This window comes from Phycisphaerales bacterium (genome assembly GCA_029268515.1).
Lineage (GTDB): Bacteria > Planctomycetota > Phycisphaerae > Phycisphaerales > SM1A02 > JAQWNP01.
Window position 1 is genome coordinate 230,687 of the sequence record JAQWNP010000006.1, and the last position, 230,686, is coordinate 461,372.

196 protein-coding genes and 2 tRNA genes (2 of these 198 cut by a window edge) are annotated in these 230,686 nt (G+C 49.8%); 100 read left to right on the forward strand and 98 right to left on the reverse strand.

Annotation, left to right across the window (positions count from 1 at the left end; all coding sequences use genetic code 11):
- Both P8J86_03885 and P8J86_03890 read left to right on the forward strand, forming a co-directional pair.
- On the forward strand, positions 1-1,665 hold the 3' portion of the coding sequence (locus tag P8J86_03885; GenBank protein MDG2053827.1) for an ABC transporter permease. The gene continues 228 nt to the left of window position 1, outside the view; only the last 1,665 of its 1,893 coding nucleotides appear in the window; its start codon lies off the left edge, out of view; the stop codon is at positions 1,663-1,665.
- Positions 1,658-2,380, forward strand: coding sequence for an ABC transporter ATP-binding protein (locus P8J86_03890; protein ID MDG2053828.1), 723 nt, complete (start codon positions 1,658-1,660; stop codon positions 2,378-2,380). The genes P8J86_03885 and P8J86_03890 overlap by 8 nt, the downstream gene beginning before the upstream one ends.
- On the opposite strand, the gene P8J86_03895 is transcribed toward P8J86_03890, so the two are convergent.
- Positions 2,370-3,860 (reverse strand): hypothetical protein, encoded by a 1,491-nt coding sequence (locus tag P8J86_03895; protein MDG2053829.1) that lies wholly within the window; start codon positions 3,858-3,860, stop codon positions 2,370-2,372. The genes P8J86_03890 and P8J86_03895 overlap by 11 nt on opposite strands.
- Positions 3,861-4,019: 159 nt before the next feature.
- Here P8J86_03895 and P8J86_03900 point away from each other — a divergent pair, with 159 nt between their 5' ends.
- Positions 4,020-6,563 carry an ATP-dependent Clp protease ATP-binding subunit gene (locus P8J86_03900; protein MDG2053830.1) on the forward strand — a complete coding sequence of 848 codons (2,544 nt, stop codon included), beginning with the start codon at positions 4,020-4,022 and terminating at the stop codon, positions 6,561-6,563.
- A gap of 32 nt (positions 6,564-6,595) precedes the next feature.
- Here the strand turns inward: P8J86_03900 and P8J86_03905 are convergent, their stop codons facing one another.
- The 3 genes from P8J86_03905 to shc form a co-directional block, all read right to left on the reverse strand.
- The gene (locus P8J86_03905) at positions 6,596-7,195 is read right to left on the reverse strand and encodes a hypothetical protein (GenBank protein MDG2053831.1); all 600 of its coding nucleotides are present in this window, start codon (positions 7,193-7,195) and stop codon (positions 6,596-6,598) included.
- Positions 7,196-7,206: 11 nt separating this feature from the next.
- Positions 7,207-8,349 carry a hypothetical protein gene (locus P8J86_03910; protein ID MDG2053832.1) on the reverse strand — a complete coding sequence of 381 codons (1,143 nt, stop codon included), beginning with the start codon at positions 8,347-8,349 and terminating at the stop codon, positions 7,207-7,209.
- A 155-nt stretch (positions 8,350-8,504) separates the two neighbouring features.
- On the reverse strand, positions 8,505-10,541 hold the full coding sequence (gene shc / locus P8J86_03915) for a squalene--hopene cyclase (protein MDG2053833.1): 2,037 nt from the start codon (positions 10,539-10,541) through the stop codon (positions 8,505-8,507).
- A gap of 166 nt (positions 10,542-10,707) precedes the next feature.
- Between shc and P8J86_03920 the strand changes: the two genes are divergently transcribed.
- Positions 10,708-11,922, forward strand: coding sequence for an FIST N-terminal domain-containing protein (locus tag P8J86_03920; GenBank protein ID MDG2053834.1), 1,215 nt, complete (start codon positions 10,708-10,710; stop codon positions 11,920-11,922).
- 35 nt (positions 11,923-11,957) lie between these two features.
- On the opposite strand, the gene P8J86_03925 is transcribed toward P8J86_03920, so the two are convergent.
- Positions 11,958-13,295, reverse strand: coding sequence for an aminotransferase class III-fold pyridoxal phosphate-dependent enzyme (locus tag P8J86_03925; protein MDG2053835.1), 1,338 nt, complete (start codon positions 13,293-13,295; stop codon positions 11,958-11,960).
- 262 nt (positions 13,296-13,557) lie between these two features.
- On the opposite strand from P8J86_03925, the gene P8J86_03930 reads away from it, so the two are divergent.
- The 7 genes from P8J86_03930 (at position 13,558) to P8J86_03960 (ending at position 20,218) form a co-directional block, all read left to right on the forward strand.
- Positions 13,558-15,231 carry a GspE/PulE family protein gene (locus tag P8J86_03930; protein MDG2053836.1) on the forward strand — a complete coding sequence of 558 codons (1,674 nt, stop codon included), beginning with the start codon at positions 13,558-13,560 and terminating at the stop codon, positions 15,229-15,231.
- Between the two features lie 160 nt (positions 15,232-15,391).
- Positions 15,392-16,765 carry a hypothetical protein gene (locus P8J86_03935; GenBank protein MDG2053837.1) on the forward strand — a complete coding sequence of 458 codons (1,374 nt, stop codon included), beginning with the start codon at positions 15,392-15,394 and terminating at the stop codon, positions 16,763-16,765.
- 19 nt (positions 16,766-16,784) lie between these two features.
- Positions 16,785-17,846 (forward strand): lysophospholipid acyltransferase family protein, encoded by a 1,062-nt coding sequence (locus P8J86_03940; protein MDG2053838.1) that lies wholly within the window; start codon positions 16,785-16,787, stop codon positions 17,844-17,846.
- Positions 17,836-18,873, forward strand: coding sequence for a hypothetical protein (locus P8J86_03945; GenBank protein MDG2053839.1), 1,038 nt, complete (start codon positions 17,836-17,838; stop codon positions 18,871-18,873). Before P8J86_03940 ends, P8J86_03945 begins: the two co-directional genes overlap by 11 nt.
- 42 nt (positions 18,874-18,915) lie before the next feature.
- Entirely contained in the window at positions 18,916-19,317 is a 402-nt protein-coding gene (locus P8J86_03950; protein MDG2053840.1) for a response regulator, read from the forward strand.
- 23 nt (positions 19,318-19,340) lie between these two features.
- Positions 19,341-19,661 (forward strand): hypothetical protein, encoded by a 321-nt coding sequence (locus P8J86_03955; protein MDG2053841.1) that lies wholly within the window; start codon positions 19,341-19,343, stop codon positions 19,659-19,661.
- Between the two features lie 143 nt (positions 19,662-19,804).
- On the forward strand, positions 19,805-20,218 hold the full coding sequence (locus P8J86_03960) for a hypothetical protein (GenBank protein MDG2053842.1): 414 nt from the start codon (positions 19,805-19,807) through the stop codon (positions 20,216-20,218).
- A 127-nt stretch (positions 20,219-20,345) separates the two neighbouring features.
- On the opposite strand, the gene P8J86_03965 is transcribed toward P8J86_03960, so the two are convergent.
- The 6 genes from P8J86_03965 to P8J86_03990 form a co-directional block, all read right to left on the reverse strand.
- Positions 20,346-21,143: a hypothetical protein gene (locus P8J86_03965; GenBank protein ID MDG2053843.1), complete on the reverse strand. Its 798-nt coding sequence runs from the start codon at positions 21,141-21,143 to the stop codon at positions 20,346-20,348.
- A 127-nt stretch (positions 21,144-21,270) separates the two neighbouring features.
- A complete protein-coding gene (locus P8J86_03970) occupies positions 21,271-22,356 on the reverse strand; it encodes an ABC transporter ATP-binding protein (GenBank protein MDG2053844.1) in 1,086 nt (361 codons plus the stop codon).
- A 34-nt stretch (positions 22,357-22,390) separates the two neighbouring features.
- Entirely contained in the window at positions 22,391-23,407 is a 1,017-nt protein-coding gene (locus P8J86_03975) for an ABC transporter permease (protein MDG2053845.1), read from the reverse strand.
- 70 nt (positions 23,408-23,477) lie between these two features.
- Complete coding sequence (locus P8J86_03980) at positions 23,478-24,176, reverse strand: hypothetical protein (protein MDG2053846.1); 699 nt, start codon at positions 24,174-24,176, stop codon at positions 23,478-23,480.
- A gap of 118 nt (positions 24,177-24,294) precedes the next feature.
- Positions 24,295-24,942: a hypothetical protein gene (locus tag P8J86_03985; GenBank protein ID MDG2053847.1), complete on the reverse strand. Its 648-nt coding sequence runs from the start codon at positions 24,940-24,942 to the stop codon at positions 24,295-24,297.
- Between the two features lie 85 nt (positions 24,943-25,027).
- Positions 25,028-25,615 (reverse strand): RNA polymerase sigma factor, encoded by a 588-nt coding sequence (locus P8J86_03990; GenBank protein MDG2053848.1) that lies wholly within the window; start codon positions 25,613-25,615, stop codon positions 25,028-25,030.
- Positions 25,616-25,734: 119 nt separating this feature from the next.
- Here P8J86_03990 and P8J86_03995 point away from each other — a divergent pair, with 119 nt between their 5' ends.
- Complete coding sequence (locus P8J86_03995) at positions 25,735-26,769, forward strand: calcium/sodium antiporter (GenBank protein ID MDG2053849.1); 1,035 nt, start codon at positions 25,735-25,737, stop codon at positions 26,767-26,769.
- A 22-nt stretch (positions 26,770-26,791) separates the two neighbouring features.
- On the opposite strand, the gene dnaB is transcribed toward P8J86_03995, so the two are convergent.
- From dnaB to P8J86_04010, 3 genes are all read right to left on the reverse strand, one after another.
- Positions 26,792-28,387, reverse strand: coding sequence for a replicative DNA helicase (gene dnaB, locus P8J86_04000; protein MDG2053850.1), 1,596 nt, complete (start codon positions 28,385-28,387; stop codon positions 26,792-26,794).
- Positions 28,388-28,522: 135 nt separating this feature from the next.
- Positions 28,523-28,879, reverse strand: coding sequence for an integration host factor subunit beta (locus P8J86_04005; protein ID MDG2053851.1), 357 nt, complete (start codon positions 28,877-28,879; stop codon positions 28,523-28,525).
- Positions 28,880-29,127: 248 nt separating this feature from the next.
- Positions 29,128-29,502, reverse strand: a complete 375-nt coding sequence (locus tag P8J86_04010; protein MDG2053852.1) for a hypothetical protein — start codon at positions 29,500-29,502, stop codon at positions 29,128-29,130.
- Between the two features lie 267 nt (positions 29,503-29,769).
- Here P8J86_04010 and trkA point away from each other — a divergent pair, with 267 nt between their 5' ends.
- Both trkA and P8J86_04020 read left to right on the forward strand, forming a co-directional pair.
- On the forward strand, positions 29,770-31,122 hold the full coding sequence (trkA, locus tag P8J86_04015; GenBank protein MDG2053853.1) for a Trk system potassium transporter TrkA: 1,353 nt from the start codon (positions 29,770-29,772) through the stop codon (positions 31,120-31,122).
- Positions 31,119-32,714 carry a TrkH family potassium uptake protein gene (locus P8J86_04020; protein MDG2053854.1) on the forward strand — a complete coding sequence of 532 codons (1,596 nt, stop codon included), beginning with the start codon at positions 31,119-31,121 and terminating at the stop codon, positions 32,712-32,714. Before trkA ends, P8J86_04020 begins: the two co-directional genes overlap by 4 nt.
- On the opposite strand, the gene P8J86_04025 is transcribed toward P8J86_04020, so the two are convergent.
- A complete protein-coding gene (locus tag P8J86_04025; protein MDG2053855.1) occupies positions 32,715-33,272 on the reverse strand; it encodes an NADH-quinone oxidoreductase subunit I in 558 nt (185 codons plus the stop codon). It lies immediately after the preceding gene.
- A 133-nt stretch (positions 33,273-33,405) separates the two neighbouring features.
- Between P8J86_04025 and P8J86_04030 the strand changes: the two genes are divergently transcribed.
- The 11 genes from P8J86_04030 to P8J86_04080 all read left to right on the forward strand — a co-directional run bounded on the left by P8J86_04030 (position 33,406) and on the right by P8J86_04080 (position 43,194).
- The gene (locus tag P8J86_04030; protein ID MDG2053856.1) at positions 33,406-33,681 is read left to right on the forward strand and encodes an AtpZ/AtpI family protein; all 276 of its coding nucleotides are present in this window, start codon (positions 33,406-33,408) and stop codon (positions 33,679-33,681) included.
- A gap of 33 nt (positions 33,682-33,714) precedes the next feature.
- The gene (locus P8J86_04035) at positions 33,715-34,236 is read left to right on the forward strand and encodes a hypothetical protein (GenBank protein ID MDG2053857.1); all 522 of its coding nucleotides are present in this window, start codon (positions 33,715-33,717) and stop codon (positions 34,234-34,236) included.
- Position 34,237: 1 nt separating this feature from the next.
- Positions 34,238-35,227, forward strand: a complete 990-nt coding sequence (atpB, locus tag P8J86_04040) for a F0F1 ATP synthase subunit A (protein ID MDG2053858.1) — start codon at positions 34,238-34,240, stop codon at positions 35,225-35,227.
- A gap of 127 nt (positions 35,228-35,354) precedes the next feature.
- Positions 35,355-35,732, forward strand: a complete 378-nt coding sequence (gene atpE, locus P8J86_04045; protein ID MDG2053859.1) for an ATP synthase F0 subunit C — start codon at positions 35,355-35,357, stop codon at positions 35,730-35,732.
- 77 nt (positions 35,733-35,809) lie between these two features.
- The gene (atpF, locus tag P8J86_04050; GenBank protein MDG2053860.1) at positions 35,810-36,346 is read left to right on the forward strand and encodes a F0F1 ATP synthase subunit B; all 537 of its coding nucleotides are present in this window, start codon (positions 35,810-35,812) and stop codon (positions 36,344-36,346) included.
- Between the two features lie 18 nt (positions 36,347-36,364).
- Complete coding sequence (gene atpH / locus P8J86_04055) at positions 36,365-36,979, forward strand: ATP synthase F1 subunit delta (protein MDG2053861.1); 615 nt, start codon at positions 36,365-36,367, stop codon at positions 36,977-36,979.
- 4 nt (positions 36,980-36,983) lie between these two features.
- Positions 36,984-37,745, forward strand: coding sequence for an SIMPL domain-containing protein (locus tag P8J86_04060; protein MDG2053862.1), 762 nt, complete (start codon positions 36,984-36,986; stop codon positions 37,743-37,745).
- Positions 37,746-37,789: 44 nt separating this feature from the next.
- Positions 37,790-39,343, forward strand: a complete 1,554-nt coding sequence (gene atpA / locus P8J86_04065) for a F0F1 ATP synthase subunit alpha (GenBank protein ID MDG2053863.1) — start codon at positions 37,790-37,792, stop codon at positions 39,341-39,343.
- Positions 39,344-39,370: 27 nt separating this feature from the next.
- Positions 39,371-40,384, forward strand: a complete 1,014-nt coding sequence (locus tag P8J86_04070) for a 3'(2'),5'-bisphosphate nucleotidase (GenBank protein ID MDG2053864.1) — start codon at positions 39,371-39,373, stop codon at positions 40,382-40,384.
- A 20-nt stretch (positions 40,385-40,404) separates the two neighbouring features.
- On the forward strand, positions 40,405-42,222 hold the full coding sequence (locus P8J86_04075) for an SLC13 family permease (GenBank protein MDG2053865.1): 1,818 nt from the start codon (positions 40,405-40,407) through the stop codon (positions 42,220-42,222).
- Positions 42,223-42,231: 9 nt separating this feature from the next.
- Positions 42,232-43,194, forward strand: a complete 963-nt coding sequence (locus P8J86_04080) for a hypothetical protein (protein ID MDG2053866.1) — start codon at positions 42,232-42,234, stop codon at positions 43,192-43,194.
- A 61-nt stretch (positions 43,195-43,255) separates the two neighbouring features.
- Here P8J86_04080 and P8J86_04085 read toward each other — a convergent pair whose 3' ends face one another.
- A complete protein-coding gene (locus P8J86_04085) occupies positions 43,256-44,050 on the reverse strand; it encodes a prepilin-type N-terminal cleavage/methylation domain-containing protein (GenBank protein ID MDG2053867.1) in 795 nt (264 codons plus the stop codon).
- 427 nt (positions 44,051-44,477) lie between these two features.
- On the opposite strand from P8J86_04085, the gene P8J86_04090 reads away from it, so the two are divergent.
- Both P8J86_04090 and P8J86_04095 read left to right on the forward strand, forming a co-directional pair.
- Positions 44,478-45,032, forward strand: a complete 555-nt coding sequence (locus P8J86_04090) for a sigma-70 family RNA polymerase sigma factor (GenBank protein ID MDG2053868.1) — start codon at positions 44,478-44,480, stop codon at positions 45,030-45,032.
- A gap of 162 nt (positions 45,033-45,194) precedes the next feature.
- Positions 45,195-46,091 carry a hypothetical protein gene (locus P8J86_04095; protein MDG2053869.1) on the forward strand — a complete coding sequence of 299 codons (897 nt, stop codon included), beginning with the start codon at positions 45,195-45,197 and terminating at the stop codon, positions 46,089-46,091.
- On the opposite strand, the gene P8J86_04100 is transcribed toward P8J86_04095, so the two are convergent.
- A complete protein-coding gene (locus P8J86_04100) occupies positions 46,052-48,010 on the reverse strand; it encodes an ABC-F family ATP-binding cassette domain-containing protein (protein ID MDG2053870.1) in 1,959 nt (652 codons plus the stop codon). The two genes, P8J86_04095 and P8J86_04100, sit on opposite strands and share 40 nt — an antisense overlap.
- 127 nt (positions 48,011-48,137) lie before the next feature.
- Between P8J86_04100 and P8J86_04105 the strand changes: the two genes are divergently transcribed.
- The 6 genes from P8J86_04105 to P8J86_04130 all read left to right on the forward strand — a co-directional run bounded on the left by P8J86_04105 (position 48,138) and on the right by P8J86_04130 (position 56,330).
- Positions 48,138-48,674, forward strand: coding sequence for an HIT domain-containing protein (locus P8J86_04105; GenBank protein MDG2053871.1), 537 nt, complete (start codon positions 48,138-48,140; stop codon positions 48,672-48,674).
- A gap of 412 nt (positions 48,675-49,086) precedes the next feature.
- Positions 49,087-49,377, forward strand: coding sequence for a hypothetical protein (locus P8J86_04110; protein MDG2053872.1), 291 nt, complete (start codon positions 49,087-49,089; stop codon positions 49,375-49,377).
- Between the two features lie 147 nt (positions 49,378-49,524).
- Positions 49,525-50,898, forward strand: coding sequence for an MFS transporter (locus tag P8J86_04115; GenBank protein ID MDG2053873.1), 1,374 nt, complete (start codon positions 49,525-49,527; stop codon positions 50,896-50,898).
- Positions 50,899-51,098: 200 nt separating this feature from the next.
- On the forward strand, positions 51,099-52,856 hold the full coding sequence (locus P8J86_04120) for a 30S ribosomal protein S1 (GenBank protein ID MDG2053874.1): 1,758 nt from the start codon (positions 51,099-51,101) through the stop codon (positions 52,854-52,856).
- 539 nt (positions 52,857-53,395) lie between these two features.
- Positions 53,396-55,207: a hypothetical protein gene (locus P8J86_04125; GenBank protein MDG2053875.1), complete on the forward strand. Its 1,812-nt coding sequence runs from the start codon at positions 53,396-53,398 to the stop codon at positions 55,205-55,207.
- Between the two features lie 115 nt (positions 55,208-55,322).
- Complete coding sequence (locus tag P8J86_04130) at positions 55,323-56,330, forward strand: hypothetical protein (protein MDG2053876.1); 1,008 nt, start codon at positions 55,323-55,325, stop codon at positions 56,328-56,330.
- A 133-nt stretch (positions 56,331-56,463) separates the two neighbouring features.
- On the opposite strand, the gene P8J86_04135 is transcribed toward P8J86_04130, so the two are convergent.
- The 4 genes from P8J86_04135 to P8J86_04150 are packed head-to-tail and all read right to left on the reverse strand — an operon-like array spanning position 56,464 to position 61,825.
- Positions 56,464-58,539, reverse strand: a complete 2,076-nt coding sequence (locus P8J86_04135; protein MDG2053877.1) for a S9 family peptidase — start codon at positions 58,537-58,539, stop codon at positions 56,464-56,466.
- 43 nt (positions 58,540-58,582) lie between these two features.
- Complete coding sequence (locus P8J86_04140; protein MDG2053878.1) at positions 58,583-59,914, reverse strand: ABC transporter permease; 1,332 nt, start codon at positions 59,912-59,914, stop codon at positions 58,583-58,585.
- Positions 59,915-59,953: 39 nt separating this feature from the next.
- Positions 59,954-60,253, reverse strand: coding sequence for a hypothetical protein (locus P8J86_04145; protein ID MDG2053879.1), 300 nt, complete (start codon positions 60,251-60,253; stop codon positions 59,954-59,956).
- Between the two features lie 9 nt (positions 60,254-60,262).
- Positions 60,263-61,825: a HAMP domain-containing sensor histidine kinase gene (locus tag P8J86_04150; protein ID MDG2053880.1), complete on the reverse strand. Its 1,563-nt coding sequence runs from the start codon at positions 61,823-61,825 to the stop codon at positions 60,263-60,265.
- Positions 61,826-62,020: 195 nt separating this feature from the next.
- On the opposite strand from P8J86_04150, the gene mtnA reads away from it, so the two are divergent.
- Together mtnA and P8J86_04160 are read left to right on the forward strand one after the other, a co-directional pair.
- The gene (gene mtnA, locus P8J86_04155; GenBank protein MDG2053881.1) at positions 62,021-63,127 is read left to right on the forward strand and encodes an S-methyl-5-thioribose-1-phosphate isomerase; all 1,107 of its coding nucleotides are present in this window, start codon (positions 62,021-62,023) and stop codon (positions 63,125-63,127) included.
- Between the two features lie 37 nt (positions 63,128-63,164).
- Positions 63,165-63,512, forward strand: a complete 348-nt coding sequence (locus P8J86_04160) for a ClpX C4-type zinc finger protein (GenBank protein MDG2053882.1) — start codon at positions 63,165-63,167, stop codon at positions 63,510-63,512.
- Between the two features lie 14 nt (positions 63,513-63,526).
- Here P8J86_04160 and trmB read toward each other — a convergent pair whose 3' ends face one another.
- The 4 genes from trmB to rpsU form a co-directional block, all read right to left on the reverse strand.
- Positions 63,527-64,183, reverse strand: coding sequence for a tRNA (guanosine(46)-N7)-methyltransferase TrmB (trmB, locus tag P8J86_04165; protein MDG2053883.1), 657 nt, complete (start codon positions 64,181-64,183; stop codon positions 63,527-63,529).
- 48 nt (positions 64,184-64,231) lie between these two features.
- Positions 64,232-64,651: a ribosome silencing factor gene (rsfS, locus tag P8J86_04170; GenBank protein ID MDG2053884.1), complete on the reverse strand. Its 420-nt coding sequence runs from the start codon at positions 64,649-64,651 to the stop codon at positions 64,232-64,234.
- A gap of 17 nt (positions 64,652-64,668) precedes the next feature.
- Positions 64,669-67,329, reverse strand: a complete 2,661-nt coding sequence (locus P8J86_04175) for a sodium-translocating pyrophosphatase (protein ID MDG2053885.1) — start codon at positions 67,327-67,329, stop codon at positions 64,669-64,671.
- Positions 67,330-67,644: 315 nt separating this feature from the next.
- Positions 67,645-67,872, reverse strand: coding sequence for a 30S ribosomal protein S21 (gene rpsU, locus P8J86_04180; GenBank protein ID MDG2053886.1), 228 nt, complete (start codon positions 67,870-67,872; stop codon positions 67,645-67,647).
- A gap of 235 nt (positions 67,873-68,107) precedes the next feature.
- Here rpsU and P8J86_04185 point away from each other — a divergent pair, with 235 nt between their 5' ends.
- Positions 68,108-68,773: an NYN domain-containing protein gene (locus P8J86_04185; protein MDG2053887.1), complete on the forward strand. Its 666-nt coding sequence runs from the start codon at positions 68,108-68,110 to the stop codon at positions 68,771-68,773.
- On the opposite strand, the gene pdxH is transcribed toward P8J86_04185, so the two are convergent.
- Entirely contained in the window at positions 68,770-69,369 is a 600-nt protein-coding gene (gene pdxH / locus P8J86_04190; protein ID MDG2053888.1) for a pyridoxamine 5'-phosphate oxidase, read from the reverse strand. The genes P8J86_04185 and pdxH overlap by 4 nt on opposite strands.
- Positions 69,370-69,395: 26 nt before the next feature.
- The gene (gene purE, locus P8J86_04195; protein ID MDG2053889.1) at positions 69,396-69,905 is read right to left on the reverse strand and encodes a 5-(carboxyamino)imidazole ribonucleotide mutase; all 510 of its coding nucleotides are present in this window, start codon (positions 69,903-69,905) and stop codon (positions 69,396-69,398) included.
- Between the two features lie 137 nt (positions 69,906-70,042).
- On the opposite strand from purE, the gene P8J86_04200 reads away from it, so the two are divergent.
- The 3 genes from P8J86_04200 (at position 70,043) to P8J86_04210 (ending at position 71,606) form a co-directional block, all read left to right on the forward strand.
- Positions 70,043-71,086, forward strand: coding sequence for an aspartate-semialdehyde dehydrogenase (locus P8J86_04200; protein ID MDG2053890.1), 1,044 nt, complete (start codon positions 70,043-70,045; stop codon positions 71,084-71,086).
- Between the two features lie 62 nt (positions 71,087-71,148).
- Positions 71,149-71,219: transfer RNA gene (locus P8J86_04205), tRNA-Gln, on the forward strand.
- Positions 71,220-71,333: 114 nt separating this feature from the next.
- Positions 71,334-71,606 carry a hypothetical protein gene (locus tag P8J86_04210; GenBank protein ID MDG2053891.1) on the forward strand — a complete coding sequence of 91 codons (273 nt, stop codon included), beginning with the start codon at positions 71,334-71,336 and terminating at the stop codon, positions 71,604-71,606.
- Between the two features lie 15 nt (positions 71,607-71,621).
- On the opposite strand, the gene P8J86_04215 is transcribed toward P8J86_04210, so the two are convergent.
- The 19 genes from P8J86_04215 to P8J86_04305 form a co-directional block, all read right to left on the reverse strand.
- The gene (locus P8J86_04215) at positions 71,622-72,191 is read right to left on the reverse strand and encodes a hypothetical protein (GenBank protein ID MDG2053892.1); all 570 of its coding nucleotides are present in this window, start codon (positions 72,189-72,191) and stop codon (positions 71,622-71,624) included.
- Positions 72,192-72,196: 5 nt separating this feature from the next.
- On the reverse strand, positions 72,197-83,683 hold the full coding sequence (locus tag P8J86_04220; protein ID MDG2053893.1) for a secretin N-terminal domain-containing protein: 11,487 nt from the start codon (positions 83,681-83,683) through the stop codon (positions 72,197-72,199).
- 15 nt (positions 83,684-83,698) lie between these two features.
- Complete coding sequence (locus tag P8J86_04225) at positions 83,699-84,661, reverse strand: hypothetical protein (protein MDG2053894.1); 963 nt, start codon at positions 84,659-84,661, stop codon at positions 83,699-83,701.
- The gene (gene pilM, locus P8J86_04230; protein MDG2053895.1) at positions 84,658-86,172 is read right to left on the reverse strand and encodes a pilus assembly protein PilM; all 1,515 of its coding nucleotides are present in this window, start codon (positions 86,170-86,172) and stop codon (positions 84,658-84,660) included. Before pilM ends, P8J86_04225 begins: the two co-directional genes overlap by 4 nt.
- A gap of 95 nt (positions 86,173-86,267) precedes the next feature.
- Complete coding sequence (locus P8J86_04235) at positions 86,268-87,803, reverse strand: helix-hairpin-helix domain-containing protein (protein MDG2053896.1); 1,536 nt, start codon at positions 87,801-87,803, stop codon at positions 86,268-86,270.
- On the reverse strand, positions 87,796-88,503 hold the full coding sequence (locus P8J86_04240) for a prepilin-type N-terminal cleavage/methylation domain-containing protein (protein ID MDG2053897.1): 708 nt from the start codon (positions 88,501-88,503) through the stop codon (positions 87,796-87,798). Before P8J86_04240 ends, P8J86_04235 begins: the two co-directional genes overlap by 8 nt.
- Positions 88,500-88,946: a hypothetical protein gene (locus P8J86_04245; protein ID MDG2053898.1), complete on the reverse strand. Its 447-nt coding sequence runs from the start codon at positions 88,944-88,946 to the stop codon at positions 88,500-88,502. Before P8J86_04245 ends, P8J86_04240 begins: the two co-directional genes overlap by 4 nt.
- Positions 88,943-89,722, reverse strand: coding sequence for a hypothetical protein (locus tag P8J86_04250; GenBank protein ID MDG2053899.1), 780 nt, complete (start codon positions 89,720-89,722; stop codon positions 88,943-88,945). Before P8J86_04250 ends, P8J86_04245 begins: the two co-directional genes overlap by 4 nt.
- Positions 89,676-90,200, reverse strand: coding sequence for a type II secretion system protein GspG (locus P8J86_04255; protein ID MDG2053900.1), 525 nt, complete (start codon positions 90,198-90,200; stop codon positions 89,676-89,678). Before P8J86_04255 ends, P8J86_04250 begins: the two co-directional genes overlap by 47 nt.
- Positions 90,201-90,328: 128 nt before the next feature.
- Positions 90,329-91,513, reverse strand: coding sequence for a type II secretion system F family protein (locus P8J86_04260; protein ID MDG2053901.1), 1,185 nt, complete (start codon positions 91,511-91,513; stop codon positions 90,329-90,331).
- A 92-nt stretch (positions 91,514-91,605) separates the two neighbouring features.
- A complete protein-coding gene (gene acs, locus P8J86_04265) occupies positions 91,606-93,603 on the reverse strand; it encodes an acetate--CoA ligase (GenBank protein MDG2053902.1) in 1,998 nt (665 codons plus the stop codon).
- A 72-nt stretch (positions 93,604-93,675) separates the two neighbouring features.
- On the reverse strand, positions 93,676-96,054 hold the full coding sequence (locus P8J86_04270; protein ID MDG2053903.1) for a VacB/RNase II family 3'-5' exoribonuclease: 2,379 nt from the start codon (positions 96,052-96,054) through the stop codon (positions 93,676-93,678).
- Positions 96,055-96,146: 92 nt separating this feature from the next.
- Positions 96,147-96,470 carry a zinc ribbon domain-containing protein gene (locus P8J86_04275; protein MDG2053904.1) on the reverse strand — a complete coding sequence of 108 codons (324 nt, stop codon included), beginning with the start codon at positions 96,468-96,470 and terminating at the stop codon, positions 96,147-96,149.
- 12 nt (positions 96,471-96,482) lie between these two features.
- Positions 96,483-97,109, reverse strand: a complete 627-nt coding sequence (locus P8J86_04280) for a nucleotide exchange factor GrpE (GenBank protein MDG2053905.1) — start codon at positions 97,107-97,109, stop codon at positions 96,483-96,485.
- Positions 97,081-98,241, reverse strand: a complete 1,161-nt coding sequence (gene dnaJ, locus P8J86_04285; GenBank protein ID MDG2053906.1) for a molecular chaperone DnaJ — start codon at positions 98,239-98,241, stop codon at positions 97,081-97,083. Before dnaJ ends, P8J86_04280 begins: the two co-directional genes overlap by 29 nt.
- Positions 98,242-98,283: 42 nt before the next feature.
- Complete coding sequence (gene groL / locus P8J86_04290) at positions 98,284-99,897, reverse strand: chaperonin GroEL (protein MDG2053907.1); 1,614 nt, start codon at positions 99,895-99,897, stop codon at positions 98,284-98,286.
- Positions 99,898-99,962: 65 nt separating this feature from the next.
- Positions 99,963-100,253: a co-chaperone GroES gene (locus P8J86_04295; GenBank protein ID MDG2053908.1), complete on the reverse strand. Its 291-nt coding sequence runs from the start codon at positions 100,251-100,253 to the stop codon at positions 99,963-99,965.
- Between the two features lie 109 nt (positions 100,254-100,362).
- Positions 100,363-102,090 (reverse strand): chaperonin GroEL, encoded by a 1,728-nt coding sequence (groL, locus tag P8J86_04300; GenBank protein ID MDG2053909.1) that lies wholly within the window; start codon positions 102,088-102,090, stop codon positions 100,363-100,365.
- A gap of 369 nt (positions 102,091-102,459) precedes the next feature.
- Positions 102,460-103,419: a hypothetical protein gene (locus P8J86_04305; protein ID MDG2053910.1), complete on the reverse strand. Its 960-nt coding sequence runs from the start codon at positions 103,417-103,419 to the stop codon at positions 102,460-102,462.
- Positions 103,420-103,507: 88 nt separating this feature from the next.
- Between P8J86_04305 and P8J86_04310 the strand changes: the two genes are divergently transcribed.
- Positions 103,508-104,440, forward strand: coding sequence for a MoxR family ATPase (locus P8J86_04310; protein ID MDG2053911.1), 933 nt, complete (start codon positions 103,508-103,510; stop codon positions 104,438-104,440).
- Positions 104,441-104,449: 9 nt separating this feature from the next.
- Here P8J86_04310 and P8J86_04315 read toward each other — a convergent pair whose 3' ends face one another.
- From P8J86_04315 to P8J86_04335, 5 genes are all read right to left on the reverse strand, one after another.
- Complete coding sequence (locus P8J86_04315; GenBank protein ID MDG2053912.1) at positions 104,450-104,986, reverse strand: PH domain-containing protein; 537 nt, start codon at positions 104,984-104,986, stop codon at positions 104,450-104,452.
- Positions 104,983-105,546: a hypoxanthine phosphoribosyltransferase gene (hpt, locus tag P8J86_04320; protein MDG2053913.1), complete on the reverse strand. Its 564-nt coding sequence runs from the start codon at positions 105,544-105,546 to the stop codon at positions 104,983-104,985. Before hpt ends, P8J86_04315 begins: the two co-directional genes overlap by 4 nt.
- Positions 105,547-105,589: 43 nt before the next feature.
- On the reverse strand, positions 105,590-107,080 hold the full coding sequence (mgtE, locus tag P8J86_04325) for a magnesium transporter (GenBank protein MDG2053914.1): 1,491 nt from the start codon (positions 107,078-107,080) through the stop codon (positions 105,590-105,592).
- A gap of 72 nt (positions 107,081-107,152) precedes the next feature.
- A complete protein-coding gene (locus tag P8J86_04330) occupies positions 107,153-108,385 on the reverse strand; it encodes an inorganic phosphate transporter (GenBank protein ID MDG2053915.1) in 1,233 nt (410 codons plus the stop codon).
- 94 nt (positions 108,386-108,479) lie between these two features.
- Positions 108,480-109,154, reverse strand: coding sequence for a TIGR00153 family protein (locus tag P8J86_04335; protein MDG2053916.1), 675 nt, complete (start codon positions 109,152-109,154; stop codon positions 108,480-108,482).
- Between the two features lie 219 nt (positions 109,155-109,373).
- On the opposite strand from P8J86_04335, the gene P8J86_04340 reads away from it, so the two are divergent.
- From P8J86_04340 to P8J86_04355, 4 genes are all read left to right on the forward strand, one after another.
- Complete coding sequence (locus P8J86_04340; protein MDG2053917.1) at positions 109,374-110,786, forward strand: bifunctional folylpolyglutamate synthase/dihydrofolate synthase; 1,413 nt, start codon at positions 109,374-109,376, stop codon at positions 110,784-110,786.
- Between the two features lie 80 nt (positions 110,787-110,866).
- Entirely contained in the window at positions 110,867-113,704 is a 2,838-nt protein-coding gene (leuS, locus tag P8J86_04345; protein ID MDG2053918.1) for a leucine--tRNA ligase, read from the forward strand.
- A 28-nt stretch (positions 113,705-113,732) separates the two neighbouring features.
- Positions 113,733-114,998 carry a hypothetical protein gene (locus P8J86_04350; protein MDG2053919.1) on the forward strand — a complete coding sequence of 422 codons (1,266 nt, stop codon included), beginning with the start codon at positions 113,733-113,735 and terminating at the stop codon, positions 114,996-114,998.
- Positions 114,995-115,474 (forward strand): DUF2007 domain-containing protein, encoded by a 480-nt coding sequence (locus tag P8J86_04355; protein MDG2053920.1) that lies wholly within the window; start codon positions 114,995-114,997, stop codon positions 115,472-115,474. Before P8J86_04350 ends, P8J86_04355 begins: the two co-directional genes overlap by 4 nt.
- Here P8J86_04355 and P8J86_04360 read toward each other — a convergent pair.
- The 5 genes from P8J86_04360 to tpiA are packed head-to-tail and all read right to left on the reverse strand — an operon-like array spanning position 115,440 to position 119,565.
- A complete protein-coding gene (locus P8J86_04360) occupies positions 115,440-116,231 on the reverse strand; it encodes a PDZ domain-containing protein (GenBank protein ID MDG2053921.1) in 792 nt (263 codons plus the stop codon). The two genes, P8J86_04355 and P8J86_04360, sit on opposite strands and share 35 nt — an antisense overlap.
- Positions 116,228-117,346 carry a phosphotransferase gene (locus tag P8J86_04365; protein MDG2053922.1) on the reverse strand — a complete coding sequence of 373 codons (1,119 nt, stop codon included), beginning with the start codon at positions 117,344-117,346 and terminating at the stop codon, positions 116,228-116,230. The genes P8J86_04360 and P8J86_04365 overlap by 4 nt, the downstream gene beginning before the upstream one ends.
- Positions 117,347-117,374: 28 nt before the next feature.
- The gene (locus tag P8J86_04370; protein MDG2053923.1) at positions 117,375-118,262 is read right to left on the reverse strand and encodes a YicC family protein; all 888 of its coding nucleotides are present in this window, start codon (positions 118,260-118,262) and stop codon (positions 117,375-117,377) included.
- 5 nt (positions 118,263-118,267) lie between these two features.
- Positions 118,268-118,720, reverse strand: a complete 453-nt coding sequence (gene secG / locus P8J86_04375; GenBank protein MDG2053924.1) for a preprotein translocase subunit SecG — start codon at positions 118,718-118,720, stop codon at positions 118,268-118,270.
- A gap of 23 nt (positions 118,721-118,743) precedes the next feature.
- On the reverse strand, positions 118,744-119,565 hold the full coding sequence (gene tpiA, locus P8J86_04380; GenBank protein ID MDG2053925.1) for a triose-phosphate isomerase: 822 nt from the start codon (positions 119,563-119,565) through the stop codon (positions 118,744-118,746).
- Between the two features lie 226 nt (positions 119,566-119,791).
- On the opposite strand from tpiA, the gene alaS reads away from it, so the two are divergent.
- The 4 genes from alaS to P8J86_04400 all read left to right on the forward strand — a co-directional run bounded on the left by alaS (position 119,792) and on the right by P8J86_04400 (position 124,918).
- The gene (alaS, locus tag P8J86_04385; protein ID MDG2053926.1) at positions 119,792-122,614 is read left to right on the forward strand and encodes an alanine--tRNA ligase; all 2,823 of its coding nucleotides are present in this window, start codon (positions 119,792-119,794) and stop codon (positions 122,612-122,614) included.
- Positions 122,611-122,937, forward strand: coding sequence for a hypothetical protein (locus P8J86_04390; protein MDG2053927.1), 327 nt, complete (start codon positions 122,611-122,613; stop codon positions 122,935-122,937). The genes alaS and P8J86_04390 overlap by 4 nt, the downstream gene beginning before the upstream one ends.
- A 2-nt stretch (positions 122,938-122,939) precedes the next feature.
- Positions 122,940-123,779: a TIM barrel protein gene (locus P8J86_04395; protein MDG2053928.1), complete on the forward strand. Its 840-nt coding sequence runs from the start codon at positions 122,940-122,942 to the stop codon at positions 123,777-123,779.
- Positions 123,780-123,874: 95 nt separating this feature from the next.
- On the forward strand, positions 123,875-124,918 hold the full coding sequence (locus P8J86_04400; protein MDG2053929.1) for a zinc-binding dehydrogenase: 1,044 nt from the start codon (positions 123,875-123,877) through the stop codon (positions 124,916-124,918).
- A gap of 78 nt (positions 124,919-124,996) precedes the next feature.
- Here the strand turns inward: P8J86_04400 and P8J86_04405 are convergent, their stop codons facing one another.
- Positions 124,997-125,434: a hypothetical protein gene (locus P8J86_04405; protein MDG2053930.1), complete on the reverse strand. Its 438-nt coding sequence runs from the start codon at positions 125,432-125,434 to the stop codon at positions 124,997-124,999.
- Positions 125,435-125,505: 71 nt separating this feature from the next.
- A complete protein-coding gene (locus P8J86_04410) occupies positions 125,506-125,928 on the reverse strand; it encodes a hypothetical protein (protein MDG2053931.1) in 423 nt (140 codons plus the stop codon).
- Positions 125,929-126,287: 359 nt separating this feature from the next.
- Here P8J86_04410 and P8J86_04415 point away from each other — a divergent pair, with 359 nt between their 5' ends.
- The 3 genes from P8J86_04415 (at position 126,288) to P8J86_04425 (ending at position 129,128) form a co-directional block, all read left to right on the forward strand.
- A complete protein-coding gene (locus P8J86_04415; protein ID MDG2053932.1) occupies positions 126,288-127,538 on the forward strand; it encodes an amidohydrolase in 1,251 nt (416 codons plus the stop codon).
- A gap of 103 nt (positions 127,539-127,641) precedes the next feature.
- Entirely contained in the window at positions 127,642-128,781 is a 1,140-nt protein-coding gene (locus P8J86_04420) for a YbdK family carboxylate-amine ligase (protein MDG2053933.1), read from the forward strand.
- 50 nt (positions 128,782-128,831) lie between these two features.
- Complete coding sequence (locus P8J86_04425; protein ID MDG2053934.1) at positions 128,832-129,128, forward strand: ATP-dependent Clp protease adaptor ClpS; 297 nt, start codon at positions 128,832-128,834, stop codon at positions 129,126-129,128.
- A gap of 21 nt (positions 129,129-129,149) precedes the next feature.
- Here P8J86_04425 and tmk read toward each other — a convergent pair whose 3' ends face one another.
- On the reverse strand, positions 129,150-129,800 hold the full coding sequence (tmk, locus tag P8J86_04430) for a dTMP kinase (GenBank protein MDG2053935.1): 651 nt from the start codon (positions 129,798-129,800) through the stop codon (positions 129,150-129,152).
- Positions 129,801-129,861: 61 nt separating this feature from the next.
- Between tmk and P8J86_04435 the strand changes: the two genes are divergently transcribed.
- Genes P8J86_04435 through P8J86_04445 form a run of 3 tightly spaced genes read left to right on the forward strand, consistent with a single transcriptional unit; the run spans position 129,862 to position 131,405 of the window.
- Positions 129,862-130,329 (forward strand): hypothetical protein, encoded by a 468-nt coding sequence (locus P8J86_04435; protein MDG2053936.1) that lies wholly within the window; start codon positions 129,862-129,864, stop codon positions 130,327-130,329.
- Positions 130,329-130,964 carry an acetyltransferase gene (locus P8J86_04440; GenBank protein MDG2053937.1) on the forward strand — a complete coding sequence of 212 codons (636 nt, stop codon included), beginning with the start codon at positions 130,329-130,331 and terminating at the stop codon, positions 130,962-130,964. The genes P8J86_04435 and P8J86_04440 overlap by 1 nt, the downstream gene beginning before the upstream one ends.
- Before the next feature lie 27 nt (positions 130,965-130,991).
- Positions 130,992-131,405, forward strand: a complete 414-nt coding sequence (locus P8J86_04445) for an FKBP-type peptidyl-prolyl cis-trans isomerase (GenBank protein ID MDG2053938.1) — start codon at positions 130,992-130,994, stop codon at positions 131,403-131,405.
- 27 nt (positions 131,406-131,432) lie between these two features.
- Here the strand turns inward: P8J86_04445 and P8J86_04450 are convergent, their stop codons facing one another.
- Complete coding sequence (locus P8J86_04450; protein ID MDG2053939.1) at positions 131,433-132,335, reverse strand: hypothetical protein; 903 nt, start codon at positions 132,333-132,335, stop codon at positions 131,433-131,435.
- A 217-nt stretch (positions 132,336-132,552) separates the two neighbouring features.
- Here P8J86_04450 and P8J86_04455 point away from each other — a divergent pair, with 217 nt between their 5' ends.
- Positions 132,553-133,566, forward strand: coding sequence for a DUF481 domain-containing protein (locus tag P8J86_04455; GenBank protein MDG2053940.1), 1,014 nt, complete (start codon positions 132,553-132,555; stop codon positions 133,564-133,566).
- Between the two features lie 39 nt (positions 133,567-133,605).
- Here the strand turns inward: P8J86_04455 and P8J86_04460 are convergent, their stop codons facing one another.
- Entirely contained in the window at positions 133,606-135,303 is a 1,698-nt protein-coding gene (locus P8J86_04460) for an AarF/UbiB family protein (GenBank protein ID MDG2053941.1), read from the reverse strand.
- A gap of 359 nt (positions 135,304-135,662) precedes the next feature.
- Here P8J86_04460 and P8J86_04465 point away from each other — a divergent pair, with 359 nt between their 5' ends.
- Together P8J86_04465 and P8J86_04470 are read left to right on the forward strand one after the other, a co-directional pair.
- On the forward strand, positions 135,663-136,472 hold the full coding sequence (locus P8J86_04465; GenBank protein MDG2053942.1) for a hypothetical protein: 810 nt from the start codon (positions 135,663-135,665) through the stop codon (positions 136,470-136,472).
- A gap of 65 nt (positions 136,473-136,537) precedes the next feature.
- Positions 136,538-137,290: an enoyl-CoA hydratase/isomerase family protein gene (locus P8J86_04470; GenBank protein MDG2053943.1), complete on the forward strand. Its 753-nt coding sequence runs from the start codon at positions 136,538-136,540 to the stop codon at positions 137,288-137,290.
- An 18-nt stretch (positions 137,291-137,308) separates the two neighbouring features.
- Here P8J86_04470 and P8J86_04475 read toward each other — a convergent pair whose 3' ends face one another.
- The 6 genes from P8J86_04475 to P8J86_04500 form a co-directional block, all read right to left on the reverse strand.
- The gene (locus tag P8J86_04475; protein MDG2053944.1) at positions 137,309-138,625 is read right to left on the reverse strand and encodes an NAD(P)/FAD-dependent oxidoreductase; all 1,317 of its coding nucleotides are present in this window, start codon (positions 138,623-138,625) and stop codon (positions 137,309-137,311) included.
- Positions 138,626-138,661: 36 nt separating this feature from the next.
- Entirely contained in the window at positions 138,662-139,138 is a 477-nt protein-coding gene (locus P8J86_04480) for a DUF5658 family protein (GenBank protein ID MDG2053945.1), read from the reverse strand.
- Positions 139,139-139,169: 31 nt separating this feature from the next.
- The gene (thiC, locus tag P8J86_04485) at positions 139,170-141,071 is read right to left on the reverse strand and encodes a phosphomethylpyrimidine synthase ThiC (protein ID MDG2053946.1); all 1,902 of its coding nucleotides are present in this window, start codon (positions 141,069-141,071) and stop codon (positions 139,170-139,172) included.
- 234 nt (positions 141,072-141,305) lie between these two features.
- A complete protein-coding gene (locus P8J86_04490; protein ID MDG2053947.1) occupies positions 141,306-142,862 on the reverse strand; it encodes an alpha/beta hydrolase-fold protein in 1,557 nt (518 codons plus the stop codon).
- Positions 142,859-144,391 (reverse strand): MFS transporter, encoded by a 1,533-nt coding sequence (locus P8J86_04495; protein MDG2053948.1) that lies wholly within the window; start codon positions 144,389-144,391, stop codon positions 142,859-142,861. Before P8J86_04495 ends, P8J86_04490 begins: the two co-directional genes overlap by 4 nt.
- A gap of 73 nt (positions 144,392-144,464) precedes the next feature.
- Positions 144,465-144,881 (reverse strand): SRPBCC domain-containing protein, encoded by a 417-nt coding sequence (locus P8J86_04500; protein ID MDG2053949.1) that lies wholly within the window; start codon positions 144,879-144,881, stop codon positions 144,465-144,467.
- Between the two features lie 177 nt (positions 144,882-145,058).
- On the opposite strand from P8J86_04500, the gene P8J86_04505 reads away from it, so the two are divergent.
- From P8J86_04505 to P8J86_04515, 3 genes are all read left to right on the forward strand, one after another.
- A complete protein-coding gene (locus P8J86_04505) occupies positions 145,059-145,835 on the forward strand; it encodes a DUF4097 family beta strand repeat-containing protein (protein ID MDG2053950.1) in 777 nt (258 codons plus the stop codon).
- Positions 145,836-145,850: 15 nt separating this feature from the next.
- Positions 145,851-146,528, forward strand: coding sequence for an RlmE family RNA methyltransferase (locus tag P8J86_04510; protein ID MDG2053951.1), 678 nt, complete (start codon positions 145,851-145,853; stop codon positions 146,526-146,528).
- 168 nt (positions 146,529-146,696) lie between these two features.
- Complete coding sequence (locus tag P8J86_04515) at positions 146,697-147,443, forward strand: hypothetical protein (protein MDG2053952.1); 747 nt, start codon at positions 146,697-146,699, stop codon at positions 147,441-147,443.
- A 133-nt stretch (positions 147,444-147,576) separates the two neighbouring features.
- Here the strand turns inward: P8J86_04515 and P8J86_04520 are convergent, their stop codons facing one another.
- Genes P8J86_04520 through purL form a run of 4 tightly spaced genes read right to left on the reverse strand, consistent with a single transcriptional unit; the run spans position 147,577 to position 153,386 of the window.
- Positions 147,577-148,608 carry a Gfo/Idh/MocA family oxidoreductase gene (locus P8J86_04520; protein ID MDG2053953.1) on the reverse strand — a complete coding sequence of 344 codons (1,032 nt, stop codon included), beginning with the start codon at positions 148,606-148,608 and terminating at the stop codon, positions 147,577-147,579.
- Positions 148,609-148,615: 7 nt separating this feature from the next.
- Complete coding sequence (locus P8J86_04525; protein ID MDG2053954.1) at positions 148,616-149,548, reverse strand: hypothetical protein; 933 nt, start codon at positions 149,546-149,548, stop codon at positions 148,616-148,618.
- A gap of 54 nt (positions 149,549-149,602) precedes the next feature.
- Positions 149,603-150,445 (reverse strand): phosphoribosylformylglycinamidine synthase subunit PurQ, encoded by an 843-nt coding sequence (locus P8J86_04530; protein MDG2053955.1) that lies wholly within the window; start codon positions 150,443-150,445, stop codon positions 149,603-149,605.
- Positions 150,414-153,386: a phosphoribosylformylglycinamidine synthase subunit PurL gene (gene purL / locus P8J86_04535; protein ID MDG2053956.1), complete on the reverse strand. Its 2,973-nt coding sequence runs from the start codon at positions 153,384-153,386 to the stop codon at positions 150,414-150,416. Before purL ends, P8J86_04530 begins: the two co-directional genes overlap by 32 nt.
- A gap of 154 nt (positions 153,387-153,540) precedes the next feature.
- Between purL and rnhA the strand changes: the two genes are divergently transcribed.
- The 8 genes from rnhA to P8J86_04575 all read left to right on the forward strand — a co-directional run bounded on the left by rnhA (position 153,541) and on the right by P8J86_04575 (position 162,673).
- A complete protein-coding gene (gene rnhA, locus P8J86_04540; protein MDG2053957.1) occupies positions 153,541-154,050 on the forward strand; it encodes a ribonuclease HI in 510 nt (169 codons plus the stop codon).
- Between the two features lie 78 nt (positions 154,051-154,128).
- Positions 154,129-154,500 (forward strand): 30S ribosomal protein S12, encoded by a 372-nt coding sequence (gene rpsL / locus P8J86_04545; protein ID MDG2053958.1) that lies wholly within the window; start codon positions 154,129-154,131, stop codon positions 154,498-154,500.
- Positions 154,501-154,629: 129 nt separating this feature from the next.
- Positions 154,630-155,124, forward strand: a complete 495-nt coding sequence (gene rpsG / locus P8J86_04550) for a 30S ribosomal protein S7 (protein ID MDG2053959.1) — start codon at positions 154,630-154,632, stop codon at positions 155,122-155,124.
- Positions 155,125-155,219: 95 nt separating this feature from the next.
- Positions 155,220-156,140, forward strand: a complete 921-nt coding sequence (locus tag P8J86_04555; GenBank protein ID MDG2053960.1) for a hypothetical protein — start codon at positions 155,220-155,222, stop codon at positions 156,138-156,140.
- A complete protein-coding gene (locus P8J86_04560; protein MDG2053961.1) occupies positions 156,137-157,252 on the forward strand; it encodes a ThiF family adenylyltransferase in 1,116 nt (371 codons plus the stop codon). Before P8J86_04555 ends, P8J86_04560 begins: the two co-directional genes overlap by 4 nt.
- A gap of 336 nt (positions 157,253-157,588) precedes the next feature.
- Complete coding sequence (locus P8J86_04565) at positions 157,589-160,099, forward strand: hypothetical protein (GenBank protein MDG2053962.1); 2,511 nt, start codon at positions 157,589-157,591, stop codon at positions 160,097-160,099.
- A 43-nt stretch (positions 160,100-160,142) separates the two neighbouring features.
- Complete coding sequence (gene panB / locus P8J86_04570) at positions 160,143-161,027, forward strand: 3-methyl-2-oxobutanoate hydroxymethyltransferase (GenBank protein MDG2053963.1); 885 nt, start codon at positions 160,143-160,145, stop codon at positions 161,025-161,027.
- 179 nt (positions 161,028-161,206) lie between these two features.
- Complete coding sequence (locus tag P8J86_04575; protein MDG2053964.1) at positions 161,207-162,673, forward strand: trypsin-like peptidase domain-containing protein; 1,467 nt, start codon at positions 161,207-161,209, stop codon at positions 162,671-162,673.
- On the opposite strand, the gene P8J86_04580 is transcribed toward P8J86_04575, so the two are convergent.
- Entirely contained in the window at positions 162,670-163,779 is a 1,110-nt protein-coding gene (locus tag P8J86_04580; protein ID MDG2053965.1) for a paraquat-inducible protein A, read from the reverse strand. The two genes, P8J86_04575 and P8J86_04580, sit on opposite strands and share 4 nt — an antisense overlap.
- Positions 163,780-163,965: 186 nt before the next feature.
- On the opposite strand from P8J86_04580, the gene P8J86_04585 reads away from it, so the two are divergent.
- From P8J86_04585 to P8J86_04595, 3 genes are read left to right on the forward strand one after another with little or no spacing between them, the layout of a single operon-like run.
- Positions 163,966-164,853: an ATP-binding cassette domain-containing protein gene (locus P8J86_04585; protein MDG2053966.1), complete on the forward strand. Its 888-nt coding sequence runs from the start codon at positions 163,966-163,968 to the stop codon at positions 164,851-164,853.
- A 45-nt stretch (positions 164,854-164,898) separates the two neighbouring features.
- A complete protein-coding gene (locus tag P8J86_04590; protein ID MDG2053967.1) occupies positions 164,899-165,693 on the forward strand; it encodes a thymidylate synthase in 795 nt (264 codons plus the stop codon).
- A 32-nt stretch (positions 165,694-165,725) separates the two neighbouring features.
- A complete protein-coding gene (locus tag P8J86_04595; protein MDG2053968.1) occupies positions 165,726-166,235 on the forward strand; it encodes a dihydrofolate reductase in 510 nt (169 codons plus the stop codon).
- A 27-nt stretch (positions 166,236-166,262) separates the two neighbouring features.
- Here P8J86_04595 and P8J86_04600 read toward each other — a convergent pair whose 3' ends face one another.
- Entirely contained in the window at positions 166,263-166,700 is a 438-nt protein-coding gene (locus tag P8J86_04600) for a hypothetical protein (GenBank protein ID MDG2053969.1), read from the reverse strand.
- Positions 166,701-166,839: 139 nt separating this feature from the next.
- Here P8J86_04600 and P8J86_04605 point away from each other — a divergent pair, with 139 nt between their 5' ends.
- Complete coding sequence (locus P8J86_04605) at positions 166,840-167,976, forward strand: tRNA-dihydrouridine synthase family protein (GenBank protein ID MDG2053970.1); 1,137 nt, start codon at positions 166,840-166,842, stop codon at positions 167,974-167,976.
- Between the two features lie 139 nt (positions 167,977-168,115).
- Here P8J86_04605 and P8J86_04610 read toward each other — a convergent pair whose 3' ends face one another.
- Together P8J86_04610 and P8J86_04615 are read right to left on the reverse strand one after the other, a co-directional pair.
- On the reverse strand, positions 168,116-169,378 hold the full coding sequence (locus P8J86_04610) for a hypothetical protein (GenBank protein MDG2053971.1): 1,263 nt from the start codon (positions 169,376-169,378) through the stop codon (positions 168,116-168,118).
- Positions 169,379-169,471: 93 nt separating this feature from the next.
- A complete protein-coding gene (locus P8J86_04615; GenBank protein ID MDG2053972.1) occupies positions 169,472-170,389 on the reverse strand; it encodes a tyrosine recombinase in 918 nt (305 codons plus the stop codon).
- A 244-nt stretch (positions 170,390-170,633) separates the two neighbouring features.
- Here P8J86_04615 and P8J86_04620 point away from each other — a divergent pair, with 244 nt between their 5' ends.
- Genes P8J86_04620 through P8J86_04640 form a run of 5 tightly spaced genes read left to right on the forward strand, consistent with a single transcriptional unit; the run spans position 170,634 to position 174,536 of the window.
- The gene (locus P8J86_04620; protein ID MDG2053973.1) at positions 170,634-170,831 is read left to right on the forward strand and encodes a hypothetical protein; all 198 of its coding nucleotides are present in this window, start codon (positions 170,634-170,636) and stop codon (positions 170,829-170,831) included.
- Entirely contained in the window at positions 170,828-171,604 is a 777-nt protein-coding gene (locus tag P8J86_04625; GenBank protein ID MDG2053974.1) for a flagellar hook basal-body protein, read from the forward strand. Before P8J86_04620 ends, P8J86_04625 begins: the two co-directional genes overlap by 4 nt.
- A 31-nt stretch (positions 171,605-171,635) precedes the next feature.
- Positions 171,636-172,451, forward strand: coding sequence for a flagellar basal-body rod protein FlgG (gene flgG, locus P8J86_04630; GenBank protein MDG2053975.1), 816 nt, complete (start codon positions 171,636-171,638; stop codon positions 172,449-172,451).
- A gap of 45 nt (positions 172,452-172,496) precedes the next feature.
- Entirely contained in the window at positions 172,497-173,627 is a 1,131-nt protein-coding gene (gene flgA / locus P8J86_04635) for a flagellar basal body P-ring formation chaperone FlgA (GenBank protein MDG2053976.1), read from the forward strand.
- 15 nt (positions 173,628-173,642) lie between these two features.
- Positions 173,643-174,536 (forward strand): flagellar basal body L-ring protein FlgH, encoded by an 894-nt coding sequence (locus P8J86_04640; GenBank protein ID MDG2053977.1) that lies wholly within the window; start codon positions 173,643-173,645, stop codon positions 174,534-174,536.
- On the opposite strand, the gene trpS is transcribed toward P8J86_04640, so the two are convergent.
- Positions 174,533-175,600 carry a tryptophan--tRNA ligase gene (trpS, locus tag P8J86_04645; protein MDG2053978.1) on the reverse strand — a complete coding sequence of 356 codons (1,068 nt, stop codon included), beginning with the start codon at positions 175,598-175,600 and terminating at the stop codon, positions 174,533-174,535. The genes P8J86_04640 and trpS overlap by 4 nt on opposite strands.
- Before the next feature lie 14 nt (positions 175,601-175,614).
- Positions 175,615-176,541 carry a CPBP family glutamic-type intramembrane protease gene (locus tag P8J86_04650; GenBank protein ID MDG2053979.1) on the reverse strand — a complete coding sequence of 309 codons (927 nt, stop codon included), beginning with the start codon at positions 176,539-176,541 and terminating at the stop codon, positions 175,615-175,617.
- Between P8J86_04650 and P8J86_04655 the strand changes: the two genes are divergently transcribed.
- Positions 176,540-177,352 (forward strand): indole-3-glycerol phosphate synthase TrpC, encoded by an 813-nt coding sequence (locus P8J86_04655; protein ID MDG2053980.1) that lies wholly within the window; start codon positions 176,540-176,542, stop codon positions 177,350-177,352. The genes P8J86_04650 and P8J86_04655 overlap by 2 nt on opposite strands.
- Here the strand turns inward: P8J86_04655 and P8J86_04660 are convergent.
- Positions 177,347-178,066, reverse strand: a complete 720-nt coding sequence (locus tag P8J86_04660; GenBank protein ID MDG2053981.1) for a glycosyltransferase family 2 protein — start codon at positions 178,064-178,066, stop codon at positions 177,347-177,349. The two genes, P8J86_04655 and P8J86_04660, sit on opposite strands and share 6 nt — an antisense overlap.
- 26 nt (positions 178,067-178,092) lie before the next feature.
- Here P8J86_04660 and P8J86_04665 point away from each other — a divergent pair, with 26 nt between their 5' ends.
- The 9 genes from P8J86_04665 (at position 178,093) to P8J86_04705 (ending at position 188,998) form a co-directional block, all read left to right on the forward strand.
- Positions 178,093-178,875 carry an enoyl-CoA hydratase/isomerase family protein gene (locus P8J86_04665; protein ID MDG2053982.1) on the forward strand — a complete coding sequence of 261 codons (783 nt, stop codon included), beginning with the start codon at positions 178,093-178,095 and terminating at the stop codon, positions 178,873-178,875.
- Between the two features lie 377 nt (positions 178,876-179,252).
- Positions 179,253-180,131, forward strand: a complete 879-nt coding sequence (locus tag P8J86_04670) for an enoyl-CoA hydratase/isomerase family protein (GenBank protein ID MDG2053983.1) — start codon at positions 179,253-179,255, stop codon at positions 180,129-180,131.
- A gap of 31 nt (positions 180,132-180,162) precedes the next feature.
- Entirely contained in the window at positions 180,163-182,106 is a 1,944-nt protein-coding gene (locus tag P8J86_04675; GenBank protein MDG2053984.1) for an acyl-CoA dehydrogenase family protein, read from the forward strand.
- 65 nt (positions 182,107-182,171) lie between these two features.
- Positions 182,172-183,236 carry a Glu/Leu/Phe/Val dehydrogenase dimerization domain-containing protein gene (locus tag P8J86_04680; GenBank protein MDG2053985.1) on the forward strand — a complete coding sequence of 355 codons (1,065 nt, stop codon included), beginning with the start codon at positions 182,172-182,174 and terminating at the stop codon, positions 183,234-183,236.
- Entirely contained in the window at positions 183,226-184,359 is a 1,134-nt protein-coding gene (pdhA, locus tag P8J86_04685) for a pyruvate dehydrogenase (acetyl-transferring) E1 component subunit alpha (GenBank protein ID MDG2053986.1), read from the forward strand. Before P8J86_04680 ends, pdhA begins: the two co-directional genes overlap by 11 nt.
- 38 nt (positions 184,360-184,397) lie before the next feature.
- Positions 184,398-185,366, forward strand: a complete 969-nt coding sequence (locus P8J86_04690) for an alpha-ketoacid dehydrogenase subunit beta (GenBank protein MDG2053987.1) — start codon at positions 184,398-184,400, stop codon at positions 185,364-185,366.
- Positions 185,367-185,400: 34 nt separating this feature from the next.
- Complete coding sequence (locus P8J86_04695; protein ID MDG2053988.1) at positions 185,401-186,720, forward strand: dihydrolipoamide acetyltransferase family protein; 1,320 nt, start codon at positions 185,401-185,403, stop codon at positions 186,718-186,720.
- Between the two features lie 90 nt (positions 186,721-186,810).
- The gene (locus P8J86_04700) at positions 186,811-188,136 is read left to right on the forward strand and encodes a nucleotide sugar dehydrogenase (protein ID MDG2053989.1); all 1,326 of its coding nucleotides are present in this window, start codon (positions 186,811-186,813) and stop codon (positions 188,134-188,136) included.
- Between the two features lie 28 nt (positions 188,137-188,164).
- Positions 188,165-188,998, forward strand: coding sequence for an MBL fold metallo-hydrolase (locus P8J86_04705; protein MDG2053990.1), 834 nt, complete (start codon positions 188,165-188,167; stop codon positions 188,996-188,998).
- Positions 188,999-189,013: 15 nt separating this feature from the next.
- On the opposite strand, the gene P8J86_04710 is transcribed toward P8J86_04705, so the two are convergent.
- The 3 genes from P8J86_04710 to P8J86_04720 are packed head-to-tail and all read right to left on the reverse strand — an operon-like array spanning position 189,014 to position 191,914.
- On the reverse strand, positions 189,014-190,207 hold the full coding sequence (locus tag P8J86_04710) for a DegT/DnrJ/EryC1/StrS family aminotransferase (protein MDG2053991.1): 1,194 nt from the start codon (positions 190,205-190,207) through the stop codon (positions 189,014-189,016).
- Positions 190,204-190,830, reverse strand: a complete 627-nt coding sequence (locus tag P8J86_04715; protein MDG2053992.1) for an acyltransferase — start codon at positions 190,828-190,830, stop codon at positions 190,204-190,206. The genes P8J86_04710 and P8J86_04715 overlap by 4 nt, the downstream gene beginning before the upstream one ends.
- Positions 190,823-191,914, reverse strand: coding sequence for a Gfo/Idh/MocA family oxidoreductase (locus P8J86_04720; protein MDG2053993.1), 1,092 nt, complete (start codon positions 191,912-191,914; stop codon positions 190,823-190,825). Before P8J86_04720 ends, P8J86_04715 begins: the two co-directional genes overlap by 8 nt.
- Before the next feature lie 650 nt (positions 191,915-192,564).
- Here P8J86_04720 and nbaC point away from each other — a divergent pair.
- Entirely contained in the window at positions 192,565-193,107 is a 543-nt protein-coding gene (gene nbaC, locus P8J86_04725; GenBank protein ID MDG2053994.1) for a 3-hydroxyanthranilate 3,4-dioxygenase, read from the forward strand.
- 25 nt (positions 193,108-193,132) lie between these two features.
- Here the strand turns inward: nbaC and P8J86_04730 are convergent, their stop codons facing one another.
- A complete protein-coding gene (locus tag P8J86_04730; GenBank protein MDG2053995.1) occupies positions 193,133-194,467 on the reverse strand; it encodes an MFS transporter in 1,335 nt (444 codons plus the stop codon).
- Between the two features lie 78 nt (positions 194,468-194,545).
- On the opposite strand from P8J86_04730, the gene P8J86_04735 reads away from it, so the two are divergent.
- Positions 194,546-197,494, forward strand: coding sequence for an FAD-linked oxidase C-terminal domain-containing protein (locus tag P8J86_04735; GenBank protein ID MDG2053996.1), 2,949 nt, complete (start codon positions 194,546-194,548; stop codon positions 197,492-197,494).
- 51 nt (positions 197,495-197,545) lie between these two features.
- Here the strand turns inward: P8J86_04735 and P8J86_04740 are convergent, their stop codons facing one another.
- Together P8J86_04740 and P8J86_04745 are read right to left on the reverse strand one after the other, a co-directional pair.
- Complete coding sequence (locus P8J86_04740) at positions 197,546-198,211, reverse strand: hypothetical protein (protein MDG2053997.1); 666 nt, start codon at positions 198,209-198,211, stop codon at positions 197,546-197,548.
- Between the two features lie 513 nt (positions 198,212-198,724).
- Entirely contained in the window at positions 198,725-199,537 is an 813-nt protein-coding gene (locus P8J86_04745) for a hypothetical protein (protein MDG2053998.1), read from the reverse strand.
- 283 nt (positions 199,538-199,820) lie between these two features.
- Between P8J86_04745 and P8J86_04750 the strand changes: the two genes are divergently transcribed.
- Positions 199,821-201,809 (forward strand): Na+:solute symporter, encoded by a 1,989-nt coding sequence (locus P8J86_04750; GenBank protein MDG2053999.1) that lies wholly within the window; start codon positions 199,821-199,823, stop codon positions 201,807-201,809.
- On the opposite strand, the gene P8J86_04755 is transcribed toward P8J86_04750, so the two are convergent.
- Complete coding sequence (locus P8J86_04755) at positions 201,761-203,425, reverse strand: CotH kinase family protein (protein ID MDG2054000.1); 1,665 nt, start codon at positions 203,423-203,425, stop codon at positions 201,761-201,763. The genes P8J86_04750 and P8J86_04755 overlap by 49 nt on opposite strands.
- Positions 203,426-203,541: 116 nt before the next feature.
- Positions 203,542-205,392 carry a thioredoxin-like domain-containing protein gene (locus tag P8J86_04760; GenBank protein MDG2054001.1) on the reverse strand — a complete coding sequence of 617 codons (1,851 nt, stop codon included), beginning with the start codon at positions 205,390-205,392 and terminating at the stop codon, positions 203,542-203,544.
- Between the two features lie 56 nt (positions 205,393-205,448).
- On the opposite strand from P8J86_04760, the gene P8J86_04765 reads away from it, so the two are divergent.
- The 4 genes from P8J86_04765 to P8J86_04780 all read left to right on the forward strand — a co-directional run bounded on the left by P8J86_04765 (position 205,449) and on the right by P8J86_04780 (position 209,581).
- Positions 205,449-205,533, forward strand: a tRNA-Leu gene (locus tag P8J86_04765).
- An 83-nt stretch (positions 205,534-205,616) separates the two neighbouring features.
- Positions 205,617-206,408, forward strand: coding sequence for an endonuclease (locus P8J86_04770; GenBank protein ID MDG2054002.1), 792 nt, complete (start codon positions 205,617-205,619; stop codon positions 206,406-206,408).
- Between the two features lie 75 nt (positions 206,409-206,483).
- Positions 206,484-207,977: a glycerol kinase GlpK gene (glpK, locus tag P8J86_04775; GenBank protein ID MDG2054003.1), complete on the forward strand. Its 1,494-nt coding sequence runs from the start codon at positions 206,484-206,486 to the stop codon at positions 207,975-207,977.
- Between the two features lie 32 nt (positions 207,978-208,009).
- Positions 208,010-209,581 carry a glycerol-3-phosphate dehydrogenase/oxidase gene (locus tag P8J86_04780; GenBank protein ID MDG2054004.1) on the forward strand — a complete coding sequence of 524 codons (1,572 nt, stop codon included), beginning with the start codon at positions 208,010-208,012 and terminating at the stop codon, positions 209,579-209,581.
- A gap of 60 nt (positions 209,582-209,641) precedes the next feature.
- Here P8J86_04780 and P8J86_04785 read toward each other — a convergent pair whose 3' ends face one another.
- On the reverse strand, positions 209,642-210,859 hold the full coding sequence (locus P8J86_04785; protein MDG2054005.1) for a hypothetical protein: 1,218 nt from the start codon (positions 210,857-210,859) through the stop codon (positions 209,642-209,644).
- A 280-nt stretch (positions 210,860-211,139) separates the two neighbouring features.
- Between P8J86_04785 and P8J86_04790 the strand changes: the two genes are divergently transcribed.
- Complete coding sequence (locus P8J86_04790) at positions 211,140-211,721, forward strand: sigma-70 family RNA polymerase sigma factor (GenBank protein MDG2054006.1); 582 nt, start codon at positions 211,140-211,142, stop codon at positions 211,719-211,721.
- A 22-nt stretch (positions 211,722-211,743) separates the two neighbouring features.
- On the opposite strand, the gene P8J86_04795 is transcribed toward P8J86_04790, so the two are convergent.
- The 8 genes from P8J86_04795 to P8J86_04830 form a co-directional block, all read right to left on the reverse strand.
- The gene (locus P8J86_04795) at positions 211,744-212,805 is read right to left on the reverse strand and encodes a Gfo/Idh/MocA family oxidoreductase (protein ID MDG2054007.1); all 1,062 of its coding nucleotides are present in this window, start codon (positions 212,803-212,805) and stop codon (positions 211,744-211,746) included.
- Between the two features lie 144 nt (positions 212,806-212,949).
- On the reverse strand, positions 212,950-213,549 hold the full coding sequence (locus tag P8J86_04800) for an Hsp20/alpha crystallin family protein (GenBank protein ID MDG2054008.1): 600 nt from the start codon (positions 213,547-213,549) through the stop codon (positions 212,950-212,952).
- A 72-nt stretch (positions 213,550-213,621) separates the two neighbouring features.
- Complete coding sequence (locus tag P8J86_04805) at positions 213,622-214,056, reverse strand: Hsp20/alpha crystallin family protein (protein ID MDG2054009.1); 435 nt, start codon at positions 214,054-214,056, stop codon at positions 213,622-213,624.
- A gap of 276 nt (positions 214,057-214,332) precedes the next feature.
- Positions 214,333-215,454: a type III polyketide synthase gene (locus P8J86_04810; protein MDG2054010.1), complete on the reverse strand. Its 1,122-nt coding sequence runs from the start codon at positions 215,452-215,454 to the stop codon at positions 214,333-214,335.
- Positions 215,451-216,659: an FAD-dependent monooxygenase gene (locus tag P8J86_04815; protein ID MDG2054011.1), complete on the reverse strand. Its 1,209-nt coding sequence runs from the start codon at positions 216,657-216,659 to the stop codon at positions 215,451-215,453. Before P8J86_04815 ends, P8J86_04810 begins: the two co-directional genes overlap by 4 nt.
- A 16-nt stretch (positions 216,660-216,675) precedes the next feature.
- Positions 216,676-217,335, reverse strand: coding sequence for a methyltransferase domain-containing protein (locus P8J86_04820; protein MDG2054012.1), 660 nt, complete (start codon positions 217,333-217,335; stop codon positions 216,676-216,678).
- Positions 217,336-217,401: 66 nt separating this feature from the next.
- The gene (locus P8J86_04825; protein ID MDG2054013.1) at positions 217,402-218,787 is read right to left on the reverse strand and encodes a Gfo/Idh/MocA family oxidoreductase; all 1,386 of its coding nucleotides are present in this window, start codon (positions 218,785-218,787) and stop codon (positions 217,402-217,404) included.
- A 69-nt stretch (positions 218,788-218,856) separates the two neighbouring features.
- A complete protein-coding gene (locus P8J86_04830) occupies positions 218,857-219,708 on the reverse strand; it encodes an FAD:protein FMN transferase (GenBank protein MDG2054014.1) in 852 nt (283 codons plus the stop codon).
- Positions 219,709-219,838: 130 nt separating this feature from the next.
- On the opposite strand from P8J86_04830, the gene P8J86_04835 reads away from it, so the two are divergent.
- Genes P8J86_04835 through P8J86_04855 form a run of 5 tightly spaced genes read left to right on the forward strand, consistent with a single transcriptional unit; the run spans position 219,839 to position 225,220 of the window.
- The gene (locus P8J86_04835) at positions 219,839-220,663 is read left to right on the forward strand and encodes an SUMF1/EgtB/PvdO family nonheme iron enzyme (protein ID MDG2054015.1); all 825 of its coding nucleotides are present in this window, start codon (positions 219,839-219,841) and stop codon (positions 220,661-220,663) included.
- Positions 220,664-220,674: 11 nt separating this feature from the next.
- Positions 220,675-221,991, forward strand: coding sequence for a Gfo/Idh/MocA family oxidoreductase (locus P8J86_04840; GenBank protein MDG2054016.1), 1,317 nt, complete (start codon positions 220,675-220,677; stop codon positions 221,989-221,991).
- Between the two features lie 11 nt (positions 221,992-222,002).
- Complete coding sequence (locus P8J86_04845) at positions 222,003-222,944, forward strand: sugar phosphate isomerase/epimerase (GenBank protein MDG2054017.1); 942 nt, start codon at positions 222,003-222,005, stop codon at positions 222,942-222,944.
- Between the two features lie 20 nt (positions 222,945-222,964).
- On the forward strand, positions 222,965-224,263 hold the full coding sequence (locus P8J86_04850) for a Gfo/Idh/MocA family oxidoreductase (protein ID MDG2054018.1): 1,299 nt from the start codon (positions 222,965-222,967) through the stop codon (positions 224,261-224,263).
- A 15-nt stretch (positions 224,264-224,278) separates the two neighbouring features.
- A complete protein-coding gene (locus P8J86_04855) occupies positions 224,279-225,220 on the forward strand; it encodes a TIM barrel protein (GenBank protein ID MDG2054019.1) in 942 nt (313 codons plus the stop codon).
- Between the two features lie 15 nt (positions 225,221-225,235).
- Here the strand turns inward: P8J86_04855 and P8J86_04860 are convergent, their stop codons facing one another.
- From P8J86_04860 to P8J86_04870, 3 genes are all read right to left on the reverse strand, one after another.
- Entirely contained in the window at positions 225,236-227,485 is a 2,250-nt protein-coding gene (locus P8J86_04860; protein ID MDG2054020.1) for a dockerin type I domain-containing protein, read from the reverse strand.
- 168 nt (positions 227,486-227,653) lie between these two features.
- On the reverse strand, positions 227,654-229,120 hold the full coding sequence (locus P8J86_04865) for an MFS transporter (GenBank protein MDG2054021.1): 1,467 nt from the start codon (positions 229,118-229,120) through the stop codon (positions 227,654-227,656).
- A 58-nt stretch (positions 229,121-229,178) separates the two neighbouring features.
- On the reverse strand, positions 229,179-230,686 hold the 3' portion of the coding sequence (locus tag P8J86_04870; GenBank protein ID MDG2054022.1) for a ThuA domain-containing protein. 280 nt of this gene lie beyond the right edge of the window; only the last 1,508 of its 1,788 coding nucleotides appear in the window; its start codon lies beyond the right edge, outside the window; its stop codon occupies positions 229,179-229,181.

The window sequence follows — 230,686 nt, forward strand, 5'->3', positions numbered from 1 at the left end:
CAGACCGATGATGTGGCTGCTGCGACCCCAGTCGTCGATAGCTGGGGTCTCATCAAGATGCCATATCCAAATGGTGACAGCAAAACAACGCGGACTGTACAAATCTGGGGTGTTGATCCTGATACTTTCGAGCAGGTCACTGATTTCTCAAAGTCAATTCAATGGAAGACAGTCGAGCCTGGAAGCCAAGCCTGGTACTACCTCCTTGAAGATCTTTTTGCTCAGCAATGGGAGTCGATTATTGCTTCACTTGATCTTGAGCAACGCGTGGCGCTGCTCTGCATATTGAAAGAAGATCCTCAGCTTCGTAATGCATCACCAGAAGAGATACACGCCATTGCTAGCAATCTCTCTCTGGATAACTGGCGGGTCATACTTCGAAGTGCTTCAAGGACACCCACGCTTGCCCAAGAGTGTCTTGGCTCTGAGTTATGGGAGTCAATACTTGCTCGCGATCCACGCCTTGTCAGTGCAGATGCCGTTGTCACAGATGGCCTCAGCCTGTCACGAGATGGTGGGGCCACCCCCGGCATTGTGATGGGTCTTCATGTATCAGAAGCCAATAACAGAACCGCTGATGGTACAACCCTACCCGCTGAAGATTGGTATTGGTGGATGCCTCGATTCGAAGTCACACTGACAACCATGCCCATTGACCAGTCCGGCGGCATTGTCACTGAACCGTCCAGCCGTATTCTTGCCGTTGCCAACGAGTTCCAGTCTGGTGTCTATCTCATTGACGACACACGCGTGCTCATACCGCTGGACATCGCCCAAGATCTACTCAATCTCAATCAAGCAACTATTGTTGATGAGTTCGATCCCGACATTGAAGTTGGTATTGATCCAGCGAAGACGACAATGATCTTGATTCGTGCCACTGATGGCGTAACACCAGAATCACTTAAGCAAAGAGCAAGTCTTATTTATGCGTCATTTTATAATGACATCGTTGCCAGGCCAAACACACTGGTGCCACCACCATCGCCAAATTCCCCAAGTTTGAACATCATGACTTGGGAAGAACAACAGGCAGGCTTCATTGGTCCTGTTGAAAATGAAAGACGGCTCATCCAGACACTATTCTCGATTGTCTATGTCGTATGCGCAGCGCTCGTATTGGCAATCTTCTGGGCAATTGTCTACGAAAAGACACGCGATATTGGAATCCTGCGAAGTGTTGGAGCCTCAAGAACTGGCATCATCTGGATCTTCCTTCGATACGGATTGGTTGTCGGCTCTGTTGGAGCTGTGGTTGGACTGGGGTTGGGATGGTTGATTGTCGCGAATATCAACAAGATACATGGCAGCCTAGAAGAACCACCGTTGATTCTTGCCTGGATATTTTTCGCATTAGCGGCCTGTAGTGTTGGATTCACAATCTACCTATCTTGGCGCGGCTCACTTCTTCCACTTGTGTTGGGCTTGATCATCACCATACTCCTCACAATTCTGGCCATTGGCGTACTCATCCTCGACAGCATGGGAGGCGTTGCTATCTGGGACCCCTCGATCTATTACTTCAGTGAAATTCCCAGCAAGCTGGATTGGTGGTCAGCTATTGGCACCATGATCGGCGCCGTGATATTCAGTTTGATAGGCGCCATTATTCCAGCAGCAAAAGCGGCTGATACAGACCCAGTCAAGGCATTGCGTTATGAGTAGCATTATTCAAGCTAAAGATCTGCATAAGACTTACCAACTGGGACGCGTAGAAGTTCCCGTCTTACGTGGTGTTTCGCTAGATGTAGAGGCTGGCGAATGGGTCGCCATTCTTGGCGCTTCGGGATCTGGCAAGAGTACGCTGCTTCATCTGTTGGGCGCACTTGATCATCCAGATTCAAACCAGAGCTCGATTACTTATCAGGGTAAAACACTAAGCTCGCTTCGTTCAAAAGCTCTTAACCGATACCGGAATAAGTCAGTTGGTTTTGTCTTTCAGTTTTACCATCTATTGCCAGAGCTCACCGTGTTGGAGAACACCATTCTACCTGGCATGGTGGGGCTCAATCATGTCTCTTACCTAAAAAATATTGGTGGCCTGCGACGCCGTGGAACTGATTTGCTGGATGCCTTTGGACTGAGCCATCGCCTTTCACATCGACCACGCGAGCTCTCTGGTGGAGAGCGACAGCGTGTGGCAATTGCAAGAGCGCTTATGAATGACGCTCCGATCCTCCTCGCTGATGAACCAACTGGAAATCTTGATCGTCAGACCGGTGAAGAAATACTCGAGCTCTTAAAAACACAACACAGAAATGGCTTGACCATTGTGATGGTGACGCACGATCTTATGATCGCCGAGCAAGCCGATCGAATTATCCGGCTTGAAGATGGCCTCGTCACTGAAGCGAGCCAAACAGCTGAAATCAGTCATTGACACGCCAGTATTGGGCGACCAAATTGGCAAGTTGATCTGGCGTCATATCCATAGTCTCGGACAGTGCCGTTGCCCATGGAACTCCAAATTTCATGGCTCTTATCCATTTCAGGGTTTGTTCAGGATAGATCCGAAGCATCGCTAGCATGGTCAAGTAACCAAGTGTGGGCCCAATGTTCTCAGAACCAGGCCATTGCTCACTTGTGTAGGTCATACTAAAAATATGACCCGGATTAGCGCCGGATCGAATCGCCCTGACACCTAAATCATGATCTGCAATTTCTATTGGTTCCTGACTGATATCAAGCATCACGAGAGCAGGCCCAACCCCCTCTTGAACCCATATCGGTAAACGGTCGGGTGAAATATGTCTATGCAAATAACCAAGTGTCAGCTGCTGCCTCAGTATCTCGTTGAATGCCTCTGCAGTTTTTGTCTTACTCACATGTAGGACTACGATTGGCTCTTTGTAGTGCGTAATCCCAATCACATCTGGACCTGTCATCTGACGAAAAGCATCGACCTCAAGAATTCGAAAGTCATCTTGTTTTTTAGAAACAATCACCCCAACTGGCCCATAGAAGTGATCACTTCCCTGTAAGTAGCCCTCCTGCGGAATGTACTTGTCCAGTCGTTGCAGGTGCTTCTTGAGTTCGGTCGAGATCAAGGCGAGCTCATGGTTATCAAGACCACCATGCGCCACTAAAAAATTGTCTTCGTCTTTATACTTCCATTTTTCTGGGCGCGGTTCTAATACTGATTCAACAAACTCCTGTACCTCTGCTCGCCGCTCAGCGCGCTGCTCTAATGGTTCTGGTGGCCAAATACCCTCGGGCCAAGGTCCAACCTCTGGAGAAGTGCGATGCACATCATGAGCCGACCGAGTCTTTTCGGCTTCGGTCTCAGTTGCAAGTTGTTGAGCGACTTCTCTTTTGATCACCGCGATTCGATCCCCCATGGCCGGATCTATTGCGATCGCTCGGCGAAAGGCTTGTCCTGAATGCTTTTGAGCAAAGAGGTCATCAGGCGCCTGAAGCAAGATATGACCAAGATCTAGCCAAGTTTGAGCCTGCTTGGGACCCATTAATCGAGGATAAAGCCGCCAGACATCCTTGGGATCAATGATCAGCCAGGAGATTTCGCCCCCCGGCCCCACCAGCCCATTCCTATCCCAGCCAGTCGCAGTGATAGTCATCTGCTGGACACCTTCGGGCTGGATGATCATGAAAGTCATCCGAGCGTTCTGCCCTGTGACCGCCTGCCCATCGACCGGGATTTCATCTCCTTGGGCAGCCGAATCTGGCTCTGGCGCCTCCTGAATGGCGTTTTCGACCCTCTCATCAGCATTTTCTGCCCCTAGAGTGGCTTGATCAGGCAGTATGAGAGCCGATTCCTGCTGCGACACCGATAGCGCAAAATTGGGTGCTAGGCAAGTACCAAGAACGCCTAGCAAAAGCATACGTATATAGGGGTGCGCCATTGTTCTGGTCCAGCTCCAAGGATTAGCTGATTTAGCGGACTGTTCGTGCCGAAGTACAATGGTACGACGGCTGGTCTCAGGAGACCATCTAGAAATATGAATCCAGGGCGAGGTCGGCCGCTCAGATGAGCACCCTCGTAAGAATCGGGAGATCAAGTAATGTTCGAACGCCTAACAGACCGAGCTCGCAAAGTGATGGCGCTAGCCAATCAAGAAGCCCAGCGTTTTAACCACGAATACATCGGTACCGAACATATCCTTCTTGGCCTTGTCAAAGAAGGGTCTGGTGTTGGTGCTAATGTTCTTAAGAACCTAGGTATTGATTTACGTAAAGTGCGCCTTGAGGTTGAGAAGCTCGTTAAGTCTGGACCTGACATGGTCACAATGGGCAAGTTGCCACAAACACCACGATCTAAAAAGGTCATCGAGTACGCAATTGAAGAAGCACGTAGCTTGAATCACAACTACGTTGGCACTGAGCACTTGTTGCTTGGACTGTTGCGGGAACATGATGGTGTTGCAGCACAAGTATTGATGAACTTAGGCCTCAAGCTCGAAGAGGTTCGCGAGGAAGTTCTTAATCTGCTTGGTGCTGGCGTGGATGCTGATGAATCTGACACAATGGAGGATGGCCCAACTGCTGAGTTAGGCGGCGCCCCCCCTGCAGCTCGTCGTGGAAAAAGTAAAACACCCGCGCTAGATAGCTTTGGACGAGATCTAACTGAGCTCGCAAAGAATTCTGAACTTGATCCAGTCATCGGACGCAGCGAGGAAATTGAACGCTTGGTACAGGTGCTTTGCCGTCGAACAAAGAACAACCCCGTTCTTCTTGGTGAAGCAGGCGTAGGCAAGACTGCGATTGTGGAAGGTTTAGCACAACAGATCATTGCTACCGATGTGCCTGACATCCTCCATGATCAACGTGTCGTCGTACTTGACCTGGCCATGATGGTTGCAGGCACTAAATATCGAGGCCAGTTTGAAGAACGCATCAAAGCGGTCATGAATGAGGTACGCCGTGCGAAGAATGTCATTCTTTTCATTGACGAATTACACACGCTGGTTGGCGCAGGTGGTGCCGAAGGTGCTATTGATGCGTCCAACGTATTGAAGCCCGCCCTCTCTCGTGGCGAAATTCAGTGTATTGGAGCCACGACATTTGACGAGTACCGCAAATACATCGAAAAAGACGCTGCACTCGAACGCAGGTTCCAGTCTATCCCTGTTGAGCCACCATCCCAAGAACAAACATTTGAGATCCTCAAAGGACTCCGTCAACGCTACGCTGACCATCACCGAGTGACTATCACTGATGATGCGTTGAGTGCGGCAGTCGAACTTTCGGGACGTTATATACCGGCCCGTGTACAACCAGATAAGTCTATTGATGTCATCGACGAGGCCGGTGCTCGCGTGCGTCTGAAATCAATGACCAAACCACCAAACCTTGCTGAACTTGAGGAGCGCATTGAAATGCTCGCCATCCAAAAGGATGAAGCGGTCAAGGGTGCCGACTATGAAAAGGCGGCTGATCTGCGCGATCAAGCAGAGAAACTCCGTGCTGAGAAAGAGCAACTTCAGAAGGATTGGCGTGAGCAAATGAGCGAAGTCGGCGGAGTAGTCGATGAAGAGGTCATCGCGGAAGTGGTCAGCAAGATGACAGGTGTACCGCTCACACGGCTTGAGGAAGCAGAATCTGAACGACTATTACAAATTGAAGATGAACTACACAAGACCGTTGTCAGTCAACATGAAGCTGTTAAGTCTGTATCCAAGGCCATTCGAAAAGCTCGCTCGGGCTTGAAGGATCCGAATCGGCCAATGGGCTCATTCATCTTCATCGGCCCTTCGGGTGTTGGTAAGACATTGCTTGCCAAAGCCCTCGCCGAGTTCATGTTCGGCAATCAGGATGCCTTGATCTACCTAGACATGTCTGAGTTCATGGAGAAGCACAATGTCTCCCGCCTTATTGGGGCGCCTCCCGGCTACGTCGGTTATGAGGAAGGTGGCCAGTTAACCGAGAAGATCCGTCGCCGGCCTTACGCTGTCGTACTGCTTGATGAAGTTGAGAAAGCACATCCCGATGTCTTCAATATGCTTCTACAGATCATGGAAGAAGGAAGATTGACTGATTCGTTCGGACGGCATGTTGACTTCAAAAATGTCGTACTCATCATGACATCAAATATCGGTGCTGACATCATCAAAGGTGGGCAGTCATTTGGCTTCGGCAAACGTGATGAAGTACGCAATTACGAGGACATCAAAACTGCTTTGATGGGCGAGGTCGAGAAGTTCTTCCGACCAGAGTTTCTCAACCGCCTTGACGACACTATTGTCTTCCGCCCGCTTGTGAAGGATGACCTCATTCACATCATTGATATTGAGCTAGAAAAGGTCCGTGAGCGACTTGCTGTAAAGGATATGGCTCTCGAGCTTGATCAGCCTGCGAAGGATTTCCTGATTGACAAGGGATTTAATCCTGACTTTGGCGCCCGCCCACTACGTCGAGCAATCAGTTCCTACATTGAAGACTCACTAGCCGAAGGCTTACTTGCCGGAGAATTTAAGGGCGGTGAGATCATTGTTGTGACTCATAAGGAAGGCAACGATCATCTCTACCTCACCAACAAGCCAAAGCCTGCCCAGTCAGAAGATCCAGAGGAATCTGCGGCAACAGAAACGACGGCTCCGTCAGCATAGATTCTCAGATCTCAATCATGGTCGTAGGTGACTTACTGAATTCGGATCAACATGAAGTTACCTTGCTCTTCTTGGACCATGTCGATCCTGGTATAGCGGTATTCTCCAGCAACAGATGGTCTTAGCTCGATGCGCAAGATTCCATTAGGTGCTTTTCTCATTCTCGCATCGTTGGTTCGGAGCCCTCGTTGTATACGGGTGAGCGTTCGGCCAAGATCAACCCGGCGCTCTTCCATAACCGCTGCAAAGACCTCAACACCTTGGTCTTTTTCTTTATAAAGATCCAGTGTTGACTGCGCAATGAGTTGATCCCATATCAACTGATATTCACGTGTTCGTAGACAATTCATAAGGTTATGAAGAAGGTCGACGGGCTTTGGGCTACTAAGCTCAACAGTGCCATCCTCATTTTGAGCTCGCAGGTGAGTCTTTGCCACACTTCCCTTAAAAGTTGGCCCCTTTCGGGCTTGATTTGGCGCCTCAGCAAAACGAAGAACCGTGCCATCTTCAAGATGGACATCCTCCCGAAGACCGGCGCCGAGTGACGTTTCAATTGATGACTGCGGCCGATACTCAACGCGATGAGGCGTACACGCCGTCAACAAGGTCAGTAGCCCAATTGTCTGAAACATACGAGCCATTATCATGGTGAGCCAATCGCATCCAATTCACCTGAGAAGTCCGCGATCCAAACTTGACTAGAACCATCATCGCCACGTTGACTCGTCCACATCAGGTGCTTCCCATCTGGGCTGAACACTGGTAATCCATCAAAACCTTCGGCATCGGTCACCCTTCTTCCGTTGGTGCCATAACGCAAGGTGCCATGGGAACCTGATTGGGTCCCTGGATCTGCATCAATAATAAAGACCTCATAATTGTGGTGACCGATGGCACTCGTGGCATAGACGAGATGTCGACCGTCTGGATGCCAATACGGCGCCCAATTAACAAAGGCGTTATTGGTGACCTGATGCTCTCGTTCGATGCCAACGACCTCACCCTGATCATTAAAGACGAGATCAGCCACAAATATTTGTAGATGGTTGTCTCCACGACGATCTGATCGATAACAGATACGTTTTCCATCTGGCGAAAAGAATGGACCACCGTCATAGCCATCGCTCTGCACGACTCGAGTGATGCGATCAGTATGAAGATCCTTGATGTATAGATCTCCCGCACCAGACTCCATTGAGCAAAACACCATGTGTCTTCCATCGGGGCTCAGTGCCCCCTCTGCAATGTACGCGTCTGGATTTTCAACAACGACCTCGGGTTCCCCTATTGCTGATCCTTCTGGCGTCACATCGCACCGGACAATGTTCATCTCAACAGGAAACTGCCAACGGTATCGGCCACGATCACGCTGATAACCGGGCGAATCTGGCGCACTTGGTGCCACCATGGTGGTCGCAAAGTAGATCCGTTTTGAATCGTTGGGATCAAACCAGCCGCAGGTACTTGCGCTACCAGGCGCGCTTATTTCTCTAATGTCTTTTAGTCCGGTGTACTTGCCCGCCTCATTTTGAGCAAGTGTCCCGATAAACATCGCATAATGAGGATTCGGTGCTTGGCCTTCTTCTGGGTGTTCTATTGCCTGAAAAATGATCTCTTCGCTATGGGGAGAAAAGTATGCTTCGCCAGCCTTAATGAAACGATTTGAAAGCGTTAGTTGCACTGGCTCGGTTAACATCTCACTACTTTTTGAAGCGGAGGGGTCTACTCCAGATTGTAGGGTTGTCGATGCAAACGCCTGTGGTACCACAAGAGAGAAGATTGTCATCAAACATACGGCCCCCCAAGGACGAGAACCGGTGCAGACTTGTCTGACTTTAAGTATTCGTAAGATCACGACAAAAAATCCCTTTCATGTTCTGCTAGTAACAATGAACACAACATCTTATCCGGGGAAACGCCAGAGGCGTCCAGGAGGTATGTTTAGGTCGTTTGCTGCAGCTTGGGGAGGACCTTGGCTGGCTTAGAATTCGTTCCCAAGTGCTCATGTGAGCTGATGTAACGAGCGAGCGCCATCAGAGGGAAGTACAGCCTGTAAAGGTGGTATCGCAAGTAAAATACACGCGGAAAACCCGTACCCGTGAACTCTGACTCATGCCAGGAACCAGCTGGATCACCATCTGGATTTGAGGCCTTATCGGCCGCCTGTGCCTCACTGAGCTGATGATCAACCAACCACTTAATGGCCTTCTTGACCGCGGGGTCACGGTGTCCATAAATCTCTAACAGCACCATGGTGGCCCAAGCTGTCTGCGACGCTGTTGATGGACCTTGGCCTTTTAGCTCCGGCTGTTCATAAGAATCGGCGCTTTCACCGAACGAACCATCCTCTTTCTGAATTGATCGCATCCATTGGCCTGCACGCTGCACCCATTGTTCATTTACATCAACCCCACAGCGCAACGGTCCAATGACAGCCTGCCATGTGCCATAAATATAATTAACACCCCATCGCCCAAACCAGCATCCGTCTGCGTGTTGATGTTGTTTGATATATGAAATAGCGCGCTGAACACACAAGTCTGCTTGCGTGAAGCCATGCCAAGATAAACACTCCAGTACACGACCTGTGATGTCAGCGCAGGATGGATCTTGCATGGCATTGTGATCTGCAAAGGGAACGTATTCAAGAATCTGCCGATGAACCGTCTTATCAAAGGCTGCCCAGCCACCATCGCTATTTTGCATCGCCAACGTCCACTGAACTCCACGCTCAGCAGCCGCAGTGTTGTGCTCACCACCAGCTCGCTGCAAAGCCATCGCTACCATCGCAGTATCATCGACATCGGGATACCAAGCGTTCTGGTATTCAAACGCCCAACCACCACAAGAAACCGGGCGGTCTAAGTTTTTCGCCCAGTCACCAATGTGATGAACTTGATGCTCCCGTAGCCATCTCGTGGCGTTGGCTACCACTGGGTCGTCCTCGCACCGCCCCGAATCTGTCAACGCATACAACGCGATACCGGTATCCCAAACTGGGCTAAAACAGGGCTGGATACGAATCTGCCCCTTATCATCAGTCAGAAAGAACTTGTCGAGCTCGCGCTCGGCCCGATTGATGACTGGATGTTTCCTTGAGTAACCCAACGCTGAAAGGGCGATCTGCAGATAGACCATGGGAGGAAATATAGCCCCCAAACCCTCAGTTGCAGCCTCGCCATCCTGACCAGCACGCGACAAGAGCCACTGCTCTGCTTTACGAATACAGCGATGACGCCATGGAGAGCCGCCAAGGCGATGTGTTCGCTTGAGAATACCGTCAACGACACGGAAAAAGCCCCGCCACGCACGTGGCACTTCACTGCGACCAGATAGTCGATGCCGCTCACGCTCGTCGATATACAGCTCATCGATACCACGCTCTTTCGGCAGTGACCGTTGAGGCCGAAGCGTCACCACAAGTGAAAGTGGAACGATCATTGTTCTGGTCCAGGCACTGACCTTATTGAGGTGAAAATAACACCAACGTGGCAAGAGCATAATTTCCGGCGGAATCGCTGGAATTGCATTCCATGAGACCTGCCCAAGACACGCCAAATAGAAGTTCGTAAAAGTATTACAACACTCCGCCCCACCACTATCAAGAATTACTTTTTTGGCCTTTGCCATATGTGCTGCGTCTGGATGATCTCCCATCAACTTCAGTGCAAAGTAGGCCTTCACAGTGGCGCTAATATCAACACCAGCCCCTGGATACTGACCCCAACTGCCATCTTCACGTTGCTGACTACGCAGATACGCTGCGATGTTCTTCAAAGTTGAAGCATCTGAACCATCAACAAGCGGCTCTGATTCCTGCCCCAGGATGAACTTCATCAACAGATATTCGCTCTCCAAAATAGAGTCGCCTTGCAACTCAGCGCACCAATGGCCGTCCTGATTTTGCAACTGCTGTAGAGCATCAACAGCGTGGTCCATAGCGACCTGAATATGTTGTAGATCCATCTCGTAAGACATGAACTAATGGAGCCCCTCCGGTACTAAAGTGTCCATTCTACACCGTCGGACAGGTGTGTCGATGATTGTTCTGTCACTTCTGAGTTCAATGCCAACAGAGACTGTTTTAAACTCAAGTTTGTCCTGAACTCCCCTCATGAGCTCAGACGGTGTAGGATTCAGAGTCATGTCATCAACTTCACCGACCCAACCTATTCTCGCCGCTGCGGCTGCCGTCAGTGGGCATCTCGACACCCGAACTTCCGCCACAGAGGTCGCCCATAAACTCCATGATGCGCTAGGAGGCAAGGTTGATCTCGTGATTTCTTTCGCCAGCTTTCACCATCGAGCTGCCCTGCAAGAAGGTGGTGAACTTCTGAGAACCACGCTCAATCCAGACGTCAACGTCGCGGTCACAACCGAAGGGGTTGTCGGCTGCGGTACCGAACTCGAGGGGCTCGCAGGCTGGAGCACACTTGCACTTCAACTCCCTGGCGTTGATCTTCAGCCCTGGCGTATCGAGCTTGATCAATCAATGCCTGAAGATCTGAACGAGGTCAGCGAGTTGATCGGCTATGGGCCGGATTACCGCTCTACGATTCTTCTTGCAGATCCGTTTACCACACAGGTACCAAAAATACTTGGCGCGATGAGTGCATGTGCTCCGTCAGGACGTCCAATGCCGGTGGTTGGTGGTCTCATCTCTGGTGCCAGTCAAGCAGGGCACAACGTCTTATTGCTCAATGACCAATTGACTAACACCGGAGCTGTGGGCATCTCACTCTCTGGTGATATCGAAGTCGATTGCCTGGTCAGCCACGGCGCACGGCCTATTGGTGAGCCACTGGTGATCACAAAGGCCAATCAAAATATGATCCTAGAGCTTGGAGGCAAGAAGGCCACGGAGGTACTCCAGAGACTTCCTCAATCCATCGCGCCTTCAGATCATGAGCTTCTGAAAAATGGCGTGCTGATAGGAATTGCTATTAGTGAGTACAAAGAACATTTAGGCCGTGGCGATTTCATGGTCCGTAATGTACTTGGTGTGCAAAATGAAACAGGCGCTGTCGTCATTGGCGAAGTTCCTCGTGTTGGTCAAACCGTACAGTTCATGGTGCGCGATTCAAACACTGCCACAGAAGACCTTCAGCTACTACTGGATAGTCAGGTCTTAAAGTCAGACCCACTTGCCGCTTTATTGTTCACTTGCAACGGCCGTGGCAGACGCTTGTTCGAGGAGGAAAACCACGACATTTCCATCATCGATGAGCGACTCGGCAAACGACCAGTCACTGGATTTTTTGCCAGCGGTGAGATCGGCCCCGTCGCGGGGCGACCATTCCTTCATGGTCATGCTGCAACGCTGGCTATTCTCCGCCCACTGCAAGATGAGCCTGAGTAAATAGAGCCGCCACTCATGACACGAGCGGCAAGTGTTTAAGTCAGCACATGATCTCGAGCACATATTGCGACGCGCTCAAGAAGCTGATCTACCTCTGGACAAGTCATCGTCATTGGCAACCTAAATCTCAGGGATCGCGGACCACAGGTCAGACCTATCAATTTCTGACCGAACAATGAATTGCCTACTGCATCACGCTGCGCACCTGTTTCAAATGTGAAGGCATGCAATGAACCTATGCCACGAACATTTGTGAATGCGCCTGTCTCTTGTGCAATCGCTCGAAGACCACTCTTTACATATTCACCAGTCTCAGTCACCTGAGCCATGAGATTATCCTCATGGATAATCTCCATGAAGCGACGTGACCGGACCATATCCACAAGGCTTCCGCCCCATGTCGAGTTAATGCGGCTGGAGATTTGGAAGACATTGTCTTCGACTTCATCAATTCGCGGACCGGCCATAAAGCCACACACCTGAGCCTTCTTTCCGAAAGCGAGGAGATCTGGTGCTACACCATGGTGCTCCCAAATCCAAGGTTTTCCGGAACCGAAGAAGCCCGTTTGTACTTCGTCATAGATGAGAAGCGCCTCTTCATTCTGAGCATAGTCTCGGAGCTTCTGTAAAAATTCCGGGCGGAAGTGATTGTCGCCACCCTCGCCCTGCATGGGCTCAATGATAATTGCGGCAATACGATTCTTAAACTTCGATCCATTCGCAAATACAGCATCGATCTGCTCATAAGTAATGGCTTCTTCTGCTTCCACATCGTTGGCAATACCACCCTTTTCATCGAAGATGATTTTTGGGTTATGAACGCGTGGCCAATCAAACTTAGGAAACAGCCCCACTTTATCAGGCAGCGTGTTTGTCAAACTCATCGTGTAACCAGAGCGGCCATGGAATGCCTGCTTAAAGTGCAGAACACCCAGGTCATTAACATCGTCTTCGAAGTCTACGCGGCCGAGTTTACGAGCCTTCCAATCAAAGGCTGCCTTCAGCGCATTCTCAACAGCCAGTGATCCACCTGAAACCCAGAAATGATGACGGAAGCCATCTGGTGTGGCGTGCTGCCCAAAGGTCTCAACAAAACGGGTCATCTCTAGACTATAAAGATCAGAATTGGATAAATTCGCCTTCGCTGCTCGTACGAGTTCATCAAGGTAATCTGGGTCAGAGAATTTAGGATGGTTATACCCAAGAGGCCATGAAGCAAAACAGGTAAAGGCGTCTAGGTACTCCTGATTTGAGCAAGCGTCGTAGATCCACGAGCCGTGGGATCGCTCGAGATCAATGACCATCGGCATTCCATCGACCAGTTGGTGCTTACTAAGGATTTCAAGAGCATTGCTTGCTTCAATATGAGTCATGTTCATGTCCTTCGAGACTGGAAATTAATAGGCCCTTCAGTGTAGGGACTCGACGCGGGCAATCCATTTGTATTATCCCGAAACCACCCGATCAGCGGTGTCGCGGGTCTCTGAGAGTAGCGTCGTAGAGTATCAAGGCAACCCCGGGAAGGCCGAGCCGCCGTCTAAAACCGACCCGATCGCTTGAATCTGGGTTTAGGCCAAATAAAGAGCTAATTTCAATGTGCCCTGATAATCTGGCTGGGCTTCATACAATGCAAACGTGGCCCTTGGAACCATACTTGTTGAGCAACGTCTCCTAACTGATGACCAGTTGGCTACCGCCATTGTCGAGCAGGAGCGATCTGGCCAGCGTCTCGACCATGTTCTGGTGCGCCTTGGCATGGTCAGCGATAGCCAGGTACTTGCGGCGATCGGTGAACAGTTTTCAATGCCGGTGGTCGATCTGCAGTCCTACGAGATCACAGAAGAAGTACTCACGTCACTTCCTGCCAAATTGATTTTCAAAAAACGCTGTGTACCTCTTGCGATCAATGGTGACACACTTCAAGTTGCCACCTCTGACCCATTTGAACTAACTGCTTTCGATGAGCTACGAATACTCACTGGGAAGACCATTGATTTGGTGCTCGCTGATGAGACCAATTTAAGAAAGTTCATTCGGCGTCACTATGGCGTTGCGGGCGACACCCTTGATGCCTTAACAGACGACGACATTGACGTGCCAATTGATGTTGGCTTAAGCGGCGCCGAAGATGAACTCGGCCAGGCTCAAGAAGCGAGTGTTATTAAGTTGGTTAATGATCTGCTTGTTGAGGCGATTCGTGAACGAGCGACAGATATTCATATTGAGCCGTACGAAGATACGCTGATCATTCGATACCGAATTGACGGCATCCTTATATCCGCAGGTGTACCCACCACCGTTAGCAGATTTCGCCATGCAATCATCAGCCGAATCAAGATCATGGCCAACCTCAATATCGCCGAGAAACGCCGCCCACAGGATGGTCGAATTCTCTTTCGATACCAACAGGATGACTTTGATCTACGTGCAAGCGTGATTCCAATGCTCTTCGGCGAGGGTATTGTTCTGCGGCTACTCAACAAAAGTGCCATCCTGCTTGAGCTCGAAGATCTAGGAATGCCGCGCTTTATTCGTGAGCGATGGGATGATCTCATCGGCCGGCCACATGGCATCCTGCTCGTAACTGGTCCCACTGGTAGTGGAAAATCAACAACACTCTACGCTTCACTTAATAGAATTGTCAGTGATTCCGTCAAAGCAATAACCGTCGAAGATCCGGTGGAGTACCACGTTGATGGCGTAAACCAGATCCAAGTACATCATGACGTCGGACTCAATTTTGCCGCTGGTCTCCGAGCCATCCTTCGGCATGATCCGGACATTGTCATGATTGGTGAGATTAGAGATCAAGAAACGGCTGAAGCCGCAATTCAAGCGTCTCTCACTGGCCACCTCGTTTTTTCTACCCTACATACTAATGATGCTGCAAGCGCGACAACAAGACTTTTGGATATGGGTGTCGAGCCTTTCCTTGTCTCTAGTTCGCTTGAGGGCGTTCTGGCTCAGCGCCTAGTGCGGCGGGTTTGTTCAAACTGTGCGGAGCATGTCTCCGTAAAGTCACTTGATGTACCTGCAAGTTTCAAAGCACGGCCAGAAGATCATTTGCGTATTGGAAAAGGCTGTGGTGAATGCCGCCAGACCGGACTTCGGGGAAGGATCGGCCTCTTCGAGTTACTACGTGTGACAGAAGACGTTCGAACACAGATTATGGAGCGAACCAATGCCTCCACCATCAGCAAAGCCGCTGAGAAGGTTGGTGATCTAACGAGGCTGATTGACTCTGGACTCGAGAAGGTACGAGCTGGCGAAACCACATTTTCTGAGGTTCTACGGGTCACTCGGACGTAATGGGCGGGCCTAAGTAGCTTTTTCACCACCATAAGCCCAGATCAGTTGACGGGACTCTACAATCCTGGAACACTGCATGGCTAACGTAGATGGATAGAGATTTCTCTATGGTGAGCGTCTTACCCATTTCGTAAAAAGGCCCTTCAGGGAGGCGTTTTAGATGGCACTTCGTACAAATGCCGGTACCGGCGTTCTGGTCGCTTTGGTGGTTTTCATCTTGGTGTCCATCTTTCTATTGATTCTCTCGATTGTCATTTACGGTCGATATACAACTGAGAGAGAAAACAATGTAGAGGCGAACAATGCCCTGGGCGTCTATGTAGACACCGCCTCGCGAAACAACGACTCAGTAAAACTGATGGAAGCCGCTGCAAAGTCGCAACGCAAGACAGTCACTGCTTACCTGAACGGTAAGTCCGCTGATGTGATGCAGTATGTCGATGGCGACCCCAACACAACACTGGATGAGCTTAAGAAGAAGATGGCGGGGTTGAATCCAGGAACACAGAGCCTTCGACTGAAAATGCAAGAGATTGAACGATCTCGATCAAACACACAGAACGAACTTGATTCAACGAAGACGCAGCTTACCGATATGCAGGCTCAAGTCGAGCAGGGCCGTGATGACGCTGCAGCGGCTAAAGCTGCTCATGATCAAGAAATGCAGCAGGTCTCTGGCCGCATAGATGGTTATCGAAAAGCCGGAGACCGATACGTTACAGAGGTACAACAGCTTGCGGTTTCTTTAGAGGACGACAAAGAACGTTATCGCAATCGATATACCGGTGACATTGAAGATTTAGAAGACGAAACGGACAATCTACGAGACGAAAATGCTCGCCTGTTGAGTCGACTCAAAGAGCTTGAAGCACGCGTACTTGAAGCACGCGTTACAAGCCAGGATCCCGCGATGCTTGTCGATGGACAGATCATTGATACTGCTGGAAATGACATGGTATTCCTCGATCGTGGAAAGAATGACCGAATCGTCTTGGGTATGAACTTTGAGGTCTATGACGACCCCTCAGCCATTCGCGTGGACCCCCGTACGGGTGAGGTTGCTCGCGGCAAAGGAAGTATCCAAGTGACGAAGGTTGGCGACACGACTTCGACCGCGAGGATCACACGGGCGACAAGAGGACATCCCATTGTTCGTAACGATGTACTGGCGAATGCGATCTATGACCCCACCTATCAATTCAAGTTCTTGGTACATGGCCGCTTTGATTTGGATCAAGACGGAATTGCTGATTCAGACGAGGAGTACATCCGAAGTCTCATCAATGATTGGGGTGGGCTTAGTGTCCAGGCAACAAACGTACCGGGCGATCTAGATTTTCTTGTGCTTGGCGTAGAGCCGCCTCGACCGATGGATCTTGGTCCAAACCCAAATCAAGATCAGATGGATCTCTATGTACGCCAGTCTGAACTGGTCAGCCAATATCAGAACCTCATGGATCAGGCCAAGCAAGCTCAGATTCCTATCCTTAATGCCAATCGCTTGTTTATTCTGACCGGTAAGTCGGGGCGCTAACGACGCCCAGGAACCAACCGTGCCTCGACGCTCCGCACTTCGGGACTGGAGTGAATATCTTCCATTACGCACCTTCGCGAGCGTAGTGCAGTCATTCAGTCCAGAACAGAACTTGCATACTGCAGGCCTCGTCGGTTCTTTGTATTACCGATACTGCCGTAAACGCAGTAAAGAGGCCCGCTTTAACATTCAAAAAAGCTTCCCTGATTGGTCACCTTCAAAGGTGGATCGAATCGCTCGGGAATCGATGGAGCATATGTTCCGCGTCTTTATGGTCGATGCGCTTATTGCACATCGAATGATCAATCAAGCGAATTGGCCGCAGTACATTGATATGACTGGAACGCGCCATTTAGTTGATGAGCTTATCCATCCTAAGCCGTGCTTACTGGTCACTGGACATCATGGAAACTGGGAGATGATTGGTCATGCGTTAAGTATGCTTCGCTTCCCGATATCAGCCATCGCTAGACCACTGGATAACAAACTACTCAACGATTGGATACTTCGAGTCCGTGAATCTGAGGGACTCGAGATCATTACTAAAACGGGCGCCACCAAGCAACTCGAAAACATGGAGGAGCAAGGGCGTCACATTGGCTTCATTGGAGATCAAGATGCCGGCAATCAAGGCATCTTCGTTCCATTTTTTGGAAGATTGGCCTCAAGCCACAAATCAATGGCGCTGCTCGCACTTCGTTTTAATTCCACCATCATGGTCTCTGCCGCTCACCGAATCAATCGAACCATGCGTTACAAGATTGTTAACTCTGATGTCATTCGTCCTGATGATTGGGCAAATGTAGAGGATCCCATCTTCTACATCACCGCAAGAATCGCCCATGCGGTGGAAAAACTAATCCGCTTAGCTCCAAATCAGTACTTCTGGCTGCACCGAAGATGGAAGAGCCGCCCTCGCTTTGAACGGGAGGGGCGTCCAGTACCCGTCGCCATGCGAAATAAGATCGACTCTCTACCATGGCTCAATGGTGCTGCGATAGACCAAATTATCGCCAATAGTTCACCTTCTGAAGAACGCCCCACGCACGCAGGCGACCGACCCCTCTCAAATGAGACATAAAGCTATCAACATCGCGGAGTACGTGGCGATACGTACACTTGGCTGCTTTCCCGCAGCAGCAAGTATTCCTGCTGGCCGAGCCTTGGCTCGCCTTGTTGGCAGACTTGTTGATGCTTCTAATCCACGACGTCAAAAACGAATGGAGCAGAACATTGCCTTAGCGTTTCCCGACTGGTCTCCTCAAAGGATCAAAGAGGTTCGACAACAGTCAATGGAACACTTGATGCAAGTCGTCATGGTAGATGCTCAAATAATGCATCGCGTGATCACTGAATCAACATGGCCTCAATACCTCTTTCTGGAATCAGCTGCTTCACTACTGGACAGACTGATGCGGCGAGAACCAATGGTGGTGTTGACGGCGCACTATGGAAATTGGGAAATGCTTGGCTTCGCACTCTCAGCGCTTGAATATCCCATCGATGCCGTGATTGCTCGTCCAGTGGGAAACAAACTGATCTATGATTGGATTCTGAGAATTCGGCAGGCATATGGCACGCGCATTATTTCACAGGAAGGCGCCACGCCAATCTTGACGAACTTACTTGAATCGGGCGGTCGCGTTGGAACAACGGCCGATCAAAACGCTGGCAATCGTGGCGTCTTCGTTCCATTCTTTGGCCGCCTTGCTTCAAGCTATAAAGCCATCGCGATGATGGCGATTCGACACAACGTGCCTGTCGTCATTGGGTGTGCCCGTCGCCGCAAGGGTGAATTGTCCTATGAACTTCATGTACAAGACATTATCCCGCCTGACGATTGGGCTGAACAAGATGATCCAACTTTTTACATTAGTGCTCGCTACACACGTGCGATCGAAGATATGGTTCGTATCGCTCCGGAGCAGTATTTGTGGCTTCACCGTCGATGGAAAAGTCGTCCTCGATTTGAGCGGGAGGGCAAGCCGATGCCACAGAAACTCATCGATAAGATTGCTGCCCTTCCATGGATGACTGATCAGGAGCTTGAACTAATCATTGAGCGATCACAACCAACCCAGAGCACGCCAATCGTTTCGGCTACTTGAGATATCAGAACCTCTTCGGATAACCAGATACACTGCTTCTATATGCACCAAGCCCGCCTCCATAATCGGTCCATTCTCATTGTCGATGACGACGAGGACATCTTGCGCAGCATGGAAATCGCCATTAAGTCTGAAGGAGCAAGCACCGAGACGGCCATGGATGGCAATACAGCCATATCGATGTGCAATCACAGCAATCCAGATGCCGTGGTGCTCGATATGATGCTACCCAAGCGGTCGGGCTTTCTCGTGCTGGAACAGATTCGAGAGCTTCCTGAAGCACCGATCGTGATTATGGTGACCGCAAATGAAGGCCGACGTCATAAGGCCTATGCTGAATCTCTGGGTGTTCATGACTATCTCAATAAACCAGTAGCATTAGACAGTCTGATTGAAACACTCGCTCGCCTTCTTGCGGAAAGAGATGCATTAGAAGGTTCCTAATAGACTAAACCAGTAGACCTTTTTTGGAATTTGTACACTTGGCTCAGCAGTTCGTCATCCTCTCTAAGCAAGAATCCTCCAGTGGCGAACTTATGCCCCTTGGTGATCGCAAGGAATTTCTTGCCCAGCTCAGTCAACTGAACACTCATCCATCACGTCCAGGCGAAGATATTCTTTTTGGCCCCGGCATTCGCTTAGAACTTCCGCCTGACGAGGATCCAATCAAGCAAGTACTACTGACTATTGTTGAACAAGAAATCGCCTGGCTGGTCATTATGCGTCTTGCTCGCAAACTGGATTGGAAAATAATGGATCCGTTGAGTGGACGAGAATTGACGCCCTAAGAATTGCCAGTCACCAAATCTGCTTTTATAAAAACAGCTGGCTTCTTCCTAATCATGTCCATGAAATGAGTTGCTCACCCGGATGAGCTTGCCAGCTGCTAGGATGGGTTCCCGCAGATGAAAGAAAGCCGGGAGGAAAACCGATGCCACAAGAAACAAAGTCTCACGAAGATCATCAATCAGATAGTCCACTAAAACAAGGCTGTTGTTTTTCGCCTGATGATCCAGAGTTGTTTAATCAGGGGCTGCGTTTCGCAACTGACTATCGCGGCGATGTCACGATCAACTTGACCGACGGCACCGTCCTTCAGGGCTTCGTTTTCGATTACAACCCTGCTGAGTCTATCGATCAGTCATCAATTCAAATCATGCCTGCAAAGGGTGGTGGACGTCATTGCATTCCAGTGAGCAAGATCAGCCAGGTGAACATCAGCGGCCGCGACATGGCTGCTGGCAAGTCCTTTGACACCTGGATCCGTAAATACGTCGAGAAGAAGATTAAAGGCGAGGCTGCCAATATTGAGTGTGAGTCATTAGACGACGAAGTCCTTGGTTGAATGAGGCACACTTTCTGCATCAAAACGTTCGTTTCATTTGATCACTACCTTTGGGTAGGACCTGTGGGCGCGCTTTGATAGTGAAGCGGGCGAGCAAACGAAAAACATTTGCCGTTCGCAGGAGCTTTTAGCCAACCCGTTTCAGTAAGTCTTCTATCGGTGTTACAAATTGGTGGGGGCCATCATTGAAAACCGCACTTCGAATCCCTTCTTTGAAGAGGCGATTCAAGTAGGGCTGCGCATGCTCAACTGGAAGCGGAACGACACGATCTCCCTCACTGTTGTTTTGCCCACCCGTGTCACCAAGTTGTTTCTGACGAGCGAAACGACTGGCTTGACTGCGATTTGAGAACGTGACAATGCAGGGCTCTTCATTGGCGATTGAGACCACTGGTTGATCTGGCCATGCCATTTCAGTGACGATGTACCAGCGCGACAGGGAACAAAGCGCTTGAAGAACACGGTTGTAGTCGACAGTTTCATTGGTACTTGTCGCTGACATCACGAGGGCATCAATACGTGGATGCGTTGCCCCACTCACCTCACGCTCCATGCGCTCAAGAGCGCTGGTGGCCATAGAAAAACCAAAGGGACCGTGATTAAAACGAATCTGCTCTATCCCATGGTCGGCCAGCATTAACGCATAGCTCAACGCAGCATCCGGGTTAATATCAATAATGCTGCTACTGGGACCCAGTTCAGCAAGGTAGGGCGCGGCTCTGCTGGATTCAGAGAAGAACATGAGGTGCGGCTCTTCTTCCTCGAAGTCTATCCATGGAAGAATATCCGGGTTATCACCACAGCCAATGTAATACCACTGCTGTAGACCAAACATTGACCGGAATAACGCAAGTTGTGAAGGATGAGTCTGCTGACCCACCCACGCTTGTGCAAGAGCATCAATTCTATTTAGGCCGACCATCATTGGCTCCTTTTGGTGCCGCCGGATCTCAAACCCATCGCTTCTAAAAATTGATACGACAGAAGTGCCCCTTCGGTTCCCGATGGTGCGCCGAGAGGTTAATTGTTCCGTATCGGTGAAAAGCGAGGCATCATGACGCTGATGATCGGAAACGTCCTGAAGCCACTTCAGGACGCCTCTGAGGGGATCCTGGCGCCTTATCAGGCGATTGGCAGAGAACCCAGTGGTTTTCCGCTGCTTCCCACAGAATCGGCTCCTGATCAGTTTGATCTGACCAGTGGGGCCACCAAGGTTTTAGCCCAGGTGTGCCCGGTACCGCCTCCCGAGCCCGAGGGTCTTCCAGGGTCTGGTCAATCGTGAGCAATCTGTCGACACGCTCCCCCATCCGGGGGATCGAGGCCAATAGCCCACGCGTGTAAGGATGCAGAGGCGCCTCAAACAAATTCGCAACGGTAGCGCATTCGCAAATGCGCCCGCCATACATCACATAAACAACATCAGTATGTTGACGAACGAGTCCCAAGTCGTGCGTAATAAGCAGGATGCCCATATCTCGTTCACAGGCAAGTTTTTCAAGCTGCTTGAGTACTTCTGCTTGGGTCGTTACATCAAGAGCGGTGGTTGGTTCATCGGCGACTAAGAGCTTTGGTTGGCAAACTAAACCCATTGCAATCATGACGCGTTGGCGCATACCACCGCTGAACTGATGTGGATACTCTCGCATGCGCTGTAACGGCTCGGCGATTCCAACCTCACCCAATGCAATAGCTGCAATTTCCCGCGCCTCTTTTCGGCCCACCTTTTGATGTAATGAGACGGCCTCCGTTAACTGATCTCCGATTGAGAACACCGGGTTCAGTGAAGTCATTGGCTCTTGGAAGATCATGGCAATTTCACTTCCTCGCACATCCCTTATCTGGGCGGGACTGAGTTTAGTGAGATCCCTGCCCTCAAGTTCAATCGCCTGTGCATGGACTTGTGCTGGTGGTTCTGGCAGTAACCGGAGCATGCTTAATGCGGTGACCGACTTGCCACACCCAGACTCCCCTACCAAACTCACTACCTGACCAGCGAAGACTGAAATATTCACACCATTGACTGCCTGTACTTGGCTGCCATTTTCAAGCCCAAAACTGATTGAGAGATTACTGACCCGCAACAACGGTCGCGTCTCTGTACTGGCAGCATTGGTATCGGTTTGAGGTTTGGTTTTCATAGGCTTAATTAGGTTCAGCTTTGATGACAGTGATCTACTGTGATCTTCGCCTCGGATCAAAGACGTCTCGAAGAGCCTCTCCAAGGAAGTTTAAGGTCAAGAGTGTGACACCAATCAGGAGACAGGGCCACAAAATAAGCCACCATCGCACCCGCACTACATTTAGTTCGCTCAGTCCAGACGCGGCCATATTGCCCCAGCTAGGCAGTGGCTCACGGACACCGATGCCCAGGAAACTCAAGAATGACTCACTGAGTATCGCCATCGGTACAGTGAGCGTCGCATAGACAATGATGGGACCCAATAGGTTTGGTAAAAGATGCACGACGAACTGCCGGCGCACAGGCACACCGACTGCTCTCGTAGCCTCCATGAACGGTTGGGCCTTCAAACTGAGAACCTGGCCACGAATGACTCTTGCAATCGTGAGCCAACTCACCGAGCCAATCGCAATCCAGAGAGTCAGCACATTGACCCACTGCCGCGCCCCGGGTGAGATCGTCGTGCCTTGGCGTTGAAAGATCCCGTCTACAGCAAGCCCAATGAGAACAACCAGCAAGATGTATGGAAGACCATAAAGCACATCAACCGTGCGCATGAGCAAGCCATCCCAGCGACCGCCTAAACCTGCTGCTAATGATCCGTAGAGTGTGCCAACCAAGATGGCCAGTGCGGCAGCTGACAGTCCAACGACAAGACTGATTCCACCTCCAGCCAAGCTGCGAATAAAAACATCACGACCTAATTTGTCGGTTCCGAAAATTGGACGTGGCGTGGAGCCAGTCTCTGCCTTGATGCTGGCGATTTGTGCTCGCTCGACTTCATTGTGTGGTGCCCAGAATGGCGGCAATAGTGACTTTGATAGATCAGTTGCCTCAATCCGGCGTGGTGCATTCGATGATTCTCCATCCGTCCCGAGTGTGTACGGGAGTGTCCCCAGGCAGGCCACTGCAATGGCAACGACAATCGATGCCGAAATGATGGCCGTTCGGCGGGATGAACGACCCGATTTCAGACGCTTGCTTGTATGTACGGAGCCGGCACGAGGCATCGTGGTGCATCGTACTGGTTCATAACGCCGTCGTGCCAATCTTCGCAAAGACTGTTCACGAATCTATTCACTATTGAGATTCAGAACCATCAGGAGCGACCGTCCGCTCTGCCTCTCCCAGGCCAGCCTCGGCGAGTAGATCTTGGTATTGCTGCTCTACGACTGCCCCGAAATTTGCCTGGTCATCAGCAATTGAGGCCTCTAATTCTTCAACATGTTCCCGTAAGCGTTGCAGATACAGTTCACGGACCTTGTGGCTCAGTACCACTTGCATGTAGACCAATCCTCGTAGCTGGCTATTAAGAGCCCCAACCGGCTTTGAGTCACCCCCATACTCCTGAACCGCAACTCGCATGTCATTGGTCACCCGAGTGACCTGCATCTCATTACGGATTTCTTGGAGCTTGAGCTCGTAAAGTGTGGGATCAACCTCACGAAGCTCAACCAGGGCACTAATCCGCCCACCGTACCGCTGGAGAGCCTGTTCTAGTAACTCTGGCTCGTCGCCGCATGTCTGTCGCAGTCGTTCTCCCCAAGCAGGATCAATCTGCTCAGCAACATCGATGCACTGATCCACAAATGAAGCTGAATCAGTGATCTTTCCTTCATGCTGTTGGACTGGAATCATCCGAACGGAGTCCGGCATCGGCGCTTCAAATTGAGCCGTTTCCTCTGGTTGTGCCTGGCTCAATGCAGCAGACACAATCAGCAACGTCAAACACATAGAGATCATGATCAGAACGAATAGACTTCCGAGAGTGGTGCGCATGGACGTTTCCCTACCGAGATAGCGTTCTCTTGAAAGATTCATCATTAAGATGCCTGTTGAGATCTACACGCAAGACGTTACAACGATCTTAGTGCTCTCGCCAGGCGATTAATAGCAATCAAATTCCTAAGTCAGAGCTCATAAGCTCATATTGTCGGGAACCATTTTCTTGGGATTCATTTGAGGCTTCCTCGATGATGGTGGCCATGTCACCAACAAGATCGGAATAGGACATTCGATCTGTTTCCATCAACTGGGAAACTGGGCTACCAATCTCTTCACGTGAGACAACAAAAACTGCTTTACCTGTTCTTGTCAAAGGTGATTGCTGTGGCCCAATTGGCTTGGAAAAGAGAATGATGCTTGGAGCTTCACCTGAGCTTGCGAGCATTGGTTGGCTGGATTGCAGATCATTCGGAATCGACTCTGTTGCCGCCCAAACGGCCACAATGAATGCCAGCCCAACGGCAGCAGCCATTGCCAGGCGGGCGAAGATCGGTGTGCGCCATATCGACTGGCGCGTCCCTTGAAAATCACCCCGCAGTTGATTCGGAACAGGCAATTCATCAACTGAAGCCTGGTAGATACGATCAGCTAAGCCCTCGGGTACTGCTTGCGCATGAGCCATACGCGCTAAATCAACATCGATTTGATTCAGCTCTGGATCCACTGGATGACCAGTTGAGGTGAATGCAGATTCAGCCGCAGGCCACTGCCCATGCGGATCTCCAGACCCAGGTTCATGATGTGAATGAGGCGAATTCATTTCGTATCTCCGTAATAACTAACGTCTTATCTGGTTCGACATTGCCTTTTATTGCCGGACAACCAGTTTGTTTTTCAAAAAGTCGCTAATCAGGCTCATAATCACGTCTTTCCATCAATTCTCGGAGCTTTTTCAATGCTCGATGCTGCCTGGCCAGCACCGTGCCCAGCGGCTCATCAAGAATCTCAGCGATCTGTTTGAAGCTCAGATCTCCAAAATGACGCAGCTGAAGGATCTTCTGATCAGCATCCGGAAGTTCGCTGAGTGCCCCTCGCAGCCGACTGGTTATTTCTGAATCAATATCGTCACCCAACGATGCCGATCCCATTGACTGGCTGCTGCTGGCATGGAGCCCACTGAGGGTGTCATCAGCCACTGGTGTTGCCTGCCGCTTACGGCGCCGCATTTCATCACGAAGGCGGTTAACGGCAATCCGGAAAAGCCAAGACTCAAACTTCCCCACCTCCTTGTAGTCTTGCAGCTTGGTCGCAAGCGTACAGAAGGTCGATTGAGTGATTTCCTCTGCGAGATTTGGGTCATTGCATCGCGCTCGGATCAGACCAAAGATGCGTCGGCTATAGGCTTCAACAAGCTGTTTCCAGGCATATTGATCGCCCTCCGCTGCCTGGGTCAGTAAGGTCCCCAGTTCGTCTTTATCGAACTGTGATGGCATAGTGCATTCTTGATCTGGGGTTAATGAGGCGGATACAGCCTCTGGCTTATTGGGTCGAACAGTTAGTTTAGATGCTGTTAGCACCACGGCTTTGTTCCGGTCACTACAATCACCCAGGAATGATCGGTTCTATCGGCGATTTGCTCAACTCTAGTCCTGGACCATCACTTGCTGCCATTCTCCTGGTGGCTGGTCTCGCCTTACTCATGTTAGGCGGACATTGGGTGGTAGATGGATCTGTTCGGATTGCCGAACGGCTAGGCATTTCTACGCTGATTATTGGCTTGACCGTCGTTGCCTTTGGCACAAGCGCTCCTGAGCTCGCCTTGAACATTATTGCAGCTCTGAGCGGGTCATCTAAATTGAGCTTCGGAAATGTCATTGGCTCCAATATTGCCAATATCGGTCTAGTCATCGGTATTTCAGCGGTGATTCTCCCCCTCTATGTCACGAGCAAGGTTCTGAGACGGGAGATGCCATTGATGGTGCTCGCCACAGTCTTAACCATCTGCCTCGGTGCTTTGGGCTTGGTCTTACCGGGAACAGGCGGCTTTGCAGGATTTGGGTGGATCCAAGGACTTGTATTGACACTCTGCTTTGTCTTCTGCGCTATTCTGTGGGTTCGACAGGGCCTAGGCGATCGCAAGGATAAGCTTGTGGAAGAGGCCCGCAACCTTGTGAGCCAGGATGAGCCAGCATCTATCTGGCCTGGTTTCTGGCTGTGCCTTATGGGGCTGCTGGCGCTCATCATTGGTGGCAAGCTCACAGAGACAGGCGCCGTTGGACTTGCTCAATGGTGGGGCTTAAGCGATGAGCTCATTGGCCTGACCATTGTGGCTGTTGCTACGAGCCTCCCAGAAATTTCGACCTCTTTGACCGCACTGAAGCGCAACCAACCAGATCTGGCGGTCGGCAATGTGGTGGGATCCAACCTGTTTAACTTGCTGCTTGTTCTAGGCGTGACTGCATTTGCAGGCGTGGTCCCCATTCCAATGCCGTTCGGATGGTGGGATTTAGGCGCCATGCTGGTCTTTACAATCATTCTCGTGCCAATCGCGATTTCCGGGCCAGCACGTATCACGCGCGCCGAAGGCATCACCCTCTTGGTCATGTACGCGGCATACATCACCTGGAGTATTCTGCGTGAGATATAGGCAGAAGCGGGGATGATTCGCCTCAAATAGGTGGCAACCCATCATCTAAATCATCTTGAATCCCAGCGAGTTGAGCCCCGCCACCAGCACCACCGCCACTGCCACTGCCAGCACCACCGGGCGCATATGGATTGCCGCCAGTCGTAAAGGCGCCCAGCCCAGCACCAGTGGTCTCAGGGGCATAGTCCAGGAAGCGCGTCGAGTTCGCCTGCCAAGAAAGCGAAATAACAGGCGTTGGTCCATTCCGCTGCTTCGCAATAATCAACTCTGCAAAACCAGCTTTATCTGGGTTGGCTTCAATCCAAGTTGGATCAGATGCATGGTAGTACTCTTCGCGATGGAGCATGGTGACCACATCTGCATCCTGCTCAATAGCGCCTGACTCACGCAGGTCATTCAACAATGGCCGATGGCCCGTCCGCTCTGCAGCAGCACGATTAAGCTGACTGAGGCAAACAACAGGAATATCTAATTCTCGAGCCAAGGCCTTCACGCCTCGGCTCAACGAGCTGACCTCCTGCTGACGAGATTCCACTCGTCCTCCCAAGCTCATCAGCTGAAGATAGTCAATAAACAAGGCCTTAATTCCATGCTTCTGACTCATCCGACGGGCCTTGGCTCGCAACTGCATTAAGGTCAGGCCCGGTGTGTCATCAATAAACAAAGGCGCACTCATGAGTTCACCGCATGCAGTCATCAATGAGCGATAGTCATCCGTGCGAAGCATATTTCTTCGCAGTCGCTGGGAGTTAATTTGCGCTCTGGCTGCCAACAATCGTTGAACCAACTGTTGCTTGCTCATTTCCAGACTAAATAGGCCAACTGGATAGTCGTGCGTCGCCATATATTCAGCCATATTCAGAGCCAATGCTGTCTTACCAATAGACGGACGGGCCGCCACGATAATGAACTCACCTGGCTGTAGACCACCGGTCACCTCATCAAGCTCAGAAAAACCAGTCGGCACACCTGTAATGGTGCGGCCTTCTTGCTTCTCCAGGACAGTCATGGCTTCCGTAATCAATTCATGCAAAGACTCAATTCGTCGTTCTTCACCTTGTTGAGCAATCTCGAAGATGCGCTGCTCAGCGGTATTAAGAACTGTCTCTGCATCATCTGCATTTTGATGGGCATCCACCAAGATCTCACCGGCCGCAGAGATCAAGCGACGGATTGTCGCCTTCTGGCGGACGAGCCTCGCATAGTGAGGTGCATTGGTCGCACTCGGCACGGCATTGGCTAACTCGAGTAGATAGTCGAGACCACCAACAGAATTAAGAACATCACGGTCGGCAAGTAACTGGTTCAGTTGAACAATATCAACCGAGGCGTGCTTGTCATAAAGCTCAACCATAGCGTCATAGATGGCGCCATTGGCCGGCTTAAAGAAATCCGACCCGCCGCGGAGGGTCTGCACAACATCGCCCACGACTGTGGGTTCAAGGAGCATCGAGCCAAGCAAACTGACCTCAGCCTCCATGGCATGCGGTGGCAGCGCTTCAAGCAGATGCGTGAGCTCTCGAGCTGTCGCTTGGGAACTCTGCTTAACGCTACGGCTTTTGCCAGATCCTGTCTGAGGTTGGCTGCCCTGATCATGATGTTTGGGTGGGTTGCTCATTCCTTGAGCCACGATTCATATCATCCATGAGAATACAGCAGCTTGTTATGCCCTGCTGCGTCAGTTCTTCCACATCTTGTCCACGGCCAGCTCTATCGCCAAACGCTGGCTTGAGGTCGTTAGACGACCCCTCTGTTAGTCAACACTGACGGTCATCTCAAGGACTTCATTCGATGACTCAATCGATCTCACAGCAACTGGTTTCTGCTGATCATCGAGCGCTTCCTTCATCAAACGACCAACCTTGAACTTGACCGTTCGCTTTGCAGGAACTGGCACGCGTTCAAGTGTCCTTGGATTCTGTGCAATTCGAGGAGCGCGCTGGCGAATCTCAAAAACGCCGAAGTCACGGAACTCCATCCGGTTCCCTTTTCCTAATTCATCGATGACGTTATTCAGGAATGCTTGAACCGTCTTTTTAACGGCCGTCCTACGCTGATTCGTTTCATCAGCGATGCGATCTATTAAGTCTTTTTTAGTAGTTGTAGCCATACTTGAAGAACCCCCACTAATCGTGGCCTAAGCGAGGTGCCCCTATACCCTTAGCTCAGGCGCTATTTCATTGTTTGCCCCCGGCTGGGGCTGGCCTGAGCCCTGAAAAAGCGCCTAAGCCGGTTGATTCAAGTATGACGAGGCAAGTCAAGGCCGTCAAGAACAACCCTGATGCCTACAACACTTTATGAAAGAAAAGACCCATTTATGATGGCTTTCTGGGCCAAAAAAAGGTCCCTCATTTATTATCACCGAGATCCGTTGATTTCCAGGCTACGGTTCGTTCGAATGAAGAACTCATTGGGACGACCATTGACGATTTGTTGTTGATCCCAGGTCCGGATCTGAGCCACATAAACGGGTGCAAAATCTGGAATTCGGCCCACATTGAGCAGCCCATCGCGTCGCCCGAGAAGGAACTCCTGTCTCCTGACCAGCTCCCCATTTTCACCCGTCAAGCTCAACAGGTTTTGCCCAGGCATGACCAACATTCTCGCTCTTGATGCTGCCAGCCACTGTTCCTGAGTCGAACGGTTGGAACTTGTTCTCGTCTGGCAACCCAATGGGATAAGCCCGCTCATCAGTAAGCCAGCTGCCGCCGCAATTTTTAGCCAATACATCATTTGCCCCCTTCGACCCCTTCAAAGCCTCTTTCCTCAATATTGAGAATAACCCAGGTGGCATGAGGGACAAGGTGAAATCACCCAATGAGCGCTGATAGTGACAACAAGAACCCTCTCGGGGCTTTGAGAGGGGTCGTCTGCTTCGCCAAAGCTGCCGATAACACAGAGTGTCCTGCAAACGGGTGTTTTCTCAGTATCAATCAATCCGATGATTTGACCTGTAGAATCGCACGTCCGACGACAGCCTTAGAGGATCTGAGTAAAAATATGAACATCATCATCTGTGGCGCCGGCGAAGTGGGATCCCACGCAGCAGAGGTCCTCAGCGAGGCCAACCACAACATCACTGTGATTGATACAGATATCAGCCGCATCGAGCGCTTAGAAGACTCGATGGATATTGCCGCTCAACTCGGGAATGCCTCTTCAGCTGAATCCCTTAAGCGAGCTGGTGTGCAACATGCGGACCTTGTGCTGGCAGCCACCAACAGCGATGACGTCAATTTGGTGACCTCAGCAGTAGCAAAGTCAATGGGTGCAAAGAAGACCATTGCAAGAGTGCATCACATTGCATTTTACATGAATGATTCTCTTAACTACCGCACGTTTTTTAATGTGGATCGCCTTATCTGCCCCGAGTTCTCTACTGCACTTGCGCTCGCTTCATCTCTTCGAAATCCTGGTGCAATATTAATTGAGAATATCGCTCGTGGTGCCATAGAGATGCAGGAGTTCTCTGTCAGTGACAATGCAAAAGCAGTCGGCCGGGAACTAAAGAACATCGACCTCCCTGCTGGCTCTCGCCTCGCAGCTGTCACTCGGTATGGAAAAGCATTCATCCCCGATGCACAGACAAAAATTCAGCCAGAAGACATTGTGACACTGGTTGGTAATGCACCTGTGTTTCAAACAGCTCGCCACCTCTTTCATGATCGAGGCGTTAAGAGACAACGCATTGCGATTATGGGTGGACCGCCTGTCGCAGTGTGGCTGTGTAGGCAATTGCGTGACCGGAACTTCTCTATTCGCTTGTTTGAACAAGATCGCCAGCGTGCCGAAGTGTTAGCCACCAAACTGGACTGGGTCACGGTTATTCAAGCTGATCCAACTGATCCCACCGTATTTGAAGATGAGCACATTGACCATGTCGACGCTTTCGTAGCCTTACAGAATGATGATGAAGACAACATTCTTGGCTGCGCATGGGCCAAGAGTATGGGTGTTCAGCAAGCAATGGCCATCGTTCAGCGATCGAACTATCAGCACCTCCTTCGCTACGTAGGCATTGACCGTTTCTTTAGTCCAAGGCTCGTGGCTATCCGCGAGATCAACGACGTTATTAATGAACGCCCTCTGCGTGTCGTCGCATCACTTGCCGATCATGTGATTGATGTGGTTCGCCTTCAAGTCGGCGAGGATGCAGAAGTCAACGGCAAGAATTTAAAAGAGATCGCACTGGGTGAAAGTGGAATGATTGTTGTTGTTGATCGAGGTGATCAGGTCTTTGTGCCTCAAGCAGATGAGACCATACAAGCTGGTGACACACTTTTAGTCGTCGCGCCTCATGGACAGGAGATTCCGTTGCGCAAGCGATTTGGCGTGCAGGGTCACGTCTCGTGAATTACGCATTCATACTGCGCCAACTCGGTCGACTCTTAGCTGTGCTCAGTGGCATTATTTTGGTCATTTGGTTGTGGTCGATCATTCGCTGGTCACTCGACTTCGACTTTGAACTCGCCGCCCAATGGGCCCTGTTGGCCACGGCTGGTTTGGGGGCCCTGCTCGGTTATATGAGCTGGCTACTTGGCACTCATTTGATTCGCCCGAAGAAAAATCTTGTCACAACAGGCGCCTCATCCAGAAAAGAAATGTCGATCGGCCGACGTGAAGCGCTGCTCCTCGTCGCTATTGCTTGGGTTGTTGTGAGCTTACTCGCAGCGCTCCCCTATCTCTTGTGGTCGTGGATCGAACAAGATAATCCGGCGGACCATCCTTTCAACAGCTATGTGAACTGCTTTTTTGAATCAATCAGCGGATTATCAACAACTGGCGCCAGTGTGCTTACGGATATTGAGGCGATGCCTCATAGCCTGTTGCTCTGGCGCGCCCTGACCCAATGGCTTGGCGGCCTGGGAATTGTGGTGCTCTTTGTCGCGGTTCTTCCCATGATGGGTGTTGGTGGAAAACGGCTCTTCCGAATTGAAGCGCCTGGACCTGACCCAGAAGGCGTTCGCCCTCACATACGAGAGACAGCAAGAATTCTTTGGCTGATCTACACCGGCATGACAGTGGCGCTTATCGTTGCTCTGTTGATTGCTGGGATGTCTCTTTTTGATGCCGTCTGTCATGCATTCACAACCGTCGCCACAGGCGGATTTAGTAATGACAACTCAAGTCTGGGTGGCTATCGCTCGGCAACGATTGACATCATTACGATGTTGTTCATGGTGCTGGCCAGCGCCAACTTTATTCTCTACTTTGCTGCTGCTCGCGGAAAATTTAGTTCAATTCTGCGCGATACTGAATTACGTGTATACGTCGGCGTCATTATTATTGGTGTGCTACTGATCGCCGGGACACTGTGGGTCACACAGACATCAATCATCACCACCGAAGGCGTCGCTATTGCACCAACAGCAGGCGCTTCACTGCTGTACGGCAGTTTTACTGCGATCTCACAGCAAACAACCACCGGCTTCACCGTTGCTGATTTTAGTAACTGGCCCTTTCTTGCAACAGCTACGATCATCGGACTGATGTTCATTGGCGGATCCGCAGGATCAACCGCTGGTGGAATCAAGATTGCTCGCATCTGGATTGGATTACGCGTCATTCTTGGTGAGGTCGAACGTGTCTTCCGACCCAATGTCGTGCGGCCACTGAAGGTTTCAGGCACCACCATCGATGAGGAACTCAAACTCGGCACACTGGCATATCTCGTGCTGATTGTCTTGTTGTTCATTTCCGGTGCTATCTTGATGATGCTCTTTGAAGGTGGAAATGAAGCATGTTCATTTGCAACCGCCTCATCTGCATCACTTGCAACACTGTGCACTGTTGGCCCAGGCCTGGGTGCAATCGGCGCCTTGGACAACTACAACTGGATGACTGATGCCAGCAAGCTTCTCTTGTGTTTATGGATGACTTTAGGGAGGCTCGAGATCTTCACACTTTTAGTGCTACTCAGTCCTCGCTTCTGGAGCGACCGCTAATCACATTGGTTTTTCATCAATGGTTGCGTCATAGATTTCTAATAGCTTCTGCTTATCGAAAATCATTTCTTGTCGTGACAGGCCAACAACCTCATACCTTGGGGTAAGTTCAATAGCATCAACAGGACATGCTTCTTCACACATACCGCAGTAGATACAACGAAGCTCATCAATATCAAATTGCTTTGGGTACTTTTCTCGATCATCCCAGGGTGCTGCCTCACCCACGATGTGAATACAGTTCGCTGGGCATGCTGTTGAGCACATAAAGCATGCCACACAACGAACGCGGCCATCTTCATCACGGTTGAGCCGATGTACGCCACGGAAGGTTGGACGATACTGACCTCCTTCTTCCACAGGTCGATCATCGCGCTTTTCTTCTGGGTACTGCACCACCCAGAGGTTGTCCTTATTTTTGCCATCCCGCCCTACATTGGTAAGGAAGTGCCGCATCGTCGTGCCCAGACCACGAAAAACAGCTGGCAGAAACAGGCCGTCGGTACGGCTCAGAGGCTTGGGTGTTACGTCAATATATGGATTCTCGCCCTGCGTCATAACTAAGAATCATACCCACCAACTGATCAACACCCCGCTTGAAGCCCAGCAATCCGCCTACTTTGAGAAATTTTTCACATAGGTCCGGTCTCCCCTTGGCCCCTCGGCTCTAAAGAGGTACAAGAGCCAGATCATGGTGGCCAACCCAACCGGCGAGAAAAAGCCAAATATCGCCCGAAACCGCATGTGGCGACTATCGGGCCTCGGCTTCACAATGGCTAGCGAAATCGTGGCCGGCTTACTCATCGGCTGGTTGATTGATGTGGTGGTTGGTACCAAGGATACATGGATCATTGTTGGCACCGTCACAGGGCTCATTATTGCTCTGGTTAGCGCGATCAAGATTGGGCTCTCAGCAAATCGGCAGGCAATCACTGATTACAAAAAGCAGCAAGAAGACCGTTCCTAATCAAAAAATGGCTCATTCATAGGTAAAGCGGACTTGTCCAAAGCACCACTCAACAGCGTTTCTGACTCCAAAACGGCACCGGCTGCCCCAAAACGACCGGTGAGCACCTTTCCTGGGCCCTGGTCAGCCCTTCCAGCCCGAGCACTCTGGACCATCTCTTTCTTGGCCCCAATCCTCGGATATGCACTTTATGTACTGGTTGTTTGGCTTATGGGTGTGGAAAATGCGGGTGATTTGTACCTGGTTGGCCTTTATGAGACTGGCATCGTGATCCTGCCTGCAGTTGCTTACCTCGCCATCATCAGGCCTCACCACCAGCGACCGGTATCACTCTGGGTCATGTTGTGGATGGTCGGCACAATACTCCGCATGATGCTCACCCTGGTTATCTCCTTATTGGTATACTTCGCGACCGATTTCAACCAACTGGCAGTTTTCGGTTCTTTCTTAATTTCCTGGTTCTTCCTTCTCACCGGTGAAACCTGGGTCTGCGCTTCACACCTCCGTGGTGTGCAACCCCGGTTAGAGGCGGTACAACCGATGGAGCCCGCCTGAAATGGCACTTCTTGGTAGCGGTATAAACCCTCTTGGACATGTTCTAGACGTCGACCTTGTCGGCGGCCCTCGCCCTGTGTTTCGTGGCACCGAGCAATGGGGTGATTATGTCGGGCTGACCAATCAACCATTGGTCACCATGCACATGATCACGCTTATCTTGGCAGCGCTTCTACTGTGGTGGGCACTGACATCCGCTGCTCGAGCGATTGCCACTGGCCCCAAGAGTGAAGGCAACGACCGCTATCGAACTTGCAGTCGTTTTGGACAGCTCATTGAAGTGATTGTGATCTACCTTTCCGAAAAGGCGATCCGCCCAGTACTCGGTAAGGATGCCAATCGATACCTTCCCTTCCTCTTAACGTTGTTCTTTTTCATACTGGTTTGCAATCTCATCGGACTCTTCCCATTTGTTGATCTTCAACACATCAGCGATGTACTGTTCGACGTGGATTTAGGCGGCGAATCTGCAATGGATTGGGCCGTGTTTGGTGGAACTGTGACAAGCAATCTGGCTGTGACTGCCGGACTCGCCGCACTTGCCTTCATCGTTATACAAGTTCACGGCTTCCGCGAACTGGGTATTGGGGGTTGGCTCAAGCACCTCAGTGGTGGTGCCCCGATGTACCTGCTTCCAATTATGGTTCCAGTAGAGCTCATGAGTCTGCTCATCAAACCTGCGGCACTGGCCATTCGGCTCTTCGCCAACATGGTCGCTGGTCACACATTGATGGCGACGCTATCACTCTTTGGCTACATGGCCTACAGCTCGCTTGGCTGGGCCGGGGTCATTGGAATCTCCATTCCGTCCATTCTGTTCGCACTTGCAATCAGCTTCTTAGAGATTTTCGTAGCATTCCTACAAGCATTTATCTTTATGTTCCTGACCACCGTTTTCATTGGGCAACTCTCACACCATGATGAGGACGATGAAAAAGAAACGGGCACTGAACATGCCCTGGAGTATCGAGACGCACCAGCACATGGCTAGGGTTGTTCCCCAGTTATGTTTTTGAATCACGAAATGAACTGTACGCATTGAGGGCTACAGCATTTCAAATCAAGATCCGGCATTCGGCTCTGGCCGAAGCACTAACCAGAGGAAAGTGGCTCTTACAATGAAGAACCTGATCGCGCTTCTAGCCGTCACACTGATCGGCATCGGCCTTACCAATACACTTGGCTATGCAGACGATGCTGCAGGCGGTACCGCTCAAACAGAGGAAGCACATCAACAAAACGTAGCCGTAGGCAAAGCCGAAGGCGGTGGTGGGCTCGGTATGGGACTTGGCGGCGGCTTGGCCGCTGGCATCGCAGCTGTCGGTGCGGGTCTCGGCATCGGACTCATTGGCAGTGGTGCCGTGAGCGCCATTGCACGTCAACCAGAAATGGCTGGCCCAATCGGCACCAACATGATTATTACGGCCGCACTTGTGGAAGGTGTTGCACTGTTCGCAGTGGTCGTAGGTCTGCTCGGAATTCTTGGCGCGAAGTAACGCTTATGGGTAATCACTAGCTGGCACAAGCACATGCTTATGCCAGTTGGTTTATTCCCAAGATAAGGGAGCTGGCTATGTACCAGTTGATGCTTGCCGCCGGAGGAGGATCCGACTCACCGGTTATCATTGAAGTTCTACCGCTCATTACAGCGGTGATCGTCTTTGGCGCTACATTCGTTTTGCTGGCTAAATATATCTGGCCTCGCATCACGCAAGGACTCGAAGACCGAGATCGAAAGATCAAAGATGAGATCGAGTCAGCTGAAGATGCTCGCAAGCAGGCTAAAAATGCGCTTGAAGAGTATGAACGCGAGCTTGCCAATGCACGCCACGAAGCAGCAGACATGATCGCCAAGGCTCGAGCAGATGCCAAGGCGATTGCTGAAGAGCTGCGAAGTCGTAATGAAGTTGAGTTGACTGATATGAAGCAGCGAGCCACACAAGAGATTGATGCGGCTAAACAGGCTGCCATCAATGAGCTTTACGCTGAGTCCTCAACACTTGCCGTCACCATGGCGGGCAAGATACTCAAGCGTGAGATCTCGGTTGATGATCAAGAACGCCTCATGCATGAATCTCTCCATGAAATGGGCCAAGCCCACGCGAACTGAGTTTAGGAGAAGCCAGTTATGGCTCGCGAGACTGATGCCTTAGCCATGATCTACGCCAAGAGTCTGTACGAACTCGCCGATGCGGCGGGTGGTCAGGCCAAGATCATGGAGGTTGGGCAAGAACTTGAATCAATTGTTGAGTTAGCCAAAGAGAACAAACTCTTTCAGGAGTTTCTGCGCTCACCGATTGTTTCAACAGAGGCTCGCACCCAGGGTTTACGCAGTATTTTTGCTGATCGAATAACAGATCTCACCTTGCGATTCCTTCTTGTTGTCAATCGTAAAGGTCGACTTGGTCATTTGGAACAGATTGCACAGGCGTTTGATTTAATGGTCCAGGACAAATTTGGCCGAGTTGAGGTCGATCTATTCACGGCCGTTGAGCTGCCCGCTGAAAAACTCGAGTCTCTTCGAATGCGTATTAAAGGTGCGCTTGGCAAGGACCCGGTTCTGCATGCATACACTGAGCCAGAGATGCTTGGTGGATTAAAGCTACTTGTGGGTGATCAGTTGATCGATGGCTCTATCGCCACCCAACTAAATTCCATGCGTGAAGACCTTCGTCATGGTGGCAGCAACACCATTCCTGGTCACTTGTCTGACTTCTTAGGCCAGTCCAATGGAGAGAGCTAGAGTCATGATCAACATTGCAAACAAACCTTTACTTCTTGTCCTTACGCTTATAACCGCGGTCAACTTTCAGGTGATGGCTGACGCTCCACCAAGCGATGTACCTCAGCTTCAGTTGAGCGGGACGGCCATGATGGAACGACCCGCTGATCAGGTCACCATTATGTTGGGGGTCGTAACGACAGAAGACAAAGCCGCTGATTCCATACGTGACAATGCCGCAAAGATGGAAAAGAGCTTGGAAGCTTTAAAGAAAGCGGGACTCACAAAAGACGAATACCAGACAAGCTCATTTGATATTGACCCGGTCTACGCTCCAAGACCACGCAACCCGCCAAGTGATTGGAAAGAAAAGATTATTGGCTACCGCGTCTCGAACCAGCTCATTATCAAAACCAGTCGAATCAACGACGTTGGCACAATTATTGATGCTGCAACGAGTGCCGGAACAAATAGCATCGACAGGATTGTGTTCGGCCTCAAGGACCAACGAGCCTATCGCAAAGAAGCCATCACCTTGGCTACCAAGAATGCAATGACCGATGCGAATACCGTGGCAAGTGCTGCTGGTATTACTTTGGTGCGAATTTTGAATGTGTCGGTCGGCAACTTCGCCAATAACGAACACAACCTCGGCATGCCAAGATCAAGAATGATGGCTGAGAGCAATGCCTTTGGATCTGCTCCATCGACTTCAATCCAAGCGGGTGATGTCACCATTCAAGCAACTGTTAATATTGTTTTCGAAATCGAGGACTCTCGTAAGTAATAAGACTCCTCTGTCCAAAAGACGTTATTCAGAAAGTATGAGCCGTGAAGATCAAGACTGACGAAATCACCTCTGTCATCAAACAGGAAATCGAGCAGTTCTCTAGTGAGTTAGAGATCTCTGAGGTTGGCCGGGTGGTTGAGGTAGGTGATGGCATTGCGCGTATCTATGGCCTCTCCAATGCAATGGCGGGCGAGCTACTCGAATTTGAAACCTCTGAAGGTGTCATCATGGGACAGGCCATGAACCTGGAACTCGACACCGTTGGCGCGGTTATTTACGGCAACTACCTCCATATCCGTGAAGGTGATACCGTCAAATCAACTGGCCGATTACTTGAGATCCCCGTTGGTGAAGAATTGCTAGGCCGGGTGGTTGACCCCTTGGGCAATCCTCTTGATGGGGCTGGTGCAATCAACACCACAAAGACCCGTAAGCTCGATATTGTGGCACCCGGCATCGCCTTCCGCCAACCTGTGACAGAACCACTTCAAACAGGCATCAAGGCAATTGACTCCATGATTCCTGTGGGACGTGGCCAGCGTGAGTTGGTTATTGGTGACCGAAAGACAGGTAAGACTGCTGTTTGCCTGGACACCATCATCAATCAGAAACAGTATTGGGGAACGCCTGAGGCTGTGGTCTGCATTTACGTCGCAGTTGGGCAGAAAGAATCGACTGTTGCGGGTGTTATCGAAACGCTTCGTGAACATGGCGCTATGGACTATACGATTGTCGTGACTGCGGGCGCTTCAGACCCTGCCCCTATTCAATACATCGCACCGTATGCCGGCTGTGCTATCGGCGAACACTTTATGTGGCAGGGCAAAGAAGGCAAGACACCTAAACATGTGCTCTGTGTGTATGACGATCTTTCCAAACAGGCCATCGCCTACCGTCAGCTTTCGCTCTTGCTACGTCGACCTCCAGGTCGTGAAGCATATCCAGGCGACGTCTTCTACCTCCATAGTCGACTACTAGAACGGGCGACTAAGCTTTCTGACGAAGAAGGTGGCGGCTCACTCACAGCACTCCCCATCATTGAGACGCAAGAGGGTGATGTGTCTGCTTACATTCCTACCAATGTGATTTCGATCACTGATGGACAAATCTACTTGCAACCAGAGCTCTTTGCCGCTGGCGTACGCCCAGCTATCAACGTGGGTATTTCGGTGAGCCGTGTAGGTGGCAATGCACAGATTAAAGCGATGAAAGAAGTTGCGGGTTCACTTCGACTTGACCTTGCGGCCTTCCGCGAGCTTGAGGCATTCGCACAATTGGGAACCGAACTTGATGTCTCCAGTCAGCGACAGCTTGACCGTGGTTCAGTGATGGTTGAATTACTCAAACAAGGCCAGTACCAGCCGTTTGAGGTCATCGACCAGTGCATTTCGATTTTCGCTGGAGCCAATGGGTTTCTCGATGATCTGAATAAGAATGACGTGCCGTCTTTTGAGGCATCACTACTGGAGTACATGCACGGCCCCGGCAAAGAACTGCGAGAGAAATTGGTCAGCAGCAGATCCTTCAAGGGCCTCGAGGATGACTTCAAGGGTATGCTGACTGACTTCAAGAGCAGTTGGTCGCCATCTGAATAGAGTCGTATTTTTACGGAGAGATTACAAATGAATCAGCAGCACTCTTTGCTGCAGGCTGCATTGAGCGCGGTTGCCACGGGATGTGGCGCTGCCAAACATGTTCAACGTGAGCTTGAGTCAGTTCGAGAAGTAACCAAGGATGATCGAAGCCCTGTGACTGTGGCAGACTTTGCGGTTCAAGCCTTGGTTTGGATGAGCCTCAATGAGAGTCTCGACGCACCGTTAATTGTGGGTGAGGAAAGCGCTGATCTCTTACGAAATGTCAATCAGGCAGCCGTGTTGGACGCCGTCGTTTCAACTGTAAAATCTGCTCGGTCTGACGTAACGACTGCACAAGTACTTGATGCTATTGATGCCTGTAACCACGATGGCACAGCTGATAGCTACTGGACCCTTGATCCAATTGATGGAACCAAGGGCTTCTTACGGCAACAACAATTTGCAATTGCACTGGGCTATATCGAACATGGTGAAGTCGTGCTTGGTGTGATGGGTTGCCCAAGCTTACCGGTTGATCACGCGGCACCACTCGATACTGCTGATTCAGAAGGTGTTCTGTATGCAGCAAGTAAAGGTGCCGGAGCATGGGAATATCCGGCCTGCGATCCGCAATGCACACCACGTCAGGTTCATGCCAATAGCTGGTCTGCCGGGCAAACCACGCGCACTTGTGAATCTGTTGAATCTGGTCACTCTAAACAGGATGAGACCGCTGCTGTACTGAAGAAACTCGGCTCACCCTCAGCACCGGTCCGCCTTGATAGCCAATGTAAATATGCCTTAGTCGCTCGCAATCAGGCAGATGCTTATCTTCGTATGCCAACTCGCAAGGGATATGTTGAGAAAATATGGGATCATGCTGCTGGCATGATCATTGCAACTGAGGCCGGCGCTCTCGTATCTGACGTGACTGGTGCCCCCCTTGATTTCACACAGGGAGCAACCCTTCAGAACAATCGAGGGGTGATTTGTGCCGTCCCTGGACTCCATGAGAGCATCATCGAGATAATCAGTGCCCTTGGTGTTGGTGCTGGAGCATAGTGATCGCCGACTAGGTTTCTATGGACTTCTCCACCTGGTTTACCATTCTGGTCATCTGCCTCGTCATGGCTTCGATCATCTCTAATCGAGTTGGTGTCGATGTCGCTATGGTCGGTGGCCTTACGCTCCTCATCATTGGCCAGGTTGTGGATCCTCAAACAGCCATCCGTGGATTCGCCGACCCGGCAGTCGTCATGATCGGATCGCTCTTTGTCATCGCAGCTGGTATACGAGAAACGGGAGCCCTGGAATCTCTGTCGCACCTTTTACTAGGACGCCCTAAGTCGGTTGCGCGCGCGCAAGCAAGAATGATGGGGCCTGTTGCAGTGCTGTCGGGGTTCATGAACAACACGCCCATTGTGGCCATGTATCTGCCAATCATTGCAGACTGGGCACGACGTCTAAAGATAAGCCCATCGAAGTTGTATATGCCTCTATCGTTTGCTGCGATTATGGGTAGCAAGATCACGTTGATTGGGACCGCTTCCAATATCATCGTGATGGACTTGTATAACAGTTACATAAACCAAGAAATTGATATGGGGAGCACCATCGAACCAATGAGTCCAGTGCTTCAATTCTGGGGCATTGCCATATTGGGCGTACCAGCACTGATCATCGGTACTTTTATGATTGTCTGGCTTTCGCCGTTTCTATTGAAAGAGCGGAAGAGTCCACTCGCTACGGTTGATGAGGCGAGGCAATATCAGCTCGAAATGGAAGTACGTCCTGACTCAACCATCGTTGGCCGTTCAATTGAAAACGCTGGGCTACGACACCTGCCTGGACTTTACCTCGCCCAAATCGATCGTGGCAATCAGTCGCTGCCCGCGGTTGGGCCAGAAGAAATACTTCAAGCTGGCGACCGCCTGGGCTTTGTCGGTGTCTTAGATTCAGTTATGGATCTACGCAAGATCAAAGGATTAGTGCCCGCCACAGATCAAGTTGAGAAGATTGAGTCGCCGGTAAACGCGAGACTGCTTGTTGAAGCAGTTGTCTCAGCACGCTCACCATTAGTCCGTCAAACTGTTCGCGAAAGTCGATTTCGCACGACGTATAACGCTGCAATTATTGCTGTTCACCGAGCTGGCGCCCAGATTCAGCGAAAAGTCGGCGACATTACATTGCAACCTGGAGATACGCTGCTCCTAGATACGCATGATGGCTTCGTAGATGCGTATTGCAATAGCGACGACTTTTATCTGATTTCCGAAGTCGCTGATTCCCGCCCAGTTCGTCACGAACGTGGAATCATCGCACTCATGATCCTCGCTCTGATGGTGATTCTGATGAACGTACTTTCACAAGCATGGGTCGCTGCATTAGTTTGCGCCATGTTGATGATCGTCACACGTTGTGTCACTGGAACCGTTGCTCGAAGTAGCATTAACTGGCAAGTACTCCTCGTCATCGGCGCGGCTTTGGGTATTGGTACCGCTGTCAGCGAAACTGGCCTCCTGTCGACTTTTGCTGATGATTGGCTGGCTTCATGTTCACCGGCCGGGGGCTTTGTCGTTCTATTAGTGCTGTTTTCAATGGCCGCCATTGTCGCTCAGTTCATAACCAACTACGGCGCTGCAGCACTGCTCTTCCCAATTGCAATGGAAAGTGCCGCCACGATGGGCGCTAGTCCAGTTCCATTTGTCTTTACACTGATGATGGGTGCTGGATGTAGTTTCATGTCTCCCGTGACCTATCAGACCAATCTCATGGTGTATGGCCCCGGCGGCTATCGATTTACCGACTACCTGCGACTTGGCATACCATTGTCAGTTATCACTGCTCTTATCACTGCTGCTATTGCCTCAGTGGCATTCCCACTCCATCTTCCTGGTTAAGAACTCTTAATGCGTCTTGTATGGACCATCCTTGCTTGGGCAATCACCATCTTCGGTGTGATTGTGTTCATCGCTTGGTTGGTCGGAGAAATCTGCTCCAATAGATGGCATTGGTCACAGTGGTTGTTATGGATTCCATCTCCATTAGTCATCGTGATACTGCTCGTTTCACTTCTAGGTGGAATCAAATGCTGGTACCCCATGCAGATCCAGTGGCAGCGGATGGCGCCACTTGTTCTAGCCTTACTGTTCGTAACAGCCTTTTTTACGCTATGGGAGCATCGCTTTTTTCGTCAGGCCCAAAATCCACGCGATGGTCTGTCAATTCTCTGCTGGACGATGGCTAGCCGCACAATATCTGAAAAAGGCGAAGAAGTTTTTTTCCATGAAGTCAATCCAGATATAGCAATTCTTACCTGGGGAGATGACCTCGCAAGAAGTAAGACGCTATTCAAAAACCACTTGCCCAATCACCAACTGTACCGCGGAGATGGAGTGGTCACCGTTCTCTCTAAATTTCCAGTACAAGAAATACGACCCGTCATCTGGAATAGTGGTTTGTATATGAGCTTGGTAGTGATCGATGCATCACCATTCTTTAGTGAACCACTCGTGGTTTACGTTGTAGACCTTCCATCTTCCACAAAGATTGGACGCATGCAGATCGCCAATGATCTAAAAAAGATATTAGATAAATTAGAGCTACCCCCACCGGACTTAGTTGTTGGTGACTTCAATATGAACAGAGGTTCTTCTGCCATCAGAAAAATGTTTCCGGACATGCGCAACGCCTACAATGTGGCCGGAAGTGGATACGCCGCTTCATTCCCACGAGAGTGGCCCATTTATCATATTGATCTAGCGCTACTTGGGCCTCGTATCACCGCGACAGGATACGAACTGATTGATTCAGGAATGGCTCGTCATTGGGCTCAGCTATTGCATATCAAACCAATCAGCGCACCACAATAAAAAGACATGGTCCGAACGGGCTTGTCGCTATAAGAACTGTTTGGAAACTCGTGACTCGCGATTAATCGCGTGCCCCGGCAAGTGGCTGCTGAGCCTGCTTTTCACTAATAAGATCCCACAATTCATTGAATGAACTGACCGACCGAATGAGTGGAATCGTTGACTCCCAGAGCAGCTCTCTGATCCGCGGAGAATTCACATATTGCACACTGCCGTCGCCGCGAAGAACATTCACACCTGCGGTGTGGTTGAGATCCTCAAATTCTCTGAGGCCATCCGCCAATAGAACCAGCTTCGAACCTTCGGACAATCTTCGAGGTCGCTTGGTTACCCAATCAACATCACCTGCATAGTGATAGTTGGTTTGGATTTCTCGACTTGGCCGTGTCCATGCGCCCACCTGGCCAATCTCACGCCAAGTAATTTCGTACTCTTCATAAGCATGATTGCCACCATGGCTTGGACAATAGAAACAGTTTGGTGTGCGGCAGTAGTTATGTGCATATAACCAACCGATGCCATCCCAGCGATGTCCACCATGAGTGGACTCGGTTACCGCTGTTAGATCCCATGGGTGTGTGCCAGATGCAGCGATCTCGCTCTTTGGTAATTTGCCATTACGATCGTGTGCGAAAAGGAACATCGCCTGCCCCAACTGGCGCTGATTCGATGCACAGTAAACGCGATTCGCGCCTTCCTGAACCTTTGATAATGCTGGAAGAAGGAGGCCAGTCAAAACTGTCGAAACGCTGATGACGACGACAAGTTCGATGAGGCTAAAACCGCGATTCAGCAATGCAACTGTTCGCCGCTTAGGCAATCCATTACGTCTCTGAATAATCGGCATACAAGCCATGCCACACATCCTACTAGCCACCACACTAATGTCGTCCTAACAACTAGTGTGAATCATCCTGGCTGACCTCAGCTGATCAATACCAGCCTCCGGTATGCCCAACCAGTCCGCTTCTCCTCATCGCAGACCAACTGACCACGCGTATAGTCTATGTGATTGAGGCATTTCTACCTAAATAAAAACTCTGTTCTCTTCCTTGCGGTAAGCTAAAATGAATACTGATGAAGGGCTTTAATGGGCTCAAAAGAGGTTAATTTTCGGCAAAAGGTTGTTTTTGAGCCCCTTATCGCGATTTATTAAACATATGTTGCCTTCCATCAAGATGTGCCCATTTTGGGGACAGTTAGAGCTGATTGCACTGGATTAGGTATTTTTTGGGATCTTTAAGCCCAACCCTGCGAAGTCTCTGGTGCGGGAGAACCTACGAATGAGTCAAGAAGACTGGATGCTGATGCATCGTGTTGCTGCTGGCGATGAAGGCGCCATTGGTGATCTCTATGATCGGTTCAATGCTCTTGTATTCAAGGTGGCCCGCCAGTTTCTCTCTAGTCAGCCTGAGGCTGAGGATGCTGTTCAAGAGGTATTCATCCGACTCTGGCAAACGGCTGATCGATACGATCCCCGAAGAGCCAAGCTCGTGACATGGGTCATGTTAATTGCTCGGCGACATTTGATTGACCAACTTCGACGAAAAGCGGTGCGCCCCTCACCAGGAGTGCTGGAGGAAGATTTAGCCGCTTCTCGCCATGACGATAGACCGGAAAAGAAGACGAACGATGAGGAGTGGAGAAGTTCGTTACGGAAGCGAGTTGGAGAACTGCCTGAAATGCAACGAGTTGTGATTGAGCGGGCATATTTACAGGGTTACACTTTACGAGAGGTCAGCGTTCAGTTAAATGCACCTCTCGGCACAGTTAAATCAGCATTGAGCCGTGGGCTCATTAAATTAAGAGAAAGTCGATCAGCCGAGTGGGCTGTATAAAAGAGTGATTCCTGGGGCCCTAATCGAGGATATGTAACAATTATGCGATCTTTTTGCCTTGATAAGGCCTGCAACTGAAAGATACCAAGCAACCCCCCAACTCTTTGCTGCGAAATAGATTTAAGCAACGGCATAGCGGAAAAACAGACTATTAGGATTCGGATGATGACCAAAGACACAAACCTGTTAACACGAACTGAGCTCCTTGAAGTTGCTGCTGCAGATGCATTGGGGCTGTTAGATGATTTCGAGACCGAACAATTCAACCGGTCTTTCCACAATGCCCCTCCTGCTGTTCAGGATGAGATTAAAGAACTTCAAGCAGAGATTGTGGCTGATACTTCACTATTACCGAACATCATGCCACCAGAAGCGCTTCGTGAACGCGTACTGGAACATTTACGGAAGCGGATCCTTGAAGAGAACTCTGAATTGGCGCCGCTGGCAACCATTGGCCGCTTCGGACACAACTTGGCGACAAGCAGTGAAACTACCCGAGTGAGCAGACGCAACTTAGTTTCGCACGATGCGTGGCGTGGCGCAGCAATCATTCTCGTTGGCGTGGTCGTTGCAATCTCCATCTACGCTTATAAAACCAATGACCGAACCAATGCTTTGTTGGCTGATGTTGCACTCAACCTACAGACACAAGATCAACTTAAATCGTACCTTGGCAATGATCTTGATTCCTTTGTCGCAAATCCAAGTTGCATTCAGGTTGCAATGTACTCTGTTGAAAGAAACTCACGAGGCATGGGCCATCTCTGGGTCAATCAACGAGATAATGAAGTCTTCCTGATCACGCTAGACCTCCCCTCCAGTGATGGTGAGTTCACACTTAGTGCGATACTTTCGGATGGAACTGAGTTGTCCAATATCGTGAGTTTCAATTCACGACCCATTACTGGACAGCGTTTCGCAATTGATGCCAGCCAACTGGTCGATGCGACGTTCATGGTGACCGACGCTACTGGAAATGTCGTCCTCTCCAGTAACCCTACATCATCAATATCATTGACCTACGCGGCTCCTCCGCGTTCCGACCACTCAGCCTCATAAGGCAGAAGTTTTACAACTAACCTCTCTCGCATGGCGGTTAAATCCCGGCATCGCTCGGGGTTCGTGTAGATATCTGGCTGCGAGAGTTCTTGATCAATTTTCTTAATATCAGACTCAAACGTCTCTATGCGATCCTCAAGCTTCTTGAGGCTGAGATGTGAAAGATTGCTCTGGCCTGATGTGCTTGCCTTCTCTGAAGCCTGCCGGCCGGCATTTTGCACGCTGCTCTTTTTTCGGTCTCGCTTACCAGGTGACGGCGACCCCTTCTCCTTGTCCACGACTTTTTCGGTTTGAGATAACCACTGTTCGTAGGTTCCTGTAAACAACGTCACCTCACCATTGATATCAAAGATAATCAAACGTGTACAAGTCGCTTGCAAGAGCGCTCGATCATGTGTGATCAGAAGTAACGTGCCCGAAAAACCGCTCTCAATTGCCAAGGCCTCTTCGAGACGAGCTGCCGCAGGAATATCAAGGTGATTCGATGGTTCATCCATGACAAGTAAATTGTGAGGTGAGCCCAACAAACCAGCCAGACGCACTCTGGCCCGCTCACCCCCAGACAGTAAGTGCAATGGTTGATCCTGCTCTTCTCCACTGAAGAGAAACCCTCCAGCAAGATCTCTGGCTTGCTGCTCTGTGACATCACGGCCATTTGACTCATGCTCAACGGTTATCTGAATCGCTCGCCATATCGAGAGGGAGAGGTCAAGACCATCATGAACTTGCTTGAAATAACCCGTGCTGAGCCGGCTTCCCGGCCGCACTTCACCCTGTGTGACCTGCTCCTGACCAAGTAAGCATCTGATCAGTGTTGTCTTTCCAACTCCATTGGGGCCAATAATGCCTACCCGATCACCTCGCGTAATGGTCAAGGACAGATCTTGGAAGAGCTTGAGATCACCAAATGACTTAGAAATCTCCTGCGCAACAACAACCTGATCGCCACTACGCGGCGCTTCGGGAATCTTCAGCTTAATCACATCCAATTCTCTGGGACGATCGATCATCTCCTCTTTTCGAAAACGATCAAGGCGTGACTCACGCCCCTTGGCTTGCTTCGATCTTTGGCCTGCTTTGTATCGGCGTATGTAACCTTCCTCTTGACGGACTCGCGTCATCTGTTTGGTGTACTGTCGGCTGAGGGTTGTGCGCTGCAGGGAGCGCTGCTCAAGATAATTTGAAAAATGACCTGGGTATTCAAACAGGCGGCCGTTGTCGACTTCGATAATTTTGTCGACCACTCGATCGAGCAACCAACGATCATGGGTCACTAAGACGATGGCGGCAAACTGTGAATCTATAAGAAAATCTTCTAGCCACTTTCTCGCTTCAATATCGAGGTGATTCGTTGGTTCATCAAGCACAAGAATGTCGGGCGATTCAAGTAGTAATTGAGCTAATGCGAGCCGCGCTAGTTGTCCACCTGAGAGAACCGTGACTTTCTGATCAAATTGATTGGTAGCAAACCCAAGTCCATGGAGCATTGCTTCTACGCGGTGCTCCGTCACATAGCCACCAGCGACCTCGAGCTGCTCTTCTAGGGTCACCTGCTGGCGCATTAGCGCATCGAGCTTTGCACCCTCCGCATGGGCCATCTCTTCAAATAGTGCCGCCAGTTGATCCTTCAATTCAGATGTTCGAGCAAAGGCACGCCCGGCTGCGGAAAGCACGGTATCACTCGGATCAAAGAATCGCTCCTGAGCCAGCGCACCGATGGTCAGACCCCGTTGCACCTCAACGCTGCCCGAATCACATGGAACTTGGCCACTGAGAATATTTAACAGCGTGCTCTTGCCCGTACCATTTCGCCCCACCAGCCCAATCCGCTGTGAGCGTTCGATGGCCATAGTGACGCCACTTAACACCTCGTTCGTGCCAAATCTGCAAACCACGTTCGTTAATGTTGCCAGTGACATAGCCAGCCAATTCTTAGACGATTTCCAGACATTCCGACACCATAGTCCTCAATGAGCGACTCTTGATAATAGCCTAGCCCTAATGGTGTGGGGTTGCATACCTTGCCTGCCGCCCTAGGATCAAGACATGCAAGGCGAACAACTCTGGGCTCCCTGGCGAGCAACCTATCTTCGTGACCTGAAATATAAAGCGGACGCTTCAGGGAAAGAAGTGGCCAGTATTGATAATTTCTTGGCCACCTATTGGCTAACTCCTGAAAAAGATCAGGAGCATCTGGTCATCCATCGCAATGATTTTGGAATGATCTTACTGAATCGATTTCCTTATACATGCGGGCATCTTCTTGTTGCAATAGGAGAGCCACGTCCCACCCTTCTCGATTATGACGCCGATCAGCGCCGCGCATTCTGGGATCTGATTGAACTAGCAACAGCACTGGTACATGCCACACTGAACCCACAGGGCATCAACTTCGGCATCAATGAAGGTGCTGCTGCGGGGGCTGGTTTGCCTGAACATCTTCACGCCCATTTGGTACCAAGGTGGAACGGTGATACCAACTTCATCACTGTTGTTGGTGATGTACGAGTCATGCCTGACTCACTCCAGAAGATCGCGACAGACTATCGTCAGCAATTAGCCTCACTTCTTCTTGATACCTAAATAAAAAAGCGGCGACCGCACAGGTACTGTGAATTGCCCACGTCCGCCATGGTTTGCTCGAACCCAGGATCAAGGTGGGCTCACCTGCCGACGATCCAGGACTTCCACTCTTTGGAGGCTTGCCCGTCGTCGCGGATCAGCGATCCCATGGGGTTCAATAGGCTCGAGAAAAAATACCAGGCGAACAAGGGCCACCACCCCTGGCGGCCGCTGCCAGTTAGACAGTACCTCCACAATGGAGGTAGGGCGAGGCATTTAGGCAATGTTCCGGCAATTCATGGACAGAAGTTCTATACTATGGGCCGCGACCAGCACGATCGGTGCTGCGAGCGGCTGGTCGAAATCTCACTCCTAGCTCTTCCTGTCCGGCGGCAGTGTTGAGCTTCGGGAACAGAACAAGGTGGCAGAACGCATGAACCGTGCTCTTAGCTTTATTACAGTTGGATCTTCACTAATCACAGTAACTGCCTTGGTGGGCTGTAGTTCCCCAAATAATGTGAGCACCAATGCTATTCTTTCTAATCTGACGCCCGAGTTACAAGGACTCACTGAGAGAAGCGTTGATGTCCAGAGCCATATGGCTGTGACTGGCAATGTGGAGTTTCGAGAGTTCTGGGGTGATTTAGGACGTGCCACGTATATCGACCATCCCAGCCGGCTCAGTCCCTACCCAATCGTCTACACCAGTGGTCAGCCTCGCTGATTTTCCGTACCTGTGTTTTGCCAGTGACGCGACGATGTGGGCATCGCATTTCTTGGACTGACTTAATTGATCATAAAATTGCAGTTTCGATTTGCGCTTGAAGAAACCTTTGCTCCTTCAAGCGTAGTCACATGCTGATAGGCACACATGCAACTGAGTGTTTTTCGCCTGGTTAAAACATTTGTCGCCTCGTTTCATCCAAAACAGATGCCCGAGCTCAGTCGTCACGCTTACCAGAAGGAGCTTATTGCTTGGTCTTTGTTACCGTTGATGACTGGCGCCGCTGAAGGCAAGGTCGTTGGCGTCATCGTTAAGAATGCCTACGCAGGTGTGGTCTCTGATGGACTGCTCAATCTGATTGTGGCGATTCTCATCGCATCTAAGGCGTTTGCCAATATCACCAGCCTCGGCTGGGCTGGAATGAGTGCTGGAAAGCACAAAATTCAGTTCGCCAACATGCTCATGTTTATCACTGTGCTGCTTGTTGCAGCCATGGCCCTGGCGCCTTTTAACGCCCTCGGTGTGTGGATCTTCCTGGTGGGCGTCATTGGCGTGCGCATCTGCTGGACTGGCGTAGTCACCATTCGTACCAGTGTCTGGGCAGCGAACTACCCACAGCACGAACGTGGCCGAATTACCAGCCGCCTGTTTATTCTCCACACGCTACCGGTTGCGGGTATCAGCGCCGTGATAGGTCAGGCGATGGACTGGAATGCTAATGCTTTCCGAATCATCTTCCCGCTTGTCGCCATCGCAGGAACATTTGGCGCCTTAGCATATGGAGGCGTCAAGGTTCGCGGTCATAAAGCACTGCGAGCAGCCGAACGCAAAAATGCAGGGATTGGCATTAAGTCATCACTTCGACAAGGATTGAAAATCCTCAACAGTGATCGTTTATTTCGGCGCTTTGTACTAACGCAATTCGTTTTTGGTTTTGGCAATCTCATGGCAATGGCGCCACTCGTGATCATATTGAAAGATCAATTTGAGCTCGCATATTTCGGATCACTCATGCTGCTGATGACGATACCGATTGTTGTCATGATGCTCTGTATTGGTCTTTGGTCGCGGCTCTTGGACAAAGTACACATCATTAAGTTCCGGCGAATTCACAGTTGGACCTTTGTGATCACCATTTTGCTCATGTTCATAGCCACGGTAACGTCTTCCCCATTTTCACTTTGGATTGCTTCCATCATGCTTGGTGTGGCACAAGGTGGTGGTATTTTGGCGTGGAACCTCGGGCACCATGACTTTGCCCCATTGGAAAAGAGTGGGCAATATATGGGTGTCCACGTCACCCTATTTGGCATTCGAGGAATACTGGCGCCTTTGGCGGGCGTTGGCCTTTATCAGGCCTTAGCAAGCTGGCCCACATGGGATGGACCAGTGGTCTTTGCTGTCAGCGCTGCCATTAGTGCCTCTGGCGCTATTGGATTCCTGCTTATATCTCCACCGAACCGGTCTCAGCAGCGAGCATCGGCCGTTCTACCTGGCTCGAGCCAAGACGCTGCAGATTGACCTATTGAGACTGACTTTCTGGTCCAAAATGACTCAAGCGACGTTATACTGCTTGGCTGCTTTCCGGCCACGCTTACGTTCTCAATCGATGGATGCTTCAATTGTTTTGAAGCCGATGACGACGTCACAGTGTGGGGCATTCCGCCCCTGAACTGGCCCCAGAAAAATGGTCCAACTGGACCGAAATACCCACTAAACACATGGTAGATCAGAATCTAATTGCAACTCTTGATATCGATCAAGCAAGCGTCGATGCTCTTATTCTTGAAGCACTTGGAACCGAGGTCGCCGGCGGCGATATGGACTCGGTACTTGCCAGTGATATGGCACAACTTGAACGCGGCAAAATCCTTAAGGGACGCGTCGTAGGCAAAGCCGGCGATGACGCTGTTGTTGAAGTTGGCCTCAAGTCTGAAGGCCTTATTAACAAAAACGAATTTGACGACTTTGACGCCCTCTCACCAGGTGACGAAATTGAAGTCCTGCTCGAAGATATTGAAGACGATTCAGGCGTCATCAAACTCTCGAAGCGCAAGGCCGATCGCATCCGTGGATGGGAACGTATCTTGGCCAACAATGCGGAAGGTGACATCATCGAAGGCCGCGGCATGCGTAAGATCAAGGGTGGACTACTCGTTGATATTGGTGTTCCTGTGTTCCTACCCGCCTCTCAAGTTGATATCCGTCGCCCAGGTGACATCGGTGAGTTCATCGGCAAGATGATTCGCGCGGAAATTCTCAAGATCGATGAGGAGCGGCGCAATATCGTTATCAGTCGCCGTAAGCTCATCGAACGCGAACGTCATGAAGCTAAATCCGAACTGATGAGCCGCATCGAAGAAGGCCAGCTCGTAAAGGGCACCGTCACAAACATTGCTGAGTTTGGCGCTTTCGTGGACCTCGGTGGCGTTGATGGCTTGCTGCATATCACAGATATGAGCTGGGGCCGAGTCAATCACCCCAGTGAAATCTGCAAAGTCGGCGATGAGCTTGAAGTCAAAATTCTGAAGATTGATCTGGATCGAGAGAAGATCGCACTTGGACTCAAGCAGAAAGAAGCCTCCCCATGGGAGAGCATCGAAGAGAAATTCCCGATTAACAGCCGTATCACTGGGCGTGTGGTGAATCTGGTCAGCTATGGTTCGTTTATTGAACTTGAACAAGGCGTCGAAGGCCTTGTTCACATCTCAGAGATGTCTTGGACAAAACGAGTCAATCATCCCAGTGAAATTCTCAGCGTTGGTGAAGAAATCGAAGTGGTTGTTCTTGATATCAATCGAGATAAGCATGAGATTTCTCTTGGCATCAAACAGACAGAAGTTAATCCTTGGGAATTAGTCGCAGAGAAATATCCTCCAGGCACAATTATCCATGGAACTGTTCGCAATCTTGCAAACTACGGCGCGTTTGTTGAAATCGAGCCGGGTGTTGATGGGTTGTTACACATTTCCGATATCTCATGGACTGAGAAGATTTCCCATCCCAATGAGAAATATAAAAAGGGCACAGAGATTGAGTGCGTTGTGCTCGAAATCGATCGCGAAAAGCAGCGCGTCGGCCTTGGTGTCAAGCAGCTCACTGAAGACCCATGGCTAGAGCAGATTCCTGCTGCATATCAGCCTGGCATGGTTGTGCATGGCACCGTTACGAAGATCACTAATTTCGGCGTCTTTGTTGAATTAGAATCAGGTCTTGAAGGCCTCTTGCATATCTCCGAACTTTCGGACGACCAAATTGAGACGCCCAATGACATCGTCAAGCCTGGTGACCAGGTCGATGTTAAGATCTTGCGAGTGGACTCTGCTGATCGAAAGATTGGCCTGAGCCTCAAGCGAGCACAATGGGGCGATGACACCCCAGTTGAAGACGGCGATCCAACGGTTGAAGGATCAGATGCACCATCCAAGGGCGGCATGGACGACCATGGTGCATTGGGAACCGACAAGATCGAGCTCTAATCAAACCAACCCAAAATCACTTCTTAAAAAGCCCCGGCCTTGCCGGGGTTTTTTTAAGCCGTCTGAAACAATGACTCATTAACCAAACAGGCCCAGCCAAAGGCTGAGCCTGTTACGCGAATCCTCCCCCAAGGATCCGGCCGCGAAAAACGCGGCGTATATTGAATGACCGTCACTGTCGTGATCTGCGATTTTGAGGCGTCCACATGCTGGACGCTTGTATTGTTGTATTCAGATATGCCCTCTAAGCTGCCAAATGGAAAGCTCAAGGCATATCTTCTCAATACCTGACGTCCTTACGATCCCGGTGGGCTAGCATAGGGTGATAAATGTCAGCACTACCAAAATCGCTATTCGACGACGGTTCTCCGTCAATGTCATCATTGCTCGCACGGTAAAGGTCCTTTTTTCCTGATCTTCAGATGTCTAGTCACTTAATAACTTCAATCCCTGTGCCATTGTCCGCACAGAGCAAGTACCGGAGAGCCAGTTGCCTCAGCCGGTTTTTTCTCGGACCACTTGGTCTGGTTATGCGCCGCATGATGCCCAAAAGCAACATCCAATGTTTATTGATTACCACAGTGGTGCTTGGACACAGTTTTTCTATCTACGCGAATGCAGATGAGACTCTGGATGTGAGTGCTGCCTTAGACGCTTTTACAGTAAGTCGTTCATGGATCGATTTATTTGATGATGAGGGACTGCCACCACCAACCTCTCCCCAATCAGCAATACCAATTCCTGGGGCCACTGGCGTTGCTGTCATTCTTCGAAGGGCAGGCCATGTCATTGCGTTGGCAACGGACGCTCAACCAGACCAGTGGATGGTACGGCGTGCTGTTGGCCGGGCTCTGAGTCAGGTGCTTGGCAGTGCCGGAGCAGCAAACCTCCCGCGCGATATGAGAGATGAACTTGCAACACAGGTTTCACTTGAGATTGAAGTGGCTGGCCACATGCAACCAATCTTGGCAACAACTGCGGCACAGCTCAACAACCGCTTGGCAGCAGGTTCTGATGGATTGGCACTTCGTCATGAAGAGCGTTGGTACCTTGAGTTTCCATCTGCAGCCAGAGCATTCAATCGGAGAATTGCCGCACCAACACTGGCGGGGCTTCTCGGTGAAGCTGGCTTGCCACCACGGCCACTTTCTGAACTTGCGAGACAACCTGAAATGGGTGTCTATCGGTTTACCACGCTGGATCTCGCACAACGCTCACCGCAAGCACTGCCACTTATTTTGGAGCAAGGCGATACTTTGGTCGAAGCTTCTTCAATTACTCCAGCTCGCATCACCCAAGCCGCAAATGAGATCGCATCACATCTCTTAACAAAAGCTTGGCCTGGCCCTGAGCCGGTTGGATTGCTTGGGGGCTACAACCCCGTCACCGACTCATACATTCCATTGATCGCTTCAGATGAAGATCAGCTCATTATCGCAATGGCACTACGCAGATACGCGCGTATCGATCGAGCCAATCCGACCCAAGCGGAACAAGCCCGTGAACTCTCCGCCTCAATACTGACGGCGCTGGCGACACGAAGGAACAATGAAAATGCGCCTCCACTTCATCCAGTACTGGCAGGATTTATTGTCTTAGCTTGGGCAGATGAAATGCCGTATGAGACGAATTCAGCAGCATTGCACCAGGAAGCTCGCGATACCATTCTGGCGCTGACCATGAACCGCTCTGCTTTAAAGCTCAATCCCCATGAGCAAGCCATCATCGTTTCTGCAATGACTGCCATATCGCGCCAAGCTGGCCAAACTGATCTTCCACCGCTGACCCCTGAAATGATGACTGAGTGGATTGATGCAACCTGGACGTTGGTACCCGAAAATGAATATGTATCACTCCACCCCTGGTTAGGCTGGGCGGTGATCGATATGAATGTGATCTCAGGTGAAACGACAAGCTGGGACCAAATGCTCCGCCGCCAGCGGCGCTTGCTGCAGACCGCTCAAGACGGCCCTGAAGATGCTCCTTGGGCTCCAACGCTTGATGGTGGGTTCCCTCTTGGCCTCGGCACCAAGGCCAATGCAACCGCTCAGGGCTTACGCCCAGGGATTCTCTTAGCCACCATGCTCGGCCAGCAGCACCTGACAAATGATCAGGAGCTAGCAGCCGCCATAGAATCTCAGTTATCTGCCATGAGATTTCTTATACAACTCATGCATCGAATAGAGACCCCACATCAGCCCCGGACGCCCAAAAGAGCTGTTGGAGGGGTCCGAGCGGCTCTTTGGGATCAAAATCAACCCTCAGCGGCCCAGGCGATGGGGCTGATTATGGCTTGTGAAACCCTCGAGAGCCTACGAATTCTCACAAAAAGACACGTCGAACCCAAATAACACACTTACTTTCGCTCGAAGGGCTCAGCCTTCATCATCCGATGAATATACTGTAGAGATCGCTTCGCCCAGATGTCCCTGAATTGCGGAGCTCTTACTTGTTGGAGACCACACTATGAAACTTCTCACACTCTCTCTGAGTATTGCCCTTTTAGCTACGCCAGTATTAGGCCAATCGCTCTCTGAACGAATTGACCAGGTTCGCAAGAACAGAGAAGCGAATCTCACCCGAGCAAAAGCCCAGATGCTCGGCGCTCTGTTGTATACACCGCTGACATTTGAATTCCAAGACAGACCTGTCCGTGAAGTTTTCACTTTGATGCAGGATGTCCTCGGAGTAAGAATCATTGGTCGCTACTCTGACGATAAGGAAGGTCACGGTATTGATCCGGACATGATGATCTCCCTTGATGTCGAAAACGAACCAGCACTTCTCATCCTTGAGAACATACTTGAACAAGCAGAAGATCTCGAAGATACAACTTGGCAACTTCGCAATGGTTATCTAGAGGTGGGTACAAAAGAACGACTCAGTGTTCCCCCTGCTCAAGAGCTTCGCATCTACCCTGTCGAAGATCTACTCTACGACCTTCCACAGTTTAATGATCCACCAGATCTCGATCTTGCAGCATCGCTTGACCAAGGCCAGAACGGCGGCGGTGGTGGTGGTGCCGGCGGTGGTGGTGGTGGTGGTGGCTATGGTGGTGGCGGTGGCGGTCGCAGCGGCGGCGGCGGCGGCGGCAGTAGTGGCGGCGGCGGTGGTGGTGGTAACATCTTCGGTGGCCCCGGCGGCGATCCTGATCAGATGAACCGACAGGAAAAAGCGGAAGAGCTTATTGTGATCATCACTGAATTGGTTGAGCCTACGAGCTGGAACATCAACGGTGGAACAGCTGCATATATCCGTTACTACGAAGGCAATCTTATTATTCGGGCCCCTGACTTCATTCAGCGGCAGATCGCTGGTTATCCCGCTATTATCAAGCCAACCCGCAAGACATCTGACTCGGGTAGCGCGAGACGCTATGTCACTTTTTCAGGCATGCTTCAGAACTCGCAGCTTCAGGGATTTGATACAGCAACAGTCACTGGCTCTACTGGTGGCACTGTAAATAACCCATAGAACAAATGACTTCTTAGAGATCTTCAAAGCACCCTCAATAAGCTGAGGGTGCTTTCTTTTTTGCGATTGAAAGAAATGGTCTTCGTGCACAATGATTGGCTACTTGCACTATCTCACAGGGTCATAAAAGTAACTATTCCTCATCACCCAGTGTATAGCCCTCTAGCCATTGCACATCCCATTGTAACTTTGCTTCTCGGTCAGATCGTCGACTTAGTCCATGGGCAGTGTTCGGATACACAACTAACTCGCTTGGCACATCCAGATATCGACTCAACGCGCGATGCAGTGCTTGGCTGTGGGCAACAGGCACACGTGCATCATTCGCTCCACAGTGGATGAGTGTCGGTGTGCTAATCTCATCGGCGCGATAGAGAGGTGACATCTCCTGCATCGCCTGAGGTTTTTCCCATGGAAGTCCACCCGCATAGTTGATGACATGCCCCGGCGTATCCTCGACAGCCCACTGCATGGTCATATCAAAGACACCCGCCCCACTACTCGCTGCTTTAAAGCGATCCGTTTGAGTAATCAGGCAGTTCGTGAGATAACCGCCATTGCTCCACCCAGAAACAGCGAGGCGGTTGGGATCAGCGATACCACGCTCAACCATAGCATCAACACCAGCCAGAATATCTGACACCTCAATATCATTTTCTTGCTCGATCAGGTCTGTCAGAAACTTGTCTCCATAGCCCGTTGAGCCACGATAATTCGGGCTAAGAAGAGCCCAACCGCGTGCGGGAAAAAGCGTCCGACCATAAACCCAATATTGGAGACGGTACTTGCTTGAACTTGTTGGCCCCCCATGCAATTGCACTAACATTGGTAATGGGCCATCTGACTGCTGGTCATATCCTGGTGGCAACTCAAGAACACCCTCAACAGTGACACCATCTGGTGCTTTCCATTGGACAATCTTGACCTGAGGAAGCCGCCATTGATCAACGTGGGGATTTACATTGGTCAAACGACGGTATTGCGCTTCTGAACCAAGATCCATCACCAAGAACACATCATTAAAGTGAATCAATCCGCTCGTCACGATTGCGAGTTGCTGGCCGTTGTCATCAAAACTAAATGAATCAACAACGACCTTACCTGGTGTCAGTACTGTTGCTTTAGACGCTGGGTCACCACCAGCATCCTTGATTTGGTACACACGTTGGACCGCATGTGATTCCGCAAGGAAGCATAAGTCATGAGATTTCGATCTCCATGTCAATCTGCCCGAGGTCGTCAATTCTTTTGCTGCCTCATCTCCAGATAAAGTGCGTGGCAACTTACGAACAGTTGGAGATGACTCCTCTGGAAATGTCGCAACAAAAACTTCTTGAGGATAGCCATCAAAATCGACTGAAAACGCCAGCCTTGCCCCATCAGCTGACCAAGTGGGCGATTCTATCCAGCCATATGGCGATGGTCCCTGCGATCGCCAAAGTCCATCGGGCAAGGTGGTTGTCTTGCCGCTCGGAACATCCACAATATCCATCTGAGACCAACCTTCATGCGAAATCAGTTCGTCGTCAGGGACTTTTACCAGTGCGACTTTTTGAACATGATCGTTGACTGAAAAGTCTCGATAGAAACCCTTAGGGGTCACCAACTGATTCAGTCGCCAGGTCGTGAGATCAAGCTCCCACAGTTCAGAGTGCTCCCCAGCATCTGAACCATACTCTAGACGATCAAACTGGCTACGCAGTTCTTGCCATCGATCATCAATCTCGGCGTCACGGGAACACAGGAAGTATAAACGGTCACTCTCACGGCTTAGTTGATACTGATCAATCCCGCCTTTGACCCTTGTGACTTGCTGAATCGTTTTTGTCTCTGGCGATAGCCTCCATACTTGTAAACCGCCGCTCTCAGTAAATCGTCGACTCTGAAAATAAATCCAGGAGCCATCATTGCTCCAAGAAAGATTCCAATCATCTGCGTGGTCAAAAGTCAATCTCTGTAGATGCTCGCCTTTTATGTTGACCATCCATATATCTCTGTTGCGGGTTTCATGGTCCAGTGACCAACGACTATCCGTAAAAGCAACATTGCCACCATCAGGGCGCATTGCACACTCTCCGACATAAGCCAAGGTGAAATAGTCTTCAATCGTAATGCTATGGGTGCGTTTTCCGTGCACTGCTGTCGGGGCCCCTTGTGAAGAGCCGAGAACAAAAAGCAGTAGCAGGCCTCCAATGGCTGATGTAAACATTCGAGGGAGACTCCTTGAAATGAAGGTTCTTTACTGGATACGACTAATCATGCCGCAATGCCACAATGGGATCTTGTCGACTCGCCACGATTGCTGGGTAGATACCAAAAACCAATCCAACAACGGCAGAGACAACGAATGCCACGATAATTGACCATGCCGTCACCTGGGTTTCCAACACAACAGCACCATCAAACGACTCTGCAATGCCCGGCAACGAGAGGATCCATGGGACGAGCGTAGAGATAACTGCAGACAACCCAATGCCCAAAGCAATCCCCAACAAACCACCAACTGCTGAAAGCGACCCGGTCTCAACTAAGAACTGAGCCAATATATGTGCTCGGGTTGCCCCAACAGCACGGCGCACACCGATCTCTCTTATACGTTCAGTGACTGACGCCAACATAATATTCATGATGCCAATACCACCAACAACAAGACTGATGGCAGCAATTGATACAAGCACAATGTTCCAGATCATCTCCCGTTTCTTTCTCGCTTCAAGAAGCTCCCAGGGAACGATGAGCTTCACATCACTAAGTTCTGGATGCTCAACTTCAATAATCCGCTGTGCTCTGCTCGCTGTATTAACGACCTCCTCTGTTTCATTGGTCGTAATATAGACTTCAGAGATCTCAACATCCTCACCAGAAAATGAACCTGACTGACGACGAACTACGATATCACCGAACTCAAGTTCGGCTGTCGTTATTGGTATGTGAATATCCGCATTCAAATCACGCCCAAGCAACGCCGCACCAGAACCCCCTGCTAATCCAATTGGGCTAAGAACGCCTATCACACGAAAGACTCTCCGGTCGATCCGAAACTCCTGTCCAACCGGATTTTCAAGTGGAAAGAACTGTTTTACGATGTCGGCACCAATGACTGCAACTGGCAGCCGCTTCTCGATATCGTCCGGTGAAAGATACCGACCACCAGGCTCAACTGTCAGATTGGCAACATCCAGTAAATCTGGAGTGGTGCCAAACGACTGACTCACTGTGCGCCTTGCCTTACGCGATATCTCTGAACCAACGGATTTTAGTGGAACGATGTAAGCGGCATCGGTAAGAAAGTGCTCTAGACGTGCGAGATCTGCTCGTGTCAATCCAAAGCTTGCCACAAACGACCTTTGGCTCGAACCAAATGAACCTGACTCTGGCGGTCGCTGTGAACGTACGATCACATTGGTAGCGCCTAGTTTTTGAATCTCGCGCAGCGCCGCCTGCTTATTACCCTCACCCAAAGCCACCATCACGATCACGGCTGCAACACCAAACATAATGCCAATGCTGGTCAAAATGGAGCGCAGCAAGTGAAGCCTCAGGTTCCAAATGCCAAGCCGAGCAATCTCTAGAAAGAAACTCACAAATGACCTTCCATTCGACCAGGTGCCTTGAGCACTGAATCAACCCTCTGCAACAATCAGATCAGGAACCTGAGCATCTGCTGATCTATTGAGTCTTCGTACGATCGAGGCATCAAGCCGCTTAGGAAGCTCCTCAACCGTCATAAAACGAAGCACAAAAACCAACGCAGCTCGAGCAACGAGCCAAGGCATATCAGCCCCTGTTTGAGACCATAGATTGTAATCGGCCCACGACAGATGGACCTCGATCTCTCTGAGAAGATCACCTGATTCCAGCTTCACAAGGAAACACCAGCCCAGGGCCTCTTCCTGCTCTGTCAGACTCTGAATCAATACCATGTTTACCCACTAGCCCATGAGAGGCCGGCGTTCCTCCACACGGTACTGCTCTGGAAGCTCTACGACAAAAGTTGCACCCTGGCCAGGATTCGACCCAAATGACACGCTGGCACCAAGCATTTCGGCCAACTCACGGCAGATCGCCAGGCCGAGACCTGTACCCGGGTGTTCGCGGGTATGAGATGCATCAACCTGACGAAATTTTTCAAAAACGGTGTCTTGCATATCTTCAGGAATACCGGGCCCTGAATCTGTTACCTCAACACGTACACCTGGCGATCGATCAGGTCGTACGATTCGCTCTGCACGAAGTACAACGGGACTTCCAGGGGGTGAAAACTTAATTGCATTCGAGAGATAGTTATAAAGAATTTGCTGCACCTTGCCAGGATCGGTTTCGATTAAAGGCACGTTTTTTCCAATCTTAACATCGATTGAAAGCTCTTTTGATTCTGCCTGCGGACGCATAATCGCCACGATGCCCTCAATAAGATCGCCAACACTAGTCGATTCGAGATTCACCTCCATGCGCCCAGCTTCGATCTTAGCCATATCAAGAAGCTCATTAATCATTTCAAGTAGCTGTCGGCCACTGTGAATAATATTTGCAATGTAACGAACCGACTTTGGGTCAACGCCCTCTGACACACGGCTTGTTTCATCAAGGAGTTCTGCAAAACCAATGATTGAATTCAAAGGTGTCCGAAGTTCATGGCTCACGTTTGCTAGGAACTCACTCTTCAGTCGGTCGGATTCATATAAACCGACATTGGCTTCGGCAAGTTCTTCAAGCTTCAGATCAAGACCCTCATTAATTGATCTTAATTTTGATTGCCCTTGTTCTAACTGGTCAAGCATTGAATCAAACGCACCAGAAAGTTGTTCAAACTCATCACCAGTTCTTAGATTTGCGCGAATAGTCAAATCACCAGCTTGAACGCGCTCCGCAGTTTCACGCAGCCGCCGTACTGGAGAGAAGATTAGTTTGGTTAAAATAAAGTAAAAGACCAAAATGGCGAGAAGCCCCGCAACAATACCTGCAGAAATGATGAAGACACGGCTCACCAGTCGCTGGCTCGCAGAAAACTGCGTCGTACGTTCGACCATTAAAATACCGACCACGGGATCTGCGTCATTTGTTTCAACTGGGCTGGTTACAAACTCTTTAATTGATCTTGCATCGATCGCAAGCATCTGTGATTGACGCACTGCCCTCGCATATCGAAACGTTGGCACATCATTGAGTTCGGTGGATACGTAGTACTCAGAGTCTCTGGGGCTCGATTGAAAAATTTTGAGCGCCCGCTCTATAAACCCCTTGCCTTTATCTAAAGAGTCTACTTTTGTGACTTCAACAAACTGCATCGAGAGTGCAGATCTTTGTTTAGGATCCTTCACTTCATCATCTAAGGCCTCAGGTAATTCTCCTGAGTTTTTCATTGATCCTAACTCAATGCCTGCTGCAAGCCAGGTGTCTGCAAGCTGTCGAGCAAGCTCTAGTTGGTAGTCCTTAACAAGGGCGGCCGTGTGAAACCACGGCACACTTAAGGCCGCGATCAGAATGATGAACACGGCACATCCGAAAAGGAGCTGACACTTATTTGAAAGACTGATTCCTGACTTCACCCCCAAAAGATACGGGCAGAGTGGGTCTGGTGGAACCCCTATCCCGATTCAAACCCGTTTACACTATTTCTGTAGCCGCTTCATGAGCTCTCTAGAGCCTTTTCTCAGCTAGACTTGGGAATTCTTTGGAGGATCCTATCTATGCTTGTTGCTGGAAAGCCCATGCGTTCCATCTGGTGTACCCAGTCTGGCGAAGCCGTGTCTATCATTGACCAGACCAGGCTTCCACATGAACTTATTATCAGTGAGCTTACTTCTGTCGGCGATGCTGCCAATGCCATCTCTACCATGGCTGTACGTGGTGCCCCACTCATTGGGGCAACGGCTGCCTATGGCATGGCTCTCGCCGCTCGCGCTGATGCCAGTGATGAATCACTTGCTCAAGCGACAGAACAGCTCGCTGCAACTCGGCCAACCGCTCGTAATCTCAAGTGGGCTCTGGAGAATATGCATGCCGCACTCAACGAAACACCAGTAGATCAACGAGTTGACATCGCGTATCAGCACGCCCATGAGATTTGTGAGCAAGATATTCAGATTAATCAGGCAATCGCGGCAAGCGGTCTACCGTTGATTAAATCGCTCGCAGCTGCGAATCCTAATCGACCTGTAAATGTGCTCACTCATTGCAACGCGGGCTGGCTTGCCACAGTCGATTGGGGTACCGCAACCGCTGCGATCTATCTAGCACATCAAGCAAACATCGACTTACATGTTTGGGTTGATGAAACACGTCCTCGTAGCCAAGGCGCTGCGCTGACGGCATGGGAACTTGGTCATATGGGCATTTCGCACCATCTAATCACCGATACCTGCAGCGGGCACCTCATGCAAACAGGCCAAGTTGATCTCGTCATCACTGGCGCAGATCGTGTCACAGCGACTGGTGACGTATGTAACAAGATTGGAACTTATCTGGTTGCCTTAGCTGCCTCTGATAATCAGATACCAATGTACGTTGCCACACCATCGCCAACAATTGACTGGTCGCTCTCTGATGGCCTCTCAAGCATTCCTATCGAGCAAAGATCGGTAGAAGAAGTGACTCATGTATGGGGATGTACAAAAAATGGCTCCATCGAGCAGGTACGCATCACGCCACCACAGACATCTGCAGTTAATCATGCATTTGACGTCACTCCTTCACGACTTGTTACAGGGCTCATCACAGAGCGAGGCATTGTTGATGCCAACAAGGACGACTTAGCTCATACATTCTCAGAATGTGTTGTTTCGACAAGCCCGTAATTGTGAGCAGAGGGCCATTGGGCCCTATACTGACAACATGCAAAGACCAGGCTGTGATCTCACCAATATCCAACTTGATGATATTCTGTGCGACTTTTGCCATAAGCCATGGGGTGGAAATCATGCCATGATTGAGGGCCATGAGGGCTCTGTCATCTGCGGCCAATGCCTCACTGTGGCATTTACGTTTCTTTGTCTCGGTGATGCACCAGAAGCGCCAGCAGGCACCACCTGTAATATGTGCTTAGAAGTGCGCGAGGAACCACTCTGGGAGAGTCCACTTCACGAAGACGCCTGGATCTGCCGCCGCTGCGCAAGAATGGGAGCAACCTCACTTGATCGCAGTAAGGACTTTGATTGGGAAAAACCGCAAAAAGACTCGTAACGACGTCTTATCCATCATCCAAGTCGGCGAAGTGTCATTGCACTCACTGATCTCTTTTCAGCCTGGTACTTTCTTTCGAAGTTGGTGCCAACAAATTCACCCTCTTGAGCTGATTGTGGTGGCCTGAATTCCTCACGAGAAAACATCTGTTGGTTGGCGCCCACCAGTTCCTCATACCACGCCCAAAGCTCGGCATGGTCTGTGACAAGGTGAATCTCTCCGTCTGGCTCTAGGATCCGATGAAACTGCTCAAGTGACTCACTTTGCAAAACACGCCGCTTGTGATGACGCTTTTTCGGCCAGGGATCTGAGTAGTACAAGTGAATCACTGAGGTGCAGGAATCTGGACACCAAAATCGAATGAACTCAGTTGCATTCGCATGCAATACACGCACGTTTTGTAGTTCACGACGCCGAAGTCGATCAGCTGCATACCGATAGAACTCTCCGGCCCATTCAATGCCCAGGAAGTTCGTCTCTGGCTGAAGAGAAGACTGTTGAACAAGAAATGTGCCCTTGCCGGCCCCAATTTCAATTTCGAGGCGAGACTTTGTGACTGGAAATAATGAATGAGGATCAAACGATCCTTGATCATGGGGTGGCAGATCGTCTTGCACCAGTCCCCATGCACCAGTCTCTAATTGTCGCCCTCGCCCAAGTCCAAATGACATATCTGGCCTCTCCGTCTACGGTCGGATCAGCTTCAAAACCAGTCGTGCCTACAGCTCCGATTCAGCCCCTACTGAACCAGGTGCAGATCTTGGGGCATTCTCCCAAGGAATGCTCGGTGCATCATGCCAAAGCTCTTCGAGTGCGTAGTACTCACGTAGCCGAGGCTCAAACAGATGCACAACCAAGTCAACAAAGTCGATGATTATCCAGGTCGAAGCTTCGTCACGATTAGAATTAAAGCAGGAATAACCAAGCTCTTTGCCAAGCTTGGCGAGCTCGTCTGCGACGGAACGCATCTGACGATCACTTGTCCCTGTGGTTATCAGTATCTGATCACAAACATGACTCAGCCCACGCACGTCCAGAAGGCGCACGTCCTCGCAGCGACGGTCTGCAAGAAGCTGAGCTACTTGTATAGAGAACGTCTCCAATGAGGGCGTTTCACGAGCTGGTGGGTCTGGTGTCAAAGTGCTCCTTCGAGGCCTTAGTCAAGGCCGAACCAAGCTGAAACACCTGGGCCAACATAAACCACCAAACCCGCAAACACGACCGACACAATGGCAATCAACTTAATCAGAATATTAAGAGCCGGGCCTGAAGTGTCCTTGAAGGGATCTCCAACGGTATCACCAACAACACCAGCTTTATGAGCATCTGAACCCTTGCCGCCATGGTGCCCTGCTTCAATATACTTCTTCGCATTATCCCAAGCGCCACCAGCATTCGCCATGAAGATCGCAATCGCAAAACCGCTGGTCAAGCCGCCGACGAGTAATCCCATCACACCGCCAACACCAAGAACAATACCGACCAACACCGGTGTCACAATCGCCATGATTGCCGGAACAACCATTTCTTTCTGTGCGCCAGCTGTTGAGATTGATACACACTCTGCATAGTCAGGATACTGAACACCATCCACCATCACCTTGCGAGGCCACTTCATTGGATCAGCAAGATCAGCATCTGACATCCCATCTTTCTTGAACTGAGCCTTCATCTTGGCAAATTGACGACGGCATTCGCCCATCATTTGATAAGCCGCTCGACCAACTGCACTCATCGTCATAGCGCAGAATACAAAGGCCAACATGACGCCAAGGAAAATGCCTCCAAGAACACGTGGGTTCATGATTGAGATGTCGTAGAAGTTGAGAATCTGACTGATCGTCGCTCGATGTGCCGCCACGAGTTGAAAAGATGCTGGTTCTTTTTCTCCGTCAATAACAACAGCATCTATCTGATACACATTTGCTGTGTCGGCCCAATGGCCATCAAGCTCAACAATCGTGCCAGGCTCAATGTTATCGTCAATCATGCGATCGACTACAGGTGCTGCAACCATGAGGCCACCAAACTGCATGTAACCGCTCTCAGAAATATCAAGGGCTTTAAATTGACCATGGCCTTCATACTGAGCATGGATCCTGTGCTCACCTGTCAGATCAAATTCGCCATAGGCCATAGGGCTTAGGTTTCCAGGTGGATCCGCTTCAGCATAGATCGCTTGAATCGCGTCGGAATCTGCTGTGAGCTTCTTAATAAGCGTCCCTTGTACAACCGCAACGTATGCCGCCAGCAATGCCATTGCTGTCAGCGCCGCAGAGCCAATCGCAAATCCTTTGCCTGTTGCAGCAGTGGTATTGCCCAATGAGTCGAGCATATCGGTACGTTCACGTACATATTCAGGCTGATCAGACATCTCTGCATTGCCGCCAGCATTATCAGCGATTGGACCATATGCATCAGTAGCGAGGGTGATTCCCAGTGTGGAAAGCATGCCTACCGCTGCAATCGCCACTCCATAAAGACCAATAAGGAAGTGCTCTCGACCACCTGCCATCGTAAAGGCTGCGATGATCGCCACCACAATCGTCATAAGAGGTATCCACGTCGAGCGCATACCAACAGCAATACCCGAGATGATCACCGTGGCAGCTCCGGTTTCGGCTTGCTCGGCAATCTCTTGGGTCGGCTTATGCTCATACGAGGTGTAATACTCTGTCGCTCGAGCAATAACCAGCCCAGACAGGAGGCCGCAAAGAATCGCGCCCCATAACCCAAGCCAACTCACGTCGCCGAGGCCGCTGAGAATCCAATAGAGAAGTCCCAGTGAACCAATCAAAAGAAGTCCAGAGGCAACATAGACACCCATATGTAGACCATTAAGCAGCTGCTTAAACGAAGCACCTTCTTTGGCTTTTACGAAATAGATGCCGATCAATGAGCAGAGAATACCCAAGCCAGCAAGTGCCATCGGAAGAACGGTCAGGCGAAGAGCGACATCTGTAACCTCGGCTCCCATTTGCGTGAGCCCCATTGCTGCTGCTGCACCAAGCGCCATCGCCGCAAGAATAGAGCCGTAATAACTCTCGTAGAGATCTGCACCCATGCCTGCAACATCACCAACGTTGTCACCAACATTGTCAGCGATCGTTGCTGGGTTACGTGGATCATCCTCAGGAATACCCGCTTCGACCTTACCAACCAGGTCAGCACCAACATCAGCGGCTTTGGTGTAAATACCACCGCCAACACGTGCAAAGAGCGCCTGGGTGGAAGCACCCATTCCATACGACAACATGACAGCTGTGAAGTAAAGAACGTGTGTTCCGGTTGTTTCACCCTCTCCAAGAGGCACCATGTTCCATACGAAATACCAGACTGATGCGTCGAGTAGTGCGAAGCCAACCACGACCAAGCCCATCACGGCACCAGCACGGAACGCAACGGTCAGGCCGTCGTTAAGAGACTGTTTGGCAGCGAATGTCGTACGGGCTGACGCGTTGGTGGCCATCTTCATGCCAAACCAACCACACAAGCCTGAGAGTGTGCCTGCAATCGCAACGCCAATGACGGTCCAGATAGGCTGAATGCCAAATCCAGCCAGAACTGCCAATACCACGAGCAAGGCAACAAAGACACAGAAGACGACGATGTACTGGCGTTTGAGATATGCCATGGCACCACTGCGCACGGCAGTTGCAATCTCAACCATCAGGGGCTCACCCTCTGATTGGGCCATCACCTTACGGCTAAAGTAAAAAGCTGCTAACAAACCGAGGATTGCAGCACCAGGCGCGATAAACCATGCCGGGATGTTCTCGGCTACATAATTGAAACTCGCAAGCGTCAACTCGTTCACGGAAACACTCTCCTGTGAAGCTGTCGTTTTTGACAGCCTTAAAACTCTTACACGACGTTTTTCAGATAACTCTCAATTTGTACGATTGATGCGTCCCACAAGCGACGCTCATAAACAACTCATTATCCATCAAGCACATAAGCACATGATGTGGGGAACCAAGGTTTGAAGGGAAACTCCCGCCATCACCGATGGCCACGTATCTATATTTCAACAAGACTATCTCGGACTATCGAAGGTGATCGGCTTAACCGATCAGCCAACTCCATCTGTCAGAAGCACTTCGCACTCATGGCTATGGCAACAACCTGCGACTCAGCGGCTTGGATTCCGAGGTCGACGCTCAGTAGTACCGCCAGTCTGTTCACGAACTGCACGGCTAATGGACTTACGGATTGCTCGACGGCGGCGCTCGGACGGCTTCTCAAAATACTGCCGTCGCTTCACGTCCTTGGTCAGGCCTTCCTTCTCACACAGCTTTTTGAAGCGGCGCAGCATCTGCCCCACTGATTCGTTGTGCCGTGTCTTGATTCGGATCGCCATTAAAAGTGCCTTCCTGACTCAAAGTTGAGCGGGGTATTAGATCGGAAGTTGGCCGTGTTGGCAAGTGGTAAAGACCACTGAGCTCGGCATAAATAATCGACAGCCTGCCATAGTAGTCCACGATTTACAGAAAGGGGGCCATGCGGGCCCCCATTTTTGCGATCTTGAGGCCAGAACCTCGGAGAACACCAGTGGTATCCCTAGACTGCCGATATAGTCACTTGGAGTGCATAAAATGACCCTCTTGGTTGATACCTACAACGTTCTGCATGTCGTCGGCGTACTTCCCGATTCTCTGGCGGGCATCAATGTGGCTGGTCTCGCCAAACTCATTGGATTAAGCCGTTATCGGGGAAAAAAGTCTTTTCTGGTCTGTGATGGCGTCTCTGGGGCAAAAACAAGTTTGCCTGATCAAATCCAGGTGGTCTTTTCTGGCTCAAAGCTCACAGCTGACCAGGTCATCGTGGCCAAGGTTTTGGCTGCAAGCTACCCCCGTCAAATCACAGTGGTCACCTCAGATCGAGCTATCCAAAGAGCCGTCCGACGACGCAAGGCCAAGACGATCCCCAGTCCAGACTTTTTAGAGCATCTCGTGGCTGATGCTGAAAATGCCAATATTCAATCCAAGGGTGCCCAATCTAAACCGAGCCCCAAAGGGCCATTGAGTGAAACGGCCATCGAGGCATGGGCTCAATATCTCGATATTGATCTTGAGCAGTTTGATTTGTCAGAGCTTGCCCCACCAAGCCCGGCGAAGGTGCCTAAGCCGCAATCAACTCCAGCGCCCCCACCATCCAAGCCTGCTCAAAAACAGGATGGCCCCAAGTACGTCAGGGCCCAACCTGATTTTCCACCAGACATCCTGGCCGAAGCAAGGCGCTTGCTTGACGAAAAAGACTAGGGATAAAGCCGCCGTACCGACCAGACTTGATCCTGCTGTTCGAAGCGAACCCGATCGTGATAACGAAAATCCTGCCCCTGCCAGAACTCGATGCGATCTAAGGACACACGATAACCAAACCAATATGGAGGCCTTGTCACTGGCTTTCCATTGAACTTACTTTCCGCCTCTTTCCAAGCTTCCTTCAAAGCCTGTCGTGACTCAGCAGGTTGTGATTGGGTACTTGCCCAAGCACTTATCTGAGATCCGCGTGGGCGGGTTTGAAAGTATGCGTCGCTCTCCTCATCAGAGATACGCTGCGCATGACCAGTGATACGGATCTGACGAGCCTGTTGATCCCAGTGAAAAAGAAGCGCCACTGCTTTGTTGCCTGCAATCTCGCTGCCTTTTTGGCTGTTGCTATTTGTAAAAAATACCGCTCCACGCTCATCAAAGTCTTTCAATAAGACAATTCGACTGCTTGGCTGTCCATGCGAATCAACCGTAGAGAGTGCCATCGCAAGTGGATTTGGTAAGTCGATCTCGGTCGCTTGCGCAAACCACTCGCGACACCAATCAAATGGCGTAGTAGGTGGATGGTCAAAGTCATATTCCATGTTGTCCGGTCCGCCAATATATTTGCTTATTTTGCAGGTGGAAGCGTATCTACTTTCGCAGATTGCGCTGCGCGATACTCACACCATGCCGTTTTTACTGTGTCGTCACTGAGTGCCAAAATAGAGGCGGCGAAAAGGGCTGCATTAATCGCCCCAGCACCACCAATAGCAAAGGTGGCTACTGGCACACCCTTGGGCATTTGTGCCATCGATAGAAGTGAGTCCAGTCCATCGAGTGACCACCCCTGCATCGGACATGCAAGGACTGGAAGCGCTGTCATAGATGCAACCACCCCTGCAAGATGAGCCGCTCCCCCAGCTGCACAGATAAAGACCTCCACTCCTCGCTCAGTGGCTTCCTCGATATAGTCCGCCAAACGGTCAGGTTGACGGTGGGCAGAAATGACATTGCACTCATGGGCCACACTCAGCTTATTGAGCGTTGAGGACGTCTTCTCCATGGTCGGCCAATCTGAGGCACTGCCCATGAGTACGCCAATGCGTGCACCATCTACTTTTGTGTATTGCTCTGACATGAACTTCTCGCTTGCTCTTAAGGAGGGAAAGAATGTCGATGGTACTATTCCCACGCAGAGTCGCAATGCCCCCTTGTCTGAACTACCCCAAGACAACCACCCAGGCCCGCCCACTGCCCTGGATTTGGAACCACCAAATGGCCCGCCAACCTAAAAATTCGATCGCCATTATTGGGGCCACGGGTGTTGTCGGTCGGACGGTTGCAGAAATTCTCCAGACGCGGTTGACCTCACCCTACGCACTTCACCTATTGGCCTCGAGCCGATCTGCGGGGTCTCCCCTTCTCATTGGTGATCAACAATACACCGTTGAGTCACTTGAAGATGCCTCTCTTGAAAACCATGACATCATCTTCAGCTGCGCTGGAAATTCTATTGCTCGCCAAATCGCACCCGGCGCCGTGCAACATGGCGCTTGGTTTATTGACAGCTCCAGTGCTTTTCGGATGGATCCATCAGTTCCCCTCGTGATACCAGAAGTTAATCTGCAACTTCTTAAAAAACTCCAACGCCCTCAGATCATTGCCAGCCCCAACTGCTCGACCACCTTGGCACTTGTTGCTGTTAATCCAATTCGAGAAGCTGTGGGTATTGAACGGATGGTGATCAGTACCTACCAAGCCGCATCGGGTGGCGGCCGAGCACTCATGGAAGAACTAGAAAATCAAATTCACGATCATGCCACAGGCCAACCATATCGCTTAGCGGCACTAGACCGCCCCTATCTCCTCAATGTATTTAGCCATGAGACACCCATTGGTGATGACGGATACAACGGCGAAGAACGTAAGGTGATCGATGAGACAAGAAAGATCTGGGAAGAGCCAGAGGCTTGTGTCACCGCGACGTGTGTTCGTGTTCCCGTACTGCGGTCCCACTGTGAGTCCATCACCCTCACACTTCGCGCACCTTTGACAGTGGAAGATGCTCGTGTTCTGATTGATCAGGCACCCGGTCTCGCCCTCTGTGATGACCCAAAAAATGGTCGTTTTCCTGAGCCGATCAATGCAAGCGGACAAGACGACATCCTGGTTGGCCGTATTCGAATGGACCAGAGCCAGCCAGAGGGCATTGGCCTCCAACTTTTCCTTTCTGGCGACCAACTACGTAAGGGTGCTGCTCTCAACGCTTGCCAAATTGCTGAAACGTTAATCGCGAATGACCCCTCATTACACACCTAATACGCAATGTTCCTACGCGCTTGCTCCAAATGGCTCTGGATGGCTAGAATTGCTTTTTCTGATGGGGATTGGTGTAACGGTAGCACGGCTGACTCTGAATCAGTTAGTCAAGGTTCGAATCCTTGATCCCCAGTTGTTCTTTAAGTGGTGCTAATCACCAAAGATGAATCTCAACAAGCAAAGCAGATTTTCAAGTACCCTGATGAATCACTACCTTTGCTCTTACATATAGAACAGGCTTCTACCAATGAATCAGGAACAAGATCCGTCAAGACCAGTTGTTGACGATTCCGTTCGCGACTTCCTGCAGCATCCGCCAAGCTATAAGCGTGCTACCTGGCTGCTTTGGCTCTGCCTCGCCGCATTTATCTTTGGGATTGTGCTACTGGCTATTGGGCTCAGCCTAGATAACACCGATGACACACCCGCACTCTTTGTGTTTGGTGTGGTCTTGATTTTCGGTGGACTCGTTGGCTTTCTGTTCTCGACGATGCTCCGTTTTACACATAAACAGAGATAGAGTTTCAACCAAGCATCAACTTCCACCGCGCCCCAGCTGAACGCTACGAAGCTCTGCCGAACACCGCACTATTTTAGAGCCATCGGCCGGTTCGTAGTACCCCATTATGGTGAGTGGGATCTGCGGGACACGATCGCTCTGAAACACCTCCAATAAGCTCAGTGCAAATGGATAACAAGTGCCGTAAATGGCCATCGTTTTTACGTCCTCATTTTGCTCTGGCCCACGTCGCCACACCGCCAGTGGTTCATCGCTGGCTTGCTGTCCATCACCCACTGCATAGAGCTCAAATACAAATGTTCCGTTTGCTTGAAGTGGCGTTGGATAGGGATGTGAAAACAAAGAAGATGTCACATGAACAACATCTGGAAAACCATTGCCATTTGAGTCTTCTGTATTCGGAGAGACCAAAAGCGTCATTCGGTTTGCTTGGGCACCAGCAGGTACCGCTGGCGCCGGAATAGGCTCAGGGGTCGGAATTTGAGTCGCTCGACGGCGTGCTGGAACTGCTTCGCAACCTATAGGCAGGCATATGAACAATGCAGCTATTCCCACAGCCACCACTTGCCCAGTTTTCAACTTCATAATCATTACTCTTCTCCTACCACCTCTTCTACCAACGCAGCATCACCGATTTCCTCATTCGGAAGGACCTCAGGCCGCTTCTGAATCTTCCACTCTCGTAGCTTGAGCGGTCCATCACCAAGTGACTCAAACAAGCTGCCACCCTCGTCAATCGTACCATCTCGCATGTCATCAATGACGCGATTTGGCATGGTCAACTTATTGAGCTCCCCATCACGAAGATTGCTAAGCCGATCAATTTCAGCTGGCGAATGAATCACGTGTGGTGTCAATACAATCAACAGTTCCGTTCGATCCAACCGCTTGGTCTCACTCCTAAAAAGTGCGCCAAGAATAGGTATAGAGCCAAGAATTGGAACCTGTTCTTCAATAAACTGATACCCCTCTTGGATCAGACCGCCAAGAATGATTGTCTCGCCATCGCGAACTGTGACCGTTGTTCCCGCCGTACGTTCACGGAAAATTGGTATCGGCCCTGCACCAGTCAATGGCGTTGTACTCTGTTCGGTCTCTTGAATAAAACGGGGCTCAACCTCCATCCGAACATATCCGTCTGGATTAATCGAAGGGGTCACATTAAGAATCACACCAGTTCTTTTAGGGATTACAGATGTAATCGAAGCAAACTCAGAAATTTGAGTCGCGTCGGGAATATATATCTCTTCGCCAACATCAATGATTGCAGGAACGTTGTTGGCGGCCATGACCGATGGATTACTTAAGACATGGACACGATTCTGGGCTTCAAGGGCCTTGATAATCAAACCAAAGTCACTTGATGCAATACTCAGTGTCGGCGTGCCCGTCATTGCAGAAAAACTAGCCGACGCCAACGCAAACATAGAATCAACGCCAACGCCGCGAATACTTGCATTATTTGATAGTTCGACGCCCCAGTCGTTTCGATCTTTTAGTGACACTTCGGCCAGCAGCACATGAATCAAAACCTGGGGTGGATCGACATCCAGTTGTTCAATGATGTCACGCACACGCTCCATATAGCGAGGCGAGGCACTAATCAAAACAGTGTTTGATTTTGCATCACCTCGTATCGTAATCTCACGCTCGAGCAAACGTGCCGCTGATCCAAGTTGATCGTTGTTTAGTGTTTCAACCAGCTTCCTCTGCTCTTCATCTGCAAAGTCACCTAGAACCCGAGCAACCTCTTCGGCAGTAGCGTTGCGAAGCTGATACACCAAGGTCTCTCGTTCGTTGGCCTCAAGCGAATCAAGCTCTTCAATAACCTCCTCAACAAGATCCAAATAGGTTGGAGATCCTGAGACTAAAAGACTATTTGTTCGACTATCAACTGTAATTGATAACTGCTGACGGGGATCGGGCACTGCGGTCAACTCTGTTTCACCCAAGCCAGTTGTCCCAATCATCTCGACAGCTGGCGCATCGGTGACGATTTCCATACTGCCCTGCATTCCATCACGTGGCTTCAAGACCATGAGGTCCTTCCCATGACGAAGTTGAAAGAGATCTCGCATCATCTCAGCCATCGCAGTGGCATCTGCATTCACCAGGTTAAAAATACGAATGCTCTTGGCGCCAATATTACTTTCATCCAAATCTGTAATCATTCGCTCAATCAATAACATGGATTCTTGAGGCGCTGAAACAATGATGGTGTTGGTTCGCAGATCAGGTGTCAGACTAATCGACTCTCTCAATGCAGTTGATACCTGAATCTCACCTGTCTTATCAATGACTTCACCGTTATCCATCTCACTCAGATACTTGAGAATAATAGACTGTTGGCTACCACGTCTTGAGCCAATACCCCGGCCGCTGAGCACGTTTTCAATCAAATTAACTGTCTCAAGCGCGTTCGCAGACGTCAACGATATGTACTTAATCTCGACCACTGCTTCAGGTCGAGCTCCATCAAGCTTCGCGACAAGACCGCGTATGGCTAAAAGATCTCGCTCGGGCCCACTTACAAGAACCGCATTCAACTGATCATCTGCGGTCACACGTAGCGATTTATTACCGCGAGCGCGATTACTTTCTTCAACGTAGAGATCTTCTAAAACTGGCACCAGATCAGAAGCGCGGCTGCGATGAAGCGTCAGCACCTCTACTTCAAAATCTCCACTCTCTCCCTCAACATCAATCAATGCACCAAGGAGGTTCTCAATAACGGCCAGATTCTCTTCGCTCGATGCAATAATGAGTGCATTGGTTGATGGTTCTGCTTGAATACTCACCCTATCAGACGCAGAGCTCGCCTCACCAAGAGACCTCTGTCGCTCACGCATGAGCGATTGCAATCTTGGGGCGAGTTGTTCGCATCGTCGAGATTCCGGAAGTGCCAGTACGTGCAAGGTGACTGCTTGATTCACCGGCGCATTCTCTAACTTCTTGACCAAATCCTCGACAATCACTGCGTCTTCCGGATTCGCTGTAAGTAAAATGCTATTTGATCGAGAGTCCGTCAGAATCATGGGCTTCTGAGCTACTTGTAATTCTGCCGGTAAATCGGCATAGCGCCGCTGCATAATAGTCTCGATAGTCGCTGCGATACGAGATGCATTTCCTTTCTTAATGGGTAGAATCCGAACCAGTGTGCCATCATCAAACTGTGATTGATCCATCTCCATCGCAAGTTTTTGTATAACGTCAAATGACTCATTTCCAGCAGCAACAATCAGCGAATTGGTTCTTGGATCAGCCACAATTGTAGCGCGCTCTAAGTCTGCGGTCTCCGGCTCAACCATACGCAGCCGGTCCAGTCTTGCATCCATGAGCTGCTGAATCAGACTGGCTAATCGAGATGCTGATGAATTCTTTAAGCTCACAATACGAATCTCGCGTAGATCTGGCGAAATTTCTGTATCAAGTGATTGCATTAGATTCTCAAGAACCGCGAAACTCCGAGTGCTTGTCGTCACAACAAGTGCGTTGGTTCGATCATCTGCCTGCATGATGACGCGATCTTCAGGGCGAATCGCCTTTGATTCCGCTTGTTGATCAAAGAGATTTGTGAGTGTCGCTCCTAACTTCGCTGCAGAAGCATGCTTGATTGGATAAATACGCACGGTAGAGCTCGGGCTCGCCGCCTCCACGTCGAGCATATGAACCAACTCAGTAATCACTTCTAGATTGCTAGGCGTGGCCACGAGTATGAGTGCATTGAGCTGCGGCTGAGCCTCAACGACTACTCTTGTCATCGGCTGAAAAATATCTGATTCAAGAACTTGCCCACCATGTTTCTCCATCCGTGCCAAACGAAGTCGACCAACTTGTTCCTGAAGCGGGCCCGCTTGCGGCAAGTTACTTGTTCCTTGTACCAATACTGAATCGATGGTCTGTGCCAGATCAACCGCGTCAGCGTAACGAAGTTGAACAATTCGAGATTCAACCCAACCTGTTGGAACTTCCTGGTCTAATCGTTTGGATAACACCTCAACCGTTGCAGCAACGTCTTCTTTACCAGCAACAATCACGGTGTTTGTGCGCTGATCAACACTGATAGCAACTTGGTCCATAAGGGCTTTGCCCACAATCCCACTGGGCTGACCAACAATATTGGTGCCCGGAATGGACGCCAGATCACTGCCTTTTGAAAACAGTTCATTCATGATGCGAGCAAACTGCTCCGCTGCAATATTCTCTAGGGGCAGCACTTTCACAGTGACGGCTTCTGTTACAGGCAGTCGGTCAAGTAGCTTAATCAAACATCGCATTGCCTCAAGATTGGATTTGCTTGAACCAACGAGGAGGGCATTGCCAACAGTGTCTGGAATAACTCGAATCGGCACCGAGAGATCGAGCGACATATTTAATTTATTAACACCGTCGCCTTGCATATTTAATCGGCGAATCTGCTCTTCGAGTGCTTCTGCGAGTGGCGTCTTGGCTTGTTGTGGGCTGGGCGCTAATACCTCTTCAAGTATTCCCGCAACGGCCCTCGCCTCTGCTTTCACCAGGGGCACTAATATTAACTCCGCCTCCGCAATATCAGATTCACTATCGAGGGCTTTCAAGAGACCCAAGATGGCATCTTGATCCAGCGGATTTGCAACAACCATGATTGCTCGGCGTCCCTCGACCACGACTGCTTTCACTGGCTCCGTAACAATCCTATTTGACACATCTTCATCAATCGGATCATTAAGACCTAACTTATCAATCATGTCTACGGCTGACTCTGGATTCATATGTTTGAGATCAATAAAGAAGATTGCCTGACCACGCTTCGGCGCCAACTTATCAATTTCTAATGCGGTATTCGAAATCTCCTCAAACAGCTCTGGCGTCGATGAGATAATCAAAGTATTGCCGGGCACATCAACCTGAATTGATAGTGGCTGCCGTGCTTGTAAAGCTTGTGTTTCATATGCTTGTTCAAGAACGGTTGCAACACGTGACGCGGGTGCGTTCGTCATCGTAACGATCTGAACGCGGACACCGCCTGTCTGAGCATTTAACTCCAGCGCGTTCGTAAACTCTTTGATTTTCTCAAACTCGTCATCCTCAGCCCGTACCAAGATTGTGTTCGTGACAGGATCACCGACAATGCGAAGGCTATCTGCGCCCTCTCTCTGCTTGTCTTGTCCAAAGAGCTTTGTGACCGCCAGTGCTACCTGAACAGGATCTCCATGAGTTAACGGAATAATCCGTGGTGGCGGCAGCAATGCATGATCAGCAACATCGAGCTGTCCAACAATCTCTTGAACCTTGCGTACGTTCTGCCGACTTGCCGAAACAATTACCGAGTTGGTCTGTGGCTCCGCAGATGCACGAACCCACTCATCTGCTGCGACTAATACTTTTGGAATTGATGGCCGCCCATCATCACCATCGGATCCGCCACGAGCAGATTCTCTCGCTTGCTGAGCGCCAAGCGAGGCCTGAAACGCATCATTGATGGCCTTTGCAACCGAGGTCGCGTCTGCATATCGCAGCGCTATCACCTTCAGCTGAAGGGACGCATCATACTGTTCAGAATCGAGCTCAAGAAGTAAGGCTCTTATTCCTTCCCACTCACCAGCCGCAGCTGAAATCACCAGTGAGTTTGTGGCTGGATCTGCAACAATGCGAACACTTCTCTTTTCTGGCGTATCAGCTTCAAGCGCATAGTCACCATAAAACACAGAGAGCGCATCTTGTACTTGCATAGCCTGGGCATACTCAAGTGGCACAAACTCTGTTGTCCGATTCTGTTCTGAAGGCGTATCTAATTCACGAACGATCTTACTAATCTGCTCAAACTGTTGGGCATTTGCGGCCACAATCAACTGATTTTCTCGCTCGTCGTAATCCACACGAGGACGGTCTTGTGATGGTAAAGATCGAGAAAATGAATTTAAGGTGTACGCTAACTCACGAGCGATGGCATTCTCGACTGGAATAACGCGATACTCGATCGGATTGACTGTGGGAACAGCATCTAACTCTTTGATCAAGTGCTCAATAATCGGGAACGACTGTGATGTAGCGGTCACGATCAATGAATTTGATCTCTGATCTGCAACAATTTTTGCTTTGACTTCAACCGACGGCAATTCTGTGTTGTCAATAGCAACAGTAATACCTCGTGTACGACCAGTATCATCCAGTTGTAACGTCTCCGTAAGCAAGGACACTACTTCATTTGCTTTCGCCGTTGCCAGTTCATATGTTCGAATAACTGTCTCGTCGCTTGCAGAAGGCGCATCTAGTTCTGCCACCAGTGCTTTAACACGATCTAATTCTTGTTTTGGGGCATTTAGAATCAGCGCATTGGTGCGCAGATCAGGCGTGACAACAACACTGCTACCAGACCTACGGCTAAATTGCTCGCGAATGATGTTAGCAATAGCCAGAGCTTGGCCGTCCTCAAGCTGAATGATCTCGACGCTTCTTTGCCCCGAAGCGTCAGGCTGATCAAGTGTGTTCATAAGATCTTTAATCATGGATCGGCCAGCTTCATCACCAGACACAATGAGACAGTTTGTACTATCACTCGCAGCAATTGTCACCGGAGATATGTTGGAGCCATTTGCACGAGCTCGCGTGCGAAAAAATCGATCAAGCGTGCCCGCTAAATCTCGTGCCTGGGCAAACTCTACTGGTATGACATCAATATGTTGCGTTTCAGACTGAGTCGTTGAGTCAATCGAGTCAATAAGCTCTTCAACCTTCGCATGATCGGACTCTGTAGCCGCAATAATTAGAGATTGGCCTGGCTGATCCACACGAATAACCATTTCGTCTGAAGCAGAATCATCCCACCAACGACGTGACCACTCCGTGACGCCAAACACATCTCGAATGACATCTGCAACAAGCGTCGGTGAAGTGTTTAAAACTTCATAACGGTGAATGACGCGTAGTTGTTGTGGTGGCGTAGGCACATCAACCTGAGCCAAGATACTCTCGATTTCAACAAGCTGTTCTGGGCTTGCTGTCACTAAAATGGTATTTGTACGAGAGTCAATCGCAAAATCAACTGGCGGTTTGCCCTCGCGACCGCCGCGACGTTGCCGCGTTTGGAATATCTGCTGAAGTGTTGCAGTAGCTTCATTTGCCTTCGCATGCTTAAGCTCAAATATTTGCAACGATTCTCGGCGCTGTACCGGTGTCTCATCAATAATCGCAATAAACTGATCTAGAAATGACAAGGTCTCAAGTGGCGCAATAACAACAAGTGCGTTCCCAGATGGGTCTTCGCGAATCTTCACCAGCGATGGATCAAGAACGCCTTCTATCGTCTGCTCATCGCGAATAAACTTCACGGCTATGGCCCTGGTTTGCTGAGCATTACGAGTGCGCCCTGCGGTATTTGGTTCAATAAGCTGCTCCAGACTGGCGCGAGCTTGGGATGATGAGATCTTGGTCAGTGGATAGACCTTGACAGCTACTTTTTCAATCGCAGGGGGATTCGTCAGTGCAACAATCAAGTCCCCTACGACACCAAAGTCTGTATCAGTACTTGTAATGATTAACGTATTCGTCTCAGGGTCATCCATCACCATGACGCGCCGTGCAAGTTCACCAGGCTTTCCACCGGCTGGCGTAAGTCGATAGAGCGTGCCTCTAAGCAAATTCGCGAGCGAGGCTGCGTTGCGACCTTCTGGCAAAGTAATAGCCCTTACTCGTGAGCCTTCTGCTGGCATTTCAGCAATCAATTGTTTGGCAATCCGACTAAGTCGCTCAACAGCTCTTGGCGAGCCAACTACCACAAGACTATTTGATTCCTTGTCAACAGCAATTGAAAGCGGCGCACTGAAGTCAGATTCATTTGTCTCGTCAGCATTGGTTCCAGACGCGCTGTCATCGCCAACCTGGGCAAGGGCCAGTAATACGATCGCTGTCATACCTGGAACGATTGGTCTTTGTCGTTGCGAACTTGGCGCATCTGTTTTCGGGCGATCGCGATTTGATTGTTCTAATAGTTGCTCAAGTGTCATGACCTCAACCTGGTTATCCCGATTTTGATTCATCATGCGCTTGAGCAAATCTGCAACAGCCGTTGCCTCAGCTCGATTAGGATCAATGCTAATGGTACGCACCTGCCGAGCCGTCTCGAGCGCAGCTTGATCAATTTCATTCACAACTTGTGAAATTATTTCGTACTGCACGTCGGTTGCGCGAATCAAGAGGCAGTTGTTCGGCGTATCAACACGAATTGTTGGCGGCTCCACATCAAAATCATCCTCATCGAAGAGAAGACGAATATTCTCTGCGAGGCTACTGGCATCGGCATTATCGACAACCAGTACATGAACTGGTCTTTTGGTGTTTTTGCCATTTGCCGTAGGCGCCACATCAAGCTGAGCAACAAGCTCTTCAGCCAATGGCAAGGCTACTGAAGCGCCTGAAAGGACAATTGCGTTAAGTCGTTTATCAGCGACAACGCGAATCCCCGGATTATCCTCGGGCAATGTCCATCTTCTTCGAAGCGCTTCCATGCGAACATTTAAAGGAATGATCTCGCCTGCTAACAACTGCTCGACTAACGGCGCAATTCGTTCTGCCTGCGCGTGCTTTAGGAAGACCGTCTTCACAAGTGGTTCATCTGGATCCTCTGCGCTGTCAAGTGGGCTGATAAGCGATTCAAGAAATACCATCTGTTCGGCTGTAGCCGCAACAACAAGTACATTACTTGCCGGCTCTGGGGTAATAACTGGTGGCGGCTCTGACACATAATTTGGCTGTGAGGCCCTGACAGCGACGGCACGGGCTATTGCTCGAGCCACATCTTCAGCGCGTGCTTTGTCTAGCTTGAATAACCTGACTTCAATGGAAGCTTGAGCAGATTCTTCTTGATCAAGCTGTTGAATGAGGGCTTCTACAATTGGCATGACTGACACGGGCGCTGAGACAATCACCGTGCTACTGTCGGGCTCCGACGTTACCGTAAACATACTCCCAAGATCAACAGACGAGCCAGAAACATTCTGCTTTATACGATCTGGAACAACCGCTTTCAGAGTCTCCGCAATGACTGCAGGCCTTGCATGCTTGATCGAGAATAAGCGCATTGAAGTTTCGGTTGTTGATGGAGGCAGATCAAGCTCTCCTAATACCCGCTCGACCGTTTTGAAAATCTCTGCTGGTCCTGAAATGACCAGTGTGCGGGTCGCCGGATCTGCTGTAATAGATACAGGGACCCTGCGATCCTGGCCAGTTGGACTCAGCGCTCCGGCATCCGCCAGTTTTGAAAGTGACTGCGCCATCGCATCAATATCTGCATGCTCGACCGGATAGGTACGCACCTCTATTGTTTTTTGTAGATCCAGCTTCTCAACAAGCGACTCGAATGACGCTCTTCGGTCACTTGGCGCTTCAATAATAAGTGTGTTCGTGGCAGCATCTGCACTGATATGAACTTCCTTCATTGGCCTTAGATGCGGCATCGGCTTTCCACGGCGATCCAATGGTATCGGTGGGTTGGGATAAAGCTTATTAAGTGCAATGGCAACATCTGTTGCACGTGCCTGCTGCAGTGGCAATATGATTGTGGTGCGCTCGGACTCATCTTCACCAGTAGCATTGACTTCGTCTACAAAAGACTTAATTTCACTAAATACGGCTGGATGAGCAGATACGATGAGTGTATTGGTAGCCGTATCTGACGAAATCTCTACTGGCTGCTCACGGCGCATTTCGGCAGGCCGCGTGTCATAACGACCTTGCAACATCCCCGCTATTTGTACCGCATCAGCAGCGCGCACTTGCAGAAGCTTCATTGGGGGCAACGATAAATGCTCAAAGTTATCTAGCTCACTTATCAGTGCATGAATCATTTCATGCTGCTTCGATTCTGCAACGACGTATAGACTGTTGTTTGAATTAATGACCTGAATTTCAGGTACAGCAATTTGCCGTGAGCCTTCAGCGGGCTTTGCTTGAGTGAGAATCTCAAGCAATTGCTTTTGCACATCGCTCGCCTTTGCCTGGGTCAGTGAAATCATTCGGCCATCCCGAGGCGGTGGTTGCAGCTGACGAGCCTGCTCAATCGCCTTCGCAAAGCGAGCAACAGATTCAACCCAACCTGAAACCAGCAGCTGACCAGCGGTTGTATCGATCTCAATATCCGGCAACTCAGCATCTCGACTGTTGAGCCCAGTGCTGGCAAGTGCAAACAGTGCTTCTGCACGATCAACTAAGCCAATTGGATCACTGACATCACCCAAAGCAATCGCCAGAAACTCGACATCATCAGCCGCAACTTGATCGAGCCGCTCAATCAACCCATCAATCAACTCAAACTGACTTGGCTCTGCAGTCACCACAAGGAGATCAAGCTGATCGACAGCCTCAATTTCAATAGGCTTACCCAATTGACCATTCTTATTTTTTAACAGCGGCGATAGAAGCGATCGCAGTGGTCCAATCACTTCGGATGGCTTGGTCTCAAGCAATGTGATTTGCCTGGTCTCAACAGGTAATCCGCCATGCTTCTGAATCATGTCCAAGGTCTCAATGAAACCTTCAACTGAAGAACTGTCTCCTATTAATGTGAGTGTACGAGTACGCTCATCTAGGGTTACTTCAAGTTGGTTTGAGGGTTTATCAGCAATCACACTTCGGTCAAACAGTGACTGCGCAGCTTCGACAACTGTAAGCGGGTCATCTGATGCAATCCTAACCAAACGCACAACCAAAGCATTCATCGATGGTTTATCGATAAGTTCAATCATTGCTGCGATTGCTTGGAGATCAGTTTCTGGTCCTGCCAGTACTAGAGATTTCCCATCTGCACCAACAACTATTTTTGCTCGGGACTTTTGTCGCGGACTAAGTAGTTGATTTAAAGACGTTGTTGCTGCTTGGGTCGAAATATGTTCGAGTGGAACAATTGTCATGGAACTTGTTGAATTGCTTTGGTCTACCTGCGAATCAATTGCCGTCAGGAGCATGATCGCTTCTGCAATCGCTGCGTCCTGACCAGCAAGGACAATCTTGCCTTGCTCATCAAGCGCTAGAATCACGGGTCGGTCTGCGGCCGGCCACGAAGAGAACAACTCATCAAGCCGACCCTTCGCAATGGCGGGTACGATCTCACTAAGCTGTATCGTCTTGACACTTCGACGACTATCCACAACTGGCACATCAAGTAATTCAAGCGCCTCTTTGAGTTTGTCTAGACGTTGTCGCATGCCCTTAGCGATGAGAGCATTCGTGCGTTTATCAAGGGTGATTTTGAGGCCGGGTAGCGAATCTTCTTCGAGTTTAACCTGCTTGCCATCTTGATTAATCACATACTTAATGATCCTTTCGCTGAGCAGTGCCTTAAGTGGCTGCATCAGATCCGAAGCTTTGCCATGCTTGACTGGAATAATTTCAATGACCCCTTCGGGGTCTTCACGATCAAGCTCTCCAATGATCTGTTTCAGACGCCGAACCTGAGCAGCGGTCTCAGTAATCACCAATGCGTTTTGCTGCTCTAAAGGTTGTATTGATCCATAGGCTGCCACCATTGTGCCAAGCTTTTCTGCAATTGGCTTGGCAAGCGCTATCTTAAGTGGCAACACAAGTGTCACAATTTGATCATCTGTAACATCGCTTGTGAGCTCACTGATAAAGGTAGGAATATTCTCTCTTGCCATCTCCTTAAGGGCCTGCAAATACAAAATGTCATTTTCAACACGCAACATGACACCACGAGACTGCAGCAAAATATTCAACACCTGCAGAGCCTCTGGCAGCGAATATGAAACTGGCGACAGGTAGTCGACCGTCCCATTTGGGACTGGAGATTCTCTTACCACCGGCATTCCAGTGGCACGAGAAAAGTAGTCGAGCACCTGATCAAAAGTAGCACCCTTGAAATTGAAGCGAATGAGGTTGTCATTCGCGTCCGGTGCCTCAATTTTTTTGTTTGGACCATCAATGGCCCCACTCTCTTGTGCATGCGCAGCGCACACCACAAAAAGAGCCAAGAACAATACAATGCCTTGCCCAAACCACCGGATTGCGCGCGGTGAATTATCGAGGCAAAGATACTTTTTTATGTCGTTTTTTGGGCGGTCCCGATCCATACGACCAATCTCCATCCTGAAGCTCCCGTTCTATTGTGCTGATCCAATCCTCTCTGCCTCTGGTAGTACTTGACGGTCAACCATGGTTGCCCCAAGCTCTACAAACCAGAGCTCTCCCTCAAAATCAAACTCTGCAACGAGGCCATTCACACCTACGAATTCCATTTTGTGGATCCGGTCGCCAACGGCTAGGACCCGTGACTTACCAGATGCAGAATTTCGTATATGGGCTTCGATCATTGGTGACTCGATAACCCCGGTCAATGCCCAGTTCTGATAAGGAAACATGCGCGGTGCAGGTGCCGCGACAACGGCCACTGGTGACGGTGGTGGCAGTGGCAACCGGAATGGGTTGCCCTCAATGAGTGGCTCAACCCTTGCCAATCGATCTGCTGCCCAGTTCGTTTTCATAAGCGTCCCTGGCGGACGGCCTGGAACGAACAATGTTGTTAAGCGCACAACGACTTTGACTGTTTCCCCATCACCCTTAGGATCTAAGGACACCTGGTTAATTTGTTTTGGCCATGCTTCAGCATCAATCCGATCAATCATCTCTACAACTTCGGAAAGAGCTCCCTCCGCAGAGATTGACGCCTCTAACTCAACAAAGTCAATTTCATCACTCATTTTTCCGCTAAACAAACGTTTTGCGGGTGATTTCAGAGCAACATATCGGCCCGTATCAACACGAACTCCTGCAAGCTGAGACGACTGTCCTATCTGATTGAGTCGGGCTCGCAACTCATGATCAACGGTCTCGATATCACCACCTAATGTCCGACTTCCGTAGTCACTCAGTGCTCGTTGTATTGCTGGATCCCGGTTCAATGCAGTGCGATATTTCTTAATGGAAGCCTGCTCGCCCTCAATCGCTGTGAGTAATTCCTGCTTTGGAGTGATAAACGAACGATCCAAGACATACCAGATAATTGCACCAGCAAAGATGACTGCAATCACAACAACAAGAAGCTTCTTAGACCGAGCGCTGTTCATGTCTCAGGCTCCGGCTCATCGACCTGCGTTTCTTGTGGTGATGCGGTACTCGAAGTCAGTCGATAGGTAAACGCATGACCAAGACGCGTCCCACCCTCAGCATCTGCGCCTGATGAACTTACGCTATACACTTCATTCTCGACGAGCGACTGTCGATAGGCATCGGCAGCGACGCGCTCTGGTGCCTCACCGTCGACTACGATCTTGATTGATTGCGGTGCAATCCACTCCTGCGTCGCTCGGTCATACTCGACTCCTGAAAACTCAAGCAAGCCCATCCAACGATCAAGTACAAATGTTGTAGACGGAGGCGTAAGCTGCTGTGTGTAGAGCAGGTGGCCGAGTACATCTATTTGTGCTGACTCCCAAAATTCGAGATGAGATAGCTGGTACTGATCCCGAAAGTGGCGAGCGTACTCTTGGTAAAGTGCGCTCCGTTGTTTAGACAGATCGTCAAAATTCGCCTGGAGTCCACCAAGGTTCATACTGAGAATTGTCCACGCAGCAAAAACAGTGGCCATGATGAGCGCTGCGGCAAGTCCAAAGCGGCGGCGTCTTAACACCACTTGATCAACTGCCTTTATGGGGTGCTCAAGATCAATTCGTCGTTGAGAAGATCGATACTGGAGCAGTAGACCAGCAGCAGGCCAAAGCTCTTCCATTTCATTTGACTGAACTTCAATTCGAAGATTGGTCTCAGGTTCTCGAACTGGTGCATCAACGGTTATGGCTATGTCAGCAATGATTCGAGATCTAAGCTCGTCTGGTGCGAAGACAGCAACACTGGTAACTGGATGACCCTCATTAATGATTCCGAAGCTGGTCCAAGTACGTGTGGTTTCAGTTAACACATTGTCTGCCACCTCATCAAGAACACTCGTTTCGTTCAGATGAGCTGCCCGCGAAAACTGTAGACTGCCCTGCTTTACAACACAGAACTCAATTCCACCACTGGTCACATCAATCGTAAGAGTCCCACTCGTTGGATCATGCTCACGAGGTAGGTCATGAGCAATAAGAGCCACTGATCCAAAAGCCCTGAGTGAAATACAACGGATTTTGAAACCGGCTGCTCGGATTGTCTGACGAGCTAAGTCGAGCGTCTCTGTCGGAACGGCAACGGCAAGCACCGTACTGTTGACTCCATCAGAATTAAGGAACTGGAAGTCGATGACCGCTTTCGAGGTATCGAATGTCAGCTCTCGCTGCATGGCCAAAAAGGTCATCTCAGGCAACTCTCTGACATCTGTTGTTGGAAGCGTGAGTCGCTTAACAACCACATCTTCACGGGGAAGTGAAACTGTTGCTGCGCCGGCCTTAAAACCCGAATCGCGCAATTCTTGCCGGATCCAAGCGCCAGTCTGCTGCGCATCTGTTCGTTTTATTTCGGGGGGAAGGTCTTGAGCCCATGTATGGGTGACTACGTAGCCACCACCAGCGCGTCGCGCCTCAAGAGCTCTGATTCTCGACCTTCCGAGATCGATGATTGTGGTATGTCGTTGAGGCAGCACGGTTGATCGATCCTTGATCGTCAACAATTGTACCGACAAGAGGTTGCCTCACGCGAAGAGGCCACCAGAACCACTTTGATTGTGCATATCGTTGGTTATTTCACGACCCGCCAACGGCCGATTCGCCCATTGGATGCCGCCGGAAATGCGGGCTCTGAGAGCTCATCAGGAGCATCTTTTTCCAGCTGATCATCTGCGGAGGAGGCCACTAAATTGGACGCAGGGCGCCGGCTAAGTTCCGTAAGTCCATTATTCAAAGATGCTTCCGATTCAAGAGCCGGATCTTCTTGGTGAGTCGATAGAAAGAGCTCATCATGACCGCCAGGCTCCTGGAACAGTACTTCTGGGGCCTCAGAAGACTCTTTTAACGTAAGTCGTGCTGCTGTCTGAAGGAGGCTGATATCACGTAGATAAGCCACACGCGGACTCGAATCTACGAGATCAATGACGATTTCGAAGATCTGTGGTTCAATCAATCGGTCCTCTTCATCGTCAGCCTCAACCTCGCCAGCAGCCAGGATGAAGCGATAGGCCAGACCACATGTCGTCGCCATCTCGTAGAAATCTGCCACCTGATCCTGTCTGATCAATCCTTGGGTATGAGGCCATAACGGTGACTGCCTGGAGGTGACATCGATATCGCCCCGTCGATCGACTAATTGCTGGATCTGATCCGAATCGAGCCCACCGAGCGCGTTAAGAACGAATGGGCTGGCATGGTTTATATCGACTCGCCCCAGACGCGTTGGCTCAGTAGAGCATGTCAGCGCCCCCATCACTTGGATCAATGTGTCTGGGCTCAATTGAGTGGCAAGCCGCTGCGCGAGTTGGCCATCGTGTTGAAGTGGGCCCCTCTTTGATACGCCCTTGATGATCGCCACTGTTGCAGCGTCGAAGCGTAAAGATAACTGCGCCTCGATCTGCTTCGACCAACCGGCAGCAATGGTGATTGTTGGTTTCTCCAGGCTGGGCGAAACTGGCTCACAAGCATAAACAGTAACCACATCAGCTAAGCCACGTGGTGATGAAAAGCCCAGTCGGTCGAGTACGCGTTCTCCTAATCCGGGCGCCTCACCACTGACCTGTGATGTGTAGTTTATCTCAGCAATATCACCATAGAGTTGCGAAGGTGTCATGCCATCGACCGCTAGTAATTCCGTAATCGATCCGAAGGAGCCAACCAACTCACGCCGATCCACGATTGCCTGAACCAGCTCCGGTTGCAATAAGCCTGTTCTGAGCAGTTGCTCAGCAGTCACATGATTTATGTCTAAACATGTGGCTTCGTTCCGAACGATGTCGCCATTCGGTGTGACTGGTAGCAATCTCACAACTCCCTGACGGGCGCCATCTCTATAAATGACATATTGCTCTTCCAGATTAACTTCCTCACCAGTAAGTATTCCCTCTCGTTGGCGGGCAAGAGCATGTGAGATAACATCAATACCAGATCGGAGAAGCGCCTGAGTACGAGCCTGTTGTTCAGCAACCGATGCTGATCCCGCTTGTACCTGAGCTGTTGAAACCAACACGCTGGCCGTCCAAATAGCAAAGAGCATGACGACCAGAACCAAGACCAGCATGAGTCCTCGGCGGGATGGAGCACCGCTGTGTGGATTTGCACTAGTCAAGTTGATGATGATCCCTCCCCGTGGCAACCATTGCATCTGGAATACTGATAATTCGAATCCGGTCGGGATCTGACTCTTCTATGAGTGGCTCTTCAAGAAAGTCTGCAGGAGAATCGGACACCTGGTCTTCCATTGCACGTGGCGTGACATACCAAATCGCCACTTCGACTGCTGCAGGCAACCTTTGTTGTTGAGCACTGTCATAACTTGAACGCCATCGCCCTTTGTCAAGATAGCGAAAACGAACCCATCCAAGCTTGTTACTAATTGTATTTAGGTAGCCTGTAGAATCCGACTGAACGCCAACCTCAACAAGGCGCCGACCTCCCTCAAGCTTGCTCTCAGTCGGATCAAAATGAAACTTCAGTTCAGTAAGATCCCCAAGCATATCTTGGCCTGGAACCAATTGCTCGACCGAAACCGAACGACTCATGACTGCAATATTCTGCTCATCCCCGATCAAGCCAGATCCAATTTGTTCAATTCCAACAATGGCGCAAGTAAGTTCAAGAGAAAGATTTTCAATAAGAGCCTGCGCTGCCCGTTCTTGATCAAGGCGTTCGTTGATTTGGGTGCGATGCAGAATTAAATCTCGGAAGAAACCAAGAATTGCCACACTAAGAACCATTCCAAGTGCAAGCGCAAGCAACACCTCTATCAGTGTAAACGCACGTTTTCTAGGAACAACTTGGTTCTTCATGCCTCTGGCTCCCTGTCTCCAGAAACAAACTCAGTTTGATTCCTATCAGATCGTATGAGCTGCCGAACCGTGACTGGTGCAAATGACTCAGTTGATGATTGGTCTTGTTCTACACGCACCGTAACAACGACAAGGCTAAAATTCTCGAACGAAGATGGCTCAACTGAAACATCAACGATCCAAGGCGATTCAATTTCAACACCAAGTTGTGCATCGCGAATTGAAACTATTCCACTACTGAATTCCGCCAATCTTGACTGAGCTACATCGATAGCTCGTAAGCGTTGTCCAGAATCTGCAACACGACTGACTGCCGTTCTCATTGAACGCATAATGAGTGCCGATGCGCCTAAGAAAAGTGAAATCGCCAATATCAACTCTAGAAGTGCTGCGCCTCGCCGTGTAAACGTCTGGAACACCAAGTGCTTTTTCTTTGTGATCATGGATACACCAGATCAACATCCAGCCGTGGGCCTTGACTTTCCTGCGCAGCGGGGAGCTCGGGCAACCGTAGTTCGTCTGCACTGGCAATTTCAAGATCTGAATCTCTCGAATCATCAAACCCACTATCATCTGACACTGCCTGATCCAGGCGAGCCCAAGTCACATGACCCGTGAGTGGTTCAATAGAGAGTTTTGCAAGCCGACCTTGATTATCTCTGAGATAGACAGGATCGAAGTGAGCACATCCTCCAGAGGGCAAAAAGACAAGGAGAGGCCACTTTCCATCAACCAACGGGTTCGCAATCATGTCTTGACCATCTAGAATCTCTTCGAATTCTATGAACGCCGATGGCTCAGCCAGAGACTTTGCCAGACTTAATCCAGTATTGAGTTGATTGTGTGCCCAACGCTTTTGCTGCAACCCTAAGTCGTCCTGGACGGCTGAATTTTCATCGGTGAGCTCTAGGACATTGGCCACGATGCTATTGGTGCCTGGCTCATACACGACCTCAATCATCTTGGAAGTGCGCTTTGCGTGTAGCTGCGCGAGCTTGAGTTGCTCGCGAATAGTATCCAGCGAAGAATCAAAGCTCTGCTGATTAAGTAGTGCTGTTGATGAAACAACACCAATTGATGCCACAATGAGTAGCAATCCAAGTGCAAGAAGCACTTCAATCAGAGAGATTCCATGATAAGAAGATGGCCCTCTTTTAGGCAGCTTGTTGCCATCAACTCTCTGTGGGCGATTCGGGAATGCTGAACTCCATAGCTTCATCAATTTCACCCTCATTATTCATTGCACGGAGGTGATTATGAATGTCATCATCTGTGTCGATTTCTTTATCCGGTCCGACCGAGACAATGTCATAGTAAGACTCACCTCGTATTTCACCGTCTCCAGGTGCACGATAGACCCAACTACTGCCCCAATCATCTGAAGGCATACCATCGCGGAGATATGGGCCTCGCCAACGAACTGTGTCATCTTCTTCCTCTAGAACCTCACTATTCCACAGAACAGCCAGTCCCTCTTCAGAGGTTGGAAGGCGGCCCATATCATTTTCAAACATCTCTAATGCCGCTTCGAATCGATCGATGTGAGCCAGTGTCACATCGTTACTGGCTTGCTTTCGCACGCCTGAGTAATTGAGTGCCACAATGCCACCAAGAAGCAGCAGAATTGCAATGACGATCAGCAGCTCAATGAGTGAAAAAGCTCGCCTAGCTATGATTTGAGATGATCTTACTTCCATGTAGTTCACAATTTTTCTCCAATGCCTGGCATGTTTGGGTAAGAGGCTTCAGCACTTTCCAAACACACAATTCTTTACGCCACCCCCGCCATAAGCCATCGCCCACGACGTGGCTCATCCTCTGTTGATTAAAGAGCCGAGTTCATCCTCATCATCGGCACAACCAAGGCAATAAATATGAAAAGCACGACTCCAGCCATGCACAATAGCAATAGAGGCTCTGTGAGCCGGATCATTAAAGCCATCTGGCGGTCAATCCGACGCTCAATTGTCTCCGCCGCGGTCAAAAGGACGCAGGAGAGATTATTTGCTGACTCACCCACTGCGATCATCTCAATGACATCCTCCTCGAAAAAACCCGAAGCAACCAATGGTGAAGTTAATGATCCACCATCTTGGACAGACTCTTGAGCTTCTTCGACGGCCTTCATGAGCACTGGATTACCCACTGCATCACGAGAGATCTTTAGAGCCGACAGCATAGGAATACTGTTATCTAATAATGTGCCAAGCATGCGGCAGAATCTTGCAGTCCCTGAACTGCGTACTAACTGACCCCAAAGCGGCACTTTCAACTGAACAACTGATAACCACTCTCGAACTGAAGGCAATCGCAAAGACCATGCAATACCCGCACTCAGTGCGAAGAACATCAGAAGTACCACACCCCAGTAATTCACCAGGAAGTCACTTGATCCCAGCAGTATCTGTGTGGGCACCGGCAATTCAATATCGGTGTATAGATCTCTGAACTGTGGCACGAATGAAATCAGAGCCGCTACTACAACACCCACACCCACTACGAGTAGTAGCAATGGGTAAATCAGACTGCCAACTAACCTTGCTCTTAGCTCGGCCTGCCGCTCAAGAAAAGCCGCTAAGCGAGACAATACTTGATCAAGGAATCCACCATGCTCACCGGCTCGAACCATCGCAACCTGGACATCAGGAAATACTGATGGATGGGATCCCATTGCATCAGCCAGACGCGAACCCTGGGCAACTGCATCACGCACCTTGCCCATCACCGTTGCTAATCGTGGATGGGCACGCCGCTGCGACAGTATGGAGAGACTACGGAGTAGCGGAACACCAGCCCTAATCAGGTCTGATAGTTGACGGTACGTTGTTGCGAGTTGCTTGACACCGATACGACGCTGAAACATCGGTTCGTCACGAAGTGGGCGAACTCTCACCGGCGCCAGATGTCGAGCCTGTAGTTCCGACAGCACCGCCTCAAGAGAGTGGCCCGAGAGCCTGCCCTCAACGGCTTGACCATCCTGGTCACGAGCGATGTATCCGTACGTCGCCATGGCCAGATTGTAGGGCAAAAAAATGACGAGGTGTCAGGGGTAATAGAAGTTAAACAACTCCTGAACACATCTCGCAAGCGCCAACGCGGTCGCTAGTTTTCGTCGTCACTCCTCAATTTCGCTAGCACGCTGTAATCCTCGAGCGTTGTCACATCCTGGCTAGATTCCTCGCCTGCAGCGACATCTCGCAGTAATCGCCGCATGATCTTCCCGGAGCGGGTCTTCGGCAGCACATCCGTAAAGTGAATTTTGTCGGGCTTAGCGATTGGGCCAATCTCATTGCCAACGTGATTTCGAAGTTGCAAAATTAGTGCTTCGCCAGGCTGGAATCCAGGATCTAGCGTACAAAATGCGGTAATACCAGTGCCCTTGATCTCACAAGGCATACCCACCACAGCCGCTTCGACAATCGCCTCATGACTGACCAGAGCTGATTCAACCTCCATCGTGCCTAATCGATGACCAGATACATTGATGACATCATCAATGCGACCCATAATCCAGAAATACCCGCGATCATCCCGCCGAGCACTATCTCCGACCAGATACGCACCTTCAATGCGAGAAAAATAGGTCTCGATAAACCGTTTTCTGTCCCCATAAATGCCTCGTAACATTGATGGCCAGGGCTTTCGAATAACCAGCAAACCACCCGTGTTCGTAGCCTGCTCCTCCCCCTGCTCATTTACGACAGCAGCATCAACACCAAAAAATGGCAAGGTACACGAACCAGGAACGGTGGGCGTCGCCGCTGGTAGCGGCGTAATCATGTGTCCACCGGTTTCCGTCTGCCACCATGTGTCGACAATTGGGCAACGCTCTTGCCCAATCATGCTGCGATACCACATCCATGTCTCTGGATTAATCGGCTCACCAACTGTTCCCAACAATCGAAGACTGGAGAGATCATGTTTCATGGGGTGCTCATTACCCCATTTCATGAACGATCGAATTGCCGTTGGAGCTGTATAGAACTGGGTCACCTTATGACGCTCAACAATATCCCAGAAGCGATCAGGCTCCGGATAGTTTGGTGCACCTTCATACATTAACGTCGGCACGCGATTAGGTAGCAGCCCGTAAACAATGTAGCTATGTCCAGTAATCCAACCAATGTCTGCCGTACACCAATAAATCTGTTCACTGTCCGGGCGCAGATTAAAGACATACTTGCTGGTCAAGTACGTGTAAACCATATATCCGCCCGTGCTATGCACGATGCCTTTGGGCTTACCTGTAGAACCTGAGGTGTACAACAAGAAGAGCATGTCTTCAGCGTCCATCTGCTCACATGGACAATCGTCGGATATATTTTCTTGGGCATCATGCCACCAGACATCTCGCTCTTCATTAAAGGCACACTCATTTTTGCAGTGCTTAAGAACGACAACTGTTTTAATTTGATCTGTAAGCTCACACGCAGAATCAACATGGTCTTTCAGTTCAACCACCTTGCCCCGCCGCCATGCACCATCGCATGTGATGACCACAGAGCTCTTCGCATCATCCACACGATCTGCAATAGCCCTCGATGAAAACCCACCGAAGACAATGGAGTGTGGGGCACCGATCCGAGCACATGCGAGCATCGCTATCGAAAGTTCTGGAACCATTCCCATGTAGATTGTGACAATCTGGCCTCGCTTAACGCCGAGTTTCTTCAACATGTTGGCGCAGCGGCAAACTTCCGAATGCAATTGCTTGTAGGTAAAGCGGCGGACCTCTGGGCCATCGCCGTCAACTGGCTCACCTTCCCAGATCAGGGCAGTCTCGGCACCGTGCCCATTATTAATCTGCCGATCAATACAATTGTGCGATATATTTGTCTTGCCGCCGACAAACCACTCGGCGTCAGGCAAGTTCCAGTTCAGCACCTTGTCCCAAGGCTTAAACCAATCAAGCTCCAGCGCAATCTCTGACCAAAATCCTTCGGGATCTTTGACTGATCGTTCATGGAGCGATCGATACTCATCGATAGAGCTAACATAAGCGCCACTGAGACGTGCATCAATATCTTTTGGCGGATCAAATATGCGATCTTCAACAAGCGTTGAGTGTAGTTCGCCTGAGTTATCTACTGTTTCAGTCATAACGGATTCTCCCGAATTATAAACATAAACACTACTGTACTCGACGAAGGAACGATCTGAAAGATGGGTTTTCTATCTACCTCTTTTGGCTCGTTTTCGACGGCTCTTGTTTTTGCCGGTTTTCTTTTTCTTTGCTTCTGGTTCCCCACGATCATATCTTGGTTCACCCTCTGGCAAACTTAAGACACGCAATGACATTGACCGAGACGCTGGATCAACTTTTTCAATCTGAACAGTGAGCTGATCACCTCTCACAAGGCAACGATTTGTACGACCTCCAACAACACGCATGCCTCTCGCGGCACTGCGCCAAAACTCTTTTCGACCATCATCTCCAGGCATGTCGGTGAGATCAGCCATGCCTTCAACTAGAAATTCATCTAGGGAAATGTAAATAGCGCCTTTTGAAAAACCGGTGATCACGCCTTGAAAGTGATCACCAAGATGCTCTCGTGCCAAGAAATCTAATACAAGAAACTGACGTAACTCACGTTCCGCCGCTTCTGCTTCGACTTCGGTACTAGAACATTGACGACCAAATTCTATCAGTGCGCTCTCATTGAGCACACGCTTATCAGCACTCAGTCGACTGGCAAAGGCTCGCTCCTCACGCTTACGCGGTGGCTTTTTCCCATTCTCTGTCGCATCAAGATAGGCTGACATGACCTGATGAAGAAGAAGATCTGCATACCTTCTAATCGGACTTGTGAAGTGACTGTAGTGCCCAGACGCAAGCGCGTAATGACCAATGATGGCTGGCGAATAGCTTGCTTTTGTCATGGTGCGAAGAACCGATATGTGAATTGCACGTGCCGCCGGCGTACCTGCTGAAGCTTTAAGAAGTCTTTGCAGATCCTTCCTGTCCGGCTCCTCTGGCATACGCAAGCCGATCATACGAGCGAATTCCTGAAGCTCTGTCATATCTCCGCCACTCGGATCTGGGTGTATGCGCCGCATCACGGGCAACCCAAGCGAATAGAAAGTACGAGCCAGCGCCTCATTGGCCTCGACCATAAACATCTCAATGATGGTGTGCGTAAATGCACCATCTTCTGGCTGGGCTCCAATAACTTGACCACCGTCATTAAAAATAAGCTCGACTTCTGGTAGATCAAGCACGATCATTCCATCATGAAGGCGCCTTTTTCTTATGCTTTTTGCGAGTCGATTCGCATTCACTAATGCGTTAACTAACTCTTTCGAATACTCGGTGTTTGCTGTCGTATGCGTAAGAGCCTCGTCGGTCTTTCCCTCAATAAGCGCTTGTGCCTCAAGGTACGTCAATCTTTTGTGAGAGCGAATAACAGACGCGCACAACCGCTGTTTCAGCACGCGCCCTTTCTCATCAAATGTAATAAACGCTGATCTTGTCAAGCGATCAGTATCTGCCTGAAGTGAACATATACCGTTTGATAAAATTTCCGGCAGCATCGGAATGACATGTCTAGGCAAGTACACACTATTACCACGCTGCGCGGCTTCTTGATCTAATGCTGAACCTGGCACAACAAACTCTGAAACATCAGCAATATGAACCCCAAGCTCCCAGGTACCCTGTGCTTCGTCATGCACGATTGAGATGGCATCGTCAAAGTCACGTGCGTCAGGTGGATCGATTGTGAAAGTCAGAAGCTCTCTTAAGTCTTCTCGACCTGCTCTGTCAGTCGAACCGTCTTTTACGAATTCTTCAAACGCTGTGGTTGCCCGCCTTGCCTCCTCAATTGCTGACCGTGGAAATTCCGTGCGCAAGCCATGGGCCGCAATCACCGCTTGAGTTTCAACGTCGGGGCGACCAGCTTTGCCGAGAACCTCAACAATGACTCCCTCGCCGGGGTAGTCATCTTCAGGGCGAAGGACAAATTCGAAAACAACTTTAGATCCCTCTTTGGCACCCTTTGCCTGACCATCACGCACAAGAACTGGAGCGACAACGCCACGACTGTCGGCCTTTACATACCAACTACCACGACGATTAAAGAGTATTCCCGCAAACTTACTCTTGGCCTGCTCTAAGACCTCAGTGATTTGCCCAATGCAGCTTCTACGCTCGCCCTTGCTTTGAGCAGAGCCACTATTTCTTCCCCTATTTCCGCGCGGGTCACGCATCACACTCGCTCGAACCCGATCGCCTGTCATCGCATCACTGGTATTTCCGCGAGGGATGAAAAGATCGCCTTCACGGTGGGGATGATCTGGTATGACAAATCCAAAGCCGCGCGCAGTCATACGAAAAGAGCCACTGACCTCATCACGAAACCGAGGCAATCGAAGACGACTGTCGTCATCCTTGAGTAGATAACCCTCTTTCGTGAGTAACTCCAGTGCCTGATCGAAAAGATCTTTATCCGCATCATCAATGCGCAAGGCCTCAGAAAGTGCATCGGGCTTGGGCGCCAGGTGAAACTCATCACTAAGGTAGTCGAGGATGCGCTGTTTAAATCGAAGTGGCATGAGACCGAGAACCTAAACCAATATGGGCTGACCGTACCGTACTCGATCAAGCTCCTGAACGCGCCTGGAACCAGTAACAGTAAGACCAATAATCAGTCTGAAGCTTTGGATGACTCGCCACTGGAACCGCTCTTCTTCGTCTTTGATGTATCTTTCTTCTTCGAAGAATCAGTTTTATCTGAAGAAGTTTCACGGGCTTTTTTATCTGCTTCAGCACCCTTCTGATAAGACTTACTACGGTAATCCGTCTCGTAAAAGCCGCTCCCCTTGAAGATAACGGCGCCACCAGTGCCGACCAGCCGTTTAAGCTTGAGCTTTTTGCACTCTGGACACTTCCGCTTAACAGAGTCGCTCATCTGTTGAAAAAGCTCAAACTCGTGGCCGCATGCATCGCATTGATATTCGTACGTTGGCATAGCTGATAACGCCTACTCAGTGGAGACTATGACTTGAGCAGGACGGATAACCTGATCTGCCACCTGATATCCAACCTGCAAAACTCGAAGTACATGATTTGGCGCCATCTCTTCAGAGGCCTCTCGCATGACGGCCTGATGTAGATTGGGATCAAAGACCTGGCCAGGTGCTGGATCTAAGACCGTGACACCAAAGTTACCCATTGCCTTAAGAAACTCAGCTTCTGCAAGTTCAACACCTTGCTTGAGCTGTGCGGCTGAAGCAGCATCATCTGCGTGATCAAGAGCCATACCCAAATGGTCTACTGCAGGCAGAAGAGCTCTAATAATCTCAATCTGAGCTGCTCGGGATGAACGACGCTCATTCTCCGTAGCACGTCTTTGATAGTTACTAAAATCAGCGAGCGCACGCATTCGAGCTTCATGCGCTTCAGCAAGCTCAACCTGCAATGATTCAATGGTTGGTTCATTTTCAGACAAACCATCTTCGCTCATTGCATCAGTAATGCTGGGATCCAAACTATCGGAGTCACCAGAGATCGGCACTTGTGTGTCTTTTGCTTTCTTTGAAGGAATCAATGCGTCGGCCCTCAACTGAATAATTATTTCATCACGACGATCGCTGCTTCGTATTGCCACCCTTAACAGCGTCTTTTACCTTACCCCAGAATGATCCCCCAGAAGTGCCAACATTAAGATCCTCGGTCTCGGCATACTCGACAAGGAGCCTTCGCTGATCTTCTGTAAGCTTTTTGGGTACCTCTAGATGCAAAATCACAACCAGATCGCCCCGTTTTCCACTTCGTAAATCAGGCAAACCGGCGCCATGAATTTTGAATACAGCTCCTGGCTGTGTTCCTGCAGGAACCTCTACTTGATGGGGCTTGTCTAGTCCTGCTGCTTCAAGCTCGGATCCAAGTGCCATCTGTGTAAATGACGTTGGAAGTGCGACCAAGAGATCATCGGTATCACGTTCAAATACATCATGTCGCGCGACACGAACTACGACGTGAAGATCACCTCTCACACCCACACCATTCGTACCAGCTTCTCGACCCGGTGGTTCACCCTCACCAGCAATACGAACTGCTTGCCCGCTTGAGATACCTGGTGGAATACGGACGACAAGCGTTCGCTTGACAGGGCTACGCCCCTCGCCACTACAACGGCCACATGGATGTTCAATCACCGAACCACGGCCCTGACATCGACGACACGTGGTGACCATCCGGAACATACCACCCAGACCGGCTTGCTCCTGCTGTCCTTGTCCACCACACATCGAGCAAACAATTGGTGTTGAACCTGGCTCTGAGCCGCTGCCATCGCAAGTCGTACAAGTATCAAGACGTTTAAACTCAACCTCTTTTTCAACACCCGTTAACACTTGCTCAAGTGTGATTTCTACCTCTGTCTCAAGATCGTAACCTCGAGGCGTTCCACTACGTCTTTGACGGCCACCCATTCCGCCACCAAAAATCTCATTGAACATAGAGAAAATATCATGGGCATTCATTGAGTTGAAGTCATGCCCAGGCGTACCACGAAGACCAGCGTGACCAAAACGATCAAAACGCGACCGCTTTTCACTGTCAGCAAGAACTTCGTAGGCCTCTGCTGCTTCTTTAAATTTCTCTTCCGCGGCCGAATCACCTGGATTCCGATCTGGGTGAAACTTCATTGCCAAGCGGCGGTACGCGCGCTTAATTTCCTCGGCCGACGCTGTGCGCTGCACACCTAAGACCTCGTAATAGTCGCGCGTACTGGGCATACTGACTCCTAGACTTATTCGTCACAAGTTCGTCGAAAAGTCCTAGAAGGATGCGCCCTCAACCGGCTTCTCTTCATCCTTTAGCTCTGTAACGATGACATCTGTCGTTAGCATCAAACCCGCAACTGAAGCCGCATTTTGAATACATGTTCTCACCACGAGGGCTGGATCGATCACGCCTGCTTTGACAAGGTCTTCGAACTTGCCCGCGAGAGCGTTGTAACCAAATGGACCTTTGCCTTCCTTGATCTTTTCAACGATCAAATCACCATCAGCACCAGCATTGGTAGCAATCCGATGAGCAGGTGCTTCGAGTGCAGTGACAAGAATATCGAAACCGAGTCGTTCATCACCCTTGGCTTTACTACGTGATTGCTCGATAGCTTCCACAGCACGAAGACATGCGACTCCACCGCCAGGAACATACCCTTCTTTAGCAGCTGCTCGGGTTGCATTAAGCGCGTCATCAACACGATCTTTGGCTTCCTTCATAGCTACTTCAGTAACAGCACCAACACTGACAATTGCAACGCCACTCGTCAGTCGTGCAAGCCGCTCTTGCAGCTTCTCACTATCGTAATCACTGGTCGATCGCTCGATCTGCTTGCGAATCTGGTTGGCACGGGCATCGATATCTTTCTTTTTGCCACCACCGCGAATAATTGTGGTCGAGTCCTTCGTAATCACCACACGCTTGGCCGTGCCTAATTCGCTCGTCTCAATATCTTCAAGATTGCGACCAAGGTCTTCAGATAAAAACTCGCCGGCAGTCAATGCTGCTATATCGCCAAGCATGGCCTTACGGCGTTCACCAAACCCAGGCGCCTTTACAGCTGCAACTTGTAATACCCCACGAAGCCGGTTTACGACCAATGCCGCTAAGGCTTCATTTTCAACATCTTCGGCGATGATGAGCAGTGGCCTACTTGTCGCAGCAGCCTTATTTAGGAGTGGCAAAAGCTCAGCCAGATTTGAGATCTTCTTTTCGTGGATCAAGATGATGGGGTCTTCAAGAATGCACTCCGCAGTCTTGGGATCGGTCATGAAGTAAGGGCTAAGAAATCCCTTATCAAATGACATGCCCTCAACATAGTCCAAGGTCGTGTGCGCCGTCTTCCCCTCTTCAACCTCGATAACGCCATCAGCGCCAACCCGATCGAGCGCTTCAGAGATCATCTTTCCAATTTCACTGTCTTGGTTCGCAGAAATAGTAGCGATCTTGGCAAGATCACCTTTACCCGTACACTTGCTTGCGAGTTTTTCAACTGCATCACAGGCAACCGCGGCTGCTTTATTCACACCACGTTGGATAGCTACAGGATTAGCGCCAGCAGTCACGTGACGAAGACCATCTGTATAAAGCGCTTGTGCAAGCACTGTTGCGGTGGTTGTGCCATCTCCAGCAATATCTGCTGTCTTCTTGGCAACCTGATTGATCATCTTGGCGCCCATGTTCTCAAAGGGAGCAGGTAAATCCACTTCTTTGGCAACCGTAACACCATCGCGCGTTACAGAAGGACCACCAAAGGACTTTTCTAGAACAACATGACGACCGTTTGGCCCCATTGTGGTGGCAACCGCACGAGCGATGTGATCGACGCCACGCTTGAATTCTTGGCGGGCATCAGAATCGAATCTCATTTGCTTAGTAGACATAACTTAGGCTTTCAGTTCTTTTTCTTGATATCACTTAAACTCAGTTCGTTTAGCAACAAATGCTATTAAGAGTCAACGACACCGAGCAGATCACCCGCACGCATAATTAGGTGCGTGGCATTTTTGATTTCAACTTCTGTTCCGGCGTACTTGCTGAACACAACAACATCGCCCTTCTTGATGGAGAGCTTGGCACGCTCACCTCCCTCAAGCAACTTTCCTGGGCCTGCCGCAACAATCTTGCCTTGTATGGGCTTTTCTTTGGCTGACTCAGGCAAATAAATCCCAGACGCTGTCTTGGACTCTGCTTCTAGGGGACGAATCAGAACACGATCTTCGAGAGGCTTGACGGCCATTTTCTTCACTCCGTAAGCCCGGTCTTTGGTATTGCCGGGCATGCTCAGACTTCTTCGTTATTACCACACTTCATCAAACTGCGGCATTGATACACAGTGGTGTTATGGCTTAGAAGCCCATGCCACCCATACCTGGCATGCCACCCATGCCGCCCATGCCGCCCATGCCCGGCATGCCACCCATGCCGCCCATGCCACCCATGCCGCCCATGCCGCCCATTGGGTCCATGCCACCATGGTCATCACCATGGCCGTCATCACCACTATCTATCTCAGTGACAACACAGTCAGCAGTCAGAAGCACGGTCGCTACAGATGCTGCATTTTGCAATGCTGTGCGATCAACCTTTGCCGGTGTAATGACCCCATCTTCCATAAGATCGGTGTATTTCAATGTCAACGCATTGAAACCAAAGTTACCCTTGCCTTCAGCAACACGGCTTACGATGACCGTACCCTTTTCACCAGCGTTTTCAGCAATCGATCGCAGTGGCACAGCCAGCGCTTCTTCAATGATGTCAACGCCATACTTCGCATCACCACTCACTTCTTTCCGTACTTTTGCCAATGCTGGGATCGCACGAATAAAGCTCACGCCGCCGCCAGGAACAATACCCTCGGCAACCGCTGCTCTTGTTGCATGTAATGCATCTTCAACGCGAGCCTTCTTTTCCTTAAGTTCAGCTTCACTCGCTGCGCCCACATTGATTTGTGCAACGCCACCAGCAAGCTTCGCTAAACGCTCTTGAAGTTTTTCGCGGTCATAATCCGAATCACTGAGTTCGATCTCGCGACGAATCTGCTCAATGCGATCTTTAATACTCTTGCTTGAACCAGCACCTTCGAGAATGGTGCAATGATCAGCCGTAATTTCAACTTTCTTGGCTTGACCGAGCTGACTGATGCCAATCTTGTCCAGTTCGAGTCCGAGGTCCTTCATCAACGCTTCGCCGCCGGTCAGAACTGCAATATCTTGGAGCATGGCCTTGCGACGATCTCCATAACCTGGTGCCTTGACCGCTGCAACCTGGAGCACGCCACGAAGCTTATTAATCACCAGCGTCGAAAGCGCTTCACTTGTCACATCCTCAGCAATGATGAGTAACGGCCGCTTCGCCGCCATCACCTTTTCAAGGAACGGAACGAGCTTTTGAACTGCTTCAATCTTCTCTTCGCAAACCAGCACCAAAGCCTTATCAAATTCGACGGTCATGTTTTCAGCATCAGTCACGAAGTTTGGACTCAGGTATCCACGATCGAACTGCATACCTTCAACAACATCGACGTGTGTCTCAAGACTCTTGCCTTCTTCCACAGTGATCACACCATCTTTGCCTACTTTATTAAAGGCATCAGCCATGATCTTTCCAATGGTCGCATCGTTGTTTGCTGAAATCGTTGCTACAGGCGCAATTTTGTTTTCAACAGGAACGGCTCGTTTAGCGATGTCTTCAACGACAACTTCGACGCCACGCTTCATGCCGCGGACGAGCGCATTTGCATCTACGCCTGCTGCTATTTTCTTGAGCCCAGCACGGAAAATCGCTTCGGCCAGAATGGTGGCGGTCGTTGTGCCGTCACCAGCATCATCAGAGGTCTTCGATGAAGCCTCCTTGACGAGCTGAGCGCCCATGTTCTCGACTTTGTCTCGTAGTTCGATTTCCTCGGCGACGGTGACTCCGTCTTTGGTGACCGTTGGGCCACCCCAGGATTTATCTAACACTGCGTTGCGGCCACGTGGGCCAAGCGTCGAGCGGACAGCCGCTGCCAACTTCTCAACACCAGCCAATAAGGCTTTGCGAGCGTCAGTATCAAATGCCAATTCCTTAACAGCCATTAGGGATATCTCCTCCCAAGCAATGGACTGGCCGTCAGCCAATCCCGTCATCTCAACCCAATACACCGGCCAGGCATCTGCCTGAACTCAGAGAAGCAAGTGCCAAGGCACACATCTGTCCCGTTGGGAACACAGGGAGGGCTCTGTGGGCATGATGCTTGCTGTGAATGCTCCCACCGAGCCTTCATAGCGCACAGAGACAACTCCTCACTTATTAGATATCAAAGCACGCGCCAAGCAGATTGAGATGGCATAACTGCCCTAACACATCTAAAACACAGGGTTTATGGATAAATCGACAGAGCCAATAATACCACTGGGCCTGTCAGTGCAGGTGAGCGCGGTCACAGCTACTGCCATCATGGCAGCCTATGACCCACGATCAGGCTGATCCTGAGTGGACTCCTCGGCGCTGGCAGTTCCTGGATCAGCTTCGGATCGAGGCTGGAAGAGCTGCTCGAGGCTTGGTCTGGGTCGCAGATCCTGGAAGATCCAAAGCGTATTGACGATCAAGAACGCGAGCCCAATAAGAATGACGAGGTTCGCGATAATGGTCACGACTACGCCAATCAGGTGGAGTGCCTGACTATGCATGACGATAGCAAGCACCATGCCAAGACCAGCAATCACAATTGCAATACCGATTTCACGAAGTCTCTGACGACCGCCTCGCGCACTACGGTACTTGCGACTTCGTCTACCAACTTCGCTGAGAATGCCATTCAAGCCCCAAAGGAAAATGAGAGTGAAGATAAGCATGCCGAGCTTTGTAGAAATCCACACCCACATATATTGACTGGGTATGTCGGCCATTTCCACGCCGCGATATTGAGCTAAGTCATCAATCTGAAACCACTGATACATACCAAGCACACACCAACCGATCACTCCAATAATGAGTACGCCGATAGATCGCAAAACAGCAGTGTTTGCAAGTGATACACGAGCAGGCCACAACATCCAGATACCTGGCACCATGAGTAGCGAAATCACGCCACTCAAAGGCAACGAATACCACCATCGAATAAAACTAATCTGGCTGATCTTCACCTCTAGAATAAAGAACCAGTTGACAATAATCAGAACGAGAGCCGCAAAGAACATGCAAATCGAGATCCAGACTAAACCACCGCCGACACTGATCGGATTATGAATGGCTGGTAGTCGATCCCGAATCGGGTCTACAGACTCCCGTACGGTCTCCCAAATATTGGCTCCGCACTCGGGGCACTCTCCCATCAATTCGAGCCCATGAAGGTCATAGCCACAGCCCCCACAGCGAATGCTCTGGTTAATTCGTAGATCAATTGATTCAATAGGATCTGTCAAAGCGGGTTCCCAGCTTGCAGTTCGGGATCAATGGGTTGTGGTGGTATACTTCGGCCCCGATATCGCGCAAAGGAGAATGAGAATATCTATGGATCATACGCTGATCGATCGACTACGCCAGAACATTACTTCAGTCTATATGGGTAACCAAACCGCTGTAGACCGAGTGCTTGTTGCGCTACTAGCTCGCGGGCACCTACTTATCGAAGATGTCCCAGGCGTTGGCAAGACCGTTTTAGCGATGGCTCTAGCTCGCTCGATAGACTCTTCGTTTGCTCGAATCCAGTGTACGCCCGACTTACTCCCCAGTGATATCACCGGTGTCACTATCTATAACCGGCAAGATTCCTCATTTGAGTTCCGGCCCGGACCGATCTTTCACAACATCATTGTGGCAGATGAGATCAACCGAACAACACCACGCACTCAGTCGGCCTTACTTGAGGCGATGAGCGAAACAAGCATTACTGTTGATGGCCAAACTCATCCGTTGCCAGATCCTTTTATGGTTATTGCCACTCAGAATCCCTATGAATTTGAAGGCACTTTCTTCTTACCGGAAAACCAGCTTGACCGTTTTCTCATAAGGATCAATCTCGGCTATCCGTCACCAGATGATGAATCGAGAGTTATTCGAAGGCAGCCCGCTCGTACTTCACTGACTGAACTTGAGCCAGTAATGAAAACTCATGAAGTCCGAGAGCTCCAGAATGCTGTTGATGAGGTTCGGCTTGAAGATTCTTTGGTTGACTACATTATTGCCCTCGCCACTGCCACACGCGCCCACAATGATTTACAGGTGGGCGTCAGCCCTCGTGGGGCGCTGGCTTTATCTCAGACTGCAAAAGCAACGGCACTGCTGCATGGGCGAGATTACTGCATACCTGAAGACGTTGTTTCAAATGTACTTCCCACTTGTGCGCACCGCGTTATAAGTAGAACTTACAAGCATGATGGCGACACCAAAACGACGCACCGAATCATTCAGCAAGTACTGGAAACGGTGCCCAGCCCTGCCTAACTGGTTGGTTCAAGTAAGCCCATCGCCTGGCAGAGTACTACTTACAAGCCGATGCACATGATGGGGCTTTCTCACCATGACCCAAAATGCGTCGTATCCATCACTACCAGCCGTCGCAAAAGCAATTGTCCCAATCCTGCAAACGCGTTCCAGAAATGATGCGTCCATCTGTGTCTGCTGCAGTCGTGTGCGAGAGGCCTCAAAAACAGAAACACTAAGCACGCCGACCCGACGCAACACTCGACCGTTTGTAAGTATGTAAATATGTGTCCACCACATGAGTGCCTGCCACAAGAGGCGAATCAGAAACAAGAGGCCGCCCACAACCCAAACCACCCACGCAGCGCCAGCTGTAATTGGCGTAAGCATCACAAGCAATGCAATGATCACGGTAACAAGGGCAATGGTGATCAGTGAACCAAGGCCTCCCAACAAGATATACCAGGGGCTTGGACGACTGACGTAGAGAAGCTGCTCTTCAGGTTTTATTAAATCCGAGGGCAAGAGTCGACCGAATCTTTGAAGCTGTTGCGATGGCTGACTCACTGGATATCAGCCTTGAGAACACAAATATCAGGAAGATTTCGATAGTAACCGTTGTAGTCAAGACCATATCCAACAACAAATTCATCCGGTATGTCGAAGCCCACATACTCACAAGGCGTTTCCATCGCTGATGGAATTGTCTTTCGTAGCAACATACATGAACGAATAGAACGAACACCAATGCGCTCTACTTCAGATCGAATTAGACGTATGGTTGACCCAGAGTCAAGAATGTCATCGACAACAAGGACGTGTTGCCCACGAATAGACTCAGGAATTTTATCGCGAAGCATGGCGCCCTGAGATGTCTTAGACATTCCGGGGTAACTACTCACTGTCACCACATCGATACGAAGCCTCATTGGCAACTGTCGCATTAGATCTGCAACAAAGATCACGCTTCCAGTCATAATTGGAAGCAATACGATCTCTGAGTCACCTTCAATATTCATGAGCTCTGATGAGAGTTCCTCTGCCATCTCAGAAACACGATCAGCGATCTGCTTTTTTGTCACCAACACACGATCAATATCCTGGTGCATACTTCTTGCTGTCTGCATGAAGTCCAACTCCCATTTTATCTTTCAGAAACACACGCTGCTTCTATTGGCTTGTGTAACCGAGTAACCATACATGAAGGGCAAATGAAATACCTAGAAGAGAGAGGAATGCAACTGCATCCGTAATCATGATCAATATAATTGCTGACGCTTGAGCCGGATCAGCACCCACTTTCTTCATCACCAGCGGAATACTTGTGCCTGCTAGCGTACCAACAGACATCGAAAGCGTCATGGCACAAAGAACAACAATTCCCAATTGCCAGCTAGCACCTTGCACAACACTAGAAAGCCCCCAGACAAAGAGCCCCACAAGTGTGCCGAGTCCAAGACCCGTAAATAAGCCCACAATCAGTTCCCGACGAAGTAGTGGCCAAACTCTACCGCGTCGAACTTCGTCAAGAACCAGCCCACGAAGCGTCACCGCCAGTGCCTGGTGGCCTGCATTACCCGCTAACGCTGCCGCAACCGGCATAAGTACTGCTAGCAAAGCAAGGTCTTTGATCATGCCTTCGAACTGCAGAACGACATAGGCCGCTGGAATCATAAAGATAAGACTAGCGATTAACCAAGGCGATCGGCCTCGCATCTTCTGCATAACAGAAGAGTAAACTGCTTCTTCTCTACCAGCTCCAACAAGCTTTTGGACATCTTCAGTCTGTTCATCTCGAAGGGTTTCGAGCACATCATCAACAGTGATCACCCCGAGCAGTCGGTCTTGTCCATCCACAACTGGCAACATCGAATAGTCATAACGGCTAAATTGCCTGGCCACTTCTTCTCGATCTGTCTGGGATCGGACAGCATGCACCGTGTTGTTCATAGCATCTTCAATAATGCTACTTGGATCATTGAATAAGAGATCTCGAATGCGGATGATTCCAACAAGTCGATTACCTTTATCTACCACTGGCAATATTCGTTGGTCTTCTGGCATTTGCTGTTGACGCAAATGCTCTACTGCTTGCGCCAGCGTTGAGTGGTCAGAGAGCGTGCGATAGTCCGTGGTCATCACGCCACCAGCTGTTTCGGCGTCGTATCCGAGGAGCTTCCGAATGCTATTGGCTTCATGCAACGGAATAAAACTAAGAATCTGCTCCCTTGGCGATGAGTCCAGTATGCGCATGAGTTCAGCCGCATCGTCCGGTGCCATCATTCCGACAATAAGGGAAATACTCTCGGCCTTATCTTCCTCAAGTAGATCTTCGACCACAATCCGCGCCAACGGCGTTGCCATTTCAGCCAAGGCCGCAGCGGCGGATTTATCATCCATGAGCTCCAGAAGCTCAGCTGCAGATTCGCTGTCAAGGTCTTCAAGAATGTCAGCGGCATCAGCTGCTGCCTGCTGCTGGACGGCTGTGGCAAGAGCTGGCACATCAATCGTGTGGGCCATTAACTCCGCAACACGCTCATCCTGCGCATTGAGCTCATCAGTGAGATCAATCCGTAATGAGCTCGCAACCCGCTCTGAAGAAGAGGCGCCTTCATTCTGATTGGACTCATGCGACGAGTCGGATGAATGGTTCATCATCATCGCCCGAAGTGTACCTAAGAAGAACGTTTTAGGACGTCAACAGACTCTGTGGTGAATACACAGAGAACGAGATCACCCAACAAATATGGCGCTGAGGATCCAGTAGAAGATGATCGCCAAGCCTGCGCCTATTGGGAGTGTGATAATCCAGCTCACAACAATATCTCTGACAATACGTAGGTTGAGTGCCGAAATACCACGTGCCAAACCGACTCCAAGCACTGCTCCCACTAAAGTGTGGGTCGTCGAAATGGGCAGTCCCAATCTTGAGGCAACGACAATCGTGACGGCGGCACCAAACTCTGCTGAGAAACCACGCGTTGGCGTCAACTCAGTAATCTTTTTGCCTACAGTCTCAATGACACGCCAACCCCAGGTTGCCAGGCCAATCACGATACCAGTACCACCAAGCAGAAGTGCCCAGATGGGCACGCCTGATTTAACCTCAACAATGCCTTCTCTCACCGCCTGCACAGCCGCAGACAGTGGCCCAATTGAATTGGCAACATCATTCGCACCGTGCGCAAATGCAACGAAGCAAGCGCTGAGAATTTGCAAGTAACCGAACATGTGTTCGATAACGCCGTAGTTATACTCTCGCTTTTTGCGGCCTGACTTAAACCGAGGATCATTCTTTTGCGGCTTTTCGGAAATCCTCCGCGCCAAGAACCATGTCACCAACGCAGCAATCAGCCCTACGCCACTAGCAATCAGACAAGCTGGACCTAGATCTAAGTCAAGATTAAGGTTTTTAAGACCCTTGAATACCGTCACAAGGCTCAGAATGAAAAATACACAGAAGACGAGTATTGGAGCCAGCCTTTTGGCAGCGCGCACCTGTCGGCGCTGTTTAAAGACCAACAACGTAATCATCTTAAATAAGAAGAAGCCAAAGAAACCAGCAATCAAAGGCGACACCACCCAACTCGCGGCAATCGTGCCTACTTTTCCCCAATCAATTGGAGTGACGCCCGCATAGATAATGCCGAAACCAATGATGGCGCCAACAATGCTGTGGGTTGTTGAAACAGGCCATCCAAAATAAGTGGCGATCATCAACCATGTACCTGCCGCCAGGAGCGCCGCAACCATCCCACATGCAAATACATCGGGCACATCAGCAAATATGTTGGGATCAATAATGCCCTTGCGCACTGTATCGGCGACGTCGGAGCCCACCAGGAACGCACCAGCAAACTCTAGCACCGCCGCAAAAATGACTGCTCGCTTCAGCGTGAGTGCCCCGGAGCCAACACTGGTTGCCATGGCATTAGCGACGTCGTTAGCACCAATATTCCATGCCATATAGAAGCCAGCAAGTCCGGCTACGATAATTAGAATTGTGCCCTCAGCTCCGATAGCTTATCTGCCCTTGTATCCATGCCAAGTAAATGACGAACTACATCTGTTCTAACATCAAGCGAATACGATTAGCTAGATTCTCAGAGAGATTACTTATCTCAGCAATCTCTTCCGTGAGACGAGCCCAGAGATAAAAATCTGGAGTGCTTAGATCTGCTGAGTTTTTGAATAGCTCTTTGAGCAACTTCCTTTGAATAAGGTCGACTTCATGTTCCTTGGACGCGACCTGGTCAACCAATGCCTGAATTCGCTCAGACTCAGCCCCCTTAAATCCTGACTCTGCTAAATTCGGAAGCTCTTTGACAATTTTTACCACAATCCTAAAAGCGTCCATGTTGGCATCAATAAATTCACGCAAGACTTTCGATAACTTGGGGATCGTTGGTAAATGCTTAAGGGTGAGTAGTACCGCAACGTCTTCTGCTTTATCCGCAATGGAATCCTGCATTGAAACTACTGAAAGCAATGTTGATCGATCAACACTAAACATAATCCAACGGGGCATACCGTTGCGGATCTCATTCTTAACCTGATCTGCTTTGTATTCGAGTTTTGATACCCGCTTAGCAAGTCGGCTTGTTTCGCCACGTTCACCTGACTGAAACAAGATCAAGAGCTCATGCGCGCCTTCAATACACTGCACCACACAATCCATATGCGCAGTGAGAGCGCCAAATGGTGACTTTCTAAATAACCTTGCAAATGTTCTCATAGATGGGTGACTCAAATCTGATCAAGCGATCGACATCAAGAATTTAAGGGCGATTAGAACCGCTCAGCTGCAAAAGATAACAGCGATAGCCATCGCGACTGTTAAGAGAATGTAAACTTCGTGTTAGAAGGACACTGCATTTCTGTAAATTCAATAATCACAGTTGTTTATAGTTATTCATTTGCCAAAAAATGGCTTTTTTGCTATGCTATGTAAATCATGTCAAAACAAAGTAGACCCGCGAAAAAAGCCCCCCCTACAGGGGTGGCTCCAGAAATCACATCCTATTCAACTGCGATCCGCTATCTAACGAAGCAGACCAACTATGAGCGAATGCGGGTTACCCGTATCGATCAAAGTGGCTTCAACCTAGATGGGCTTCGCAAAGTACTCACCGCCCTTGGGCAGCCACAAGAGCAAGTTCGAGCGGTCCATGTTGCCGGCACCGTTGGCAAGGGCTCTACAGCAGGCATGATCAGCTCAATGCTCCAAGGCTGTGGCTATGCAGTCGGACTCTTTACATCACCACATCTGAATGATGCTCGCGAACGAATCTCTATTAATGGGCAGGACATTGATCGACCCTCCTTTGCCCAAAGAATGAGAGAAGCAACGACTGCTGCTACTGAAGTCGGTGTTGAACTCACCTACTTTGAGTTGCTGACAACCATGGCATTCCTGCATTTTGCAGAAGAGGCTGTCGATCTGGCTGTGCTTGAGGTTGGTTTAGGCGGTCGCCTAGACTCGACCAATGTGGTCACACCCGAGGTCTCAGTGATTACGCGTATTGATATTGACCACACTCAACTCCTCGGGAGCACCCTTGAAGAAATTGCGGCGGAAAAAGCGGGCATCTTCAAACGCGGTGTACCAGCTCTGACCTGTGTTCAAGATCCTGCTGTAGAAGCAGTTCTGGCGGCGAAAGCAGAAGAAATTGGATCGCCGCTACGCGTCCTCGGTCGCGACATCGAGTTCAGCTCTCGCTTTGGTTCCAACGATGAGCTAGGCCCACATACACGAGTCTGTGTTCTGGCTGGTGGAACACCTTTCATGCATGTACCCGTCCCTCTTCCAGGGGAGCATCAGGCCATCAACTGTGGTCTGGCACTCTCTGTTGTTGATTCCCTAAAGGGGCTTGGTTTTAACTTTGCTGAGCCAGAACTCTACGATGGGCTGGGTGCAACAAAACTACCCGGCCGTATGGAGGTTGTTTGGGATCAGCCTCGTGTCTTAATTGATGGCGCTCACAATGCTGCCTCACTTGATGCACTCATGCGATCAGTCGGTGCCCAGATCCCTTATGACTCAATGGTCTGCATCTTTGGCTGTTGTGAAGATAAGGATATTCCTGCAATGCTCTCACGTTTGGTACTTGGCGGAGATAAAATCATCTTCACCAGAGCCAAGAGTAACGCGAGATCGGCTTTTCCAGAAGATCTGCAACGTATGTTTACGGAGCAATGTGGCAAGATGAGCCAAACCGCTGATACACTTCAGGATGCCCTTCGGTTGGCAACCAGGGCTGTTGGGCGAGATGATCTCATCTGTGTGACAGGCAGTTTCTACCTCGCTGGGGAAGCTCGCAAGCTGCTGGCGGATCAAAAGACAAAAAAACTCGCCGCAGCAAAGTAATTTACTCCCAATGTTGATGCACGCGTTAAGCACCTATCACTGAGTCACGAACTGCCTGCTAGGGATACCTTGCATTTTTTATGAGCACTGACGCACACCAATCGTCAACACCCGCCCAGCGCTATACTGCTGAACTGGCATCCCAGATCGAAGCACGGTGGCAAAAGCACTGGGTTGAAAATGAGTCATTCCAAACACTCAACCCAGGCGATGAAGGATTCGATGCTTCAAAGCCAAAGTTCTACTGCCTTGACATGTTCCCATATCCATCGGGAAAGGGACTGCATGTTGGGCATCCATTGGGTTACATTGCAACCGACATCATCTCGCGTTACAGACGCATGTGTGGTTACAACGTTCTTCACCCAATGGGCTGGGATGCCTTCGGACTACCTGCAGAACAATATGCGATTCAGACAGGTGTACATCCTGCAATCACGACCAAAAATGCAATTGATACTTATCGAATGCAGCTATCTAGCTTTGGCATGAGCTATGACTGGTCAAGAGAAATCGCCACAATTGATGCCGACTACTACCGCTGGACACAGTGGATCTGGCTCAAGGCTTATGAGTCTTTCTTTGATCCAAAACAACAGAAAGCTCGGCCTATCACAGAGCTCCGAGATGAACTTGCGGCAGGCCATTGGGCGATCGATGACAGCGGTGATTTGGTTGCGCCGGAAACCAACAATTGCATCCGCTGGGATACGCTCGATGACGAACAGCAGCGACACACCATTGATCTCCTTAGACTTGCGTATCTCGATGAGCAAGTGGTGAATTGGTGCCCTGCCTTGGGCACTGTATTGGCCAACGAGGAAGTGATTGATGGAAAATCAGAGCGAGGGCATCATCCTGTCACGCGTCGTCCACTCAGGCAGTGGATGTTCCGTATTACAGCCTATGCCGATCGCCTCTTGAATGATCTTGAAAGCGTTGATTGGCCAAATTCAACCAAGACCATGCAACGAGAATGGATTGGACGAAGCGAAGGTGCTGATATTGATTTTGAGCTTTTGCAACCAATGGAAGGCTCGCTCCGTGTTTACACCACCAGAGCAGACACACTTTTCGGAGCAACTTTTATGGTGGTTGCTCCAGAGCATCCGCTGATCGACCGCTTATTAGAGCAACCAACTTCTGAGTGCAACTCGCGAGAGCTGGATCTCTATGTACAAGCTGCTCGTAATCGTTCTGAAGTTGATCGTATGGCCGATACGAAGGATAAGACTGGTGTGTTTACAGGCGCTTATGCTGTGAACCCTGCCACTGGAAAACCGATACCTATCTGGGTCGCGGACTATGTGCTTATGGGATATGGGCATGGCTCTGTCATGGCGGTCCCTGGCCACGATCAGCGCGATAACCAGTTCGCTAAAAAGTTCAACCTCCCAATTGTCGAAGTTGTTCGTCCAGCAGAAGACGTTGTCGCTGATGAATGCTTCTCAGGAGAAGGACTCGCCGCCGATTCTTCTAATGACGAAGTGAGCTTGGATGGCCTTGAAACGACTCAAGCAAAAAAGTGCATCCTTGACTGGCTTGAATCAAAAGGATACGGCCGACGAAAAGTAAACTACAAACTGCGAGATTGGCTCTTCTCCCGGCAACGATATTGGGGCGAACCCTTCCCAATCGTCTACGACAGTAAGGGCGACCACTATGGCATTAAGGCCGACGCACTACCTGTTGAATTGCCTGAACTTGAAGACTATAAACCGGTGGAGTCATCAGAGCCTCAACCAATGCTTGCCAAGGCCACCCAATGGCATCAGACCACTGCCGGTGAAGCTGGCGTTGACTCCAGCTTCTTGCCTGCAGAAGCAAAAGTGACTCGCGAACTATTAACGATGCCTGGTTGGGCCGGTTCTTGTTGGTACTACCTTCGTTACTGTGATCCAAAAAATAATGCTGATCTGATTGGTAAAGATATTGAGTCTTACTGGGTTGGCCCACAAACTGACTCGATTGGCGGGGTCGACCTTTATGTGGGTGGTACCGAGCATGCGGTGCTTCACCTCCTGTACGCTAGATTTTGGCACAAACTGCTCCATGACTTTGGCAAAGTAACCAGCCCTGAGCCTTTTGGAAAAATGTTTCACCAAGGGTTGTTAACTTCCTTTGCATATCAGCGCACAGATGGTTCGCTGGTAGCTGTTGATGAAGTCGATGAAACTGAAGATAAGTTTATTGAACGAGCCACTGGCGATGAGGTCATTCAAGTCACCGCAAAAATGAGTAAGTCGCTTCGCAATGTCATTAATCCAGATGATGTTATTGCTGAATATGGCGCCGATACACTTAGGCTCTATGAAATGTATATGGGACCACTTGAAGCGAGTAAGTCATGGAATCCCCGTGATATCATCGGCGTCTTCCGTTTTCTACAGCGCGTTTGGCGACTGGTTATTGATGAAGACTCAGGAAAAATAAAGAACGTGAACAGCACTGATCCAGATGTTGACCGTGCGCTCGCCAAAACCATTCAAAAAGTCTCGAACGATATTGAGCGACTGTCATTCAATACCGCAATCGCTTCCATTATCGAATTCACGAATCTAGCTACTGCAAAGGGTGGCTTAACACACAAACAAACATTTGAACTGGCATGTCTGCTCTCGCCATTTGCGCCCCATATGGGCGAGGAAATGAATGCTCGTCTCGGCGAGCCCCATGACTTGGCGAATGGCCCCTGGCCTGTCCCAAATGCGGCACTCCTCAAAGATGACCATGTTGAACTACCTGTACAGATTATGGGTAAGGTCCGAGGTAAAATCAGTGTGGCAGCAGATGCTTCCGCTGAGGAGATAGAAAAGATCGCCCTGAAGGATGAGACAATCGCTCAGCAGCTCGCAGATAAACAGATACGAAAAGTTGTTGTTGTACCTGGAAAAATCATAAACATCGTGGCTCAATAGCCAAATCAAACCGTAAAGAGCATTGGTAATGAATAACCAAGCCGACATTATGCGCATGGCTGAATCTGACCCCGACGTCGGTCTTATTCACAAGGACCAAACATTATCCGGCATGATTGCCATGTTCCCTGAAAAAGAAAAGCCGGCAATGAACGATGTCGTCGGCGCTATGGCGGTTTATGTTGGCGAAGCAATTGAAGTTCAAAAAGAAGCACTACCCTCTGAGCCGCCTGTTGAATGGGCTTATCGAATTCGGGTACCCGGCCATAATCACGATATGGTCCTGTGGTGCGCACAAGCAACCGATCAACCACCGTTGGAAATATTCGAAGGCAACAAGCCCGACTTCCAATGGGTCGTGGGTGTTGATGCACTTTTAGATTACACCGATCCACTTAGCAGCCTTGCAGATTTGATTCGAATGCTGGTCACAGCAACCTCACGTAGTACAGCCATATTGGATCTTGAAACAAATCGCTGGCATGGCCCCGGAGCCCTTGCGTCATACTTCCTCAATACGCAACTGGAACCGCCCTCCGAAATGCTCTGGCTCGTGCAATCCAGCGTGAATCAAGATGATTCACTCTTTACCTTGTATACGAAGGGCCTTGCGCGATGCGGTAGGCGTGATCTAAAAATCCAGGGGCTTCATCAATCACAGCTTGAGTCGGCGGTACAACTCTTAAATGCTATTGCTGCACAGAGCGTAGAGTCTCCACTCTCTCAACCACCAACGACCGTTGAAATTGGCCATCATGCCGAAGTCCGGTTGCGAGAGCCCGACACCGAATCCGAGCCCAAAACAGATAACGCTGTTCCTCAAGAACAACGAGCCGCTCTGCTGGTGCTAGACGCAGTAGAGGAAACGTTGCCGACCAACCTACTCTTACAGCTCACCAAAGGTGCCGCAGCCCTTTGGTTACCCAGCCGCGACCAAGCAAGGCGCGGCCAACTCGCCCGACTGACACTTCCTCACTTCACAGAAATCTTGATGGACGAACAGTCCTATCAAGACGCAACTTATCTCGTGCAAACATCGCTCACAGATGGGCAAGCGAGAGAGTATGTATGGACCAATGTCACAACCCAAAATGAGCAGGGCTTTGTCGGCGAACTGATTGAAGATCCAATTCTTGAATGTGGGCCCAAAGGCGGCGACCGCATGATTATTTCGGTGGAGGCCGCTGAAGACTGGCGCATCGAAGCTGGAACGACAATCATCGCGCCTGAGAATATTGACCTCAAGCTCATCGCGGATTCGACACCACCGGATCTAGAGGGCGAGTCACAATGAACCAGGACCTGCCTGATGATCTTGTGGTGCTGTTACAGACACCATCAGCTTTCCAAGCCAATGCACTTGTTGCTCTACTTGAAGATTCGGAGATCAATGCGCTGGCAATGGAGGAAACGCTCATGGGTGCGCTCAATCCAAGCACAGCGAAGACAGTCGTTTTGGTTCGTGAGGCCGATCTCACAAAAGCCCAGTTCACCATCGATCATGCACGTCGTACAGCTCGAGATATCAATTGGGAAGAGGTTGATGTTGGAGACGAAGTCGCGATCAAGGGGCGCCATCGCAGAACTGAAAACCAAAAATCATCTGGTTCTTTACCACCGGTGATTTTCCTATTAGCGATTCTTGGCATCTTGCTGGTCGTCGTTGGCATTCTGGCGGGTGTGATTTCACTCTTTCTGCCAGTACCAGATCCCCAGGCCAACCTGGGATCAACCTTTATGGTTGCTTTTTCGCACGCTGTGATTTTATAACAACTCCATCAAGTGGAATCACTTGCAAAGGCACAGAGCTCTGCCGCACCCGCTCTTCGATTCGAGCAAGCAGCGAAACATCAATCACGTTGATTGCTCTTGTTTGTGATGGCAGTCGATTACTGTCATCTAAAAGATCCGCAGAACCAAGTATGACATCAACCTCAAAGTTCTCGATCTGCGGCACGTTCGCTTCATCAAGAATCTGCCGACCTTGCTCGTCAACAACTGGGCGTTCGATCTCAAGCCGGACCTTATCGCCAGGCCGCTTTGCTTGAACATGCAAGATCAAATCACTTGTAGAAGTCGGGCGAATGCCGTCTAGTCGAATGATTGCATCGCCTAAAACAAGAACCTCTCGGGCAGGAAGATCGTCGAGCAAGTCCGTAACAAGAACACGCCCTCCACGTCCATTGGCATTACCACGAAAACTCATCCGAATACCGAGCGCTCCACGAGGCGCATTGAAGAGTCGAAATCGGAAGGCTGACATCAGTCGCTGCCGCTGCTCTTCTTTAAGTGTTTCGGTATCGAGTCGAGATTGAATTTCATCATCAGTAATATCAGACTCAATGAGTGCTCGCGTCGCAAATTCACGCACTGAGAAATTCTCTGAACCCATTTGTTCAATGATGAGATCCAATGGCATCGCTATTGAGGATTCTTGATCGCCCACACTGGACGCGCCGTTTGCCTCGGCCACCTGACCCAACGTCAACGGCGTTACTAAAAAAAGTATGACAGCAATGTTAATCATGAGGTTTCCAGAAGTTCTACCAGACTTGTGGCCCGTCGCCGTATCCATCGTACCTTCTCTGTGACCACACTCAAGAAGTCACTGCCACGAAGGCGGCCAAATGTACCAGCGGCCGCGATTGGGTAAACACTTTCAGCAATAATTGCCTCGATCATGAGCCATGGAATCGCGTGGCACTCCGCTGGTGACAAGGCCTTTCCAGAGGCCGCCTGATAGCCGGTCGCTATTGCCTCTATGAACGAAACGTTTAGACCCTTTGGCCAGCTTTGTAGTGATTGAGTTGAGCCCATACACATTGAAAACTGGAGAATTGCATTGGCAAACTCAACAATTCTAGGTTCACGGCGTGCACAATCGAAGTCAAGAACAGAAGAAATTACATTACCACTGAAAAGTAGGTTTCCTGGATGCCAATCACCATGGAGATAAGTACTTTCCCAGTCGCTAAATCCCAGTTTCTCTGTCTTGTTTGTGGCATCACGATAGGCGCGCCGCAGAAACGTACAACACTCTTCCAGACTCTCTTTGTTTTCTGTTTTCTCAACAACTTCGACCACGCTTGGTATTTGCTTGATTTTATTGTTGATCCCTTTCACCGCATGGAAGGAAGAGAGAGGCGGGCAGTATTTGATCTTTACAGAATTGAGTATGTGGTGAAGTTGGCCTAAGACAGCCCCTGCCTCCCACGCATCGTTTTTAGTATTGTCAAAACGTCTTCCTGGCACAAATTCAAACAGCTCATACACTCGACCATCTAACTCAAGCGTGGTCGTTTTTGATCGCCGAGTTGATATCAGTGGCGCTACAGGGAAGCCTTTTGCTGCCAAATGAGCCTGTAATTTATGAGCAAAACGCACGCGCTGAGGATCATCTTGACCGACCGCTCGCCTCTTGAGCAGGTAATTGCCTGATTCACTGACGATGCGCGCCTTGGGCGCCCGGCGAGATCCCCGAGAAAACGATTTGGCTGACTTCAGCACGCCAACGTCATAATGACTGAGCACGATTGCTAACTCGTTACGATCAAATTTTGCTTGCTGTTGTTGGGCCTCAGCCCCTGGGCCAAGATGGGGCAGCTGATAATCAATGCCAGTTAATGGTGTCTTACCATTCATAAATCAGCGTTCATACTGGGCAGAATTCCTACTCGACATTCTGCACCTGCTCTTTGATCCGATCAATAAGTCCCTTGATCAGTACAACATGTCGACTCACCGTAGCGTCTAGGCACTTACTTGCGATCGTATTTGCCTCCCGTAGCATTTCCTGTGAAAGAAAGTCGAGTGTTCTTCCCACAGGTGCTTCATTCTTCTCATTGAGAATGGAATGAAGCTGATCAATATGACTACGCAAGCGTGTCAACTCTTCATTGATATCTGATCGTTCAGCAAAAATCGCAACCTCACGAATCAAGTCTTGATCCGAGAGACTAGCGCCCGCTTCATTGGCAAGTAATTCAACGCGCTGCTGCAGTCGCGATTGGTACTGACGGACAACTTCTGGTGCTCTTTTATCAACTTCAGAAAGCAACTCAGCAATTTTGCCACAGTGATCCTCAAGATCGCGTTGAATTGAGTCGCCTTCTCGGTGACGCATTTCCTGTAAATCGGTTGTCGCTTTCTCAACCAGCTTCATAATCGCTGGTTTGGCTCGGGAGGAGATATCGGTCCGACTGGCTTCCGAATAGGCGCCGGGAAGCATCAAAAGTGCCGCTAGATCGGTTTGTAGCTGAACCCCAGCTGCCTCTGCGATTCCCCTGAGCTCTGACAAGTACCGCTCAACTACGACACGGTTAATGGCAGCGCCAGCCTCTGGTGAATGATCCACATACCGCACTGTGAGAACAACGCTACCACGAACAATGCTACCCGAGACGAAACGCTCAATATCGACTTCTAGTTCCTGTAGCGAATCGGGCACCCGAACCTGGCACTTAAAAAAGCGGTTGTTCACCGAACGAATCTCAACCCCATACTCGACGCCGTCGAGACTCTGTGCGGCACTACCAAATCCTGTCATCGATCGGATCATGTGTGTTAACCATCCGATGATCCGCTCGCTGGCGGAACTGTTGTTGGAGTTATTGCTGTAGGTGCGGGAGTCACTGGCCCGGCGGGTGTTGGAGTCGCTGTTGAGGGCACTGGACTCAGGCCACCTGGTAACGGTGGTGTGGTTGAAGGTGCTCCAAGTGGCTGCTGAAATGTGCTCGTTGCAGCCTCAGGTGGACTAGCTACAGCATCGGGATCGATGTTATCGAGCAAGTTGAGCGCAATGGCCAAACCGAGATAACAGACAAATGCAATCACCGTCATATAGGTCAACGCATCACCTACTCGACCACCAAAGATCGTCTCAGTGCCTGAGCCACCAGCACCACCGAAGGCGCCAGCTAGACCACCGCCTTGAGGGCGCTGAACCAAGATGATCAGTACCATTGCCAGTGATACGACGACAAATACAATCATCAGGACAATAAACCAATTACTCATAACTACTCCAGTGAAGACTCCCTTTATGGAGTCTGAATTGACTGCTCTGACGATGTGTTCCCGCAGCAGAGAGTCGCCGCATTAACGATCTTGCTAAATGAATCCGAATTAAGCGAAGCGCCCCCGATGAGCCCTCCATCAATGTCGGGTTTACTAAAAAGGGTGGTCGCATTATCACTATTAACTGATCCACCGTACTGGATCGGAACGGTTGCTGCAGACTCCGTATCGTAGGCACTTGCAAGCGTCGAGCGAAGAAGCTCATGAACGGCCTGGGCGTCCTCGGGAGTTGCTGTTTTTCCAGTACCGATCGCCCAAACAGGTTCATAGGCAATCACAAGCTGATCAAGTCTCCCCTTGTCGATACCAGCAAGGCCTAACACCAGCTGATCTCGGTTGATTGCCTCAGTTTGCCCATATTGCCGCTGTTCACCAGTTTCTCCAACACAAAGCACGCCTTGAAAACCTGCTTCAAGCACTGCTATCAGCTTTTCATGAATCAATACTTCAGGCTCATTAAGAATATGGCGCCGCTCAGAGTGGCCGACCAGTACATAGGTGACCCCTAGATCCTGCAGCATGGCCGTCGATATTTCACCCGTAAATGCACCATCAGCACCAGGATAGACATCTTGTGCTCCAAGCTGAATACCAGTGCCCTGGATCACCTGACTCACCTGATGTAAGTAGCAAAACGGCGGAAATACGACCACGTCCACCTGCTGGCAGTCGTCACCACAATGCTCAACAACCTCTGTAGCCAAAGCCACTGCCCCTTGGCTATCGGTGTTCATCTTCCAATTTCCACCGACAACGGTTCGTCGAGTGGGTTTGAGAGAAGTCATAAGAGGAGCACTCCAAGGGCTAGCTGAGCCAAAAGGGGGATCGAGCAGGATATCCGCCGTGCCCGGTGGCCGCAAAATTGAGCCACTGCATCCCAAAAAGGAAGGCCTAGAGCGAGGTTGCTGGGCCCAAACAGACCGAGATAGCTGCCTTTCATCCTCCACTGGGGCGTCCGCTGGCTTTACCATGGCGGACTATTGCTTGAAACTTCATTGCTACGGGAGCACCATGAGCCAATCTGCCAATGACATCCGCCAGGACTTCATCGACTTCTTCGCTGATAAACATCGCCACCAATTCGTGCCCTCATCATCTGTCGTTCCTCATGACGATCCGACCCTGCTGTTTACCAACGCTGGAATGAATCAATTTAAAGATGTCTTCCTTGGACGAGGAACTCGGCCATATACGCGCGCTGTCAATTCGCAAAAGTGTATCCGTGCCGGTGGCAAACATAACGATCTTGAAGATGTTGGTACTGACACCTATCACCACACGTTCTTTGAAATGCTCGGCAACTGGTCTTTTGGAGACTACTTCAAGGCTGAAGCAATTCAATGGGCTTGGACGCTGCTTACTGAAGTTTGGCAACTTAATCCTGATCGACTTTACGTAACTGTTTTTGCTGGTGATGACAACGATGGTCTGTCACCAGACAAAGAAGCTGAAGAACTGTGGCGTGACTTAACAAATGTCAATCCGAAACACATCACCCGCTGGGGTCGCAAAGATAATTTCTGGGAAATGGGCGAGACAGGTCCATGCGGACCTTGCAGTGAAATTCACTATGACTCGACATCAGATGGATCTGGTGGACCACTCGTCAACATGGATGACCCCATGGTGATTGAGATTTGGAATCTCGTCTTTATTGAATTCAATCGAGGACAAGACGGAAAGCTGGTTAAATTACCACAGCAACATGTTGATACAGGCATGGGCCTTGAGCGTATTGTTCGCGTCCTACAAGGTGCCGACAGTAATTATGACACCGATCTATGGACACCTTTATTTACAGCGATCTGCGATAAGACCGGTGCTCAGCCATATGCTGGCTCAGTGGCTGACCCGCTCGACATCGCCTACCGAATCATCGCCGATCACATTCGATGCCTGACCGTTGCACTGAGCGATGGAGCTCGTTGCGGAAATGAAGGCCGCGATTATGTATTGCGGCGGATCTTACGACGAGCAGCCCGTCACGCGCGACAGACCATGGGGGTTGATTGCCCGCTCCTGTGTCAGCTAGTTCCTACTGTTGTCGAGTCGCTTAGTGCCGCGTTTCCTGATCTTAAGGAATCCGCTCCCAAAGTCTCTCAACTCATTGAAGACGAGGAGGTCAGCTTTTTAAGGACTTTAGATCGTGGCCTTGCACTGTTTGATCATGCTGCCGCCGGTTCTACAAAAGGGGTCTCTGCAAAGAGTGCCTTTGAACTACATGATACCTATGGATTTCCGATCGACTTGACTGAAGTGATGGCAAAAGAAAGAGGCCTACCTGTTGATCGTGATGGCTACGAGCAACTCATGGATGAAGCTCGAAAGCGAAGCCGAAAGACAGGTGATGCCGCGCAGGATCTTGGACTCACGCCAGATGCAATCGCTGACCTCGAGTCAAAAAAGACGAAGCCTACCAACGATGTCGCCAAGTTTGAAGGCCATGATATTGACACAGCCATTGAAGCAATTTGGAATGGCGCGAGTTTTATCAAAGAGTTATTGCCTGGAGAACATGGATGCCTCGTTACCACGGAAACCAACCACTACGCTGAACAAGGCGGGCAGACTGGAGACTCCGGAACAGTCGAAGCCATGATCATGGGTGATGACAGCTCCGCCGCAGGCGTCGCCGCTTTTGTCGTCGAGGACACCATTCGATCTGGTCCATACGTTTTACATGTCGGCCGCTGTACCGAACGTCCACTGCGCCCAGAGCAACCATGCAAGCTCATCATCGAAGAAGCAAGACGTCAAAAGATTATGGCAAACCATACTTGCACCCACCTTCTCAATCTCGCACTACGAAAGGTGCTAGGTGAAGAGGCAGATCAACGCGGTTCCCTTGTTGCCGATGATCGTCTTCGATTTGACGTTGCTTGTGGCTCTGCAATGACACCAGATCAACTGGCTGCATGTGAGTCTCAGGTCATCGCCAATATTGAGCAAAATCTCGGTGTGCACACACAAGAAATGCCTCTTGAAAAGGCCCGATCGATTAATGGCTTACGCGCCGTCTTTGGAGAGCGCTACCCCGAACGAGTCAGAGTGGTGAGTATCGGCCCAAATTTTGATGATGTATTTGCTGATCCATCTGCATCTGATCTTGCTTCTTTTTCATTCGAACTTTGTGGCGGAACACATGTCTCTTCGACTTCAGATATTGGCACCTGCGTCATTGTGCAAGAACAAGCCCTTGCAGCTGGCATACGCCGCATCACCGCTTTAACAGGCGAAAGTGCTCGGCAAGTACAGGCGACGGGCGAGGCCATGTTGGCTCAGCTCAAGGACATGACAAATCTTACAGATGATGCCTTTTTACAAGCACTGTCGCAACTCTCACAACAACGCAGCGAGACTACTTTAGGTGTTATTCACAAACACGAAATTGATGGCCAGCTAGAGTTGTTACGTAAGCGAGCCAAAGAAGCAAAACGCCAAGCCAATACTGCTTCTACAGATGATGTACTTGCGCAAGCAAGAGAATTAGCTGATAAAAGTGATGGCCAAGTCGTTATAGAACAGATCGCCGGTGCTTCAAAGGACACATTGCTTCCAGCGCTTGATGTGCTTCGAGCAAAGTGTCCGGATAGCGCCATCATGCTGCTCTCGCCTGATACCGATGAAGGGCGCGTTGCAATTGCCGCTGCGGTACCAAAGCCACTGATCACCAGCGGCCTAAAAGCTGGCGACTGGGTTCGCGCTGCGGCCCAGGCTTGTGGCGGCGGAGGCGGCGGCCGACCTGATATGGCTCAGGCTGGTGGCAAAGACCCAAGTCTTATTGATAAGGCAATAAACACAGCAAACGACTTTGCCAAGGAGGCACTTTCATGACGTCCAATGATCCCAAGCACTACATCACCAATCTACATTCTGTAGAACGGCAAATAGGCGAGCATGTTCTGGCACTACTCGCCGCGCCAGAGCACGTTGCCACACTCACAACCGTTATACCGGGTGTTGGTACTGATCGCGTTGCATCCATACCGCTCACCCGCGATGAACTTGGTGACGTACAGCAGATTCTTCAGAAGGTCGAGGCCGGCGAGCCAACGCGTGTTCCATGCGTTGGCTTTCATTGTCGAATCGACGAAGCAGTTGAAGAAGAAAGCCATCGAGATGATCGACGATCAGAAGAATCACTAGGAAATGACTAGCGATGGATCTCTTTCATATTTCACTGGCACAGTGGTCACTTCACCGAAAGATTCAAGAGGGTGATCTCGCACCAATTGACTTTCCCGCCTATACCCGTGATGAATTCAATATTAAAGCTGTTGAATACGTCAACGGCTTCTTCCCTGATCGAGAACCAGACATTCGATTTGCCGAAGAATTGAAACAACGAGCGGAAGATGCTGGCGTCCTTAGCCTGTTGATCATGATTGACCGCGCTGGTGATTTAGGCGATCCAGACACACAAGCAAGAGCGCTTGCTGTTGAAAACCATATGCAATGGGCTGAAGTCGCAACACATTTGGGCTGTCACTCTATTCGGGTCAATGCACATTCGAAGGGCACGCCTCACGAGCAAGCATCTCTTGTGAGTGATGGTTTGTCGCGTCTCACCGAAGCTGTTGCCCCAACCGGGCTCAATGTTTTGGTTGAGAATCATGGAGGCCTCTCCTCCAATGCAGATTGGTTGGTTGATGTCATCCAGCGTGTCAACCAACCTACATGCGGAACACTACCCGACTTCGGAAACTTCTTTCTCAATAGTGAGATGACCGAGTGGTATGACCGGTATAACGGTGTGTCTCAGATGATGCCATATGCAAAAGCAGTCAGCGCTAAAAGCAACGATTTTGACGACGAAGGAAATGAGATACATACCGATTACGACAAGATGATCGGAATCGTGCTGGATACTGGCTACAACGGTTATATTGGCATTGAATATGAGGGCCAAGAACAATCAGAAGATCAAGGCATCAAGCTGACACAATCGCTGCTCGCACGTGTTGCAGAGCGTCGCCTTCAATCAATGAGCCAACCGTAGTTGCGAAAACCTTCTTTAGATTAAAGAAAGAGTATTGTTTGGCATCTTGATACCTGGAAGAACGCTACCAAGATGAAACCAAACCGGAGATACTGATGGCGGCAACAATCAAAGCAATTACAGTCACGAAACAATGTGCCATTGTCGCGCCTCATGTTGCTGTTGTTGATGATTGGCCAACTCCAGAAGTCGGACCAGGCGAAGTACTGATAGAGACTGAAGCCTCTGCTATGAACCACTTGGATCTCTGGGTTGGAATAGGACTCCCAGGCATCGAACTCACTTATCCACGCGTTGGAGGTTCAGATGGTGCTGGCCGCATTATCCAAGTTGGGCAAGGCGTGGATGAATCATGGCTTGATACACGTGTTGTTATTAACGCCGCCAAACTCAAACCATCAGCGTTATTACCAAATGTGACGCCAGCGCCGCCTGAAATCTTGATGATTGGTGAGCATATCAATGGAACACATGCCAGCGCCTTTGTTGCTCCAGTGACGAATGTCTTTCCAATTGGAGATGCAGATGCGGTTGCGGCTGCTGCCTATAGCCTAAGTTTTCTGACTGCGTGGCGCATGTTGTCTACAAAAGCAAACATCAGGCCAGGACAATCTGTACTGATCACTGGTATTGGTGGCGGCGTTGCATTGTCAGCGTTTTGCTTAGCAAAACACTTTGGTTGCCACACCATTGTAACCAGTCGGCACCAACACAAGCTGGATCATGCCCTTGCTCTTGGCGCCGATGATGCCATCCTTGATAGTGGCGAAGATTTTTCCCGTCCGGTTCGTGCAGCCACAAACAAACGTGGCGTTGATGTTTGTATTGATTCTGTGGGCAAAGCGATCCATCTTGGTTGTATTAAGTCACTCGCCAGAGGGGGGAAATACGTCACTTGCGGTTGCACGACTGGGCCAGATGCCAAAACAGATCTCGCTCGCATCTTTTGGAATCAGCAGAGTATTTTGGGCTCAACAATGGGAAGCATGGAGGAGTTCAGAGAAGTGATGAACTTGTTCCTTCGTGATCAAATTCAACCCGTGATTGACTCAGTGCACCCTCCAAGCGAAGCCACAGAAGCATATGAACGACTCGAGACTGGACATCAGTTCGGTAAGATCGTTTTCGATTGGCAATAGTATTTCGATTGTCTTGATAAATAAAAAGAGCGGGCACCCAGAAGGCACCCGCTCTTGTCAATTCTATTCAACTGCACATCAATCTATCTTGACTTCATTAATGTCACCATCGAACGCTCGTTCCCACGCAGGCGTACTCATGACAACAATGAGCACAACTGGGTAGATGATGTCCTCGACAAAGTAAGCCAAGTAGAGTTCGCCCATGATCGCTTCAACGACCGTGAAAGCGATCACAAAAACTGCCCACATCAGAGACATTGCTCGTGCCCAAGGTGCAACTTGGAACAGTCCAAAGCCAGATACGATCAGCATGATGGCCAGGATGAGCTCGATCAGACCATACCACCACAGTTCAGAACCAATCACAGTTTCCGCAGTAACCGGCCAAACAGAATTCCAGGGCACCCAGCCGTCACCCCCAATAAGGATGATTGCAAACAGGGCCATAATAATGCCATAAATAATATTGATGACACCGATCGCAATCATGCCACCGTCGGGCTGCCTATTCATTGATACACCTCATGTCTATGTAATTTGTTTTCTCGAAAACAATTCCAAGTACTAACTTTCTTTTCACCAGATTAGTTCTGGGAAGGTTGATTGAACACATCTTCACCATCGACTGAATTGACCGCGATCAGCAGGATGATTGGCCAGACTAACCCGCAGACAATGAACCACGGCCAATGGATAACCCCAAAAATAATGAGGATGATTTCCCAAATGATCCAGCAAACCGCCCATACATTGGCGAGCAAACTTCCATATTGAAAACCGCTAAGCAAGAAGAAGCCGCTTACAAATAGGCCAATAGTTAGAATAAGGCCAACCCATCCGCGCCACTCAAGTTCAGTTGTTGTATTCGTTATTGCAGTAATGTCACCTGCTGGCTCAAACCCCGCAATGATGACAAGTATGTAAAAGATGATGCCCAAAGCGCCTAAGATAATGTTGAGCACACCGATCGCTATCAGAGCTGCGGATTGATTTTGATCTTCTGCCATGTTTGATTCCTCTTAATCAATTCGTGTCTATTGACCTGCTCTCATCCATGCTTGGCCAATTGAAGCAGCCCATTTTGACTCATTTTTGATGACGCCTCTGCTGCTCCAGGAGGCAATGGGCCCATAAATCAATAACTCGACTATTTACGGTGCAGGTAGGGATATCGGCCGAGCCATAGGCATTTCGAGAACGAATGCGGCAATGGTTCTCGGGCCTAGTTTCTAACTACTTGTAAAGTATGTGCTTATATGTCTGCCCTGGATGATTGATTCGCCCGGTTTATTCGGTACGCTGAGTGGTTAGAAAGGCCCGAAAATGCGGTCCTTTAGAGAGTCCTCCTTGTGATATAGGCCTAACAATGCTCACTGCCGATACGCTCGAAGATCAGATTGATGATGAACAATGGTGGACACCACTACAAGCATCGATCGAGGGTCTGCAACCGCGACTTATCAGACTTCGCCGCCGTCTACACGCCATACCAGAAGCCTCGGGCTGTGAACAACAGACCACCTTGCTCTTGGCAGAAATTCTGCGCGACGCTGGGATCACGCCAACGCTCATGGAAAATGGCTGCGGGTTGATTGCAGACATCCATCTTGGTGCGCCATCTAACACATTTGTTGCACTTCGATCAGAGCTGGACGCCGTCAACGTTCATGACAACAAAAGTGTTCCCTATGCATCGACGCAACCCGATCTTTGTCATGCCTGTGGACATGATGCTCATACCTCTATTCTGATGGCTACGGCGCTCACGATAAATAAGCACTTACAAGATCTTTCTACTATTAAATTTCGTCACAACCTTCGCGTCATTTTTCAACCTGCTGAAGAAACTGCAGTAGGCGCACGCTCCATGATCAAACAAGGTGCACTTAATGGTGTCTCTGCAATTGTTGCACTTCATGCTGATCCGTTCTTAGAAACAGGGACGATTGGACTTCGTAATGGCGCCATCACTGGTGCGTGCAAAACCTTTAAGATTGCTATTAAAGGACGAAGTGGACATACTGCTCGCCCACATGAAGCTGTTGACCCAATTCCTGCGGCAACGAGTGTTATCGACATGTTTTATCAATTGGGGCCGCGCTCCATGGATAGTCGCTATCCACTAGCGCTCACCGTCTCATCGATTATGGCTGGACAAGCAGTGAATGCTATTCCTTCTCAAGCCACTATTGCAGGCACGCTACGCACAGCGCGACTAGAGGATCTAGAAGCTGTACAGCAGCAGATGATCCGAGTTGTTGAATCAGTGGGCCATGCAACTTCCTGCCAAATTGATATTGAATTTGTTGGTTTTACGCCGCCAACGAATAATGACTCTCTACTGACAGAGATTGTTGGCCGAGCAGCGAGTGACGTCATACAACCAAAATCTATTCAGTGGCTGGATGTACCGAGTTTGGGTGGGGAAGATTTTGCTTTTTACCAGGAGCTTATCCCAGGCACGATGTTCCGGCTTGGTACGGCCTTAGCGAATCCCAGGCAGCGGATGCCGCTACATTCAAGTCATTTTGATATTGATGAGCGAGCTTTGGGTATCGGTGCCCTTGTGATGACCCGTGCCATCCTTTTGGCCGCCCAAGAGCAACCTGCCTCATGACCCCCTGCCAGAGTTACCATGGAGTATCCTTTTCATATGCCTTAGGATGAGGCCATTAAAGGAACGTCTTACAGTCTTATTTGGAAACATATGAGGAATCGTGATGAACTTTGATTTCAATGGCAGCCCAGAACCAACTGTCGGGGTCGAGATTGAACTCGGCTTAGTTGATCAGAAAACTGGAGCCCTAAGTAACTCGATTCATCCGCTACTAGAAAAAGTACCGGAGCCACTTCACGCATTTGTTAAACCTGAATTCAAGCAATCATACTGCGAGATTATCACTGACGTCTGCAATGATGTTGCCGGCATTGAGGCAGATCTCGAAGGCAAGCTTGAGCAAGTTGAGCATGCTGCTAACCAGTGCGATCTAGGTCTTCTTTGGTCAGCAACACATCCGTTTAGCTTATGGAGCGATCAGAAGCTAACGAAGGAAGCTCGTTATGAATGGCTGATGGATACGATGCAGTTCGTGGCAGAGCGTTTAACAGTCTTTGGTATGCATATCCATGTAGGCGTTGATTCAGGTGATAAAGCAATCCAGATGTGTGATCGCTTACTCCGACATTTACCCACAATGCTGGCGCTCTCCGCAAATAGTCCACACTGGTGTGCACGCGACACTGGATTGCAGTCATACCGGTCTAAGGTCATGGAGTCTCTGCCAACTGCAGGCATGCCTTTCCCATTGCGCAACTGGTCAGAATATGTTTGGATGATCAAGAACCTTATCTCGACTGGTTTTATTCACTCGATCCGTGAGATTTGGTGGGATGTAAGGCCCCATGCAAAATTCGGCACGGTTGAGATTCGGGTTATGGATCAACCTATGTGCATGCGGCATCTCTTGGGACTCACGGCGCTGACACAGTCTCTGGTTGCTGGCATATCAGAAGATATAGACCGCGGAGCCTATCAATTCGACTCCCACCCAATGATTGCGAAACAGAATAAATGGCATGCGGCCCGTTATGGAATGGATGCTTCTTTCGTTGACTTCGACACGATGCTGGCCATACCAGCTCGCCAAATGGCCAGACGCCTCATTGACCAAGTCACGCCCTTCGCTGAACGCCTTGGTTGCCTGAAGCAACTGGGATACCTTGAGGATATCATTGACGACGGCTCAGGTGCCGAACAACAACGTCGTGCTTACAATGAAAATGGCCAGATGACTGATGTTGTTGATTACCTACTGGCTCAACGAGCAAAAGAAACAGATGCTCGCGTATCGAAAGCCTAGTTGCACGCGCATATAATGGCTATGTCATTTGTGGGAAGGAGATCGCTACCATGGCTCTTGAAACTCTAACAAGCAACACGCCAGAGACAAACTGCCGTCCACCAAAATTGGATCGCTTGCCAACTTGGCGATTAGTACTTCACAATGATGATCGTCATACGATGGACTATGTGGTGGAGACGATTGTTGAGCTTACACCACTCAACCCTCATGTAGCCGTTCTGCGTATGCTTGAGGCACATCAGACTGGTGCTGCTTCACTCATCTCAACACATCGAGAACATATTGAGCTGCTACACGAACAATTCGGCAGCAAGAAGCTCCTCACAACCATTGAACCTGAGTAGCCTCGGGCCACAGAACCAGGCTCAGCGCACGGTTGCATGTGAAAGCCAATGCTCCAATGCGTTATCAACATTATTTGAAACTGTTGCCAGATCATTGCGAGCATCTATCACAACACAGCGACTGGGATCCTGACTCGCTTGTTCCAAAAAACCATTCCGTACACGCTGGTGATATGCCTTATCGCGCTGTTCGATGCGATCCAATGAACTCGACATTCGCTCATGAGCCGTCTTTTGGTCAACATCAAAAATGAGTGTCAAGTCCGGCCACCCATCACCGACAGCCACCTTGCCAACTGTTGCAATCGTATCCATCCCCAGTCCGCCACCGGCGCCCTGATAAGCAATAGTTGCACTCAAGAATCGATCTGCAAGGACGAATTGTCCGTCATTAAGTGCTGGTAGGATCAGTTGTTCAACGAGCTGGGCACGACTTGCCATGTAGAGCAGCATCTCACAACGGAGCGTCATCTCATCAAAAACTGGGTCCAGAAGAATTGCTCGAATTCGCTCACCAACCTCGGTGCCCCCTGGCTCTCGCACCTCGCACACTGCCAGCCCATTACTGCGGGCCATCGCTGCAACTCGCTGTAATTGTGTGGTCTTACCAGACCCATCCGGGCCATCGAAAACCACGAAACGGCCCGAAAGTTGTTTAATCCACTGCTCCACGACGCTAATACTCCAAAAGTGGGAATGTTAATTCCGTCTGAGTAGGTACCATACCCGACCTATGGATATCGAGTTGCACGACCCCCAGGGACGACGACTCGGCCAGGTCGAGGTTGATGTCGATGCCCGCCCAGCGCGAGTTCGATCACCTCAAGATGACCGTGTCCTGTTTCTCGCATGGGAAGCAGCCACTGATGACGGTGGGCACTTGCGAAAGTGTGTTGTGTGTGGTTCTGCTGATCTGTACCGAGAGAAGCGTTTTCCACATGTCACTGGTCTGGCCATCGTCTTGGCTTTCGCTGGCATTGTTGTCAGCATATTAGGCTATGCAACGACCTGGTTGGTACTCATATTAATGTTCATCGTTTTGCTGCTTGACGTCACAATTCTCCTGGTTCCGCGAACCCGACTTGTCTGTTATCACTGTAGATCGGTCTACACCAAGACACCCATCGCTCGATACCATCGCACATGGGACGCCGGAATTGCAGAAAGACATGCGCAAGATAAGAAGGTCGAGACATATTAATGAAGCAAAGACGTTTCTTATTATTGGGCGGAGGAGGTCATGCGTCAGTCGTCGCTGACGCGATGCGCGCCAGTGGCCATGTTGTTGTGGGGTTTGTCGATGATGGCCCAGCAACACCGACTGCCTCAGAACGTATTGGCGCACCCTTTTTAGGGGGCACCACTCAGTTATTGGATTTGATTGAAACACTTGACCAACCTGTAGAGGTCTTCCCTGCTGTCGGTAGCAACTCCGATCGAATGCAACTCATACAAATACTGGAAAGAAATAGACAACTTGAGGCACCGGCAGTAGCCCATCCATCTGCTTACATCGCTCATACTTCTCGACTGGAACCGTTTGTCTTCGTCGGGCCAGGCGCCATCATCAACGCAGGCGCTTGCATTGGTCGCGGAGCAATGATTAACTCTGGTGCCATTGTGGAGCATGACAGTGTGGTTGGTGAGTTGGCCCATATTGCACCAGGCGCCATTTTGTGTGGCGCTGCCAAAGTGGGCGAGCGTGCTTTGATCGGGGCAGGTGCTGTGGTACTGCCCGGGGTCACAATTGGTGACCAGGCCACGCTTGGGGCAGGTGCTGTGGCCAATAAGGACGTTGATGCAGGGCAGGTTTCCGTGGGTGTGCCGGCACGCTAAACCTCTGGCTTTAGCAGGGCTTATCGAATGACCGATAGACCCATGATGCTTCGATTATTTTTTCTACCCATCTTATGTTTCATGCTCATGCCAGGCTGTGACCAACGCCCTATTCGTATCGTCGAGTCAGGCGTCGAGATTATCACGGAGCAACGTGGGCAAGGAGCCCCTGCCAATGCTGGTGACGTTGTCACGATTGCTTATGAAGTTCGTTTACCCGATGGGCAGCCGATCCTAAACAACGATCGTTTTTCATTTCAACTTGGACGCGGCGCTGTCATCGAAGGAATCGATCACACTGTGGTAGGAATGCGTGTTGGAGGGCATCGTATAGTTCTATGTCCACCTAATAAGCACTGGGGACAGTCTGGTTATGGTGAAGACGCCATACCACCAGATACAATCCTGACGCTAGACGTTCGGCTTACTGCATTAGATTAGATAGATTTTCGTAATCGCGGTGCGCTTCTAACCCATCATCACCCAGATGACGAAGTACGCAGTAATCCAAATCAGAAAAACACAAAGCACGCTCATGCCTAAAAATAGGCACGCCTCTTGAATCTTGATTCTGAAGTACACGATCATCAAGAGCAATACAATTGCAATTCCAGTAAGCAACTCTACGAGTGACTCTAGAAATGTCGTTGCAATTGAGATAAATGCGACGAGTCGCATCGCAGCAACACATGAAAACATACGAATCGTTGCGAGAGATAGATCTCCAAATTCGACTCTGAGGAGCACTGTCACAAGCGCAAGAGATACCAAGCCGCATCCAACTAGGAAAACAACGAGCGCCAGGTAACGAAGCAATCCTAGGAATCGCCAACCAACACTGATCGTTAATTCAGGATCATCAACACCCGGAAATAGTGCGTGGGCGCCAACAAAATAACCACCGAGCGTGATCGCTATACAGAAGAGTGCCAACGCCGCCGGAAGAAGATAGCCACCTCGGCCAGGCCCCGAAATTGGTATGTCCCGATCATCCTCAGCCCGCTCAAATGCACCAACCGCATCACCCACGGCTGAAGTGGCAGAACTGCCTTTCCGGTAGAACTCACCAACATCTTCTCCAGCAAGCGGCTCAGCTACTTCCTTGCCACACCGCATACAGGGACCGTTCGGTCTCTGTGCGGCCGCATTGCAGTGGGGACAGACTGATCCAAGATCGAGTTTGGGAGCGGGCTCATCGTCCAGTGGCTCTAGATCATGTGGACTGCGCTCGGCACCGGCTGTTTCACCATCGGGAGCATCCGGATTGTCCTGTGAGAGCTTGGAGTGGTCATCTTCAGGATGTACTCCTTGATCGTCTCCATGATCTGGAGCACCCGTCGACTCAACATCGTAACCGTCTTCGTTATTCATGCTAACTCGTTTACTCGGTGATATTCCAGGCTCGCTTCCAATATGAGGCCTGACTAATTAAGTCTCCGCACATAATACACTTGACGAATCAGCTGCCGTACGCGATTCTCTCCCGATGCGCAATATATCTCTCCAGCTAAGATCTCGTCTGCTTATCCCCTTCATATTCACACTGCTTCTGCTTTGCACTCATACCCCGCTGCAAGCAGACACGGTGGTGTTGACCTCTGGCGATACACTCCATGGGACAATTGTCAAAGAAACCGATGACACCGTAGAACTAGAACATCCACTTTTAGGAACTATTACGCTGCCGCGTGACCAGATTGCTTCAATCGAACATACGCCAAAAGAAGCAAAAGATTCAGATGCACAACCTGATTCCTCAGATGAAAAAGCTGCCAATACCACCGATGATAGTACACCTGCGAACACTCAAACGGCGCCACCGGCTGCCGTATCAGAAATCGCTACAGCTGGAACACCTGCTGGACTTGCTGCCGCTCAATCAAATCTGACCGATGACGAAGCTGGCGACGCCCAGGCGATCTGGAAGTCACAGCTCCAGCTTGGCTACGGACTGACTCAAGCCGGAAATGACACGGCGAATTTCAATATTGGTATCAACACCACTATGACAAAAGGTATTCAGACGCTGACTGCTTCGGCGAATTATCAATACCAGTCAGTTAATGATGAGGTTAAGCAAAATAGATTAGAGACGAAAATCCAGTCAAAGTGGCAAGCAACTGACTCTCCATGGATTACAAGTGTGCAAGGTTTTTATGATCATGCAGAGTTCCAGGAGTGGGATGATCGTGTGATTGCAAATGCTGATGTCGGGTACGAGTTTATTCACGAAAATCGGACCGCCAAAGATGGAAGCGAACTGAACTTTCTGAACGCTGTATTCAGACTTGGTGGCGGCTTCAGACGCGAGTTTGGAAATGCTGATTCTGACGAGTTCGTGCCGGAAGGCCTTTTAGGACTTCGAGCAGCTTGGAAGCCAACCGACAATCAAACCTTCAGTGTCGAGCTGACTTACTTCCCAGACATTCTAGAAATCGAACAGTACCGCTTTATTGCATCTGGCAACTATGAAATTGGCCTGAAGGACTTCGAGAACCTGAGCCTCATCGTTGGCATTCACTACGAATATGACTCTCATATCGATGCATCTGGTGTCCCAACATATCTGCGTATCAACGTCGGGCTAGGTCTTGATTTCTAAATCACCTCTGATTCAAGAATATAAAAACCTTGCCACGAACTATTGATGCTTCCCTTTGTCCTTGGAATGCCGAAGTACCGCTCGGATATTGTTGAATAACAACATGACGGCGCAGAACCCTGCAATAAAGAAACCACAGATACCCAAAATGAATACGCCAGTCACGCTCTCAGCTGCTCGCTGCGTATGGACAAGAATCGAAGACCCAACTAATAGTCCCGCAATAATCAGCGCCATCAGGATATTACGACTGGCGTGCTCAATAGAGCGCGTCAGATGTTCTAACCCCTCATGCTGAAGCGATATGCTCATATTGTTGCTGCGTATCTTGGCCAATATCTTGGAGACTTCGGTGGGGAATGTCTCAATGAGCTTTGTCCATTTATGAACGTCCTCGGTAATCCGCTGCTTAATTCCAGCAATGCTATAACGACGTTTCACTAAGGCTGTCACAAAAGGCTGTGAGGTTGCAACGAGATCAAAGGTGGGATCAAGCTCTTCTGCCATCCCTTCAAGGGTTGAAAGAGCCTTGATCAACATGACAATATCTGGCGGTGTTGATAAATGATGCCGCCTCATGCCGTCTAAGAATTGGCGGAGCATGCCGCCAAGACTAATTTGTTGTAGTCCAACATTTGTATAGGCGTCAACAAACTCCTGAATGTCTTGTCGCATTGCTCGTTCATCGACACTAGAAATATCGACGTTGCCAAGTGACATAAATGCTTGTGTCACACGATCAATATCAGACTTCGCGACACCATATAAGAGATCTGCTAAATCTCTAGCTGTGTGTGAATCAAGATGTCCAGTCATGCCGCAATCAAGAAAACAAATCTTCTCGTCCGGCAGCACCATAATGTTGCCCGGGTGTGGATCCGCATGAAAGAAACCGACATCGAGGCACTGCTTAAAAACAGCGTCGGCGACGTTTTCTACAATCTTCTTGCGTTGATCCGACGTGAGATTTGCTGATCTCCAATGCGATAATTCCAGACCTGTGATTTCTTCGAGGCCAAGTATGCGCCTTGTGGTGACGTTCCAATACACCTTGGCAAAGTTCACGCGATCATTGTCTTGAAACATCGAGCGGAAGCGATCAGTGTTTTTTGCTTCGTTGTATAAGTCCAACTCTCTTCGTAAAGAACGCCCAAAATTTTCTACTACTAACACAGGGCTAAAGCCGAGATCTGGATTGTGTTCCTCGATCACGTGGGCGAGCGATTTAAGAATCTCAATATCTGCGTCGATTGTCTTTTCAATATTTGGACGGAGGATCTTCAGAACAATCTTGCTGCCATCAGCCAATATCGCTCGATGAACTTGACCAACAGATGCAGCGGCGATCGCAACCGGGTCAATCTCCTTGAACTCTGTCTCAAGACGATCACCAAACTCCTCACGCAGCTCCTTTTCTATCTCTTCAAAAGGAACCTGCTTCACATTGTCCTGAAGTTTCTTAAGTGCTTCACAATACTCAGTAGGTAGCAGATCTGACCTGGTACTCAGCACCTGCCCCAGTTTGACGAAGGTCGGACCTAACTCCTCAAAAGCCCTTCGCATCCGTTCAGGGCGATCGAGTCGCTTAACCGAGTCCTCGGCCTTGTGGTGCATAATCTTGTCAAAGATGAGCGTAATCTTGGTGTCATCAAAGATCTCAGCAAATCCATAGCGCACAAGTACGCTCAGAATCTCTCGATACCTACCAAAGTTCCGCATTGTCCCAATGAAGCTCATAGGGAAGACCCCTTTCTGGGCGATTTTTCTAGTGCTTATTCGCCGATTGAGACGCACTATAGAGGTTGAGAGGACCATCTGCGATAGAAGCACGATCGTGGCACGATCTCGAGAACCCAAAGGACCTCTGAGACGTAGAGGAAGGCACCAATTTGTTTAGGCCCTGAGTGGGGTCTTAACAGGCGTTCAAAGCAAAGCGACGGTTGAAAACATTTCTCTTCGCGTTTTAAAGGGCTTTTTCTGTTCTTCAGACCATCACTTTGCCAAAACGGTTGCCCCACAAACAAATTGGTACCGAAACATCGCTGACTGTCAGCGGCACCAAAACACGGAATTACGCTCCAACGAAAGTCCGATCCATGCGTCCGACTATCTCTAATGCCTTCAAAATTCCTGATCAGGGCAATAAGACGCCTCTGGCAGGGACCCCCAAACAATCTGGGAAGATGCCCAGCTCACTGCTTCCATTGCATGCTGTATTAACGAGCCGCCCTTATGGATGGAACTTGGCGCTGTCGCCCATGCGAGCTGTCGATACCATCACCGCACTCCATCGGACCTCTCGCAGATGCATGGTGGCCATCATGTTGAGCGATGAGCCAAGTACAGAACCTCATTTAACGGAGGTTGCTGAACGACTTGGTATTCCCGTTCATCATCATCTTGGTCGTGGGTCGCTTGCTCTCTCATATGACTCCGCTCTTGATCTAGCAGCATTTCTTGAAGCACGCTCTTATTACGCAGTGATTGTGGACGGCCCGATTGAAGCAAGTGACCTACGAGCTCTGCGCCGAGCAGTTGATGTGGGCACATCACCATTATCAGCCGAAGTACGAGCGATTGCTGTTATTGCTGTACAACCAAAGCATTCCATTCAAGTACAAACACGCTGGAAAGTCCACGCCATGGCTGTGTTAGCAGAAGATTTTCGTCAGTATATTGCTGCTACTCGAGGGCAAACAGCTGAGGGAATTGGGCGACCTGAACAGCGGCATCTCGAATCACTGATGTCTCGTAGTGGATCCGTTGGAATCCTCCCGCAAGAAACACGGTGCTACTCAACTTTTATTGACGTCGGACTGAGAACCCTCTTTAGTCATCAGACTGACCCAGCCGATCTGTCCTTGGTGTATGACCTGATCGGGGGAGTCTGGCACAGTCCTGAATAGGTAGCAGATAGCCACTGAGCCTGACTGGCATGTTTCCTGTACATCGAGATAATCGTATTTAGGACATGGCCGAAACACCAACCATTCTCAATATCAACAAGAATGTTGCCACGATCACATTGAATGATCCGGCACATCGAAATGCGCTTTCTCGTTCTATGTTTGATGGGCTTGAAGATGCCATAAGCAAGATTGAAGCAACGCCTTCTGTTTCGGTACTCCTACTCAATGGCGCAGGGACTATATTTTGTAGTGGCTTTGACCTTGGTGCGGCGGTTAAACAACCACCAGTCATGGTTGAATTTTTAAATCGGCTTGGTTCTGTTCTAACGCGTGTGCGATCCTTGCCGGCCATATGTGTTGTTGCTGTACAAGGGGCTGCCATTGCCGGAGGCTGTGCCCTGGCCTGCAGTGCTGATCTTGTTATCACTCACCCCGAAGCTCGCTTTGGCTATCCAGTTTTGCGGCTTGGAATATCACCTGCGGTAAGCCTACCGATGTTGCAAAATAAAGTAGGCGCTGGCATGGCTCGTAGCATGATGATTGGTGGGAAGAGCATCAATGGCACCATCGCACTGCAAGCTGGTCTCGCTTCACATCTGGCTGCTGATTCTGATGGTGTTGCAAACGAAGCAGCTAAACGCGTCAGTGAGCTAGCGGCAAAGCCACCCCATGCACTTGCCATTACAAAACAGTGGCTCAATGAGCTTGATGGTTCTGCTGATGACAAACCGCTCCGCTCAATTGTTGAACATACCGCTCCACTCGCAGAAGATCCTGAAGCAATCGAGATGATGCGGATCGTCTGGAATCGCTAATGCCTTGCCAAAGGGTCGCTATGAACCCTCTTGGCCATCTTTGGATTCGTCGTTGTGGAAGTGCAAGGTTCGATTCGCCCATAACTGCGAAACATCATGCCGTGTAAACGAATCGATAAACCAATCTAGCGCTACGCGGACTCGCCGACCAAAACGTGGCATCTTCATTAAGTAAATCATCCGCCACATCACCCAGGCACCAAATCCTTCTACTTTCATGCCTAGGATCTTGGCAACACCCTGGTGTCTTCCCATAGCAACCAATGAACCAAGGATATTGAAGACAAATGGCTTGGTTGCCTTCCCTCTTGATTTAGCTGCAATGTTTTTCCCTAAGTGTTTGCCCATTCGCATCGCGTGCTGTGCTAATGGTGGGTAAGGCTTCCCGTCTGGATCTGGGTTAAACGCGGTGTCACCCAGCGCCCAAACATTATCAAAGCCCTTGACCCGCATATCCGCTTCACACTCAATATACCCTCGCTCATTCAGAGGAAGCCCAAGTTCCTTGTTCATCGGATGCGGTGCAATACCAGCACACCAGATGGTTGTGCAGGATTCCAGTCTTTCGCCTGAGTCCAGAACGATATGGTCATCAGCAATGTGTTTAACAGATGTGCTTAATCGAACATCAATATCTCTTTTGAGCAGCGCTTCTTCAGTGAACTTAGAAAGCTTGTCACCCATAACACTCAAGAGTTGCGGCGCCATCTCAACAAGTACAAAGCGGCAATCAGATGGCTCAACTGCTCCATAGAGTCGGGCGGCCTTGCGCATAAATACTTCAAGTTCACCGAGCGCCTCGACGCCCGTAAAACTTCCGCCAATAACAACTGTTGTTAACAGACGTTTGCGTTCTGTCGGATCCTCTATGGCATTGGCTAGCTCTAGTAGCTGTATGGCACGATCACGAAGCGCAACCGCATCACTCAAACTCTTAAGCTGCATGGCATTCTCTCGAACGCCTGTCACAAACTTCTCAGGCGGAATCATGGTGACACTGCCGAGCGCAATAACCAGTTCGTCGTATTGAATAGTCTGTGTTTTTGTGTCACCAACAAGTTCATAACTGACAGTCTTACTGCCAACATCAACTTTATTGACTGATGCCATAATGAATCTTGTGTCAGAGATAAAATCTCGAATCGGGATCACGGCATGACGGGGCTCAACACTTCCCGTACCCGCCTCTACTAAAAGAGGATAGAAAATGAAATAGTTATGGTGGTCGATGAGAACAATCTCAACATCTTGGCCGCGCATCGTCTTTTCGAGACTCTGTGCTGTATAGGCACCACCAAACCCACCACCCACTATGACAATTGTCTTCGAAGCCATCTAATACACTCCCTACTAAGATCTAAGTGGGCGATGTTACCCCATCCCGGGATCGGCTGCGTCCCTCATCAACGAGTGACCGCCCACGACTGACTCAATAACTCGTGTTCTTGCTTCTGGATTGGGTTGATCCACTGGTAATGGATCATGAGTCAGTAGTAATACAAAGGCCCAGGCACCCGGCATCGCGGAGACCACAACACCAAAAATACTCAAACGCTTGCCAGTTCGATATTTGTGACGACCAATAATCTCACACAAGATGATGACGAGCGCAATGATTACAAATTTAAAGACAATAAGCCCCCAGAGGCCACCACCCTCGATAGCAAGAAGAGCGATAGGGTTGACCTCACTGCCTCCGAAGGCAAGGACGATTCGCGTCATAATGATGTCCATTGCTGAAACAAAGACCAGCCAAACATAAGTGTTTGGATAAAGAACCTGAGATCGAAGGCCCCCTTTACCCTTTGGCTTATCGTCCGAACCAGATTCTTTCTTTGCATCACTCATTGGCACTGTCTAAGCGCTGCCCCAGCAGCTATCAGATAATTGGATCGTGCTTTGGAAGATTATTCACTTCACTTGTATCCAACGTAACCAGCTGCTCTTGGTGACGACGAGCATCGGTCTCATCGACATAATCACTATGGCAAGCTGCTTTTTGACCTTCACCAGCTTCTGCTTTTTTGCCAACCTTACTCGCTAATCGGTGCACCTCATCTGGTGAAAGCACCCCGCGTTGCTCCAGGATCTGACGCTGCTCATCTGAAAGCGCCTCAGTGCGCTGGGGCTTGTCCCAAGCATAGCTGTCGTCTTTTCCAGAAGCGAACTCCTGAATCTCCTTTGAGATCCGAACACTACACCAATCATGCCCACACATTGCACAGAAGTCTGTGTCTACATCAAGATCCTCATCATGTAAGGCACGAGCTGTATCTGGATCAAAGCTCAGTTCAAAGTGCTTCTCCCAATTGAGCGCTGCTCTCGCTTTGGTAAGTTCATCATCCTGATCCCGTGAGCCAGGAATACCAAGCGCCACGTCCGCTGCATGCGCAGAAATCTTGTAAGCAATACAACCTTGTTTCACATCATCTTGTTTGGGCAATCCCAAATGTTCCTTTGGTGTTACGTAGCACAACATCGATGCGCCATGGTAGGCGGCATTACATGCACCAATACATGAAGTGATATGGTCGTACCCCGGAAAAATATCAGTCACCAAAGGACCTAACACATAAAATGGTGCGCCATGACAACGTCGGCGCTGAAGTTTCATATTGAACTCAATCTGATCGAGAGGAACGTGGCCTGGCCCTTCAACCATCACTTGCACACCGTGTGCCCACGCTCGTTCTGTTAGCTCACCAAGTGTTTCTAGCTCAGCAAGCTGTGCGTGATCCGTAGCGTCTGCTAAACCACCTGGCCGCAGTCCATCACCAATAGAAAATGAGACATCGTACTGCCGCATTATTTTGCAGATGTCATCCCATAGTTCATACATGAGATTTTCACTGTCTTTGTGAAGCATCCACTTCGCAAGCAATGAACCTCCGCGAGAAACAATGCCGATCAGTCGATTCTTGACATAGCGAAGATGGCCGCGCCGAACACCAGCATGAATCGTAAAGTAATCAACACCTTGTTTAGCCTGATGCATCAAGGTCTCAAGAACACAAGTTGCATCCAGATCCTCTAATTTTCGCCCAATAATCATTGAATAGATCGGAACGGTTCCAACTGGAAGCGTGCTATGTTTTATGATCGCCTCACGGCACTCATCGAGATTCCCGCCAGTCGAAAGATCCATAGCGGTGTCTGCGCCCCAGCGCGCTGCCCAATCGAGTTTCTCAACTTCTTCATGCGTGCCAGATGACACTGGTGAAGCACCCATATTGGCGTTGATTTTTGTTCGCGAGGCCCGGCCGATTGCCATTGGGTCTAAGCGCTGAGCTAAGTGAACCCGATTTGCTGGGATGATCATGCGACCTGCAGCAATCTCATCTCGAATCTGCTGTGGTGTTAGGTGCGTTTCGCGTTCCGCCACCCGATCCATCTCAGGTGTCACTGTTCCGAGCCGTGCGTGCTCTAACTGCGTGATAGGGACGAAGCCCTCTGGGGCCACTGCTCTCAATGGTCGATCATGTTGACCATGCCCAAGGCATCCCTCAGGGTGCTCTTCGATCGACCAACCAGCAGGCAAGAAATCCCAGGCCGTCTTTTCAGAAGCTGGTGGCATGCCAGGCGTGTCGGGCGATGAATACGCCAATGGGCCACCGATGTCGGGGCGATTCGCAAAGCTCCCTGGTGTGGTTCCTTGCACTTGAGTTGACGGACTTGAGGCCCCGTGCATGGGAAGACTTTCTACAAATACCTCGTTGTCACAACTTTGTAAATCAACATCACTGGGATCGTTTGTTGGTACGTGAGACTTTGTCTTAATCATTTAACTTTCCTCTTCGTCCTGACACGTCACGGCTTACTACAACTACCCGATACTTTATTGAACGAGTAATCAGTGACTCTTTTATGCGTTAGTACTCTCAACATCTGCCGAAGTGTTCACTATTTCTCGACCAGTACACACCGGCAAAGATCCACGGGCCTTTCTGAGTCAAATATGACAAAGTCATGTTGACGACCTGAGGAAACAACTGACATTGTACCCCCATAGCCGGACTTATGGGTTCGATGTGGATGAGTGGTTGGGAAGCAGTTTGGACTGCTTTAGATGCTGATGTATCTCGGTCCGGATCCGACGTGCGCTCAGCCCAGCGGCCTGACCATGATCAGCACCTGGCAGCATCACAATGTACCCCGTACCGCTTGATTCTGGAGCCTTCGATTGAACCATCTCTGAAAACCGTTCGACGGCGCGCTCCAGATAAAATGAATCTTTATCTCCACAGATCAGATGGACACGATTTAACACCACTGGCTGGAGAGCAGGCCACTGCTTCTCAACAAGGCGTGTGATGTCATAGTTCGACCAGTTTGCCACAACCTCGTGGTCAATCTTGCCTGTGGATTGATCAAAAAGTGGAAGCGGCTTTTGCGTTGTCGGATCAAGCGGAGAGAACATCGACTCCCACGTATCCCATTGCTGGCCCGAACCACCACTTGGATCCATGGCCCACTCCATATCTGTTTCTTGCTTGATCGTCATGGCAACTTCATCTGAATCAGTGCGATAAACAGGGCGAGCTTTACCTGTCTTGTCTACAAAGATGTTGTCTTCTTGATAAAGATCAACCATGCCAAAAGCTGAGAAGTCAATCGGATCTGGCGCCGTTGACCATGTCCCACCAAAAACATCGGGGTGATTAAGTTGTAGCCATAGTGCGGCCCAACCTCCGGAAGAATGTCCCGTCAGCAGTCGCCCCTCCGGCTTATCCGCCAATCGAAAGTTGGCTTCTAAATGTGGAATCAGTTCTTGAACCAATGCGGTTGCACGTGGTCCATTGGCCGGACTATCAGCAAATCCGTGATGAGATAATGGCGCATCTGGATCAAGCAAGACATAAACAACTGGTAACGAGTTTTCCGTCCGCGACTGCTGCCTCGCCAGTCGCCTTACACCTTCAAGACGTCCACCAAAGCCTGGAATCATATAAACAGCACCCCACTTGTGCTGCTCATTTTCAGACGCCTCATAGCCGACTGGCAATACAACTGCGGCACGATGGTTCACTGGGAAACCTGCATGTGCTGACAGGAGCGGGCTTGGCAATTCTATATATCTGACATTTGGGAATTGAGGTGCCTCTGAAACCTCAACAACTTGATCTAAGACGATGTTGATCTTGTCATCAGCTGACCTTGAAACAGTCCATTTCTGTGGTCTGCTATATACATTCCCTTCACCCTCCGAATGCGAACGCACGCGATGATCAACATCAAGTACCGCTTGAACCCGAAGTACACCGTCAAGTTGATCGAGTGGCACAGGCACAGACACGACGTTATGAGAGAGCTCTATCTGGTCGCCTGGCTTAAAGTCACGAACCGCCATTGAAGCAATCGGCTGCGGGTCTTCATAAAAAGGACCGTCCATTGGATCAGTTCGATCCCACCGCCACCCCTGCTTGTTGACCACAAACAGTATCAATCTGCCTGTGCGTGGCGTGCCGCCAAGATCTTCGGAAAGCGTGACTACATAAGAATCTGCTGACGAATATGTGCTACAGAACAAACTAAAGAATACGAACAAGCAACTCATCTGCAGCCAATTAATCATGTTGTATCTGCTTCCAGTGTGACAGTTTTATAGCCACCTCTCATTCGAAAGCCAATAATCATCGCTATGTATGAAACAAACATGATGGCAGGAAGTATGGCGACGTAACGGAGTGCTGCACTTTTTCCCTCACGCTGTGCTGTTGCTATCAGTTCTCTATGTTCATTAGCAGGCACATTGGCGCCCTTGTTTAATGATTGGTACTGACCAAAGAGGCTGTCTTTAGGTTCGCTTATATACTCAGCAGCCATCGTAGGCGCATTTGCTTGCAGTGTTGCCACAACTGTTCGATCCTGAACATTACCAAGCCACGGATTTCCCAGAATTCCTACGCCAAGCATGCCAACACCAGCAATCACATTAATGGTCATCGCCCCGCCACGAGGGAAACGTTCTGCCACAACACCCAGTGTTGTAGGCCAGAAGAATGTTTGCCCAATCGCATAAATTGTCGCCGCAACAATAATGATGATGGCGGTTGGCTCCACATCTGATCCAAGAACCGACAACCAGAGAATGCCCACTGTGGCCAGTGCGGCACTGAGCGCAAGGATGCCCAGAGGTTTCAAGGTCTGTACAAACGGTCCAGCCAAGAATCGGAGCGTCATCATGATGGCTGCTGTATAGACCAAGACCCATCCTGAGTCGATACCGATACCTGCCTTAATAGCGGGCTTGAGGAGATCTTTGACCCATGCATCCGTTCCTAATTCTGTGGTCGCCAAAAGCAACATCAATATCAAAAGGAAGACAAAGAGTGGTCGCCCAAAAGCTCGACAGTACATCCCATAAATAATTGCAATGATCGCGGCGATACCAAGTTGAGCCCAGATCACTTTCATCCATTCGATATCAATGACGTTTGTTGTTAGCTCCATAACAATCAAAAGCGAAACAATAAAAGCGCCCGCCCAACCAACTTCAGCAAGCATCCCTCGATAAGACACGCCCGCTGTCACACGTTCATTAACGGGTAGTTTTGTAGACAAGATCATTAACATGAAGATGATTGCAGGGATGAGGATCAACGCAATCTTCCACTGCCAGCTTATGGTGTCGCCCAGACCCAGAACCACGACACCAGTCACAACGAGTCCGCCGGGCCAACCAGCGTGCAAGATGTTGAGCCACTTGGTTTTCTTCTCTTTATAAAGCGTGGCAATAAGTGGATTGATCGCGGCTTCTACAGCACCGGCGCCGAGACCACCGAGAATGCTCGCCCAATAGAGCATTTCGAAACCCTTCGCAAAGATCGACATGAGGGCAAATGCGACAAAGCAAAGAAATGCAAAGACAAATGATGCTCGATATCCAACCCTGTCAATAATAAGACTGAACACCACAATGCTCACCCCAAAGGGCCAGAAGCCAGCCCCGAGGATGATCCCAATCTGTGTTTTGTCGAGATTGAACTCTGCTTCCCAAACCTCAAGAAGTTGCACACGCAACATAAATGCAAACGCTGTTGTCACAAGCGCCACAAACGAAGCCCAGAAGATAAAGGTGCGATTTGCTTCGGGGAGTTTCATGTTAAATATCTCCTGCTCTTCCCCGGAACAGTTTGTTTAGTGAACTCCGATGAAGTCAATCAGAGCCACAGACTCATGAGCCAGACATTTCAAGCTCGATATAGGCCTTGAGGCGGTAAAGCGCGCCGCCCCAATGCGTATTGCAAGAGGCCAGGTGACCATCATCTTCATCCCATTGGCCATCAGTCAATTCCAGCAAAGTCGATTTTGGCCCGCGACTTGAGAGGGTATAGACCACCTGTTTTCCAAGTGAACCCTCAGGTCCCTCGACACACTCTTGGGCAATGCGCTCACGGCCGACGATCTCGTTCGTCTTCCAGCCAAATTTTAGGTCTGAACTTGGGTTGATGTAGAGCACTTCCCCAACCGCGAGGTCACCTTGTACTGGACCATGGTGCCAAGCAGCGATGTGCTTTACCTGGCTTAATGCAAGAAAGACGACCTCTAACGGAGCATCAATTTTGATGGCATGCCTGAGAATCAGACTCATAGGGGTTCCCTCGTCACTCGTCTCACGAGCTCCTGTTCCACATGGTACCAGAGAAGTATTCGTATAAGAGACGCAACAGCGCCTCAACTACAAAGCACCCATACATCACAAAAGGAGATAGAATCAAGCGAGATTGTCGATCCTTTTGGACAAGGACTGCCCTTCTAAGGACGCCACATGAGCCACATCAATAAACGTATCATCAGATTAGGCCTTTTGATCTCAGCAACCATGCTTATCGGAGGCTGCACGACGGCTCAAAAACGACTCAAGCCAGTCGTGCTTCCGGTACAAGGCCCCGTCCAAGTGCTCGTCACCTCATTCGCTGGCGACGTACGAATTATTGCTGATCCTGAGGCAACAGAAGCAACCATTACAGCAACAACGCAGGCTTACCATAGTCTCGTTCGGGTTCAAGACGCTGCAGACTCGCTAGCGAACATCCAATTTCATGCCGTTCTTGTGCCCGCAGAGATTGGCCAAGCAATTCAAGTCAGAACAACCACTGATGATGTGGAAGATCACTACCAAGGTGTACACCTCACTATTACTGCACCGATGATTGATGGGGTCTCAGTGCAAACAAAGCGAGGAAGCGTCGTCCTCGATCAGATCAGTGGCGAAGTTGACGTAACAACAAATGACGGTGATGTTTCAATCATTACTACATATGCTATGACGAGACCTGTCAAAGTACTCAACGTTGATGGGGATATCATCTATCGAGTGAGAGGCGAATCAACCGGCAAGTTTGATTGTGAAGCTATCCACGGCTCTGTGAACTTCTTTGCACAACATTCAAAAGCAGTCGTGCACCGTAACTCCGATCATGACTCGCTTGCTGCAACACTCAATAATGGCGAAAATAATGTGCTTCTTCGAACTGTACATGGTGATATTAACGTCTCCGTGTCGAGCGACCCACATGACTTTGGGCTGCATCTCTTCCACTAATATCACTGAATTCTTATGCCACGTGAGCTCCACGATCACTATTTCAAGATGGCCAAAAAAGAGGGCTATCTTGCACGTGCTGCCTATAAGTTAATTGAGATTAATGAGCGCCGCCGGGTTTTTCGTCGTGGACAAAACGTTCTTGATTTTGGATCAGCCCCTGGTTCGTGGCTTCAAGTTGCTTCCAAAAAAGTAGCCCCAAGCGGGAACGTGGTGGGGGTCGATCTGTCCGAAGTTCATCACACTTTTTGTGATGGCAATGTGACCTGCCTTGTAGACGATGTTTTCACCATGAAACCTGATGTGGCGCTTGCAGAACTTCCGTCCTCCGCAGGTCAAACCCGTGGATTTGATGTGGTTCTCTCTGACATGGCCCCGAAGACAACTGGTGATTCTGCAATTGATCATCACGGATCTATTCACTTATGTGATGCGGTGTTAGATCATTGCTACAAACTATTGATCCCTGGTGGCACTTTGGTGATGAAAGTCTTTGAGGGTGAGGCTTCTCCAGATCTGATGAGGCGCGTCCGAGCCTGTTTTGATCACACCAAAGGATTCAAGCCGAAGGCATCCCGAAGCGATTCGCGCGAGATGTACATCATTGCATCAGGCTATACGAATGAGCCAATCGCTCCACAAGCTCAGGCGTTGCCCCCGATACCAAAGATGCCCAGCGGATGGGGTTCTTAGCAATAGCGCAGAATGAGCAGATGCAGATGACTTTTTCAGCGCAGTTATTGCTGTATATAAAAACCGAGCAAGCTTAAAAACGCTTTCGTTGCTTCTCCTGACACATTTTGGGTTCGGCATGATTTTTGCCTTATGTAATACTGTCAACCTTTTTTGGAGCAACTCTATATGCGTATTGACTCTGCGATGCCCTATATCCCAAAGTACACGACAGATAAGGCCCATGGCCCCGGTAATAATCAGCCAGATGCAGCCTTGAGAAGCGGGACGCCGATCAATGGCAAGCTCCTGAATTCCATCCTCATGGATTCCGGAGGCAATATAAGTGCTCCTCGAAGAAGCCACCAAACCCAGCCAAGTCCAACACCGCCAAACAACAATATGCCCCAACTCTCGATGGATGGCATGATTGCGGCATTTGGTACGAACGATGCCGCGTACGACCTGAATGCCGATGGCATCGTAGATCTTGATGACTTTTCGCAATTCCTCATCAATGGTGCAACAGGGTTCCATCCAGACGGAGCGATCACGGCTGAAGGAATTGAAGCGAATCTTGGTTCAAACAACTTGGCGTACGATCTGGATGGAGATGGTAGCGTTGGCCTCAGTGACTTCACAGAATTCCTTGTGAACTACGGGCAGAACACTCAAAATAGTCAAAACGCTCCAGATAATTCAGTCATAAGACAAGAGCTCTACACCAAACCCCATGATAATTCAGTCATAAGACAAGAGCTCTACACCAAAAACAATAACTTTGGCAATCAAACCTCGTCAATCGCCCAACTCACTGACGGTCCAATGTCGATACGTGGCAGCAGTTTGTTTGGAAAACAAGCCATCCAACTCTACCAGCAACTTTGGAATCACTCAGGAAATATGCCACCACGCCAGTTGCTGTCTGGCGCTTGAGCCTGGGAACGCACACACCTGGAACCAGCTTTCCCCAACTCATTACATAGCTGCCAAACAGCAACGGAATCTCGTAAGGCCTCGCTTGCTCGGCGAGGCCTTACTTATTGAAAGTCAATATTAGATTGAGTCGCTAGACCATTCTCGCGCCAGCTGCTCGCGCAGACTCAACAATACGTTCAGCTGTACGCACCGCAGCAAGCCCGGCTAAAGCATCGATTTCTGGGCGCCGCCCTAACCTGACATTGGCGAGAAAATCGTCAATTTCTGTTTCCAGTGCGTCAGCGCTACCAACCGCAAGCTCTTCAAGCTCGATAATGTCTAAGTAATTCACGCCCGAGAGGTCCTCACCTGAAGCAAGCATTTCACGAACATCTGCCATCTTCTCTGCATTGGCAGTCTTTCGAACAACCGTGCCACGACGCTCAACAAAGTCTGCAGAGATGTACATCTCATCCGAAATCAGGCGGACCTTGCGCTCTGTCTTCATTGCGAGACGACTTGCTGTGACATTTGCAACACAACCCGACTCTCGCTCAGGTGTCGCATAGACAAGGCGCGCGTTACACACATCCTCTGCTTCACTGAGCACACTGACTGCGCTTGCATGAATAGACTCTGGTTCTTGACCTATCAGCCAGTGCAGTAAGTCTAGATCGTGAATCATCATGTCAAGAACAACACTGACGTCGATGCTCCGGAATGTCATCGGGCTAATACGATCCATCTCAATAAATCGTGGGTTTGAAAAACCGGTTTCACGAATTGCTTGCATGACGGGGTCATACCGCACAATGTGGCCAACCTGTAAGACGGCTTCACTGCGCTGAGCCGCATCCACAAGCATGGCTGCTTCTTCAGCATCTGGCGCCAGTGGTTTCTCGATCAAGCATGCGATTTGTGCCGCCAAGAGGGGTTCGGTAAGGGAGCGATGTGTGACTGTTGGCGTTGCAATTGTGACTGCATCAACACCCATTGCCATCAACTCATCGAGTGTCGCAACCGGCACACCGCCCCACTGACTTGTCACCTCTTGTGCTCGGTCAACATCCAGATCACAAATTCCGACAAGCTCAACATCAGTTCGCTGCGAATAAACACGCGCATGGTGCTGACCCATTCGGCCAACCCCAACGACACCACAACGTAAAACCTTTTCGGACATCTTCTGCTTACTCCTCGCCCTCAAGTTGCTCTGATGCGGAATCCGCCTGTCGGTTCCGATCAAGCATTCCACCATAAAACCGATCTTTTCGCTCGCGTTGACGCCGAATTCGGCCCTGGTGCTCCTTTGCATGGCGTACCGAGTGAGAAATTGACGCGCCCAAGGAAACAAAACCAATACCAAAGGCACAGGCGCTCACGATCCACAACAACAAAAAAATCAAAGCCAGTGGCACATACCACATGCTCAATGACGTGATGATCATCCCCGTGACGCCGAATCCTAAACATTGTTTTGCCAAGCCGTCTCGTACCCAATCAGCCAACTCACAGAGCAAGACGACTTCCAAACACAACCCCAGCATCCCGATGGCCAACATGACAAAGAGCAATATCCACCAATACAACTCCACTTGAGTCAACCAAGGCGGCGCTGGGCTCACCGTCTTTGCAACGACTGCCCCAATTAATAAAAACACGAGCGGGAACCAAGCCAACTGTAACCATCGGCCCAACTTTCTGACACGGCTCGTGCCAGTAAAACCCCGCCAAGCGCCTTGCGGCAACACCAACGATGGCGTCAAGAACCACGCACCAGTTATCCATAGCATGCCCCCGATCAATAATAAAAGGCACGCAAGACTTGGATATTGCCACTCAATCAGCAACACCGCCGCCACCATGATGGAGACCAATCCTAGAATCGAAAGTAATGCGCCGAAACGAAAACGCTTGATCACAGGCATTGGCATCAGCGAAAGCGCGTCATCAATTTTGCCGATGGGCATTTCGATTGGCAAGCCACACTCCGGGCATTGCCCTTGCGCTGGTGCGCCTCGTAAATCATAATTACAGGCTGGGCACTCGCGCCACTGATGGACTTTTTGATTAAGTCTTCCCGGCATTCGAGGGTCTAACGGTCGAGAATTTTGATCAACCATCAAAGCTCACCTACAACGAAGCACATCCCATTACTTTGTTTCAATGTGCGATCTCTAAAGCACTGCAGCGGACCGTGCATGCTCAGCAGCTTTATGAAACATCTGAATGCCAAATGGCTGCTTCAAACGAGTTGCCTCGGGAAGCCTCGTCCATGTCGGATGATTTTCCCACACAGTATAGCGCTCCGGATGAGGCATCAGCCCCAACACCAGCCCCGATGCATCACAGATCCCTGCAATGTTGTCGGATGAGCCATTGGGATTGTCATGAGCAGCGTATCGAATTGCAATCTGACCCGTTCTCTCAAGCGACTCTAGAACACGCTCTGATGAAGCCATGAATCGCCCTTCTCCATGTGCAATTGGCAGCACCTGAACATCCGAATCAGCCGACAGCCCTGATGTCCAAATGCAGCGTGTCTGATCAGGCACCGTGACCTCAACCCATTTGTCTATAAAACGCGCTGATTCGTTATCGCTTAATGCGACCACTGGTGGTGGCGCCAGCGCCGGCCAAGAAGCGCCTATCTCTGGCCCCGGCAAAAGTCCCATTTGCACTGCAATCTGGAAACCATTGCATGGAGCAATAATTGGAACGCCACGTTCAACCGCCTGAACAAACGCGGGATAGAGCTCACGTCGCATGAGCTGGGCCGCAATGCGCCCCGCGGCGACAGCATCGCCATAGCTAAATCCGCCAGGCAATCCTATCAACTCAAATTGCTCGACCAACTTTGGTTTCGCCAAGAGTTTCTTCAAATGCACAAAGCTTGGCTCAGCACCAACCAACTGAAATGCTTCTGCCAATTCCTGGTCACAGTTGATACCAGCAGTTGTCACAATTAAAGCTCGAAGCACGTCGTCCTCACCATCCCAGTGGCGCCAGCCAGGCGTCACGTAGTTCTGTTAGCTCAATGTTTAGGTCGGTTCCGGAAACACGAAGTGTTGTTGCCTTATCAAACATACCAATAACAGACCAAGGCAGATCCGCTAGATGTGTTTCGATGCTGGCGAGGTCTTCAGGCGCCACTTCTAACAAGTAACGGCTCGGTGTCTCTGAAAAGCAAACTTCTCCAAGCGAGCTGCCGCCTTCTTTTAGCAACGCATCGCCATCTAGCGAAAGTCCAACATGCCCGGAAAATGCCATCTCTGCGGCAGCGACAATTAAGCCACCGTCAGAACAATCGTGCGCTGCGCAAACACAACCAGATGCAATCAACTTAGCAACTGCATGCGCCAAACTTGGCCCTTGCGCAAGATCGACTGTGGGCAACGATCGATCAGCCCATGCCTCTGGCCACTGGGCCGCAGCACGGCTGCCACCCATTTGAGATGTGGTCTGCCCAACCAAAACGAGTAAGTGCCCTGCACTCTTTGCGTCCATCGTGACACAGGTAGCAACATCATTCACTGGTGAAAAGCCGGAAATCAGAAGTGTTGGTGGGATCTGGATAGTTTGCCCGTCTTCAGTCGTAAACTGATTGTGTAGTGAGTCCTTCCCAGAGATAAACGGAGTTGCGTAAGCCTTTGCTGCGTCGTAACAACCCCATGCCGCCTGTACCAGACTGCCCATCATTTCAGGTGCATCACAGCTAGGCCAACAGAAATTATCGAGTATGGCAATCCGACTTGGATCAGCTCCAACACAAACAAGGTTGCGTACACACTCATCAATTCCTGCCAGCGCCATGAGATACGGCTCTGTACTCCATCCAACGGCAAGGCCATTGGCAATAGCGAGGCCACGATCACTTCCCGCAACGGGTCGAATGACTGCTGCATCAGATGGACCTTGTCCATCAGGACCAACCAATGGTTTGATAACTGATCTACCTTGAACTTCATGATCGTACTGGCGAATAATCCACTGCTTACTGGCAACATTAAGATCACCAAGGATGTCGAGTAGATCAGCGCCGAGGTCCTCGATTCGACGAGGCCGGGCACCATCGCTTGATGATTCACTTGGCGACCAACTCGCATCGCGAACGGTATTGGGAATACCCTCATGGAGAAGTTGCATGGGAATCCGGCCAACTTCAGTATCGTAATAACGCAGTATCAACTCACGACCAGGCGTTCCAAACGTGCCTAAGTCACACATCTCGACATCATTCTCATCACAGATTTCTTGCAGTCTTTTCAGATGACGCTCGGGCACAGCCATGACCATGCGTTCTTGCGCCTCTGATATCCATATTTCCGTGGGGGTCAGTCCGTCATATTTCAATGGCGCTCTTTCGAGCTGTACCGAAGCGCCAATCTGTTCACCCATTTCACCAACTGCACTTGAAAATCCCCCAGCGCCGCAGTCAGTAATCGCGCTAAACAAGCAGCCACCTTGCTCGACCGGATTGTCCCGCGCCTCCAGGATTGCATCGAGCACTTGTTTTTCAGTAACAGGGTTACCAATCTGCACTGCATGGCTAAATTCATCTGCATGTGAGTCTGTTAATTCTGCCGAGCTGAATGTTGCACCATGTATGCCATCCCGACCCGTCCGGCCACCCAAAGCAATAATATGGTCACCAGGCTGCGAATCGCCCTCGCAGCGATCTCTTGGCATCACGCCTACACAACCACAGAACACGAGCGGGTTGCCGACATAGTTTGGATCGAACCAAACAGTGCCATTGAGCGTTGGAATACCCATGCGATTGCCGTAATCACGCACGCCACTGACAACTTGCTCCAGTATTCGTCGCGGCGGCAAACAACCAGTGGGTACTTTCTTTGTATCTGGTGGTGCCACACAAAACACATCTGTTGCCGCAATTGGCTTGGCTGCCAAGCCCGTCCCAATGATGTCTCGAATACAGCCGCCGATGCCGGTTGCCGCGCCGCCATAGGGCTCGATCGCTGAGGGGTGATTATGTGTTTCTACTTTAAAGCAAACGCCATGCTCTTCATCAAAAGCAATAATGCCTGCGTTATCAACAAAGACTGATAAGCACCAATCAATACCCTCTTCAATGAGCTCATGTGTGGCCGCCGCAACAGTCGATTTCAGTAAATTATCAATCACGATGGCGCCATCCGAATCGACCGTATGCCCTGGCCTATTCGCTGTTCCAGGCATCGAGCCCACATAGCGCACTCTTGACTTCAGCGTTTTGTGTACACAATGTTCTGACCAGGTCTGCGCCAATGTCTCTAACTCAATTTCACGGGGCTCGACGCCCCGGCTCTTGTACGCAACCTGAATCGCTTTCATTTCATCAAGGCTGAGAAAGAGATGGGCTTCTCTAGACAACGACATAAGTGCTTGGTCATCTAAGGAGGTGATCGCCACATCTTTAACCTCAAGTTCATATGGCGCACCTGCAGCAAACGTGGCTGGGTGATAGCGGTGATCGTGTATGGCGTGAACGACTGGGTTCGCGAAGCACTGAAGTGCAATCACATGTGCCTGCTCGCTCGACATTCCAACGAACTCAAACCGACGTCCGGTTCGCACTGAAACGCCCTGCCCCAACAATGAGGCGATCGCCAACTCGACTGCCTGAGCGGCTGGATCCATCACGCCCGGTAATGGGTGAACCTCAATCTCACTGACCAGTCCAGCTTGGTTGCCATTGTGATGATGCCCATTGGCTTCGTCGCCAGGTGCATACAAGGTCGCCACTTCTGTCACTGGATCAGCAAGAAGCTCATTCGCAATCTGTTGCATTTGAGCGGTCGATAGAACGCCCTGCACCAAGAACACACTGGCCGTGTTAATTTTATCTGGCACACAGTCAGGAGATGAAGATGCGACCTGACGGCAAGCGGCATCACCGCGTGCGTCGCCACTAGAGGAGTGTGGTCGAACCTCCACTCGATAGACAACTTCTGTCATCAGCGCGGGCCCTCAAACTGTAATAACCACTTGAGTGGAACAGACCCCTGACGGACATTCCGAGGGTTAAAATAGGTCTTAATGCGATCCATCAACAGCACAATCGATCCTAGCAGAAAAACAAGTCCGCCTTATATCCACAAGGAGTCAGAACTTGGGCTGTTTGGCTGGAGTGCCCTATCATGGTGGCGTGGTCACCAAGACGCCCCAATATGCACTCTTCACTGATGGAGCTTGCTCCGGTAATCCCGGGCCAGGTGGCTGGGCCTACATACTGAGGTCTATGGAAACTGGTGAAGAAGAGGTGGCCTATGGTGGCGCCGCTGATACGACCAATAACAGAATGGAGCTTTTGTCGATTATCACACCACTAGAGGGCCTCACTAGCCCAGCGGTGGTGGATATCTACTCTGATAGTAAATATGTGCTGGAAGGCCTTGCTAAGTGGATGGATGGCTGGATTGCGAAGGGCTGGAAGCGAAGCGGCAATAAGCCTGTGAAGAATAAAGACCTCTGGCAGCGTTTAGACAGCCTGAGGCACCACCATCAGCTACGTGGACACTGGATCAAGGGCCATAATGACCACCCAGAGAATGAGCGATGTGACCAAATGGCGGTCATCGGTGCTCAAGAAGCATCTGAAGAACGACAGAATGATCGTTAGGCGCCTTGAAGGGGCCATCAGCCCTTGCTAGAGTACGCGGCCCTGAATTTCCAGAGTATCCCGTAGAGTAACTCCACAATGCCAACGATCAACCAACTGATACGCAAGCCACGCCGGGCGCCGACTGTCAAGTCGAAGGTTCGTGACTTAGAAGCTTCACCGCAAAAGCGTGGTGTCTGCCTTCAGGTGAGAACAATGACGCCCAAGAAGCCGAACTCTGCACTGCGAAAGGTTGCTCGTGTTCGCCTTTCAAATGGCAAAGAGATTACGGCGTACATTGGTGGTGAAGGTCATAATCTTCAAGAGCACTCGATTGTGCTTGTGCGGGGTGGTCGAGTTCGTGACCTTCCTGGTGTCCGCTATCACGTGGTTCGTGGATCACACGACACACTGGGTGTCGATGGGCGTAAGCAGGGTCGATCAAAGTATGGTTCCAAGCGAGCTAAGTAGCCCGCTCACAAAAACAGAACGGCAAGTAATCGTGGCTCTCATCCTCTGGTTCTGCTCGAAGCAGCCATTGGGCCACGGTGAACAAGAAGCTCCACACACTGGAGTGGCTGAGCCAAAAAGGAGACCGCCATGGCGGGACGTATTACAAAGTCTCAACAGCAACTGCGACCTGACCCCAGGTTCAATGACATTGTCCTTGCCAAATTCATCAATTGCGTGATGTTGGATGGCAAAAAGTCGACTTCTCAGAAAGTGGTCTATGGTGCCCTAGATCAGATTCAGAAGCGCCTGGACAAAGACAAGCTTGAGCAACTTCCCAAGACCTCTATCGAAGTCTTTCGGCAAGCTATCGACCGAGCCAAGCCTGACGTCGAAGTACGATCACGTCGCGTTGGTGGTACGAATTACCAAGTTCCTATGCAGGTCACACAGGCACGCCGTCAAAGCCTTGCGTTTAGATGGCTTATTCAGGCTGCTCGCAGTGAGTCAGGAAAGCCAATGGCCAATCGTCTGGCGCGGGAACTCTATGATGCAGCCAATGGTGAGGGCAAAGCAGCAACAGTGCGTGAAAATACGCACCGAATGGCTGATGCAAACAAAGCCTTTGCTCACTTCGCCTGGTGATGCCTCAGATTTGCCTTGGACTGATTTGGCTACATACGCTCAAGGTAGCGTAACCGTCAGCCTGACCCTTACTGCAATTGCAGGAAGGAAATGCCATGGCCCATAACAGCCCACTTTGGATGTCATTGCTCGCTGTGTTATGGCTCTCGCTCATGGGCGGATCCCACGCTGCTATTGGCCAACAAGATCCGCCGCGGGTGATGAGCCCAACCGCACAAATGCAGGCCATTCTGCGCCAGTTGCGAGAAGAAGCGATCGCCGCACAGAAGGGCCAAAAACCAATGCGCGATGAAGCGAGTTTCGCTCTTGAAACAACACTCTCGCCACCACCAAATCTGATTAGCCAGAACCTTATTCGAACACAACATCGTGATCCGTTTATAGATGCCTATATCAGGTGGCAACTCACTGGCTTCAATCCTACTTTTCCACAGTTGCCAAAAAGAAAACAGCAAGATGTGTTGCGTAAGCTGCCAGCACTAACCGCAAATCCACTGAGTGATCCTGCGGTTTTGAATCGTGTCAATGAGCTCCTACAGATTCCTATATTGACCGAACAAGAGCAGTTACAAATAATCACGGAATACACAAAGCTCACCGATGCCCAACGTCGCGCTGCTAAAAATAATGTACCGGCCACCAAACTTCGAATGTGGCTCATCAAGAGCTTTCCACCACAATCGCGTGCTGGCTTAGAAGTTCGGGTTGAACTGGTCGCCACGATGGTGGGCAGCGGATGGCCCGCCGGTGGTCCAAAAAACCTACTTAAAAGTGGTTGTGAAATGGCGGGCAAAAACCAAGAGCTTTCAAAGGCCGACCGTGAGAGCATTGCTCAACTTCTTACAAAACTAACCGGCTTGAGCAGCACCATGGTTGACGATCTCAGCACAGGCGACTTTACTCTGCAAGCAGACTTTCGCAGTTCGGCCATACAAGACTTTGAAGTCCGGGCGTGGACCAGACTACTCTACGGCCAAGACGGTTCTGATGACAATCAAACTGGCATGCAGCCATGAACCGATACCATCGTCAAATGATCTTGCCGGATATTGGCGCCCTGGGGCAAGATGCCATTGGCAACGCTCATGTATGTGTCATCGGCTGCGGCGCTTTGGGTTGCTGTAGTGCAGAACTACTGACACGTGCAGGCATTGGGAAACTCACTCTAATCGATCGAGATGTTGTCGAAGAAACCAATCTGCAACGACAAATACTTTTCAGCGAGCGCGACGCCTTAAACGCGATGCCAAAAGCAGAGGCCGCGAAACTGCGTTTGCAGAGCATTAATAGCACAACTGAAATTGAGTCCCAAGTCCAAGACCTCGATGCGACCAATGTGGGTCAGTTGGTTGGATCTGCTGACCTGATCATTGATGGGTTGGATAACTTTGAAAGCCGCTACCTTGTGAACGACTTTGCTGTACATCAAGGCCGAGCCTATTTGTATGGCGGTGCCGTTGGTACAACCGGACTTGCAATGCCGATACTACCCCACCCCACCTCACGTCTGGCAAGTTCAGATGTGAAACCAAACTGGAGTGCATCAGATGCAACACCCTGCCTCCGATGCATTTTTCCAGAACCACCTGCTGCTGGAAGCACGCCAACCTGTGATACCGCTGGTGTACTCGCGTCAATTGTGACAATTGTTGCCTCTTTCCAGGTGAGTGAGGCAATCAAGATCATCACCGGCAACCTTGAAAGACTAGATCGTTCGCTTTTTAGTATTGATCTCTGGTCAAATGTCACCCACCGAACTGATACCTCAACTGCTCGCAACAAGACATGCCCCTGTTGCGCACAAGGCCATTTTGAGTTTCTTGACAGACAACGAGAACAAACAACTTCGACCTTATGCGGCCGCAGCGCCATCCAAATCTGGCCAACAGATTTCGCAAGCAATGGATCTGTTTCATCCGTCAATTTAGAAGCTCTGCTGAGCCAACTTGAACCGCATGGCGACTTTCGTACCAATGGTCACCTCATTCATGGCTCCTTTACGCATGAACAGGGTGACCAAGACGACCCCATCAAGCTTTTACTCTTCCAAAATGGCAGAGCTGTGATCAGCGGCACCAGTCAGACAGCCCGTGCCCGGACCCTGTATGCGCGATATGTTGGCATGTAGGGTGCGATTGATGCTCATGAGCAACAGGCCGCTGGCAGCACGCGTAGTGGGGTCTTGAGCAGCCGCCACCGGGGACTTCACCTATCTGAGAATCAGCTATTTTTGGGTCCTAGCGGTGCCACAGCACGCTAATCTGGCCAATTTCACTGACTTCTAATGCAGATGATTCACTTAGCCACCAGAAGTATGAGCCGATCGGCTAGAATTGATCCTCTTCTTTGCTGGTGAGGGTTCGTTTTTGGAACCTTTTCGCCAACCTGGGTTCTAAGTGTATGTACCCAAATTGTTGGACAGTATGTCCGTGTAGAGAAGTGTCGAAATGAGAGGAAGCGATCGATGAAGTTGTCTTGTGCCAATGTAATCTCTGTGTGCCTTAAAAAGACTCAGCTGCGCCTGACCATGATTGTGACTGCGGCAATATTTGCCAGCCTTATCGCTGTGCCAACAGCGATGGGTCAAGGAACATATGGCGCAATGCCAGATCCGATCTCACAACGCGAGTTGGCTCGTTACGCGGATCGACTTCAGTTGACTGATGCCCAGCGGCAAGGATTGGACCAGATTCATGCTGCCTATGGAGAGACATTCCGCGAACTACGCGAAGGTGAAATTGAAGAGTTCATGACCGATGTCACATCTCGTGGCATGCAACTCATGACGAATCCAGATCTCCTTAAGAAAACGTTGTCTCGCTACTTACGAATAAATAACCAGATCGAAGCAATGGATGTCGCGCTCTTTGAAGAGCTTCAGCAACTTCTTAGTGATGAGCAACTTGCATTACTCGAGCGTGTGCTTATGGCTCGACAGCGAATTCGAAGCCAAGCTGCGTCAACGCTACTCCTACGACAAATGAACCCTGCTGCTTCTATTGACTTCAGCACCATGTATGACGAAATGATGATTACGCCAGATGTTCTTGCCGCTGCTGATCCCGTCATGCAGGACTATGAAGAACGACTCACCCAAGGAACAACGCGCCTCCATGAATATGTCGTCCGTATTCCAACCAAACTCATCGATGAATTGGAAAAAATGGGCTATACCGCTGAGAGCATCTCTGACCCAAGTATGCGAGGGCAACTCTTCCAAGATTTTCGAACTGTTTGGGGTGATCTTGAAGTCGAATTGGTTAAGAAGAGTTTTCAGGTCAGTGATCTGAACCGTAACGCTCTTACACAATTGCGAACCGTCTTAAGCGATGATCAAGTAGACCAGCTATGGCGAAACTATCTCAAGAATGGCTATCAGTCAGCAAATCCTGTTTCAGGCTCCGTGAAACAGTACTTCGATGCAGCGTTGACGCTTGACGGTCTAACCCAAGCAAAGCGGGACATGATCGCCATGGAAGCGATGGAGCTAGAAGAACGTGTTGATACGATCACTAAAAAGATGGTTGATGCGATTGATAGCGACCGAAAAAACACCCGCATGATGGATCGCTGGGGAAGAAATAACGAGAATGAATATCGAATCCGACTCGGTGAGCTTCGTGAACAACTCAGTGAGTTACGAGAACAGGCGCTGGCAAGCTTGGAGCTCATTCTTGGTCAAAACGATATGCAGCAGGTCAAGGCCCAACTTCTTGCCGGTCAGTCAACACAAACAGCCTCAACAGAAACCGGCGCGGGTCGGCGACGAGGACCCCGATCATGGCGATCAACATCGGGAAGCAAAGGCGTTACTGCTCGCTGGCTTTCGCCTCCAATAAGTCAAGGTGAATTAGAACGACTGAAAGCAAGACTCGACTTGCCTGCATCAGAGAATGAGCTTGTCAATGAACTGTACAACGACTATCGAGACGAGTACCAGGAATTACTTGACGGAGATCTTGCACAGGCCGATGAGGTTCAAAAAACACTTTGGGCACTGAATCTAGAAGAAGATAAGGACGTAACACCTCCCTCACGTAGCGATCTCGATGATGCATTTTCTCTACGCTCAGGTGCGATTGCTCAGCTTGCTGAACTCGATCAGTCTTTTCTGAATAATGTCAGTCTTATGTTTGTGCCAGAAGGCTCACCTCTCGTGCAAAGGCTGGTGGATGACCGCACAAGATCTCGGTGCATTTCTATGCGAGCAGGTCATTTAGATTTCATACCCACGTGGATTATTGGGATGGAAGACACTGATGAACCCACGATTGACCTGGTCAACGTGGTCTATTCGAGTGAGTTGTCGAGAGACGAGCTGATTAGCCTCGATGCGGTACTTATGGAATATGAGCAAATTGCGACTGCCGCTTTTGTGAGAGCTCATGAGGATGGCCTGGCATTCGAGAATGCTGTTGGTGGTGTCATGATTGATGCTGCCATGGAAGAAAACCAGCGTTCCAGCTGGCGCCGCTTCAGAAATATTGATGCCGATTCAATGCGATCCTCTCAAGCGGTCTTAATGCAAATCAACCGCCAATCTCTTCAAACGGTGCTGTCCGAACTAACACCTGACAGTGGCTCTAGGGTGGAAAGCACTTACAATCGCCAAGGATTTGGTGTTGTTTACGAAGACAACAAATCGGCAGTAGATGTACTCCAACAGGCTTTGTCATTACCTGATTTAACGGCGACCCAACGACAACGCATTGTTGATATATCGTTGGAGTATCGAGCAAAATATGAAGAGCTCAGTGGCCAGTTAGTCGACATGGCCATTGTCGCAACAGATCCGAATAAAGAAGAGGCTGATGATCGAAACTGGCGATCTCGAATGCAGACAGAACGATCGCGAGAACAGATTGAGTTTGAACGGGATGAACTTAGTGAGCGTACTCGCAATCAAATTCGATTAGTGCTTCAAGACGATCAGATTGCGCAGCTCAGTGGCATGGAGCCCACTCAAAGTCAATAAACAAAGTCTTTAAGTCTGTATTCCCAATCAAGTGGGGTCAAAAATGACAAGTATGAATGCGGAGTCAAAAGAACTCGTGGAGGTTTCTTTAAACCAACCAGCTCGTGGTGATGCCCCTATTACCATGCAACAGATCCGCAAAATGGCGCGAAGCCAGCAGCGCTTCACGTGCCTCACTTGTTATGACGCGACGACCGCTCGCTGGCTTCAAGAAGCTGGCATAGAGCTTCTCTTGGTCGGCGATACCGCTGCAGAAGTTATTCTTGGCTTGCCCGAGACTATTCATGCGCCCCTTGACTTCATGATCCTTCTTACAGCAGCCGTCAAGCGTGGTGCTCCAAAATGCCTCGTGATGGCTGACATGCCATTTTTGAGCTACCAAATAAATGATGAACAAGCACTCACCAATGCTGGACGCTTCTTAACTGAAGGTCAAGCCGATCTGGTCAAACTTGAGGTGGATCATCGTTTCACTAGCACCGTTGAACACTTGGTGCGCGGTGGTATCCCTGTCGTAGCCCATATCGGATCGCGACCACAGCAAGCCAAACTCACCGGTGGCTATCACTCCACTGGACGCACTGCACAGGATGCAAGGCGCCTCGTCAATGATGCTGTCCTTATGGCTGAAGCCGGCGCCATCATGCTTCTACTTGAAGCGACGCCCGTTGAAGTAGCGCAACGAATCGTTGAGTCTGTTGCCTGCCCAGTCATCAGCTGTGGAGCTGGACCTGACTGTCACGGCCAGGTGGTGGTGCTTCAGGACATTCTCGGTTTGAGCAGTTGGCAGCCAAAATTTGCGCAGCCGCAGGCTCAAATTGGACCACAAATCACCACCGCTGTAGAACGATGGGCAACCCAAGTACGTAACAATGATTTGGGTGAGCACCCGTACACCATGCGTGAAGGCGAGGCCGATCTCTTCTAGTTGGCTTTGGTTGACCCGGAAATGCGATTTTAAGGTGATTCAGACATCTTCCTGAAGGAAAGAAGGGGAACCGCCAAAGGCTGTCCCCTAGGATGCCGAAGAATCTCCATGTACGTCCTTATCCATGGGGGCGGAAGCTCTGTCCGTCTATCAGCCATCGTAAAAAACAGGAGTCGCAAATGCGACGGATCAACTCATACGGCCCCGCCATTCTTGTCCTTTGTACTGCTGTATTGATATTGCTACTTGGTCCTGAACTCGCTCATCGACTTACTTTTCAACACACTCAAGCGCGCATTGTGCAGGCCCAGACGCGACTCACTGAAAGCACAATCCTTGAAGAAATGAACGCTTCATTTCGAGACATTGCCACGCTCGTTGAACCTTCTGTCGTACATGTTGATGCTCGGCATGAGATGTCAACGGGGCTTCGTGGAAGAATACAGGGGTATGCCTCTGGAAGTGGTTGGGTCTATGACGATCTGGGACACATTGTGACCAATAGCCATGTTGTTGCAGACGCTAGTGAAATTCAAATTCAGCTCTATGACGGTGATCTACTTGATGCTCAAGTTGTGGGTTTAGACGTCTCAACTGATATTGCTGTTTTAAAAGTGAGCCCGGGAAACTTGCACCCTGCACGACGATCCCTTTCATCTGCCGACGTTCAACAAGGCGATATGGTCTTCGCCTTCGGTTCGCCGTTTGATTTCCGATTCTCAATGTCTGCTGGTGTTGTCTCTGGCAAAGGCCGAAGTGTTGGTTTACTTCGTACCGACACTGGCATGGCACCTGGCTATGAAAACTTTATCCAAGTAGATGCGGCAATCAATCCAGGCAATTCTGGTGGACCGCTCACAGATATTTATGGCCGTGTCATCGGCATGAATACGGCCATTGCAACTGGGCGTGATCGTGGTTTTGAAGAGGGTCAGTTCGCAGGTATCGGCTTAGCAATTCCGATGTCAATGATCTACCCGGTCGTTGAGCAGATCATCTCAACCGGTGAGGTCCAGAAGGGTTTCTTGGGGGTTAACATTGTTGACCTAAATCAGCCCATCGCCGACAGCCTGGCCGCACAGGGATACCGTGGCTGGGGATTACTGCTTAACAACGTTGAACCAGATTCTGCAATCGCGCGCCATGGCATGCTTGCGGGAGATGTGATCATTACTATCAACGGACAAACTGTCGCTCAGCGACGCCAACTGATGAAACAGTTGTTTGATTCACCAACAGACACGGTTGAATTCAACGTTTGGCGTTATGACACAAAAGCAAACAAGTCTCAACGCCTTCCCATCAGTATGGATTCTGAATCCGCGCGTGAACTTGGATCATCTGCCATTCTAGAAATTGATGAACCTATTTCCAAAGCATTAGAGCTTGATGGATTCAGTACCAAAGGCGTTTGCGTAAGCTCGGTCACGAAAAGTGGACCTGCCTGGGAGAGTGGCATTTTACCTGGTGACGTCATCACCCACGTCAACGATGAGGCTATTAGCAGCGTCTCGCAATTACGTTCAACAATCTCTTCAATGATGCCGGGGAGTTCAGCGAAGCTTCGCGTCTGGCGATCTGACGAGAACGACAGCAGCGGAGATACGCTGACCATCTCGGTCCCACTGAGTCGGTTAACACCCTAAGACGCCTGGTTATTCGACAGTGTGATGCCGATGCGGCGTAATAGGATGCGAGCAAATACGGTTGAAAAGAACATAACGATAACCGTCGCAATGAGCAGCCAAACGCCCACATCTACATCTAGTTCTACCATTTTTTTGCCATCGATCAGGAACAAGCCGAGCGCTAACAGAAATACATTGAGCATTGACCAGTGATTTGCCATTCGGTACAGAACCAAGACCCTTGTACTCGCTTGAACCGTCCGTTTGCCTAGCCAAAGGTACAAAATCATCGCAAGTGATAGCAGCGGCATGATGAGCAAAAACAAGAGCATGAAAATTCCAAGGCCCCAATGCCAATGCTTAAACAACTCCTCTGTGGCTGTCCACAAAGTGTACTTATGAGCGTACAAAAACATCTTGTTAATTTTGACGAGTGGGGCAAAGAAAGTCACTGCAATTATCAGCATGGATGCGATAAGCAAAATTGGAACTGCTAGTCCAGGCCAGCCCACTCGTACGAGTGGAATGAACTTACTTTCTAATTCGCGTTCTTTAATCTTTGTCCGATGGCTGTACCCATCCATGACAGCGATGATTCTTGCCATGACCATGTTACCGATTATTGCAAGTACAAAACAGAGCATGCCAATCATTGGCTTGGCTCCGATGAATAGTTGGTCGGAAGTAAATACGAGAATGAGAATCATCACATAGATGTCCAGCATCGACCACTTGCCAAGCGATTCAAATATATGAATTGCATGTAACCGTTTCTTTGGTTCCATTGGTGAAAACCAAAGGAAAATTAGAGAAACGTTTTTGAATAGTGGGAAGATCACTGAGAATAAGATGATGAGCAAACAGATCGGAATGAGACCGGCTTCCCAAAGCAGCGAGATTGTATTGAGAAGACTATAGACGCCCGGCCTAAGACCACTGATTGTTAAAAACGGCAGGAACAAAGCAATAATGTTGGAAACCAACACCAGAACAAGACATATTGGTACCAACCAACCACGCCGACCAAAAACATGGTGGAGTGTGTCAGGGGATCGAGCTTCAACCGCGGTGGAATTGGCTGGCTGGCTACCTCTCTTGCGGGCCTCTGGTATATGCTTAGTCATATCTGAACACAGTATCGGCTGGTGGACCTACCCGCTCATTAACCAATTCACATTTTCTGACTCACCTCGAATTCGGAGGGGGTAGATCATTCAAAAAACGCCTCCTGGAATCTCGAAAATTGGATTTCAGTATCACCATCTATGTTTTCAGCGGAGGCGTACCTCAGATCGGCTACTATCAATGTCATGACTGGTGCCACTGTTCATAACCGCTCGCAAGCCTCGACAGGTGACGGCCAGCCACTCCTCAGCGTGCAAAATCTGAGCACTTACTTTCCGGTCAGAACTGGTCTCTTCAGACGTGTTACAGGCCAACTTAAGGCCGTTGACGATGTTTCTTTTGATCTTCATCGAGGCCATACACTAGGACTCGTTGGTGAGTCCGGCTGCGGCAAGTCAACACTGGCTCGAACTATTCTCCGCCTCATAAAAGCTCACTCTGGCAATGTCAACTTCGATGGTCAGAATCTCATGGCCCTTTCAGGGCGGCAGCTACGGCGCCAACGCCAATCAATGCAAATTATTTTTCAAGATCCTGTGGGTTCTCTCAATCCACGTCTTCGGATTGGCTCAATTGTTGGAGAACCACTACGTGTCCATCGCATTGCATCGGGCAAAGAACTTCAGAAGCGTGTCCATGCACTACTCGAAGAGTGTGGAATGCCGGCATCAGCTGCACAACGCTTTCCCCATGAATTCTCAGGTGGACAGCGCCAGCGCATTGGTATTGCACGCGCTCTAGCCCTAGAGCCCCGACTTGTTGTTTGTGATGAGCCTACTTCAGCACTCGATGTTTCAATTCAAGCTCAGATTCTCAACCTACTCCAGGATCTTCAAGACCGACATGGCCTCGCATACCTCTTTATCAGTCACGATATGGCCGTGATCAGCCATATCTGTGACCGCATCGCAGTCATGAATAAAGGTAAAATTGTGGAACTGGGGCCTCGGGATCAGGTTGTCAAAAACCCTCAACATCCATACACCCAACGGCTTCTTGCAGCTGTACCCACGGTGGACAACTGGCAACCACCCACACAAGGGAGACCCCTTGCCGAACCGGCTGTAGGATGACCGAATCATGACCCGTTCGATCTGCCCAGACTTTGAAAGAAGATCATGCAACAGTACCTCGACCTGATGCAAACCATTCTGAATAATGGCACAAACCGTACTGACCGCACTGGTACTGGTACCCGAAGCCTCTTCGGCTATCAAATGCGTTTCGATCTCTCTGAGCGATTCCCACTGCTCACGACAAAGAAGCTTCATCTGCGTTCAATTATTCACGAGTTATTGTGGTTTCTTCGCGGAGACACAAATACATCTACGCTGAATGAGGTGGGCGTATCGATTTGGGATGAATGGGCAGACAAAGATGGAAATCTTGGTCCTGTTTATGGCCATCAGTGGCGATCCTGGACAGCGACGAATGGTCGCACCATTGATCAGTTCAGTGATGTCCTCGAACGTATTAAAACCTCACCAGACTCAAGACGCTTAATAGTCAGTGCCTGGAATGTTGGCGACTTAGAAGAAATGGCCCTACCACCGTGCCATGTACTTTTTCAGTTTTATGTATCAGAGGGCAAACTGTCATGTCAGCTCTATCAAAGAAGTGCGGATGTTTTTCTTGGTGTTCCGTTTAATATCGCATCGTATGCTTTACTCACATTGATGGTTGCACAAGTTTCTGGCCTAAAGCCGGGCGAGTTTGTTCACACATTGGGTGATGCGCATTTGTATAGCAACCATATAGAACAAGCTCAATTGCAGCTTGAGCGAAAACCAACGCAGCTGCCTCGAATGAAAATGAACCCAGAGATCAAAGATCTTTTCTCCTTTTCTTTCGAGGACTTTGACTTAGTCGAATACAAACCTCAGCCACACATATCTGCTCCGGTTGCGGTCTAGCAACAAGGCGCTGAGAACAGGACCAACAACTTATGTCTGTCTCCATGATTGTGGCTGTCTCAGAAAATGGGGTGATTGGCAATGCGGGGGCTCTGCCTTGGCGGCTCTCGCGCGATCTGATCCGCTTCAAGCAACTCACTTCCGGACATTGTCTCATCATGGGGCGAACAACTTTCGAAACCCTGCCAGGGCCGCTACCCAATCGAGTCAATATCATTATTTCTCGAAATCCGAACTACAAGGTGCCAGGAGCAATTGTCGTTTCGAGCATTGAAGCAGCATTGAATGTTGCTGGACATGACAGTGAACCGTTCGTTGCAGGCGGATCACAGATTTATCGTGTGGCCGAGCCACTGGCTTCTCGTGCCTACGTTACTCGTGTGCACGCCAATGTAGATGGAGATGTCCGTTTCGCTGATCTCGATACAAAAGAGTGGCAACTGGTCAGCGAAGAACATCATGGCCAAGACGCCAAGAATTCATTTCCAGTCACTTTCTTAAATTACAAACGCTTCACACCTGTCGATTGTCGCCCACGCTAGGTTCTTGCTGCAATACGCAGTGTTGCTTTAGTTTGTCTCGCCAGAAGCGATAGAGATCATGCCGACCAGTGGCTCTTGATCGTTGATCTGGATCTCGGCCATGCGAACTGGTGTCGGTATTGAAGTTCTAAGAAGACCACCAGCATTGAATGACTCACCGAGCTGATTTCGGAAGTCCCAAAGTGAAAGAACAATAGTCTCCCCCGCTAGAAGTTCTGGGATACTCGAGACATATTGTTGATTGATCCAAATCTTGGGCTCGTAATAACTGGTTGCTGTCGCATTTACAATCAAGATCCACTGGCCATCACGGAAGGCTTGGATGTTGGTTGAAGAAGTAGCGTGCAAATGCACTGGATAGGCAACTGTCGCTTTCTCAGGCAGATACCGCGGCGGATGGCACGACGCGAAGAAAAGGCTGACTCCAGCAACGGTCAAAAACAGGATTTTATTTGTACGGCACATAATCTGTGAGAAAGTCTATCAGAGACTGCCCCCCGTTCCTCCCCTATTCAACTGAATGCCTCTTCACGGGAGGCTGATTGCGCCCCTAGCCTACTTTGTGGAGGCCTCAGCAGTCGACAGCGGTATCATGGACAGCCTCATGTCAGTCAATCTCTCAGCAGATAACATCGAATTGGGTGAGTCGCGGTCTATCGACCGATCTGTCATGCAGGTTGCTACCTGCTGGGAAATGGATCGCCGTATCACCGAATTGCTGCCTCGTTTTGACGCACCTTTTTTCCAAGCGGGGCTGGCTGGCTATTCAGATGCCGCCATGCGATTAGTCGCTCGCCACCATGGGTGCCCTTACTGTGTCACAGAAGCACTACTTGATACAACGCTGATTAGTGGCGGTAAGGGACGAACAAGGGAAGACCCTGACCTGCTCGCCGCTGAGTGTGGTTTAGGTGACCCTGTACATAACCGCCTTGGTGGGTTAGATGACCATCCTGTTGCTGGACAAATTATGGGTTCTGAGCCAGAAACAATGGCCAAGGCTGCGCACCTTCTCATTGACATGAACTATGACGTGGTTGATGTGAATCTTGCTTGCCCGGTTAAGAAAATTCGCAAACGTCGCCGCGGCGGTCACTTTTTGGCTGCCTCTGATGAAGCCATTGCTGTATTGCAAGCTGTCTATGATGCCGTCGACAAACGACGCCCAGTGACCGTGAAAATTCGGCGCGCTTTTGAAGACTCACCGGAAATGGAAAGACACTTTGAGCGGATTTTTGATGCGGCTTATGAAATTGGATATGCCTGGGCCACCGTTCACTGTCGAACTGTTGTGCAAAAATATGTTGGACCAGGTCGATGGACGGCGCTGCGTAACTTAGTTCAGAGATATCCCGATCGAGTCATCTTTGGAAGTGGTGATATTTGGGAAGCAACAGATATTTTTCACATGCTTGAATATACGGGGGTGCATGCTGTTTCTGTCGCCCGAGGCTGCATTGGCAATCCATGGATATTCCAGCAAGCAAGATCTCTGATGAAGGGATGCTCTGTCGATCAACCCTCGATCACCGAGCAGCGCGAGGCGCTACTTGACCACTTCACTGTTTCGCAACGACTCCATGGAGATGCGCTGGCCTCAAAATTAATGCGTAAGTTCGGCATTAAGTTCTCTCAACACCATCCCAATGCTGATCAGGTCAAGAAAGCCTTCATTGAGTGTAGTAGTGGCGCGCAATGGCTCAAAGTCATCAATGCGCATTATCCAGATACAGCCTCATAGGCCTTGTTCTTTTTAATGGACCTCGTCCAGATGAGGCTCTTGAGAATCCGCTTCACCAGAGTTCCATCTTACGAACAAGATGGGCACCACCAATGGCTGCCAAAATACCTAATAACATTAGAGCGAAGTTAAGCGTTGGCTAAAGATTGGCTCGCCATCGACGAATGTCTCGTTGCAGCGACTCGTGAGTCTCCGTATCAAGTAAGCCCATCAAAGAGGCCAACGCTTGTGAGTTTGTCACGCTACAAGAGCCTGTAAGACGCAAGTACGCTGCTTGTAGTTCACCTCGCCTACCAGAGTCGATCACTCTGTTAGACATGTTGGGCTGTAACACAATGCCATCATCTGAACGAGCATTGATAATCATGACGATCATTTGATTCTTGAGATCACCCATTCGTTCGTTATACGAATCCATGACTGGCTGAGCTGCAGCGGAATATTCTGGATGCTCACGAACAATCCATTCATAAACAAACACTGGCTCGCTTTGGACAAACAACCAAGGAAAGTTGGCTTTTTTAATTTGTTCCAACCAGCTAGAGGCCACGTTCGCTTGGCCAAGTGAGGCAAAATGCTCCGCAATCTGCCGTCCTCGCCTCTGGTTCAAGTCATACAGTTGGTCCCATCCAGAGATCACCGTTGCCTCAAGCTCAGCAAGCCGATCAACATCTTTTGCAATGCTTGCTATTTCCATTTCGATCTGGATTAGCAGGTGCCTTCCAACTGCATCAACAATAATCTGATCAACCTCTTGTTCGTAGTCGCGATAGATTTGGCTCAGGACGCGATCTGCTTCTAAATCGATTCCGATATCACCTGATTGTTCCAAGAGCTGACAAATGTCAACGCCATCACCTGCGTACGACTCTAAATTGCCGTCAGCCTGGCGGGCGTGCAAATAGACTTGGCGGCGGAGACTCCTGACAGCTCCAGGCCACTTCGTAACCTGCATATCCATCAGCACCATCTCTAACTCTTGCAATAGTTCTTCTAAAAGCTGGGTGCCGCGATTCGCACAATTTTGCTCATAGCTTGATAGAACTGCTAAACGCATATCGCGTAACTGATCCGCCATCAGAACTGCTCGTCCCTCCATGGCGGCCAGAATTTTTTGGCGACCAACAGTGTCTGCTTGTGCATCTGCCTGGCTCGCAGTCGTAGTGACATCTTCTAAATAGTCTTCGAAAAGCATATGAAACATAGATCGCTGCTGAGGATCGAGGTCCAGTGCATTACAGAGATCTTGGAAGTTGGCCCGCTCCATCCGTGGCTGCAAGTAGTTCATCGCTGCTGGCTGCGCGACAACAGCAGCTGTTGCACTAAGAAACGCCAGCAGTACCCCAATCGCCATCGCCTGGCGAACAGCGACTCTGAATTGAACGTTTATGATCTGGCCCATCGACATACTCCGGAAATACCAAGCTTTTCATAGGCCTGGGTAGCTCCATATTGTAACGCATAGATCCCCCAAATATTTCTTCATATTTGATATCTATGGACGTGGATGGTGTTTTTCAATAACCGCCTGGAGATGCGACCGATCTACGTGTGTGTAAATCTGGGTTGTTGAGATATCGGCATGGCCCAACATTTCCTGGACCGCCCTTAAATCAGCACCGCCCACCAAGAGGTGAGTGGCAAAGCTGTGGCGAAGCATATGCGGATGCACATGTTCAAGCCCTGCTTGCTTCGATAGCCGCTGAATGATCTGCCAGATTGCAATTCGCTCAAGCGGCCGTCCACCATGTGAAAGGAAGAGCCTATTCTTGTCGCGTCGATCATCAAACCGAGCTAGTTCTGAACGCAGTGTTTCAATATATTTCTCAGTCCAATGTTGAGCAGGCTTACCAATTGGCACCAACCGCTCTCGATTCCCTTTGCCCAAGACTCGGAGCACCCCAATTTTTTTGTCAAAGTCATTAAGACCAATGTGACCAACTTCGCTTGCGCGTAGCCCTCCAGCATACATGCACTCAACGATGGCGCGATCACGAATCCAAAGACGTCCAGATCCTTCGCAGGCAGCCTCAACTAGTTTTCGCATTTGATTGGGCGTGAGTACGCCAGGCAGACGTTTCCATCTTGATGGGGACTCGAGGAGCCGTGTTGCATCTTCTTCAACAACACCCGTTGCCTTGAGAAAGCGGAAGCACATCCGCAGCGTGGAAAGATGTCTCGCAACCGATGCCGGCTGAAGGCCTTGTCGTGTATGTAGATCTCGAACATGATCCGCCAGGAGCCGTGGGGTGGCTGCACCAAAGTGGTCGATTCCCTTTGCTTCGAGGAACCGGACAAGCCTGGCGGTGTCTCGTCCATAGGCATCGAGGGTGGCCGCCGCGAGCCCTGCCTCAATTCTCAAGTAAGTGAAGAAGGCCTGAAGTGGCTGCTGAAATAGATTGGTGGCCTGCATCTGATCTCATATCGGATGAAAATGGCCTCCAGCATCTCAAGCGCCGCTGTTCTCAACTATGAGGCCCATAAGCTTACAGCGCAATAGATGCGCAAGCGTGATGCGTGCGCCTCACAAGTTGATGGGCTTGGAACCAGAAAACGCCTTTTTGAGGATTAGAAGTCCTCTTTGCAGTTCCTTTTAAGAACGGCACGGTAATTGCATTATTTGATTTGATCCACCATTAAGGGCAAAGGAGTGCCGTATGAGGGACCTCTTCACACGATCGAATCAATCTAGCAGACCCGTGGTTGGCCATAGAGATGAGCAAGTGCTCAACCTCTTAGCAGCCGAAGCCATTCGTTTGGCTCATCTGGCTACAGATTTGCATCTCGCAGCCACAGCGAGTGACCCCGAAAGCGCTCATATCAGTGATGCCGCGCCGCGGGAGCCTAGACCATGAACTATGGACTGTACCTATCAGCGAGTGGGATTCTCACCAACATGCACCGCATGGGCGTGATCTCCAACAACCTTGCCAATGCTCAGACGCCTGCTTTTAAGGAGTCAATGGTTGCAGCGATGCAGCGGCTGCCCGCAAGATTGGAAGACCCTTCTTCAATATCTGATCCACAATTGATGTTGGAAGGACTCGGCGGCAGCACCCTTGTTGATGACACTCGACTGGTATTCAAACAAGGCACCATTAAAGAGACTGGTCAGTTCACTGATCTTGCTCTTGATGGCGATGGCTTTTTTATTGTCGGTGATGGAACAGCTACCGATCCTGACCAACTTCAATTCACACGTGACGGACGACTCACCATCAATCGAGAGAGTCAGCTCGTCATGGTGACCACTGGTCTTCCAATATTGAATGAGCTTAACCAACCGATAAAGGTGCAACCTGGTGCCTTCTCAATTGATAATGAAGGACAAGTCACACAAAACGGTACGGACCTAGGCAAGATTCGTATCGCATCAACGAAGTCATATGCAGACTTGATTCCAAAAGGCGACAGTCTTATGAGTTTCTCGCCGGGGAGCAAAAACGAGTTAACCGCTTCTGATGCAACCCTACGACAAGGTTCAATTGAATCAAGCAATGTTGACCCAGTGCGATCAATGGTCAATTTACTTAAAGCCAGTCGATCTATTCAGGCTTCAACGGTCATGATGCAATATCAGGACAACATCATGGGACAAGCCATCAACACATTTGGTCGGGTTACCTGACACCGCTTTTCTGAAAACGAAGGAAAATGATATGGGCTTTCTAGGAATGGATACTGCGGCTACTGGCTTGTCGGCCATGAGCCAGTCGCTTGAGATCACCGCCAACAACTTGGCAAACTCTCAAACACCCGGATTCAAAAGTAGCAGAGCAAATTTTGAAGATCTGTTCTACATGGAGTACGGTCAACCTGGTGCAGAGAATTCCATCGGTGACGAGCGCCCAACGGGCCTATACATCGGCCTTGGCACTGCGGTGTCAGGAACACAGCTTGACTTCAATCAAGGGCCAGCCCAAAAGACAGGCGGGGCTCTGGATGTCATGATTGAGGGTGGCGGGTTCTTTGTCGTTCAAGTTGATCCTGACATTAGTGATGGTCTGGCCTACACAAGAGCAGGCAAATTCACCACCAATTCAGAAGGTGAACTTGTGATGGCGAACTCCCAGGGACGACGCCTTTTGCCAGAAATTATTGTTCCCCCAAATATCGATGTCAATACGATTCAAATCACAAATGATGGTTATGTTTGGGCGCCAGAACCTGGCGGAAACCAGCTCGTCGAACTTGGACGGCTTGAATTAGCGCTCTTCACAAATAACACCGGACTTGGCCAGATTGGTGAAAATCTCTACATCCAAACAGAAGCATCTGGTGAGCCCTTTATTGACTTTCCAACGGTCGAGGGGCGTGGCATGGTCATGCAACGCTTCCTTGAGCAATCCAATGTGAACCCAGTCAATGAACTTGTCGGCCTCATCACAACGCAGCGATCATTCGACATGAATAGCCAAGCTGTCCAAGCTGCCGACGAAATGTTGCAAGCACTGCTCCGCATGAGACGCTTCTAAAAACTCTGACTAAAACCTCACGCTCTTGACCCAGGATTCCGCAACATGAATTGCCACCACTTGTTCTCACTTACTCTTGCTGCACTTACGATTTCGATGACGAGCTACGTCAACGCTGACACAATTCAGCTACGACGTTCTGTCAGACTAAAAGAAGCTGGACAACCTATTTGCCTCAAAGATATAGCCATCCTCGATGGCGAATTAGCAGAGACCCTTGCTGGAACCATTGTTTCACCAGCACCGAGCTCTGAAAGAGCATTTGAGATTCCATTGGCTGCTGTACGTGTCTCACTTCGTGACCTGAAAGTCAACTGGGGGCTCATTAACATCAGTGGGTCAAAAGTTATTGTTCGCCCAGCTATTGCTTCTGTTGTACAGCCACCGCTTGCCATGCAATCTATGACCATTGAGCCGCTTGTTGAACAACCGCCAACCATCTCTCAAACAAAAGAAATGCCGTTTATCGATGCTACATCATTGGTGCTTGAGCCAACACTACGCGGCTTTATTGCAATGCACGCACTTGAAAAGCTCGGCACTGACGCAACGAATACACGGTTTGCTTTTTCTCGCAACAACAGCGAATCACTTCGTCTTTCTGCGAGTGAATTTCGTTTCGAACTATCATCATCAGGCGCCACAGCACGAAGTGATCGCATACAAATTATCGCTCAGGTTTGGAAAAACAACTCACATGTTGCAGATCATTCGATACTGATAAAGCCAAAACTCAAGACTCAACTCGCTATCATTAAACGGGGAATCAATCGCAACGAGACGATTCATGAACGTGATATAGAGATAATGACTCAGTGGCTGTCCCCAACAGCTATTCAAGAAAATGCATTGCCTACCTATGCCTATGGTCGGGTTGCGACCAGCGATCTTCGAAAAGGAGATATTCTTCGCAGCACTGACGTAAGAAAAAAAGTGGTTATTCAGCGCGGTGACACCGTAACGGTCAATTGTCTCATTGGAGGCCACGTGTTGAGATGCCAAGCGAAAGCACAAGAGGCGGGCGCTATCGGGCAAATGATAGAGCTTCAAAAATTAGGCGAGCGAAATGTTTTCTTTGCTGTCATCAGCAAGCCTGGCGAATGCGTCTTAGATTTTTCGCCAACAAATAGCGTATCGATACAAACTTCTACAACACCTAATACTGGCGGCATCTGATCCGGGAGTCTTTTTATGTTGATCCGAACTTTCTTTGCAGCTGCTGTTATTACCCTGAGTTGTTCTATTAGCACGGGGCGGCAGATTGCGCCAGCACCGATGCCAATAGCTGCCCCAATAGCACCCATGCAAATCGCGCCAATGACAAATCTGGTTAATGGAAACATGATACCAGGCATGTCTAATGCACTCTTTGCTCAACCTGTCATTGACATGTCACAGCCAGTCTTTCCACAGATGATGGGAACAAGTTGGATACCTGCAGCTCCTCAATTTGGTCCTTCTGGCTCACTCATGGCGCAAGCTGTTGGGATTCAGTATGCAAGAAATCACGCTGGTGGATCAGAAAATCCAACCCATCTTGAGTCATTTAGCATGTTTGTTGTTGCAGAGCCAGAACCACCATCTTTTGAAAAGCATGATCTCATTACGATTATCGTAAGAGAGGCCAGTCAAGCTGTGAGTGAGCAAGGGCTTGAAACTGATAAAGAGTATGGTTTGGCAGGTGAGATCCCTTACTACCCCAGTGCCCAAGCTGGCATCCAACTCTTCCTTGGTAAAAGCGAACTTATGCCCGAGCTTGAGATCGTTGCAGAGAAAGAGTTTTTGGGTGAGGGTGAGTATGAACGAGAAGACTATCTGACCGGGCGACTCACCGCCGAGGTTATTGAGGTCTTGCCGAACGGCACGTTGGTATTAGAAGCCAACACCTTTATTCGAAATGATAATGAAACGATGCAGATGCAACTCACTGGTATCTGCCGACCTGAAGATGTTTCGGCCGCAAATACGCTTATATCAAATCAGATTCATGATTTGAACATCTCCAAGACTCATGACGGTGAAGTTGCCAAGAGCGCTGAAAAAGGCATCATCTCGAAGGTCTTAGATACCATCTTTGCGTTTTAGCAATAGCGAATCGTTCGATCAAAGAATTGTAGATTCGCGGCCTCTTTAGCCGCCTTAAGGGTGACTTCCGTGGCCGCGATTGCCTTTTCAGATCCATCCTTAAGAATTCCCAAGATCCGCTCTCTATCGTTTTCATAAGCGCGACGCCGCTCTTGCATGGGCTCAAGTAACTTAGAGATCGATTCCGCCACCTCAACTTTGATCTCTCCATCACCTATGTTGTCACCGCGAGCGTATCGGTCTCGCAACTCAGCAACTCGGCTTTTGTCGTCAATAAAGACATCAACGTAATGAAACAGTGAATTGTCAGTATCACCCGGGTCTGTCGGGCTTTGGCGCCCCGTGTAAAGCTTGCCCATTTTCTTACGAACCTGCTTCGGCGTATCGGTAATGAGAATTGCATTATTCAATGACTTGCTCATCTTATTGATGCCGTCAGTACCCACCAAGCGACCAATTTCTCCAACATCTGCCACGGGCACAGGAAACACGCCACCGAGGCCAACGTGTTCATCGTCGTCAGCTTGATCAGAAACACCGCAATATATCTGATTAAAACGTCGAGCAACCTCACGAGTGAGTTCCAGATGAGGCACCTGATCTTCTCCAACTGGAACACTGTTTGCACGAAATGCTAAAATGTCTGCCGTTTGCCCCACTGCATAAAGTGGAAATCCAAAACTGTAGTTATCTCCAAGGCCCTTTACTTTGATCTCGTCTTTCAAAGTGGGATTGCGCAAGACTCTGTTAAATGGCAGTAACATTGCAAATAAATATGTGAGCTCAGAAATCGCAGGCACTTCGGTCTGGAGAAAGATTGAAGAGCGTTCTGGATCGATGCCCATTGCAATGTGATCAAGCACAATATCGAAGCAGTCACTGCGAATCTCTTCAGAATGCTCTGCCCGGGTTGTAAATGCATGCATGTTTGCAAGTAAGAAATAGCATTCATGTGAATCCTGCATCTCAACACGTCGCTTGACTGAACCAAAATAGTGACCAAGGTGCAACTGCCCTGTAGGTGTGTCACCGGTAAGTACAATTGGACGGTTTTTTGAATTCATAGATCGGTACTCTATCAGGCGGAGAACAGCAGCGCATAGCCTGCATTGACTCCATTAAAGCTGGCATGAAAGGCAAACGGCGCAATGATCGATCCTCCTCGCTCATAAACCCATCCAAAGCCTAGAGAGAGAATAAATAGACCCGCTAGTGCTGGTGGCTCAACAACACCAAGATGCATCATTGTAAATGGAAGGCTTGCCGCGACAATTGCCACCCAAGGAGGAAAACCCATCGCTCGGAAACCTCGCTGCACGAGCCCACGGTAGAGAATTTCTTCGAGCAGCGGCGTCACTAAAATGACCATCAACAACACCGGCAGAAGATAGACCTTGTCTTGTGAAACAAGCATAAGCTGGAGCCCACCATGGGCAATACCATCATCTTGATTGCCAGTCATCCAGTACTGGATGATGTAACCAATATTCAAGGCAAACAAGACAACTGGCAACGTCAGTATCAAACCAATCAATCCCAGGCCCACCATCTTTGCGACACTTGGCATTGTGAAGCTGTTTCGATTTGTACTCTTGATAAAAAAGTACACCGCAACAGGTAACTGCGCAACGATTGATCCAATCATCAAAATACACATAGTTCGTAGTGTTGGTTCGGCTTGCATATCGAGACCACTGGATGCAAATCCTTTGCCTAATGTAGCCAGCAGGAGCATGACAAAAGCAAGAACAAAAGCGCCCGTCACCCCACCTATACCATTCATATTTCCATCTGGAATTCGATGAGGTGATAATTTAAAAAAGCGAAAATGCACCCAAATCCAAAGGGTGAAAATTGCCAAACTCCCCCACAAAACGGGGTACCAATCGAATGTGGCGCTAGCTGTTGGAACGTTTGTTGAATTGCCCCCTTGATCAATATCGACAAGATTCGCTATAACTGGTTCAGTAATAGATCCAATAGCGACAAGGAAACCAAATAGCATGAGCACGATCCTTGATGAGATCGTTGACCTAAAGCGACAAGAAGTCGAAGTCCGGCGCAAACACATAACACCGGCAGAACTGGCGCAACGCGCTGCACAATTATCACCTACTCGTGATTTTTGTAAGGCATTGATAAGCATTGAGCCAGGCACCTCGGTTCGTGTGATTGCAGAAGTTAAACAGAAAAGTCCGTCGGGCGGTGTTTTTAAAGATTCATATGATCCAGGGCGCATTGCTGCCCAATATGCTCAGTTCGGCGCGTCGGCGATCTCCTGCCTTACTGATATGCCCTTCTTTGGTGGTCGGGTAGATGATATGGGTCGTGTGCGACATGCGGTAGATTGCCCCATTTTGCGAAAAGATTTCCTCATTGACACTTATCAAATCTGGGAGTCTCGTTACTACGGTGCTGACGCCATCCTCTTGATTGCTGAGATCCTACCCGACGAACTACTGTTAGAGATGATGGCGCTCGCCCATGAGCTGGGTATGGCAACATTAGTTGAAGTCCATAGTCTTGAGAACCTCGAACGCGTTCGTCCTCTACTGGATCAATGTGATTGGAAACAATGTTTACTAGGAATCAACAATCGGAATCTGGCCACGCTTAAGTCCGATCTTCAGCATTGCATTCGCTTGGCTGGCACTCTTCCCGAAACCAATCGGGTCGTGGGTGAGTCAGCCATCAGCACTTATGAAGATCTCGATACGCTTGCCGCTGCTGGAATCCAAATCGCTCTCGTTGGCGAGTCATTGCTTCGACAGGACGATCCAGGTACTGCCCTTCACCAGTTACTTGGCGGATCATGATGAGCTACTGCGACGATGTCCCCACCATAAAATAATGATCGTTGTGGTGATCTTCCAGCCAGCTCGAATCGCCCCCACAAGCGTGCCAGAAATCTTTGACCGACCGGCATGACGCCTGCGGTATGGTACATCAACCTCTTGTACGCGAAGCTTTAGCAGCGCTGCTTTCATTTGCATCTCAACAGTCCAGCCCCAAGTCTGATCCCGCATTGACATCGACTTGAGTGCATGAGATGTAACACAGCGCATCGGTCCTAGATCAGAATATTTTTTCCCTGTTGTCCAATACATCAACGTACATGCAATGCGGTTCCCAAACCGTTGAATAAAATTGAGTGACCCCGGCTGCGCTAGCCGTACACGAGAACCAATAACAAGCTCAGCCTGGCCTGCTTCAATAGGTGCAAGAACATGCCGCATCGCCGCTGGATCATCAGAAAGATCTGCATCAAGAAACAACACTGCATCAATACCTAGCTTCTGTTGATCAAGCCATGACAATCCACACAAACAAGCTGCTCCATATCCCCGACGCGGCTCAGCCAGAACAACCGCGCCATGAGCCCGCGCCAAATCAGCCGTCTCGTCTGTAGAGCCGTTATCAACAACAACAACGCTTGAAAAAGATATCCCTGTTGCCTTATCGAGGGCCTCAAAGAGCGGCTGAATGTTCGGTGCCTCGTTATAGGCAGGAATAAGTAGGGCAATATTCACAATGCACATCTTACGACCAGAGAACAATGGCAGCTTCCGTGAGGGTTGCTACAGTCCGTGATATGGATGCATTAGTAGATCTCACGATCGATGGCCCAACAGCCACAATTACCCTCAATCGCCCGGAAGCACGAAATGCGCTTTCATTGGCATTGATCAATGAACTGCATCGTGTTCTGGACCAGCTAGAACAGAACCCTGATGTGCGGGTCTTACTTATTAAGGGTGAAGGGAAGTCGTTTTGTGCTGGGATGGATCTCAAGGGTGTCATGCAAGATCCCCAAGCAATGGCAGCGATGCTACATGGTCTTGCGAGGGCATTTGAGCGAATCCGACGACTGAGTATGCCCTCTGTGGCTGTGGTCCAGGGCGCTGCCGTTGGTGGTGGATGTGGACTCATGATTGTCTGTGACTTTGCGATCTCTCATCCAGATGCAAAAATTGGTTATCCCGAGGTTGATTTAGGAGTCTGCCCAGCTGTGGTCGCACCCTGGCTCATTCGTAAGATTGGTGCCGGTAAGGCTCGATCCCTTTTGCTCAGCGGCGGCACACGAACTGGTCAAGACGGCCTAGAACTTGGTTTGCTCACACATCTCACTGATCATGGAAGCCTCAATGACGTCGCTGAAAGGCTGGCAACTGAGCTCTCCCAAGGAGGCATGATTGCGATGAAGGCGACCAAAAAATGGCTGAATGAGTTAGATGGATCTATGGAAGATGAGATTCACCAGAGAGCGGCCCAAATTTCTGCCGATGTTATTGCTCACTCAGAAACCCAGCAACAGTTGCGAAAGGTCTTTAAGGCCTAAAAAATAGGATAAGCTCCTGATAAGCAATCGCTTACTCCCTAGCAAATCGGCTTCTGTGACCTTATAATGGGTCCCAAGCATGTTTGAGCGGTCTCCGCGACCGACCCGTGGTTACCAGCAGGTGGCCTCAAGCATCAAGCCGTTGGCCTCCCCACTTTTGAAGGCCACGACATTCAATCCGGTGTGCCCCACCGCTATTCTCAGCAGGGTACCCAGCGGCGTGATCTATCCCGTTCGCGGACATCTTTCCCGATCCTGATTTTCATCAGCAAGACCTCTTCGCTTGTTGATTTAGGGCTGATTCTGGTGCGTCTGTCGGTGTTTGATGAGCCGAGCTATCGAAGTCTGTTTGACATTCTTGAAGTGGAGTTTTTTGGATGACCGTGATTTCTTGCCAACTTAGACAACAACGTTGTGAGACTGGTGTCATCACACTCTGGTTAGACAATCCAGAGAGAGATGTTGCTGTTCTCGATCAATGGCTCCTAGAGCAAATACATTCCGCTCTCGATTTACTGAGCCAGGATCAATTTCCAAAGGGCCTCATTCTAAGAACATCGGGTAGCCGTGCCTTTATTGCCGGCGCTGATTTAGCAGAGATTGACTCGCTCAGTGATGAGCGGCTCGCTGAGTACCTCCGATTTGGCAGTGATGCATTTCACCGAATCGCTGACCTGCCATACCCCACTGTCGCTGCGATTGACGGTGCTACTCTTGGTGGTGGACTGGAGCTAGCGATGCATTGTGATGCACTGATCGCGAGTCGACCAGATCCCGACCGAAGGCCATACCACATTGGTTTGCCGGAAGCATCATTGGGCTTGTGTCCTGGCTGGGGTGGGACACAGTTACTGCCTGCTCGAATGAATCCGTCACAGGCGATCTGTATGGCAGCGACTGGCGTAACAGTGCCAATTACTGAAGCGCCGGATGGACTCATTACAACAATGGTCGATCGCCCAGAGGACCTACAGGCCGCGGCCACTAAATGGATTCTGGCGAACGGAAATGAAGCAAGTAAGGGACCAAAGTCCTTTTCTTGTAGAGATCAAATTGTAGAAGTCGCACTGGCTGAGGCAAAAGATCAAGTTGATCAGACAGATGCTTCTGAAGCGGTCTTCCTGGCGGTTCAAAAGGGGCTTGAGATTGGATGGGATGCAGGGCTTGCAACAGAACAAAAGCAGCTCATCCAACTACGCAGTACCACTGTTGCTAAAGCCAAGCTTGATTCGTTCCTACACAAACCTCGATCCTAGATCAGTCTTTTATTGACTGTGGAGTTTTATTGTGCAAAAGCAAGATCTTTCTAAATCTCTCAAGAACCTCTCGGCGAAAGACCGTAAGCAGATTGAAGATGCTCAAGAAATGCTCGGCCCTGATCCTGATCAGATGGGCGTGATCAAAAACATGTGTTGGGGTCGAATCCGCGAAGAGTTGATTTTGCAGTACCCAGAAATCGCTCCGGATGAAACAGTAAGGTGTGACGCCCTACTGAAAGAGCTCGATCTATATTTAAGAAACGAACACCCTCATCATGAGATCGACACCAAGCAAGAGATTCCCCCGTGGGTCATGAAGCGTCTTTTTGACATGGGCGTTATGGGCATGATCATTCCTCAGGAATATGGTGGCGGTGGCTTTAGTATTACAAGCTACAACCGAGTGCTGGAACGTATTGGTTACAGCTGTGGCTCCACCGCTGTGATGGTTTCAGCTCACCAGTCGATTGGCTGTGGGGCGATCAAACTTTTCGGTACAGATGAACAAAAACGTGATTTTCTACCCTCACTCGCCACAAACCTTGTGAGTGCTTTCTGCCTTTCCGAACCAAACGTAGGTTGTGATGCTGGTGGGCAAGAAACGCGTTGTGAGGTTTCCGAAGATGGCGAATACTACATCCTTAATGGGGAAAAGAAGTGGGCCACATCCGGCGCCTTAGCTGGGCTGCTGACTGTCATGTGCAAACAGTCTCTTGTGAACCCCAAGACTGGCAAGGCAAAAGACAGTGTCACAGCGCTGATTTGTAATCCAGAAATGGAAGGTATTGAGATATCAAGTTGCAATCGATCCAAGTGTGGTATTCGAGGCACATGGCAAGCACGAGTTATATTCAAGAATGTAAAAGTACCCCGGGCTAATCTTCTACATAAGGAAGGAAGAGGATTAAATGTTGCACTAACGTGCCTCAATTATGGCCGCTGTACCCTTTCAGCTGGAATGGTGGGCGCTGCACAAGCTGCCTTCCAACAATCAACTAAGTGGGCTCAGTACCGCAACCAATTCGACCGACCACTGGCTGACTTTGACCAAGTACAATCAAAAATCGCGACGATGGCTGCCTATTGTTATGCACTCGATGCCATGCTCTATATGACAACTGGCATTGTTGACCGCGGTGATGATGACATCATGCTTGAGACCGCGATCTGCAAAGTATTTTGCTCGGATATCGGTTGGAAAGTAACTGATGAGGCTATGCAGATTATGGGTGGCGAGGGCTACATGACAGAAAATGTAGTTGAACGACTCTGGCGAGATAGCAGAATCAACATGGTCGTTGAAGGCGCTAACGAAGTCATGCATACATTCATCTTCGCGTATGGATCTAAGCAACTAGGCGAGTATCTTTTGGGCATTAAAGCGAAACCTCTTTCAAATTTGATCCCTGCCATAAAAATTGCTGCCGAGTTATATCTTGGTGTAAAAGCCCGTGCACCACGATTTGAAACACTACATCCATCGCTCCAGCCTTATGGAAAATTACTATCGAATACGATTCGTGATATTAGCCACGCCATCAAAATGAGCTTTAAGCGACATGCTGAGGGGCTCATCACAAACCAGATGATTCAGGCCAGATTAAGCTGGTCAATTATCTGGGCCTATGCGATTTCATGCAGCCTTTCAAAGCTGGACAGTGACATTAGCAAGGGGATTAGTGGTGAAAAACTGGAGCATGATCGGATCCTCGTGCGTCATATCTGTGCCTTTGGTATCGATGAAGTAAACGCAAACATTCGTGCTCTTACAGATAACCACGACGACACCATGCGGAAGGCCGCCACTGCTGGCCTAAAATATGTTTCTGGCCTTCCAAACGCCGACTACGTGATGCCTGAAAGCACCCCAGATCCGACTGCTCTGGGTAAGGGGCGGGTACCTGATCAAACTGCGATACCGCAATTTGGCCATGGCTCTTTGTTTGAGATGGATGCCAAAGTTCGACAATAAAATATTTTTGACTGACCCTGAACTGTGACCAAGAAATCTAAACCCTGCGATAATCTGAGGAAGTAATGTCGATACTGCAACAAATGATGGCGTTTGGCCACGAGCGAGTCTGTTTTCATCATGATGAGGACACTGGCTTAAGAGCCATTGTTGCCATTCACTCAACCGTTCTTGGCAATGCACTTGGTGGAACACGACGCTGGCACTACGCTTCTGAAACTGAAGCGATCTACGACGTGTTACGCCTATCTGAAGGAATGACTTACAAAGCTGCGGCAGCCGGCCTCGCTATGGGCGGTGCCAAGAGTGTCGTACTTCTGCCTGGCCGTGGTTCACCTGGATCTGAAGCTGAAGCAAGAGCACTCGGTCGGTTCGTTGACACCTTCTCTGGCAACTACATCGCTGCGGAAGATGTTGGCACCACTCCAGAATATGTTGACTGGATGGCAATGGAAACACCACATGTGATGGGCGGTGACCGTGTGTCGCGTGGCGGTGATCCTTCTCCGTTTACTGCTCAAGGTGTTGTTAATTCAATGAAAGCATGCCTTGCTCACCTAGGCCGCCCTGTAGATTTCTCGGGCTTAACTGTAGCCATCCAAGGGGTGGGTAGTGTTGGGCAGAATGTGGGCCGCATTATGGTGGAGAATGGAGCCAAGATTGTGGTCGCTGATATCTGCGAATCCTCAACAAAAATGATGGCTGAACAGTTTGATGCAAAGGTTGTCTCAACAGAAGAAATATTCACCTCTGCCTGCGACATTTTCTCACCATGTGCTTTGGGTGGCGTGATCAGTGCTATGAATGTCCCCTCTTTACAATGTGACATCGTTTGCGGTGGCGCCAATAATGTGCTCCAAGATCCTGAAGAAGATGCCGCAGCCCTCTATCGTCGTGGCATTCTCTATGCACCAGACTTCGTTGCAAATGCAGGTGGCCTAATTGAACTAGCTGGTCTTCACTTAGGCATGACGCGCGAAGAACTTGATGATCGAAATGCTGGAATTGAGGATACAACCCTACATGTTCTGAAAATGACCAAAGACGTTGTTTCATCACACCAGGCTGCTGTGAAATTTGCCACCGATCGCATCGCTGTTGCGAAGCAGGAGAATGTACATGCCCATTAAAAAAGCTCTCGACATCACTATTGAGCACATCTCAATTCTGGACGAGAACGGGAAATTTGATGAGAAGCTTGGTAAGGATTTAATTCCAGATGAGGATGTTGTTCGACTTTATGAGCACATCACTCTCTGCCGTCACTTAGATGAGATTGCTTTTAAGTTGCAGCGATCTGGCAGAATGGGAACTTACCCAGAAAATCGAGGCCAGGAAGCAACCTCTGTCGGCGCGACCTATGCCCTCCAGGGCAAAGATTGGCTTGTGCCTTGCTATCGAGAGAATGCAGGGCTTTATCTACGAGGTCTACCTATTGAATATGTGCTCCTGCACTGGATGGGTGATGAACGCGGCAATCAGATTCCTGAAGATCTACACATCACTCCAATCGCAATACCAATTGGAACCCAAATGCTGCATGCAACAGGACTCGCATGGGCAAGCAAGTATCGCGGTGATGGTGGAATTGCATGTACGTTTTTTGGTGATGGCGCCACCAGTGAAGGTGATTTTCATGAGGCAGCTAATTTTGCATCAAGCCTCAATCTACCGGTGATCTTTCTTTGCCAGAACAATGGCTGGGCTATTTCGGTGCCTAGTTCTGTTCAGTCTGCTGCACCAACCTTTGCGCAACGTGGTGTTGCGTATGGTATGCATAGTGTTCAGTGCGATGGGAACGATCTGTTTGCGATGGTCAAGGTTGTTCGTGAAGCTGCTGAACGAGCCAGAACTGAAAACCGACCCACGTTTATTGAGGCCGTTACTTACCGCCTGGGCGATCATACGACCGCAGATGATGCTCGCCGATATCGTGATGCAGATGTCCTGGATAAGTGGACACAAAAAGACCCACTCATTCGGCTACGGAAATATCTCGAAGATCGAAAACTGTGGGACGATACTCGACAAAAAGCCGCTGAAGCAAAAGCGAAGAAAGAGGTTTCGGCTGCTGTTAAGAGAGCCGAAGAGATTGAGCCACCTAAGGCAGAAGCTATGTTTGACTCTATGTATGAAAATCTTCACGACGAGCTGTTACTACAGCGTGAAACCATGCGAACGAGTAGCCTCGGCCAGAATCCTCATGAGATTGATCCGGCTGCACATTCACACGCTCAGAACACCACCGATTAATAGTGCTGCCTAAACGTGCAGCATAGTATGGAGCCACCATGGCAAACCTGACACTGGTACAAGCAATCAACCTAGCACTCATCCAAGAAATGGAAGAGGACGACCGCATTATTCTGCTCGGCGAAGATGTGGGCAAGAACGGTGGCGTCTTTCGAGTGACTGAAGGACTATGGCAAAGATTTGGTGCGAATCGTGTCGTTGACTCTCCACTTGCTGAATCAGGCATTCTTGGCACTTCTATTGGCTTAGCGATGGCTGGGTTGCGCCCTATTCCAGAAATCCAATTCGAAGGCTTTCTTGGCCCAGCTTACGATCAGATTTGTACACATGCTGCTCGCATGAGAACCAGAACAAGAGGCGCTTATACGGTGCCACTCACTATTCGGGTTCCAGTTGGTGGTGGCATCCATGCTCCTGAACTTCACAGCGACAGTCCAGAGACAATCTACACACATACACCAGGGCTGAAAGTGGTCATGCCGGCTTCGCCATATGACGCCAAGGGATTGCTTATCAGCGCCATCCGTGATCCTGATCCCGTGATTTTCTTTGAGCCGAAACGGATCTACCGCGCTTTCCGTGAGGAAGTACCTGAAGATGAATACACGATTCCGATTGGCGAAGCTCGTATCATTCAAGAGGGTGAGGAACTCACAATGGTCTCCTGGGGCGCCTCTGTCATTCAGTGTATGAATGCCATCGAGAATTCGGATCGCTCTATTGAACTCATTGATCTGCGAACCATTGCTCCAATGGACATGCAGTCTATTGAACGTTCGGTCAAAAAGACGGGAAGATGTGTCGTCGTACACGAGGCTCCAAAGACACTTGGCCTTGGAGCTGAGATCGCCTCCCGCATCATGGAGCATTGCTTCCTTCACTTAGAAGCACCGGTCCAGCGCGTAGCTGGATTCGATACAATCATGCCCTACTACAAGCTGGAGCTTGACTACATGCCGGATGCAGCCCGCATCACAAAGGCCATTGACGAGGTTTCTGCATACTAGGCTTGCCTTACCCGGCTCTCAAAGGCGATTAGACATGACTACCAATCAACCTACCGACCAGTCACACTTCCTCCTACCTGATCTAGGCGAAGGTGTCCATGAAGCAGAACTCATCAAATGGCGCGTTAAGCCAGGTGAGCATGTCGATGAACACCAAACCTTGGCAGAAATGGAAACTGATAAAGCCATGGTCGAGGTTCCAAGCCCATGGGAGGGGACCATTGATGGCCTCAACGGCAAGGAAGGTGACATCATTAACGTTGGCACCATCTTGGTGACCTATCTCGGGAAAAAGAAATCTTCTAAAGCGAGCGGTAACGGCGAAGTCATTGCGGCCTCAGCAGGCGGCACTAAAGAAGAAGAAGAAGATGCTGGAACAGTTGTTGGTTCTGTTGATACCTCACTAAGTGTTCCTGGCCAATTTACGAGACAATCGAAAGAAGCCGTTGCAACCGAAGCCAAAGTATTAAAGTCGCTCGCAACGCCAGCTGTTCGCAAGATTGCAAAAGACCTCAATGTGATGATTGATCATGTCACTGGCACAGGGCGAGGTGGCCGCGTTACGGCCACTGATGTGCATGAACATGCTTCTGGCGATCCGGTTGCAACTGGTCGCCCAACAGCCGGCGAGAGACCGCTCAGCACTCCTGCTCCGTCTCGCACAAATGTCGCGCAGAGAATCCCCTTCCGTGGCGTAAGACGTAAGATCGCAGACGCCTTGAGCACCTCCATCAACACAGCTGTTCATTTCACAGTGAACGATGACGCTGATGTCACAGAGCTCGATCGCAAACGCAAGGAATACTCTCGCGTTGTTGGCCAAAAACTTGGCTATTTGCCATTCATCATGGTTGCAACGATCCGTGCCTTGCAAAAACACCCTTCATTGAACGCAAATGTTGATGATCACGCTAATGAGATTCTACTAAAAGATGCTGTTCATCTAGGTTGTGCTGTTGATACTGATCACGGACTTATGGTGCCTGTGATTGATGACGCGCAGCATCTGAGTGTTGTTGAACTCGCTGGCCGTGTTACAGAATTAGCAACCGGCTGCCGAGACCGATCGATTAGCCGTGACCATTTGATTGGCGGCACATTTACAATCTCAAATGTGGGAAGCTATGGCGGCATGTATGCAACACCCATCATCAACTATCCCGAAGTTGGGATTTTAGCCACTGGGCGAGTTACTGAGAGAGTCATGACTCGTGACAGCATGTTCTATGCTGGCAAAGTCTTACCCTTGAGCTTGAGCTGCGATCACCGTGTTGTAGACGGCGCTGAGGGCGCTCGATTTTTGCACACTATCGTTAAGCTTCTTGAGTCACCAGAACATCTTTTTGGTGTCTAGCAAGCAGATTACCTTACTCGTTTACAATAGCCGTCTTAATCTCTTCTTATGTGAAGTACTATTACTACCATGCTCACAGAACAAAATGTAATGAACGATATTGCTACTCAGCTACACGAGAAGCTTGAAACAAGAAACGCTACTATCGGTATCATCGGCCTTGGCTATGTTGGGTTGCCACTGGCTCAAGCTGCACACAAAGCCGGATACAAGGTGTTGGGATTTGATACAGATACCCAGAAGGTCGAGAAACTTAATAGCGGTGAAACCTATCTACAGCACCTTGGCAATGACCTCGTCAAGACCCTTCATTCATCTGATCGGTTTACGGCCACTGACACTCCCGATGAACTAGGTGATGCTGATGCAATTTTACTGTGCGTTCCAACTCCGCTGGGGGCACATCGCGAGCCAGACTTAAGTTATGTCACTGCGAGTACTGAATTGGTTGCAAAGATATTGCGCCCTGGCCAGCTGATTGTTCTTGAATCAACGACTTATCCTGGGACCACACGACAGGATATGTGTCCCATTCTTGAGCGTGGTGATCTGGTTGTCGGTCGTGATTTCTTTGTTGCATACAGCCCAGAACGAGAGGACCCAGGTCGTGCTGGGACAACAACAAGCACCATCCCAAAACTTGTTGGAGGCACTGATGTCACGAGTGGCAAGCTCGCTGCCACCATGTATCGTCAGATGATTGATACCGTACACCTGGTATCAACTGCAGAAATCGCTGAAGCCGCAAAGCTACTAGAGAATATCTATCGGGCGGTTAACATCGCGATGGTCAATGAGCTTAAGACTGTTCTTTCTGATATGGACATTGACATTTGGGAGGTCATTGAAGCAGCAGCCACAAAGCCATTTGGATTCCAGGCATTTTATCCTGGCCCAGGTCTTGGCGGTCACTGTATTCCAATTGATCCCTTCTACCTTACTTGGAAGGCGAAAGAAGTTGGGCACACGACGCGATTCATTGAACTTGCTGGGGAGGTCAATGCGCAAATGCCTTCTTACGTTGTTTCTCGCATCGCTGAAGCTCTTAACCACCACAGTCTCTCTATTCGAGGCTCAAGAATTCTGCTTCTTGGGATCGCCTACAAGAAAAATGTTGATGACATTAGAGAAAGCCCTGCTGCTGAGATTATCGATCTTCTTAACGGTTCAGGTGCCCATGTCGTCTACCATGATCCGCATGTAACCGATTTTCCTGAGATGCGACACCACAATATTAATATGACCTCTATGCCGCTGACGGAAGAAGAGATCTCTAAAGCAGACGCGGTCGTTATTGTCACTGACCATGACCAGGTTGACTATGATCTTGTCGGACAAAACGCTAAGTTGATTGTAGACACACGCAACGCTATGGAACGTGTAGAAAATCCATCATCGCTCATCGTAAAATCCTGACCTCATCTTTTAGCTGGCAACTTATCCAATGACTTGGACTTCTATGGTTCTTCGTGCCGGAAACTTCCGCCTTGATGGTGGCAGTATGTTCGGCGTAGTTCCTAAAGCGATCTGGTCACGCCTCGTAGAACCCGACGAGGCCAATCGTATTCCACTACAAACCAATTGCTTACTCCTTGATGATGGCGTACACCGAGTGCTTGTTGAAGCTGGTTATGGTGGTGGCTGGGATGACAAATCCAAAAGTATTTTTGCGCTTGAAGATCGCACTATTACAGATGCACTTCAAGAAGTTGATATTGATCCAGAATCTGTCACCCACACAATTGTGACACACTTGCACTTCGACCACTGTGGCGGGTTGACCAAGTCAGATGAACACAATCGTCATACTCGAGTTTTTCCAAATGCAAAGTGCATCGTACAGAAATGCGAATGGCTGGACGCTCAATCCAAGCGGTCTACGATGTCCAAAACCTACCTCAGCAATAATCTAGAGCCCCTCGAAGAAAAACTGGAACTGGTTGAGGGCACCCATGAGGTGCTGCCTGGATTAACAGTGTGGCCAACGATGGGTCATACCTGGGGACATCAGTCTGTACGGGTTGATACGCAAGACGAAGTCGTTGCTTTTTTGGGCGATGTCGTACCAACCTGTAATCACGTACCACTTGCATTCAGTATGGGCTACGACATGCTGCCATGGGACAACATGAAAACCAAAGAAGCTGTTCTTAAGCTGGCAATGGATGAAGGATGGCGACTTGTATTAGCGCATGAGCCAGGTCACCCCGAAGTACGAGTCATCCCCGATCCAGCCGGCCATGGCCGAATGACCTTTCAGTCACTTGAATCAAACTAGAACCTCGGGCTTCGCTCAGACCTTGGCTGGGGCATGTTCCTCGACAAACTTACAAACGGTTGATGCAACATGATTCTGTTGTTCTTCAGAAAGTTCTGGGTAGATCGGCAGTGCCAGTGTCTCTCGGGCAGCTGACTCAGATTCAGGAAGATCGCCCAGCTTGTATCCCAGTGAAGCAAAACACGCCTGCTCATGAAGTGGTACTGGATAGTATATTTCTGTGCCTATCCCCTGCTCCTTCATATGGTCACGCAATTGATCACGAATCCCATCAGGAACACGAATGCAGTATTGGTTGTAGATGTGCCGTGAAGGATCAGAAACGCCCTGTGGTGTTCGCAGTGGAAGCCCGCCTTCACTCAGTAGCGTTGCCGAGGTTTTTGACCCCGCTGATTCGAAGATCTCGTTGTAGCGATTAGCGTTGCGCAGACGAGCGGCATGCCAGTCATTAAGGTGCTTGAGTTTGATCGATAAGATCGCCGCTTGAAGTGCATCCAAACGAGAGTTAATGCCAACAACATGATGGTAATACTTTGGCTTGCCTCCATGCACACGAAGAATGCTAAGCCGCTCAGCTATTTCATCATCATTCGTGGTCATGATTCCGCCGTCGCCAAAACCGCCGAGGTTCTTCGATGGGAAAAAGCTAAAGCAACCAACGGTTCCAGTTGAGCCGGCAAAACTTCCATTGTTATCAATAGAGCCAATTGCTTGGGCAGCATCCTCGATAACAGGGACACCTAGTTCTGTGCCGAGTTGGTTGTACGCTTTCATATCAACCGTCTGACCAAATAGGTGAACAGGTACGATCGCCTTGAGTCGGGTACACCGACTCGCAGCCTCGCGTACCAGTCCAACATCCATGTTGTAGGTAGTGGGATCAATATCAACAAATACTGGCTTTGCACCAAGTCTATGGATTGATCCTGCTGTGGCAAAGAATGTATAAGAAGGACAAATCACTTCGTCGCCAGGCTGAATACCAATTCCCATCAGCGCCAGTAACAGAGCATCGGAACCTGATGCGCATCCAATGGCATGTTTCGCATGACAGTACTCGGCAACTTGTGTTTCGAGCTCTTTGACTTTCGGGCCCATAATGAACCACTGTGCCTCGATGACTTCTGTCATTGCAGCCATAATTTCGTCACGAAGTGGACCGTACTGCGCTTTCAAATCGAGCAAAGGGACTGTTATAGACTGGCTCAACTGAGCACCTCCTGGGCTTGTAATTCTTTAATAGGCTCAAGCATGCCCGCTTCTTCTTGATACTGATTGCCACAACTCGGGCAGTTGATTGTGTTTGAGGTTGTCGCTGCCGGCAGTGGAACACCACAACGACATACCCAACCCTTTTTTCTAGCTGGAACACCAACCATGAGTGCATAGGGTGGCACGTCTTTCGTCACGACCGCGCCAGCTGCAACAAAGGCAAATTCCCCAACACGACTTCCACAGACAATCGTACAGTTCGCCCCCATTGATGCACCCTTGCGAACAAGCGTTCGAGCGTATTGATCACGGCGGATAATTTCACTGCGCGGGTTGTTGATATTCGTAAAGACCATGGATGGCCCACAGAAGACATCGTCTTCCAAGACAACACCCGAATAAACAGAAACATTGTTCTGTATTTTGACATTATTACCAATGACGACATCGGGAGAGATCACAACATTTTGGCCAATGTTGCATTTGTCACCAATCTTGCAGTTGGGCATCACATGCGAAAAATGCCAAATCTTTGTGCCCTCGCCAATCTGGCAAGGTGCATCGACATAGGCTGATTCGTGAATCTTTACGCCAGGGAATTGATCGCCATAGTCAGGCATTTGTTGATGCCCCCGTGAGGCCCAGTTCCTCGGCAGCGTTGGCTGAATTGACCCCGTCTGTCTGCAGAGGCTGATTTTCCATTGTGAAGAGCACTTTACTGCCATTGGTCATCAGCGACTGCTGCGCGGCATAAAGAATACGAAGAACACGCACGCCATTTTCCCCATCAGTCAGAGGTGTTTCGCGGGTCGTGACATACTTGAGAAAGTGTTCACATTCCGCACGCAGTGGTTCATCTGCTGGGAATTCTACCTGTACACCATCACCTCGGACTGGAACGGGCTGTCCCTCTTGCCAATCCACTCGCTGGTCGTAGAGAATTAACTCTTTGGTAATGTCACAAAAGCTAGCCATCTTCTTAGAGCCAACAACGACTAATCGTTGCTCCTTGAATGGGTGTAGCCAAGATACAAAGATATGTGATCGAACGCCGTTATCAAACAGTAACTGAGTCAAGCTCGTGTCAGCAATATTTGGTGTTACATAACTTCCACCAGTTGCAACGATCTCGAAAGGCATTGCGTCAACTAATCGCAAGATGACTGCGATATCGTGTGGTGCAAAAGACCACAACGCATTCTCTTCAGTGCGAATCTTCCCCAGATTCAGTCTATTTGAGATGACGTATTGAATATTACCCAGCTCGCCTGCTGCAATCATCTCGCGAAGCTTTAAGATCGCGGGGTGGTACTCCAACAAATGTCCAACCATTAATATGCGGCCTTGGTTCTTCGCCCGCACAACAAGATCTTCTGCTTCTTCGAGATTCAGGGTAATCGGCTTTTCAACAAAGACGTCTTTACCCGCAGCCATTGCTCTGCATGCCAATGAATAGTGCGTTTCCGCTGGCGTGGCAATCATGACCGCTTGTATATCAGCCCGATTTAACACGTCCTCAATATCACTGTAAACATCAGCATCAGGCGCAAGCTCACGAGCTCGTTGCTGGCCAGCCTCAGTCGGGTCAACAACTGCTGCCAGCGAGCCAATGGTATTCATGGTGCGGGTTATATTTTTACCCCACCCCCCACAGCCAATGACTGCAACACGGATGTTTTGATCATATTGAACATCTAACGACATAAGAACTTCCTCCTCAGCACAAACTGCCCACTTCTCTGACTGCCGATACCTCCCACAGCGGCCGGCTCGCCAATCTTCCGCTCCATGCCCCCTACGGAATCGCCATCAGGGGCAATCCCAAGGAATTGGGACCACCACATAGGACTCTATCAAGAGGCCAAATAGGGCTAGAAAGGTAGGGTATACACCCCTGAAGAATGGGTCAATGTATGCTTATTACAGGGGATACGGAATCTCGCCAGATGCCGGCCAGTACATCTCAGAGTGGTCTTAAATGGGTCGGGCCCTGGCGAGAAAACCCTCTTAGGAGGCTCTCACCAGGGCTCGCGAACCCGCCGCCCCTCCCTCAAGGGGTCTCATTAACAAGCAGGAGCAAGGACAACAGGAGCAATGTGTCCTCGTTGCTTCTAAAGTCCATGCGATGACTTTTAGGAGTAGGGGCCATCTCAGGTAAAAAAGATGTGCTACGGACTGATGCTCAAGCTCGCCAACAGCTCTCAGATCGATGAAATAGACCTTCTAGGGCGTTCTTTACGCTGGTATTGACCAAAAATAAAAAGACACGCATTGCTGCTACAAATCGCCACTGTCCATGAGCCCTCGGCTGCCTTTACTCTGGACCACTATAATTTGGGGGAAGGAGCATTGTTATGACTACAAAGACCTCAACCGTAATACCGGCCATCAACCTTATGAAATGGGTCGAAGAGAATAGAGATCAGCTTAAGCCACCAGTGGGCAACAAATACCTCTATGTAGGCGAAGACTTCTTCATCATGGTCATTGGCGGCCCCAATGCTCGTAGCGACTTTCATATCACGAACTCTGAGGAGTACTTCTATCAAGTGAAGGGCGATATCGTCGTTCGCATTCGCCAGGATGATGAATCGATAGAAGACTTTGTCGTACGTGAGGGTGAGACTTTTTTCATTCCACCAAACGTGCCTCACTCTCCAGTCCGTGGCCCGGACACGATTGGTGTCGTTGTCGAGCGAAATCGACCCGCTGGTGAAACCGAGCACCTCGTCTTTTATTGTGAAAAATGTGGTGACCTGGTACATGACATGGAGTTTGATTGCCGCGACATCGTTGAACACTTCAGTCAAGCGATGGAAGACTTCTGGGTTAATTCCGAGCTATCAACTTGTAAAGCTTGTGGCACCAGAGTCAAAAAACCAACGCCCATGACCTGAAACAAAAGGCGTAGCTCCCTTTAGATCAGCTGGTGCTTGCTGTGGTCGTATCTTCTTCTGATGTGGCGCCTATATCCTCAGGTTTATGAGGATGAGGGCCGCCTATGTACTGGGCCTTCGTGGGTCGGATCACCATGACCGCAATGACTGAAACAGCACAGAAAATCACAAAAACCGTCATACCCTCTTGGAAGTGCTCAACACTATCACCCTTCTTAATGTCTGCAAAATAACTCGGCATAAGAGATAAGCAAAAAGCAGCAACACAACCTGTTGCATTACATAGGCCCATTGCTGTCGCTTGATTATCTGGTTTTACCGACTCGCTGATCAACGCAAATACGACGACGCCACCACCAAGAAAGAACCCAAGAAATGCGAAGCTCACCGCAGCCTCGGTGTAACTGTCATATGGCAGATAAAGACAAAGTGAAACCATGAGTGTGGCGCCCACGCTTGAAACAAGCATGACTTTTTTACGACTCTTGACCAGATCTGAAATCCAGCCTGCAAGCGGTGCAGAAATCGCCATCCCCACCCAAAACCATGAATTGAGTCCGGCAGCATCTTCAAGCGTGAGTCCATAAGAGCGTTGAAAAGGGATATTCCAAATGCCGCCAAACGCCAACAATGTACCGCTCATTCCGGCATAGTAAACACTACCTAACCAAACCTGACGGTTTTTACAAAGCGCCCATATTTTCTGTGGAACACGTCTGACAGGCACCCGAGCACCACCACCAACACCTTGTCCCGGCGGTCTATCTCTCACAATAAAAATCAAAGAAGCGGTGATAAATAATCCAATAATGCTGAGCATCTGCATGATGCCACGCCACTGTTCATCACCGTCAGTCAAAAGACTGGGGAAGACAATGTTGCCTGCCCATGATCCGGCGCCCTCAGCAAAATCAGCAAGCCCCATTGCTAATGCAAAGATACCTGGAATCAACCATCGTCTTGCGAGGAGTGCCGCACCAACAAATGCGCCGGATGAGGCGATCCCCATTAACAATCTGGCACCTACAGCCATTCCAAAAGAGTCAGCAATACTGAAAAGATAGGTACTAATCGCTAACAAGAGCGCTCCGCTTCCCAGAATGATTCGGGGACCGAATCTGTCAAGCATAATTCCAACCGGTATCTGCATGAGGGCATAGCTGAACAAAAATGATCCCGAGACTACTGTCAATTGGACTGCACTGATCTCCAGTGCTGTTCCAACCTCCTTCTGCATGACCCCGAATGTGTTCGAGATAGAAAACTGGTAAACCACAAAAATAGCGCCGACCACCCAAATAATCCATGCATGGATTTGGGATACATGTGGCTTGCGAAGATCTTGAGGAGGATTATGCATTGTTTGGCTTTAAGGATTGTCGCCTGTAATCGTGAATCATGGAAGGCCCTTACCTCACCTATCCTATAATGAGAACCTATGGAACTTCCAGTACTGGCAACGAAAGAAAGTCGTGGATCGCGCACTTTAGATCTTCTTAATGACCTCCGTCCAGAACTCGATGGTGAGCTGCGAACGAGTCGCCATGACCGCAAACTATACGCGACTGATGCCAGTATGTATCAGGTCGAACCACTTGGCGTCGCGGTCCCCCACCACGATGGCGATGTCATCCGAATATTTGATTTTTGCCGTACCCATGGTATCGCTCTACTGGCAAGAGGCGCTGGTACATCCTTAGCAGGGCAAACTGTTAATGAAGCGCTGGTTATTGACACCTCTGCCTGGATGACACGGATTATCTCGGTTGATGAGGATGCTCGACAGGCCGTTGTGCAGCCGGGCGTTGTGCTCGATGATCTCAATAAAGCCGCCAGAGAACATGGCCTTCGATTTGGTCCTGAAGTTTCTACTTCGACTCACGCCACGTTAGGTGGCATGATCGCAAATTGCTCAGCAGGACTTCATTCACTGATCTATGGGATGACTGATGAACATGTGCTCAAAATTGATGCCGCGCTTTCCGATGGACGGCGGCTTCAATTTTATGAGGGCGCGAGCGAAAATGATGGAGATATTTTTGAGCTCACACGTCGTATCAGTGATGTGGTGATGCCCTTAGCTGATGAGATTGACACTCGCTATCCCAAGGTTCGCAGAAATACTGGTGGGTACAAACTAGATGTCATTCTTGATCAACTGCGCCGCTCAACACCTGGAACCTACGACAAGGTCAATCTGGCTCGACTCTTGACTGGCAGCGAAGGAACACTTGGTTTTACGCTTCAAGCCACTCTTAATCTCGTGCCCGAACCTGCTTTCAAGGGCCTGGCTGTCGTAGGTTTTCGAACACTTGATGAAGCGATGGATGCGCTTGTTCCACTCCTAGAGACTCATCCATCCGCGATTGAGTTGATCGATGAAAAGGTAACTAATCAGGCAATCGCTCATCCTCTCTATAGTCAATACACAAAACTACTACCGCAGATTAATGGGTCCCCCGCCCGCACGGCGCTCTACGTTGAGTACTTCGGCCAAACTCAAGAAGAAATCGACGAAGCCCTCTCTTTGGTATTAAAAAACGGTTCAAGCGGCAACATCGTTACTTACACTGATACGCCATCAACGACCTCACTGTGGACACTTCGTAAAGTTGGTCTTGGGTTGCTTGGTGCCATTAAAACAAAACGCCAAGCGATTGGCTCACTTGAAGATTGTTGTGTGCGGGTTGAAGATCTGGGCCAGTTTCGTCGTGACTTCGAAGTGGTCATGAGTAAACACAACACAACCGCCTCATACTATGCTCACGCATCTGTTGGGTTGCTACATATCCGACCAATGCTCGATCTTGATGACGTTGTCGACCGAGAAGCATGGTCGGCAATGTGTGAAGAAATAGGTGAAATCGTGAAGGGCTATGGCGGCTCTGTTTCTGGTGAACATGGCGATGGCCGATCGCGTGCTGAAATGGTGCAAGCGTTCTATGGACCAAAGCTCCATGAAGCATTTGGTTCTATCAAAAACATATTCGATCCTACGTTTCTGATGAACCCGGGCATGATCACTGGCGATCTAAAAATGGTGGCCGATTTGCGTCGTGAACCAAATGGAACGCCATTGCCCGAGGCAGAAGTTGACACCTATTTTCATTACGAAAATGAAAATGGATTTCATCAGGCCGTCATGCAATGCAATGGCAATGGCCTATGCCGTAAAGATCATGGCGGCACCATGTGTCCCTCCTATCGAGCGACCCGTGACGAACGACATGTCACGCGTGGACGTGGCAATGCATTGCGCCTTGCTATTACTGGTCAGTTTGCGGAAGACGGAATCTCACCAAATTTCGATGATCCAGAAACACTCGAGACACTTGATTTATGCTTGTCATGTAAAGCGTGCCGGAGAGAGTGCCCCAGTCACGTAGATATTGCCAAACTCAAGGCGGAATATTATGCCCAGCACTATCGATCAACTGGGCGAATTCCATTCCAAAAGAAGTTCTTTGCTCGTGTTCGAAGAATGAACAAGCTTGGATCACGCTTTCATATGCTTGCAAATCTGGTTGCTTCGTTTCCACCAGTCAAGTGGAGTACACAATCGATGCTCCATCTTGACAAGCGGCGCACGATCCCAAAATATTGCAGTTCACTTCACAAGTGGTTTGACCATCGACCACTTATCAATACAGGCCAACCTGTGGTTGTACTTTATCCCGACTGCTTTACGGTTTACAACGATGCGCACATAGGAAAAGCAGCTGTCGAGGTGCTTGAGGCATTTGGTTATCGTGTCGTACTTCCGGAAATCGGCTGTTGTGGTCGGACCTACTTTTCTACCGGAATGCTCGAAGAAGCGCAACGCGTTGTCACTGACAGCGTCGATAAACTCCGACCAGTACTAGAAGCGCATGATCCTGTCGCCATTGTTGCCTGCGAACCGAGTTGTGCCTCTTCGCTTTCCCAAGAGTGGCAAGAACTCAAGACGAGCGTGCCATCAGAACTCATGCAGCAGATTGGCTCGATCACACATACCATTGAAGGTTTTCTTGAAAGCCGTTGGGAGCAACACCCTCAACAAGTCTCTTTCAAAGAGTCTTTGAGCGACCCACTTACGATCCATGCCCACTGTCATCAAAAGGACATTGGGCCAGCCACAGAATCCCTACTGGGGCGGTGTGGCTACGCAGGAGCCGCTCTTGTTGACTCTGGTTGCTGTGGCATGGCTGGCTCTTTTGGGTACACCAAAGAACATTTCGAGATTTCAATGGATGTTGCAGAACTCTCATTGGGCCAAGCGATACGTCAACAGCCCAAAGGGCCGCTGGCCGCCGCCGGTACCAGTTGCCGCCACCAGGTAGAAGATGCCTTTGGTCGTACCGCATTGCACCCTATTGAATTGATTCATCAACAACTCAATCGCGAGTAAAAAAGCCCGCAAGGAGCGGGCTTTGGAGAAGGTCTTGGTTTCTTATTCAATTTAGTCGCGGCAGCGGCGGCGGCGACCAAAAATGGCGCCTCCAAGTAACATGGTGGTTAGTACGCCTGGCGTTGGCGTTACACCTGCACCATCAATACTAATGCCAAATGGATTTGGATCACCAAACAAGCCACTTGTACGAGGTGGTTGTGTGAAATCCCATCCTATGGTGAAAGTTTCGGATGGTGATCCTGGTGTTGGACTACTAGGTGGCCAGTTACTTGGTAAGAACTGAATCACGGTTGAATTGGCGAAGGCAGAATCAATCCACCCGGAGAATGGGGAGAAGTTGGCACCTTGTTGGTTGTAGGTTCCAGAGTCATTCGTATTACCAAACCAATAGCCAGGTATATCACTCGGATCCGGTCCAAGTGGACCAGGAGCTGATGGAAAGGCTCCAGGAGCAGAATTCATCTCATCGATGAATTGTGTTTGGGTGTAGCTACCGCCGAAGGCAATGTCCAAGGCGATAAAAAGCCCAGAGCCGGGAATGTAGGTGTTGAAATCTTCAAGGTAAAAGGACGCATAGCCTTTCAGTGGCACTGAACCAGAAACCGATGCGAACTCATAGCAGCCCACACAAGTTTGATGAAACAGCGTCGCCAAACCCACATCGACTCCGGGGCCAAATGCATTAGTGAAGCCGTTACTTTCAAGCCAACTCACATCCCGATCCAACTCGATATAGCTGTTTGATGATGCAGAAACGCGATTTTGAATGGTTAGGGCGCAAGCTATAGCCCCTAACACAACCATACTCTTCGAAAACATATCCTCTTAATCCCTCTTCTCGTTCTTCCCAGGCATCTCTCAAGAACCAGCACGGACGGCCTCGGCTCTCTCGACTCTCTCGACTCTCTCTAGAGTGCCTAGGTTATCAGAAACTGGGGCCGCTCTGAACTGTTAAATCCCAAAATTGAGCCCTTTGAAACCCCTGGGGATAGCATGTAGACAGGGCAAAAACGTTCACTTTTGTCGCCAAAATGCCATTCTTAAGGGCCACAAGTTAGTTCGTTCCTACTTGGAGTTGTAGTGTCTGGGACCTTCTGATCATCGTGGTGTTTGTCATTTACTCGATCAGCGCGGGCTTTTTAGAAGTACTTTATTTTTCGAAAACCTGGTTTCTCCACCTCTTGGGTGATCATGCAAGCGAACTCTGTGTAGCCAGTGTTTGCTATTTCACTTACTAGGATTGCTTTCCTTCTTCGGCTCCCAGGTCGAGAGGTTGAAGATTCGAGGGGGGATGGGGCTGTTGACCTCAGCCGTCACCAGGTTCATCACGGACAGGCAATGGCTTCCCGGGTCATGCGTACTCCAGCCGCCTTTGGCACGAGGTGCGATGACCCACTCTGCAACCCGCCCCGGAACCTTGTGACCTTCAAACTCCTTGTAGTCACCATAGATCGTCGCATGCATCATCCCATGGTCGAGATGCACCACCATTGCTGCGAGCGTTGTATCCTCGTAGAACTGCATCAAGATATTCCCATGGGGGAACCCATGCAGGATGAGATCGGTTGTCTTCTCGTGCATGATATGGCCGTGGCCAACCGTGATCTTCGTCGTCTTCTCGAACAGCATCCGCATCATCTCATGTGGATGCGCAAGGGCCATCTGTTTGATCCGCTCCTTCAGGGTCATGGTGACCGGCTTCCCATTGACGGCCTTGAATGTCGTGCTGTCGATGTCACCGAGAACCGTGACCATGCCGGTCGATTCAACGGTGACCTTCGTGACGATGCTTCCATCACCCAACCAGGTCTCTCCCGTCATCTCGTGATCAAGTGCGGTGCCCTTCATTTGAAGATGAACCGTCTTTGGCGCCTTGTCGATCTGGGCCCAGAGCTTCTTGATCATTTCCTTCGCTTCGGGGCTGTCCGCTTTTTCGAGCCCAGGTGGGTTTGGAACAACACCGGCCGATTGAGCTGCCGCACCGATAGATGTAAGCACCAGTGTGACGATCAAGATCTTTGTGAATAGCCGAATGACCATGGCAGCCCTTTCTAAGGCCAGGCTTTACAGAAAAATAGCCTAGGGCCTAGTTTCTTCTACGACAGCGACCGCCAAACAAGGCGCCCCCAAATAACATCGTGGTCAGTACACCTGGCGTTGGCGTAACGCCGTCACCATCGATACGAATGGCGAAGGGATTGTCTTCACCACTTCGCAAACCACTTGTTCTGGGAGGATAGTCTAAAAAGCCCTTTTTAACCAGGAAAAGCCCTTTGGAGATAGCATATGGACACCCAAAGGGTCCCTAACCTGGAGAAACCATTTGTGGGATTTATTGATCATTGCAGCCTTCGTGATCTACTCAATCACGATCGGCTTTATTGCCCGCCGAAAGGCCTCTCGAGGGCTTTCTGAGTTCTTCCTGGCTGGCCGCAGCCTTCGAGGCTGGCAAGCAGGCACCAGTATGGCTGCCACCCAATTTGCTGCTGATACGCCCCTGGCTGTGATGGGTCTGATTGCGACCGGGGGCATCTTTATGGTCTGGCGCTTTTGGATCTACGCCATCGCTTTTCTGCTGATGGCTTTCCTCTTAGCGGGGCAGTGGCAGCGCGCCCGTGTGATTACAGATGCAGAACTTGTTGAAGTGCGTTATAGCGGCCGGGGCATGGTTCTCTTGCGTGTGGTCAAGGCACTTTACTACGGCACCCTCTTTAATTGTGTCGTGCTGGCGATGGTGTTGACCGCAACCCTCACCATCTCAGAAGTCTTCTTGACTTGGCATCAGTGGCTTCCAGATTGGTTCTACCAATCACTTTCAACAAGTCTCTCCAATGGCCTTGGTCTGCAATTCCAGTCACCTTCATCTGAACTACCCCTCGAAATTGCAACGACGAACAATGTGCTAAGCCTCATTGCAATCTTGTTATTCGTAAGTCTGTACTCACTCACTGGTGGCTTGCGTAGTGTGGTAGCCACAGATATCGCACAATTTGTTCTGGCAATCGTCGGCACTATTGCGCTGGCTTGGGTTCTTGTTGGTGAAGCGGGTGGACTCACAACTTTGACAGATAAAGTCACTGAAATGTATCCGTCATTACCCGAGGGTGTGACCGCAGATAGTTATAGCGATGCTTCCCAACTTCTCTCATTTTCGCCTGGCTTTGGCGCTGCAGTCATGCCATTCCTGATACTGCTGGGGTTACAGTGGTTTTTCCAGATCAATGCTGATGGCACCGGTTATCTTGCCCAACGATCAATGGCGTGCAGAGATGAAAAACAAGCCACGATTGCTGGTGTTGTTTTCACATGGCTACAGATTTTTGTTCGTAGTCTTCCATGGCTCTTGATTGGCGTTGCCTTACTCGTACTTTATCCATTTGCCCCTGCAGATACTCAAGTTGACGGCTTTACTGGAAGTCGTGAACGGCTTTTTGTAGTCGCCATTCATGATTACATGCCGCCTGGTCTGCTTGGCATTCTCTTGGTGGCATTGCTTGCGGCGTTAGCCTCCACCCTTGATACCCATATGAACTGGGGTGCAAGCTATTGGAGCAATGACATCTACAAACGCGCGGTCTGCCAAGCATGGCTCAAGCGTGATCCTGGTAACAAAGAGTTGGTGCTTGTGGCTCGGCTATCAAATATCTTGGTGATTGCGCTGGCCCTGATCGTACTACCCTTTGTTGGTTCGATTCAGGAGGCTTGGTATCTAACACTTTTGTTTGGTGCCGGCGTGGGCAGTGTTCTGGTCTTGCGCTGGGTATGGGATCGAATCAACCTCTGGTCTGAATTTGCCGCCATTATTGCATCAGTGATCACCGCTCCCATTCTGCTCATCTTGACCAGTCATGGCACGATTGCCGCTGGCGAACCTGGCGAGTGGATAAGGCTTGGCATTATGGCATTGGTCTCGACGGCCGCAGCAGTAATCGCTGCGTTCGTGGCTCCGCGCACGGACCGAGAAAAGCTAAACGCCTTTTATAAACAGGTACAACCGGCAGGATTCTGGGGACGTGTCGCTCAAGACAATGGTGAAGATAAGCGAAGACCGCTACGCCGCCTTGGTGTCGAACTCGGGGCCACTGCTGTTGCTTCAGCAAGTGTGTTCTTTTGTCTCTACGGAGCAGCCAGACTCTTAATCCCAGCACCTGATGGAACACCATGGTGGCCTCTGATTAGTTTGGTGATTGGTCTGGCGTTGATTCCAATATGGTGGCGGCAAGTTCTGGTTCGTGGCCATTCAACGCCAGTGGATCGGGGCGTTCAAGATCCAGGTCCCGGCGATGGACTGGGAGCTGGCCCATCCTGTTGAGGTGGTGGGCCACCAGGTCGAGGATCGCCACGGCGGTTATCAGAGCGGCCCCGACCACCGCGATCTCGCTTGGGGCCCCGACGACGCTGAACAATAATCTCACCTGACTCTGTGCCAGCTAATTGCGCCCGCACTGAATCAATGCGTTGCATGATAAATGGGATGAGCGTTGGAACACCTCCTGGCCCACGACCGGCCCGCTGCCCTTCACCGATTTCTGCCATGTCACCATTAATACTGAGGCGCATCTCCTGAATTTTCTTTGGATCTTGTGTCTCTTCGACGAGTGGAGCAATCACTTTTAAGTACTTCTCGATCAGCGCTTCCAGCCGCACCTTGGTAAAGGCGCCAGCCATGAGTGATGCCAGTTTATCGCGGTATCTCTGTTTAAATTCTGGATGCTGAAAAAGGCGTGTTAGCAAAGGTCGTTCGATGACCCAGGGGCGAGCAATTGACCAGTTGGCAAGGACTCTTACAGGGGAACCAAAACTGAAACCGCCGAATGCTTCATTGATATCCCACGGCAAAAGGCGAGCCCGCCCATCTTGGGGATCAATAAAGACATAATAGTTGTGGATCATGCCTATGTAACTATCAAGATTGACGAGTAATGATGTTGCGGCAAGGTAACCCGCGAGCATATCGAGATCTAACAATGATCCAATCTTGGCGTGAAACACATCGTCTGGCGCCTCATTAATCAAACGCAATAGCTCCGCAAAGCGTAAGACCATCTCCTTGTTTTCACCACCTAATTTAATGTCATAGGCTTCATACGCACTTGGATCTTGTCCCATGTAACGCCACTCTGAAACTTCTGGTTTTAACAAAAGCCCGTCCGCTGCTTTATCGCCAAAAGTGCGACGTATATAAGCCTTATCGACCTGTTCAACGATGACATACGGTCCTACATCATGCGTCTGCTGGGTATCTTCAAAATGTAATTTGATTGTGCTCCAACCAACGCCCGGGCTGGGAACACCTGCTGCGCGGTAGATCCCATATCCAAGCTTTTCACGTAGATACGCTGGATCCTTAAATGAAATAGATAGGTTGAGCTTAGTACGCCCGTGAAAGTTCTGATCTTCAACGAACCTGTCGGTGTCGATCTTGAGCGGGCGTTTCATACTGCGCATTGACGATTGATAGGAAGAGTTTCCTTTGAACCGTAGGCCTACGTTATCTAAGACCTCACCATTGATAACCACTTTGGCTAGCACGTATTCGTATTCGCTCTCATCCGGCATTGGGGCAGGCATTGCTGGTGGAGCCGGCACCATGCCCTGCCCTGGTTGATGGCTGGGGGGCGCATCCTGTTGGTTTTCAAATGGCGGTACCACTCCATTGGGCCGTCGTGGCTCTTGATCTGGCCGGCCCTTGGGACCACCGCGACCACGACGCCTGGGCCTGTCTGGTTCCATCGTGTTCCATTTATCTTGAGTCAGATAAATATCGATACGGAGCACGGTTTCACCCCGGAAGACTGAAGTCCAATACGCAGCCTCGTCCCCCCCTACTGGCGCTGGTGGATCTGCATCCTGCGCGAAAAGTGCAGAACCCAAAAAGCCCGTCACGGCAAGACTCATAACAATAAACCAACGAAGGATGTCTGACATAGATGCCTCTAAATCAAGTAAAACTTAGTGAGAATCATCGCCTCTCTTAATAGTGCCTGTTCAATACAAATCAGAACACCTTCATAACAAGAAGGTTCTAGAACTTTCTCGACGACTTAGTGATTCGTCTCAGTCGTGATCACCCCTGCCTCAACTGTGGTGTGTTGCTCAAGAATAAGCTCATTAATCTTCGCTTCAAGATCAATATCGTTTGGATGCCCTGTCCACTGTATCACTCCAGCTTGATCAATGAGAAAGCAAATAGGTACATATTGGACTGCAAAACGCTTTGCACCTGTAGAATTCCATCCATCATTTTCCGATGGACACCATGCCTGTCTGACATTCCAGCAGTTCATCTTTGATACATGATCTTGAATCTTGCCAAGATCATCATCGATACTGGCTCCGACAATGATCGCTTTACCTTTCCAATCGGTGCGTGCTTCCATCAGTTTGTCGTTGTGCGCCATCGGCGCCTGGCATGGACCGCACCAACTTGCCCAGAAGTCAAGGAAAACAACCTGTCCACGTAGAGACTCAAGATCAAAATCATTAGAGCCATCTAAAGGCCTTAGGGTAATGTTGGGCGCCTCCATGCCTGGTATAGGTGGAAGGTATATTGTCTTTTCAACAGGCTTTTCGCCCACATCCGAAACCTGATTGATCACTTGTTCGTTCTTATCATCTACAACCACCACCAGGTAACCATCTTCAAAGAGTGAGCCTCGACAGAGAGGCAAGTTCGTCGCTTCCACGATTCCAGAATCTGGAACGGTCTGACTGAAACTCACGACGCTCTTGTTAAATCGATCCAACAAGTGCACGACTTCAACTCGACTCCCCACAGCAGGTTTGCCATCAGCATTTTTGACCTTAATCAATAGCTTGCCGGGGCCGTGGGCGAGGGTTTCCATCGCCTGCTCGTCCCAACTTCGCATCGGAATAGCGTATTTCTTGACCTCCTTGTTGTTGATATCGCCGCCGCTTGCTTCGATTTCGCTCGTGCGATCAATCTCACCAAAGTAGTTGTAACTGACTACTTCTTCACCACCAAGATCTGTATCTGCGGAAGCATCGATTGCAAAGAGCCCCGGAGCAAGATCATTGAACTCCCAATCATAAGTGGATTTCTGGGTCCTAAACCGGTCAACAACGATCTCCCATCTTGATGTATCTGGTGCGACTAACAACTCACCTCGAAGAACTTGATAGTCATGTGGCTTTGATTCATCTGGTTTAAAATTCAGGACAATATTGATTGGTTGAGGCAGCTCAAATTTCAACTGGCCACGTACAGCCTTTGGGTTGAGTAAATCTGAAACTGCCGCCCGTAAAAAACCGGGATGATTCACAAGCACCCAAATAGCCTCAACATCGACTGGCACCTGGAATTCGTATTGGCCCGCGCCGAGTTCTTTCAGAACGGCGCAACTAAAAGACTGTTTTTGACCCGCCACAATCTGGTCAGCTTCTTCGACATTACGATCCCAAGTAATCGTTCCCATATCAGTCGCAAATATTGCTGGTGCCAAATCCCTTGGCAGCTTCTTGCCTTCCGGAGCAGTCAGTTGTAAATGAACCGTTCGGCTCGGACCAGGCACGACATTGATGACTGGATCTTCTTCGGATGTGGGTACTGAGTGAACCTCCCATCCAAATTCTTCCCCGCGTAAGACAACAGAAAGAGGCTCATCTTCATCTGGCAAATCCATGGAGATCTGTCCAGACGCATCAGTTCCTGTCCAAATCTGGCTCACCGCCCAAGGGCCATCAGCCCTCATAAGAAAGCCCTCTCCTTGTAAAGGGGCGCCATTGGCATCCCTCACATTGACAGTCAGCGTAGGGTTGCCTGTTTCCTGACTTGATGCGATTTGATCTTGACTGTGTGCGGCCGCACTACAGACCCAGCCCCCACCACTGACCCCACTTAATACCAGAGCAAAAGCGAATCCGTGATTGGCCATGGGAGACCTCCTTTTGTAGACCGTGTATTGTATCCACTGACTGTACAATGACCTCTGGGCCTGTGGCGGAATTGGCAGACGCAGGGGACTTAAAATCCCCCGAGGGTTAACCTCATGTGGGTTCGAGTCCCACCGGGCCCATTGAGTATTGTGTTTACGCTAATGATGGTCGTTCGACCATTTTATCACTTGTAATTTGCTGGATAATCGGTTCTGATTGCGGTATGAACTCCCGAAAGATGTTCTACCAACTCATCGCTGTTGTGTGTCTATACACAGCTGTTGGTGTATCTGCACAACAAGTCGCACCAACGACCACCCCGCCTACCACGGCGCCAGAAGATTCTATTCCGAATACCACGGCGCCAGAAGGTGCTCAGACTTCACTTCTTTTTCCTGATCTTAAGGGTGATAAGTTTGAGCAAGCTCTGCATGAGTATGCGAAAGCTGGCCATCGCAATCTTGGATACCGCCGGGCAAGAGAAGTTCTTTACTGGATGCTCGATAACAAAAGCGGCATCATTACCACCGTCTATGCTCTCCATCCAGTTCAGCTAGAGCCTGGTGTCTGGGCTGACAGCGCGGTGATGAATTGTGAACATGTCTGGCCACAATCAAAAGGCAATCGAACTGCCACTGAAAAGGCTGATCTCTTCCATCTGAGACCAGCTGTTCCACGCGTTAACTCGATCCGAAGCAACCTTCCCTACGGCGTACCTCGACCACCCTATGACCATGACAAGACGTACAAACAAGGTAGAGACCAGCGTGGGCAAGAAGTCTTCTTGCCACCAGCGAATGTGCGGGGCGACCTAGCCCGCTCAAGCTTTTACTATGCGGTTCGCTACAAGATGGATATCGATCCAATACAAGAATCGCACCTCCGAGAATGGCATCGTAAAGATCCAGTTGATCAGCAGGAGCGAGATCGAGCCCAGGTCATTACAGAAGAGCAGGGAAATGCAAATCCATTCATTGACGATCCGGCAGCTGTCGATCGAATTGCGGACTTCTGAGAACAAGCATCTTTAAGATGAACTTGCATACTGACCAGAGATTCCCGATGATCTCTCGCTAAGGAGCGGTCACAAATGAGTCATGTATTAGCGCTAGATGAGGGAACCAGTAGCTGTCGCTCAATGATCATCAGCGACGATGTCGAAATTGTTGCTGTTGAACAACAAGAGTTTGAACAGATATTTCCTCAGCCAGGCTGGGTTGAACATAATGCCCAAACCATCTGGCAAGCCCAATTGGACACCGCCAGAGATGCTCTCAAAAAAGCTGGTCTAAGTGGGCGTGATATCACATGTATTGGCATCACAAATCAGCGAGAAACCGTCGTGCTGTGGGATCGCGCAACAGGCGAGCCAATTGCGAATGCCATTGTCTGGCAAGATCGAAGAACCGCAAAGACGATTGATCAACTCAAAGCCGACGGGCACGAGCCGATGGTTCAATCCAAAACAGGTCTTGTCCTCGATCCATACTTTTCAGCAACGAAGATTAAATGGCTACTCGATCATGTGCCAGGTGCGCAAGATGCCGCCAATGCTGGTTCGCTGGCAATGGGAACAATTGAATCATGGTTGATCTACAAGCTCACTGGTCACCAGGTTCATGTCACAGATGTATCGAATGCGTGCCGAACACTGCTTATGAATATCCGCACTGGCAGCTGGGATGACGAACTACTTGAACTCTTTGGCGTCCCAAGATCAATATTGCCAAAAATTGTTCCTTCAAGCGGCGTATGTGGTGAGACGGACCCTTCCTTGTTTGGTAGTTCAATACCGATTTCCGGAATTGGTGGCGACCAACAATCAGCTTTGTTCGGCCAACTCTGCACAAAGAAGGGCGAGTGTAAGAACACCTTTGGTACTGGCTGTTTCCTACTGACGCCAACAGGTAATACGCCCGTCGACAGTGCCAATGGCCTACTGACTACGATTGCCTGGCAGATGGAGGGGCAAGAAATCCAGTACGCATTAGAAGGCAGCATCTTCATGGGCGGGGCCTCTATCCAGTGGCTCCGTGATGGTCTGGGTATCATCAAACAAGCACCAGACGTCAACGTCATGGCTGAAAAGGTTGAGAACAATGGCGGCGTCTGGTTGGTACCCGCTTTTGCTGGTCTGGGCGCACCTCATTGGGACCATAGTGCCCGAGGCACGATCCTCGGTTTGACGCGCGGATCCACCGCAGCCCACATCTGTCGTGCAACGCTTGAAGGCATCGCTCATCAAGTCGCGGATGTTGCCGAGGCAATGCTCGGCGATGCAAAGTGTGATTTGGGTGTGCTACGTGTCGATGGTGGAGCTTCCCAAAGTAATCTACTTATGCAGATTCAAGCCGATCTTCTTGGAAAGCCTGTTGAGCGACCTGTTCATGTTGAAACGACAGGTCTGGGTGCAGCCTTCTTGGCCGGACTTGCCACTGGCGTCTGGAAGGACACTTCAGAAATCAAAGCACATTATTCTATTGATCGCACATTCGAGCCGAAAATGGACGAAGCAACACGTCAATCACAACGCGCCCAATGGCTACGTGCAGTTGAACGGGCTAAAGATTGGGCTACTGACTGATCTTGACACTACATTTGATTTAGGGAATTAACATGAATCGAAATGAGATGCTCCAAAGCGCCACTTCCCAAGAATGGGATGTGATTGTTGTTGGTGGCGGAGCCAGTGGCCTTGGCGCCGCTGTTGACGCACAATCAAGAGGCTATCGAACCCTTCTTTTAGAACAGCATGACTTTGCAAAAGCAACTTCAAGCCGAAGTACGAAACTGGTTCATGGCGGGGTACGATATCTACAACAGGGAAACATATCTTTGGTTAATGAAGCGCTCTATGAGCGAGGACTTCTTTGCCAAAATGCCTCGCACCTCGTTCATGATCTCGCCTTTGTTGTTCCTCGTTATAAGTGGTGGGAAGGCCCCTTTTATGGCATTGGACTCAAACTTTACGACCTTTTAGCTGGCAAATTGAACCTGGCGCCATCCCGTAAACTTTCCCGGGAGGAAGCTATTGCTCGTATTCCAAATATTGAGCAAGAACACCTTCTGGGCGGCACCATGTATTTCGACGGACAGTTTGATGATGCCAGACTTGCGCTTACGCTCGCTCAGACGGCTGCTGACAATGGTGCCGCACTTGTGAATTACATGGGCGTCAAAGGATTTATCAAGGACAACGATTTAATCACCGGGGTGAAAGCCCAAGATGAGCTGTCTGGTGATACTCACGAGTTTCGTGGAAAGGTTGTTATTAATGCAACCGGTATCTTCAGTGATGCAATACGAAAAATGGATGATCCAGATACTGAAATGCTCATTTCTCAAAGCCAAGGCGTTCACCTTGTGCTTGATGCTTCATTCCAACCATCGAAGACCGCCATTATGGTTCCGCATACTGATGACGGACGAGTGCTCTTCGTTATTCCATGGCATGAACGCGTGCTTGTGGGCACAACAGACACACCAATGCCGAAGCCAGAGTTAGAGCCGCGCCCACTTGCCGATGAAATTAAGTTTATCTTGCGCAATGCAAATCGTTATCTTGAAAAAGATCCTACCGAAGCAGATGTATTAGCTGTGTTTGCTGGCCAAAGACCATTGGTTCATGAAGGCGGAACTGGCGGTAAAACGAAGTCGATTTCACGTGAACATAAAGTTGAAATCTCACATGGTGGTTTAGTTTCGATCATGGGTGGAAAATGGACCACCTTCCGCCGAATGGCTGAGGACACTGTTGATGCCGCGGCGCCGGTAGGAGGCCTGCCAACGGTTGAGTGTCGAACGAAGACGCTCAAACTCCATGGCTGGATGAGTCGTGAAGATCCAGCTTTACCCAAGGAAGGCCACTTCCAAATGTATGGCAGCGAAGCGACCGCTGTTCAAGAATTTATCGACCAGAACGAAGATCGGCGTAAGCCACTACACCAGGGCCTACCCTACTTGCGCGGCCAGATTAGTTGGGCAGCGCGTCATGAAATGGCAATTTGCCTGGAGGATGTACTCGCCAGGCGAACACGTTCACTTCTCCTTAATGCAAAGGCCGCCATTGAGGCAGCGCCAGACGCCGCCCGGCTCATGGCGGCAGAACTGGGCCATGATGAGGCATGGGTTGAGGCCCAAGTGGCATCCTTTAAGGAGATGGCAGCAGGCTATTGTCTGACGACATAGTCTGATAGGAAGGCAACCAACTCTAACAACGCAGAGGTTTCTTTTTGTCGCTGTGGGCACTTACGCCAGAGTGACAGAACTCTGTGAACTAAGAAAATCTGCTTCATCAAGCAAGCCGAGAGGCGGACTCGGCTCTGTCTTTAACTCGGACTCAGACTCAGACTCAGACTCAGACTCTTGGTTTACTGGCGAACAGGCGCCCATATCTGAAAGCAAGCGAGCAAGATCTGACGCGTTGACAACACCGTCAAGGTTGAGATCTGAAGCACAGAACTCGGGGCAAATGTAGGCGTCACAACTACTCTTTGGCCCACCATATTTCCCACCCGCATTCAAACAATCTATCTCGCTCACCTGAACGCATGCCTCAGGAAGACAACACGCGCCGTAAACAAGTGTTGGGTTCAAAACGAATCCACCTGAACCGGCAACATCATCCATTGGCGTCAGGAAGGTACATCGCTTAAGACGGATATCGCTCAGGTAGCCGTTATAAACCGCTCCACCGCTATAATTCGCTGCGTTTCGACTGAAAACACACTTCTCCAATAGAGCGTTGCTCTCATAATCGTAGATGCCACCGCCGTTATACGACGCAAGATTGGCCTGAAATTCACAATTGAGAATATAGGGGCGGCTATTGTTGCCATTGTAGATTCCACCGCCACCAAAGGTTGCCATATTGAGAATAAACCGGCAGTCTTCATAGTTGGCGGTGCTAAAGGAGTTGTATGCTCCGCCACCACGCTCGGCATGATTTGACACAAACTCACATCGCCGAATCAATGGCGCGCATTCGTAACCACTGTAAACACCCCCACCGTTATAAGTAGCCTGGTTATTTTCAAAGCGGCAGTCTTGAATTGTTGGGTTGCTTTCTAGAATCAACACGCCACCGCCAATGGTCGCATCTGGGCCGTAAATTTTCTGATTTCCCGTCCCACCGGTAATAGTAAAACCAGAAACAACCGTTGAACGGCCCTCTCCACGAATAAAACGAATGACACTATTGTGGCTACCGATGCCATCGAGCACTGTGACATCTCTACCACCAGAACTACGAACCTTAATAGCCTTACCCATGAGATCAATGCTCTCTAGGTAACGGCCTGGAGCAACAATGATCTGATCGCCAGAACGTGCTTGATTGATTGCCGCCTGGATGGTCCTCACATCAGCCGGAACATTAATGTTCTCAACACCAATTGCTGGCCGAGTGGCAAACGCGATGACGCAGAGCCATAACGCGCCAAACGAGATAGCGCGATTTGCCTTCATAGTGCTCCCCTCACTGGGATCACTTTTTGATGCCTGGTTAACCCTGCTCATACTCTTCCTCTGGGTAAAGTGTACGCTGGCATCATATGGATGCGAAGTTTTAAGGAGCGACAGGCCGGTAATTTTGGTTTAGCCCTCAAAATCAGCTTAGCATGCTGCTATTTAATGGCCTAAGGGTGGCCTAATCGGCCTCACAACAATTTCAGCTACCCGAAGGCGCCTGACAGGGTATCCCTTCCAGCTACAATTGCCCCGCCTAGCGAACGTGAAAGGATGGTTTGTGCCAGAACAATCTCCAAGCGAAGTCACTCAGATTTTGGGTGAATTATGTGACGGCGATTCTTCCGCCGCAGACCGATTACTACCTGTGGTTTACGATGAACTTCGTATGCTGGCACGTTCTTTTCTACGCCGCGAGCGAGCCGACCACACGCTTCAGCCAACAGCTCTGGTTCATGAGGCTTATCTGAAATTAATAGATCAGGCCTCGACAGATTGGAAAGGCAAACAACACTTCATGGCCATCGCCGCCCAAGCGATTCGCCGGATTTTAGTTGACCATGCCCGCGCCCATCGCGCTGCAAAGCGAGGTGGTGGCGATTGGCGAAGAATCACACTGCAAGGTGTGCCTAACCTTACCCAACATGATGACCTTGACTTCGAACGCCTTGACGCTGTACTCAGTGAGCTCGCTCAGCTTAATGAGCGCCAAGCAAAGGTGGTAGAGCTTCGGTTCTTTGGTGGAATGAGCGTCGAAGAAACTGCAGAATTACTCGATGTCTCCGAACGCACAGTCAAAGGTGATTGGCGATTTGCAAGAGCTTGGTTGCAGAATCAACTAACAAATCCTGAAACCACATAAACTCGCATTACGATGTAAGACACTATTTGTTAACGTTCGCAAAGACGGTAGACCGCCCCGTCTCAATACTGCTGAGTTCAGCATCGATCAGACGCAGTGATTCAGCACCATCTTCAGCAGTGACAACCGAACTGTTTTTTCTAGATTCAACACAATCTAGAAAGTGTGCTACCTCTGCTTCATATCCCGTCTGATCAGATAACTCAATAATTTGCTGATCTCCATCGCTCTTTATAAAAATGAGTGGCTGCTCGCGTCCGAGTTGATACTCCGCAATACCCGATTCAAATGCAACACGGTAGCCCATTTGAAAAGGAAACTTTGATGACGGAAGCCAACCGCCCTCTGCAGTAATCAACGCATCATGTTCATAACCAAACCTCGCAACAACATGATCCACGCCACTACTTTTTCCAACCCGGCCATATGCATGCACACTTTGAGGTTCACCGAAACAGTATCGAATAAAGTCAACATCATGCACATGTAGATCGAGAATTGCGCCGCCGCACCGATTCGCATCCTGATAGAAGCCATCGCCCCACAGTGGCGCCGAGCCAAGACGTGTAAAGGTTGCTGACAACACTCGACCATAGGTCTCTTGATCTACTTGCTCTTTGAGCCAAGTCCATCCAGGCCAAAAACGCATACACATTGCGGGCATACAAACCAGGTCAGGGAAGGCTTGAAGTTCTTGAAGAAACACTTGGGCTTCCTGCCATGACCTACACAATGGTTTTTCAAGTAACACGTGCTTGCCCTGTGAGAGCGCCTGTAAAGCGAGCTTGGCATGTAGATGCGTCGGCGTGCATATGGATACAGCATCAATGTCATTATTCGCAAGAAGATCTTCGAGGGTGTCATAAATCTGTGCGCTCGAGTAGTCACCAAGCTGACCTTGCCCAGTAATGTTTCCCGCAGAATCATCGCTAAATGACTCACGGTTAATGCTCATCAATCCCGTGACAATCGCGCGAGGATCTGCCTGATAGGCGCCAAAGTGGGTCTTACCCATAAATCCAAAGCCGACAATGCCAACATTAACCACGATGGTGCTCCCATGCTCGATGACGATAAACGACATGTAACACGAACCAGCATACTGATTATGTTGGGGCGAAGACAATTGAGGGGTCTAAAAACAGCTTATTACTGAATGCGAAAGCCCGCGCTCTTGGCGCGGGCTTGGCTTCCCAATCATCGGGAACAAATATGTTGTTCGCTACGCCTAGTCCACACGGACATTACGGAGTTGCGCTTCTTCCTTTTTTGGAAGGCAAATCACGAGTACACCGTTGCAGCATTTCGCGGTTATACGACCCTCGGTGTCAATATCCCGACCCAATCGAATGTGTCGGTGCCAGTTTCCGAGTTTAGTTTCCTGCAAGTGCATACGTGCATTTGTTTCATCAAGCATTTCTACATTGCTCCAGGCTTTGACCCAAAGGTCATTTTCGACTCGAGTCACCGTAGTGGTCTCGCTGGTACAACCTGGTAGTGCGACATAAATCATATATCCCATCTCGGTTTCACTGATGTTCAATGGAGCACGATGTGAATCTACCTCGGGCATCTGATCAGCAAAGTGACTTCGCCCAAGGACTCGACCAAGCTGTGCCGACGCTTTTCCGCCTGCTGTAATAGTCCGTCCGGTCTTATCTAGGACGCGGCCAGAGTTATTGAGCACCGAACCCACTCGTGCTATCACGCGTCGTGACCGATCGGCCAGACTATGGTTTTCGCAGCTCACTTCAGTGCCGAAATTCTTTTGAACATCATCAGTGTTGTTTGATGCGCCTTGGATTTTGATGTTTCGTTTGGTTGACATTTGTATTACTCCTACTCCAGTGAACCGCCCGCGATCATTGTGATCGCGGGCGTATTCCGATGTCGGTAACTTTTATGCACCCTTGACTTTTATCGTCTGGGTTCGGCTGTTCTCGCTCTTAGGAAGGACAATGACGAGAACACCGTTTGTGATTTTTGCTTCGACCTTATCAGCAACAACATCAAAAGGAAGTTCGATTGTGCGTTCGAAGGTTAGACCGCCGCACTCTTGACAAACAACCTGTGCATTTTCAGGAATGTGGATTGTTCTTACGCCTTTGATTGTTAAGTCGGTTCCGATCAAAGTGACTTCGATTTCTTCGAGTGTCACACCGGGGACCTCTGCTTCAACGTATAAGGTGGTCTCGTTCTCAATCACATTGAGTGCAGGGAATCGCTTCTTCTCGCTCATAAGTGAGCCGCCGAAGTTGGTGAGATTGTCAAAGATCCGGTTTACATCGTTGTGCATACGGCCAAGATTGGCAGGTACTGTTGTTCGAGGTGTCATGGCGTTACTCCTTCAATAGGGAATCGCAGATTCTCAAGAGGCCCATTGCCTCTCTTTTCCGAGTCGCGAAATTGCGACTGATGGAGTTCTTGCAATACGCATGCCCACCGCTTTCATCCCCAAAAAGCAGCATCATGGGGTATGGTTCTGCCATACGTTGGCCAAGACCGCCATCCGCCCTGCCAGAATGGCAACACGCTTGGTCATCTCAAAACTTGTATGGCACAGATTTAGGCCCAAAGAACGCCACTGGGGCGATCTACCGTGGCTGGTTCATCAAAGTGTGTCACTTCTGGTATTGGGTTGGATCAACGCTATTTCAGCGGCCAGCCCAGGGCCAAACGCCAGCATGACGTATGGCGCCTCTGATTTCTCAACAGCATGACTCCGACGAAGCTGATCTAGAATAAACAACACCGTTGGCGACGACATATTGCCATGTTGACTTAGAACGTCATAGGACGGCGCCATCTGAGCATCAGATAGTTGAAGTGAATCTTTGACAGATTGCAATATAGCTGGGCCCCCTGGATGAACGGCCCATCCGCCAATGTCATTAATGGTAAGGCCGTGTGGCGCTAGCCAACTTGTTAACCAGCCAGGAAGATGCTTCTCAATGAGTTTTGGAACTTCACGATCAAGTGTCATTTCAAAACCATGATCTCCAATGTGCCAAGACATGGCATCCTTCCCTGAAGACATGAGGTAGCTGCCTGTATCAATCAACCGCCAGCCAAGGCCGCCGCTCTTGCCTGAACAAACAAGCGCACCGGCGCCATCTGCAAAGAGTGCATTGGCTACGACGCGCTGGGCATGCCATCGGTACGCGTAATGTAAGCTGCATAGCTCAACTGCGCAAAGAAGCACCACATCATCTGGATGCCTTTGGCAAAGACCATCAACCACTCGCAGGCCATTGATTGCTCCATGACATCCCATAAAGCCAATCGTCGATCTTGAGATGGTCTTTCTGAGGCCTAACTCTTCAATCAGAGCAATGTCTACCCCTGGCGCTGCGAACCCAGTACAAGAGACCATGACAAGATGCGCCACATCATCTGGAGAGATTTCCGCTTGAGCTAAAGCCCGTTTGGACGCAGCGAAAGCAAGTGCTGGGGCTTCTTTGAGATACCGCGCCATCCGATCGCCTGTCGTAGGGCCGCCATCATGTCTATCTGAAGCTTGGGTGTAGAAGTCCATCTCACCAAATGCTTCAGGACCATCTCGAAAGAGGACACTGCCCCGCAAATCAATTTTTGTGCCTTCGAAGACACTAGACACAAACTCATCCTGTCTCGCGGTCAAGCTTGACATTGACTTAGCCAACGCTGCCAATCGAGTTTGCCCTATTGATACTTCTGGAGCAGCAATACCCAAACCTCGTAAGTAGGTATTCATGCAACACTCCAAGGTTTAGAGTAGCTTTTGTTGATTTTTACTTTGGGCCGACCCACGCGTCGAATCAAGTAGCCGCTGCTCCGCGGCATGGTGATCATCGCACAAGCAAGTGAGGACGCCAACCAAGGCTTCCGCAGGACATGCTTTGTTACTCGGCACACACGTTGGCGCCGAGCGATATTCCGGCGATATGTCTTTTTCCACCATCTCTCAATAGTCGCATCCCAGTGCTCACCAGTGGATTCTGATACTGCTTGGATGGCGAGGGCCGCCGCAAATGACCAGCTCATGCCTTCGCCGGTGAAAGGTTCGACATAACCCGCCGCATCACCTAACACAAGCATGCGGTTTGCCGCAATTGTTGGTCGGCGCCGCGAGAGTTGCGGCGTACCCCGCCAAGTGACTGTATCAATTTCACCCATCTCAGAAAAACCTGCCTCACGAGCAATCTTTGTAATTGCCTGGGAAGCGCCGCCCGAAGACTTCACAAACATCGGATTGATTGCCGCTGCCACACTCCATTTACCATGCTCGACTTGCACGATCCCAAAATAGCCCTCGCGTCCAACCGACATATGAATAGTTTGTAAATCTGCTTGGCAGTCGTGGCTTTCTAGGATTGAAGAAACACCTATATAAGAGCTATTGGAAACCTCAACACCAGCGCAGTTGGTCGTCGCTAGGCTTCTTCCATTAAGTCCATCGGCAACGAGAACTAAGCCAGCCTCAAGTGTGACTGTTCCAGAGCGCGATCGCAACTCAACTTGTCGTGATCGGTCGCTTGATTGGCCAACGGTAGCGGTCACCCCTTGCAGAAGATCGGCGCCGGATCGGCAGGCGTGATCAACAAGATGAACATCTAATGATTCACGAGAGACACCTCGCCCCGGCACCAAGTTCATTTTTGGACTTCGTTTTCCACAGTAAATTTTTAGACTACGAGTCAGTGGCGCATCCATTGAGATCGCAGGATCTGCAATACCTAACTGAGCCATACTCGATAAGGCTGCCGCATTAAGGCAACCACCGCAAACTTTGTGTCGAGGAAAAGATGATCGGTCAACCAATAGGGCGCGACAACCCTTACTTGCCAGACCTGCCGCGGCAGAAGCCCCAGCAATACCGGCACCAATGACAATGACATCCCAGCGGGAATTTACAGCATTGTTCAATGAGATGGTGTCTGTAATTAAAGGTAACGACATTAAAATGATCTCTCTGTCACGGCTTGCTTGTCAATTGCCAACGAAAAGGTCGGCAACGCCTCACTTGCACATTTTTTAAACCAGCCTCTCTCGCCATATCACTCGCTTCTTGCTTCGTGTAAGCAGCGCGCACTGATCGTGGCGCATCCGTATGAACAATCGGTGATCTTGTGAGCAGTTGAGAAGCCGCAAGAGCAGCACAATAACCGAACACGGATCGTTCGAGATCATTGACTAGTGTAAGGCCAGAAGCAGCATCTCCCATACGACGGAGCACTGCCTGGGCTTGATCTCGATCGAGATGGTGCAAAAAGAGACTTGAGGTCACGATCTGGAATTGGTTTGGAATATCTTCTTTGCATACGTCCAGCACAAATGTACTGATTGAGAGATCAAACGTATCAGCTCGCTGTTGCGCCCATTCCAAAGCTCGCTCACTAATATCACATACGGTCAACTCTATTGTGACGCCAAATTGCCTCGCAATCTTCAAAACCTCAATTGGTACATCTGCGCCACCCGTCGCAATATCCAACATCTTCACTTTGTCACCAGGGTTCACATGCTGTTGTAGCTCTCGCCATATCTCTTTGGCGGTGCCACTAATCTGATTGATGCGTGCAAGCCCTTTCAGCGCGCGCTCATGTGATTCCGCTTTTAGCGCGGGATCATCCATCAACTCAGCCTGTCGATACTGGCGAATCAAAACGCTACCTTAGAAAAAGTCAGAGATGACTCATAATCAAGCAGGAACAACCTGCTCTGTTTGTGGATCCCAACGTAAGGCTTGCCCTGTTCGATATGACTCGACTGCCATCTTGATTGCGACCATTGTTGAGCAGCCAAGATCAACATTACAAGCGGGCTGGCACTGCCCACGTATGGCACCCAAGAAAGCCCCCATGTGATCCGGTCTAGATTCGGCTGCAATCTCAAATGTTGCCTGGCCTTCAGCAGGCTCTGGATATTCTTTACCGTTTTCATCCTTGACCATTTTGTGTTCAAGTAGATCATCATTGGCCTTACGAAACTCCGGCCACCAGGTGCGCTGCTCTGACAATGAAAGCGCTTCATTAAAATCCATCGATCCGTACTGTCCATGAATCTGAACGGGAACATTCGTGTCGTTGGTCATCACACTGACCAACATGATCGTATGCTCGCCGGGATACTCCGCCATCATGAAAAAGTTGTCAGGTATATCACGGTCATCTTTCTCTAGATAACGACCACCAGCAGCAACAACCCGTGTTGGATACGCGCCATTGGGACCATTAACCGCCAATAGTAATGGTGCCAACTTGTGATAGAGCAGGTCTGTGGCAAGTCCTCCGTTATATGCCCAGTACTTTCGGAACCGGAAAAAGTGATCCGCATTCCAGGGAATCTTCTCGGCCAGATTGTGCTCGTGACCAAGCCATTGATCCCACCAAACATAACCATCCTCTGTACCGCCCGGACCTGCATCGGGATCGATATGCCAGTTGAACTGACCACCTCTTGAGTTCCGGCAATAGCTCCCCTGACTCCATGTCACTTTACCGATGCGGCCATCTGCAATCGCTTTGCTGGCCCGCCAGTACCGATCGTCACTGGTTCCTTGCGGCCCAACTTGCAGAACTCGGCCGGTACGCTTGACTGCATCTCGGCACTCGATCGCCTGAGCAGTCGTCAGTGACAGCGGTTTTTCAACGTATACATCTTTGCCCGACTCCATTGCCTCAATCGCAATCTTGGTGTGCCAATGATCTGGTGTCGCAATCAACACGGCATCAATATCGGAATCATCAAGAAGATAGCGATAGTCCATGGTGCCGCGATCGCTCGGATTGTCGGTCACTTTCAAGGCACTATTAAGCCGGCGTCGGTAAACATCACAAACGCGGCCAACGACAACATTGTCGGCGTCCTTGCGAGACATGAGGTTTCGCAGGTGGCCATGACCCATTCCACCTGTACCAACCACCCCTATATTGATCTTGTCATTCTTTGACTGACGTGGCTTCTGGTTGGCGTTCGTGCCTGGCTGATCCTGGGCTAAACTCTTCGATGACAGAACTGTGGCCGCAGAGGTTGCTGCTGCTGCTCCAAGAAATGTCCGACGGCTCAAATCGCCTTTGCTAGACATCTTGAATCTCCTTGCCCAGAGTATGCATATCAGTCAACCATGACCTTTCGTAGATTGTCACCCAGCATTCTACCTCACGAAAGGCTCGCTCGGCGTTGAGAAGATCACAAGTCTTCCACCAAGGGCTTCAATAAGACAAATGGTTCGCTCTGGGCCCAGCACACTCAATGTGGAGGCTAAGGCATCAGCTGTTGCAGCGTCATCCGCCACAACCGTGACTTGTGGGGCGTTAACGAGCGCTTGTCCAGTTCGAGGATCAACAATGTGTGAATATCGGCGATCACCCTTGCTTAGATACTGGTGCTTATCCGAGCTGGTAGCGATCCCACAATCCGTGAGTTCAAATTTCGTGAAGGCACTGCCAGAAGTATCAGGCAACTTAATCATCCAACCTGCTCGCCCTGGTGGTGCAGCGCCAATGGCAAGATCTCCACCCACATCAACCATGGCCTGATCGAGGCCACATTGTGCAATTGCCAGTAACACCTGATCTGCCGCATAACCCTTGCCAATGCCACCAAGATCCAGTTGTGTGCCAGGGTTTAGCAAAGCGATTGAATTAAGATCCTCGCTCAATGCAATATTCTTGTATCCCGCTGATTGCACCGCCTTGTCTATGGCTTCTCTTTCCGGAACCTCCCCGTGCTGACGAGCCTGACGCCATATGGCGACAATTGAGCCCGCCGCCGGATCAAATGCCCCCTGCGATAGGTGCGCAATCTCGAGGCTTCGCAGGAGTATGGCGCGGAGATCTGCCTTCATGGGCATCTCTCTCTGCGCTGCCTCTCTATTGATTTTGCTCAAATGACTTGTGGCCAGATAGTCGCTTAATTCCCCATCCAACGACTCAAGACGTGCAAAACCTTGAATTGCCGCATGTTTGGCTTGTTCAGAATCGGCACAAAACAGCGTGATACCCACCCGACAACCCATTATGATCTTGTGATAGGAGCTTTTTTGGGGCCCAGAGCCTAATGAATGACATCCAGCACAGATCAGCAGGACGGCACCTGCGATCACCGGTACGCTATTTCTTGGAGAGAGTTGTCTCATGAAATTAATCTGGAGCTCATCCTATCTGGCTGCCTGCTCATGTGGGGCGGTATCACTATTGGCCTCTTGCCAGCCCGCCGTGCCTCGCCATCAGGGATCCACGGCCAAGCAACTCCACCAAACAACCAATGAGTCTAGGGACTTTACCCAACAGATTGCAGGTACCACGCTCTCAATTCAGATGATTGCTGTGACCACTGGGAATCAAGATGCTTCGCAAACGATGCCTGCATTCTGGATTCAAGCCAAAGAGGTGACATGGGATCTCTACGATACCTTTGTCTATGAGCTCGATGAGCCTGGTAACCCTGCGGAAGCAGATGGAATGACAAGACCATCCAAGCCATATGTCACATTCGATCGAGGTTGGGGTCATGCAGGCTACCCAGCACTCTCTATGTCAGCCAAGAACGCAGAAGCCTTTTGCGCGTGGCTTTCAGTCAAAACCGATCGCCACTATCAGATACCGACGCAAGCACAATGGACTCGAGCTTGCGAGCTCAGTCTCATCGCAGAAGAAACTTTACAGAGCCATGCATGGTTTAAATCCAACGCAAATGGAACAACACATCCTGTTGGAGAAAAGTTAAAGAGCCAAATAGGCACTTATGACATGTGTGGTAATGTCGCCGAATGGGTGACTACATCAAACGGACCTGCACTCATGGGTGGTTCATATCGAGATGTCGAAAATCCAATCGGATGTGCCGTAGTGCAAGTGCCTGTCCCCGATTGGAATGACAGCGATCCCCAAATTCCAAAGAGTCAGTGGTGGCTTGCAGATGCTCCTTTTGCCGGGCTTCGAGTCGTATGTGTTGATTAAGGAAAAAGAGAATGTCGAAAAACGTAAGTACCGAAACAGCAGATTCAGTCGAAACAAATCACGGTGTATCGCGCCGCGACTTTGTTAAGACCTCATCAGCAGTTGCTGCTGCTTCAGCGATCATCGCCAGCCCTCTCGCATATGCGCGGGGCTCTGACACTATTAAGGTAGGTGTCATTGGCTGTGGTGGACGAGGAACTGGTGCCGCGGGACAAGCTCTCTCAGCTGATGACGGTGTCGTCATTTGGTCGATGGGTGATGCTTTCCCAGATCGGCTTGAACGCAGCAAAAAGAACCTTGTTGAGCACGCAAATGACCGTGTTAAGGTACCTGCCGAACGCAGCTTTACTGGTTTTGACGCCTATAAGAACGTCATTGACAGTGGTGTTGATGTTGTCATATTGGCCACGCCCCCTCATTTCAGGCCCGAACACTTAGCCGCATCAGTTAATGCTGGTAAGCATGTCTTTTGCGAAAAACCGATGGCTGTTGATGGCCCGGGCGTACGCAGTGTCATCGACTCTGTCCAGAAAGCAAAAGACAACAACACAAACTTGATGTCGGGCTTCTGCTGGCGGTATAGCCTTCCCGAAAGAGAGACATATCGTCGTATTCATGATGGCGCTATTGGTGATGTGCAGTGCGTACATACTACTTATCACACTGGAACACTTGGCAAGCAAGCGCGAAAGCCGGAATGGTCAGATACTGAGTGGCAGATGCGGAACTGGTGGCACTTTAATTGGCTCTCAGGCGATCACATTGTTGAACAATCATGCCATAGTGTCGACAAAATAAATTGGGCCATGCAAAATCAAACTCCACTTCGCGCCACTGGACTGGGGGGACGTGAGGTTCGCGAAGGACCAGAGTCAGGAAATGTGTTTGACCACTTCGCGGTCATTTATGAGTATCCCAGTGGCGCCAGATGCTTCAATACTTGTAGACAGATGCCCCGCTGCTCAAACGACAACTCTGACTATATCTACGGCTCAAAAGGTACTTGCATGGTCAATGGCTGGGCGCCTAAACATGTTATTACTGGTGAAAATGAGTGGAGCTACGATGGCCCGACGGCCAACATGTATCAGGTTGAACACAATGAACTCATGAAAGCCATCCGTGCTGGTGATGTCATTAATGATGGCGACTTCATGACACAGAGCACAATGATGTCAATCATTGGCCGAATGGCGGCCTATACCGGCCAAACCGTTGAGTGGGATGACGCCATGAATTCAACCGAGCGCCTCGGGCCAACCGAATATGGGTGGAACGAACTCGAAGTTGTGCCTGTTCCAGTGCCTGGCCGAAGCAGAGTTGTATAGGAACTAATTTGATGGGTGAAAATCATAATCATCGTAGTGGTTGGTCGCGACGAAGTTTCCTTGAATTGACAGGTGCGGCTGCAGCGATTGGTGTCACTGCTGGCCTAGGAACGGGTTCGCAAGATAACTCCACGACAGAACAAGGGCCGAGACGGAACATGAAGAAGTCACTTAAATACGGCATGGTTCAAGTAGACGGCAGTGTGGAAGATAAGTTTCGTTTACTTAAAGAGATTGGCTATGACGGTGTTGAACTTGATAGCCCCAGCGGACTTGATGAAGATGAGGTGCTTCGCGCTCGAGATGCAACTGGACTACTCATCCCCGGCGTAGTTGACTCTGTGCACTGGCAGAAAACACTTTCTGACCCAGATCCCAATGTGCGCGGCGAAGGCCGCCGTGGACTTGAAACAGCGATCAATCAGTGCGTTCGCTATGGGGGCACGACAGTGCTGTTGGTTCCAGCTGTCGTCAACAAGAAGGTCACTTACGACCAAGCCTATGAACGTTCACAAGATGAGATTCGCAAAGTACTGCCACTGTGTGATGACACTGGCATCAAGATTGCCATTGAGAATGTCTGGAACAATTTCTTATTGAGTCCTATGGAAGCAGCTCGGTACGTCGATGAATTTGAGAATCCTAATATCGGCTGGTACTTCGACGTCGGCAATATTGTCAACTATGGATATCCAGAACAGTGGATCCGCATACTCGGGCCACGTGTTTTCAAGTTGGATATCAAAGAGTTCAGTCGCCAAAAGCGCAATGATGAGGGTCTTTGGAAAGGCTTCCAAGTTAAACTTCTCGAAGGAGACTGTGATTGGCCCGCTGTCATGCAAGCAATTGATGACATTGGTTACGACGGCTGGGGCAGTGCAGAGGTTGGAGGCGGCGACGAAGCCCGATTACGTGATATCGCAGAGCGTATGGACCGCATCTATGCGAGCTGAGTAGCGCAAGGAGATTAAAGATGCCTAGGTCCCATGACAATGCTCAAGGGAATGTCACGCGCCGCGACTTTGTGCGCTACTCAACACTAAGCGCATCGGCACTTGCGGTTGCCAACATGCCCGCACTCGCAAGACAAAATAGCTCAACATCTAGGCCAATTAATGTTGGTCTTATCGGCTGTGGTGGGCGTGGTACAGGTGCTGCGCACAATGCACTCGAAGCCCACGAGGATGTGCATGTTGTTGCAATGGCAGACGCCTTTCCTGATCGACTGAACAACAGCCGCAAATCGATTAGTGAACACGGAAGTGGCCGAGGTAAGGTCAAGGATGCAAGCTGTTACACAGGATTTGATGCCTACACCAAACTACTTAAAGATGATGTTGATGTGGTGATCTTGGCAACGCCGCCACACTTTCGGCCGATCCACTTTGAAGCGGCAGTTGATGCTGGTAAACATGTCTTTATGGAGAAGCCTGCCGCCGTCGATCCTTCGGGAATACGTCAAGTGATTCGGGCTGCTGAAAAGGCCAGGGGCGATGAACTCAGTGTGGTCGCCGGCACACAGCGCCGTCATGAGCGCTGTTATCTCGATGCCATGGAACGTATTAACCGCGGTGAGATTGGTGAGATCACCAGTGGTCGGGTTTACTGGAATATGGGTGGCCTTTGGGTGCGACAGCCCCAAGAAGATTGGTCAGAGATGGAGTGGCAACTTCGCAACTGGCTCTACTTCACATGGCTCTCTGGCGATCACATTGTTGAACAGCATGTCCATAATCTTGATGTCGCTAATTGGGTCATGGGCAGCCAGCCTGTTCGCTGTATGGGCATGGGTGGCCGCGAGGTCCGGACCGGTGACGAGTATGGGCACATATTTGATCACTTTGCGGTTGATTATGAATATCCCAATGGCCGCCATGTGATGAGTATGTGCCGCCAGACAGATGGATGTGCTTCGCGCGTTGAAGAGGCTTTTCATGGAACTGAGGGGCGTTGTTTGCTCCGCTCTGGATTTGCTCAACTCGCTGGCAATACACCGTGGCAATTCACTGGCAAAAACACCAACCCTTATGTTCAGGAGCACCGAGATCTGATTGCCTCAATCAGAGGGCAAGGACCTTATCTCAATGAAGGGCAACGTGTGGCGGAGTCAACACTGACCGCCATTATGGGTCGAATGTCTGCTTACACCGGCAAAGAGGTGTCGTGGGATCAAGCAATGAATTCACAACTCGATCTCTCGCCCAAAGCGTATGAATTTGGAGACATTGAAGTCCCGCCCGTCGCAATACCTGGTCGTACCCCACTGGTTTAACAAAAGGCTTTCAAGATGCATAGAAGAGACTTTCTCACAACATCGATTGGCTCTTCAGCCGCAGTGGTGCTTGCAAGCACTGCACTAGGAACAACAGCACAACAAGATGCAGAAAAGCCATCGGTACCCAATCGCCAGTTTCAACTGAGGTATGCGCCCCACCTAGGCATGTTTAGTAAGCACGGCGGCGATGCAACTGGGCAAATTGACTTTATGTCTGCAGAAGGTTTCACGGCCTTTGAGGACAACAGCATGCGCCATCGAGGCCGTGCGGAACAAGATGCCATTGCCAAAGCCCTTGATCGCAACAATATGTTGATGGGTGTCTTGGTTGCTAATGATGGTGGTTTTGGCCCACCTCTGATTACCAGTGGCAACAAGGATATTGAAGATCGATTTTGCGCCAATGTGCAAGAAACGATCGAGGTCGCAAAACGATTGAATGGTAAGTATGCCACTGTTGTTTGTGGAACGATAGACCCGCAACTTGATCCAGATAAACAACAAGCCAACGTGGTACGAGCGCTCAAGCGTGCAAGCGCCTTGTGTGAGCCACATGGACTGATTTTATGCTGTGAACCACTCAATTGGCGAGATCATCCAAATCAGTACCTGCGTTATACGCCACACTCTTATGAAGTCATGAAGCAAGTCGATAGCCCGTCATGCAAGATTTTGTTTGACATCTATCACCAACAAGCCAGTGAGGGAAATCTCATCGAACACATGGATCAGTGCTGGGATGAAATCGCTTACATTCAAGTGGGCGATAATCCAGGACGGCGAGAGCCAGGTACTGGTGAGATCAACTATAGAAACGTCTTTAAGTTTCTCGCTGAGAAGGGTTATACGGGTCCCGTTGGTATGGAACACGGCAATGCCAAGCCCGGCAAAGAAGGTGAGCGGGCCGTTATCGATGCGTACGTTCTGGCGGACAACTTCTCAGTTGCAAAGTAACCCTTTACACTTTTACTATTCAGGACAGTGACCGCACCCATATCCTGGGCAGTTATCAAGTTCGCCATCTAAGGCGTGCCTGAACACCATTTGATATGACAGTTCATCTGTGCAATTGACAACGCCATCGGCATTCACATCAAAGGCGGGGTCGCATTCTCCAGGTATGTCGCAGAAATTTTCTCGAATGATCGCGAGATCACCACACTCAAAATCGACGCCGTCACCATTAAGATCGAGCGCAACCGTACCGTTGATCAGGCCGTCGATCCCAAGTCCAGCGAAGTCAAAAACAAACCAGGTGTCGTCCAAATCAACGACTCCATCGCATTCAAAATCAAAGTCGCCGCTGCACGGGTCGCATCCAATATTGTCTTGAACGATCCAAAGATCTGAACAAGTCACTACCCCGTCTGTGTTGACGTCAGCTACAACAGATAATGGTCCCATATTTGAACGAATGGCATTCAGGTCGCTCTGATCCACAACGCCATCTTGTGTCACATCAAAGCGAGGGCAGTTACACCCTATATATTCTTGCACCCAAGCATAGTCTTCTTTGTTAATTTGCTCGTCGTGATTAACATCACCACGGCAAACATAGCCATTTGGTAAATCCGCTGGTGCATTTGGATCTGTTAAGAAACATTCCGCTGGATCATGTGATGGTAGATTCGCATTAGTGCCAGCAATAGGATTGCGCACACGTGAATCAGTATTGCTGCGCACAATCTTGGCGTCGGTCATATCAATCACACCGTTGCCATCTACATCAGGATCGATGAACACAATCTGGGAGGGATCGCGTCCAATGTGTGCAATCACAAGTGCGAAGTCCACCTCATCAACGGACTGATCATGATTAACATCCGGAGACAAGACTCGAACCCGAGCGAGCGGATCACCAACTGGCGCCCCTTCCGAACCAAGTATGCCAATTCCAGACAGAGACGCTTCACCCCACGTCAGTCCGTGGTTGTATAGATTATCCGCCATATACGGAAGCTTCGCCAAATTGACGCCACCGTTGACATAACCGTAAGTGAATGAACCGCCGGCCCGACTAATCCAGTCTAGAACATCACCGTGGCCAGACGTTCCAGCGCCACGCATCTGCCTTCCGTTGTATGACTCGAGACTGATAAACAACCCTGCATCATGAGCGATGTAATCTTCTACATAAGCCCTGTCAACACATTCAACACCAAGACACTGATTGCCTGACTGCTCCTCACAGCAGAGGACCAATGAGTTTCGGCCTAAGCCAAAGTGAATAAGCTCTGGATAATCAATGTACGCGAGCTCTTCCGTACTTATTCTCGGGCAGTCTTCAATGCTCGATGATGTACACGAACAGTCATTCCACGTCAGCCCACTTAGTTTTGCGCCATGTAGAAACGCAACAGTCTGATCTTGATAAACGTACCAGTTACTTTCGTACATCAGTTGGGCTGCATCTGCGCCTACATTCACCATTGCGTCATATGGCCAACCGCACTCCGCGCCGGGACCATCAACGACCGTTGTCACCTGAAGTTTATTCACTTCTAGGTCGAGACTCCGTGTAATAAGCGCTCGGACCATATCGATCTTTGCTTCACCGTTTGGCCCCCAAGTTGCATCGAGTCGACTGGCGAAATAAACAGGTTTACCGCAGGCTCTATTGCGAATTGTTGCGACCGGGATACCACGTGATTTTGCATATGGGTTCTTGTATTGCTCCTTGGTGCCATCAATCGAGAGCTTCATAAGAGCGCCCTCAAGACTGCTCCACACACCATCAGACTGACCATGGAAACTACCTGCTGGCTGAAAATTCTCGCTCACCAACGCTGGAAGGCCGCGGCTTGTCACAAACCCAAGTATCTCAACTGGCGCGGTCTCAATAAATGCCGACAAAGGCTGACGAATGTGATCGAGATAAGCTTGTGGTGTCATGTAGAAGTTTGTCACCGCACCTGGAGGTGGGTTCTTCCAATCATCATCTGACCAATCAGACGTATCTGTATACTCAAGATTGATATCAAACGATCGAACAGCGGGACGCGCTTCCAGATAAGCCTCGTGTGCTGCCGCAGAAAAGCTGTTTTGACTGTTGTATAAAAAGACGACTTGATTCGCCTTAACGGAAGCCTTGGTTTGATTTTGAAACTGTGAGCTCACCTCACTAGGGGAGTCGGCATCGCTATTCTGTTCTATACAGATGGTCGTGTTTAACACAACGAGCCCAGAAATCGCAGCCATCATTGGTCTTGTCTTTTGCATATGTATGATTCCAATATAAGTAAGCCGTGATATTCCTTAGGTTGGAATTCAAGACCATTCTTGTAGCAACCTAAGCAGGAAATCGATAGCAAACACAAAACGCCGCGATTCTGCGCATGTATTGCTCATAACTACATATGACAGTCATGCTTTCATCTTGCACCGAATTTATGTGGTTATTGATCTTTTTTCACGGATACGGGCCATCGCAGCCTTCCCTGGATAAAACACGGCCAAAAAGGCCAGGCAAACGACTGCTGTGTACATCGGAATAGCAAAAAGACCCTGCCAGTCCTTAACACCATCCTCGCTGGTGTAGATCGTCCCAATCTTTCCGGCTACATAACTACCAACCACGATGCCAATACCGACAATGATGAGATTAAAGAGGTTTTGGGCACTTGCTTTTACATCTCTTGTGCATTCTTCATCAACGATCATGAACGCCACAAAGATGAAACAACCGAAGCATAAGCCGTGCAATGCAACGCCAGTAATCAGCGTCACCATGACGGGCACGCCCACAGATACAGATAACCAGTCCACATAAGCAAACAGGAACATCCGTGCCGCATAAGCGACCAGCCCTATTCCTAATAGTGTCTTCCTGGAAAATCGCTTGGCGACAAGTGGGATCAACATCAACACGATCACCTCAGCGATCTGGCCAATGGTCATGAGCCCGCCGCCGCCAACACCAAACACGCCATTGATCGCGTCATTAACCTCGCCTGCTTGTGCCTGGTAGTTGCCCAAGAAGACCGCTGTAAACTGAAAATAGAACTGGTGAATCATGCTTACTGGAATAGCGATCAGGAACAAGATCAAAAGTGGATTCCGCGATGCCTCTTTGATTGCTTCGCCAGTGGCAAAGGACTCCTGTCCACGCTGTGGGGGTGTCCGTGGCAGCGTTAAACAGTAAACACCCATAATGAATCCAAGAATGGCTGCAACGTAAAAGGCGTTATACATACCCTCCGCCTGCGCCTTATGAAGAGCCTCTGATGCCGTTTGTAGCGTGGCTTCAAGGCCTACGCGCGCTGACTCACTTGCATTTTCAACCGCAAGCTTCGCAGCTTTAACTGTTTCAACAAGATCTGCTGGAGAGTAAGCGTGATACAACCACTGGCCAATGCCGATGCCCACAGCAATCCAGCCAATGGTTCCCCATAATCGAACCCAGCCAAACTGGCGGTCACGGTCTGACAGATGATGGAAGCTCAGTGAGTTTGTGAGTGCTAATGTGGGCGAATAGACAATTGAGTAAGCCAATGCAAACCCTAAGAATCCCCAGAATGAAGTGATTTGAACCAGAATCAACATTAAGACAGCGCCGATTAAGTGACTCACGCCAAGAAAGCGTTCTGTGTTGAACCAGCGGTCAGCTATCTGTCCTGCGATGAACGGGCCAAACAAGGCGCCAACACCGCCCGCCATGAACATATAACCGATTTCTGCATCATCAAAGCCTCGAACCTTACTCAAAAAGGTGTATAGCAACGGCAACCAAGCGCCCCAGATGGCGTATTGAAGCAGCATCATGAAAGATAATCTGAGGAAAGTGACGCCACCAAACACTGGCTTATCGCTTCCCGCTTGTGTTGCTATATTTGAACCAGGCTGATCCATGTTCATATGTGATCTCTCTAATAGATTAATCAACAGTCGTGAAACATTGAGATAAGTCGAATGACTATCTCGTTTTCTCGGGCGAGGGAGATGAAATACCCGGCCCACGCAAATGTAATGATCGCATCAGGAAGAGCGATCGGTCAGGTGGGCCGCGGAAGACGAAAAAGTAGGCGGATGATCCCCCCGGATCCCCAATAAGAGCTGTTACGTTGGTCCATCCTTGTTCTTCAGCACTCGCTTGCAATCGGACAATTGACACCAAGGTGCCTTCTGGGTCATCGCGGCGAATTTCAATAGAAGACTTAACACTTGGCTTCAACGAAAAAACAATGTCTTCAATTCCCGCCAGACATAGAGGATCAAGAGACACCCACCCTTTATTTACCGCAACAAATGCAGAGGCATTGCCCTCATTGGAGATGTCAACGCGCTGCAATCCCTCTGAAGTATCCATCAAATTTGGCCGTATCTCATGAGCCCTGAGTGTCAACACACTGTGACCGATCAGGCGATTCTCATCATCAACGCCTTGGTCTGCATATCTTGCTAACAAGAACATGTCCTGACTGGGATTATCTTTTTCATATAACAGGGGTGGAATTTTAAGTTGCCCGCTTGATCCGGTACGACTCACAATGGGTTTTCCATATGGATCACCTGATTGATACAACTCCACAACAACGCGATTAACATCAGGAGATTGTTCTTCAGGATCATCGATCAGAATGTCATACTGAAACCACTGATCCGGTGAAACAACGCCACCATCTTCGGGTTTTATAAAAGTCACTGTCGGGCTTGTATTTCCAACAACAATCCATGAATCCATAGCGCCGATAGAACCCGATTCATCAGAGATGAATAATCGAACCAGAAATTTTCCACGTTGATGAAATGTCCAGAACGTCTGTTTCACCCGAGAATCTATCTCACCATCAGAATTAAAATCCCACGCGTAAGATAGTTCTTGATCACTCTCTCTATTTTTCACCGCTGTAAACTGGACTGTGAGCGGGGGCTGCCCAGAGCTCGGCTTGCTCTCAATGGTTGGCTTCCAGTTTTTTAATGTTTGGACATCACTACCCGCTGACCATTGAATCGCCTCAATGATATGTTTGATAAAAAGCGGATCTGCAAATGACTCGTCTGTGTGACCGCCACCCGTATAAAAAGCTCGTCCTCCGTCATAATCATGGCACCAGACAATAGGATGCGACGCACCCATACCCCCGCCCTCATAACTGCCTTCATCCAATGTTGCCAAAATCTGCACTGATTGATCCGGCACATCACGATAGTCATACCACTCGTCAACACGTTCCCATGTGGTGGGCAGATGAGCCATGGCTGGATGTGTCTTGTCTTGAACCACCACTTGGCCACGCTGAACTGCTGGGTGACCTGCGAAATAGGCGCCCATCATTTTTCCATACCAAGGCCAGTCATATTCGGTATCAGCTGCTCCATGAATGCCTACCCAACCACCGCCACCTTGAATAAATCGTTGCATTGCTTCCTGCTGCGTCTTGTCAAGCACATCACCGGTTGTATTAAGAAAAACGATGACAT

Excerpts from the sequence above, each read along its gene's own strand:
- dnaB (MDG2053850.1), bottom strand. The coding sequence starts at position 28,387 with ATGAGCAACCCACCCAAACATCATGATCAGGGCAGCCAACCTCAGACA.
- P8J86_04200 (MDG2053890.1), top strand. The coding sequence starts at position 70,043 with ATGGCCCGCCAACCTAAAAATTCGATCGCCATTATTGGGGCCACGGGT.
- P8J86_04060 (MDG2053862.1), top strand. The coding sequence starts at position 36,984 with ATGATCAACATTGCAAACAAACCTTTACTTCTTGTCCTTACGCTTATA.
- pdxH (MDG2053888.1), bottom strand. The coding sequence starts at position 69,369 with ATGGAATATGACTTTGACCATCCACCTACTACGCCATTTGATTGGTGT.
- P8J86_04605 (MDG2053970.1), top strand. The coding sequence starts at position 166,840 with ATGTCAGTCAATCTCTCAGCAGATAACATCGAATTGGGTGAGTCGCGG.
- P8J86_04220 (MDG2053893.1), bottom strand. The coding sequence starts at position 83,683 with ATGGAGATTGGTCGTATGGATCGGGACCGCCCAAAAAACGACATAAAA.
- groL (MDG2053909.1), bottom strand. The coding sequence starts at position 102,090 with ATGGCTGTTAAGGAATTGGCATTTGATACTGACGCTCGCAAAGCCTTA.
- P8J86_03970 (MDG2053844.1), bottom strand. The coding sequence starts at position 22,356 with ATGAAAACCAAACCTCAAACCGATACCAATGCTGCCAGTACAGAGACG.
- P8J86_04460 (MDG2053941.1), bottom strand. The coding sequence starts at position 135,303 with ATGAGCTTCATTGGGACAATGCGGAACTTTGGTAGGTATCGAGAGATT.
- pdhA (MDG2053986.1), top strand. The coding sequence starts at position 183,226 with ATGCCCATTAAAAAAGCTCTCGACATCACTATTGAGCACATCTCAATT.
- alaS (MDG2053926.1), top strand. The coding sequence starts at position 119,792 with ATGAGCCAATCTGCCAATGACATCCGCCAGGACTTCATCGACTTCTTC.
- P8J86_04185 (MDG2053887.1), top strand. The coding sequence starts at position 68,108 with ATGACCCTCTTGGTTGATACCTACAACGTTCTGCATGTCGTCGGCGTA.
- P8J86_04805 (MDG2054009.1), bottom strand. The coding sequence starts at position 214,056 with ATGACACCTCGAACAACAGTACCTGCCAATCTTGGCCGTATGCACAAC.
- atpF (MDG2053860.1), top strand. The coding sequence starts at position 35,810 with ATGTACCAGTTGATGCTTGCCGCCGGAGGAGGATCCGACTCACCGGTT.
- P8J86_04030 (MDG2053856.1), top strand. The coding sequence starts at position 33,406 with ATGGTGGCCAACCCAACCGGCGAGAAAAAGCCAAATATCGCCCGAAAC.
- flgA (MDG2053976.1), top strand. The coding sequence starts at position 172,497 with ATGAATTGCCACCACTTGTTCTCACTTACTCTTGCTGCACTTACGATT.
- P8J86_03945 (MDG2053839.1), top strand. The coding sequence starts at position 17,836 with ATGAGACATAAAGCTATCAACATCGCGGAGTACGTGGCGATACGTACA.
- leuS (MDG2053918.1), top strand. The coding sequence starts at position 110,867 with ATGAGCACTGACGCACACCAATCGTCAACACCCGCCCAGCGCTATACT.
- P8J86_03965 (MDG2053843.1), bottom strand. The coding sequence starts at position 21,143 with ATGATGGTCGGCCTAAATAGAATTGATGCTCTTGCACAAGCGTGGGTG.
- P8J86_04010 (MDG2053852.1), bottom strand. The coding sequence starts at position 29,502 with ATGATGTATTGGCTAAAAATTGCGGCGGCAGCTGGCTTACTGATGAGC.
- P8J86_04680 (MDG2053985.1), top strand. The coding sequence starts at position 182,172 with ATGTCGATACTGCAACAAATGATGGCGTTTGGCCACGAGCGAGTCTGT.
- P8J86_04520 (MDG2053953.1), bottom strand. The coding sequence starts at position 148,608 with ATGTCCGAAAAGGTTTTACGTTGTGGTGTCGTTGGGGTTGGCCGAATG.
- P8J86_04795 (MDG2054007.1), bottom strand. The coding sequence starts at position 212,805 with ATGTCGTTTATCGTCATCGAGCATGGGAGCACCATCGTGGTTAATGTT.
- P8J86_04760 (MDG2054001.1), bottom strand. The coding sequence starts at position 205,392 with ATGGCCAATCACGGATTCGCTTTTGCTCTGGTATTAAGTGGGGTCAGT.
- trpS (MDG2053978.1), bottom strand. The coding sequence starts at position 175,600 with ATGAATTCAAAAAACCGTCCAATTGTACTTACCGGTGACACACCTACA.
- acs (MDG2053902.1), bottom strand. The coding sequence starts at position 93,603 with ATGACTGAAACAGTAGATAACTCAGGCGAACTACACTCAACGCTTGTT.
- secG (MDG2053924.1), bottom strand. The coding sequence starts at position 118,720 with ATGAGTAATTGGTTTATTGTCCTGATGATTGTATTTGTCGTCGTATCA.
- atpH (MDG2053861.1), top strand. The coding sequence starts at position 36,365 with ATGGCTCGCGAGACTGATGCCTTAGCCATGATCTACGCCAAGAGTCTG.
- P8J86_04295 (MDG2053908.1), bottom strand. The coding sequence starts at position 100,253 with ATGGCCGTCAAGCCTCTCGAAGATCGTGTTCTGATTCGTCCCCTAGAA.
- P8J86_04465 (MDG2053942.1), top strand. The coding sequence starts at position 135,663 with ATGCGTCCGACTATCTCTAATGCCTTCAAAATTCCTGATCAGGGCAAT.
- P8J86_03985 (MDG2053847.1), bottom strand. The coding sequence starts at position 24,942 with ATGAATTCGCCTCATTCACATCATGAACCTGGGTCTGGAGATCCGCAT.
- P8J86_04115 (MDG2053873.1), top strand. The coding sequence starts at position 49,525 with ATGCAACTGAGTGTTTTTCGCCTGGTTAAAACATTTGTCGCCTCGTTT.
- P8J86_04405 (MDG2053930.1), bottom strand. The coding sequence starts at position 125,434 with ATGAATAGGCAGCCCGACGGTGGCATGATTGCGATCGGTGTCATCAAT.
- P8J86_04245 (MDG2053898.1), bottom strand. The coding sequence starts at position 88,946 with ATGATCACAAAGAAAAAGCACTTGGTGTTCCAGACGTTTACACGGCGA.
- P8J86_04620 (MDG2053973.1), top strand. The coding sequence starts at position 170,634 with ATGAGGGACCTCTTCACACGATCGAATCAATCTAGCAGACCCGTGGTT.
- rpsU (MDG2053886.1), bottom strand. The coding sequence starts at position 67,872 with ATGGCGATCCGAATCAAGACACGGCACAACGAATCAGTGGGGCAGATG.
- P8J86_04840 (MDG2054016.1), top strand. The coding sequence starts at position 220,675 with ATGTCGAAAAACGTAAGTACCGAAACAGCAGATTCAGTCGAAACAAAT.
- P8J86_03975 (MDG2053845.1), bottom strand. The coding sequence starts at position 23,407 with ATGCCTCGTGCCGGCTCCGTACATACAAGCAAGCGTCTGAAATCGGGT.
- P8J86_04475 (MDG2053944.1), bottom strand. The coding sequence starts at position 138,625 with ATGGCTTCGAAGACAATTGTCATAGTGGGTGGTGGGTTTGGTGGTGCC.
- P8J86_04090 (MDG2053868.1), top strand. The coding sequence starts at position 44,478 with ATGAGTCAAGAAGACTGGATGCTGATGCATCGTGTTGCTGCTGGCGAT.
- P8J86_03925 (MDG2053835.1), bottom strand. The coding sequence starts at position 13,295 with ATGACTCATATTGAAGCAAGCAATGCTCTTGAAATCCTTAGTAAGCAC.
- atpE (MDG2053859.1), top strand. The coding sequence starts at position 35,355 with ATGAAGAACCTGATCGCGCTTCTAGCCGTCACACTGATCGGCATCGGC.
- panB (MDG2053963.1), top strand. The coding sequence starts at position 160,143 with ATGACAAGTATGAATGCGGAGTCAAAAGAACTCGTGGAGGTTTCTTTA.
- P8J86_04335 (MDG2053916.1), bottom strand. The coding sequence starts at position 109,154 with ATGAGAACATTTGCAAGGTTATTTAGAAAGTCACCATTTGGCGCTCTC.
- P8J86_04160 (MDG2053882.1), top strand. The coding sequence starts at position 63,165 with ATGCAAAGACCAGGCTGTGATCTCACCAATATCCAACTTGATGATATT.
- P8J86_04720 (MDG2053993.1), bottom strand. The coding sequence starts at position 191,914 with ATGTCGTTAGATGTTCAATATGATCAAAACATCCGTGTTGCAGTCATT.
- rpsL (MDG2053958.1), top strand. The coding sequence starts at position 154,129 with ATGCCAACGATCAACCAACTGATACGCAAGCCACGCCGGGCGCCGACT.
- P8J86_04670 (MDG2053983.1), top strand. The coding sequence starts at position 179,253 with ATGACCGTGATTTCTTGCCAACTTAGACAACAACGTTGTGAGACTGGT.
- P8J86_04025 (MDG2053855.1), bottom strand. The coding sequence starts at position 33,272 with ATGACGCAGGGCGAGAATCCATATATTGACGTAACACCCAAGCCTCTG.
- P8J86_04450 (MDG2053939.1), bottom strand. The coding sequence starts at position 132,335 with ATGAATAACGAAGACGGTTACGATGTTGAGTCGACGGGTGCTCCAGAT.
- P8J86_04780 (MDG2054004.1), top strand. The coding sequence starts at position 208,010 with ATGAATCGAAATGAGATGCTCCAAAGCGCCACTTCCCAAGAATGGGAT.
- P8J86_04655 (MDG2053980.1), top strand. The coding sequence starts at position 176,540 with ATGAGCACGATCCTTGATGAGATCGTTGACCTAAAGCGACAAGAAGTC.
- P8J86_04510 (MDG2053951.1), top strand. The coding sequence starts at position 145,851 with ATGCCACGTGAGCTCCACGATCACTATTTCAAGATGGCCAAAAAAGAG.
- P8J86_04100 (MDG2053870.1), bottom strand. The coding sequence starts at position 48,010 with ATGTCACTGGCAACATTAACGAACGTGGTTTGCAGATTTGGCACGAAC.
- P8J86_04560 (MDG2053961.1), top strand. The coding sequence starts at position 156,137 with ATGAACCGATACCATCGTCAAATGATCTTGCCGGATATTGGCGCCCTG.
- P8J86_04370 (MDG2053923.1), bottom strand. The coding sequence starts at position 118,262 with ATGATCCGATCGATGACAGGATTTGGTAGTGCCGCACAGAGTCTCGAC.
- P8J86_03890 (MDG2053828.1), top strand. The coding sequence starts at position 1,658 with ATGAGTAGCATTATTCAAGCTAAAGATCTGCATAAGACTTACCAACTG.
- P8J86_04330 (MDG2053915.1), bottom strand. The coding sequence starts at position 108,385 with ATGGCATGGAATATTGGTGCTAACGACGTCGCTAATGCCATGGCAACC.
- P8J86_04820 (MDG2054012.1), bottom strand. The coding sequence starts at position 217,335 with ATGGATGATCCCGCGCTAAAAGCGGAATCACATGAGCGCGCGCTGAAA.
- nbaC (MDG2053994.1), top strand. The coding sequence starts at position 192,565 with ATGACTACAAAGACCTCAACCGTAATACCGGCCATCAACCTTATGAAA.
- atpB (MDG2053858.1), top strand. The coding sequence starts at position 34,238 with ATGGCACTTCTTGGTAGCGGTATAAACCCTCTTGGACATGTTCTAGAC.
- P8J86_04390 (MDG2053927.1), top strand. The coding sequence starts at position 122,611 with ATGACGTCCAATGATCCCAAGCACTACATCACCAATCTACATTCTGTA.
- hpt (MDG2053913.1), bottom strand. The coding sequence starts at position 105,546 with ATGCAGACAGCAAGAAGTATGCACCAGGATATTGATCGTGTGTTGGTG.
- tpiA (MDG2053925.1), bottom strand. The coding sequence starts at position 119,565 with ATGACTTCTCTCAAACCCACTCGACGAACCGTTGTCGGTGGAAATTGG.
- P8J86_04755 (MDG2054000.1), bottom strand. The coding sequence starts at position 203,425 with ATGTCAGACATCCTTCGTTGGTTTATTGTTATGAGTCTTGCCGTGACG.
- groL (MDG2053907.1), bottom strand. The coding sequence starts at position 99,897 with ATGTCTACTAAGCAAATGAGATTCGATTCTGATGCCCGCCAAGAATTC.
- P8J86_04585 (MDG2053966.1), top strand. The coding sequence starts at position 163,966 with ATGACTGGTGCCACTGTTCATAACCGCTCGCAAGCCTCGACAGGTGAC.
- P8J86_04445 (MDG2053938.1), top strand. The coding sequence starts at position 130,992 with ATGACCGATAGACCCATGATGCTTCGATTATTTTTTCTACCCATCTTA.
- P8J86_04310 (MDG2053911.1), top strand. The coding sequence starts at position 103,508 with ATGGATCATACGCTGATCGATCGACTACGCCAGAACATTACTTCAGTC.
- P8J86_04420 (MDG2053933.1), top strand. The coding sequence starts at position 127,642 with ATGAACTTTGATTTCAATGGCAGCCCAGAACCAACTGTCGGGGTCGAG.
- P8J86_04105 (MDG2053871.1), top strand. The coding sequence starts at position 48,138 with ATGCAAGGCGAACAACTCTGGGCTCCCTGGCGAGCAACCTATCTTCGT.
- P8J86_04130 (MDG2053876.1), top strand. The coding sequence starts at position 55,323 with ATGAAACTTCTCACACTCTCTCTGAGTATTGCCCTTTTAGCTACGCCA.
- P8J86_04470 (MDG2053943.1), top strand. The coding sequence starts at position 136,538 with ATGGCCGAAACACCAACCATTCTCAATATCAACAAGAATGTTGCCACG.
- P8J86_04435 (MDG2053936.1), top strand. The coding sequence starts at position 129,862 with ATGGATATCGAGTTGCACGACCCCCAGGGACGACGACTCGGCCAGGTC.
- P8J86_04365 (MDG2053922.1), bottom strand. The coding sequence starts at position 117,346 with ATGAATGGTAAGACACCATTAACTGGCATTGATTATCAGCTGCCCCAT.
- P8J86_04525 (MDG2053954.1), bottom strand. The coding sequence starts at position 149,548 with ATGGTTGATCAAAATTCTCGACCGTTAGACCCTCGAATGCCGGGAAGA.
- P8J86_04490 (MDG2053947.1), bottom strand. The coding sequence starts at position 142,862 with ATGATTAATTGGCTGCAGATGAGTTGCTTGTTCGTATTCTTTAGTTTG.
- trmB (MDG2053883.1), bottom strand. The coding sequence starts at position 64,183 with ATGTCATTTGGACTTGGGCGAGGGCGACAATTAGAGACTGGTGCATGG.
- P8J86_04415 (MDG2053932.1), top strand. The coding sequence starts at position 126,288 with ATGCTCACTGCCGATACGCTCGAAGATCAGATTGATGATGAACAATGG.
- P8J86_04355 (MDG2053920.1), top strand. The coding sequence starts at position 114,995 with ATGAACCAGGACCTGCCTGATGATCTTGTGGTGCTGTTACAGACACCA.
- P8J86_04075 (MDG2053865.1), top strand. The coding sequence starts at position 40,405 with ATGGACTTCTCCACCTGGTTTACCATTCTGGTCATCTGCCTCGTCATG.
- mgtE (MDG2053914.1), bottom strand. The coding sequence starts at position 107,080 with ATGATGATGAACCATTCATCCGACTCGTCGCATGAGTCCAATCAGAAT.
- P8J86_04650 (MDG2053979.1), bottom strand. The coding sequence starts at position 176,541 with ATGCTATTTGGTTTCCTTGTCGCTATTGGATCTATTACTGAACCAGTT.
- P8J86_04610 (MDG2053971.1), bottom strand. The coding sequence starts at position 169,378 with ATGGGCCAGATCATAAACGTTCAATTCAGAGTCGCTGTTCGCCAGGCG.
- P8J86_04565 (MDG2053962.1), top strand. The coding sequence starts at position 157,589 with ATGAAGTTGTCTTGTGCCAATGTAATCTCTGTGTGCCTTAAAAAGACT.
- P8J86_04085 (MDG2053867.1), bottom strand. The coding sequence starts at position 44,050 with ATGGCTTGTATGCCGATTATTCAGAGACGTAATGGATTGCCTAAGCGG.
- P8J86_04070 (MDG2053864.1), top strand. The coding sequence starts at position 39,371 with ATGAATCAGCAGCACTCTTTGCTGCAGGCTGCATTGAGCGCGGTTGCC.
- P8J86_04815 (MDG2054011.1), bottom strand. The coding sequence starts at position 216,659 with ATGTCGTTACCTTTAATTACAGACACCATCTCATTGAACAATGCTGTA.
- P8J86_04270 (MDG2053903.1), bottom strand. The coding sequence starts at position 96,054 with ATGCCACTTCGATTTAAACAGCGCATCCTCGACTACCTTAGTGATGAG.
- purL (MDG2053956.1), bottom strand. The coding sequence starts at position 153,386 with ATGACAGAAGTTGTCTATCGAGTGGAGGTTCGACCACACTCCTCTAGT.
- P8J86_04745 (MDG2053998.1), bottom strand. The coding sequence starts at position 199,537 with ATGGTCATTCGGCTATTCACAAAGATCTTGATCGTCACACTGGTGCTT.
- P8J86_04715 (MDG2053992.1), bottom strand. The coding sequence starts at position 190,830 with ATGCCTGACTATGGCGATCAATTCCCTGGCGTAAAGATTCACGAATCA.
- P8J86_04210 (MDG2053891.1), top strand. The coding sequence starts at position 71,334 with ATGAATCAGGAACAAGATCCGTCAAGACCAGTTGTTGACGATTCCGTT.
- dnaJ (MDG2053906.1), bottom strand. The coding sequence starts at position 98,241 with ATGCCCAGTACGCGCGACTATTACGAGGTCTTAGGTGTGCAGCGCACA.
- P8J86_04250 (MDG2053899.1), bottom strand. The coding sequence starts at position 89,722 with ATGAAGCTATGGAGTTCAGCATTCCCGAATCGCCCACAGAGAGTTGAT.
- P8J86_04835 (MDG2054015.1), top strand. The coding sequence starts at position 219,839 with ATGAAATTAATCTGGAGCTCATCCTATCTGGCTGCCTGCTCATGTGGG.
- P8J86_03960 (MDG2053842.1), top strand. The coding sequence starts at position 19,805 with ATGCCACAAGAAACAAAGTCTCACGAAGATCATCAATCAGATAGTCCA.
- P8J86_04515 (MDG2053952.1), top strand. The coding sequence starts at position 146,697 with ATGCGTATTGACTCTGCGATGCCCTATATCCCAAAGTACACGACAGAT.
- P8J86_04845 (MDG2054017.1), top strand. The coding sequence starts at position 222,003 with ATGGGTGAAAATCATAATCATCGTAGTGGTTGGTCGCGACGAAGTTTC.
- P8J86_04600 (MDG2053969.1), bottom strand. The coding sequence starts at position 166,700 with ATGTGCCGTACAAATAAAATCCTGTTTTTGACCGTTGCTGGAGTCAGC.
- P8J86_04595 (MDG2053968.1), top strand. The coding sequence starts at position 165,726 with ATGTCTGTCTCCATGATTGTGGCTGTCTCAGAAAATGGGGTGATTGGC.
- P8J86_04080 (MDG2053866.1), top strand. The coding sequence starts at position 42,232 with ATGCGTCTTGTATGGACCATCCTTGCTTGGGCAATCACCATCTTCGGT.
- P8J86_03995 (MDG2053849.1), top strand. The coding sequence starts at position 25,735 with ATGATCGGTTCTATCGGCGATTTGCTCAACTCTAGTCCTGGACCATCA.
- P8J86_04615 (MDG2053972.1), bottom strand. The coding sequence starts at position 170,389 with ATGCAGGCCACCAATCTATTTCAGCAGCCACTTCAGGCCTTCTTCACT.
- P8J86_04700 (MDG2053989.1), top strand. The coding sequence starts at position 186,811 with ATGAACGATATTGCTACTCAGCTACACGAGAAGCTTGAAACAAGAAAC.
- P8J86_04395 (MDG2053928.1), top strand. The coding sequence starts at position 122,940 with ATGGATCTCTTTCATATTTCACTGGCACAGTGGTCACTTCACCGAAAG.
- P8J86_04505 (MDG2053950.1), top strand. The coding sequence starts at position 145,059 with ATGAGCCACATCAATAAACGTATCATCAGATTAGGCCTTTTGATCTCA.
- flgG (MDG2053975.1), top strand. The coding sequence starts at position 171,636 with ATGGGCTTTCTAGGAATGGATACTGCGGCTACTGGCTTGTCGGCCATG.
- P8J86_03900 (MDG2053830.1), top strand. The coding sequence starts at position 4,020 with ATGTTCGAACGCCTAACAGACCGAGCTCGCAAAGTGATGGCGCTAGCC.
- mtnA (MDG2053881.1), top strand. The coding sequence starts at position 62,021 with ATGCTTGTTGCTGGAAAGCCCATGCGTTCCATCTGGTGTACCCAGTCT.
- trkA (MDG2053853.1), top strand. The coding sequence starts at position 29,770 with ATGAACATCATCATCTGTGGCGCCGGCGAAGTGGGATCCCACGCAGCA.
- P8J86_03910 (MDG2053832.1), bottom strand. The coding sequence starts at position 8,349 with ATGACAATCTTCTCTCTTGTGGTACCACAGGCGTTTGCATCGACAACC.
- P8J86_04340 (MDG2053917.1), top strand. The coding sequence starts at position 109,374 with ATGTCAAAACAAAGTAGACCCGCGAAAAAAGCCCCCCCTACAGGGGTG.
- P8J86_04120 (MDG2053874.1), top strand. The coding sequence starts at position 51,099 with ATGGTAGATCAGAATCTAATTGCAACTCTTGATATCGATCAAGCAAGC.
- P8J86_04695 (MDG2053988.1), top strand. The coding sequence starts at position 185,401 with ATGACTACCAATCAACCTACCGACCAGTCACACTTCCTCCTACCTGAT.
- P8J86_04825 (MDG2054013.1), bottom strand. The coding sequence starts at position 218,787 with ATGTCTAGCAAAGGCGATTTGAGCCGTCGGACATTTCTTGGAGCAGCA.
- P8J86_04480 (MDG2053945.1), bottom strand. The coding sequence starts at position 139,138 with ATGAGTGATGCAAAGAAAGAATCTGGTTCGGACGATAAGCCAAAGGGT.
- P8J86_04625 (MDG2053974.1), top strand. The coding sequence starts at position 170,828 with ATGAACTATGGACTGTACCTATCAGCGAGTGGGATTCTCACCAACATG.
- glpK (MDG2054003.1), top strand. The coding sequence starts at position 206,484 with ATGAGTCATGTATTAGCGCTAGATGAGGGAACCAGTAGCTGTCGCTCA.
- P8J86_03920 (MDG2053834.1), top strand. The coding sequence starts at position 10,708 with ATGTCATCAACTTCACCGACCCAACCTATTCTCGCCGCTGCGGCTGCC.
- P8J86_04590 (MDG2053967.1), top strand. The coding sequence starts at position 164,899 with ATGCAACAGTACCTCGACCTGATGCAAACCATTCTGAATAATGGCACA.
- P8J86_03895 (MDG2053829.1), bottom strand. The coding sequence starts at position 3,860 with ATGGCGCACCCCTATATACGTATGCTTTTGCTAGGCGTTCTTGGTACT.
- P8J86_04440 (MDG2053937.1), top strand. The coding sequence starts at position 130,329 with ATGAAGCAAAGACGTTTCTTATTATTGGGCGGAGGAGGTCATGCGTCA.
- P8J86_04705 (MDG2053990.1), top strand. The coding sequence starts at position 188,165 with ATGACTTGGACTTCTATGGTTCTTCGTGCCGGAAACTTCCGCCTTGAT.
- thiC (MDG2053946.1), bottom strand. The coding sequence starts at position 141,071 with ATGATTAAGACAAAGTCTCACGTACCAACAAACGATCCCAGTGATGTT.
- P8J86_04800 (MDG2054008.1), bottom strand. The coding sequence starts at position 213,549 with ATGTCAACCAAACGAAACATCAAAATCCAAGGCGCATCAAACAACACT.
- P8J86_04640 (MDG2053977.1), top strand. The coding sequence starts at position 173,643 with ATGTTGATCCGAACTTTCTTTGCAGCTGCTGTTATTACCCTGAGTTGT.
- P8J86_04095 (MDG2053869.1), top strand. The coding sequence starts at position 45,195 with ATGATGACCAAAGACACAAACCTGTTAACACGAACTGAGCTCCTTGAA.
- P8J86_04860 (MDG2054020.1), bottom strand. The coding sequence starts at position 227,485 with ATGCAAAAGACAAGACCAATGATGGCTGCGATTTCTGGGCTCGTTGTG.
- P8J86_04275 (MDG2053904.1), bottom strand. The coding sequence starts at position 96,470 with ATGCCAACGTACGAATATCAATGCGATGCATGCGGCCACGAGTTTGAG.
- P8J86_04855 (MDG2054019.1), top strand. The coding sequence starts at position 224,279 with ATGCATAGAAGAGACTTTCTCACAACATCGATTGGCTCTTCAGCCGCA.
- P8J86_04500 (MDG2053949.1), bottom strand. The coding sequence starts at position 144,881 with ATGAGTCTGATTCTCAGGCATGCCATCAAAATTGATGCTCCGTTAGAG.
- P8J86_04555 (MDG2053960.1), top strand. The coding sequence starts at position 155,220 with ATGGCCCATAACAGCCCACTTTGGATGTCATTGCTCGCTGTGTTATGG.
- P8J86_04770 (MDG2054002.1), top strand. The coding sequence starts at position 205,617 with ATGAACTCCCGAAAGATGTTCTACCAACTCATCGCTGTTGTGTGTCTA.
- P8J86_04350 (MDG2053919.1), top strand. The coding sequence starts at position 113,733 with ATGAATAACCAAGCCGACATTATGCGCATGGCTGAATCTGACCCCGAC.
- P8J86_03905 (MDG2053831.1), bottom strand. The coding sequence starts at position 7,195 with ATGTTTCAGACAATTGGGCTACTGACCTTGTTGACGGCGTGTACGCCT.
- P8J86_04240 (MDG2053897.1), bottom strand. The coding sequence starts at position 88,503 with ATGAAGAACCAAGTTGTTCCTAGAAAACGTGCGTTTACACTGATAGAG.
- P8J86_04255 (MDG2053900.1), bottom strand. The coding sequence starts at position 90,200 with ATGGAAGTAAGATCATCTCAAATCATAGCTAGGCGAGCTTTTTCACTC.
- P8J86_03950 (MDG2053840.1), top strand. The coding sequence starts at position 18,916 with ATGCACCAAGCCCGCCTCCATAATCGGTCCATTCTCATTGTCGATGAC.
- P8J86_04410 (MDG2053931.1), bottom strand. The coding sequence starts at position 125,928 with ATGGCAGAAGATCAAAATCAATCCGCAGCTCTGATAGCGATCGGTGTG.
- P8J86_04110 (MDG2053872.1), top strand. The coding sequence starts at position 49,087 with ATGAACCGTGCTCTTAGCTTTATTACAGTTGGATCTTCACTAATCACA.
- P8J86_04580 (MDG2053965.1), bottom strand. The coding sequence starts at position 163,779 with ATGACTAAGCATATACCAGAGGCCCGCAAGAGAGGTAGCCAGCCAGCC.
- purE (MDG2053889.1), bottom strand. The coding sequence starts at position 69,905 with ATGTCAGAGCAATACACAAAAGTAGATGGTGCACGCATTGGCGTACTC.
- P8J86_04125 (MDG2053875.1), top strand. The coding sequence starts at position 53,396 with ATGATGCCCAAAAGCAACATCCAATGTTTATTGATTACCACAGTGGTG.
- P8J86_04225 (MDG2053894.1), bottom strand. The coding sequence starts at position 84,661 with ATGAACAGCGCTCGGTCTAAGAAGCTTCTTGTTGTTGTGATTGCAGTC.
- P8J86_04260 (MDG2053901.1), bottom strand. The coding sequence starts at position 91,513 with ATGGCGACGTACGGATACATCGCTCGTGACCAGGATGGTCAAGCCGTT.
- rpsG (MDG2053959.1), top strand. The coding sequence starts at position 154,630 with ATGGCGGGACGTATTACAAAGTCTCAACAGCAACTGCGACCTGACCCC.
- P8J86_04145 (MDG2053879.1), bottom strand. The coding sequence starts at position 60,253 with ATGGTATTGATTCAGAGTCTGACAGAGCAGGAAGAGGCCCTGGGCTGG.
- P8J86_04005 (MDG2053851.1), bottom strand. The coding sequence starts at position 28,879 with ATGGCTACAACTACTAAAAAAGACTTAATAGATCGCATCGCTGATGAA.
- P8J86_03990 (MDG2053848.1), bottom strand. The coding sequence starts at position 25,615 with ATGCCATCACAGTTCGATAAAGACGAACTGGGGACCTTACTGACCCAG.
- P8J86_04690 (MDG2053987.1), top strand. The coding sequence starts at position 184,398 with ATGGCAAACCTGACACTGGTACAAGCAATCAACCTAGCACTCATCCAA.
- P8J86_04730 (MDG2053995.1), bottom strand. The coding sequence starts at position 194,467 with ATGCATAATCCTCCTCAAGATCTTCGCAAGCCACATGTATCCCAAATC.
- P8J86_04135 (MDG2053877.1), bottom strand. The coding sequence starts at position 58,539 with ATGTTTACATCAGCCATTGGAGGCCTGCTACTGCTTTTTGTTCTCGGC.
- P8J86_04400 (MDG2053929.1), top strand. The coding sequence starts at position 123,875 with ATGGCGGCAACAATCAAAGCAATTACAGTCACGAAACAATGTGCCATT.
- shc (MDG2053833.1), bottom strand. The coding sequence starts at position 10,541 with ATGTCTTACGAGATGGATCTACAACATATTCAGGTCGCTATGGACCAC.
- P8J86_04495 (MDG2053948.1), bottom strand. The coding sequence starts at position 144,391 with ATGAAACTCCCCGAAGCAAATCGCACCTTTATCTTCTGGGCTTCGTTT.
- P8J86_03980 (MDG2053846.1), bottom strand. The coding sequence starts at position 24,176 with ATGCGCACCACTCTCGGAAGTCTATTCGTTCTGATCATGATCTCTATG.
- P8J86_03935 (MDG2053837.1), top strand. The coding sequence starts at position 15,392 with ATGGCACTTCGTACAAATGCCGGTACCGGCGTTCTGGTCGCTTTGGTG.
- P8J86_04850 (MDG2054018.1), top strand. The coding sequence starts at position 222,965 with ATGCCTAGGTCCCATGACAATGCTCAAGGGAATGTCACGCGCCGCGAC.
- P8J86_04865 (MDG2054021.1), bottom strand. The coding sequence starts at position 229,120 with ATGAACATGGATCAGCCTGGTTCAAATATAGCAACACAAGCGGGAAGC.
- P8J86_04810 (MDG2054010.1), bottom strand. The coding sequence starts at position 215,454 with ATGAATACCTACTTACGAGGTTTGGGTATTGCTGCTCCAGAAGTATCA.
- P8J86_04575 (MDG2053964.1), top strand. The coding sequence starts at position 161,207 with ATGCGACGGATCAACTCATACGGCCCCGCCATTCTTGTCCTTTGTACT.
- P8J86_04215 (MDG2053892.1), bottom strand. The coding sequence starts at position 72,191 with ATGAAGTTGAAAACTGGGCAAGTGGTGGCTGTGGGAATAGCTGCATTG.
- P8J86_04665 (MDG2053982.1), top strand. The coding sequence starts at position 178,093 with ATGGCAGCTTCCGTGAGGGTTGCTACAGTCCGTGATATGGATGCATTA.
- P8J86_04785 (MDG2054005.1), bottom strand. The coding sequence starts at position 210,859 with ATGAAGGCAAATCGCGCTATCTCGTTTGGCGCGTTATGGCTCTGCGTC.
- P8J86_04425 (MDG2053934.1), top strand. The coding sequence starts at position 128,832 with ATGGCTCTTGAAACTCTAACAAGCAACACGCCAGAGACAAACTGCCGT.
- P8J86_04735 (MDG2053996.1), top strand. The coding sequence starts at position 194,546 with ATGGAACTTCCAGTACTGGCAACGAAAGAAAGTCGTGGATCGCGCACT.
- P8J86_04360 (MDG2053921.1), bottom strand. The coding sequence starts at position 116,231 with ATGATTAACATTGCTGTCATACTTTTTTTAGTAACGCCGTTGACGTTG.